General features: G+C 62.0%; 178 protein-coding genes and 4 tRNA genes (1 of these 182 running past the window's edge). 63 read left to right on the forward strand and 119 right to left on the reverse strand.

The genetic code is table 11. The annotated features are described in order from the left end of the window. Nucleotides 1–1572 carry the 3' portion of a FadD3 family acyl-CoA ligase gene (locus AC1DLV_RS17080; protein ID WP_476801091.1) on the forward strand. It extends 12 nt beyond the left edge of the window, so only the last 1572 of its 1584 coding nucleotides appear in the window; the start codon falls outside the window, past its left edge; it ends in the stop codon at nucleotides 1570–1572. A 194-nt stretch (nucleotides 1573–1766) separates the two neighbouring features. Here the strand turns inward: AC1DLV_RS17080 and AC1DLV_RS17085 are convergent, their stop codons facing one another. From AC1DLV_RS17085 to AC1DLV_RS17230, 30 genes are all read right to left on the reverse strand, one after another. After that, complete coding sequence (locus tag AC1DLV_RS17085) at nucleotides 1767–2672, reverse strand: SDR family oxidoreductase (RefSeq protein ID WP_476801092.1); 906 nt, start codon at nucleotides 2670–2672, stop codon at nucleotides 1767–1769. A gap of 11 nt (nucleotides 2673–2683) precedes the next feature. Continuing rightward, complete coding sequence (locus tag AC1DLV_RS17090) at nucleotides 2684–3283, reverse strand: gamma carbonic anhydrase family protein (protein ID WP_476801093.1); 600 nt, start codon at nucleotides 3281–3283, stop codon at nucleotides 2684–2686. A 2-nt stretch (nucleotides 3284–3285) separates the two neighbouring features. After that, nucleotides 3286–4437, reverse strand: coding sequence for an acetyl-CoA C-acetyltransferase (locus AC1DLV_RS17095; protein ID WP_476801094.1), 1152 nt, complete (start codon nucleotides 4435–4437; stop codon nucleotides 3286–3288). Next, nucleotides 4430–5494, reverse strand: a complete 1065-nt coding sequence (locus tag AC1DLV_RS17100) for an acyl-CoA dehydrogenase family protein (protein ID WP_476801095.1) — start codon at nucleotides 5492–5494, stop codon at nucleotides 4430–4432. The genes AC1DLV_RS17095 and AC1DLV_RS17100 overlap by 8 nt, the downstream gene beginning before the upstream one ends. A 15-nt stretch (nucleotides 5495–5509) precedes the next feature. Then, complete coding sequence (locus AC1DLV_RS17105) at nucleotides 5510–6673, reverse strand: acyl-CoA dehydrogenase family protein (RefSeq protein WP_476801096.1); 1164 nt, start codon at nucleotides 6671–6673, stop codon at nucleotides 5510–5512. Nucleotides 6674–6713: 40 nt separating this feature from the next. After that, nucleotides 6714–7610 carry an enoyl-CoA hydratase gene (locus AC1DLV_RS17110; RefSeq protein WP_476801097.1) on the reverse strand — a complete coding sequence of 299 codons (897 nt, stop codon included), beginning with the start codon at nucleotides 7608–7610 and terminating at the stop codon, nucleotides 6714–6716. A 113-nt stretch (nucleotides 7611–7723) separates the two neighbouring features. Next, a complete protein-coding gene (locus tag AC1DLV_RS17115; RefSeq protein ID WP_476801098.1) occupies nucleotides 7724–8668 on the reverse strand; it encodes an aldo/keto reductase in 945 nt (314 codons plus the stop codon). A gap of 39 nt (nucleotides 8669–8707) precedes the next feature. After that, complete coding sequence (locus AC1DLV_RS17120; protein WP_476801099.1) at nucleotides 8708–10327, reverse strand: GMC family oxidoreductase; 1620 nt, start codon at nucleotides 10325–10327, stop codon at nucleotides 8708–8710. Continuing rightward, nucleotides 10324–10827: a thioesterase family protein gene (locus AC1DLV_RS17125; protein WP_476836197.1), complete on the reverse strand. Its 504-nt coding sequence runs from the start codon at nucleotides 10825–10827 to the stop codon at nucleotides 10324–10326. Before AC1DLV_RS17125 ends, AC1DLV_RS17120 begins: the two co-directional genes overlap by 4 nt. A 6-nt stretch (nucleotides 10828–10833) precedes the next feature. Beyond that, nucleotides 10834–11541, reverse strand: a complete 708-nt coding sequence (locus AC1DLV_RS17130) for an ABC transporter ATP-binding protein (protein ID WP_476801101.1) — start codon at nucleotides 11539–11541, stop codon at nucleotides 10834–10836. Next, nucleotides 11534–13306, reverse strand: coding sequence for a branched-chain amino acid ABC transporter ATP-binding protein/permease (locus AC1DLV_RS17135; RefSeq protein WP_476801102.1), 1773 nt, complete (start codon nucleotides 13304–13306; stop codon nucleotides 11534–11536). Before AC1DLV_RS17135 ends, AC1DLV_RS17130 begins: the two co-directional genes overlap by 8 nt. A 35-nt stretch (nucleotides 13307–13341) precedes the next feature. Then, nucleotides 13342–14220, reverse strand: coding sequence for a branched-chain amino acid ABC transporter permease (locus AC1DLV_RS17140; RefSeq protein ID WP_476801103.1), 879 nt, complete (start codon nucleotides 14218–14220; stop codon nucleotides 13342–13344). Nucleotides 14221–14405: 185 nt separating this feature from the next. After that, nucleotides 14406–15251, reverse strand: a complete 846-nt coding sequence (locus AC1DLV_RS17145; protein ID WP_476801104.1) for a sugar phosphate isomerase/epimerase family protein — start codon at nucleotides 15249–15251, stop codon at nucleotides 14406–14408. A gap of 147 nt (nucleotides 15252–15398) precedes the next feature. Further along, nucleotides 15399–16169 carry an ABC transporter ATP-binding protein gene (locus tag AC1DLV_RS17150; protein WP_476801105.1) on the reverse strand — a complete coding sequence of 257 codons (771 nt, stop codon included), beginning with the start codon at nucleotides 16167–16169 and terminating at the stop codon, nucleotides 15399–15401. Nucleotides 16170–16177: 8 nt separating this feature from the next. Then, nucleotides 16178–17182 (reverse strand): ABC transporter substrate-binding protein, encoded by a 1005-nt coding sequence (locus tag AC1DLV_RS17155; RefSeq protein ID WP_476801106.1) that lies wholly within the window; start codon nucleotides 17180–17182, stop codon nucleotides 16178–16180. Nucleotides 17183–17235: 53 nt separating this feature from the next. Next, complete coding sequence (locus tag AC1DLV_RS17160) at nucleotides 17236–18084, reverse strand: ABC transporter permease (protein WP_476801107.1); 849 nt, start codon at nucleotides 18082–18084, stop codon at nucleotides 17236–17238. Nucleotides 18085–18101: 17 nt separating this feature from the next. Then, the gene (locus AC1DLV_RS17165) at nucleotides 18102–19451 is read right to left on the reverse strand and encodes an LLM class flavin-dependent oxidoreductase (protein WP_476801108.1); all 1350 of its coding nucleotides are present in this window, start codon (nucleotides 19449–19451) and stop codon (nucleotides 18102–18104) included. 95 nt (nucleotides 19452–19546) lie between these two features. Further along, nucleotides 19547–20104, reverse strand: coding sequence for an FMN reductase (gene msuE / locus AC1DLV_RS17170; RefSeq protein ID WP_476801109.1), 558 nt, complete (start codon nucleotides 20102–20104; stop codon nucleotides 19547–19549). Between the two features lie 326 nt (nucleotides 20105–20430). After that, nucleotides 20431–20928 carry an ester cyclase gene (locus tag AC1DLV_RS17175; RefSeq protein ID WP_476801110.1) on the reverse strand — a complete coding sequence of 166 codons (498 nt, stop codon included), beginning with the start codon at nucleotides 20926–20928 and terminating at the stop codon, nucleotides 20431–20433. Nucleotides 20929–21075: 147 nt separating this feature from the next. Next, nucleotides 21076–22503: a gamma-aminobutyraldehyde dehydrogenase gene (locus tag AC1DLV_RS17180; RefSeq protein ID WP_476801111.1), complete on the reverse strand. Its 1428-nt coding sequence runs from the start codon at nucleotides 22501–22503 to the stop codon at nucleotides 21076–21078. An 18-nt stretch (nucleotides 22504–22521) separates the two neighbouring features. Beyond that, nucleotides 22522–23337: an ABC transporter permease gene (locus tag AC1DLV_RS17185; protein WP_476801112.1), complete on the reverse strand. Its 816-nt coding sequence runs from the start codon at nucleotides 23335–23337 to the stop codon at nucleotides 22522–22524. Next, nucleotides 23327–24295: an ABC transporter permease gene (locus tag AC1DLV_RS17190; protein WP_476801113.1), complete on the reverse strand. Its 969-nt coding sequence runs from the start codon at nucleotides 24293–24295 to the stop codon at nucleotides 23327–23329. Before AC1DLV_RS17190 ends, AC1DLV_RS17185 begins: the two co-directional genes overlap by 11 nt. After that, complete coding sequence (locus AC1DLV_RS17195) at nucleotides 24292–25290, reverse strand: ABC transporter ATP-binding protein (protein WP_476801114.1); 999 nt, start codon at nucleotides 25288–25290, stop codon at nucleotides 24292–24294. Before AC1DLV_RS17195 ends, AC1DLV_RS17190 begins: the two co-directional genes overlap by 4 nt. A gap of 183 nt (nucleotides 25291–25473) precedes the next feature. Next, nucleotides 25474–26628 carry an ABC transporter substrate-binding protein gene (locus AC1DLV_RS17200; RefSeq protein ID WP_476801115.1) on the reverse strand — a complete coding sequence of 385 codons (1155 nt, stop codon included), beginning with the start codon at nucleotides 26626–26628 and terminating at the stop codon, nucleotides 25474–25476. Nucleotides 26629–26763: 135 nt separating this feature from the next. After that, nucleotides 26764–27675 carry a LysR family transcriptional regulator gene (locus tag AC1DLV_RS17205; RefSeq protein ID WP_476801253.1) on the reverse strand — a complete coding sequence of 304 codons (912 nt, stop codon included), beginning with the start codon at nucleotides 27673–27675 and terminating at the stop codon, nucleotides 26764–26766. Between the two features lie 228 nt (nucleotides 27676–27903). After that, nucleotides 27904–29046, reverse strand: a complete 1143-nt coding sequence (locus AC1DLV_RS17210; RefSeq protein WP_476801116.1) for an alpha-hydroxy acid oxidase — start codon at nucleotides 29044–29046, stop codon at nucleotides 27904–27906. A 120-nt stretch (nucleotides 29047–29166) separates the two neighbouring features. Further along, entirely contained in the window at nucleotides 29167–29520 is a 354-nt protein-coding gene (locus AC1DLV_RS17215; protein ID WP_476801117.1) for a VOC family protein, read from the reverse strand. A gap of 67 nt (nucleotides 29521–29587) precedes the next feature. Continuing rightward, nucleotides 29588–30385, reverse strand: coding sequence for an FAD binding domain-containing protein (locus AC1DLV_RS17220; RefSeq protein ID WP_476801118.1), 798 nt, complete (start codon nucleotides 30383–30385; stop codon nucleotides 29588–29590). Between the two features lie 12 nt (nucleotides 30386–30397). Further along, nucleotides 30398–32749 (reverse strand): xanthine dehydrogenase family protein molybdopterin-binding subunit, encoded by a 2352-nt coding sequence (locus AC1DLV_RS17225; RefSeq protein WP_476801119.1) that lies wholly within the window; start codon nucleotides 32747–32749, stop codon nucleotides 30398–30400. 122 nt (nucleotides 32750–32871) lie between these two features. Beyond that, a complete protein-coding gene (locus tag AC1DLV_RS17230; protein WP_476801120.1) occupies nucleotides 32872–33372 on the reverse strand; it encodes a (2Fe-2S)-binding protein in 501 nt (166 codons plus the stop codon). Between the two features lie 216 nt (nucleotides 33373–33588). On the opposite strand from AC1DLV_RS17230, the gene AC1DLV_RS17235 reads away from it, so the two are divergent. Next, nucleotides 33589–34338: a fumarylacetoacetate hydrolase family protein gene (locus AC1DLV_RS17235; RefSeq protein WP_476801121.1), complete on the forward strand. Its 750-nt coding sequence runs from the start codon at nucleotides 33589–33591 to the stop codon at nucleotides 34336–34338. 21 nt (nucleotides 34339–34359) lie between these two features. On the opposite strand, the gene AC1DLV_RS17240 is transcribed toward AC1DLV_RS17235, so the two are convergent. From AC1DLV_RS17240 to AC1DLV_RS17260, 5 genes are all read right to left on the reverse strand, one after another. Continuing rightward, complete coding sequence (locus AC1DLV_RS17240; RefSeq protein WP_476801122.1) at nucleotides 34360–34845, reverse strand: MaoC family dehydratase; 486 nt, start codon at nucleotides 34843–34845, stop codon at nucleotides 34360–34362. An 86-nt stretch (nucleotides 34846–34931) separates the two neighbouring features. Beyond that, nucleotides 34932–36440, reverse strand: a complete 1509-nt coding sequence (locus AC1DLV_RS17245; RefSeq protein ID WP_476801123.1) for a helicase HerA domain-containing protein — start codon at nucleotides 36438–36440, stop codon at nucleotides 34932–34934. A gap of 234 nt (nucleotides 36441–36674) precedes the next feature. After that, complete coding sequence (locus AC1DLV_RS17250) at nucleotides 36675–37106, reverse strand: phasin family protein (RefSeq protein WP_476801124.1); 432 nt, start codon at nucleotides 37104–37106, stop codon at nucleotides 36675–36677. A gap of 70 nt (nucleotides 37107–37176) precedes the next feature. After that, nucleotides 37177–38442: a DUF445 domain-containing protein gene (locus tag AC1DLV_RS17255; RefSeq protein WP_476801254.1), complete on the reverse strand. Its 1266-nt coding sequence runs from the start codon at nucleotides 38440–38442 to the stop codon at nucleotides 37177–37179. 114 nt (nucleotides 38443–38556) lie between these two features. Continuing rightward, the gene (locus AC1DLV_RS17260; RefSeq protein WP_476801125.1) at nucleotides 38557–39108 is read right to left on the reverse strand and encodes an N-acetyltransferase family protein; all 552 of its coding nucleotides are present in this window, start codon (nucleotides 39106–39108) and stop codon (nucleotides 38557–38559) included. A gap of 231 nt (nucleotides 39109–39339) precedes the next feature. On the opposite strand from AC1DLV_RS17260, the gene rirA reads away from it, so the two are divergent. Further along, complete coding sequence (rirA, locus tag AC1DLV_RS17265) at nucleotides 39340–39801, forward strand: iron-responsive transcriptional regulator RirA (RefSeq protein ID WP_476801126.1); 462 nt, start codon at nucleotides 39340–39342, stop codon at nucleotides 39799–39801. 7 nt (nucleotides 39802–39808) lie between these two features. On the opposite strand, the gene AC1DLV_RS17270 is transcribed toward rirA, so the two are convergent. Genes AC1DLV_RS17270 through hemP form a run of 5 tightly spaced genes read right to left on the reverse strand, consistent with a single transcriptional unit; the run spans nucleotide 39809 to nucleotide 43945 of the window. Then, nucleotides 39809–40600 (reverse strand): heme ABC transporter ATP-binding protein, encoded by a 792-nt coding sequence (locus AC1DLV_RS17270; protein WP_476801127.1) that lies wholly within the window; start codon nucleotides 40598–40600, stop codon nucleotides 39809–39811. 23 nt (nucleotides 40601–40623) lie between these two features. Beyond that, entirely contained in the window at nucleotides 40624–41733 is a 1110-nt protein-coding gene (locus tag AC1DLV_RS17275) for a FecCD family ABC transporter permease (protein WP_476801128.1), read from the reverse strand. 10 nt (nucleotides 41734–41743) lie between these two features. Further along, nucleotides 41744–42643 (reverse strand): heme/hemin ABC transporter substrate-binding protein, encoded by a 900-nt coding sequence (locus AC1DLV_RS17280; protein ID WP_476801129.1) that lies wholly within the window; start codon nucleotides 42641–42643, stop codon nucleotides 41744–41746. An 11-nt stretch (nucleotides 42644–42654) separates the two neighbouring features. After that, nucleotides 42655–43710: a hemin-degrading factor gene (locus AC1DLV_RS17285; RefSeq protein ID WP_476801130.1), complete on the reverse strand. Its 1056-nt coding sequence runs from the start codon at nucleotides 43708–43710 to the stop codon at nucleotides 42655–42657. Nucleotides 43711–43720: 10 nt separating this feature from the next. Then, complete coding sequence (hemP, locus tag AC1DLV_RS17290) at nucleotides 43721–43945, reverse strand: hemin uptake protein HemP (protein ID WP_476801131.1); 225 nt, start codon at nucleotides 43943–43945, stop codon at nucleotides 43721–43723. A 204-nt stretch (nucleotides 43946–44149) separates the two neighbouring features. Between hemP and AC1DLV_RS17295 the strand changes: the two genes are divergently transcribed. From AC1DLV_RS17295 to AC1DLV_RS17310, 4 genes are read left to right on the forward strand one after another with little or no spacing between them, the layout of a single operon-like run. Beyond that, nucleotides 44150–46297 carry a TonB-dependent hemoglobin/transferrin/lactoferrin family receptor gene (locus AC1DLV_RS17295; RefSeq protein ID WP_476801132.1) on the forward strand — a complete coding sequence of 716 codons (2148 nt, stop codon included), beginning with the start codon at nucleotides 44150–44152 and terminating at the stop codon, nucleotides 46295–46297. 29 nt (nucleotides 46298–46326) lie between these two features. Continuing rightward, entirely contained in the window at nucleotides 46327–46740 is a 414-nt protein-coding gene (locus tag AC1DLV_RS17300) for a hypothetical protein (protein WP_476801255.1), read from the forward strand. A gap of 10 nt (nucleotides 46741–46750) precedes the next feature. Further along, on the forward strand, nucleotides 46751–48022 hold the full coding sequence (locus tag AC1DLV_RS17305) for a TonB family protein (RefSeq protein WP_476801133.1): 1272 nt from the start codon (nucleotides 46751–46753) through the stop codon (nucleotides 48020–48022). Nucleotides 48023–48055: 33 nt separating this feature from the next. Next, complete coding sequence (locus AC1DLV_RS17310; RefSeq protein WP_476801134.1) at nucleotides 48056–48274, forward strand: hypothetical protein; 219 nt, start codon at nucleotides 48056–48058, stop codon at nucleotides 48272–48274. Between the two features lie 55 nt (nucleotides 48275–48329). Here the strand turns inward: AC1DLV_RS17310 and AC1DLV_RS17315 are convergent, their stop codons facing one another. From AC1DLV_RS17315 to AC1DLV_RS17350, 8 genes are all read right to left on the reverse strand, one after another. Beyond that, complete coding sequence (locus AC1DLV_RS17315) at nucleotides 48330–49145, reverse strand: tetratricopeptide repeat protein (RefSeq protein WP_476801256.1); 816 nt, start codon at nucleotides 49143–49145, stop codon at nucleotides 48330–48332. Nucleotides 49146–49879: 734 nt separating this feature from the next. Continuing rightward, on the reverse strand, nucleotides 49880–51100 hold the full coding sequence (locus AC1DLV_RS17320; RefSeq protein WP_476801135.1) for an outer membrane protein transport protein: 1221 nt from the start codon (nucleotides 51098–51100) through the stop codon (nucleotides 49880–49882). A 364-nt stretch (nucleotides 51101–51464) separates the two neighbouring features. Further along, on the reverse strand, nucleotides 51465–54248 hold the full coding sequence (locus AC1DLV_RS17325; RefSeq protein ID WP_476801136.1) for a valine--tRNA ligase: 2784 nt from the start codon (nucleotides 54246–54248) through the stop codon (nucleotides 51465–51467). Nucleotides 54249–54553: 305 nt separating this feature from the next. Continuing rightward, nucleotides 54554–55288, reverse strand: a complete 735-nt coding sequence (locus AC1DLV_RS17330; protein ID WP_476801137.1) for a PopZ family protein — start codon at nucleotides 55286–55288, stop codon at nucleotides 54554–54556. Between the two features lie 234 nt (nucleotides 55289–55522). Further along, nucleotides 55523–56899 carry a TolC family outer membrane protein gene (locus tag AC1DLV_RS17335; RefSeq protein WP_476801257.1) on the reverse strand — a complete coding sequence of 459 codons (1377 nt, stop codon included), beginning with the start codon at nucleotides 56897–56899 and terminating at the stop codon, nucleotides 55523–55525. 168 nt (nucleotides 56900–57067) lie between these two features. Further along, entirely contained in the window at nucleotides 57068–57742 is a 675-nt protein-coding gene (locus AC1DLV_RS17340; protein WP_476801258.1) for a protein-L-isoaspartate O-methyltransferase family protein, read from the reverse strand. An 84-nt stretch (nucleotides 57743–57826) separates the two neighbouring features. Then, nucleotides 57827–57900: transfer RNA gene (locus AC1DLV_RS17345), tRNA-Cys, on the reverse strand. 259 nt (nucleotides 57901–58159) lie between these two features. Then, nucleotides 58160–58423 (reverse strand): hypothetical protein, encoded by a 264-nt coding sequence (locus tag AC1DLV_RS17350; protein WP_476801138.1) that lies wholly within the window; start codon nucleotides 58421–58423, stop codon nucleotides 58160–58162. Between the two features lie 198 nt (nucleotides 58424–58621). Between AC1DLV_RS17350 and AC1DLV_RS17355 the strand changes: the two genes are divergently transcribed. Next, a tRNA-Asn gene (locus AC1DLV_RS17355) sits at nucleotides 58622–58696 on the forward strand. A gap of 357 nt (nucleotides 58697–59053) precedes the next feature. Here the strand turns inward: AC1DLV_RS17355 and AC1DLV_RS17360 are convergent. The 5 genes from AC1DLV_RS17360 to AC1DLV_RS17380 all read right to left on the reverse strand — a co-directional run bounded on the left by AC1DLV_RS17360 (nucleotide 59054) and on the right by AC1DLV_RS17380 (nucleotide 64418). Next, nucleotides 59054–60361 (reverse strand): NRAMP family divalent metal transporter, encoded by a 1308-nt coding sequence (locus AC1DLV_RS17360; RefSeq protein ID WP_476801139.1) that lies wholly within the window; start codon nucleotides 60359–60361, stop codon nucleotides 59054–59056. Between the two features lie 183 nt (nucleotides 60362–60544). Next, nucleotides 60545–61681: an NnrS family protein gene (locus tag AC1DLV_RS17365; protein WP_476801140.1), complete on the reverse strand. Its 1137-nt coding sequence runs from the start codon at nucleotides 61679–61681 to the stop codon at nucleotides 60545–60547. A 274-nt stretch (nucleotides 61682–61955) separates the two neighbouring features. Further along, the gene (locus tag AC1DLV_RS17370) at nucleotides 61956–62291 is read right to left on the reverse strand and encodes a hypothetical protein (RefSeq protein ID WP_476801141.1); all 336 of its coding nucleotides are present in this window, start codon (nucleotides 62289–62291) and stop codon (nucleotides 61956–61958) included. Between the two features lie 28 nt (nucleotides 62292–62319). Continuing rightward, complete coding sequence (locus tag AC1DLV_RS17375) at nucleotides 62320–62913, reverse strand: UbiX family flavin prenyltransferase (RefSeq protein ID WP_476801142.1); 594 nt, start codon at nucleotides 62911–62913, stop codon at nucleotides 62320–62322. 17 nt (nucleotides 62914–62930) lie between these two features. Further along, nucleotides 62931–64418, reverse strand: a complete 1488-nt coding sequence (locus AC1DLV_RS17380) for a UbiD family decarboxylase (protein ID WP_476801143.1) — start codon at nucleotides 64416–64418, stop codon at nucleotides 62931–62933. Nucleotides 64419–64585: 167 nt separating this feature from the next. Here AC1DLV_RS17380 and AC1DLV_RS17385 point away from each other — a divergent pair, with 167 nt between their 5' ends. The 4 genes from AC1DLV_RS17385 (at nucleotide 64586) to ubiV (ending at nucleotide 67598) form a co-directional block, all read left to right on the forward strand. After that, nucleotides 64586–65014 carry a DUF6455 family protein gene (locus AC1DLV_RS17385; RefSeq protein WP_476801144.1) on the forward strand — a complete coding sequence of 143 codons (429 nt, stop codon included), beginning with the start codon at nucleotides 64586–64588 and terminating at the stop codon, nucleotides 65012–65014. 136 nt (nucleotides 65015–65150) lie between these two features. Beyond that, on the forward strand, nucleotides 65151–65696 hold the full coding sequence (gene ubiT / locus AC1DLV_RS17390; RefSeq protein ID WP_476801145.1) for a ubiquinone anaerobic biosynthesis accessory factor UbiT: 546 nt from the start codon (nucleotides 65151–65153) through the stop codon (nucleotides 65694–65696). A gap of 14 nt (nucleotides 65697–65710) precedes the next feature. Further along, nucleotides 65711–66694, forward strand: coding sequence for a ubiquinone anaerobic biosynthesis protein UbiU (gene ubiU, locus AC1DLV_RS17395; RefSeq protein WP_476801259.1), 984 nt, complete (start codon nucleotides 65711–65713; stop codon nucleotides 66692–66694). Nucleotides 66695–66698: 4 nt separating this feature from the next. Beyond that, on the forward strand, nucleotides 66699–67598 hold the full coding sequence (gene ubiV / locus AC1DLV_RS17400) for a ubiquinone anaerobic biosynthesis protein UbiV (protein ID WP_476801146.1): 900 nt from the start codon (nucleotides 66699–66701) through the stop codon (nucleotides 67596–67598). Nucleotides 67599–67620: 22 nt separating this feature from the next. On the opposite strand, the gene AC1DLV_RS17405 is transcribed toward ubiV, so the two are convergent. Continuing rightward, the gene (locus AC1DLV_RS17405) at nucleotides 67621–67902 is read right to left on the reverse strand and encodes a DUF2249 domain-containing protein (protein ID WP_476801147.1); all 282 of its coding nucleotides are present in this window, start codon (nucleotides 67900–67902) and stop codon (nucleotides 67621–67623) included. 211 nt (nucleotides 67903–68113) lie between these two features. Between AC1DLV_RS17405 and hemN the strand changes: the two genes are divergently transcribed. Continuing rightward, nucleotides 68114–69466: an oxygen-independent coproporphyrinogen III oxidase gene (gene hemN, locus AC1DLV_RS17410; RefSeq protein ID WP_476801148.1), complete on the forward strand. Its 1353-nt coding sequence runs from the start codon at nucleotides 68114–68116 to the stop codon at nucleotides 69464–69466. 73 nt (nucleotides 69467–69539) lie between these two features. Here hemN and AC1DLV_RS17415 read toward each other — a convergent pair whose 3' ends face one another. The 6 genes from AC1DLV_RS17415 to AC1DLV_RS17440 form a co-directional block, all read right to left on the reverse strand. Next, on the reverse strand, nucleotides 69540–71438 hold the full coding sequence (locus AC1DLV_RS17415; RefSeq protein ID WP_476801149.1) for a nitric oxide reductase activation protein NorD: 1899 nt from the start codon (nucleotides 71436–71438) through the stop codon (nucleotides 69540–69542). Nucleotides 71439–71448: 10 nt separating this feature from the next. Next, the gene (locus AC1DLV_RS17420) at nucleotides 71449–72261 is read right to left on the reverse strand and encodes an AAA family ATPase (RefSeq protein ID WP_476801150.1); all 813 of its coding nucleotides are present in this window, start codon (nucleotides 72259–72261) and stop codon (nucleotides 71449–71451) included. Between the two features lie 73 nt (nucleotides 72262–72334). After that, nucleotides 72335–73681 carry a cbb3-type cytochrome c oxidase subunit I gene (locus AC1DLV_RS17425; RefSeq protein ID WP_476801151.1) on the reverse strand — a complete coding sequence of 449 codons (1347 nt, stop codon included), beginning with the start codon at nucleotides 73679–73681 and terminating at the stop codon, nucleotides 72335–72337. A gap of 18 nt (nucleotides 73682–73699) precedes the next feature. Next, entirely contained in the window at nucleotides 73700–74152 is a 453-nt protein-coding gene (locus AC1DLV_RS17430) for a c-type cytochrome (protein ID WP_476801152.1), read from the reverse strand. A 160-nt stretch (nucleotides 74153–74312) separates the two neighbouring features. After that, entirely contained in the window at nucleotides 74313–74591 is a 279-nt protein-coding gene (locus tag AC1DLV_RS17435) for a cytochrome C oxidase subunit IV family protein (RefSeq protein ID WP_476801153.1), read from the reverse strand. Nucleotides 74592–74596: 5 nt separating this feature from the next. Next, complete coding sequence (locus AC1DLV_RS17440) at nucleotides 74597–75151, reverse strand: cytochrome c oxidase subunit 3 (protein WP_476801154.1); 555 nt, start codon at nucleotides 75149–75151, stop codon at nucleotides 74597–74599. Nucleotides 75152–75263: 112 nt separating this feature from the next. Between AC1DLV_RS17440 and AC1DLV_RS17445 the strand changes: the two genes are divergently transcribed. The 4 genes from AC1DLV_RS17445 to AC1DLV_RS17460 all read left to right on the forward strand — a co-directional run bounded on the left by AC1DLV_RS17445 (nucleotide 75264) and on the right by AC1DLV_RS17460 (nucleotide 78170). Continuing rightward, a complete protein-coding gene (locus tag AC1DLV_RS17445) occupies nucleotides 75264–75419 on the forward strand; it encodes a hypothetical protein (RefSeq protein WP_476801155.1) in 156 nt (51 codons plus the stop codon). Nucleotides 75420–75439: 20 nt separating this feature from the next. Further along, the gene (locus AC1DLV_RS17450) at nucleotides 75440–75889 is read left to right on the forward strand and encodes a hemerythrin domain-containing protein (protein ID WP_476801156.1); all 450 of its coding nucleotides are present in this window, start codon (nucleotides 75440–75442) and stop codon (nucleotides 75887–75889) included. A gap of 207 nt (nucleotides 75890–76096) precedes the next feature. Further along, nucleotides 76097–77215, forward strand: a complete 1119-nt coding sequence (gene nirK, locus AC1DLV_RS17455) for a copper-containing nitrite reductase (RefSeq protein ID WP_476801157.1) — start codon at nucleotides 76097–76099, stop codon at nucleotides 77213–77215. Nucleotides 77216–77291: 76 nt separating this feature from the next. Further along, the gene (locus AC1DLV_RS17460; RefSeq protein ID WP_476836198.1) at nucleotides 77292–78170 is read left to right on the forward strand and encodes an SUMF1/EgtB/PvdO family nonheme iron enzyme; all 879 of its coding nucleotides are present in this window, start codon (nucleotides 77292–77294) and stop codon (nucleotides 78168–78170) included. Between the two features lie 106 nt (nucleotides 78171–78276). Here AC1DLV_RS17460 and AC1DLV_RS17465 read toward each other — a convergent pair whose 3' ends face one another. Both AC1DLV_RS17465 and AC1DLV_RS17470 read right to left on the reverse strand, forming a co-directional pair. Further along, a complete protein-coding gene (locus AC1DLV_RS17465) occupies nucleotides 78277–79482 on the reverse strand; it encodes an NnrS family protein (RefSeq protein WP_476801159.1) in 1206 nt (401 codons plus the stop codon). Between the two features lie 88 nt (nucleotides 79483–79570). Continuing rightward, a complete protein-coding gene (locus tag AC1DLV_RS17470) occupies nucleotides 79571–80014 on the reverse strand; it encodes a pseudoazurin (RefSeq protein WP_476801160.1) in 444 nt (147 codons plus the stop codon). Nucleotides 80015–80161: 147 nt separating this feature from the next. Between AC1DLV_RS17470 and AC1DLV_RS17475 the strand changes: the two genes are divergently transcribed. Next, nucleotides 80162–80866 (forward strand): Crp/Fnr family transcriptional regulator, encoded by a 705-nt coding sequence (locus AC1DLV_RS17475; RefSeq protein ID WP_476801161.1) that lies wholly within the window; start codon nucleotides 80162–80164, stop codon nucleotides 80864–80866. Between the two features lie 11 nt (nucleotides 80867–80877). Here the strand turns inward: AC1DLV_RS17475 and AC1DLV_RS17480 are convergent, their stop codons facing one another. The 7 genes from AC1DLV_RS17480 to napE form a co-directional block, all read right to left on the reverse strand. Next, nucleotides 80878–81078 carry a DUF1858 domain-containing protein gene (locus tag AC1DLV_RS17480; protein ID WP_476836199.1) on the reverse strand — a complete coding sequence of 67 codons (201 nt, stop codon included), beginning with the start codon at nucleotides 81076–81078 and terminating at the stop codon, nucleotides 80878–80880. Between the two features lie 84 nt (nucleotides 81079–81162). Then, nucleotides 81163–81879 (reverse strand): NapC/NirT family cytochrome c, encoded by a 717-nt coding sequence (locus tag AC1DLV_RS17485; RefSeq protein WP_476801163.1) that lies wholly within the window; start codon nucleotides 81877–81879, stop codon nucleotides 81163–81165. Continuing rightward, nucleotides 81879–82376 (reverse strand): nitrate reductase cytochrome c-type subunit, encoded by a 498-nt coding sequence (locus tag AC1DLV_RS17490; protein WP_476801164.1) that lies wholly within the window; start codon nucleotides 82374–82376, stop codon nucleotides 81879–81881. Before AC1DLV_RS17490 ends, AC1DLV_RS17485 begins: the two co-directional genes overlap by 1 nt. After that, a complete protein-coding gene (gene napA, locus AC1DLV_RS17495) occupies nucleotides 82346–84850 on the reverse strand; it encodes a periplasmic nitrate reductase subunit alpha (RefSeq protein WP_476801165.1) in 2505 nt (834 codons plus the stop codon). Before napA ends, AC1DLV_RS17490 begins: the two co-directional genes overlap by 31 nt. Further along, nucleotides 84847–85113, reverse strand: a complete 267-nt coding sequence (locus AC1DLV_RS17500; protein WP_476801166.1) for a chaperone NapD — start codon at nucleotides 85111–85113, stop codon at nucleotides 84847–84849. Before AC1DLV_RS17500 ends, napA begins: the two co-directional genes overlap by 4 nt. Continuing rightward, nucleotides 85106–85609, reverse strand: a complete 504-nt coding sequence (gene napF / locus AC1DLV_RS17505; RefSeq protein ID WP_476801167.1) for a ferredoxin-type protein NapF — start codon at nucleotides 85607–85609, stop codon at nucleotides 85106–85108. Before napF ends, AC1DLV_RS17500 begins: the two co-directional genes overlap by 8 nt. Nucleotides 85610–85613: 4 nt before the next feature. Continuing rightward, the gene (gene napE / locus AC1DLV_RS17510; RefSeq protein ID WP_476801168.1) at nucleotides 85614–85805 is read right to left on the reverse strand and encodes a periplasmic nitrate reductase, NapE protein; all 192 of its coding nucleotides are present in this window, start codon (nucleotides 85803–85805) and stop codon (nucleotides 85614–85616) included. Between the two features lie 606 nt (nucleotides 85806–86411). Here napE and AC1DLV_RS17515 point away from each other — a divergent pair. The 3 genes from AC1DLV_RS17515 to AC1DLV_RS17525 all read left to right on the forward strand — a co-directional run bounded on the left by AC1DLV_RS17515 (nucleotide 86412) and on the right by AC1DLV_RS17525 (nucleotide 93090). After that, a complete protein-coding gene (locus AC1DLV_RS17515) occupies nucleotides 86412–88016 on the forward strand; it encodes an amidohydrolase (RefSeq protein WP_476801169.1) in 1605 nt (534 codons plus the stop codon). A gap of 225 nt (nucleotides 88017–88241) precedes the next feature. Further along, the gene (locus AC1DLV_RS17520; RefSeq protein WP_476801170.1) at nucleotides 88242–89018 is read left to right on the forward strand and encodes a GntR family transcriptional regulator; all 777 of its coding nucleotides are present in this window, start codon (nucleotides 88242–88244) and stop codon (nucleotides 89016–89018) included. An 874-nt stretch (nucleotides 89019–89892) separates the two neighbouring features. Beyond that, nucleotides 89893–93090, forward strand: coding sequence for an autotransporter family protein (locus AC1DLV_RS17525; protein WP_476836200.1), 3198 nt, complete (start codon nucleotides 89893–89895; stop codon nucleotides 93088–93090). 142 nt (nucleotides 93091–93232) lie between these two features. Here AC1DLV_RS17525 and AC1DLV_RS17530 read toward each other — a convergent pair whose 3' ends face one another. Beyond that, nucleotides 93233–94126: a DMT family transporter gene (locus tag AC1DLV_RS17530; RefSeq protein ID WP_476801172.1), complete on the reverse strand. Its 894-nt coding sequence runs from the start codon at nucleotides 94124–94126 to the stop codon at nucleotides 93233–93235. 208 nt (nucleotides 94127–94334) lie between these two features. Between AC1DLV_RS17530 and AC1DLV_RS17535 the strand changes: the two genes are divergently transcribed. Continuing rightward, entirely contained in the window at nucleotides 94335–95399 is a 1065-nt protein-coding gene (locus AC1DLV_RS17535; RefSeq protein WP_476801173.1) for a YeiH family protein, read from the forward strand. Between the two features lie 17 nt (nucleotides 95400–95416). Next, nucleotides 95417–96298 carry a LysR substrate-binding domain-containing protein gene (locus AC1DLV_RS17540; RefSeq protein WP_476801174.1) on the forward strand — a complete coding sequence of 294 codons (882 nt, stop codon included), beginning with the start codon at nucleotides 95417–95419 and terminating at the stop codon, nucleotides 96296–96298. A gap of 63 nt (nucleotides 96299–96361) precedes the next feature. On the opposite strand, the gene AC1DLV_RS17545 is transcribed toward AC1DLV_RS17540, so the two are convergent. The 3 genes from AC1DLV_RS17545 to AC1DLV_RS17555 all read right to left on the reverse strand — a co-directional run bounded on the left by AC1DLV_RS17545 (nucleotide 96362) and on the right by AC1DLV_RS17555 (nucleotide 99053). Beyond that, nucleotides 96362–97126: a slipin family protein gene (locus tag AC1DLV_RS17545; RefSeq protein WP_476801175.1), complete on the reverse strand. Its 765-nt coding sequence runs from the start codon at nucleotides 97124–97126 to the stop codon at nucleotides 96362–96364. Continuing rightward, nucleotides 97123–98502, reverse strand: a complete 1380-nt coding sequence (locus tag AC1DLV_RS17550; protein WP_476801176.1) for an NfeD family protein — start codon at nucleotides 98500–98502, stop codon at nucleotides 97123–97125. Before AC1DLV_RS17550 ends, AC1DLV_RS17545 begins: the two co-directional genes overlap by 4 nt. A 68-nt stretch (nucleotides 98503–98570) precedes the next feature. Further along, nucleotides 98571–99053: a GNAT family N-acetyltransferase gene (locus AC1DLV_RS17555; RefSeq protein ID WP_476801177.1), complete on the reverse strand. Its 483-nt coding sequence runs from the start codon at nucleotides 99051–99053 to the stop codon at nucleotides 98571–98573. Nucleotides 99054–99391: 338 nt separating this feature from the next. Between AC1DLV_RS17555 and AC1DLV_RS17560 the strand changes: the two genes are divergently transcribed. Beyond that, entirely contained in the window at nucleotides 99392–99832 is a 441-nt protein-coding gene (locus AC1DLV_RS17560; protein ID WP_476801178.1) for an NlpC/P60 family protein, read from the forward strand. A 188-nt stretch (nucleotides 99833–100020) separates the two neighbouring features. Here the strand turns inward: AC1DLV_RS17560 and AC1DLV_RS17565 are convergent, their stop codons facing one another. After that, entirely contained in the window at nucleotides 100021–103317 is a 3297-nt protein-coding gene (locus tag AC1DLV_RS17565) for an autotransporter domain-containing protein (RefSeq protein WP_476801179.1), read from the reverse strand. Between the two features lie 240 nt (nucleotides 103318–103557). Between AC1DLV_RS17565 and AC1DLV_RS17570 the strand changes: the two genes are divergently transcribed. Further along, the gene (locus tag AC1DLV_RS17570; RefSeq protein ID WP_476801180.1) at nucleotides 103558–104349 is read left to right on the forward strand and encodes a DeoR/GlpR family DNA-binding transcription regulator; all 792 of its coding nucleotides are present in this window, start codon (nucleotides 103558–103560) and stop codon (nucleotides 104347–104349) included. On the opposite strand, the gene AC1DLV_RS17575 is transcribed toward AC1DLV_RS17570, so the two are convergent. The 7 genes from AC1DLV_RS17575 to AC1DLV_RS17605 all read right to left on the reverse strand — a co-directional run bounded on the left by AC1DLV_RS17575 (nucleotide 104346) and on the right by AC1DLV_RS17605 (nucleotide 109649). Beyond that, entirely contained in the window at nucleotides 104346–104744 is a 399-nt protein-coding gene (locus tag AC1DLV_RS17575; protein ID WP_476801181.1) for a GFA family protein, read from the reverse strand. The two genes, AC1DLV_RS17570 and AC1DLV_RS17575, sit on opposite strands and share 4 nt — an antisense overlap. A 118-nt stretch (nucleotides 104745–104862) precedes the next feature. Next, a complete protein-coding gene (locus AC1DLV_RS17580; protein WP_476801182.1) occupies nucleotides 104863–105090 on the reverse strand; it encodes a hypothetical protein in 228 nt (75 codons plus the stop codon). A 270-nt stretch (nucleotides 105091–105360) separates the two neighbouring features. Further along, nucleotides 105361–105825, reverse strand: a complete 465-nt coding sequence (locus AC1DLV_RS17585; RefSeq protein WP_476801183.1) for an aminoacyl-tRNA deacylase — start codon at nucleotides 105823–105825, stop codon at nucleotides 105361–105363. Nucleotides 105826–106067: 242 nt separating this feature from the next. Further along, on the reverse strand, nucleotides 106068–107000 hold the full coding sequence (locus AC1DLV_RS17590; RefSeq protein ID WP_476801184.1) for an alpha/beta fold hydrolase: 933 nt from the start codon (nucleotides 106998–107000) through the stop codon (nucleotides 106068–106070). Between the two features lie 1275 nt (nucleotides 107001–108275). Continuing rightward, nucleotides 108276–108761 (reverse strand): SRPBCC family protein, encoded by a 486-nt coding sequence (locus AC1DLV_RS17595; protein WP_476801185.1) that lies wholly within the window; start codon nucleotides 108759–108761, stop codon nucleotides 108276–108278. Between the two features lie 72 nt (nucleotides 108762–108833). After that, nucleotides 108834–109082 carry a ParB N-terminal domain-containing protein gene (locus AC1DLV_RS17600; protein ID WP_476801186.1) on the reverse strand — a complete coding sequence of 83 codons (249 nt, stop codon included), beginning with the start codon at nucleotides 109080–109082 and terminating at the stop codon, nucleotides 108834–108836. 93 nt (nucleotides 109083–109175) lie between these two features. After that, a complete protein-coding gene (locus AC1DLV_RS17605) occupies nucleotides 109176–109649 on the reverse strand; it encodes a hypothetical protein (protein ID WP_476801187.1) in 474 nt (157 codons plus the stop codon). A 225-nt stretch (nucleotides 109650–109874) separates the two neighbouring features. On the opposite strand from AC1DLV_RS17605, the gene AC1DLV_RS17610 reads away from it, so the two are divergent. Both AC1DLV_RS17610 and AC1DLV_RS17615 read left to right on the forward strand, forming a co-directional pair. After that, nucleotides 109875–110045 carry a hypothetical protein gene (locus tag AC1DLV_RS17610; protein WP_476785164.1) on the forward strand — a complete coding sequence of 57 codons (171 nt, stop codon included), beginning with the start codon at nucleotides 109875–109877 and terminating at the stop codon, nucleotides 110043–110045. Nucleotides 110046–110110: 65 nt separating this feature from the next. After that, entirely contained in the window at nucleotides 110111–111151 is a 1041-nt protein-coding gene (locus AC1DLV_RS17615) for a DUF1176 domain-containing protein (protein WP_476836201.1), read from the forward strand. Nucleotides 111152–111170: 19 nt separating this feature from the next. Here the strand turns inward: AC1DLV_RS17615 and AC1DLV_RS17620 are convergent, their stop codons facing one another. From AC1DLV_RS17620 to AC1DLV_RS17650, 7 genes are all read right to left on the reverse strand, one after another. Then, a complete protein-coding gene (locus AC1DLV_RS17620; RefSeq protein ID WP_476801260.1) occupies nucleotides 111171–112040 on the reverse strand; it encodes an alpha/beta hydrolase family protein in 870 nt (289 codons plus the stop codon). 99 nt (nucleotides 112041–112139) lie between these two features. Next, the gene (locus AC1DLV_RS17625; protein WP_476801189.1) at nucleotides 112140–113750 is read right to left on the reverse strand and encodes an NTP transferase domain-containing protein; all 1611 of its coding nucleotides are present in this window, start codon (nucleotides 113748–113750) and stop codon (nucleotides 112140–112142) included. Beyond that, nucleotides 113747–114457 (reverse strand): XdhC family protein, encoded by a 711-nt coding sequence (locus AC1DLV_RS17630; RefSeq protein WP_476801190.1) that lies wholly within the window; start codon nucleotides 114455–114457, stop codon nucleotides 113747–113749. Before AC1DLV_RS17630 ends, AC1DLV_RS17625 begins: the two co-directional genes overlap by 4 nt. Nucleotides 114458–114461: 4 nt before the next feature. Next, on the reverse strand, nucleotides 114462–114797 hold the full coding sequence (locus AC1DLV_RS17635; protein ID WP_476801191.1) for an XdhC family protein: 336 nt from the start codon (nucleotides 114795–114797) through the stop codon (nucleotides 114462–114464). An 18-nt stretch (nucleotides 114798–114815) separates the two neighbouring features. Beyond that, nucleotides 114816–116051: a vWA domain-containing protein gene (locus tag AC1DLV_RS17640; RefSeq protein ID WP_476801192.1), complete on the reverse strand. Its 1236-nt coding sequence runs from the start codon at nucleotides 116049–116051 to the stop codon at nucleotides 114816–114818. A gap of 400 nt (nucleotides 116052–116451) precedes the next feature. After that, nucleotides 116452–117384 carry an AAA family ATPase gene (locus tag AC1DLV_RS17645; RefSeq protein ID WP_476801193.1) on the reverse strand — a complete coding sequence of 311 codons (933 nt, stop codon included), beginning with the start codon at nucleotides 117382–117384 and terminating at the stop codon, nucleotides 116452–116454. Nucleotides 117385–117406: 22 nt separating this feature from the next. Further along, nucleotides 117407–117901, reverse strand: a complete 495-nt coding sequence (locus tag AC1DLV_RS17650; RefSeq protein WP_476801194.1) for a flavin reductase family protein — start codon at nucleotides 117899–117901, stop codon at nucleotides 117407–117409. 169 nt (nucleotides 117902–118070) lie between these two features. Between AC1DLV_RS17650 and AC1DLV_RS17655 the strand changes: the two genes are divergently transcribed. From AC1DLV_RS17655 to AC1DLV_RS17680, 6 genes are all read left to right on the forward strand, one after another. Further along, complete coding sequence (locus tag AC1DLV_RS17655; protein WP_476801195.1) at nucleotides 118071–119144, forward strand: branched-chain amino acid ABC transporter substrate-binding protein; 1074 nt, start codon at nucleotides 118071–118073, stop codon at nucleotides 119142–119144. A 2-nt stretch (nucleotides 119145–119146) separates the two neighbouring features. Beyond that, nucleotides 119147–120157 (forward strand): P1 family peptidase, encoded by a 1011-nt coding sequence (locus tag AC1DLV_RS17660; protein WP_476801261.1) that lies wholly within the window; start codon nucleotides 119147–119149, stop codon nucleotides 120155–120157. A gap of 76 nt (nucleotides 120158–120233) precedes the next feature. After that, a complete protein-coding gene (locus tag AC1DLV_RS17665) occupies nucleotides 120234–120956 on the forward strand; it encodes a DUF2259 domain-containing protein (protein WP_476801196.1) in 723 nt (240 codons plus the stop codon). A gap of 53 nt (nucleotides 120957–121009) precedes the next feature. Beyond that, the gene (locus tag AC1DLV_RS17670; protein WP_476801262.1) at nucleotides 121010–121504 is read left to right on the forward strand and encodes a hypothetical protein; all 495 of its coding nucleotides are present in this window, start codon (nucleotides 121010–121012) and stop codon (nucleotides 121502–121504) included. A 58-nt stretch (nucleotides 121505–121562) separates the two neighbouring features. Next, on the forward strand, nucleotides 121563–122864 hold the full coding sequence (gene purB / locus AC1DLV_RS17675; protein ID WP_476801197.1) for an adenylosuccinate lyase: 1302 nt from the start codon (nucleotides 121563–121565) through the stop codon (nucleotides 122862–122864). 68 nt (nucleotides 122865–122932) lie between these two features. Continuing rightward, entirely contained in the window at nucleotides 122933–123109 is a 177-nt protein-coding gene (locus AC1DLV_RS17680) for a hypothetical protein (RefSeq protein ID WP_476786279.1), read from the forward strand. A gap of 125 nt (nucleotides 123110–123234) precedes the next feature. Here AC1DLV_RS17680 and AC1DLV_RS17685 read toward each other — a convergent pair whose 3' ends face one another. Both AC1DLV_RS17685 and AC1DLV_RS17690 read right to left on the reverse strand, forming a co-directional pair. After that, nucleotides 123235–123525, reverse strand: coding sequence for a putative quinol monooxygenase (locus AC1DLV_RS17685; protein ID WP_476801198.1), 291 nt, complete (start codon nucleotides 123523–123525; stop codon nucleotides 123235–123237). A 104-nt stretch (nucleotides 123526–123629) separates the two neighbouring features. Continuing rightward, a complete protein-coding gene (locus AC1DLV_RS17690) occupies nucleotides 123630–124445 on the reverse strand; it encodes a VOC family protein (RefSeq protein ID WP_476801199.1) in 816 nt (271 codons plus the stop codon). A gap of 321 nt (nucleotides 124446–124766) precedes the next feature. Between AC1DLV_RS17690 and AC1DLV_RS17695 the strand changes: the two genes are divergently transcribed. After that, nucleotides 124767–125234 (forward strand): GNAT family N-acetyltransferase, encoded by a 468-nt coding sequence (locus AC1DLV_RS17695; RefSeq protein ID WP_476801200.1) that lies wholly within the window; start codon nucleotides 124767–124769, stop codon nucleotides 125232–125234. Between the two features lie 37 nt (nucleotides 125235–125271). After that, nucleotides 125272–125835: an RBBP9/YdeN family alpha/beta hydrolase gene (locus AC1DLV_RS17700; RefSeq protein ID WP_476801263.1), complete on the forward strand. Its 564-nt coding sequence runs from the start codon at nucleotides 125272–125274 to the stop codon at nucleotides 125833–125835. Here the strand turns inward: AC1DLV_RS17700 and AC1DLV_RS17705 are convergent. Next, nucleotides 125832–126602: an HpcH/HpaI aldolase family protein gene (locus AC1DLV_RS17705; RefSeq protein WP_476801201.1), complete on the reverse strand. Its 771-nt coding sequence runs from the start codon at nucleotides 126600–126602 to the stop codon at nucleotides 125832–125834. The two genes, AC1DLV_RS17700 and AC1DLV_RS17705, sit on opposite strands and share 4 nt — an antisense overlap. Before the next feature lie 105 nt (nucleotides 126603–126707). Beyond that, a complete protein-coding gene (locus AC1DLV_RS17710; RefSeq protein ID WP_476801202.1) occupies nucleotides 126708–127028 on the reverse strand; it encodes a DUF1476 domain-containing protein in 321 nt (106 codons plus the stop codon). Nucleotides 127029–127324: 296 nt separating this feature from the next. On the opposite strand from AC1DLV_RS17710, the gene purC reads away from it, so the two are divergent. The 5 genes from purC to AC1DLV_RS17735 all read left to right on the forward strand — a co-directional run bounded on the left by purC (nucleotide 127325) and on the right by AC1DLV_RS17735 (nucleotide 129785). Beyond that, the gene (gene purC, locus AC1DLV_RS17715) at nucleotides 127325–128092 is read left to right on the forward strand and encodes a phosphoribosylaminoimidazolesuccinocarboxamide synthase (RefSeq protein WP_476788096.1); all 768 of its coding nucleotides are present in this window, start codon (nucleotides 127325–127327) and stop codon (nucleotides 128090–128092) included. A gap of 69 nt (nucleotides 128093–128161) precedes the next feature. Then, entirely contained in the window at nucleotides 128162–128404 is a 243-nt protein-coding gene (gene purS / locus AC1DLV_RS17720; RefSeq protein WP_476801203.1) for a phosphoribosylformylglycinamidine synthase subunit PurS, read from the forward strand. A 19-nt stretch (nucleotides 128405–128423) separates the two neighbouring features. Beyond that, nucleotides 128424–128657, forward strand: a complete 234-nt coding sequence (locus AC1DLV_RS17725; protein ID WP_476801204.1) for a hypothetical protein — start codon at nucleotides 128424–128426, stop codon at nucleotides 128655–128657. Further along, nucleotides 128654–129325: a phosphoribosylformylglycinamidine synthase subunit PurQ gene (gene purQ / locus AC1DLV_RS17730; protein ID WP_476801205.1), complete on the forward strand. Its 672-nt coding sequence runs from the start codon at nucleotides 128654–128656 to the stop codon at nucleotides 129323–129325. The genes AC1DLV_RS17725 and purQ overlap by 4 nt, the downstream gene beginning before the upstream one ends. Before the next feature lie 52 nt (nucleotides 129326–129377). Then, nucleotides 129378–129785 (forward strand): hypothetical protein, encoded by a 408-nt coding sequence (locus AC1DLV_RS17735; RefSeq protein ID WP_476801206.1) that lies wholly within the window; start codon nucleotides 129378–129380, stop codon nucleotides 129783–129785. Nucleotides 129786–129895: 110 nt separating this feature from the next. Here the strand turns inward: AC1DLV_RS17735 and AC1DLV_RS17740 are convergent, their stop codons facing one another. Beyond that, entirely contained in the window at nucleotides 129896–130132 is a 237-nt protein-coding gene (locus tag AC1DLV_RS17740) for a DUF1127 domain-containing protein (RefSeq protein WP_476836202.1), read from the reverse strand. Nucleotides 130133–130215: 83 nt separating this feature from the next. On the opposite strand from AC1DLV_RS17740, the gene AC1DLV_RS17745 reads away from it, so the two are divergent. From AC1DLV_RS17745 to AC1DLV_RS17765, 5 genes are all read left to right on the forward strand, one after another. Further along, on the forward strand, nucleotides 130216–131631 hold the full coding sequence (locus tag AC1DLV_RS17745; RefSeq protein ID WP_476801208.1) for an aminotransferase-like domain-containing protein: 1416 nt from the start codon (nucleotides 130216–130218) through the stop codon (nucleotides 131629–131631). Between the two features lie 136 nt (nucleotides 131632–131767). Further along, complete coding sequence (purL, locus tag AC1DLV_RS17750) at nucleotides 131768–133993, forward strand: phosphoribosylformylglycinamidine synthase subunit PurL (protein ID WP_476801209.1); 2226 nt, start codon at nucleotides 131768–131770, stop codon at nucleotides 133991–133993. A gap of 14 nt (nucleotides 133994–134007) precedes the next feature. Then, nucleotides 134008–134241: a BolA family protein gene (locus AC1DLV_RS17755; RefSeq protein WP_067962623.1), complete on the forward strand. Its 234-nt coding sequence runs from the start codon at nucleotides 134008–134010 to the stop codon at nucleotides 134239–134241. Between the two features lie 337 nt (nucleotides 134242–134578). Next, nucleotides 134579–134914 (forward strand): Grx4 family monothiol glutaredoxin, encoded by a 336-nt coding sequence (gene grxD, locus AC1DLV_RS17760; protein WP_184768959.1) that lies wholly within the window; start codon nucleotides 134579–134581, stop codon nucleotides 134912–134914. Nucleotides 134915–135004: 90 nt separating this feature from the next. Continuing rightward, complete coding sequence (locus AC1DLV_RS17765) at nucleotides 135005–136270, forward strand: multidrug effflux MFS transporter (RefSeq protein ID WP_476801210.1); 1266 nt, start codon at nucleotides 135005–135007, stop codon at nucleotides 136268–136270. A 52-nt stretch (nucleotides 136271–136322) separates the two neighbouring features. On the opposite strand, the gene ttcA is transcribed toward AC1DLV_RS17765, so the two are convergent. From ttcA to AC1DLV_RS17785, 4 genes are all read right to left on the reverse strand, one after another. Then, nucleotides 136323–137162, reverse strand: coding sequence for a tRNA 2-thiocytidine(32) synthetase TtcA (gene ttcA / locus AC1DLV_RS17770; protein ID WP_476801211.1), 840 nt, complete (start codon nucleotides 137160–137162; stop codon nucleotides 136323–136325). A 176-nt stretch (nucleotides 137163–137338) separates the two neighbouring features. Further along, complete coding sequence (gene rpsD / locus AC1DLV_RS17775) at nucleotides 137339–137956, reverse strand: 30S ribosomal protein S4 (protein ID WP_476788099.1); 618 nt, start codon at nucleotides 137954–137956, stop codon at nucleotides 137339–137341. Nucleotides 137957–138178: 222 nt separating this feature from the next. Next, nucleotides 138179–138886 carry a 2OG-Fe(II) oxygenase gene (locus tag AC1DLV_RS17780; protein ID WP_476801212.1) on the reverse strand — a complete coding sequence of 236 codons (708 nt, stop codon included), beginning with the start codon at nucleotides 138884–138886 and terminating at the stop codon, nucleotides 138179–138181. A gap of 75 nt (nucleotides 138887–138961) precedes the next feature. Continuing rightward, entirely contained in the window at nucleotides 138962–139372 is a 411-nt protein-coding gene (locus tag AC1DLV_RS17785) for a winged helix-turn-helix transcriptional regulator (RefSeq protein WP_476801213.1), read from the reverse strand. A 148-nt stretch (nucleotides 139373–139520) separates the two neighbouring features. Here AC1DLV_RS17785 and AC1DLV_RS17790 point away from each other — a divergent pair, with 148 nt between their 5' ends. Continuing rightward, nucleotides 139521–140156 (forward strand): NAD(P)-dependent oxidoreductase, encoded by a 636-nt coding sequence (locus AC1DLV_RS17790; RefSeq protein WP_476801214.1) that lies wholly within the window; start codon nucleotides 139521–139523, stop codon nucleotides 140154–140156. 15 nt (nucleotides 140157–140171) lie between these two features. Here the strand turns inward: AC1DLV_RS17790 and AC1DLV_RS17795 are convergent, their stop codons facing one another. Then, nucleotides 140172–140360 (reverse strand): DUF3008 family protein, encoded by a 189-nt coding sequence (locus AC1DLV_RS17795; RefSeq protein ID WP_476801215.1) that lies wholly within the window; start codon nucleotides 140358–140360, stop codon nucleotides 140172–140174. 221 nt (nucleotides 140361–140581) lie between these two features. Here AC1DLV_RS17795 and AC1DLV_RS17800 point away from each other — a divergent pair, with 221 nt between their 5' ends. Together AC1DLV_RS17800 and AC1DLV_RS17805 are read left to right on the forward strand one after the other, a co-directional pair. Beyond that, the gene (locus tag AC1DLV_RS17800) at nucleotides 140582–140923 is read left to right on the forward strand and encodes a cupredoxin domain-containing protein (protein ID WP_476801216.1); all 342 of its coding nucleotides are present in this window, start codon (nucleotides 140582–140584) and stop codon (nucleotides 140921–140923) included. A 4-nt stretch (nucleotides 140924–140927) separates the two neighbouring features. Beyond that, the gene (locus tag AC1DLV_RS17805; protein WP_476801217.1) at nucleotides 140928–141758 is read left to right on the forward strand and encodes an FTR1 family iron permease; all 831 of its coding nucleotides are present in this window, start codon (nucleotides 140928–140930) and stop codon (nucleotides 141756–141758) included. Here AC1DLV_RS17805 and murI read toward each other — a convergent pair. Next, entirely contained in the window at nucleotides 141745–142545 is an 801-nt protein-coding gene (gene murI, locus AC1DLV_RS17810) for a glutamate racemase (RefSeq protein WP_476801218.1), read from the reverse strand. The two genes, AC1DLV_RS17805 and murI, sit on opposite strands and share 14 nt — an antisense overlap. Then, complete coding sequence (locus tag AC1DLV_RS17815) at nucleotides 142538–143419, reverse strand: RNA methyltransferase (protein ID WP_476801219.1); 882 nt, start codon at nucleotides 143417–143419, stop codon at nucleotides 142538–142540. The genes murI and AC1DLV_RS17815 overlap by 8 nt, the downstream gene beginning before the upstream one ends. 288 nt (nucleotides 143420–143707) lie before the next feature. Between AC1DLV_RS17815 and AC1DLV_RS17820 the strand changes: the two genes are divergently transcribed. Beyond that, entirely contained in the window at nucleotides 143708–144919 is a 1212-nt protein-coding gene (locus tag AC1DLV_RS17820; protein WP_476801220.1) for an NADP-dependent isocitrate dehydrogenase, read from the forward strand. 57 nt (nucleotides 144920–144976) lie between these two features. On the opposite strand, the gene AC1DLV_RS17825 is transcribed toward AC1DLV_RS17820, so the two are convergent. From AC1DLV_RS17825 to recA, 3 genes are all read right to left on the reverse strand, one after another. After that, a complete protein-coding gene (locus AC1DLV_RS17825; RefSeq protein WP_476801221.1) occupies nucleotides 144977–145207 on the reverse strand; it encodes a DUF2798 domain-containing protein in 231 nt (76 codons plus the stop codon). Between the two features lie 333 nt (nucleotides 145208–145540). Further along, nucleotides 145541–148207 (reverse strand): alanine--tRNA ligase, encoded by a 2667-nt coding sequence (gene alaS, locus AC1DLV_RS17830; protein WP_476801222.1) that lies wholly within the window; start codon nucleotides 148205–148207, stop codon nucleotides 145541–145543. Nucleotides 148208–148454: 247 nt separating this feature from the next. Beyond that, complete coding sequence (gene recA / locus AC1DLV_RS17835; RefSeq protein WP_476801223.1) at nucleotides 148455–149543, reverse strand: recombinase RecA; 1089 nt, start codon at nucleotides 149541–149543, stop codon at nucleotides 148455–148457. A 281-nt stretch (nucleotides 149544–149824) separates the two neighbouring features. Between recA and AC1DLV_RS17840 the strand changes: the two genes are divergently transcribed. The 3 genes from AC1DLV_RS17840 (at nucleotide 149825) to AC1DLV_RS17850 (ending at nucleotide 152230) form a co-directional block, all read left to right on the forward strand. Continuing rightward, on the forward strand, nucleotides 149825–150766 hold the full coding sequence (locus tag AC1DLV_RS17840; protein ID WP_476801224.1) for a carbohydrate kinase family protein: 942 nt from the start codon (nucleotides 149825–149827) through the stop codon (nucleotides 150764–150766). Between the two features lie 20 nt (nucleotides 150767–150786). Then, entirely contained in the window at nucleotides 150787–151713 is a 927-nt protein-coding gene (locus tag AC1DLV_RS17845) for a pseudouridine-5'-phosphate glycosidase (protein ID WP_476801264.1), read from the forward strand. 193 nt (nucleotides 151714–151906) lie between these two features. Then, entirely contained in the window at nucleotides 151907–152230 is a 324-nt protein-coding gene (locus AC1DLV_RS17850; protein WP_476801225.1) for a hypothetical protein, read from the forward strand. Between the two features lie 3 nt (nucleotides 152231–152233). Here the strand turns inward: AC1DLV_RS17850 and AC1DLV_RS17855 are convergent, their stop codons facing one another. Continuing rightward, the gene (locus tag AC1DLV_RS17855) at nucleotides 152234–152551 is read right to left on the reverse strand and encodes a TfoX/Sxy family protein (protein WP_476801226.1); all 318 of its coding nucleotides are present in this window, start codon (nucleotides 152549–152551) and stop codon (nucleotides 152234–152236) included. A gap of 112 nt (nucleotides 152552–152663) precedes the next feature. Between AC1DLV_RS17855 and AC1DLV_RS17860 the strand changes: the two genes are divergently transcribed. After that, nucleotides 152664–153161 (forward strand): GFA family protein, encoded by a 498-nt coding sequence (locus tag AC1DLV_RS17860; protein WP_476801227.1) that lies wholly within the window; start codon nucleotides 152664–152666, stop codon nucleotides 153159–153161. Nucleotides 153162–153164: 3 nt separating this feature from the next. Here the strand turns inward: AC1DLV_RS17860 and sufA are convergent, their stop codons facing one another. From sufA to AC1DLV_RS17895, 7 genes are all read right to left on the reverse strand, one after another. Next, complete coding sequence (sufA, locus tag AC1DLV_RS17865) at nucleotides 153165–153551, reverse strand: Fe-S cluster assembly scaffold SufA (protein ID WP_476801228.1); 387 nt, start codon at nucleotides 153549–153551, stop codon at nucleotides 153165–153167. A gap of 103 nt (nucleotides 153552–153654) precedes the next feature. After that, complete coding sequence (locus tag AC1DLV_RS17870) at nucleotides 153655–154053, reverse strand: SUF system Fe-S cluster assembly protein (protein ID WP_476801229.1); 399 nt, start codon at nucleotides 154051–154053, stop codon at nucleotides 153655–153657. Nucleotides 154054–154058: 5 nt separating this feature from the next. Further along, nucleotides 154059–155300, reverse strand: coding sequence for a cysteine desulfurase (locus AC1DLV_RS17875; protein WP_476801230.1), 1242 nt, complete (start codon nucleotides 155298–155300; stop codon nucleotides 154059–154061). Nucleotides 155301–155364: 64 nt separating this feature from the next. Continuing rightward, a complete protein-coding gene (gene sufD, locus AC1DLV_RS17880; protein WP_476801231.1) occupies nucleotides 155365–156630 on the reverse strand; it encodes a Fe-S cluster assembly protein SufD in 1266 nt (421 codons plus the stop codon). Nucleotides 156631–156640: 10 nt separating this feature from the next. Continuing rightward, nucleotides 156641–157396 (reverse strand): Fe-S cluster assembly ATPase SufC, encoded by a 756-nt coding sequence (gene sufC / locus AC1DLV_RS17885; RefSeq protein WP_055971255.1) that lies wholly within the window; start codon nucleotides 157394–157396, stop codon nucleotides 156641–156643. Nucleotides 157397–157425: 29 nt separating this feature from the next. Further along, complete coding sequence (gene sufB / locus AC1DLV_RS17890; protein WP_476801232.1) at nucleotides 157426–158943, reverse strand: Fe-S cluster assembly protein SufB; 1518 nt, start codon at nucleotides 158941–158943, stop codon at nucleotides 157426–157428. Between the two features lie 171 nt (nucleotides 158944–159114). Next, entirely contained in the window at nucleotides 159115–160278 is a 1164-nt protein-coding gene (locus AC1DLV_RS17895) for a cysteine desulfurase family protein (protein ID WP_476801233.1), read from the reverse strand. A 218-nt stretch (nucleotides 160279–160496) separates the two neighbouring features. Here AC1DLV_RS17895 and AC1DLV_RS17900 point away from each other — a divergent pair, with 218 nt between their 5' ends. Genes AC1DLV_RS17900 through AC1DLV_RS17910 form a run of 3 tightly spaced genes read left to right on the forward strand, consistent with a single transcriptional unit; the run spans nucleotide 160497 to nucleotide 162341 of the window. Further along, the gene (locus tag AC1DLV_RS17900) at nucleotides 160497–161171 is read left to right on the forward strand and encodes an alpha/beta hydrolase (protein WP_184768933.1); all 675 of its coding nucleotides are present in this window, start codon (nucleotides 160497–160499) and stop codon (nucleotides 161169–161171) included. Nucleotides 161172–161185: 14 nt separating this feature from the next. Then, nucleotides 161186–161836 (forward strand): FMN-binding negative transcriptional regulator, encoded by a 651-nt coding sequence (locus AC1DLV_RS17905; protein WP_476801234.1) that lies wholly within the window; start codon nucleotides 161186–161188, stop codon nucleotides 161834–161836. A gap of 37 nt (nucleotides 161837–161873) precedes the next feature. Next, nucleotides 161874–162341: a GNAT family N-acetyltransferase gene (locus AC1DLV_RS17910; RefSeq protein WP_476801235.1), complete on the forward strand. Its 468-nt coding sequence runs from the start codon at nucleotides 161874–161876 to the stop codon at nucleotides 162339–162341. A 51-nt stretch (nucleotides 162342–162392) separates the two neighbouring features. Here the strand turns inward: AC1DLV_RS17910 and AC1DLV_RS17915 are convergent, their stop codons facing one another. The 4 genes from AC1DLV_RS17915 to AC1DLV_RS17930 all read right to left on the reverse strand — a co-directional run bounded on the left by AC1DLV_RS17915 (nucleotide 162393) and on the right by AC1DLV_RS17930 (nucleotide 166686). Next, nucleotides 162393–163319, reverse strand: coding sequence for a hypothetical protein (locus AC1DLV_RS17915; RefSeq protein WP_476801236.1), 927 nt, complete (start codon nucleotides 163317–163319; stop codon nucleotides 162393–162395). A gap of 216 nt (nucleotides 163320–163535) precedes the next feature. Then, nucleotides 163536–164894 carry an esterase-like activity of phytase family protein gene (locus tag AC1DLV_RS17920; RefSeq protein WP_476801237.1) on the reverse strand — a complete coding sequence of 453 codons (1359 nt, stop codon included), beginning with the start codon at nucleotides 164892–164894 and terminating at the stop codon, nucleotides 163536–163538. Between the two features lie 96 nt (nucleotides 164895–164990). Beyond that, nucleotides 164991–165539 (reverse strand): GNAT family N-acetyltransferase, encoded by a 549-nt coding sequence (locus AC1DLV_RS17925; RefSeq protein ID WP_476801238.1) that lies wholly within the window; start codon nucleotides 165537–165539, stop codon nucleotides 164991–164993. 19 nt (nucleotides 165540–165558) lie between these two features. Then, on the reverse strand, nucleotides 165559–166686 hold the full coding sequence (locus tag AC1DLV_RS17930) for an anhydro-N-acetylmuramic acid kinase (RefSeq protein WP_476801239.1): 1128 nt from the start codon (nucleotides 166684–166686) through the stop codon (nucleotides 165559–165561). A 105-nt stretch (nucleotides 166687–166791) separates the two neighbouring features. Between AC1DLV_RS17930 and tyrS the strand changes: the two genes are divergently transcribed. Both tyrS and hisC read left to right on the forward strand, forming a co-directional pair. After that, the gene (tyrS, locus tag AC1DLV_RS17935) at nucleotides 166792–168045 is read left to right on the forward strand and encodes a tyrosine--tRNA ligase (protein ID WP_476801240.1); all 1254 of its coding nucleotides are present in this window, start codon (nucleotides 166792–166794) and stop codon (nucleotides 168043–168045) included. A gap of 112 nt (nucleotides 168046–168157) precedes the next feature. Next, nucleotides 168158–169234 carry a histidinol-phosphate transaminase gene (gene hisC / locus AC1DLV_RS17940; RefSeq protein ID WP_476801241.1) on the forward strand — a complete coding sequence of 359 codons (1077 nt, stop codon included), beginning with the start codon at nucleotides 168158–168160 and terminating at the stop codon, nucleotides 169232–169234. A 43-nt stretch (nucleotides 169235–169277) separates the two neighbouring features. On the opposite strand, the gene AC1DLV_RS17945 is transcribed toward hisC, so the two are convergent. Beyond that, nucleotides 169278–172682, reverse strand: coding sequence for a hypothetical protein (locus AC1DLV_RS17945; RefSeq protein ID WP_476801242.1), 3405 nt, complete (start codon nucleotides 172680–172682; stop codon nucleotides 169278–169280). Nucleotides 172683–172785: 103 nt separating this feature from the next. Here AC1DLV_RS17945 and bcp point away from each other — a divergent pair, with 103 nt between their 5' ends. Further along, a complete protein-coding gene (bcp, locus tag AC1DLV_RS17950) occupies nucleotides 172786–173253 on the forward strand; it encodes a thioredoxin-dependent thiol peroxidase (RefSeq protein ID WP_476801243.1) in 468 nt (155 codons plus the stop codon). A 400-nt stretch (nucleotides 173254–173653) separates the two neighbouring features. Continuing rightward, nucleotides 173654–174928 (forward strand): M23 family metallopeptidase, encoded by a 1275-nt coding sequence (locus tag AC1DLV_RS17955; protein ID WP_476801244.1) that lies wholly within the window; start codon nucleotides 173654–173656, stop codon nucleotides 174926–174928. Between the two features lie 355 nt (nucleotides 174929–175283). Here the strand turns inward: AC1DLV_RS17955 and AC1DLV_RS17960 are convergent. Beyond that, nucleotides 175284–175360 (reverse strand) — tRNA-Asp (locus AC1DLV_RS17960). 213 nt (nucleotides 175361–175573) lie between these two features. On the opposite strand from AC1DLV_RS17960, the gene AC1DLV_RS17965 reads away from it, so the two are divergent. Continuing rightward, nucleotides 175574–175649 (forward strand) — tRNA-Val (locus tag AC1DLV_RS17965). A gap of 113 nt (nucleotides 175650–175762) precedes the next feature. Here the strand turns inward: AC1DLV_RS17965 and AC1DLV_RS17970 are convergent. Continuing rightward, on the reverse strand, nucleotides 175763–176029 hold the full coding sequence (locus AC1DLV_RS17970; protein ID WP_476801245.1) for a hypothetical protein: 267 nt from the start codon (nucleotides 176027–176029) through the stop codon (nucleotides 175763–175765). Nucleotides 176030–176131: 102 nt separating this feature from the next. On the opposite strand from AC1DLV_RS17970, the gene AC1DLV_RS17975 reads away from it, so the two are divergent. Further along, the gene (locus tag AC1DLV_RS17975; protein ID WP_476801246.1) at nucleotides 176132–176314 is read left to right on the forward strand and encodes a DUF3606 domain-containing protein; all 183 of its coding nucleotides are present in this window, start codon (nucleotides 176132–176134) and stop codon (nucleotides 176312–176314) included. After that, nucleotides 176314–177192 (forward strand): ATP-dependent DNA ligase, encoded by an 879-nt coding sequence (locus AC1DLV_RS17980; RefSeq protein WP_476836203.1) that lies wholly within the window; start codon nucleotides 176314–176316, stop codon nucleotides 177190–177192. Before AC1DLV_RS17975 ends, AC1DLV_RS17980 begins: the two co-directional genes overlap by 1 nt. Nucleotides 177193–177516: 324 nt before the next feature. Here AC1DLV_RS17980 and AC1DLV_RS17985 read toward each other — a convergent pair. Then, a partial coding sequence (locus AC1DLV_RS17985; protein ID WP_476801248.1) for a DUF1515 family protein occupies nucleotides 177517–177871 on the reverse strand: 355 nt, incomplete at its 5' end.

Below are 177871 nucleotides of genomic sequence, written 5' to 3' on the forward strand. Positions count from 1 at the left end.
GACGCCGACTGGAAATTCACCACCATTCCAAATCTTTGCGCGCGCGCGGCCGAAGTCTACGGCACGCGTACCGCCATCGAGGACGGCATCACCTTAAGTTTCGTCGAGCTGGACGCAATCCGGCGCCGCGTCGCCAAGGCGATGATCGCAGCCGGCGTCAAAAAGGGCGACCGGATCATGATCTGGGCGCCCAACACCTGGAAATGGTTCGCCACGGCCCTTGGCCTGGTTAGCGCCGGTGCCGTGCTCATCCCCGCCAGCACCCGTTTCAAGGGCACCGAGATCGCCGAACTGGTCAAGCGCAGCGGCACCTCGATGCTGTTTTCCGTCGGCGAATTCCTGGGCACCTATTATCCCGACCAACTCAAAGCCGAAACGCGCGAAATCCTGCGCCAGGTGGTGGTCATCGGCGAGACGCGCGGCAGCGACAGCGACTGGGAGACCTTCGTTGCCGGTGGCGAGCACGTCGGCGATGCCGAGCTTGCCGAACGCGAAGCAACTGTCGGCCCCGACGACCTCTGCGATATGCTCTTCACCTCTGGCACCACGGGCTATCCCAAGGGTGTCATGTACGGCCACCAGCAGTGCCTCAAGGCGATCGACGCATGGGCGACACGCGTCGGCATCCGCGAACACGACCGCATCCTCGTGATCCCACCCTTCTTCCACGCCTTCGGCTACCGCTCCGGCGCCATCGTCTCGATGATGCGCGGCGCTGTGCTGATGCCGCACCTCACTTACGATGCCGGAGAAATCCTCAGCCGCGTCTCGGAAGAAAAGATCAGCGTCATCCCTGGCCCGCCCGCCATCTTCCACGGCATGCTCCAGCATCCGGAACTGGCTAAATTCAACACAAGCAGCCTGCGCCTCGGCGTCACTGGCGGCGCGGTCGTGCCCTCGATCCTGATCCGGCGCATGCGCGAGGAACTTGGATTTGCTGGGGTCGTCAACGGCTACGGCCTGACCGAATGTGGCGGCTACGGCACCATGTGCCTGGCAACCGATCCCGACGAGGTCATTGCCAACACCGCCGGCAAGGCGGCTCCCGGCGTTGAGGTCCGCATCATGGGCGATGACAGCAATTTCCTGCCTGACGGCCAGCCCGGCGAGGTCGTCATCCGCGGCTACATCGTCATGAAGGGCTATTTCAACGACCCCGAAGCGACCGCCAAGACTATCGACGCCGAAGGCTGGCTGCACACAGGCGACGTCGGCTACTTCGATGCGGACGGTAATCTGCGCATCGAGGACCGTCTCAAGGACATGTACATCACCGGCGGCTTCAACTGCTATCCAGCCGAGATCGAGCGCATGCTCAGCACCCATCCGGCGATCGGCATCGTCGCCGTCATCGGCGTGCCTGACGAGCGGCTCGGCGAAGTCGGCAAGGCTTTCGTCGTGCTGCGTCCAGGAACCATCGCCAGCGAAAAGGAAATCATCGACTGGTCGCGTGCCAACATGGCCAACTACAAATGTCCGCGCAGCGTCGAGATCCGTCCGTCGCTGCCCACCAGCCCCCAGGGCAAGGTGCTGAAAAACCTGCTGCGCAAAGAAGCACCCCAAGACGCTTGAACGCAGCCGCCGGCCCCCCACAGATTCGAGATCACCCGCCGAAGCGTCAGGCTTTAGATCAAAAAGACCACGGGACGGTGCATCGCCGTCCCGTTTTGTTTTGCAGCCAAAGCCCGGGCATTCGAGCTTGGCCGGACAGCAAAAAGGGCGCCGGTTTGCCGACGCCCCTTTGCTGAATGTTTGGCCCATATGGCCTACGCGCCGTAAACCGGCTTCGGCGCCGGTCGCTCCGCCACCAGCTGCTTGATCTTGTCGCCGAGTTCAGTGGCATCCCAGCGGCTGCCATTGTCAAATTCGGGACCATCGTTCCAGCCGAGCGTGACGCGGATCTTGCCGCCAATCAGCTCGAATATCTGCCCGGTCACATCGGCAGAGGCCGAGCTGCACAGCCAAGCGACCAGCGGCGCGGTGTTTTCCGGCGCGAAGATGTCGAATTCGCCGTCCTTTGCCTGCATTGCCTCGGCGAATGCCGTTTCGGTCATGCGCGTGCGGGCATTGGGCGCAAGGCCATTAGCGGTGATGCCGTAGCGGCGCAGTTCGGCTGCCTGTACCAACGTCAGCGAGGCGATGCCGCCTTTAGCTGCAGAATAAGCACTCTGGCCGACGCTGCCCTGAAGGCCTGCGCCAGACGACGTGTTGACGATGCGCGCGTCGATGGTCTTGCCGGTCTTCTGCTGGGCGCGCCAATAGTCGACGGCATGGCGGCTGACGCAGAAATGGCCGCGCAGATGCACACGCAGGACGGCGTCCCACTCCTCCGGCGTGCAGGACACGAACATGCGGTCACGCACGAAGCCGGCATTGTTGACCACCGCATGCAGGTCGCCGAACGCGTCGAGTGCAGCCTTGACGATGCGCCCGCCAGCCTCGAAATCGGCGACATCGTCATAGTTTGCAACCGCCTGCCCCCCCATCGCCTTGATGTCGTCGACCACCTGCTGGGCCGGGGTTTCGGCCGTGCTGTCGCCATGGGTGCCGACACCGAGATCGTTGACCACGATTTTTGCGCCTTCGGCCGCCAGACCAAGCGCGTAGGCACGCCCAAGACCGCGGCCCGCGCCGGTAACGATCACAACCCTGTTTTCGCAGATACCCGACATGTCAGTCCTTCTCACTTGGTCTTCGACAGCCGCACGGCGCGAGCCTCGCCGGCATTGCGCTTGCGATTTGGCTCGGCGGTGCGGAGCGGCTCGCATTCCACGAGATCGGCAATCGACCGGTCGGCCAGCCGCTGGTATTCGCCGTCGCCATTATTGCGCCAACGGATTGCCTCTTCAGGCATTTCCTTGATGATCTTGGCCGGATTGCCGGCGATCAGACTGCGCGGCGGTGTCACCATGTCGTTCTTGACGAGGCTGAGGGCTGCCACCAGGCTGTCGTCGCCGATCACCGCCCCGTCGAGAATGACCGCGTTCATGCCGATCAGCGCGTTCTCGCCCACCGTGCAGCCATGGAGGATCGCGCCATGGCCAACGGTCGCTCCCCGACCGACGATGCAGTCCGAACCGGCACCAGTATGCAACGTGCAATTGTCCTGCACGCTGGCATCGCCGACGACCGTGATCCGCCCGAAATCACCGCGAAGCGACGCGTTCGGGCCGATAAAGCAGCGCGGACCGATGGCCACGTCGCCGATCAACACCGCCGTCGGGTGCAGGTAGGTGGTCGGGTCGACCACCGGCACGATGCCCTCGAATGCATAGACAGGCATGGTCAGAGTCTTTCGATGATGGTCACATTGGCTTGGCCGCCGCCTTCGCACATTGTCTGCAGCGCATAGCGGCCGTTGCGGCGCTCGAGTTCGTTCAGCATCGTCGTCATGATGCGCGCGCCTGTGGCACCAAGGGGGTGGCCCAGCGCGATCGCGCCGCCATTGACGTTGACCTTGCCGCGCGGAATACCAAGCTCCTTGATCCAGGCAAGCGGGATCGAGGCGAAGGCTTCGTTGCATTCGAACAGGTCGATGTCGTCGATCTTGAGGCCAGTCTTTTCCAGAGCATGTCGCGTTGCCGGAATGGGCGCTGTCAGCATCCACACCGGATCGGCACCACGCACCGTCATGTGGTGGATGCGAGCGCGAGGCTTGAGATTGTGATCCTTCACGGCGCGCTCGGACGCGATAAGCAGCGCCGCCGAGGCGTCGGCGTTTTGGCTGGCGACGCCGGCATGCACACGACCGCCCTCGATCAGCGTCTTCAGCGTCGCCATCTTTTCCAGCGTCGTGTCACGGCGCGGCGTCTCGTCGACGGCGAACTCGCCGATTGGGGCAATCTCGTTGACGAAGCGGCCTTCATCGATCGCGGCAATCGCGCGCTGGTGGCTTTCGAGCGCGAACTGCTCCATCTCCTCGCGCGAGCATTGCCATTTCTCCGCGATCATCTCAGCCGAGCGAAACTGGCTGACCTCCTGGTCGCCATAGCGGGCCAGCCAGCCCGGCGAGGTGCTGAACGGATCGGGAAAGCCGAACTGCTGGCCGACGATCATGGCGGAAGCCATCGGCACCATGTTCATGTTCTGCACGCCGCCGGCAACGACAAGGTCCTGTGTACCGCTCAACACCGCCTGGGCGGCAAAGTGCACCGCCTGCTGGGCCGAACCGCACTGACGGTCAACGGTCACACCCGGCACATGGTCGGGCAACCCAGCCACCAGCCAGCAGGTACGGGCGATGTCGCCGGCCTGCGAACCAATCGTGTCGGTGCAGCCGTAGATCACATCGTCGACCGCGTTCGGATCGACGCCGGTACGCGCCATGAGTGCCTTGATTGGATGAGCGCCGAGATCGGCCGAATGCAGGCCCGCAAGCGAGCCCTTCTTGCGGCCGACAGGCGTGCGGATGGCGTCGACGATATAGGCTTCAGGCATTTTCGGCCTCTTTGGCAAAGGTATGTGCGGGTCCGAGCGGGCGACCGAAGACGCGTGCGGCGACGCGCTCACGGTGGAAGGCGGTACCGCCCCACCAATTGGTGAGCGCAATGCCGCGCTTGAGGAAGAAGTGAACATCCACCTCCCACGAATAGCCCATGGCGCCATGCACTTGGATCGAGGTCCGGGCAGCGACGTCGCAAGCGTCAGTACAGGCGAGCTTGGCTTGCGAGATGCGGGCGCGGCTGTAGAGGTCGGCGCTCTCGAGTTGAGCAGCTGCCGCATGCAGCACCGGCCGGGCGAACTCGATTTTCACCTGCGCAGTCGCAAGATGATGCTTCACCGCCTGATAGGAGCCGATCGGCTTGCCGAACTGCTGGCGTTCCTTCGCATAGGCAACGCCGAGGTCGACGCAGCGCTGGGCCATGCCTTGCATCTGCGCGGCTGCAAACAGCGCGCCACGGTCGAGCGCAGCCGCAAGCGGTGCTGCCGCCTGCTCCGCATCTGCCACCAACGTCTCAGAGCTTGGCGTGAATTCGACTGTGAAAAGGCGGCGAAACGGGTCGACGCTCGGCTGCGCCGTGAGCTTCAGTGAAGCCGTGTCCACCAGATGCACAGCCCCGTCGCGGACCACCAGCACCGCCACCGCGCTGTCGGCATCGGCAACGAATGGATTGGCCGGATGAGCCACCGCCACGGTCACCTCGCCCGCCAGCGCTCTTTCGAGCACTGATGCAGCACGTGGATTGTCAGCAAATTCCGCGAGCAACGGAAGTGCCACACCCGCATTCTCGACCAGCGGTTCCGGCAAGCCGGCATAACCGCAGGCTTCGGCGATCTGCACAAAATCGATGGCCTTGAGGCCTAGCCCGCCCCTGTCTTCGTCGACCAGCGCGCCCGCAAGGCCCATCTCCACGATCTTGGCCCAGCGGTTTTCGTCTCGCGCACCGCCCTCGCCCATCAGCCGGCGCAGGTCGGCCGGCTGGCAGACATCGGCAAGCAGTTCGCGAACCACGTCAGCGGTCATCGTCTGTTCTTCGGAGAAACGGAAATCCATCTTTTCGCCTCCCCTTCAAGCACGCGGCAGGCCGAGCATGCGCTCGGCAATGATGTTGCGCTGGATCTCGTTCGAACCGGCATAGATCGGACCGGCCAGCGAGAAGAAATAGCCGTCGAGCCAGCGCCCAATGTCGCCCGCCTCAGGCGCGCTACGCAGGAGCTCCGCACGCGCGCCGAGGATCGACAATGCCGTCTTGTGCAACGCGATATCCATTTCCGACCAGAATATCTTATTGGTACTGGCCTCGGCACCTATATGGCCGCCGGCGGCAAGGCGCGATGCTGTGGCATAGATCGACAGCGCATAGGCCTCGGCGTCCATCCAGGCCTGCAGCACAGCCGCACGGACGATGGGTTCCACCTCGGCCTCATGCGCCTTGTAGAGCTCGACCAGCTTGCGCGCCGCCACCTGGAAGCGTGCCGGGCTGCGCAGCATCAGCCCGCGCTCGAAGCCGGCGGTCGCCATGCAGATGTTCCAGCCTTCACCCTCGCCGCCCAGGCGGTTGAATGCCGGCACACGAACATCGTCGAGGAAGATTTCGGCAAAGCCGGTCTCGCCATCGATCTGCGGTATCGCCTGCACGCGCACGCCTGGCGCATTGAGCGGGAAAAAGATCAGCGACAGGCCTTTGTGACGCTGCGAGGCCGGATCGGTGCGGAACAGTCCGAAAGCCCAATCGGCGAAGACGGCGCGCGACGACCAGATCTTGTGGCCCTTGAGCACATATTCGTCGCCTTCGAGCATAGCCGTGGCGCGCACCGCCGCCAGGTCGGAACCCGCCTGCGGCTCGGACCAGGCCTGTGCCCAGATCTCATCGCCGGAGGCCATGGCCGTCAGGAAGCGCGCCTTTTGCTCCGGCGTGCCATATTCCATCAGCGTGGGGCCAAGCAGGAAGATGCCGTTCTGGTTGACGCGCAACGGCGCGCCAGCGCGATAGTACTCTTCCTCGAAGATCAGCCACTGGATAAGGTCGAGACCGCGTCCGCCATAGCTTTCGGGCCAGGTGACCATGCCCCAGCGGCCTTCGTTCAGCACGCGCTCCCAGGCGCGATGCGCTTCAAAACCTTCGCGGCTGGCGTCGAAGGACGGAAGCGGCTTTTGCGGCACATGGGTTTCGAGCCAGGAGCGCACTTCCTGCCGGAAGGCCTTCTGCTCATCGGTGTAGTTCAAATCCACGCTTGGGAAATCCTGTTGGGTCGATCTGGCGGCGAATGGCTTAGCCTTCGCCAGCCTGCTTCTTGTTGGCTGCTGCCATGCTCTTGGCGTCCTGCCCGCCCAGTGTGTTGCCGGTGGTCAGGTCGTTCTGGGCATGGGCGAAATGGTGCATGTGGTAGTGCGCATCCATGGCCGTGCGCTTGCCGCGCAGGTCCTCGACATGGTTGATCGCCTGCTTGGACAGCCACAGCCCAAGGCGCGGATACTCGGCGAGTTTGCTCGCCATGCTGCGACCGGCGCCTTCGAGCTCTTCGCGCGAGACAATCTTGTTGACCATGCCGTACTTTTCGGCCCGTGCCGCAGGCATGCGTTCGCCCATCATCAGGAACTCCTTGGCAATGCGCGGCGGCAGCTCGAAGGCATGCGCGAAATACTCGACGCCGGGAATGCCCATGCGTACCACCGGATCCTGGAAAAACGCATCGTCAGTTGCGACGATGAAGTCGCAGACCCAGGCCAGCATCAGCCCGCCGGCAACACAAGCACCCTGCACTAGGGCGATGGTCGGCTTGGGGAGGTCGCGCCAGCGTCGGCACATGCCGAGATAGACCTCGTGCTCGCGGGTATAGAGCATTTCGGCCGCCGGCTTGTTGGTGTGGTCGGCCCACATCAGGCGGCGGTCGAAGGTCTTGTTGACGTCGCGGCCAGGCGTGCCGATGTCGTGGCCGGCGGAAAAGTGCTTGCCCGCGCCGCGCAGGATGATGACCTTGACCGCATCGTCGTCGACGGCGCGCTTGAAGGCGTCGTCGAGGGCATAGGTCATCTGCGAGTTCTGGGCATTGTTGAACTGTGGGCGGTTCATCGTCACCCAGGCGATCGGCCCTTCGGTCTCGTAGAGAACCGGCTGGTCGGTCTCATAGGCGATATCGGCCGTGCGCGGCTCTACCAGATCACTCATTTCAGATTTTCCGCTGCCAATTCAAATTCGTAGCTGACGGAAACTACGTCCGTCAGCTAGCGGCGCAATCGTCCAAAGGGACTAACGCATTGGCGGCGCAGTGCGCCGTCCAGTCACTTGCAGATCGTGTCGATCTCGGCCAGGTCTTCCGCCGAAAGCTTCCACGAAGCAGCGGCAGCATTGGCGACAACCTGTTCGGGACGCGTTGCGCCAGCGATGACGCTCGACACGATCGGCTGCGACGCGAGCCAGGAGAAGGCCAGCTCAAGGATGGTCTTGCCGCGCGCCTCGCTGAAAGCGATCAGTTTCTCCACCTTGTCGAGATTGGGGTCGGTCAGGCCGGCCTTGAAGTAGGCCATGTTCATGCGGGTATCGGCGGGCATCTCCTGGCCCTTGCGGTATTTGCCGGTCAAAAGGCCGCTCGCCAGCGGGAAATAGGGCAGCAGCGTCATGCCCGTACGGCGCATCGCTGGAAACAGCTCGGTTTCGGCAGCACGCGAAATCAGATTGTACTCGGCCTGGGTTGATTGCAGGCCGTGCAGATTGTGGTGGCGCGACGTCCAGCTGGCGTCGACCAGCTGCCATGCCGGCAGATTGGAGCAGCCGAGGTAGCGCACCTTGCCTTGCTTCACGAGATCGTCGAGCGCGCGCAGCGTCTCTTCGATCGGCGTCAGCTGATCGGGGAAATGATACTGGTAGAGATCGATGTAGTCAGTCTTGAGCCGGCGCAGGCTGTTTTCCACCGCACCCATGATGTAGCCGCGCGAGCCGTTGTAGCGCGTGCTCTTTTCGCGATTGAGCGGCGAAGCGAACTTCGTCGCCAGCACCACGTCTTTGCGCCGGTCCCCAAGGATTTCGCCCAGCGCGGTCTCCGAGCCGCTATTGACGCCATAGGAGTCGGAGGTGTCGAGAAGCGTAATGCCGGCGTCGAGCGCGGCATGCACCACCTTGCGCGCACCTTCAGTGTCGAGGCTTTTGATCATGCCGCCGAAGTTGTTGCAGCCGAGGCCGACCACCGAAACCTCGAGGCCCGAACGGCCCAGAACGCGCTTTTCCATCTCGCCTACTCCATCATCGCTAGTCGCTAAGCATTTGTATTAATTTACAGTTGCCTTGATCATGTCAGACGCCTTTTCGGCAATCATGATGGTCGCGGCATAGGTGTTGCCGTTGACCAGCACAGGCATCACCGAAGCGTCCGCCACCCTGAGCCGCTCGACGCCGCGCACGCGCAGCTGCGGATCGACCACCGAGTCTTCATCTGCGCCCATCCGGCAGGTGCCGGCGGCATGGTAGTGTGTCACCGTTGTCGCCAATATGTCGGCACACAAATCGTCCAGCGAGCGTATCGGCCGGGCCGGCAGCAATTCCTTGCCAAGCGAGCTTGCAAGAGCCGGCTGATGCACGATGGCGCGCGCCCGGTCGGCACCCTCTGCCAGGATGCGGATGTCACGCGGGTCGGAGAAATAATTCGGCGAAATCGCTGCGTGAACAAGCGGATCGGCTGATTTCAGCGTCACCCGGCCGCGGCTGTAGGGCGATCCGTGGTTGAGCAGCAGCGTGAACCCATGCTCCTTGGGTAACATGCCGAGCACGCCCGGCCCGCGCCGGATGACCAGTGCTGGCGCCATGCACACCTGGATTTCGCTGCCCGGATCGCCTTCGGTGGCATGGAAATACCCACTCGTCGGAAACAGCCCACGGCTCAACACGCCGCTTCGCCCGAACATGTATTTCGCCCCAGCCTTGAGCGCCCCCCATGGACGGACGTGGCTGTAGGCACTCACCGGCTTGGTTGTCGTGTACATCAGCCGATACATAGGGTGGTTCTGGAGGTTCTTTCCAACCTCTGGCCTGTCAGCCACCAGCTTGATGCCGAGTTTCTGCAGTCGTGCTGCTTCCCCAACGCCCGACAGCATCAACAATTGCGGCGAATTGACCGCACCGCCGGAAAGGACCACCTCCTTGCGCGCGCACGCCAGTTTCACTCGTCCCGCCCGGGCGAACTCCACGCCAGTGGCGATGCCGCGCTCGATGACGACACGAAGCACTGGCGCATCGACGAACAGCGTCAGATTGGGCCGCTTCAGCGCCGGATGCAGGAACGCCGCAGACGCGCTCGACCGCTTGCCCTTGCCGATGGTCATGTCGACATGACCGAAAGCCTCGGGCGTATCCTTGTTGAGGTCGTCGGTGAGCGGCAGCCCTTCCTGCCTGGCAGCGTCGAGGAACATGTCGCAGACCGGAGCTGTGCCCTGCCCCTTGGAAACCTGCAACGGCCCATTGTCGCCATGGATGGCGCTCGCGCCACGCTCGTTGGTCTCCGACTTCTTGAAATAGGGCAAGACGTCGTCATAACCCCAACCGTCGCAGCCGAGCGCCTTCCAGTTGTCATAGTCGCTGCGATGGCCGCGCATGTACATCATGCCGTTGATCGAACTCGACCCGCCGACGATGCGCCCCTGCGCCCAATAAAGCCGCCGCCCGCCCAATGCCTTTACCGGTTCGGTCTCGTAGCCCCAGTTGTAGGCCGGGTTGGTGCCGGTCACGATGTTGGCGCCGGGTATCTTCAGCAACGGCGCCTTGTCCAGCCCGCCAGCCTCGATGACGGCCACACGCATTGCGGGGTTTTCCGAAAGCCTAGCGGCAAGCACACAGCCGGCAGCACCTGCGCCAACGATGACGTAGTCGAATTCGAGGTCGTCGCTGCCTGTCATTTCCTGAAATCTCGCCGCACCGCGCCCTTGGGCCAAGGCAGATGCGCGTGTTCAGCAGCCAACGCCGACAGTCGGTCGGCCACATCAGGCACGACGATCTTCGCTGCCTTGCGCACGCGCAGATCGACATGAATCGACAGGCCCTCGACGGTCGCGGCCCGATAACCCTGATCGACGTTCCATAATTCGTGGAAATGGTGAACGCGCTTGAGGTCGGTCCACAGCACAGTACTGCGCACTTCGAGCTTGGCGTCCGGCATCAGCTCGCGCTCGTAGCGCACACTCTTTTCCAACCGAAAGAAACTGTAGCTGGTGCTGCGGATGTAGTCGTCGTGGATGCCGAAGACCTCGAAGAGTTCGGTCTCGGCGATGTCGAACACCCGGTCGTACCACGAGACGTTCATATGCCGATTGACGTCGAGCCAATGCGGCTCAACGCTGCCCCGAAAGCTGATATGTGGGCGCGGCGTCATGCTCGCAGCCGCATCCTCCCCAGCCATTTGTCCCTACTCCGCCGCCGCTGGCGCCGGAGCGTTCAACTTCTCGTCGAGTTCGGAAGCCAAGCAGGAGAATTTCACCTTGCCGCGCTCGATGATCATCGCGCGATCAGCGTAGGGTGCTGTCACTGCAAGATGCTGCTCGACGATGACCACCGCCGTTCCGGTCTGCGCCCATCGGCGCAGGAAGGCGAGGATCGGCGGCAGCAGCGCCTGGGCGAGCCCCATAGATGGCTCGTCGCAGAGCAGAACCTTCGGCTGAGCGATGAAGGCCTGGCCCAGCGCCAGCATCTGCTGCTGTCCGCCTGACAGGTCGCGGGCGTAGAGCTTGTGCTTTTCCTTGAGGATCGGAAAAACCGCGTAGATTTCCTCGACAGCATTGTTGAAGCCGGCCCGGTCGCCGCGCCGTGCCGCAGCTCCCATGCGCAAATTGTCGAACACGCTGAGCTCGGGAAACACCCGGTGCCCGTCGAGCACCAGCCGCAGTCCCGACTGCGCCACCTTTTCCGGCGCCAACCCGCCGATAGACCTGCCCTCCAGCAGAACCTGACCACTATCGGGCTTGTTGAAGCCGGCGATCGCCCGCATCAATGTCGACTTTCCAGCACCGTTCTCGCCGCCGACAAGCAGGATCTCACCTGCCTTGGCCGTCAGCGAAACATCCCGCAGCACCGGTATCGTGCCGTAGCCCGCCACCAGATTCTTGACCTCAAGCATGGCGCGACCCCACGAACATATGCTGCACCGCCGGGTCTTTAGCGACCACATCCGGCTTACCCGAGGAAACCACCCGGCCCTGTTCCAGAACCGTGATCGTGTCGGCGATACCCCAAACAAGGTCGAGATCGTGTTCGACAAGGATCACAGTCTTGCCCATCTGGCGGCTCAGGAATCTGACCAGATTGGCGAAGTTGGTGCGCTCGCCCTGCGACAGGCCGGCCGCCGGCTCGTCAAACAATACGATGGTCGCCTCCTTGAGCACCGTGCGCATCACCTCCACCAGCCGGCGCTGGCCGTGCGACAGAAGATTGGCGCTGTCCTGGCAGAACTCGCTCTCCATCGCCTTGGCAAGTGCCGTGATGTCGGGGCTCGCAGCCCCCACGCGGGCGTCCATGCCGATCTTCAGATTGTCCCATAGCGACAGCTGGCTGAAGATGCGCGGCGCCTGAAACGTGCGGCCAAGGCTCATATTGGCGATGCGGTCGGCGGCCATATTGGTCGCATCGACACCGTTGATCATGAACGAACCTGTGTTCAGGCGGCTGAGGCCGGTCAGAACATTGAGCAGGCTCGTCTTGCCCGAACCATTGGCTCCGATCAGGCCGTGAACCTCACCCTTGCGCACCTTGAGGTTGACGCTGTCGACAGCCACCACCTGGCCGAACTTCTTGGTGCCGTTGCGCACCTCGACGGCCAGTTGATCGGTTGGTTCGCGCGCGACCTTGCCCGACTGGAGGTTGGCGAGGAAGCCGTCGATGCGGAAAGCCTGTTCGCCGCCACCGGTCTGCTTGCGCTTGGCGCGCAGGCGCTCGATCGAGCCGACGATGCCGTCAGGGAAAATCAACACCGCCGCCAGCGTCAGGCAGCCATACATCAGCAGGCGGTATTCGACGAACTGCGCCAGCAAGATGTTGGGCAGGATGAAGACGATCCAGATGCCGATGATGGGGCCGAGCATTTGCCCGCGCCCGCCGACGACGACGGCGAAGAAGAAGACAAACGAAAGCTCGATGTTGAAGCCTTGCGGGCTGACGAAGGCGACCGTCGGCAGATAGAGGATGCCGCAGATGCCGGTGCCGATCGAAGCGACAATAAAGGCTACGAAGCGCATCACGCCCGGCTTGATGCCCAGCGAACGCGCGGCTTCCGGGCTGAGAGCTGCCACGAACATGCTGCGACCGAGCTTTGAACGGCGGATCTGGTAATGCGCGGCAAGCGCAATCATCGGAAACACAGCCACTGCAATCGCCAGCAGCGACATGCCGAAGACGGCGGGATCGGTCAGCTCAGGCACGGAAACGCTGATGCCGTTAATGCCGTTGGTCCACTTGTCGAGCGTGACCAAAAGCTGCGGGAACACGATTGCAGCACTCATGGTGACGAAGCCGAGATGAAAACCCTGCACGCGCAACGCCGGCAAGGCAAACAGCAGGCCGCCGAGCACCGCAGCGACGACGCCGCCAAGCGCTGCCAGGGCGAATGGCCAGTCATGCAGCCCATAGAGGATCGCCGCGCCATAGGCGGCAAGCCCGAGGATCGCGCCCTGGCCAAACGATTTTTGGCCGGCATCGACAAACAGCATGTTCTGGAAGATCGCCGCGGCGATATAGATGTTGACCAGCTGGAAGGTGTGGATCCAGTAGGAATTGCCGAGGATGACCGGACCGAAGCCGGTGATCGCGATCAGCGCCACGCCGATCCACACCTGCGTCAGGTCGGAGTTGAAGCGACCTTTCGGCCTGGTTTCTGCGGTCACGGACATGGGCCGCGTCTGCACGTTTGCACTCGCCTGCATGGTCACACCCGCCTTGCGCCGACGCGGCCGAACAGGCCCTGCGGTCGGAACATCAGGATGATCACCAGAACCAGCAGCGAAGCCAGGTCCTGGTAGGCTCCGCCGACCTTGTAGGCGGTCAGCATGGCGACCACGCCGACGAGCGGGCCGCCGATCAGCGTTCCGGCATTGGAGCCGATGCCGCCAACGACCGCCGCGACAAAGCCGTTAAGCACGTATTTCAGACCGGCGTCGGGACTCACCGAAATCACCGGTGCAACCAGGAAGCCGACGGTGCCGACCATCAGGCCGCTGATGGCGAACGAGATCAGCTGCAGGCGGCGCACGGGAAGGCCAGCGGCACGAGCGGCATCGAAATCCTGCGACAACGCGCTGATGGCGAGACCGATGAAGGTCTTGCGCAAGAAAAAGCGCAGCGCGAAGAACCAGAAGATCATCGCAACAATCGCCAACGCATAGGCACCCGGCGTTCGCGTGCCCAGGATACGGAAGCTCGGCACGACGCTGGAGACGGAGTAAGCGAACGGCCCCTGTGTGATCATCAAGAGTGCAGCGACGATCACGGAGACCGAAACGGTCGAGATCAGCCAGCTATCCTGCTCGACCGAAGAGCGCAGCGGCAAAAGCGTGATGTAGCCCTGGAAGGTGACCACGGCGGCAATGAGCAGGCCGGTGAGGACCAGCATCAGCGTCCACTGCCCAAGCCCTACCTGATTGGCCAGGAAGTAGGCGGCGAAACCGCCCAGGATGAACATGTTGCCCTGGGCAAAATTGAAGATATTCGTCGCGCCATGGACGATGTTGAAGCTCATCGCGATGGTGGCGAAGATCGAGCCTATGGCGATCCCGCGTATCACGATGATCAGTATTTCACTGAGCATAAGCTCGCCTCCCTGACCGCACTTATGACCCTGCCCTTGCTGGCGCCGGGCTAGCCCGAACGCATGATGAGGGTAGGTATTTTGCAAGGAGCTTATGCGGAGCCACCGCCGCCGCAACATCGTTCGAACGGACTAACGTCGCGCTGCAAATTTCAGACAGGAAAACACGCGCAACGTCAGCGCGTTCAAATCCTGTCGAAGCAGCGCCTTGCGCTCAGAAGGGATACCGCCGCGGCGTCTTGCAGCTCGCGCTCCGACTGCTGTGGAGAAATGATCTCGACACTCAACGGCACTTGAATGCCCATGCCGTCGAGAGTCCCGATAAATGCGTTGAGGTTAAAGGCGCCTAGCCCGCACAATTTCCGGTTCATCGTGTCGGCGGCAAGCGCACCACTTGGCTCTGCCCCCGCATCGTTGACCTGGACGCAGAGCACACGATCGGCAGGAATCCGCTTCAAATCGCCCAGCGGCACGCCGGCGCGGAAGATGTGCCAGGCATCGATCACCAAGCCGGCGTTGGGAATGCCTTCGATGAGGCGCAATGCGATATCGACGTCGCGCACGTTTCCCCAGGCGACCAGTTCGAGCGCGATTTCGATGTCGTGTTGCGCGGCACGCGCGCAAAGTGCTGCAAACCGCTCCCGCATGACCTCCATGGCTATGCCGCGTCCACCGAGATCGGGACCGACATTGAGCACCTTGGCACCAAAGGCATTCGCCGCCTCAAACGCACATATCTCGTTGCGGCGCGCCACCTCGCCGACCTCGCCGTCCATGAACCAGTCGCTCAGGAACTCGACCGACACATGTTTCATGCCGTTCCGCTTGAGGATCTGGCGCATCTCGGCATCGCCAAATCCCGCCTGGCGCTGTTCGGAGTAATCGCGGAAATGCAGGCACATGCCGGTGTAGCCGGCGGCGGCACACGCTTCCACCCTTGCTGCGAAGGCGTGACGCGTAGCCTTCGGTCCTCCCGGCACAACACCGCTGATCGTGTGGGAACTACAGACATATTCGCGCGGCTTGGTCATGGCGTCCTGCGGCTGATCTTTGCTTAAGATGCCGGCTTCGACGCCTGCTTACAGGTCCGTTCGGACTATCCATTGCCGCATTCGGGTTGTCGCCAAATCCGACAAGGCGAAAACCGGGGGCTCGACATCGTCGAGCGCGCCTATGCTTCAGTGCAGCCCGAATTCGCGCAGCAGTTCCTCGCGGTAGCGGACGAAACGGGCTTCGCTGCGGTCGCGGGGCCTGGGAAGATCGACCTCGATCAGCCGCGCCGCAGCACCTTTTTCTTTGGGCAGGACCAAAACCCTGTCGGCGAGATAGACCGCCTCTTCAAGGTCATGGGTGACCATGATCATGGTGACGTTCTCCTCGCTCCAGATGCGGGCGAGCTCTTCTTGCATGGTGATCTTGGTCATCGCGTCAAGCGCGCCGAGGGGCTCGTCGAGAAGCAGTATCTCGGGTTGGACGGTCAGCGCACGGGCGATGCCGACACGCTGGGCCATGCCGCCCGAGAGCTGCTTAGGGTAGGCATCGGCGAAGTCGCCGAGACCAACGAGCGCGATGTAGTCGCGAGCCCGCTCCTCGGCCCGGCTGCGCGCCTCGCCGCGCACCTCCAGGCCAAAGGCGACATTGTCGAGCACGGTGAGCCAAGGCAGCAAACGCGGTTCCTGGAAGATCACCGCGCGATCGGTGCCGACGCCGGCAACCTCCGCGCCGTCGATCAGAACCCGTCCGCCGTCCGCCGCCTCCAGGCCGGCAAGCACCCGCAAGAGCGTGGTCTTGCCCGAGCCGCTGGCCCCGACAATGACGAGGCATTCGCCTGCGCGGATGTCGAGATTGAGGCCCTTGAGCACGGCCAGCGGACGGCCGTTGATGGCGAAGGATTTGGAGAGGTCGCGGATCGAAACCTCGCCGCGGCGGGTGCTGTCGGAGATGCTCATCTTCGCTCTCAGTTCGATTTCGCTTCGGCGTTCGGCTGGAACAAAAGATCCGTGGCCGTGAACTTGCCCTTGGGCACCGAGCCGTCGCGTTCAAGCACATTGATCCAGAAATCGAGGTCGCGCGGGGTCGCCTGTGCGCCTTCGCGAAGTCCGAAGCCGGTCCAGTGCTTGGCAAGCTCACCATTTTCGCCGCGGTCATTCAGGATCTTGGCAAGGACTTTGCGCGCCTCGTCCGGGTTCTGGCGCGACCAGTCGGCGGCGCGGGTCGCTTGTTCGACGAAGTGGCGCGCGGCCTCGGGATGCGCCTTGATGAAGTCGCGGCGCAGCACGATGAAGCCGCCGGCGATCTCGCCCAGAACATCGGTGTCGTCAAAGACAGCACGGACGCCGCCATGTTCCTTCAGCACACCTTCGAAAGTCGACTGCCAATAGCCGAGGGCGGCAATGTCGACCTGGCGCGAGCGCAAGATCTGTTCGAGCTGCGGCCCAGGCACCACAACGAGGTTGGCGGCGGTCTGCGGCAGGCCCGCCTGGTGAAGTGCTTCGCGGACGGTGTAGTCGAGATGGGCGCCCAGCGTGTTGACCGCGATCGACTTGCCGGCAATGTCGGCGATGGATTTGATCGGGCTGTCGTCGAGCACGTAGAAAACGCTCTGGACCTGGTCGTTGATGCCGTTGCTGGGATAGGCGGCGACAAAGTCGTTGCCCCCAGCGATCGAGTTGATCACCGCCGAAGTCGCGGCGGAACCGAGGTCGACGCTACCGGCAGCCAGAGCGAAGAGCGAGGCCGGCCCGCCTTGGGCGTAGCCGACGTTCTCCAGTTCGACGCCGAGATCCTTGTAGTAACCCAGCTCGTAAGCAAGTTCATGCGGGGAGACGCCGCCCTGACTGGCAAGGTAGCGGAATTTCACGATTTCAGGTGATTGCGCAAGCGCGAAGCTGGGCAGGCCCGCGGCGGAAAGCCCAAGGGCGAGAACGGCACCGAGGCCGAGGGAACGGCGGGAAAGTGTCATGGTCGGATCTCTTTCATGGTTGATAGGACCGGTTGGACATTGCGGTCGTGCGGTCAGCTGGCAGCGCTGCTCCAGCGGCAGAGGCGGCGTTGCAGCAAGACGAGCGCATAGTTGGAAAGCAGGCCGAGGCCGGCCAGCAGGACGATCGCCGCAAACATCAGCGGGATCTGGAAGTTGTACTGGGCGTTCATGACCTGGAAGCCGACGCCCTTGTTGGCGCCGATCATCTCGGAGGCGATCAAAAGCAAAAGCGCAGTCGTCGCCGACAGCCTGAGGCCGACAAAGATCGAAGGCACCGCACCCGGCAAGACGACGCGGCGGAATACGGTCAGCCTGGACGCGCCATAGACCCGCGCCATCTCGATCAGCTTGGGATCGACCTCCTTGACGCCGCCGATGGTGTTCAAGAGCAGCGGAAACAGCGTCGCCCAGAAGATGACGAAGACCTTGGAAGCCTCGCCGAGGCCCAAAAGCAGGATGAAGATCGGGTAGAGCGCGAGCGCCGATGTCTGCCGGAAGACCTGCAGGATCGGATCAAGCGCACGTTCGACTGATCGAACCTGGCCCATGAACAGGCCAAGGGGGATCGCCACGACGACCGCAGCGGCAAAGGCGGTGCCCGAGCGCTGCAGGGAGATGGCGATGTCGTCGAGCAAGGCACCTCCGACGACGCCCTTCCACAGGGCTGCGACGATGGCGTCGAGCGGTGGGATGACCGCAGGGTTGATCCAGCCCCTGGTGCTCGAAATCTGCCAGAGCGCGAGGAAGCCCAGCAAAACGCCGTAGCGTGACAGGAAACGAGCCGCTACCTGGCCGCTGCGCTGTACGAATTCGATGCCGGCCGTGCCGTCGCTGATGCCCGCGCCGATGACTGTCGGCTGCTCTATGTGCTGCAAACTCATCGTCTTCTCCTTCGCGATTATTCGGCGGCCTGCAGCGAGCTGCGGCTCAAGGTCCAGGGGTTCACCGGGCGTGGCAGGCCGAGATTTTCGCGCAGCGTGCGCCCCTCATAGGCGGTGCGGAACAGGCCGCGGCGCTGAAGCTCGGGCACCACGAGATCGACGAAGTCGTCGAGCGCGCCCGGCAGCCATGGCGGCAGGATGTTGAAGCCGTCGGCGGCTTCGTTGTGGAACCATTCCTCGAGCTGGTCGGAGACCTGGGTGGCGCTGCCGACGATCGTGTAGTGGCCGCGCGCGGTCGCCACCCAGTGGTAGAGTTCGCGGATGGTGAAGTTATGCTCGTCGGCGATCTGGCGGAGCAGCGCCTGGCGGCTCTTCATGCCCTCGGTTTCGACACTCTTGGGCAATGGCCCGTCGAGCGGATAGCCCCTGATGTCGAGCGTACCGCCGGTTAATCCGTTGAGCAGGGCAACGCCGTCCTCGGGCAGGATCAGCTCATTGAGCTTGTCGTACTTGGCGCGGGCTTCGGCTTCGGTGCGGCCGACGAAGGGAGCGACACCGGGCATGATCAGGACATGTTCAGGGACGCGGCCCTCGGCGATCACGCGCGCCTTGATGTCTCGGTAGAACTCCTGCGCCGAAGCGAGGTTCTGGTGCGCGGTGAAGATAACCTCGGCCGAAAGCGCTGCCAGCCTGCGCCCGTCCTCGGACTGGCCGGCTTGGACGACGACAGGATGCCCTTGCACCGGGCGGGGCACGTTGAGCGGTCCCTTGACGGCGAAATGCGCGCCCTTGTGGTCGATGTCGTGGACCTTGGCGGGGTCGTAGAAGCGCCCCGACTGCTTGTCGCGGATGAAGGCGTCGTCTTCCCAGCTGTCCCACAATGCCTTGACGGTGTCGACGTGCTCCCTGGCACGGGCATAGCGGTCGGCATGGTCGGGCTGCTTGTCGCGATTGAAATTGCGCGCCGTTTCGTCGCCGGCGGATGTAACGACATTCCAGCCGGCGCGGCCATTCGACAAAAGGTCGAGCGAGGCGAATTTGCGGGCGAGCGTATAAGGCTCTTCGTAGGTGGTGGAGGCGGTGGCGATGAAGCCCAAATGATTGGTCAGCGGTGCCAGCGCCGCAAACAGCGTGACCGGCTCGAAGCCGGCGATCTTGGCGTTGCCGCCTTCACGTCCGCCGAGGCCAACTGACAGATTGTCGGCAAGGAAATAGGCGTCGAACAGGCCGCGTTCTGCTGTGAGGGCAAGCTCGGTGTGGAAGGCGAAACTGGTCGCGCCGTCGGCGGGCGAGCCGGGGTGGCGCCAGGCGGCGATATGCTGTCCGCCACCGGGCAGGAAGGCGCCAAGTTTGATCTGTCTGGTCATAACGATCTCCTTGTGAAGACGACAAAGGTCGATCCGGCGGCAAGGGCCGCAGGTTGGTCAGGTCTGATGGGTTTTTTGCTGGTTTGCGGCCTGGCTCAAGCGGCCAAGGAAACGCTTGCGCGTGCCTGCACGACCCGACAGGCCTCGTCGACCGCCTGCTGGGCACGGGTGCGGATGGCTTCGGACACGATCACGCCGTCAGCGAAATCCCTGTCGGAAGCGTAGATGGCGGTCGGGATTGTCAGCGCCTCGAAGAAGCCGAAGAGCGGGCGAAGCTGGTGCTCGACGATCAGCGAATGGCGCTCGCCGCCACCGGTCGCCGCCAGAATGACCGGTTTGCCTTTGAGCGAGGTTGGGTCGAGAAGGTCGAAGAAATGTTTGAACAGGCCGGTGTAGCTGCCTTTGAAAGTGGGCGAGCCGACGACCAGTATCGCCGCGCTCGACAGCTGCTCAACGATGGTCCGTGCGGACAGGTCGAGATCGCTGACATGCCTTGCCTGGGCGAAGGACGGGCCAAGGTCTTCGATGTCGTAGGTAGCCGAGGCTGCCCCGGTGCTTTTGGCGACTTGCCCAACGATGTGATCGATGAACAGTCTGGTCTTCGACGGACGGGTCAGGTTACCCGAAATTCCCACCACGAGCTGCTTTAACATTTCCGGCTCCTCACAATCGCCCAACTTCCATTAACTCTACGGAATTTGTAGAGTATGGAGAGCGAGAGGATTTCAAATCCGGGCCGCCAAGCGGATGGAGTTTGCGAAACATCGGCTTTGGTTAGTTCATCTGGCACTGCCATCGCCGCGTCACCGCGTGGCCGCGCCAAAGCAATCATGGCGGCTACGGCCTCGGCCGTCATGCGGAAATGGCAGTGCGTAGCCAAGACAAGTCGGTGCGGCAGCGCTGCATGCTGCACGAGCTATTCAAGAACCCTGGGCGTCAAGATTGACGCTGATGAAACAATATGGCGCCGCTTGACCCGCTACATCAGCCCAAGCTGCTTATAGAAGCCGAGCGCGTCGTAGTAGTCGCTCTGGGTGGCGATCTTTCCGTCCTTGACCGAGAACATCGATGCGCCGGTGAAAGAGAACTTTTTGCCGGTAGCCTTGGTGCCATCGGCCCAGTCGCCTGTATTGGTCCCTGAAAACTCCCATTCAAACGACACGCGATCATCCTGAACCACCGGTGTACCCTTCATCTTCCAGACGGCATCTGGAACGGCGTTCAAGAAATTGTCGATGACGCCGGTCTTGGCTGCGTCCTTGCCTTCGACCGGCTTGCCGACTGAGGCGTCGTAGTAAACGACATTGTCGGCGAAGTGCCCGGCCGCCTTGGCCGAGTCATGGGCGTTCCAGGCGGCGAGATAGGCCTCTACAGTTGCTTGCGGCTTGTCTTGTGCCCAAGCCGGCGTGATTGCCGGCACGGCAGCGATAAACGCAGCGGCAATGGCTGCGGATGCGAGAAACTGGCGGCGATGCATGTTTCTTCCTCCCTTGTTTCCTTCTCCCCGTTTACGGGGAGAAGGTGGCCCGAAGGGCCGGTTGAGGGGCGGCTCCAACGTACAAGAAGGCAGCGCTGCCCCTCATCTGCCTGCCGGCATCTTCTCCCGTAAATGGGGAGAAGAGAGCTACCCATGCGCGATCATCACGTGGCGCACGGCGGTGTAGTCCTCCAGCGCGTAGACCGACATGTCCTTGCCGTAGCCGGACTGCTTGAGCCCACCGTGTGGCATCTCGTTGGTTAGCATGAAGTGCGTGTTGATCCAGGTGCAGCCGTATTGCAGCCGAGCAGCCGTCGACATGCCGCGCGAGATGTCCTTGGTCCACACCGATGACGCCAGTCCGTAATCGCTGTCATTGGCCCAGTTGACCGCCTCGTCGACATCCGAAAACCGCGTCACCGAAACAACCGGCCCGAACACCTCTCGGCGCACGATCTCGTCTTCCTGCAGCGCGCCGGCAACGACCGTCGGCTGGTAATAGAAGCCACCGCCCTCGCCCGGTTTGCCGCCGGTGGTGATTTCGATGTGCTTGAGTTCTGAGGCACGCTCGACGAAGGAGGCGACGCGGTCGCGCTGGCGCCTGGAGATCAACGGCCCGATCTCGTTTTCGGTGTCGTCGGCATGGCCGAAACGAATTGTCGAGACAGCCGACGACAGGTCGGCCACAAGCTTGTCGTAGACGCGTTTGCCGGCATAGATGCGGCAGGCGGCAGTGCAGTCCTGGCCGGCATTGTAATAGCCAAAGGCGCGCAAGCCACTGACCACCGCGTCGATATCGGCGTCGTCGAAGACGATGACCGGCGCCTTGCCACCGAGTTCGAGATGGGTGCGCTTGACCGACTTGGCCGCCGCCTGCAGCACCTTCTTGCCGGTGGCGACGTCGCCAGTGATCGAGATCATGTTGACCTTGGCATGGTTGATCAGCGTGTTGCCGACGCTTTCGCCACGCCCGAGCACGACATTGACCACGCCTTCCGGCAAGACCTCTGCAAGGATCCTCGCCAGCTTGAGTGCCGTAAGCGGCGTCTGCTCCGACGGCTTGAAGACCACGGTGTTGCCGCCGGCAATGGCTGGCGCCAGTTTCCACGCCATCATCATCAGCGGGTAATTCCACGGCGCGATGGAAGCGACAATGCCGATCGGGTCGCGGCGGATCATCGAGGTGTGTCCGGGCAGATATTCGCCCGCCACAAGCCCCGGCATAGAGCGTACAGCACCGGCAAAGAAGCGGTAGCAGTCGACGATGGCAGGTATCTCGTCATTGAGCACGGCATTGATCGGCTTGCCGCAATTGAGCGCTTCGAGCCTGGCGAAACCTTCCGCCTCGGCCTCGATCCGGTCGGCAATCTTGAGCAGATAGCCGGAACGCTGCGCCGGCGTGGTCTTCGACCAGCCTGCAAAGGCTTTTTCGGCAGCGGCGACCGCCGCTTCGATCTGTGCTTGTGAGGCCTCGGGCAGGCTGAGGATCGTCTCGCCGGTGCGCGGGTTGAGGATCGCTTCTTCCGTCTCGGTCCCTTTTTCGAACTTCGAGCCGATCAGCATCTGGGTGTCCATGACTTCTCCCTTTCGATCTTATTTGCCGGCGCCGGCGATCTGGTCGCCTTCGCGGGTCAGGTAATAGGCAATGAGGATGGGCAGCAGCGTCGCGAGCACCACGACCATGGCAACGACGTTGGTGACCGGGCGCTGGCGCGGCCGCACCAGTTCCTCGAGCATCCAGATCGGCAGCGTCTGCTGCTGGCCGGCGGTGAAGGTGGTGACGATGACTTCGTCGAACGACAACGCGAAGGCGAGCATGCCGCCGGCGAGCAGCGCTGTACCGATGTTGGGAAGGATCACATGCCTGAACGTCTGGAAGCCATCGGCGCCGAGGTCCATCGACGCCTCGATCAGCGAGCCTGAGGTGCGGCGGAACCGCGCGACCGCGTTGTTGTAGACGACGACGACACAGAAAGTGGCGTGGCCGAGCACGATCGTCCAGAACGAGAACGGGATCTCGGCCAGGCTGAAGGCCGAGCGCAGCGCGATACCGGTGATGATGCCGGGCAGTGCGATCGGCAGGATGACCAGCAGCGAAATCGCCTCGCGGCCGAAGAAACGCGTCTGGCTGACGGCAGCAGCACAGAGTGTCCCGAGCACCAGCGCAATACCAGTCGAAATCGCTGCGACCTGCACCGAAAGTCCCAAAGCCTGCCAGACGTCAGGACGTCCCCAGGTGACCGCGAACCACTGCGTTGTCAGTCCCGGTGGCGGCCATTGGTAACTCTTCTCCTCGGTGGTGAAGGCGTAGACGAAGATCAGCAGGATCGGCAGGTGCAGGAAGGCGAGCCCCGCTGCGGCGGCGATCTTGATGCCGAGTGGTGCCGATTGCGAACGGTCAGAGCGCATCGAAGGCCCCCATGCGTTTGGCGCCCCAGAGATAGAAGCCCATGATGACGATCGGCACGACGGTGAAGGCGGCGGCGAGCGGGATGTTGCCCGCGGTACCCTGCTGGGCATAGACGGCCTGGCCGATGAACAGCCGAGAGGTGCCTATGATCTGCGGGATGATGTAGTCGCCCAACGTCAGCGAGAATGTGAAGATCGAACCGGCGACGATGCCCGGCAGCGCCAGCGGAAACAGCACGTTGCGGAACGTCTGGCCGGGCGACGCGCCGAGATCGGACGAGGCTTCGACGAGGTTGGCCGGCACGCGTTCGAGCGCTGCCTGGATCGGCAGGATCATGAACGGCAGCCAGACATAGACGAAGACGATGAAGGTGCCGGTAAACGACACCGATAGCGAATTGCCACCGACGATCGGCAGCGACAGCCAACTGTCGAGCAGCCACGACAGATGCAGCTTGCCAAAAAGCCAGGTGAGGATGCCTTCCTTGGCAAGGATCAGTTTCCAGGCGTAGATCTTGACCAGATAGCTCGACCAAAGCGGCAGCATGACACCGAGATAAAACAGCGCCTTCCATTTGCCGCGAGCATACCGCGCCGCGTAATAGGCGATCGGGAACGCAACGACTGCCGAAGCGAGCGTCACCATTGCAGCCATCGTCACCGTGCGGACGATGATGTCGACATTCGCCGCCTGGAACAGGTCGCCATAGGTCTTGAGCGTGAAGTGGCGATCGATGAGGCCCGAATACTCGTCGATCGAAAAGAAGCTTTGTGCCAGCAGCGCGAGCAGCGAGCCGATATAGATGACGCCAAGCCAGAGCAGCGGCGGCGCGAGCATCAAAAACAACAGCAGTCCCGGCCTGCGCCACAGCAAGTCTGACAGCGAGCCGGCGATGCCGCCGCGCTTCGGCAAGATCGCTGCGGCTGCGCTTGCGCTGGTGATGGCGTCGACACTCACGCCTGGTCCTCCATCAGATGGAGCTGGTCGCGATTGAAGGTGAGCACGACATGCTCGCCATCGCCGGGCAGCGACGTGCCTGCGGGCACTGTGGCATGCAGTCTCAGACCGTCGGCATCGAGCGCCAGCTTGGTGGCGGCTCCGAGATAATGCCGCGACACGACACGCGCTGCGACGCCGTCTCCGGTCGCGCCACGCCCGACGCGGATCGATTCCGGACGCAGGCTGCCCCAGCGGCGCTGGCCGACATAACGCTGGACGAAGTCTGGCGGCAGCACGTTGGACGAACCGACGAAATCGGCAACGAAACGCGACGCCGGCCGCTGGTAGATGTCTTCCGGTGCGCCTACCTGCATGATGCGGCCGTCGTTGAACACGGCGACCCGGTCGGCCATCGACAGCGCCTCGCCCTGGTCGTGGGTGACGAAGACGAAGGTGATGCCGAGCGCCTTTTGCAGCGCCTTGAGTTCTTCCTGCATGCTCTCGCGCAGCTTGAGATCGAGCGCGCCGAGCGGTTCGTCGAGCAAAAGCACTTTTGGCTTGTTGACCAGCGCGCGGGCGAGCGCCACGCGCTGGCGCTGGCCACCCGAGAGCTGCCCCGGCCGACGCGAGCCGTAGCCTGGCAACTGCACCAGCCTGAGCGTATCTTCGGCGGCGCGGTGGCGTTCGTCCTTGCTCACGCCCTTGACCATCAGCCCATAGGCAACGTTGTCGAGCACGTTGAGATGCGGAAACAGCGCGTAATCCTGGAACACCGTGTTGACGTTGCGGCGATAGGGCGGCACGCCCTCGGCGCGTTCGCCGAAGATCGAGATGCTGCCCGAGGTCGGCTGTTCGAAGCCGGCGATGAGGCGCAGGCAAGTTGTCTTGCCCGAACCCGATGGCCCCAGCATGGCGAAGAACTCACCCGGCTGTATCTCGAGGTCGACCGCATCGACGGCGCGCACCGCGCCGAAATGGCGGGAGGTCTTTTGAAAGGCGACTGCTGGGGTCATTGGAGGCTGTCCTGATGGTTGGCTCGCCATCTGCGAACCTTGGCGCCGCCCCTCATCCGCCTGCCGGCACCTTCTCCCCGTGAATGACGGGGAGAAGGACGAAGCGGTGACGTGGACGCCCCCTCTCCCCGTTTTACGGGGAGAGGGTAAGGCTGAGGGGCATCGCAACGCTTAACGGTAGGCTTACCGTCCGCCAATCACGCCGATATAGTCCGACACCCAGCGGTAATAGGGCACGCACTGGTCGTTTTGGGTGGTGCATTTCGACACCGGCGTCTTCCAGAACTTGATCTTGGCGAAGTCCTCGAAGCCGTTGCCCTTGCAGCCTTCGTCAGTGAGAAGCGCATTGCCTTTGCAGGCGGCCGGTACCGCCGGGTTGGAGCCGAACCATGAGGCAAGATCGCCCTGCAGCTTGGGATTCAGCGAATGCTCCATCCACATATAGGCGCAGTTCGGATTGGCGGCGTCGACATGCATCATCGTCGTGTCGGCCCAGCCGGTTGCGCCTTCTTCCGGAATTGTCGAGGCGATTGGCTGCTTTTCCGACTTGAGCAGATTGACCTGGAACGGCCACGATCCCGAGGCGACAACACCTTCGTTCTTGAAGTCGTCGACCTGGATCATCGCGTCGTGCCAATAGCGGCCGACGAGCGTGCGCTGGGCGCGCAGCAGGTCGAGTGCCGCCTTGTACTGGTCCTCGTTGAGCTCGTAGGGGTCCTTGATGCCGAGATCAGGCTTGTGCGCCATCAGGTAGTTGGCGGCGTCAGCGATGTGGATGGCGCCGTCATAGGCCTGGACGCGGCCCTTGTTGGGCTTTCCATCGGGCAGTTCCATCGGCTCGAAGACGATGTTCCAGCTCTTGGGCGCTTCCTTGAACACGTTGGTGTTGTACATCAGCACATTCGGGCCCCACTGATAGGGCACGCCGTAATGCTTGCCATCGACAGTAAACCAGGGCGCATCCTTGAGGCGCTCGTCGACTGCCGACCAGCTCTTGATCAGGTCGGTATTGATCGGCTGGACGCGCTTGCCTGCAACCAGGCGAAGCGAGGCGTCGCCCGATGCGGTGACGAGATCGAAGCCGCCCTCGTTCATCAGCGCCACCATTTCGTCCGAGGTGGCCGCTGTCTTGACGTTGACCTTGCAGCCCGACGCCTTTTCGAAATCCGTCACCCAGTCGTAATTCTTGTCGGTCTCGCCGCGCTCGATATAGCCCGGCCAGGCGATGATATTGACTTGGCCCTCGCCCTTGCCGATCTCCTTGACCTGCGCAAAAGCCTGACCGGAAAAGCTGCACGCCAAGGCGATGGCCGTGCAGGATTTCAAAAATGCCTTCATCTCGATTCTCCCATTTGCAGGGGCCGCTCTCGATCGGCGGTGTTGCCCTGAAACGAAAGGTGCTGCGAAAGCGCAGGTTTCGCAAATTCATTTGGAAGAAGGGTGATATCGGTTTTTCCGATACCTAGAGCGCGGTCAGAGTTTCTGGCGGACTGTGCGCTGCGCCTGGGCGAGGCCGATGAAGTCGCGCGCCGCCGCCGGCAGCGACGAGCCACGTCGCCAGACCATGCCGACCTGCACCACGGGCAGCGAACCCGAGACGTCGCGGGACTCGATGCGGTCGCCTTCCAGCGACCACGGCCGGTAAACAAGATCGGGCAAAAGCGCGACCCCTGCCCCGGTGGCGACAAGCGAACGCACGGCTTCAACCGAGCGTGTACGGAAGGCAACATGCGGTTTGGCGCCGATGGCCGACAGCAGCTTGCCGGTGTTTTCCTCGATCTCGTCGACCGACAGCATGATCAGCGGCTCGGACGCAATGTCGCCGACACTGATGATTTCGGCCGAGGCCAGCGGGTGGCCGAGCGGCAGCCACAGGCGGTAGGCCGAGACCTCGAGGATTTCCGATTGCAGAGCCATGCGGTCGCGCAGATTGGAAGTGACCATCACCGCAAGGTCGAGCTTGCCGCCGACCAGCAGGTGCTCGAGATAATCGCCATTGTCTTCGATGGCCGAGATCTCGACCGCCGGATGGGCGCGGCGGTAGCGCGCCAGAAGATCCGACAGAACGTAGCCGGCGACCAGTGAGGTGACGCCGAGCTTGAGCTGGCCCGTGGCGGTTGCCTGGCCGCCGAAGAAGGTGCGCCGCGCATCCGACACGTCGGCCAGTATCTTGGTGGCGTGGCGCAGGAACTGGTGGCCCTTGTGGGTGATGTTGAGGCCGCGCGGGTGGCGCTCGAACAGCTCAACGCCGAGATCGCCTTCCAACTCCTTGATCGCCTCGGTGACCGAGGATTGCGAGATCGACAGGTTCTGCGCCGCCCGCGAGATGGTGCCCTGCTCGGCAACGGCAACGAAGAACTGAAGCTGACGAAGCGTGAAGGCCATATCAGGACTAAACAGGGTGGTGAGAGGTTTGGGAAGGGGCTGCCGCATCTGCGCGGCCGCTCGAACAAAGCAAACCTGTGTCAATCGATAGCGTGCCGTTCACCGCGCCCAGCCAGCGGTCAAGCAACATCGCTGGCATCGCCCCTGGCTACCGCGTCAACAACTTGGCCACAGGCGCAATTGCCTGCGACAAGCTTGTATTGTCACGATCGATCTACCGACGCGCTCTCAACGCCGCGCAATGATGCGGCTGTCGACGTCCTTGATGTCACGCAGGCCGCAGAACGCCATTGTGATATCGAGCTCCTTGCGGATGATGTCGAGGCAGGCGGTCACGCCCGCTTCCCCGCCGGCGCCAAGGCCATAGAGGAACGAGCGGCCGATGAAAACGCCCTTGGCGCCAAGGGCCACGGCCTTCAGCACGTCCTGGCCTGAGCGAATCCCGCCGTCCATCAAAACCTCGATGCGATCGCCGACGGCATCGACAATGTCCGGCAGCGCCGAGATCGAGGAGACGGCACCGTCGAGCTGGCGGCCGCCATGGTTGGAAACGATGAGTGCGTCGGCACCACTCGCCGCGGCCTTTTCGGCGTCCTCTGGATCGAGGATACCCTTGAGGATAAGCTTGCCGCCCCACTGCTCCTTGATCCATTTGACATCATCCCAGCTCAACGCCGGATCGAACTGCTCGGCAGTCCACGACGACAGCGACCGCAAATCGGTGACGCCCTTGGCGTGACCGGCGATGTTGCGGAATGTTCGCCGGTTGGTGCGCAGCATGTTGAGGCACCAGCGCGGCTTGGTCGCCAGGTTGATGATGTTGGGGATCGTCATGCGCGGCGGCGTCGACAGGCCGTTGATGATGTCCTTGTGGCGTTGACCGAGGATCTGCAGGTCGAGCGTCAACACCAGTGCCGAACATTTCGCCGCCTTGGCACGCTGGATCAGCCGCGAGACAAAGTCGCGGTCCTTCATCACATAGAGCTGGAACCAGAACGGCTTGGAGGTGTTTTCGGCGACGTCCTCGATCGAACAGATGCTCATGGTCGACAGCGTGAACGGAATGCCTGCCTTTTCGGCGGCGCGCGCGCCATGGATCTCACCATCTGCATGCTGCATGCCGGTAAGGCCCGTCGGCGCGATTGCCACCGGCATCGATACCTTCTCGCCGATCATCGTTGTTTCAAGCGTGCGGTTACGCAGATCGACAGCGACGCGCTGGCGAAACTTGATCGGCACGAAATCGCTTTCGTTCTCGCGGTAGGTGCTCTCGGTCCAGGCACCTGAATCGCAATAGTCGTAGAACATGCGGGGCACACGCCGCTTGGCGATTGCACGAAGGTCGGCGATCGAGGTTATCGGACGCGCCATTCCACTATGCTCCAGAATGCTGATGTTGTTGCGACATGCCGGCGGCATGTAAGCCGCCTTGGGCGAGGATGCCAAGAGGCTGTCAGCCATAAGCTGGCGACTTGCCGCCAGACTTTGGTCCTACCCTCTATGCGACAGGATGTTGACGACGTTTCCGAATGGGTCGCGAAGGTAAAACCGCCGCACGCCCCATGGCTCGTCCGCGAGGTCGTAGACGATTTCGCAGGCGGCAGCTTTTGCCCGCTGATGAACATTGTCCACGTCGTCAACCTCGATCGATAGCGTCGGCACCGGCGTTCCCGATCCGCCCTGGCTGGCGACGCTGAGTTGCGGCGCCATCGCGGCATCTGTCGCAAAGGTCAATATCCAGCCGAAATCCATGACGACATCCAGGCCAAGCAATTCGCCATAGAATGCGCGGGCTTGTGCGGGATTGTCGGCATGCAGGTTGGCGACGATGCGTCGAACGGCCATCTGTATTCCTTGCTGTTCAGATGAAAAGGGGCCCGGAGGCCCCTCTCCCTATCCATGATGCCGAGGTTCAGGCGTTGGCGGCAGCAACTGCGCGCTTGGCCATCACGACCACGAGATTGGCGCGGTATTCCGGCGAGGCATGGATGTCGCCCATCAGGTTCTTCGACGGCACCGTGACACCTTCGAGAGCTGATGCCTCGAACTTCTTGGTCAGCGCTGCCTCGACCTCCTTCGAGCGGAACACGCCGTCGTCGCCAGCCCCGGTTACCGCCGCGCGCACGCCGTCCTTGCCCTTGGCCACGAACACGCCAGTCATGGCGTAGCGTGATGCAGGGTTGGGGAACTTGGCGTAACCCGCCTTGGCAGGTGCTGTGAAGGTCACTGCCGTTACGATCTCGTCGTCCTTGAGCGACGTTTCAAACAGCCCCTTGAAGAACTTGTCGGCCGCAAGCTCACGCTTGTTGGTGACGATGGTCGCCCCAAGCGCCAGCAATGCCGAGGGATAATCGGCAGCCGGGTCGTTGTTGACGATCGAGCCCCCGATTGTGCCGCGATGGCGCACGGCCGGATCGCCGATGAGGCTGGCGAGATAGGCCAGCGCCGGACAGACCTTCTTCAGCTTCTCGTCATTGGCCACGTCGAAATGCGTCGTCGTTGAGCCAATGGTGACGGTCTTGCCCGACACCTTGATGCCCTTCAACTCAGCGATGTGGCTCAGGTCGACCAGATCCGACGGTGCGGCGAGCCGGGTCTTCATCGCCGGAATCAGCGTCATGCCGCCGGCAAGGAACTTGGCATCGCCAGTCTTGATCTTCTTGATGGCGTCCGCGACCGAGGTGGCACGATGATAATTGACGGAATACATTTTGCGTCCTCCTCAGTGCTTCGAGCCGCTGCCCAACGCCGCCCAGACTTTCTGGGGCGTCGCAGGCATGGTCAGGTTTTCGTGGCCGAGCGCATCAGTGATGGCGTTGATGACCGCCGGCGGCGAACCGATGGCACCGGCCTCGCCGCAGCCCTTGATGCCGAGCGGGTTGCCCGGGCATGGCGTGTTCGAGGTCGACACCTGGAACGACGGCAGATCGTCGGCGCGCGGCATGGTGTAGTCCATGTAGCTCGCCGTCAGAAGCTGACCGTTGGTGTCATAGACAGCCCCCTCGAGCAGCGCCTGGCCGACGCCTTGCGCGATGCCGCCATGCACCTGACCCTCGACGATCATCGGGTTGATGATGTTGCCGAAGTCGTCGGCGGCGACGAACTGAACGATGTCGGTCTTGCCGGTTTCCGGATCGATCTCGACTTCGCAGATGTAGCAGCCGGCCGGGAAGGTGAAGTTCGACGGATCGTAAAACGCCGTCTCCTTCAGCCCAGGCTCCATGCCTTGCGGCAGGTTGTGAGCGGTGTAGGCCGCAAGCGCCATCTGAAACCACGGCACGTTCTTGTCGGTTCCGGCAACCTTGAGCTGACCGTTTTCGATGACGATGTCGCCCTCGTCGGCTTCAAGCAGGTGGGCGGCGATCTTCTTGGCCTTGGCCTCGACCTTGTCGAGCGCCTTGACGATGGCCGACATGCCGACCGCACCCGAGCGCGAGCCATAGGTGCCCATGCCCATCTGCACCTTGTCGGTATCGCCATGCACGATCGACACGCTGTCGAGCGGCACGCCGAAACGCGAGTTGACCAGCTGGGCAAAGGTCGTCTCGTGGCCCTGGCCATGGCTATGCGATCCGGTCAGCACCTCGATGGTGCCGACGGCGTTGACACGGACTTCGGCCGATTCCCACAGGCCGACGCCGGCACCGAGTGAGCCTACCGCCGCCGACGGCGCGATGCCGCATGCCTCGATGTAGCAGCTCATGCCGATACCGCGCAGCTTGCCTTTCTTGGCTGCGGCTGCCTTGCGCTTGGCAAAGCCGGCATAGTCGGCCTGCTTCATCGCAGCGTCGAGCGAGGCACCATAGTCGCCCGCGTCGTAGCACATGATGACGGGCGTCTGGTGCGGGAAGGAGGTGACGAAGTTCGTGCGCCTGAGTTCAGCCGGCGACACGCCCAATTCCCTCGCGGCGATCTCCATCGTGCGCTCCACGACATAGGTTGCCTCGGGACGTCCCGCCCCGCGATAGGCGTCGACCGGCGCGGTGTTGGTGTAGACCGTGCGCACATTGCCGTAGATTGTCGGGATGTCATACTGGCCCGACAAAAGCGTTGCGTAGAGATAGGTCGGTGTCGCCGAGGAAAACAGCGACATGTAGGCGCCGAGGTTGGCGATGGTGTCGACCTTCAGCCCGACGATCTTGTTGTTCTTGTCGAAGCCCATCTCGACTGTGGTGTGATGGTCGCGGCCATGGGCGTCGGTGAGGAAGCTTTCGGTGCGGTCGGCGACCCACTTGACCGGCACGCCGGTCCTCTTGGACGCCCACAGGCAGACGATTTCCTCAGGATAGATGTAGATCTTTGAACCGAAGCCGCCGCCGACATCCGGAGCAATGACGCGCAGCTTGTTTTCCGGCGCGACATTGTAGAAAGCGCTCATCACCAGCCGCGCCACATGCGGGTTCTGCGAGGTGGTCCAGCAGGTGTAGTGGTCCTCGGCCTTGTCGTAGTGGCCAAGAGCGGCTCGAGGCTCCATCGCATTCGGAACCAGTCGGTTGTTGACGATTTTGACGCGGGTGATGTGGACCGCCGTCTTGAGCGCGGCGTCGGTTTTCGCTTCGTCGCCGATGCCCCAGTCAAAGATCAGATTGCCGTCGGCCTCGGGGTGCAGTTGCGGGGCGCCCTTGGCGAGCGCGTCGACCGCATCCGCCACCGACTTGCGTTCCTTGTAGGTGATCTCTACGGCCTCGGCCGCATCGCGCGCCTGGCCCTTGGTGTCGGCCACAACGATGACGACGGCGTCGCCGACATAACGCACACGGTCGACCGCCAAGGGCGACCAAGCACCCATCTTCATCGGCGAGCCGTCCTTGGAGTGGATCATCCAGCCGCAGATCAGATTGCCGATACCGTCGGCCTTGAGCTGCTTGCCGGTGAGCACACCGATGACGCCCGGCATGGCTTCCGCCTTCTTGACGTCGATCTTCTTGATGTCGGCATGCGCGTGCGGACTACGCACGAACGCCGCGTGCTTCATGCCGGGCACGACCATGTCGTCGACATAGCGCCCCGCGCCGGTGATGAATCTCTTGTCTTCCTTGCGCGCAACCCGCGCGCCAATGCCTTCAATTCCCATGTAAGCTCTCCTCCAGAACCAAGGGCAGTACGGGAGTAAGGCAATGAGGCAGTAGGTAAGATGTCGCGTCAGCGGCAGTCGTTGCCTACTGCCTTACTGCCCTACTACCCTACTCCCAATTCTTATGCCGCCTTCTTCGCTTTGCTCTTGGACGCTTTCGACATTGTCTTTGAAGCGGCGAGGATCGCCTTGACGATGTTGTGGTAGCCGGTGCAGCGGCAGATGTTGCCTTCGAGTTCCGCGCGCACGGTGGCTTCGTCGAGTCCGTCGGGATGCCTGCGGATCATGTCGGTTGCGGTCATGATCATGCCCGGCGTGCAAAAGCCGCACTGCAGGCCATGATGTTCCTTGAAGGCGGCCTGCACCGGATGCAGGTCGGCGCCATTGGCGAGGCCTTCAATGGTGACAATGGTCGATCCAGAGGCCTGGGCCGCCAGCATCGTGCAAGACTTCATGGCCTTGCCGTCGACATGGACGACGCAGGCGCCGCATTGCGACGTGTCACAACCGACATGCGTGCCGGTCAGGTTCAAATTCTCGCGCAGGAAATGAACTAGAAGCGTGCGGTCCTCCACCGCGCCGCTAACCTTTCGGCCATTCACGACCAAAGTAACCTCTGACATGAAACCTCCCACTGTTGCCGCGACCGGCCAGGCATGCCCCGCCCCGTCAGGTGAGCAAATCCTATCCTTGCGAATGCAGGCTGCAAGCGCCTTTTTGGATCCAGACACGCAATGCGTGCAGGCCAGCGCAAAAATGATGCATGTGAGGACCGTTTTGCTCGCAACATCTTGGCGAGACCAGCATCAGCCATCTTCCGCATCGTGATTGGAAGTGGAATGCTCCAACGGATCATGTCAAAAGCGCGCATCACTTCATGGGAGGCTGCCCTGGCCACTTTCGTCATCACCCCACCCGAGCCAGCTTCGGTTGCTGTTTCAGGCTCCAGCGACCGCTTCGCCGTTCGCCGCATCTTCTGCGTCGGACGCAATTACGCGGCCCATGCGCGCGAGATGGGCAATGACCCGGACCGCGAACCGCCCTTCTTCTTCGGCAAGCCTGCCGACGCCGTCGTCGACAGTGGTACGACCATCCCCTACCCGCCGCTGACCAAGGACCTGCACCATGAGATCGAGCTGGTCGTTGCCATCGGCCGCGGCGGATCGGACATCGACGTCAAGGACGCGCTCGATCACGTCTGGGGCTACGGTGTCGGTATCGACTTTACCCGCCGCGACTTGCAGGACGTGGCCAAGAAAATGGGCCGGCCATGGGACTGGGCCAAGGGCTTCGACCTGTCGGCGCCATGCGGACCGCTGGTTCGTGCCGCAGAAATCGGTCACCCAGCCAAAGGCCGCGTCTGGCTTGCCGTCAACGGCGAAACCAGGCAGCAGGGCGACCTGGCCGACCTGATCTGGTCGATCCCTGAAGTGATTGCAATCTGCAGCCAGTCGATGGAACTGAAGGCCGGAGACCTGATCTACACCGGGACGCCGGCCGGGGTCGGCGCGGTGATATCAGGCGACCGTATCACCGGCGGCGTAAACGGTGTGGGTGAGATCGACATCACCATAGGCACGGCACGGTAACGGGAGCCAATCAGCGACGGCTCAGCCCGTCGCTTTGGCGCGCTGCTCGTAGAGCATGATCAGCGTCTCGGCGACGAGCGCGGGCTTGGCTTCGCCCTCGATCTCGATGGTGTTTTCGCCCTTGAGCAGATATTGCCTCGGCCCCTTTTCCTCCATCGAGAGGAGCACCGAACGCATGCGCACACGCGAGCCGACCTTGACCGGCGTCACGAAACGCACCTTGTCCAGCCCGTAGTTGAAGGCAGCCTGGGTATTGGTGGGGATGACACCCATGTCCTGGATGAACGCGCCGATCAACGACAGCGTCAGGAAGCCATGGGCGATCGTCGTGCGAAACGGGCTGTGGCGCCGGGCCCGCTCCGGATCGACGTGAATCCACTGGCGGTCGCCCGTGGATTCAGCAAAGCCGTCGATACGGCTCTGATCGACAACCACCCAGTCGGAAACGCCGAGTTCCTGCCCGACTTTCGCGCGCAACTCCTCATAGGTCTCGATCGGTTTCGCCACGCTTGTCTCCCTGCGTCTGATGGCGCTTTGCGAAGTTGGGGACCATAAATCGCGCCTGCTTGTCAACCTTCTCGGGTTGATCGAGTCTATTCCGCAGCCTCGCGCTCGGCGAGATCGTCGGTCCTCTCGGGATCGCCGGGGGCGGTTTCGCAACCAAGCTCGGGGAAGGCTACCGAGCGCTTGCCATGGAAATCGGTGCGTACCACCACCAACCCCTGCTCCTCGAAATAGGTGAGCAGCCGGCGCGCCCGGCGTGCAGAATGACTGCCATAGGCATGCGCGATCGCTGCGTCCGAAGGGCAAGGCGCGCCCTTGACCGCCGCCTGCGCGACGATCAGGAACACGGCCTGCAAGTCTTCTGGGAGTGCGGCGGACATGCCAAGCGCCTGCTGCCAGGTGTCGCTCGACGCCGTTTCATCATCGATGCCCGAGCGCGCCACGGCATAGCGGCGACGGAAGGTGGACAGCGGCGGCGGTTCGCCCTGCATGCGCTTGATGCGGCAGCGTACGAGAAAATCCTGGTAGAGCACTGCATCGGTGCGGAACGCCGCGTCCGGATCCTCGACCATCTCGCGAACGATCGTGTCCATCAACGCCTCGCGTTCGGCCTCGTCGAACAGCGGGAAAATCGGTTCGGCGACGGGGGCCGATGCCTCGGCGCGCACCTGGGAAAGCTGGGCGATAATGTCGGCAGTCGGCGTCGGTGTTGGTGGCACGTGCCGCCGCACCGTCTGGCGCGTCTCCAGCGGTGCCGGTGCGAAGATCAGCTCGCGTGTATCGTCAGTGGCATCAGGCAGCGGCATCAGCTTGGGGCTGACCGAGCGCGCTGACGTCTCGACCGGGCCGATGGCAACCGGCAGCGGCCGGCGCGACATGGCGGGTCCGAGCGCTATGAAATTGCCGCGCGCCAGGTCGCGGAACATCTCGGCCTGACGCCGTTCCATGCCGAGCAGGTCAGCGGCGCGCGCCATGTCGATGTCGAGGAAGGTGCGCCCCATCAGGAAGTTGGACGCCTCGGCGGCGACGTTCTTGGCGAGCTTGGCCAGGCGCTGGGTGGCGATGACACCGGCCAGTCCGCGCTTGCGGCCACGGCACATCAGATTGGTCATGGCACTCAGCGAGATCTTGCGCGCTTCGTCGGAGACTTCACCGGCCACCGCCGGCGCAAAGAGCTGCGCTTCGTCGACGACCACAAGCACGGGGTACCAGAAATCACGCTCGGCATCGAACATGCCGTTCAGGAAGGCTGCGGCACCGCGCATCTGCTGCTCGACGTCGAGGCCTTCGAGATTGAGCACGACGGAAACGCGATGCTGGCGAATGCGGCCGGCGATGCGGGTCAGTTCGGCTTCGGTCCGCTGGGCATCAACCACGACATGGCCGAAACGGTCGGCCAGCGTGACAAAGTCGCCCTCCGGGTCGATGACGCATTGCTGCACCCAAGGCGCGCTCTGTTCGAGCAGGCGACGCAGCAGGTGCGACTTTCCCGAGCCCGAATTGCCTTGAACCAGCAAACGGGTCGCCAAAAGTTCTTCGAGATCAAGCTGAGCCTTCGTCCCGCCGGACGCTGCTCCCATCTCGATGCCTACCTTCATCCTCTTCCCCAGTTGAATCCTGCCGCACTACTTCGCGAATCGGTATCGATTCCCGGAAGGCACAATACCCAGATTCAAAGTGTTTAAGCGTCTTTGTGCGCCCGAATGGACGCGCAGCGCTCCAGTGGTGATCGGCCTTACTTAGCACCCGAAGGCCGGCAATGCGCGGCCCGTCTGGCAAAACCCACAGGAGAGGTGCATCTGCCGCTACGTCAGAGTTTGACGGGGGAGAAATCAGTTCTTCTTGTCGTAGCTGTCGCGAATTTCCTGCATCGAATCACGAATTCGCTGGCGCAGGATCTCAACCGATTCCGTGCCCGAGTTGCGCACGATTTGAGCAACCTCACCGGCATTCTTGAGCGCCGCCTCGAATGATCGCCTGGCGAAATCAGTTTGCTTGGCAAGCAATTCCTGCGGATTGCCCGGCACCCGCATGCCTTGCGCAGCTTCCGTGATTTCGTGCAATGCGCCCTGGATCATCTCGCGCTGCTTGGCGACCAGCGACGAAGCGCCCGATGCACTTGCCTTGATCGACTTTTCCAGTGCCTCGAGGTTCTTGCGGTGATGGCTGACGATGGCGTCGACATCGACCGCAGGCATCTTCAGATCGCGGCCGAACTTGGAAAACATGTCGGTGAAGGTTTCAGGCTCGGGTTTCTTGGCCATGGCTTGCTCCCGTTTGGCTCCGGGCTCACCCGGAGGTCGCAAGGCCAGAATAGAGCAGCAGCCGGCACCGTCAATTCGCCAGCAACAGCAACTCGGCAGAATAAAGCGCAAGGCCCGCAAGGCCGCCGATCAACATGCCGTTGAAGCGGATATATTGCAGGTCTCGGCCGATATTGATCTCCATCAGCCGGGTCAGCTGACCAAGGTCCCAGCGCTTGACCTGTTCGGCGATGAAACCGGACACGCCGCTTTTCTGGCTCTCGACGAAAGACGCAAGTGCCACCACGAAACCGGCATTCATGTCGGCGCGGATGCTGGGATCGCGCGCCAGATTCTGGCCGACCTCCAGGAAAAGATTGGTCAGGTGCTTTCGCGTCATCGAGTCGGCCGATGCGACGTCCTGCTCGATGAAGCCGCGCATGCTTTTCCAGACATCTTGCGCCAGTCCGCGCAGTTCGGGGCGGGCGAGGAAATTGCGCTTCAGCTGCTCGGCACGCTGGGCATAGTCGGGCGAATGGCGCAACTGGTCGATGAAACCGTGGACGAAGCGGTCGAACTCACCACGCAGCGGATGGTCCGGGTCGGCCCTGACTTCTTCCAGCAACGTCGCCGCCGACGAGACGATGCGCTTGAGCAGATAGGCGTCGGCGCGGAACAGGTTGAACACCGAGGGCAGTTCCTCCCTGATCTTTTCGCGCAGCACGGCAAGCGCCTGCTCGTCGCTCAGAAAATTGCCGATGATCTTGGTGAACTCGTCCAGCAGACGCTGGTGCCGGCGATCGTCAGTGAAGGCTGACAGCAGTTCGGCCGCCAGCGGCGCGACCTCGACCTTGCCGATGCGATCGAGCATGCGGCGGGTGGCGAACTCGCGCAGGCCCGAGCCTTCGATCGCCTGCAGCATCTGCGGCACCAGCCGGCCGACAAAACGCGAAAGCCCCTCCGCCCTGCTTTTATCCGACAGCCAGTCGGCAACGAGTGCAGCAAAATCCACTTCATTGAGCTTCTGGCGCACAGGCTCGGGCGCCAGAAAATTGGTTTCGATGAAGCGCCCGAGATTTTCAGCGATGCGCGTCTGATTGGCCGGGATGATCGCCGTGTGCGGGATCGGCAGGCCAAGCGGCCGCTTGAACAGGGCGACCACCGCATACCAGTCGGCAAGCCCGCCAATCGTAGCCGCCTCTGCGAAAGCAGCAACGAAGCCGAGCCAGGGCCAGCGGCCCTGCAGCGATTTCGCGGTCAAAAAGATCGCAACGCAAACAACGAGTGCGGCTGTGGCAATGAATTTGGTCCGCCGCAGGGCTGCGAGCTTTTCGGCGTCGCCGCTGCCAAAGGCCATGTTTACGCCTGCCGGCAAGGCTTGGCTTTGCGGTGAGGACATTGGTCGCCTTCCCTGTTCGTCACAGGGACTATATCGGCAATGCCGTCCGCTGCTTCAATTCGAAATGCGGTTTCAGGCGGCAATCGCCGGGGCAGCACGGTGGCGAGCGAGCCAATCGGGATCGACCGCGCCGTCGGCCTCAAGCTCGATGACTCCATTGGCCTCGCCAAACTCAAAGCTGAGCTTGGCGTCGAAGCGACGGGCAAGAGCTTTCATCGCAGCATTGTTCGAATGGGTGGTCACCTGAAGCCTGAGATAGCCGAGCCCCCTTGCCTGCGCGACCAGACGCCGGAAGAGCCGGCCGCCAATGCCTCTATGCTGGATTTGGCGTTCGACACTGAAGGCGATTTCGGCTGTGGGTTCGCTCTCTTCGGCTTGCTCGTGCAGTTCAGCTGCGGCCAGAACCTTGTCGCCCTCGACATAGCCGATCACGGTCACACCTTCGCGGAAGCTGCGTTCGGCATATGATTTAAGGAAATCGTCGTCGGTCAGGCCGTTGAAGCGGTCACGCCGGCTTTGGTCGTCCAGTCGTAGGAGATGTTCGGCAAAGCGGGGCAGATCGGACGGCCTGAGCTGGCGGATTACACCCGTCAGTGGCCGTTGAGCATATTTGATCTGTTCCATGTCGCAGTCCTCTTGGGTTCCTCCCCAGAGTCTTCGACTCCCGACATCCGCAATATTGTGCAACGCAGCATGAAATTCAACCCGTTGACCTGCCCACATATGCAAGGCTGGCCTGCGTCATAAACATGACCACATTTATCACATATATTGACGAACGCTGTCTGGAATTGTTCTAAGGTATGGGCCATATTAGGACCACTCGCGGACTCAACGCAGAGCAAGGAAATCGCAATGCGCCTCACACGCCAGACCAATTACGCCATGCGCATCTTGATGTATTGCGCGGCAAACGATGGACGGCTGAGCCGAGTCCCTGAAATTGCCGCCGCCTACACGGTGTCGGAGCTGTTCCTGTTCAAGATTCTGCAGCCGCTTGTCGAAGCCAAGCTGGTCGAGACCGTGCGTGGCCGCAATGGCGGCGTTCGCCTCGCCAAGCCCGCCGACCAGATTTCGCTGTTCGATGTGGTGCGCGTCACCGAAGAGAGCTTCGCCATGGCCGAGTGCTTCGAGACCGACGCCGCCGAATGCCCGTTGGTCGACAGCTGCGGCCTGAATTCGGCCCTGCGCGAAGCGCTGAACGCGTTTTTTGCGGTGCTGGCCCGTTATACGATCGCCGACTTGGTGGCGGCACGACCGAATATGCGCGACCTGCTCGGCATCCATTTCCCGGAGCCGCAGGCACTGGCAGGCTGACCGCCTGCTAAGCCACGGCGGATTGCGGCAGAACGAACGGTATGTTGGCGGCCGGCAGGGCGCCGACGCGCAGACGGCAACCAAACACCTTCTCGATAAGACCGTCAGTGAGCACCATTTGAGGTGAACCCGAAGCGACGAGCTTGCCGCGGTGCATGACGCAGATCTGGTCGGCAAACATGGCCGTCAGGTTGAGATCGTGCAGGATCGCCACCACCCCACCGCCACGCCGCGCAAAGTCGCGGGCGATGTTCATGATGATCAGCTGGTGCTTGATGTCGAGGCTGGACACCGGCTCGTCGAGGAACAGATAGCGCGGCTGACCTTCAAGCACCGGCGCCCAGACCTGGCACAACACACGGGCAAGCTGGACGCGCTGCTGCTCGCCGCCCGACAGTTCCTGATAAAAGCGCCCGGCAAAACCTTCAAGATCCACACGCGCCAGCGCCCGCTCCGGCAACCTGTCAGCCTCGCCGGCCAGCACGCCCGACCTGCCGCCGGTCACGCCAAGCTTGACGATCTCGCGAACCGTGAACGGAAATGACAGCGCTGTCTGCTGTGGCAGCACCGCACGAATGCTTGCAGCCTCCCACGGCTTCAGCGCAGTGGCGTTGCGGCCATTGAGCGAGACGTTGCCGGAATAAGGCCGTTCCCCCGTCAGCGCCTTGAGGAAGGTAGTCTTGCCGGAGCCGTTGGGCCCGACAATTGCCGCAAGCTCACCGGGGCGAACGGTGAAATCGACATCGCTGACGATGCGTGTGGCACCAATCGACACCGAGACTTGGCGTGCTTCGATCATGTTCTCAATCTCACCAGACGCCGTCAAAGATCGACGATGCCGCGCTTGCGCAGCAGAATCCACAGGAAGAACGGCCCGCCAACGGCGGCCGTGACGATGCCGATCGGCAATTCGGCGGGCGCTACGATGGTGCGGCTCACCGCATCGGCGAGCAGCAGCAGGCAGGCGCCCAGAAGTGCCGAGGCCGGCAGCAAGTAGCGGTTGTCAGGCCCGATCGCCAGGCGCAGCAAGTGCGGCACGACAATGCCGATGAAACCGATGCCGCCGCTGACGGCCACCGACGCCCCAATTGCGGCCGATACAGCAACGATCGCCACATATTTCAGGCGTTGCACTGGAACCCCGAGGTGGCTTGCCGTCGCCTCGCCCAGCGCAAGAGCGTTGAGCCCCTTGGCCAGGAACGGCGTGGTCGCCAGCGCAAGCACGATGATCGGTCCGGCGGCGGCGATCTTCATCCAAGTCGCTCCGGCGAGCGAGCCGAGCTGCCAGAAGGTCAGGTCGCGCAACTGCCGGTCGTCGGCCATGTAGACCAGGATGCCGGTCAGCGCGATGGCCATGGCACCAAGCGCGATACCGGCCAGCAGCATGGTGGCAATCGAGGTGCGGCCCTGCCGTGTCGCGACATTGTAGAGGATGATCGTCGTGACCAGCCCGCCGCCAAAGGCAGCTAGTGGCAGCGCGTAGCTCCCCAGCAGAGCCGTGAAAGGCGCGAGAAAAGTCCCGCCCAGCACGATCACCGAAACCGCGCCAAGCCCGGCACCCGCCGACACGCCGACCAGGCCGGGGTCGGCGAGCGGATTGCGGAAGAGGCCCTGCATGACAGCGCCTGACACGGCGAGTGCCGCGCCCACAAGCACACCCAGGATGATGCGCGGCAAGCGGATGTCATAGACGATGATGCTGTCACGCACCGACAGCGCTTCGTTGGCAGGCGTTGCGCCCAACAGCCAGTTGCTGATGAGCCCGAGTGCCGAGGCGTCAGAAGCGCCCCAGGTCAGGCTGAACAGCGCAGTGACGGCCAGAGCCACGGCAAGCATGCCAATGGCGAGCAATGCTCGCGCGGAGCGGTCGCCATTGACATGGCGGCCAGCCTTGTCTTCGCCGGTCAGGCCGGCGATCGTTTCATCCACCACGTTCCCGACCTTATTTCTTGACCGCGTCGCCATAGAGCGCAACTGCCAGATCCCTGATCGCACCGGCAGTGCGCGGGCCGAAGCCGAGCAGATAGGCGCCGTCCATGCGGATTACCTTCTTGGCCTGTCCGGCTGGCGTCGATGCTATGGCCGGGTGGGCGTAAAGATCGGCGTCGCCGATGGCGAGTTGCCCCTCACGATCCATCATCAGGATGATGTCGGGTTTAGCGGTGATCGCCGCCTCGTCGGTGAGTTGCTTGTAGCCGGAGAAACCTTCGACCGCATTGACCCCGCCAGCGAGTGCTATGATGCCGTCGGCAGCCGTGCTGCTGCCCGACGCAAGGATCTTGCCACCCTGCAAGCTCAGGATGAACAGCACGCGCTTGCGCTCCGCCTGCGGAACATCCTTGGTCAGAGCTTCGGCGTCGCTGAGTTGCTTGTCGATCTCAGCGGCAAGCGTTTCGGCCTTTGCGTCAGCGCCGAGTGCCTTGCCGACAACAAGGACCTTTTCGACGATACCCTTGTGGGTGAAACCTTCGGGCACCGAGATGAAGGGAATGCTCGCTTTCTTGAGCACGTCGAGCGCTTCTTTCGGACCACTGCCCTCAAGAGCCAGGATGCCGGACGGGTTGACCGACAAAACGCCCTCTGGCGACAGTGCCCGCATGTAACCGACATCCGGAAGCTTGAACGCCGCTTCCGGATAGACGCTGGTCGAGTCGCGGGCAACGAGCGTGCCCTGCTCACCCAGCGCATAGACGATCTCGGTGATCGAGCCCCCGACCGAGGCCACGCGCGAGCGGTCGGGCAGAACCGAAACGCCTTCAATGGCGAGGCTTGCGATGGTTGTCGAAAGCAACAGCGACAGGCCTAGTGCGCCCGCACGTGCGAGCCTTTGGGGTGCCGGCATCATCGTTCTCCTCACGCCGCCTGCTGCTGGGATGCGCGCTGCAGGTTTTCGGCGAGGTTGCGCCAGCTCTCGCGCTCGCCTTCGCCTTCTTTCCGCTTGCCGAAGAACTGGATGATCATCTCGCCATTGGCGTCATAGGCCTCTACCGAAGTGACATGGCCATCCGTGTTCGGCTTGCGCACGGCCCACAGTTCGTGGACGTGATCGAGACGCAGGTGCAGATGGAAAGTCTCGTCCAGCACATTGATCCATGGCCCCATCGGCTTGATGTTCTTCACCGGACCGGAATGGATCTGGATGCAGCCGTGATTGCCAACGAAGCACATGATCGGCTGTTCGCTCTCGGCCGCCTGGTTGAACATGGCGGGCAGCGCGTCCTTGCCGAGTGTCCAGGCATAGTCGCCTCCGACCATGCGCATGGCCTGCTGGCGGCCGAGCTTGAGCGAGCGCAGGATACCGAAGAACTGGTGCACGTCGGTCATCGTGCTCCAGCGCTGGCGCAGTTCATCGACGCTGGCCGAGCCGTCGCTGACCGGCTTTTCGGCGACCGCGGCAACAGTTGCGATCAACGGGTCTTGGTTGTCGGTGCCGAGAGCCTCGACCAGCTTCTGATAGGCGTAGAGATTGGACGAAGGGCGAAGGTGCACCTTGTGTACGGCGACGCCTGCGGCGTCGAAGAACTGCAAGCTGCGGCGAATATCGTCGCCGTCACGCTTTTCGACGGCAAAACCATGCGCCCAGGCACTTGGGAAGACGCGCAGGTCGATGTTTTCGCCCAGCACCATGGCGGCATGCTTGCCCGGCACCACCTTGTCGTAGACGCCGATCTTTTCGTGCACGGCACTTTCATTGCGGGTCAGTGCCATGACCTCGCCGACCGCCTCGAGCCCAGCCAGCAGGTCGTTGGCGCGCGGCTCGATGCGAACGACGCCCTCGCCGCAATGCGCTGCCACTAGCTCCGCTTCTGAAATGCCAAGCTGGCTGGCGAGATCGCGCTCGCGCATTTTCGGGTTGTCGGTCCGCGCCCGCCGGATGTCATGCGGGGCGGGCTTTACGCGCTGGTCCATTGGAAAACACCTACTTGTTGAGAATGAGCTTGCCCTGACGGGTAATCTTCAGGCGGTAGAGAGCGCCGCCATGATCGATGCCGATCTCGAAATCGCCGAGAAACAGCGACTCGCTGGTCAGTGTCCTGACCGCGAGCGATCCGGCGATCGGACGCGCCGCGACCTGACCTTCCGGCCTGCGGAATCCGTGCCGGAATTGGCCAGAACGGAAATGGTTCGGATTGTGTGAATTCATCTCATTCCACTCCTTCATCCGTCCGCCGCGCCGGCTCAGTCCGGTCGTGGCCATGAGGTCAAATCAAATTGTTGACTCGATCAATCATGTTTACTAGTCAGTGCAATACCGGACTGATCGAGTCAAGATTTAAGACGTGTCGGGCGGACGAAAAAATGCAAGCAAGCGCCAAGCAAGCCAGCAGGGACATTTTGGAGTTGGGATATGGGGCTGGTTGCTCGGAACAAGGCTGCTCTGCTGGGCGGAGCGGCGATAGCGTTGCTGGTGGGACTGCAGAACGCCAAAGCGCAAGAACCGCAAACGAATGAACAGGATAAGAAGGGGCGCGTTACCGTATTGCAGCGCCTGATCGTCGGTGCCGGCCAGGAAAAAGTCGCTATCGACACACCGCAGGCCGTCTCCGTGCTCGAGCAAGCGGACATCGACCAATTGCAGCCCGAGACGATCGGCGAGATCATTCGCGCGATACCGGGCGTCAACGTCACCGGCTCAGACAGGCTGCTCGGCCAGAGCTTCAATATCCGCGGCATCGGCGCCCCTGAAAACACCGGCGACGGCGGCCGCATCATCGTCAATGTCGACGGTGCACAGAAGTTTTATGAGCAGTACCGGCTCGGCTCCTTCTTTTCCGATCCGGAGCTCTACAAGCGCGTCGAGGTGTTGCGCGGCCCCGCCTCGTCCACGCTCTATGGATCGGGCGCACTCGGCGGCGTGATCAACTTCGAAACCAAGGACGCGTCTGATTTCATCGCGGATGGTCAGACCGGCGCGCTGCGCCAGAAAGTTTCCTGGAACAGCAACGGCAACGGCTACCTGACATCGACGGTTTTGGCCCAGCGCATGGGCGAAAATGCCGAGTTCCTGCTCACCGGCAATTATCGCGCCTCCGGTGTCTACAGCTCAGGCGACGGCACCGACGTTCTCGGCACCAACTTCAAGGCCTGGTCGGGTCTCGCCAAAGGAACCTTCAAGGTCGGCGACGAGGGCACCTTGCGGGCCTCCTACCAGCGGTGGGATTCCGACCTTGACGACCAGCAGCTGTCGCAGACCAGCACGGCCTCCTTCTTTGGCCTTGTCGATCGCCATGTCGTCGACCAGACGGCCATCCTTTCCTACGAAAACCCGTTCGCCGACAACGACATGCTCGACGTGAAGGTGTCGGCATCTTATTCCAACACCCACAATGAGCAGCGCAATGCCGATCTGCGGAATTCCTGCAGCCCAGGTTCCTTCGCGGTGGTCTGCGATTCGAACTACGGCTACGAAACTTGGCAGTTCAACGCCCAGAACACGATGGAGTGGACTGGCGACAACTGGACGAACCACTTCACATTCGGCTCGCAGACGACCTACCAGACACGCGTCGCCGAAGCCTTCTTCAACAATGGCCGGCAGTTCCCCGTCACGTTCCATCCCGAAGGCACCGATCTCAAGACCGGCGTTTTCGCGCAAAACGAATTCGTCTTCGACGACCGCCTGACGATTATACCCGGCGTGCGCCTCGACTGGCACAGGTTGACGCCGGACACGGCACTCAACGCACCGTCGACCGATGACACCGCCTTCTCGCCCAAGGTGGCCGCGCTCTACAAGTTCAACGACACGTTTTCGGTGTTTGGCTCCATCGCTCATACCGAGCGGTTCCCGACTATCGACGAAGTGTTCTCGACAGCGAGTTCGTCTTCAACCTTCCGGCCGAGCCTTGGCCTGAAGAAAGAGCAGTCGAACAATTTCGAGGCAGGTTTCGCACTGTCGGGGTCCGACATGCTGCAGGCGCGCGACGCGGGCCAGCTCAAGGTCACGAGCTTCTACAATGACGTGAAGGACCTGATCGCGCTCAACCGGCCATTTGCTTCGGGCTTCAACAACAAGCCGGGTTTCATCAACATCGAAGAGGCTGAACTCTACGGCTTCGAGGTCGAGACCGCTTACGATACCGACTACGTTTTTGCCAACGCGTCCTATTCCTACGTGGTCGGCAAGAACAAGATGACCGACGCCTACCTGACAACAGTCGCTCCGCACGAACTGGCTCTGACGCTTGGCGGAAAGGTACCTGATTACGACGTAACCTTCGGCTGGACGGCACGTATCGTGGCCGGCCCGCAGGATGCTTCGCGCGACCGCGACACTCCCCCCGTCGCCGATCCAAACTCGACGCGTTTCTCCACAGCGTTCAACGTCCACGACATCTTCATGACCTGGAAGCCACAGGACGGCCAGCTTGCCGGTTGGGAAGCCAATCTCGGCGTCGATAACTTGTTCAACCGCCAGTACAAGGAGTTCCTGATGAACGACGACGCCAAGGGCAGGACGTTCAAGATCTCCCTTTCCAAACAGCTCGGGTGGTGACCATGCGGCTTGGCGCGAAGACCAAGCGCATGCTGATCGCTGTGGCGCTGTTGGCCTCGGCGGGCGCGGCGGGGGCACAAAGTGCCCCGCCATCCCCTGCCCTGCTGCTCGAACTCAATGCGGCGCAGCCCTCCGACAAGGGCTGTCGCTTCACCTTCGTGGTGACCAACAACCTCGGCGCCGAGCTTTCAAAGGCGGCGTTCGAGATTGCACTGTTCAACGAGGCAGGCGTCGTCGACCGGTTGACCGTGCTCGACTTCAAGGAACTTCCCGCTGGCAAGACCAAGGTTACCCGTTTCGATCTGCCGGGCACCGAATGCGCAAAGGTCAGCCGCGTGCTGATCAACCACGCGACCGATTGCACCGGTCAGGGTGTCGAGCCGTCGGCTTGCCTGAAGTCGCTGCGCACCGTATCCAAATCCGGCATCGCATTCGGCGTCTGAGGAGCAGTTCGTGGGGATCGAACCAGCCTTCGCCAAAAACACCCTAGTCTGGCCGTTGGCCGGCTTTGGTGCTTGGCCGGTCGAGCCCGACGATCCCAAATTCGCGACCCCGCGCGAAGCGCTGATGATAGTCGGCGCTCGCGATACCGCTGACAGAGCCTATATCGCCGATGTCAGCCCGCTCTTGTCGGTTCGCGCAAGCGAGCCGCTGGCGCCCAAAGCGATGGCAAAGGCACGCAAGCGCAAATGGCTGGCTGCCGTCATGGCCTCGTGCGCCCTGCATGCGGCAGTCGCCATGTTCTTCGTCACACGCGCAAACGACGAACAAGTTCTGATCGAAGGAAGTGCCGACGCTGGCATCACGCTGCTTGGCAACGCGCCGGAGGACCAGTCGGCGGCAGGCGAGATATCCGAGCTCGCCCCGGTCAACGTGACGATGATCACCATGCTTGACGCAAAGCCGGTGGAGACGATCGAAGCACGGACCGTCACGGAGCCGGAAACGATCCAAGCTGTCGATACCGCCCCCGTCGAAACGCCGGCAGCGGAGACCATCCAGCCTGTTGCGGAACAGCCGGTCCAGCCGGCCGTAACCGACCCGCTTCCCGAAATCCTTGCCGTCGATAGGCTGGAGCCGGTTGAAGACGACAACATCGTCCAGAAGCCGGCCGAGCTGGCCCCCGCCGAACCCGTGGAAATCGAAAAGCCTGCGCCTTCGGCTGAACCTGAGAAGATCGTCGCGGAACTCGAACCAACGCCCGAGCCGGTGAAAAAGCCGGTCAAGAAGCCCGACGCAAAACCACTGAAGAAGCCGGAGCAAAAGGTCGAACAGCCGAAGAAGGCAGACAAAGCCTCGGCGAAAAAAGAAAAGACAGCCAAGGCAGGCTCCGCCGGCAACGGTCAGACGGACGCCAGGAAGGGTGAGGCTGATGGCGCTGCCAACGGAACCACCACAGCCTCCGGCAAGAATGGTAGCAGCGCCACCGCAGGCAATGCTTCAGCATCCAATTATCCGGGCAAGGTTGTTTCCAAGTTGCGCCGCGCGCTGCGTTCGATCTCGCGTTCGGCCCGGGCCAAGGCACAAAACGACGTTCACGTGAGCTTTGTCGTCAACGCGTCGGGCGGCGTCGGTAGCGTGCGGATCGTCCAGAGTTCGGGCTCCGCCGATCTCGACAGCGCAGCGCTCGAAACCGTGCGCCGCGCCGCCCCGTTCCCACCCATTCCGCCTGAATCTGGCCGCTCAAGCTGGCAGTTCACACTGCCGCTCGGCGTTGCCCGCTGACTGGCCCGAATACCAAATGAGAGGCGCTCTCGAATGCTGGGACTGAATGCGCTTGACCAACTGGCCAACCGGCATGGCGACGGCTTGAGGCCGGAACTGCGAGAATTGCTTGGTCGGACAGCCGTTATGGCATCGGGCGACAAAATTATCGAATTCGCGCGTTTTCGCGGCGACGGAATTGTCCAGGCTGGGCCGAACCCGCCAGAATCGTTTCATTTTTTGTCGGAAACATACCCGGCAGTTGCGAAGTAGCTTGCGCGCTGGCCTCGCTTGCAGGCCTCGGCGGCCTGAAGACAGTGGGGGCCTGCTAGTTGCCCTTGGTCAGGATGTCTTCGGCGAGCGAAATCGCCGTGCGCCGGTCGGATTCGTCGGCAAGCGCAAAGGCCTCTTCCTGCATGCCCCTGATCCAGGGCTGGTCGGAAGGTGTCGCGCGTTCAAGCGCTGCGGTCATCATGGCGAGACCGCGCACCACCTTGCCGCTCTCAAACAACAGATTGCCGAGCGTGGCCTGAGCGCCGGCATGGCCTTTTTCCGCGGCAAGCTGCAGCCAGCGGCCGGCCTGCTTGACGGAAGCCTTCACGCCGCCATCGCCCTTGAGGAACATCTTGCCCATCTCGTACTGGGCGTTGGGATTGCGGTAGTTGGCAGCGGCGCGCATGTAATATTCCTGCGCGGCGACCGGATTGGCCGACACCGGGCTGCCGGGAATGCCTTCCTTCATGTAACCGCCCAGCGCCACAAGCGCATCCGAGACGTAGCTCTCTTCGGGCGAGCCGGGCTCGACATCCTGTTCGGCAATCTCGGTGAAGAACTTGAAGGCTTCGTAATCGTTCTGGGCCACGCCGTCGCCTTCGGCATACATGCGTGCGAGCTTCCAGGTGGCGCCGATCTGGCCGTTTTCAGCGGCATAACGATAAGCTTCGACAGCCTGGTCCTTGTGGCCGCTCTTGTAGGCGGAGAAACCGAACTGGAACACCGCCCAAGGGCTCGACTGCGGCTTCACCCCCGTCTTGTCGTCGAAGACCTTGTCGTCGAACGCCAGCGCTTCGCCGGCACCACCCAGAAGACTGGCCGCGACAAGCGCCGAAAAGGCTGATGCTCTTACCAACTCAGATATGCGCATAGCAGTGTGTTTCTTTCGCCCACCAAGGTGGGTGACCGCGCCGTCACGGCTTGACCGCGCGGTTCGGACATAATTCCAAGTCGCGCCCAACCGACCGCCGGTTGAACACGGTTTCAACTCTTTCACCCTCTCCGCCAACTCAAGCTCGGGCTGCGCCATGCCGATTCCTTTGGCCGGGCGCTTCATGTCCTGAGCATCGATATGGTCACGATGCTCGCTGTTTTCGACCAAAGTACGGCCAATTTCGCGCAAGCAAATGTGATCGAGTGAAGTCCTCGTCGGTCGAGCCAACCAGCTGGCGATGTCAGGATTGTTTCCGTACCCAGACCGAAAGCTCATCGGCACATAAGAACAGGCAGGCGCATGCGCCAGCGCCGCCGTCTTGCGGTGGCTGGGCAGCTTGGCCTTGAGGATTGCCTTGGCGTTCATTCCTGTTCCTGCCGCACCATCGCGGGCCTACTTCATGTTCCACCCGACATCCGGGTACTGGTCAAAAGACCTATCCGGGGTGCGCCGGGTTTATGGCGGGAAATGGGCAATTGTCCCGCTTCGTTCCATAGCTGAAAGCTTGCTGGAAAAGTGTTGCGGAATCGTCACAACTGTTGCGGACTTGCCGCGTCATGGTTTCCGAAATGGAAATGGGCTCCGGGCAACAAAAAGCCGGGCACGAGGCCCGGCTAAATTGTCCTGCTCCCCATAGTTTCTACGGGGAGCGAGGGATCATGGCGTTTTGGTCAGAACTTGATCTTCACGGACGCCGCGCCCGCATAGACCGGATCGCTGTCAAATTCATAAACAACGGCATTTGCAACGTCGCCGACGTTGTTAAAGGCCGACGTTCCGCTGGTCATGATGCCGATCGAACCACCCAGCCGGAACTCGATGTTTTGTGTCGCGGCCACAGATACGCCGGCACCAAAGTTCCAGGTGTCCGACTGATAGCCCGAGATGGTGGACGTGCCGCGATCCCACGTGATCTGGACAGCACCGCTGATCATGTCATTGAACTTGTGGCCGACACCGCCGGCAATGGTCCAGCCGTCGCGATAGAGTGGATCAAAAGACACATTCGATGGCGTGCCGATGGCAGGGTTCCGGACGCCCTTGATGGGAATGACGCCAAGCTTGCTCCATTCCTGCCAGCGGACAGAACCGAATGCCAGCCAGTCCGGCGCGATACCAGTCTGGAACTTGAACTCCACTGCCTGCGGAATCTCGGCGGACGCTGACACAGGGAAGACGCCGGTCGAACCTGGACGTACATCGGCCATCGGGCCGCCTCTGAAGCCAGTCGTGTCGACAGTGCCCGAGAGCCCGTCGTACTGGTAGCTCGAATAATACATCAAGCTCGCCCGAAGAGCTATCTCAGGCATTTCGTAGGCGGTGCCGATGCGCCAGCCCCAGGACGAGTCCGAAAGCTTGAAAACGCCGAGACCCTTGTTTCCGAAAGCAAGAAGTGTCTGGCGCGACAGGAACGCGTCGACATCCTGATAAGACACGCCACCGATGAAGCGGACCGATCCTTTTCCTACGTCCATCTTGTACGAACAAGTCAGGCCGAAATCATTGGTATCGATCGAGTACTTAACCGCCGTCGGAGAATAGGCGTTGTTCATCCCATAATTGGCGTCGGCGCCATATGGCTTCGAATAGGATGCGAGGCAGTCAACAGGCTCAACGACGTTGAACTTGAGGCCCACCCTCGGCACGGCATAATCACCATCGACCTTGACTTCGGAAGACGACAGTCGCGAGCCGTCAATGCGGCGAACGTTCTTCAACGTGCGCTGAGGCGACACATAGGTCACGCCGGCTTCAAACGAATAAGGTGCTGCATCAAACAACTGGTCAATATTGACACCGCCGCGGTCAAAACCACCGGCATGTGCAGCACTCGCCGCAACGATTGTCAGCGCCGTTGCCCCCAGCAGCGCCTTGAAATGCGAAATTTTCATTAAGTCCTCTCCCGAATGCTCGTGAGCCGAATTGAACGATTTCATTGTCTTCACGCAACATTGATTTTTCACAAACGCACGCGCCGAATTCGCCTCTCGACGTGATCGCCGTAGACCTTCCGCTTACGCAAACGTCAATTTTGGTGATTTCGCTGTTTTCGCGAACAGAGTTTCCAGGAAAACCCATGGATCAATGCCCGGAAACAGGCATTTTCCCGCCATTTCGACCCCTTGTTACATTATGGCAACAATCAGGCGAAAACTGGATACATCAGCCGCAGCTTACGCTGCGGCATGTATACACCGCGAGAAAAGAAGTTCCTGTCGCAGCATCAAGCCACGGCAGGGGTTTAACTTCGAATCGTCAGCCGGCGTCCCTGACGCGGGAAAGCGCGGTATCGAGCTTTCCCTGCAGCTGGCGATAGTCCTCGAGTTTTTCACGCTCGGCTGCAACAATCTCTTCGGGAGCAGAGGCAACGAACTTTTCGTTTGACAGCTTCTTGTGCAGTCGCGCGATCTCTTCGGTCGTCTTGGCAAGCTCCTTTTGCAGGCGCGCGGCTTCCGCACTGAGATCAATCAGGCTGCCGAGCGGCAGGCATGCGGTTGCCTCGCCGGCAACGATCTGAGCCGCACCCTTGGGTGCTGCCGCCTCATGCGTGATCTCGCCGACACGCGCCAGACGGGCGATTGCCGACTGATGACGATTGAGGCGCCCAAGCGTCTCTTCATTGGCGCCGACAAAGACCAGCGGCGCAATAGCCGCCGGAGGTACGTTCATCTCCGAGCGCACCGAGCGAATGCCGCTGACCAGATCGACCAGCCAATTGATCTCGGCGGCGGCCGCAGCGTCCTCGAAATCAGGCGCTGGCCAAGCAGCGTGGCAGAGCAGCGACGCCCGCTCCTTGCCTTCACCCGCCGTATGCGCCCACAACTCCTCGGTCATGAACGGCATCATCGGGTGCAGCAGCTTGTAGACCTCGTCGAGCACGAAGGCCGCAACCGCCTGGCTTTCGGCCTTGGCGGCTTCGTCTTCGCCCATGAAGATCGGCTTCAGCAGTTCGAGATACCAATCGCAGAACGTGTTCCAGACAAAGCGATAGGCTGCACCCGCCGCTTCGTTGAAGCGGTAGGAGGTGATCGCCGCCGTCACTTCGCGCGTCGCGCGGGTGAGTTCGGTCAGGATCCAGCGGTTGACCGTCAGCTTGGCGTCGTTGAGCCAGAACTCGTCATTACGCGCAACGCCGTTCATCTCGGCAAAGCGCGTGGCGTTCCACAGCTTGGTGCCGAAGTTGCGGTAGCCTGCGATACGGGCCGGATCGAGTTTTACGTCGCGACCTTGCGCTGCCATGATGGCCAGCGTGAAGCGCAAGGCATCGGCGCCGTACTCGTCGACCAGCTCGAGCGGATCGATGACGTTGCCCTTCGACTTCGACATCTTCTGGCCGCTCTTGTCGCGAACCAGCGCATGGACATAGACCGTGTGGAACGGCTCTTCTTCCATGAAGTGGAGGCCCATCATCATCATCCGGGCGACCCAGAAGAAGATGATGTCGAAGCCGGTCACCAAAACATCGGTCTGGTAGTAGGTGTCGAGTTCCGGCGTCTTGTCGGGCCAGCCGAGCGTCGAGAACGGCCAAAGCGCTGACGAAAACCAGGTGTCGAGCACGTCTTCGTCGCGCGTCAGGATCTTGCCGGGCTCGAAATTCTCAAGCTGCTCCTCGACCCACGCCTTCCACGGTCCGGCAAGGGCGAGATAGTGCTGGATCGCCGCGTCGAGCGCTTCTTCTTCGGTGCGCTCGACAAAGACGTGGCCGTCCGGTCCATACCATGCCGGGATCTGATGCCCCCACCACAGCTGGCGCGACACGCACCAGGGCTGGATGTTCTCCATCCAGTCGAAATAGGTCTTTTCCCAGTTCTTGGGCACGAAATTGGTGCGGCCCTCGCGCACGCTGCGGATCGCCGGCTTGGCCATCTCGGCGGCGTTGACATACCACTGGTCGGTCAGGAACGGCTCGATCGGCACGCCGCCACGGTCGCCATGCGGCACCATGTGCTTGTGTGGCTCGATCTTGTCGAGGAAACCGCCCTCCTCCATCATCTGGACGACCAGCTTGCGCGCCGCGAAGCGGTCGAGCCCGTGCAGCTGCGCCCACACGCCATCGCGCATTTCGCTGCGCTCGACACCTTCGAGGAACTCCTCGTTGTCGACGATGTTGATGTTGGCTTCGACGGTCAGGATGTTGATCGCCGCGAGATTGTGTCGCTTGCCGACCTCGAAATCGTTGAAATCGTGCGCCGGCGTGATCTTGACCGCCCCCGAACCCTTTTCCGGATCGGAATACTCGTCAGCAACGATCGGAATCTTGCGGCCAACGATCGGCAGGACCACATTCTTGCCGACCAGCGACGCATAGCGCTCGTCATCGGGATGGACCGCGACAGCCGTATCGCCGAGCATCGTCTCCGGCCGCGTCGTCGCCACTGTGATGTAGGTAGCAGGTTTTTCCGGATCGTAGACTTCGCCTTCGACCGGATAGCGGAAGTGCCAGAGATTGCCGTTGACCTCGTGCTGCTCGACCTCGAGGTCGGAGATCGCGGTCAAAAGCTTTGGGTCCCAGTTCACAAGGCGCTTGTCCTTGTAGATCAGACCCTGCTTGTGCAGCGTCACGAACACCTCGATGACAGCCTTGGACAGGCCCTCGTCCATGGTGAAGCGTTCGCGCGACCAGTCGCAGGAAGCACCCAGCCGCTTGAGCTGGTTGAAGATCATGCCGCCCGATTCGTCCTTCCATTCCCAGACGCGCTCGACGAATTGCTCGCGCGTCAGGTCACGGCGATGGATCTGCTTTTCCATCAGCTTGCGCTCGACCACCATCTGGGTGGCGATGCCTGCGTGATCCATGCCCGGCTGCCACAACACGTTCTTGCCGCGCATGCGCTCGAAGCGGACAAGAATGTCCTGCAGCGTGTTGTTGAGCGCGTGGCCCATATGCAGCGAGCCGGTGACGTTGGGTGGCGGGATCACGATCGTGAACGGTTCCGCGCCTTCGGCAGCACCCGCGCCGGCCTTGAAGGCGTCGGCGTCTTCCCAGGTCTTGGCAATCTTGGGTTCGACGGTCTTTGCGTCGTAGGTCTTCTCAAGCATCGGAATTGGTTCCGTTTGGTCCGGACTTTACTGGTCCGGTGTAAATCGGATGGGTGGGATCGAGTCAACCGTCGGGGCTGCAAGGTGTCGCAAACAGCGCGTGCAGCTTCATTGTTGCCGAACCCGATGGCAACCTCATGGCGGGCACCGACAGAACGAATTATTGCGGCTCATGGGTCGCCAAAGCGCATGACGGCGGCAAAGGCACTTCACCTTCGACATGCACCGTTCAGCGCAAGCCATTGACGAGGAATCGCAATTTCTGCGTAATGAAAGCCTATGGCTGTCTGAGGCGCCTTAGCCTGTCAGGCGCCGCGTGCCACGCGCTCGATCTCTTCACGTACCAGCCGCTCGACCAGCGTCGGCAGGTTGTTGTCGAGCCAATCCTGCAGCATAGGCCGCATCATCTCGGCAGCAATGTCGTCGAACGACTTTCGGCTGCGCGCCGCATACGCATCGTTGAGCTCGCCAAAGGCTGCCGACACCTGACGGCCTGCCTGCTCGGAGATGATCACCGGCTTGGCCGAAAGCGGCTCGTCGGCGGTTGCCGGCTCTGCGGGTACCGCAACGACCGGTGCCTCGACCTTTTCCAGTTCGCGTGGCGGCCCGGCCAGGCGTTCCATCTGCTCGACGGCCAAGGTGGATTTGGGCGTCCAGCTTGCTGCGGACGCGCGCACGGCTGCTTGTGCATCGAGCGCCGGCGCGGGTGTCTTTGCGACCAAAGGCGTCTTCGCTTCCATCGACGGCCAAAGTGCGGAGCTCGCTTCGTCGCCACGCACCGTATCGAGCTTGGCAGGAGTTGGGGCGATTTCGACGGGCTTCACATCGGCCGGCACGGTCTTGGTTGCCTGTAGTTCAGCTCTGAATGCCTCGACTTCGATGACATTGCGGTCGCCACGGTCGTCTTCCGGCTCCGGGCGCATCTGCTCGAAGTCAACTGCCGGACGGCGCCCGGTATCGTTGTCTTCGATGATCCTGCGGATGGAAGCGAGAATCTCTTCCATCGAGGGTTCGCGCTGAGCGCTGCTAGCCTGGGCCATCGTCACATCCGCCGCCTTCGTGACAGGTTACAAAACCCGCCCGTCGAAACGGGCTTCGAATCAGAGCCCAAGCGTAGCCTACTGATTCCTCTTCGAGAATCCCCAATCGGGCATGCCCGGCGATTTCAACAGATTACCAACCAGCGCTGCGACCTAGTCTTGGCCGGCAAATGAAAACGGGCGCCGCTCCATCGGAGCAGGCGCCCGCCTGAAATTCTGCAGTCGCTATGACGGTCAGCGGCCGTCCGGCGTGCGCAGGCCGTACCACTTGTCCTTGACAGCGTTGTAATGCTCTTTCGGCTCGTATTTTGTGACCTGGAGCCCGAGCCGCTCGGTCGACAGGTGGCCCGTAGCCGAAAGAATGGCGTAGCTTGCCACCACCGTGTCGCGCTCGGATGTCGCGAGGTTGATCTGGGCCGTAATGACGTCGGCTTGCGCGTTGAGCACGTCGAGCGTCGTGCGCTGACCCACATTGCGCTCCTCAATGACACCATTGAGTGCAAGCTGCTGCGCCGAAACAAGCGCGCGATTGGCCGTGACGCTCTCAAGAGCCGCGATGTACTGCGTCCAGGCAGCCGTCACTGCCGCCCGAACCTGGTCACGACTGACATCAACCTCGATCCGGGCCTGGCCCAGCGTTTCCTTTTGCTGACGCACGGTCGCGGCAACACGACCACCCTGATAGATCGGCACGGTCAAAGTGGCACCGATCGTTGCCGAGGCGGCATTGCCATCAGCCAGGGAGCCCGGCGAGGTATTGCGATAGGCCTGCGAAACGCCTGCGGAAGCAGACACCTGCGGCAACAATTGGCCTTCCGCCGATTTCACGGAGAACCCCGCCGCGTCGACAAGGTATTCCGTCGCAAGGATCGCCGGATGCTGTTCCGCTGCGATAGCGATCGCGCCATTGAGGCTTTTAGGCAAAAGCTTCGCGACGGGCGATGCCGCTTTCAAATTCTTCGGATCGTCTCCGACGATCTGGCGGTAGACAGCCGCGCTGGACTCGGCCTGGGCGCGCGCTGCAGCCAGCGACGCGACCGCAGCGGAGCGCGACGCATCGGCCTGGGCCACGTCGGTACGCGTACCCTCACCCACGTCGAAACGCGAGCGCGCTGCACGCACCTGCTCAGTCAGGAATTGCAGGTTGCGCTCCGTCAGCGCCGCAACCTGGCGATCGCGAATGACGTCCATATAGGCTGTTGCGGCATTGAACAGCGTTGTCTGCTCGGTGTTGCGAAGAGATTCGAACGAGGCTCGCACACGCGACTCTGCGGCGGCGACATTGTTCTTGGTCTGGAAGCCGTCGAACAGCGTCTGATTGATCTGAACGCCGAAAGACCCGACGGAAAGATTGGTGGTCAAACCCGACAGACGCGTTGTCGTATAGTCGATGCCTGCCGTAGCAGCGACCGTCGGACGCCAGCCTGACTTGGCGATGGCCACGTTTTCATCGGTGACGCGCACACCGGCGCGGGCCGAATTGAGCGATGAATTGTTCTGATACGCCTTTGACAGCGCGCCGAGGATCGTTTCCGCGGAGGCCGACAAGGGCGACAACGCCGTGGCGGAGACCAAGGCTACGGCAAACAAGCTTTTACGGAAAAACGGCAACACGCGTCCCTCATTCATTCTGCGGCGGACTACCTGAAGGCAGCCTAGAATGCCCCTCGCCGGATCCGACCTAAAGCGCCAATTCCAGACCAAATCAGTCCAGAATCAGACGCACTCGTGCGGCCCTTAGATCATCACGACACTCGATGCGCCGCAAGAAAAAGGAGATCAGAACTCAAATTCGCGTGTTCGATTGAAGCCCGGTAGTGGCTTAACTGCCGCATTAAAGGCTTTGCGGGCCGTTACTGTCGCTGCGTTCTTGAGATAAACTGCGGCAACACCGGCATTACCCCGCCCCTCGACAGCGACCAGCCGGCCGCCCTCCTTGAGTTGGGCAAGCAGCGCCTCGGGCACCTGCTCGACGCTGCCACCGACGAAAATGACATCGTATGGCGCCTGAGACGGATATCCGGCAGGCAGCGCCCCGGAGACGACGACAACATTGTCATAACCGAGCGAAGACAAAGTTTCGGTGGCACGCGCGGCAAGCGTCGCGTCGCTTTCGAGAGCGATCACCGAGCTTGCGAGGCGCGACAACACCGCGGAGGAATAGCCTGTGCCGCAACCGACATCGAGCACGAAGTCGCTGGACTTGATCTCGGCCAGCTGTGCCAGCTTGGCGAAAGGCGACGGCTCCATCAGATAGCGCGGCTGATCGGCATCGGCCGTCACGCCATAGCGCAGATCCTCGTCGATATAGGCAAGCTCGCGCTGGCCGTTGTCGACGAATGCCTCGCGCGGCACCGAGAGCATGGCGGAAAGAATGGCGGCGTCGGTCACGTCGGTGGTGCGGACCTGGCCGTCCACCATCTTCACACGACGTTCGGAAAAATCAGCGTTCATGTTCAACTGGGCCCGCCTTCAGCGCGTGACGCGCAAAATATGACTGCACCCGAATGGGTCCTCGGCGGCGGTTGCCGAGGAAGCTGGAGGCCTCGCCCGGAATCGAACCGGGGTGCAAGGATTTGCAGTCCTCTGCGTAACCACTCCGCCACGAGGCCTCGCCGCTTCGGGCGTCTACACGGCTCCAATAGGTTGCCAGGATTCCGACGTCAAGCGGGGAAGAATCTTTCCCGCTGCTTTTGAATGAGGGAACCTTGCAGGAATCGGTGGCGCAGACGCTCTCGCGAATCCCTGGGCTCAACCTGCAGGCCTTGCCCCAAAGCAAAACAAAGCGGCTGCGGCGCTCTCTATGCCGGCCATTGATGAGTCCTTCGAGAATCCCAGGTGGTCCCTGCGATTCCTGCCTGCACAGAGCGCTTAGTTCGCCGGGCGCTTGCGCCTTTCCCACCAGACGATCAGCTTGCGGCGCACGCGACGCACGACATGGAACTCGTGCGAAAGCATCAGCAGGCCCAGCGGAATCATCCAGAAGCCGAGCACCGGCAGGAAGCCGAGCAGGCCAAAGAAGCAAAGCGCAATCCCCAGCCCGATCCGCACGCCGCGCGAGCGCGGCATGGCGAATTCGCGGCCGAAGACCGAAATCTTCCGCCTTGGGGGCTGCTGAGGTCTTTGCCTGATCATTATCCCTGCATATCCGCTGATCCGTCTGCGCCCGAATGCCGCGCCAATCCGGCGAAAGCCCTTGCGAAGCTGTCATATGAGCGCGCTTGGTGGCGATTACCAGAAAGGTCGTGGGGAAAAACTTCGAAAAAGAACGATTACCTCTTTGCAAATCACAAATGCCTTTGCTATAGCCCGCCTCGTTCACATGAGCCCTGTTCCCCGGTAGCTCAGTGGTAGAGCAACCGGCTGTTAACCGGTTGGTCGCTGGTTCGAATCCGGCCCGGGGAGCCACCTTTTCCAAAGCGTTGCGAATTTGAGAATTGAGCCCTCCGGGGCAATCTACAGCAGATCTGCATAACGACAATTCGCTACGCCTCGACCTGCATGGCCAGAGCGTCAAGCGGCAGGCGGATCATCGACGCCGATTGGGGTTACCTCAACGGCGCGCGGCTTGAACGAATCGCACCTAGACCGACGGGAACCGGGAATCACCAGCCTGAGAGCTTGCGGCGTGCTATTTGAAGGCCAGCTGGCGCTTCTCGACCCGCCTGCTCCGGCGGTGTCCACTGCCCGACCACTTACGTTCCTGTCACACCGCTTGGCTGAGCGAGCTTTCAGAGAGCGTTCTCGGCTCCACAGGTGATGCTGCTACAAAAGGCTCGTCACGATCATCGCGACCGCCGTGACCAGCATCACCGCCGTCGAAAGCCAGCCGAATACCAAAAGCGTGCCACCGATGGTTTGCTTGCCCATCATACGAGGCTGCACTGACATCAGCATCATCATGACCATGATCGGAACCGCGACAACGCCGTTGATGACAGCACTCCAATACAAAGCCCTGATCGGATTGATCGGGGTGAAATTCAGCCCCACGCCGATCAGTGTCGCAACAGCAATCGTCGCATAAAAGGCCTTGGCGTCCTTTGGCTTCCGATCGAGCCCCGTCGGCCACCGCAGGGTCTCCCCAACGGCATATGCCGCCGAGCCGGCGAGGACCGGCACCGCCAGAAGCCCGGTACCAACGATGCCAAGCGCAAAGATGGTCTCGGCCATCATACCGGCTACAGGCTTGAGAGCTTGGGCTGCTTGGGCCGAGCTTTCGATATCGGTGATGCCGTTGGCATGAAGGGTGGCAGCAGCCGTCACCATGATCGCCAAGGCAACGATGTTGGAAAAGCCCATGCCCACAAAGGTGTCCAGACGGATCCTGGCTTCGGCATCCGCCGCCTGCTTCGGCGCGGTTTTCAACGCCTTCCGTTCAGGAATAGCCTTGATATCCTCCACCTCTTGCGAAGATTGCCAGAAAAAGAGGTACGGACTGATCGTGGTGCCCAATATGGCGACGATGGCCGTCAAATAATCCTTGTCGAGCGAAAGATGCGGAACAAGGAAGCTCCGCGCCAATACGGACCAGTCGATTTTGACGAAGAACAGCGTGGCGATATAGGCGAACAGTGCAAGCGTCAGCCATTTCAGGACACCAACGTAGCTTTGGTAAGAGAGGTAGACCTGCATCAAGACGCAGATAGCGCCAAACACCAGGACATAGGCGATCTGGGGTCCGCCGATCAGCACGCGCACGGCATCGGCCATCGCGCCGATGTCGGCCCCCAAATTGATGATGTTTGCGGCGAGCAGCAGCGACACGCAGACATAGACAATGGCATTCGGGTAGAATTTTCTCAGATTTCCAGCGATGCCCCGACCTGTAGTGCGTCCGAGACGCGCACTGACAATTTGAACTGACACCATCAGCGGATATGAAAAGAGGAGTGTCCAGGTCGGGACATATCCGAACTGTGCGCCCGTCTGGGAATAGGTGGCAATGCCGCTGGGGTCGTCATCGGAGGCGCCGGTGATCAGACCCGGGCCCAAGGCCTTGAACCATCGCGTTCGCTGGACGTCCGAGCGGGACTTATCCGCACTTTTGCCAGCGCCTACCTTTTTGGACATGGATCCAATTCACGATTGGCGGAGACAATGGAATCCGCGCCATGCTTCGGCAGCGATTGCCGCCAACTCGCAAAGGCCCGCCGGCGGCGGGCCTTTGGCTGTCAGCAAACGAACTCGCGCGAAGATCGTTCCTGAAACGCAGGAAACCACCTCACGTCGGAATCTGCGCGCCGCTTGCGAGAGTTACAAATCGCGAAACAAGAGCATCCGGCGGAAGGCGGCAAGAAACAGAGCAAAGGCCGCGATCCATGAAATGGCTGCAAGCGTTGTAAAAAGCGCAGCTGCGCTCGGAAGCAGCTCGACCAACAGGCGCGACAGAGCTGAGAAGAAGATCAAGGCAAACGCTGACGTTGCCGGCCTTGAAGGCGCAAAGGCGCGGCCGGCATGCTTGCGGATCATGCTCGCCATGATCGCGAGCCCCATGGTGGCGACCGCACCGATCATCCAGGCATGGATGGCAGCCGCCCGCCCGATGTTCTGCGGGGCCAGAATATGGGCGGCCAGAAGGGCAAAGCCGACAATGATCCAGGCATATCCGACGTGAAGTGTCAGAATTGCTGGTGATGCGACGGTTCGCCAAGCACGCCATTGTGCCAGGCGCACTGTATGTGCGCAGGCCGCTACTGCGCAGGCGACGCCGGTTAGCAGCGCATGCGGCATGGCGATCCATCCGACCAGAACGCAGGCCGTGGCAGCAGCGGCCAGCCGCTCGACGGCGGCCGGCGAAGCGATGACGACCCCGCCACCACCTCTTTCGATATAGGCTTCGGTCAAGGCCGGAACCACCCTGCCCCCGATGATCGCGACAAGGCTCACGACCGAAGCCAGGGCCATCCGCAGCGCGATTTCCAGTTCACAAGACATGGCCGTGAGCGCGATGCTGGCGCAGTAGATGAACAGCAAAAGCACGATCTTGAGGTTGCGCCTGTCACGAGCGGCAATCACCGGCCTCGCCACCAAAACCGCGAGCCAAAGAACAAACAGGGCAAACAGAACCAACCCGCCGTCAGGTCGGACGAACAGGAACGTCGCGCGACCTGCCAGCCACAGCGCTGCCAATGACTGGACAACACACCTCGATACGGGTGGCCGCCGCGTCCAGCGCGGGAGTGCGGTAAGCAGGAAACCGGCCAGGATGGTCGGAACCGTACCGAACAGCAGCACATTCCGATGCCATTCATTGGCGGGCATCCCAAGCGGAGCAAGGAGCTGCACTCCAGACATCGGCAGCGCCCAGATCGCCGCCCCAAGGATTGCGTCCAAGGCAGCGAGCAGGAAAAACGGTCGGAAGGGTGCGCGCATCCTGACCGCCGCTTTCATGACCAGATCCACGACCTGATGTTTTCATCGGCCCGGTTTCGGCGGCCGCACGACGTCGAATCTTGCTCCAGCACAAACAAGCGTCTGATGAAGCCGCTATGATGGCCACTGGCTTTCCCACGCGGCAGCCCGGCATTCGAGGCTGCGGCGGTCGCTGTCGGCATAGCCGGTCGGCGCTCCGACAGGATGGTGGTACGGGGGCGTTTGGGTTGCCACCGCCGCAAATATGAACTGCTGAAAAGGGAAAAATCCGGCCATGAAAAGCACCTCTCAGTCAGGTGGCGGCAAACACGTCGAACAGCGCCAGGGGACCACAGTTGCCCGGCGCCTGGCGAACGTGTTGAAGGGTGTCGAACTGGATTGCGACTGCCACGGCCGCCTCGACCAGGCGCTGGCTCGCTTTGAAACATTGGAAATTCGACGGGCCGCGCGCGAGCAGCTTGCCAATGCGCGTCTGCAGCGTGAGCGGATCGAAGCTGTTCTCTATTTTCTGCGGGAACTCGACGAACTGGTTGCGACTGAGCAGGACCACAGCGCCTACACCGAAATCGCGTTGCTCTTTGACGACATCGCTGCCGCCGCAAACAACGGCGCTCTTTCGATGCGGCATCTGTCGTCGTGTCCACCCTCGACCCCGGCTAAGCCCTAGGGCGCAGCGATGAACCCTCCTCGCCCCATCGCGTGAGTTCACTGCCGGGGTCGATGCCGGCCCAATTGACGAGGCGCGCGGCGATCTCGCGCACCATCTGCTCGATGGACGATGGCCTGGTGTAGAAAGGCGGCACCGGCGGCGCGATGATGGCGCCCATGCGTGCAAGCCTGAGCATCGCCTCGATATGGCCTTCATGCAGCGGCGCTTCGCGCGGCGCGACAACCAGGCGGCGCTTTTCCTTAAGGGTCACGTCAGCGGCACGGGTCAGGAGATTGTCGCCAAGGCCGTGCGCCATCGCGGCCAGCGTGCGCATCGAGCACGGAACGACGATCATGCCGTCCGCCCTGAACGATCCGCTGGCAATAGGTGCTGCAAGATCGCAGGCAGAGTGGACGTGGCTTGCGGAGGCGGCAAGACGGTCAAGCCCATCTTCGCCCAGCTCGTGCGCAATGCTGGCCCGCGCGCCTTGAGAAACCACAAGATGGGTTTCAACGTCTGCTCCGGCGAGTTGGCGCAAGGTTTCCAGCGCGAGAATGGAGCCCGACGCTCCCGTGACGCCGACGATCAGTCGCTTGCTCATTTTTGGTCCAATTCCGCTCATTGTGGAAACAAGTCTCGCCATCGCGCAGACACCTGCCGTTCGACCTCTGCCGACATGCTAAGTTGCTTTCCCCACGCGCGACGGGTTTCCGCACCGATCTTGCGCGTGGCGTCCAGACCCAGCTTGCCGCCAAGCCCCTCCAAAGGAGAGGCAAAGTCGAGCTGGTCGATGGGTGTCCGGTCGACCAGCATCAGGTCGCGCGACGGATCCATCCGGGTGGCGATCGCCCACATCACATCCGGCCACGATCGAATGTCGATATCGTCGTCGACCACCACGACTAGCTTGGTCATGGAAAACTGCGGCAGCAGCGACCAGAACCCCATCATTACGCGCCGCGCCTGGCCGGGATATTTCTTGGCGATGGAAACCACGGCGATACGATACGAGCAGGCCTCGGGCGGCAGCCAGACATCTGCAATCTCGGGGATCTGCTGGCGCAGCAAGGGCTTGAAGACCTCCAGCAAAGCTTCGCCAAGAACGGAAGGTTCATCAGGCGCGCGTCCGGTGAAGGTTGTCAGGTAGTTGGCGTTGGCGCGGACGCGGATGCGCTTGAGACGAAAGACCGGGTAATGCTCCGGCGCGTTGTAGTAGCCGGTGTGGTCGCCGAACGGTCCTTCCAGCGCGGTCTCTGTCGGCGAAACCGTGCCTTCGAGCACGATTTCAGCATTTGATGGCACATGAAGAGCAAAGCTTTTGCACGGCACCAGCCCCACCCGGCGGTTGTTGATCAGCCCTGACAGCGCCAGTTCCGAAACGCCCTCGGGTGCCGGCATCACTGCTGCCAGCATCGTGGCGGGGTCAGCGCCGATCACCACCGCCACCGGCATGTCCATGCCCCTTGCCGCCCACTGCCGGTGATGCGCCGCCCCGCCCCGCATCGGTAGCCAGCGCAGGATGGCGCGATCGCGGTCGAGCACCTGCATGCGGTAGATGCCGAGATTATAGGCGGCCGGATCGTCATCTCCCGGTGGGCGGGTAACAACCACCGGCCAGGTGATGAGCGGCCCCGCATCCTCGGGCCAGCAGGTCTGGACTGGAAGCTGCGAAAAATCCGGTTCCATGTCGTGCCATGGCATTGGCCCCCTCAAGATCTTGGGCCGCGCCGTCAGTGCACCGCGGGCGGCTGGCAGGAGCGAGCGCGCCTCGCCAAGGGTTCGCGGTGCCTGCGGCGCCCTCATCCACGCCAATAGCGCGCCGAGCGTGGAAAGGCCTTCGCGCGTGGTGCCGAGGCCTGCCGCGACACGTTCACAAGTGCCGAACAAGTTTGTCACCACCGGCATGGTCGAGACGCTACCGTTTACAGCGGTTGGCGCTGCGAAGCGCAGCACCGGCCCGCCTGCCGCGATGACACGACGATGTATCTCGGTCATTTCGAGATGCGTGGAGACGGGGCTGCTGACCTGCTGAACGTCACCTTGGCCCTGGAGATGGTCGAGAAAGGAAGCGAGGTTGGAAAACGGCTGAAGACTGCGCTGGTGCATGGTTGAAGGCGATCCGGTCCGTCCGGGACAGCGGACGCGGCTCCTATCCCATGCCGATCCATGGCCAACTTTGATCCAGGACAAAGAACCGGCAAGGCGATTCCAGTACGAAACGGTCAAGTGGCGGTTTTGGTGTCCGCCGCATTCTAGGACGAGGAGGAAGCGTCATGAGCATTCCGGCACCCGAAAGTTGGGAAGTGTGGCATTCTGCGGTTCTGGCCTACAAGGACTGGAAACAGCGACGCGCGGCCATGCGAGAGATCAATGCTCTCGAGCGCCAGGAAGGGGAGCGTGTTCTCGGCGAATGCGGCCTGACGCGCGCCGAGCTCGCCATCGCCATGCGACACACCTTCGCGTCCACTATCCTGCTCCCCGAGGCCATGCAGTCGGTAGGCGTCGATCCGGACGCTTTCGCGACCCGGCATGCAGAATGGAACCGCGACATGCGACGCACCTGCATGATGTGCAGCCAGCGCAGTCACTGTTCCGACCAGCTCGCTGCCGCCAGTTTCGCCAAGCGCTATCGCGAGTTCTGCCCCAACCGCGACAGCTTCGACGAAATGGCAAAGCTCCATGGCAATGAGGCGCATAGCTAGCGTTCTGGGCTAGCGCTCTGGCGCAGGCGCGCGAACCGGAAAGATTCGCGCTCCTCTTTGCTCCCCGACAAACAAGCACTCCGCTCGGGCGCCTATGACACTCCGGTCAATGTGCGACAAAAGCATGGAGTGTCGGGTGGCAACTAAAGCCGTTGAAGGAGAATTGCCTGGGTTCGCCCGGCACCTGTTCCCAAGTATCGTGGGGTTGCCGCTCGGGCCGCTGCTGACATTTTCACTGCGCGGGCTCGCTCGGCGCAGGCCGCAATTGTTCGATCGGCTTGGCGAACACCGAACCGCAAGCTTTCTGATCGATCCGAGCGACCTCGCATTTTCCTTCGTCATCGTCCCCGATGGAGAAACGTCCAGCGTCCGTGTCGTAGGCAAGCGCGACGACACGACGTCCAGCGTGGCGATCAAGGGCCCCATCCTGATGCTGCTCGGACTGCTCGACGGCACGCTGGATGGCGACGCACTGTTTTTTCACCGCATCATCTCCGTCAGCGGCCGAACCGAAGCGGTGGTCGCTCTTCGCAACGCGATCGAGGATGCGGAGCTTCGCCCTTCGGATCTGCTTGGACTGCGCGGGACGCTCGCTCGCCTTGCCGACAGGGGCATTCTGGGCGGGCTAAACGCTGCCCGGCAATGGGTCGGCGGCCAGAAGTCCATGGAGGAGGCGCTATGACTGAGCCAGGACGCATGGAACTCGTCTGTCCGGCCGGCACTCCTGCGACGCTGCGGGCCGCGGTGCTTGCCGGTGCCGATTCAATCTATTGCGGATTCCGCAACGAAACCAACGCGCGTAATTTTCCGGGGCTGAATTTCTCGACGGAGGAGTTGGCCGAAGGCGTGCGCTTTGCCCATGCCCATGGCAAGAAAGTTCTCGTTGCCATCAACACATTCGCACATGTCGGCCGTATCGAGCTTTGGCAGAAGGCTGCCGACGAAGCCATCGCATGCGGTGCCGATGCCATCATCGCCGCCGACATAGCCGTCCTCGACCACATCGCGAAGAACCACCGGGATGTCCGCCTTCATCTGTCGGTCCAGGCTGCTGCAGCGACACCGGAAGCCATCGATTTTTATACGCGCGAATTCGGTGTCCGGCGCGTCGTGCTGCCACGTGTCCTGTCGATCCAGGAGATCACGGCACTCAACCGGAAGATCGACGTCGAGACGGAAGCCTTTGTCTTCGGTGGCCTGTGCGTGATGGTCGAGGGGCGCTGCTACCTCTCCTCCTACGCTACCGGGAAATCGCCGAACCTCAACGGCGTCTGCTCGCCACCCGAAATGGTGAGCTACGATGAGGATGCGCGGGGCACGACTGCCAGGCTCGCTGGCTTCACCATCGACCGCTATGCGCCCGGTGCGCCGGCCGGGTACCCAACCTTGTGCAAGGGCCGGTTCAAGGCTGGCGACAAGACCTCCTACCTGTTCGAAGATCCGGTCAGCCTGAATGCCGGAAGCATGCTTTCGGGATTGAAGGCGGCCGGCGTCACCGCGCTCAAGATCGAGGGGCGCCAGCGTGGCAAGGGTTATGTCACCGAGGTCGTCGGCGCCTTCCGCAGGGCGGTCGATGCAATCGATGCCGGCGGAGATGCAATCGAGATCGACCGCATCCTCGCGGGCATGTCGGAAGGCGGCAAGCAGACAGCCGGCGCCTACAGGAAAACGTGGAGATAGACCAATGTGGCCGACAAAGCTGACCCTGGGTCCCGTATTCTTCCATTGGCCGGCCGAACGGCTCGTCGATTTCTACAGGCGCATCGCCGACGAGGCGCCGATAGATCGCGTCCATGTCGGCGAGGTCGTGTGCGGCAAGCGCCTGCCGTTCTCCGATCCGGTCTGGCCCGATGTCATCGAGCGCCTCGAGCGAGGCGGCAAGGAGGTGGTGCTGTCGACGCTTGCCGCACCTGCCAATGTACGTGAATGCAAGGTGGTCCGCGAACTCTGCCATGACACGCGCATGGTCGAGATCAACGACATAACCGCCATACCGAGCAGGCGGGGTCAGCCCTTCGTGGCCGGCCCGTTCATCAACGTCTACAATGAAGGCACGGCACGCTTCCTCATCGCGCAAGGCGCGCAAACGATTTGTCCGCCGGTTGAGCTATCGCTGGCGAATGTGGGGGCCATCGCGCGCGCTTGCCCCGAGGCAGAATTCGAGATGTTTGCGTTTGGTCGCCTGCCGCTCGCCCTGTCAGGGCGCTGCTACCATGCGCGGCTTCATGGCCTGCACAAGGATTCATGTCAGTTCACCTGCGAGAAGGACCTGGACGGGCTTGCGGTGGATACCACCGACGATCAGGCATTCCTGGCGATCAATGGCGTGCAGACCCTGTCCAATCAGGTGCAGGCGGCCTGCCCCAGCCCCGCCGAACTCGCCGCCCAGCAGATACGACGCTTGAGGCTATCCCCCCAGAGCTGCGACATGGTGATGGTGGCGAAGATGTATCGCGATTTGCTCGATGGCAAGGAGGATGCCGAATGCACCCGCTTCCTGCTTTCCTGCCTCGAGCTGCCGGGCAGAATGGTCGACGGATATTTCCGCGGCAATGCCGGGTGCCAGCCGGCCGCCTTGCGTTGAAGGCGACCGGCCGACGAGGCGGTTAATGCTCGCCGCCGCAGGAGCCGCAGCAGGTGACGTCCTTGCGGCCGACCTGGACGCGCCAGACTTCAGGGCCCTGCTCCAGATAGTCCCATGAAAGCTGGCCGGGGAACGACATCTCCAGCTGGTAGTGCAGCGGACGCGGATCGTGGTCGCTGACGACGACGAAGGCGTCGCCGGGAGCAAGGGCCTCGGCGGTTGCGAATATTCGGGGATGACGCTCCATTGGCGCGATCGTCCGCACGTCGATGAGGGGTATCGTAGCCGTTTCCGCTATTGCCATGTCTTCGTGGTCCTTCGGCCGTGAAAAGAGAATGCCGGGAGAAACGGCCGCTATCCTCCCGCGCGGCGGACCCTAAGGCCCCAGCCGTCCGGCGAGGTTGTCGAAACGCAAACAAATCGGGGAATCGAACGCAGCTTGGCATTTCGCAAAGAGCATGGCCGGGCATGGCACTAGAACCGCCGCAAACCATTGCGACAGAATTGGAAGAGCCATGCCCGAATCAATCTTGCAGAAATACGGTGAAGCCCGGCTGCCTCGTTATACGAGCTATCCCACCGCGCCGAGTTTCTCGAAGTCGATCGGTGCTGGAGCCTATGGCGACTGGTTGGAGCAGCTACCCACGAGCGATGCCATCTCGCTCTACCTTCACATCCCGTTTTGCCGGTCGATGTGCTGGTACTGCGGTTGCCACACGACGATCACAAGGCAGGACCGGCCGATCCTCGACTATCTCAGTGTCCTGCGCGACGAAATCCGCATGGTCGCCGAGCGCATTCCGCACAGGCTGACGGCCGGCGAAGTGCATTTCGGCGGCGGCACCCCGACCATCATCTCGCCGGCCGAATTCCTGGCGCTGACAGCACTGCTGCGCGAACACTACGATTTCTCCGACACGACCGGCATCGCCGTCGAGATCGACCCGCGTGGGCTGACAGCGGAGATGGCCCAGACCTTGGGTGCCGCCGGAGTCAGCCGGGCCAGCCTCGGCGTCCAGAGCTTCGATCCGGTGGTGCAGAAGGCGATCAACCGCATCCAGAGCGAGAAGCAGACGGCGCAGGCGACCGATAGCCTGCGCCGCGCCGGCGTTGCCGGCATCAATTTCGACCTGATCTACGGCCTGCCGCACCAGACGGTGCAGTCCTGCATCGACACGGCAAATGCCGCAATCGCCATGCTGCCCGACCGCTTTGCCGTGTTCGGATATGCCCATATCCCCTCGTTCAAGAAGCACCAGAGGATGATTGACGAGAACGCCTTGCCCGATGGTCAGGCGCGCAACGAGCAGGCCGAGGCGATCAGTGAAACGCTGGTAGCAGCCGGCTACAGGCAGATCGGCCTCGATCATTTCGCGCTTCCCGGCGACGATCTCGTGCAGGTACAGGACGCAGGCAAGCTGAGGCGGAATTTCCAGGGCTACACCACCGACAATTGCGAAACGCTGATCGGTTTCGGGGCATCGGCAATAGGCCGGATGAACGATGGTTATGTTCAAAACGAAGTCGCGCCTGGGCTTTATGCCCAGCACGTCGCATCAGGGCAGCTGGCAACCGCCAAGGGCTATCGCCTGACAGCGGAGGATCGCCTGCGTGCCGAGATCATCGAACGCCTGATGTGCGATTTCGCTGTCGATCTTCCGACGATCTGCAGCGCCCATGGCTTTGACCCGGCACAGCTGCTCGCTGGCAACAACAGACTGGCGGCACTGGAGGAGGACGGTGTGCTCGATGTGAAGGACGGTGTGATCCGCGTCGGCCAGGAACATCGCTTCGTCATCAGGGCGGTCGCGGCTGCGTTCGACGCCTATCTCGACCAGTCGAACCGCACGCACAGCAAGGCGGCGTGAGCCGCGCAAACACCGAAAGCAAAAAGGCCCGGCTCTGGCGCGCCGGGCCTTTCGCTATCGCGACCTTGTCCCCCTATCCTGCAAGGCTGCGATAAATGGCGGGAAGTGCTGCAGGCAGCCGGTTGATGTTGCCGACCAGCGCATAGCCGTTCTGGCCGAACAGCGCCGGAACGTAGGATTTTGCCTCGCGGTCCACCGTCACGCCGAAGACGCCGAGTCCCATTCGGTGCGCCTCGATCACGGCACGGCGGCTGTCTTCGAGCGCGAACCGTCCCTCATAGTGATCGATGTCATTGGGCTTGCCGTCGGTCAGGACCAGAAGCAGCTTCTTTCGGTTGGGCTGCTTGCCGAGTTCGGCGGCCGCATGCCTGATGGCCGCGCCGATCCGCGTGTAATAGCCCGGCTTCAACGCAGCGATGCGAGACTCCACCACCGAACTCATCGGCTCGTCGAAAGCCTTGACCTCCTCGATGCGCACCCAGTCGCGCCGCCTCGACGTGAAGGTCAGGATCGAGTGATTGTCGCCGCAGGCGGAAAGCCCGTTGGCCAGGACCAGCAGAGCCTCCTTCTCGACATCGAGCACCCGGCGATTGTCGAACCAGGCGTCCGTCGACAACGACACGTCGACAAGGATGGTGACGGCGAGATCGTGCACCTGCGGCCGGCTCATGAGGTGGATACGGTCGCTGCCCTGCCCTCCCGCGGCGAGGTCGGTGCGGGCGCGCACGACAGCATCGAGGTCGAGATCGGCGCCGTCGAGCTGTGCCCGCAGGATCTCGTTGCGCGGTCGCAGCACCTCGAACTGACGGCGTACCCGGCGAATGAGGCGTCTGGTCTCGATATCCGGCTCGCCCGCGTCCCCAAGCGCCGAGGCCGGCGCGGCAAGAACCCGGCAGTGGTCCAGAAGATAGGTGCCCGAACGGAAATCCCATTCCGGATAGGTTCGCTCCGCCGTCAGCGGCGTCCGGTCCAGTGCTTCGGGCGGCAGGTCGAGGTCGAAGCGAAAGCGCGTGGCCGGCCGGCCCTTGCGCTCGCCCAGCGTCATGTCGTCGAGGTCCTCGGCAGCCTTGGCATCGTCGTCGGTGTCGTCCGAGGGACGGTCGACATTGACCATCTCGGCCATGGCGAGAATTTTCTCGAAGCGATTGAGGATGAAGGGGCTGCGCTCGTCTTTGCGCGGATCCGCATTTTCGCGAACGGCAACCTGACGCTCGGTTTCGACGCCCTCGGCCTCGCGGCCGCCGGCAATCGGCTCGTCTTCGCCACGGCGCGGTGCTGTCTCCACGCGCAGCAAGGCATCGGGCCAGAGCGGGACGGGCAGCATGGGCAAATATCCCGCCGGCGCGCGATGAGGGAAGATGACCGGCAGCGCATCGTCGGGCTGTTCCGCGCCCTTCCGCAAAAGGCTCGATATCCGGCCCTCGACCTGAAGTTCGACCGATGGCAGAGGGCCGCGCTGGCGCGCTTCCAGCGTCGCCGCCGCGAGGCGTCGGTAGCGCCGTTCGAACCCAGGGAAACTTTTGAGCACGCGGGCTATCGTCTCTTCGGCACGCGCCAGCATGGCCAGATCACGTTGAAGCGGATCCGCGTCCGTCACAGGCTCAAGTGACATAGTCGCCATGTAGGCGACCAGCCAGACATAGAGATCACGGTTGAGATCCTTGTCGGGGAAAAGATCGATCACGCCGGGCAGTATCAACGACGACATATCGCGCCCGGGCTGGGCCAGCTTTTCTTCGCCGAGCCCCATGCGCTGGCGCCATCCAAGCCGGTGGCCGGAGGCTTTCCCACGTGCGGTGGCGATTTGCACCGCGCCTTCACCGCCAAATCCGCGAAAACAAACCGCCAGCACTGGCTGCACATCGGCGAGCCGCACCGCCTTTTCGGGATAGCGGGGCCAGGTTTGTACATTGCCGATGAGACGGTGCCAGGCGCGCCCGACCGTCTCCTCCAGTTCAAGGAAGTCCAGCATCACAGGCGCCTCAGCGAATCAGGGAATCGGCCAGTTCTAGCAATGCCGTCTTGACGTCAGGCTCGTCGGTCAGCGGTTCGATCATCGCGGCAAGCACCGCTTCGCGCACCGGCACGCCGGCGTCGATGAGGCTGGCGCAATAGACGAGCAGCCGGGTCGACGCGCCCTCCTCGAGATCGTGGCCCTTGAGCGCGCGAATGCGTCGGGCGAGTTCGACAAGCGGCGCCACTTGCCCTTCGGCCAGGCCGCTTTCGGCCGAGACCACGGCGATTTCCTCGGCCTTGGGCAGGAAGTCGAATTCAATGGCGATGAAACGCTGGCGCGTGCTCGGCTTCAGGCTCTTCAGCAGGTTCTGATAGCCGGGATTGTAGGACACGACGAGCATGAAGGCGGACGGGGCCAGCAATTGCTCGCCGGTGCGTTCCAGCGGCAGGATGCGACGGTCGTCGGTCAGCGGGTGCAGCACGACGGCAACGTCCTTGCGAGCCTCGACGATCTCGTCGAGATAGCAGATGCCGCCCTCGCGCACGGCGCGGGTGAGCGGTCCGTCGACCCAGACCGTATCGCCGCCCATCAAGAGGTAACGCCCGGTGAGATCGGCCGCCGCCAGGTCGTCATGGCAGGACACGGTCGAAAGCGGCAGGCCGAGCTTGGCTGCCATGTGGCTGACGAACCGGGTCTTGCCGCATCCGGTCGGCCCCTTGAGAAGCAGCGGCAGCCGGCGCGCCCAGGCGCGTTCGAACAGGCTGCATTCATTGCCCGAGGGGCTGTAATAGGCGGGGCTGTCGGCGACAGGGCGGACGTTCGGCAGGGCGATGGTCATAGGGATCTCCACGGGAGGCAAGCTTAGATGCGGACACATGGCCCCGGACTGATCCGGGGCCATGTAATTGGCGTTACTCGGCAGGTTGGACGACGCGGGCCAGCTTTTCGCTGCGTTCGCGGCCTGGAACGAGCACGGCCCACATGAACATCAGCGCTGAGATGACCACGACGACGCCGGAACCGAGACGGATCCAGTAAAACAGCGCCAGCTGGTCCTGCACGTCCATGAAGCTTTCGCCCAGAACGCGCTGGAGATGCACCTGAACAACACCCGCGAAGGTGAGCGCGAAGGTCATCACCGACATGGCCGTGACCATCATCCAGAAGCTGACCATGTTCAGCCACTGCTTATAGGGCGCGCGACCGAGCATCTCGGGGATGGCATAGGCCATCATGGCGAGGTTGAGCATCACATAGGCACCGAAGAAGGCGAGATGCCCGTGGGCTGCGGTCAACTGCGTGCCGTGGGTGTAGTAGTTCACCGAAGACAGCGTGTGCAGGAACCCCCAGACGCCACCGCCGAAGAATGCCATCACCGAGCAGCCGATGGACCACAGAAGCGCGGCCTTGTTGGGATGGTTGCGGCCGGCCTTCCAGGTCATGTGGAAGGTGAACAGCACCATCGCAAAGAAGGGGGCGACTTCGAGCGTGGAAAACAGCGAACCGATCCACTGCCAATAGCCGGGCGCGCCGATCCAGTAGTAGTGGTGACCAGTGCCGAGAATGCCGGAAAACAGCGCCAGGCCGACGATGATGTAGAGCCATTTTTCCACGACCTCGCGGTCGACGCCATTGAGCTTGATCATCAGGAACGCCAGCACCGACGCCATGATCAGCTCCCACACGCCCTCGACCCAGAGATGAATGACGTACCACCAGTACAGCTTGTCGAGTGCGAGGTTGGAGGGGTTGTAGAAGGAGAACAGGAAGAAGATCGCCAACATCCACAGTCCGAAAAGCAGGATGTTCGTGATGGTTGTCTTGCGGCCCTTGAGCGACGTCATAGTGATGTTGAACAGAAACATCAGCACCACGACGACGATGCCGACCTTGATGATGAAGGGCTGCTCGAGAAACTCGCGGCCCTCATGGATGCGGAACAGGTAGCCGACCACGGCGATACCGGCAGCGACGAAGAACATCCAGAACTGGATGATCGCCAGTTTCGGGCTGTACAGCTCGGTCTCCGCCTCCTCGGGCAGCAGGTAATAGGTCGCTCCCATGAAGCCCATGAGCAGCCAGACGATCAGCGCATTGGTGTGGATCATCCGGACGATGTTGAACGGCAGCAGTTCGGAAAGCGTGTTGGGAAGCACGTAGATCATGCCGGCGACCACGCCGAAGGCGACCTGCGCCAGAAATAGGACGAGCGCGCCGTAGAAATAGGTCATTGCGACCTTTTGGGATTGGTATTTCATGTCTGTCTCCTTGGCGCCTCAGCCTGCCTCGTTCGGCGGCCACTTCTGGGTGTCGATGCGGCTCGTCCATTCGAGAAAGTCTGCGAGATCGTTCAACTCCCCTTCGGTGAGATGGAACTGCGGCATCTGGCGGCGGCCCTCGATTCCCGAGGGCTGTGCTGCCATCCACGCCTTGAGCGTTTCGCGTGCCCCTTCTGGGTCGCTTTCGCCGCCATAGCGCTTCCACACATTGCCGACTTCAGGCGCGAAATAGGCACCCTCGCCCAGGATCGTGTGGCAGTTGACGCAGGAATTCTTCTCCCAGACATGCTTGCCGCGCGCGACTGAGTCCGTCAGCGTCTTCTCGTCCGTGGAGGTGGTGCGAATATAATAATGGCTGTGGGCCGTCAGCCCGACGAAGATTGCAAAGAAGAAGATCGAACCGCCGTAAAAGACGTTTCGAGCCCCCGTTTTTGTGAGGCGTTCTGCCATCACGTGATCCTTTCCAGACTGTGACCGCATAAGCGGATCGGCCCAATCGTTTCCCTCCCGACGGGCAATTCCCGGCGGTCTCCGGCTGACCCGGATCGGAACCTTCTATGAGATTGGAAAAGGCGTTCTTTGCGTTTTGGCAAACAAACGCGCCTGGGACTCAGCCGGCAGTCAATGCGACGGCGATGGCCTTTGCCGCGGCTCCAGACATAAGGACCAGGCACCAGGCAAGCAGCGCGCGCCGCATCACCGTTTGGCTGCGTCCGCGCAAACCCAAGAAATCCATCACGACAAAGCGGGCCTTGAGCATGGCAAGGCCGAGAACAAACGTGATTGCCGTCGTCGCGCCTGCGAATCGCACGATCAGAACGCTCATGCCGGTGAGAGCGAGAAGGATAAGCCAGGATCTGGAAAGCCGATGTTCGGGGCTGTCTGTCATGCGACTCACAGGAGGTAGACCAGTGGGAACATGACGATCCAGATCAGATCGAAGACATGCCACAGCGTGGTGATGAGCACGACGTTGGAGCGCTCCATCCTCCAGCTGACGAGCAGCAGCACCAATGCACCAAAGACAACGTGCATCAGGTGGAAGCCGGTGAGGATGAAGTAGAGCTCGAAGAACACGCCATAGGCTTGATCTCCGGCATGGCCGATCTCGGCGCTGTATTCGAACAGCTTGATGGCAACGAACAGCAAGCCGAAAACCGCCGCCCCAATGAGTGCGGCCCTCGCCTGTCGACGCGTCGCGTCAGGCCGAGCCGCCCGCGCGGCCAGCCAGCCGCTGGTGAGAAGAACAGCCGTATTCAACGCCGCGAGCGGCGCGTTCAGATGCAGGCGCGCCGAGGCGAACTGATCCGCCTGCACCACACCGGCCACCATGAATGCGACGAGCAGAATGCCGAACGCGGCAAGCTCGCTCCACACCAATATCCAGAGCAAAAAATCGCCGGCATCCGGATCGTCTCCGGCCCGCGTTGTCGATACGGCCACATCCATGCGGCTTCATATTCATGCGCCCGACCTGCTTCTTTGCGATTGCGCAAGGTGGCGTGCACGAAAATCTGCAGGATCGCGCCGTCAACAGCACCAGCGTTCGGGAACCCGCGCCATGACCAATGCCCAGTTCGGACTTTCCGTAGCCACGCCGATCATCGTCGGCTTCGCGCTGCTGCTCTACAGGATGGGTGTTCTCCAGCGCGGCGGGGCGGCATCAGCCGTCCTGGCGTCAGTCGCCATCGCTGTTGTTCTCTTCTTCAACCAGTAGAAGTGCCAGAGCCAGCGGCGATGATCGAACCTACCCCCACGGCTGGTTTTGTCGAGCTGACCAGACTCTATCGCGCAACGCTGGAGATCTGCGACAGTCTCGAAGACGTCGCGGATTCTCTTCCTCGTCCTGATCGCAAACGCTGCAGGCAGATTGCGGCCACGCTCAAGCCGGCCATCAAAGCTGCGAACATGCTGGAAGAGAAAGTCCTCTTCCCCGCTGCCCTCGATCGCCTGCCGGCCGAGGATATAGAGGCGACAATCAACCGGCTCCGCGAAGAACATGTACAGGATGGCGCAGCGGCCGACGAAATCGTCCGTATCCTCGTAACCCTATCGCGCGGCGGCGGACGACGTTCCTGGGATGCCATAGGCTACATGTTGCGAGCCTATTTTGTGGCTGTTCGCCGCCATGTGGCATGCGAGCAGAGTTTGCTCGCTTCGCTGCGCGCCACCACCAATCCCCACTGAAACGGCAATCAAGCGAGACGATGCTTCGTCCGACTTGGCGAAGCATCCGAGCATCCCGTTGCGCCAACATAAAAACGTCTCGCGATAATATTCAAAAAAATATCGCACCGCAGCATTTGTTTGCGCTGGATCAAAGACTGGTTTTCATGAGGCCCCTATTCTCCTGATCGTAGTAACAGGCAACGTCACGCACTAAGGAGATTTGAAATGTTGACGCGACGCGAAGCACTCTTGGGTACAGCCACTGGTGCGGCTGCCGCAGCGATCTTGGGCTCTATGGCCGCAGCTCCAGCTTTAGCTGAGGTAAGCGCAGCCGATATCGCCACGCTGCCCCGGGTCAAGGTTGACCTTGTCGCGCCCCCCTTCGCACACGCCCATGACCAGATCGCCAAGGGCGGCCCGAAGGTGGTTGAATTCAAGATGACCATCAAGGAGCAGCCGATGGTGATCGACGGCGAAGGTACGACGCTCAGGGCCATGACCTATGAAGGCTCGATGCCCGGCCCATTGATGATCGTGCACGAAGGCGACTATGTCGAACTGACGCTGGTCAATCCCGAAACCAACGAGATGCCGCACAATATCGACTTCCACGCGTCAACGGGCGCGCTCGGTGGTGGTGCACTGACCAACGTCAATCCCGGCGAGCAGGTTGTGCTGCGCTGGAAGGCGACCCGCACCGGCACTTTCGTCTATCACTGCGCACCCAGCGGGATGATCCCCTGGCACGTGGTATCGGGCATGAACGGTGCGGTCATGGTGCTGCCGCGCGACGGGCTGAAGGACGAGGTTGGCAAGCCGCTGAAGTACGACCGGATCTTCTACATCGGCGAACATGACCTCTACATACCGCGCGATGAGAATGGAAAGTACAAGAAGTATGATTCACTTGGCGACAGCTATGATGAAACGCTCAAGGTCATGCGTGGCCTGATCCCGACACATGTCGTGTTCAACGGCAAGGTCGGTGCGCTGACCGGTGACAATGCGCTGAAGGCCAAGGTTGGTGAGACGGTTCTGTTCATCCACGCTCAGGCGAACCGGGACACCCGGCCCCACCTGATCGGCGGCCATGGCGACCATGTCTGGGAGCTGGGCAAGTTCGTCAACCCACCGGCCAAGGACCTCGAAACCTGGTTCATCCGCGGCGGATCGGCGGGAGCGGCGCTCTACACCTTCCTCCAGCCGGGCGTCTACGCCTACGTCAACCATAACCTCATCGAGGCTGCCGAGCTTGGCGCAACCGCGCATGTGGTGGTCGAAGGTGAGTGGAACGACGACCTGATGAAGCAGGTTCAGGCCCCCGGCCCGATCCCGACCAACTGACGGCGGACCTCAACGCTGCTTCTTACGGCCCGCCGGTACCTCCTGCGGGCCGTTTTCTTTGCAAAGGACCAAACCCATGAAGTTCGGCGGCATTCTCGTGACCACTGCCATCGCTGTCCCAGCCATCGCGCTGGCGGTCTTTTACCAGACAAGCGGGCCCGGCACGCCCACTGCTCTATCGGGATTGGCATCGCCGGCGACCGTCACCATAAACGCGGGCACCTTGGCCTATCGGCTTCCAGGCGAATTTCTCAAGGCCGAACGCCCGGTCGATGCTCCAGCGGAGGACGTACGCTTCCGCCGCCCGTTCGAGATCATGGCCTACCAGGTCAGCACCAGCGACTATGCGCTGTGTGTTGCTGACGGCGCCTGCGAGGCAGCCGAAGGCGCAAGTGGCAAAAATGGCAAGCTTCCTGCAACGGGCGTGAGTTTCCGTGACGCGATGGCCTATGCGAAATGGCTGTCGGATCGCACCGGCGAAACATGGCGGCTGCCCACCGACGAAGAATGGGCGTTCGCAGCCGCCGAACGGTTTGCCGACGACACGCTGGGGGTCGAAGACGGCAACAACCCCGCCGCACGCTGGCTCGCGCGCTATCGCAGCGAGGCCGAGTCCGCCAAGGGACGCGATCCCGAGCCCAAGCCCCATGGCCATTTCGGGGCGAATTCGAAGGGCGTCTATGATCTGGCCGGCAACGTCTGGGAATGGACCTCGACCTGCTACCGTCGAGCTTCCGTGAACAAGCAAGGCAACGTCGACAACAGCACCGACAATTGTGGCGTCAGGGTCACCGGCGGCCAGCACCGCGGCTACATGTCATTCTTCATTCGTGACGGCAAAAGCGGCGGTTGTGCTGCAGGCATGGCGCCCGACAATCTCGGCATCCGGCTGGTGAAGGAGCGCCCGTCGCTGTTTGCGGCACTCAAGGCCTTCTGGCGCAACGCTGTCGGTTAAGGCCGCCGTCGCACATCAACGAACCAATCAAGCAAGAGGCCCAGATCTCCTTCGGGAAATCTGGGCCTTTTTCATCTCGCGGTGGCTTACGCGGGCAGTCGCGAGATCAGCTGGGTGCGGGGTTGGGCTGGCGTGCACGCAGTTTCGGACGCACCAGCATACCGCCATAGAGCAATGCGTAGCCGAGAAACGCTACGGTCCATGCCGCCGCCGATCCATGCAGGAGTGCTGGCGCGCCTGGAAGGAAGGCCGCGACTATGCGCAACAGACCCGAAACGACGATTGCTGCGAAGACCAGGCAAGAGCCGGCACCAGCATGCAAGTCGCGTCCGGTGTGCCCAAGCGTTGCCCGCGCCATCACGGCAAGCGTCATTACCCCGATCGCGCCCACGCCGAATGCGTGAAGAGCAGCTGCCGGCGGAACGGCCTCCGGCAACAGGGCAGCCAGACCGGCCAAGGCAAGACCAAGCGGCACGAAGGCGTAGGCGATGTGCAGGATCAGGACCAGCGGGTCGCGCAGCGTCCGGTCGCCCGCCCAGCGCGCGAGCCGAACGGTGTTGAGAAGGGCAGCCACCAGCAGCATCGCACCTGTAACGGATAGCTCCGGGAAGCAGGCCCAGGCGACAAGCGACAAGCTGGAGAGACCGATCGTCACCCCATCGAAACGGTTGAACGGAACGGGCAACCGGCCCGGATTCGCGCGTGCAAGCCAGTTGCGGGTGAAGCTCGGGATGATGCGCCCGCCGATGATCATGATGAGCACGATGCCCGCCCCGATACCGAGCCTGCGGCTGACATCGGATGCGCCCTGATAGTGCGCTTCGACATGGAACGCGACATTGGCGGCGAAGAGCACGACCAGCGGCGCAAGCACCTTGAGGTTGCGCCAGTTGCGCCCGGCGATGATTTCGATGGCCGCGGCAACGGCAACCGCGAGCAGGAACGCACTGTCGATCATGGCTGCCGCAAGCCAGCCGATGTCAGCCGAAAAGAACACGGCGAGGCGTCCAGCTAACCACAGAAGGACCAGTGCGAGCAGCGGCAGCCCCTGGACGGGCAGCCTGCCTGTCCAGTTGGGGATCGCGGTCAGCAGAAATCCGGTGACGATCGCGGCGAGATAACCAAAGAGCATCTCGTGGATATGCCAATCAACTGGCGCCAGCGCGCTCGCGGTTTCGAGCCGGCCGTAAAGCATGGGTAGCCAAAACAGGATGGTAATGCCGGCATAAATCGAGCCGAGCAGGAAAAATGGACGGAAACCATAGGAGAGCACAGCGGGATAGTTGCCCGGCCGAACGCGTGGAATAGCCATGACATCGCTTTCAACGGGAAAAGGCCGGGTAGAGCTGGCGCCCCACCCGGCTGATTTAGAGATGAATTGAGCAGCCTCGCGCCGGCACTCAGTTGCCCGCGGGAACCTGAGCCAGAAGTGCCTCGAACGTCTTCTTGGCCTTGCCGAGTTGCTTGACGGCCTTGGCCTGCTCGAGATTGGTCGGCTTGCCGACCACGATCAGCGCGACCATGCCCATGCCGTAGTGCGGCGTGCACTTGATGCCATAGACGCCTTCCTTGTCGAGGGTGACGGAAATCTTCTCATTCATCTTGCCCTTGAAGGGCGTCGCCCCCTCCGGGATCATGTCCTTGATGCTTTCGGCGTCGTGGGACTTGTCGGTCGGCACGAAGGTGATGGTATCGCCGGGTGCTGCGACGACGTAATCGGGCTGGAACACCATGGAGCCCTTCTCGCCCTTGTTGAGCATCTGGATTTCGATCTCGGCGGCCTGAACGGTGCCGGCCAGCAACACGGCTGCGAATGCGGCTGCAGTAGCAATGGCGTATTTCATGATCTTTTCTTTCCTTTCACGACGGCTCCAGCCGTTGGGCCCTTGCCTAAGGCGCATTTGCCAAGGACACTTTGATCCAGCGCAAACCCAAGCGAGATGATCTGTGGTTTCGGAGATCATGATTGGGCATTCGCAGGAGCAACTGAAATGAGCCGTCTTGACCGCTCGCTAATCGCCGGCTTGCCCGCCTTCCAGGGCATGGCCCCGGAGGACCTCGACCGTCTCCTCCAGCAGGCGCGATCGCTGCGCATCGCAAAGGATCAAACCGTATTCGAGCAGGAAGGCGAGGCGCACTCTTTCTTCTTGCTGCTCGACGGCCATGCCCGCGTCGTCAAGACCACTCCGGACGGCCAACAGGTTATCGTGCGCTACATCAGCCCCGGTGAACTGATGGGCATCGCCCATGCACTGGGGCGCACCACCTATCCCGCCAGTGCCGTCGCTGCCGTGGACTGCGTCGTGCTCGCCTGGCCCGGGCATCTGTGGCCGGAGCTGGCGGAGTCTTTTCCAAGCTTCGGCACCAGCACCTACAAGACCGTTGGCGCCCGGCTCCAGGAGACCCAGGCCCGCGTCGTCGAAATGGCGACCGAACAGGTCGAGCAGCGTGTCGCTCACGCATTGCTGCGGCTGGTCAAGCAGACAGGAAGGAAGACCGACGAAGGCATCCTGATCGACTTCCCGATTTCACGTCAGGACATCGCGGAGATGACGGGGACGACCCTCCACACGGTCAGTCGACTGCTCACGGCATGGGAAGAAAAGGGCCTGGTCAAGAGCGGACGCCAGAAGGTAACGGTGGTCGAGCCGCACCGCCTGTTCGTTCTGGCCGAGGGACGTGCCGAAAAGAGCTGACGCTCTGAGCCCTATTTCATCGCCATCATCAGGTCGCGAAGCAACACGTCCTCGTCCAGGCGGTGCTCCCTCGCCGCATCTGAAACGGTATGGAACGACGCGATCGGGCAACCGATGCAAATAAGACCGTGCCCGAGCATCACCCTTATGGTTCCCGGCCATTGGCGCATGATGGCGTCCATTGTCATGTCGTCATTGAAACGTGGCTTCATCGTCGCTGTCCGCTTCTGAAGCCGCCATGATGGGCGCATCTGGCGGCGCGGTCATTGCGCACCGACAAACAAAACAGCGATGGCTCAGTCCAGTGCCATGACGTCAAGCGGAATACCTGCATGCTGCGACCTGACATAACGATCGAGCTGATCGACGGCCGAGGATTGCGGCAGCTGGTTGCCCTGCAGTTCCGGCGGAACCTGCCAGCCAGGAGCTATGCCCTTCATGTTGGGCAGCTCGTGGGCGATGCCCTTGTGGCAGTCGATGCAGGTCGCCTTTCCAGAAAGCAGATAGCGCGTGTGGATATCGGCGGCGCGTTGGGTCTGGCGCGTCAGATCCATGGCGACTGACGAGTGACAGTTGCGGCATTCGAGGCTGTCATTGGCTTTCAGCCGTGCCCATTCGTGCTGGGCGAGCTCCAGACGCTTGTCCAGGAATTTGCGCCTTGTGTCGATGGTCCCGAAAATCTTGCCCCACACTTCCTTGGACGCCTGCATCTTGCGGGCGATCTTGCGCGTCCATTGGTGCGGCACGTGGCAATCCGGGCAGGACGCACGCACGCCCGAGCGATTGGTAAAATGGATCGTGCGGGTCAATTCTTCGTAGACGTTGTCCTTCATCTCGTGACAAGAGGTGCAAAACGCCTCGGTGTTGGTCACTTCAAGGGCGGTATTGAACGCGCCCCAGAAAATGACGCCGCCGACAAACCCGCCGAGCGTGAGAAAGCCCAGGCCGAGCGTTACAGCCGGCTTGGTCAGGATGCCCCAGCCCCACGCGAACATCCTTTTGACCCAGCCCATCATTGGTCACCAACATGATTGACGCCCATCTCGCTCATGTCGATGAAGCGATTTTCAACAAGCGGGCGAATGTCAGCCTGGGGCACATGGCATGCGGTGCAGAAGTAGCGTCTCGGAGACACGTCGGCCAGCATCTGGCCGTCACGCGTCATATAGTGGGTGACGCTGATCATCGGTGCTCCCGAGCCCAGGGTGAATTCGCGCTTGTGGCAGGTCAGGCAGCGATTTGCATTGACCGACAACTGATAGCCCTCGATCGAATGTGGGATCAGCGGTGGCTGGTCGGGAAAAGCCCGCATCTGGCGCACGTCGTCGACCACCCATTTGGGCAACGGTGCGGCAGGGATCGCCTGCATCGGTGGCTGTGGTCCGATGAGCTGCGGCGGCTGCGAGGCAATCTGCGCCAGTGCTGCCGTTCCCACCAGAAACGCTGCAATGGCAGCGGCTGTGAGCGTCTTGTGCCGCGTCAGGCGGCTGAAATAACCTTGACCGCGCATTTCTTGAAATCCGTCTGCTTGGAGATGGGATCGGTGGCGTCGAGCGTGACCATGTTGATCAACTGGCTGGCGTCGAACCACGGGACGAAGATCACGCCATGCGGCATGCGATTTCGGCCGCGCGTGTCGATGCGCGTGCGGATCTCGCCGCGCCGCGACACGATGCGCACCTCCGCCCCCTGGTTGATGCCGCGCTTGCGGGCGTCGTCTGCGTTCATGAAACAGCGCGCACCCGGGAATGCCCGGAAAAGCTCGGGCACGCGCATCGTCATCGACCCGGAATGCCAGTGCTCCAGCACGCGCCCCGTCACCAGCCAAAGGTCAAACTCCTCGTCGGGAGATTCGGCCGGAGGCTCGTAGGGCACACCGAGGATCACCGCCCGGCCGTCGGGCCGCCCATAGAATTTCACGCCCTCGCCCGGCTTCACATAGGGGTCGAACCCCTCGCGGTAGCGCCACAACGTCTCCTTGCCGTCGACCACCGGCCAACGCAGACCGCGAACCTTATGGTATTCGTCGAACGGCGCGAGGTCGTGGCCATGGCCGCGACCGAATGTTGCGTACTCTTCGAACAGGCCCTTCTGCAAATAGAAGCCGAAATGCTTCGCTTCCTGGTTGTCGTACTCAGGGTCGAGATCTGAAAGTGGGAAGCGGTCGACATTGCCGTTCTTGTAGAGAACCTCGAACAGCGTCTTGCCCCGATAGTCGGGATTGGCGTCGAGCAATTCCTTGGGCCAGACTTCGTCGGTGGTGAAGCGCTTCGAGAATTCCACCAACTGCCAAACGTCGGAACGGCCCTCTCCCGGCGCGTTGACCAGTTGGCGCCAGACATGGGTACGCCTCTCGGCATTGCCGTAAGCGCCTTCCTTTTCCACCCACATGGCCGCCGGCAGGATGACGTCAGCGGCGAGCGCGGTCACCGTCGGATAGGCGTCCGAGACGACGATGAAATTGTCCGGGTTCCGGTAACCGGGATGTGTTTCCTGGCTGGAATTGGGCGCTGCCTGGAGGTTGTTGTTGACCTGGATCCAGTACCAGTTGAGCTTGCCGTCCCGGAGCATGCGATCTTGCTCGACGGCATGGAACCCGGGCTTTTCGGGTATCAACCCGGCCGGCACCTTCCATACCTCCTCGACATGCTTGCGGTGCTCGGGATTGGTCACCACCATGTCTGCAGGCAGGCGGTGGGCGAAAGTGCCCACTTCGCGCGCCGTACCGCAGGCCGAAGGCTGACCTGTCAGCGAGAAGGGACTATTGCCGGGTTCGGAGATTTTCCCCGTCAGCAAATGGATGTTGTAGACCATCTGGTTGGCCCAGACGCCACGGACATGTTGGTTGAAGCCCATGGTCCACAGCGAGGTCACCTTGACCGATGGATCGGCGTAGAGCTCGGCGAGTTCCTCGAGGAAGCCCGCCTCGACGCCAGTCAGCTTGGATACCTTGTCCAGCGTGTATTCGGACACGAGCGCCCGGAAGTCCTCGAAATTGCTCGGGGTCATCTTTGCAGCGTCGGCCGCCCCGCTCGCCGCCACCTCAAGCGGATGCTCCGGCCGCAAGCCATAACCAATGTCAGTCTGCCCCATCATGAAGGTCGTATGGTCGCGCACGAAGGCTTCATTGACGCGGCCGGACTGAATGATGTGGTTGGCGATGTAGTTGAGGATCGCGAGATCAGTCCCCGGCTTGAAGACGATGGGGATATCGGCGAGGTCCATTGAGCGGTGCGTGAAGGTCGACAACACGGCGCAGCGCACATGCTGGTAACCGAGGCGACGGTCGGCGATTCGACTCCACAAGATCGGGTGCATCTCGGCCATGTTCGAGCCCCACAGCACAAAGGCGTCTGCGTGCTCGAAGTCGTCATACACGCCCATCGGCTCGTCCATGCCGAATGTTCGCATGAAGGCGTAGGCGGCCGACGCCATGCAGTGGCGGGCGTTGGGATCGAGATTGTTCGAACGGAAGCCGGCCCGCATCAGCTTTGTCGCGGCGTAGCCCTCGAAGATCGTCCATTGACCGGACCCGAACATGCCGAGCGCGGTTGGGCCCTTGTCTCGCAGTACTTGCTTGGCCTTCTCTGCCATGAGATCGAAGGCCTCGTCCCATGACACCGGCTCGAACTCACCCTCCTTGTCGAAGACGCCATTCTTCTTGCGCACCAAAGGGGTGTTCAAGCGGTCGGCGCCATACATGATCTTGGAAAGGAAGTAGCCCTTGACGCAGTTGAGGCCGCGATTGACTTCGGCTTGCGTGTCGCCATGGGTGGCGACCACCTGCCCGTCCTTGACGCCGACCATCACGCCGCAGCCCGTACCGCAAAAACGGCACGGCGCCTTCGACCACTTGATCTCGAGTGCGCTCACGCCACCGGTGATCGGCTGAGCGGAGGCAGGCAGGGCGATGCCAGCGGTCGCTGCTGCGATCGCCGTCGCCTGCGCCTTGAGCAGCTCGCGTCGGTTCAGTTCAGCTGTCATGGCTCAGTGCCCTCCAGTTCCTCGATATGCTCGAAAACCATGTTTGCAGCGATCACGCCCGCAAGGCCGCCGATTGTCGTCAGCAGCCCGCCGAGCTCGCCGGCGCTCGCTCCTTCGATGACGACGACGATGCGATTGCCGTCATGCGCTCGGATCTCCGGGCCACCCAAACGCGCGATCTTTTCCAGCACCTCCTCCATGCGCCCAGGCATGACGGTGACGACAGCGCTTGAAATGTGGTGATATCGACGTGGGTCAGGCATGGGCTGGCTCCGCGGTCTGCCGCGCGATCGTGATCGCCTGTGCTGGACATGGCGCAATACACGCGCCGCAACCTGTGCAGGCACTTTCCCTCAGTTCTGGAAAAAACGGCCCGCCAATGCGCGGCCGGAACATGATCGCCGCTTGCGGACAGGCGTCGCGACAGGTCATGCAGGAGACCCCGTTGAGTGCCAGGCAGTCGTCGGAAATGGCCACGACATGTGAAAATGTCGGCGGCACGGCACGGTCGAAAACTGGTTCGGGGCAGACCGTCGCGCAGTCTCCGCAAAGCAGGCATTCGCCGGCCATGAAGTCCAGCGACGGCTTGGCCGCGACCATGACGATGATGGCAGTGGGGCAGGCTTGAACACAGGCACCGCAGCCGGTGCATGAGGCCAGTCCGCCATCCATCATCCCCGGCGGCACAATTCTTGGCACCGGCTGTTCGTTGCCGCCTGTCAAAAATGTCCTGCGGCTGATGGAGGCCGGCTTTGCCACTGGCTCAACCTCCGGGAGGTCCGGGCGGCCCGAATATGATCTGCCACATCCAGACGAGGAAGCCATAGCCGCCGACCACGCCTACCGCGACGATAGGCCAGATCCCGAAGGCCAGAACAAGGAATGTGAGGAGTTCTTTACGGCGCGCGGAAGCCGGCGGCTTTGCCGCAACGGGTCCTGCGTGGTCCTGGGTCATGATCACCTCATGTGCCTTGGACGTGAATGGAACGAACAATCTCGTTCATTCTGTCAACAGGTTACCGAAATAGGCTGTCTTTGCAAATCTTCTTTGACAGCCGGGAAGAATTTCACATCTCACATGCTTTCGAGCGAAATGACCTTTGCATTCCCAAGGAACGTGCACCGGTTATCGCCAAACAGCTTGTGGATCGTTATATTTAGCTAGATATAGCGCCATGCCACCGCATTCGCTGCAAGCGCTCGATGGCCATGACCGAGTTCACGTCGACCTTCGGCCGCTTTGGCAGTCTGTTGGCTTCCGCGGACATTTTCCACCTGTTGTGGCGGTAGTCCAGCGAGCACCCCGAGTTGGGCCAATCGCAGACCTTGAGTTGAATTGATTTCGCACGCCCGTCAGTTCTCGACACATACATTAGCGATTCATAAAACAACTTGCACCAGCACAAACGAATCTAGGCATATATTTTCCTAATTTCCCTACATGAGAAAAATATTCTTGCTCATGCAGGCACCTTTGCCCATCATCCAGGTTGCCGCTGCGTCAAGTGGTAGAAATTACTGCCCATGGTCAGCGGCGAATGTCGATCAATGGGAGATTTTCATGAAGCGCAAATTGATTTCGCGAATAGCCCTGGCCACTTTGTTGACAGCGTCAGCCTCGACGTTCGCATTGGCCAACGAACAAAAGGCAGTCAGCGCCGAGCAGGTCACCGAGCTCAAGAAACGCGCGGTCGAAGGCATCGAAGCCCGCGCAAAGCTCGCCCAGGAGATGACGGATTCGATTTTCAGCTTCGGTGAACTGGCCTTCCAGGAAATCGAAACGTCGAAATACATCACCGCCATCCTCGAGAAGAACGGCTTCACCGTCGAACGCGGCGTCGCTGGCCTGCCGACAGGCTGGGTTGCCAAATGGGGTTCTGGCGAGCCGGTCATTGCGCTCGGCAGCGACATCGACGGCCTGCCGAAGACCTCGCAGAAGCCTGGCGTCGCCTATCACGACCCGATGATCGAAGGCGCGCCTGGGCATGGCGAGGGCCACAATTCCGGGCAGGCGGTGAACGTGGTCGCAGCACTGGCGCTCAAGGACATCATGGAGAAGGACAAGTTGCCCGGCACCATCATGCTGTGGCCGGGCGTCGCCGAAGAACTGCTCGCCGGCAAGGCCTACATGGTGCGCGACGGCGTTTTCAAGGATGTCGACGCAGTGCTGTTCACGCATGTCGGCAACAATCTCCAGACCACCTGGGGCCAGCCCAATGGCACCGGCATGGTTTCGGTCGAATACACGTTCAAGGGTGAATCGGCACATTCGGCCGGGGCACCTTGGCGCGGTCGCAGCGCGCTCGACGGCGTCGAACTGATGAATATCGGCTGGAACATGAAGCGAGAGCACCTGCGCCCCGAGCAGCGTTCGCACTATGTCATTCTCGATGGCGGCGACCAGCCCAACGTCGTGCCGTCAGCCGCAACGGTCTGGTACTTCATCCGCGAGCAGGATTTCGACAACATTTCCAAAAACTTCGAGACCGCCAACACCATCGCGGACGCGGCGGCGAAAATGTCGAACACCACCGTCTCGCGACAGATCGTGGGCACCGCTGCACCTCGCCACTTCAACAAGCCTATCGCCGAAGCGGCCTACGCCAATATCCAGCAGGTCGGCCTGCCGACGTGGAGCGACGACGAGCAAGCCTTCGCCAAGGCCGTGCAAAAGACGGTAACCGCCAAGGAGGAAGGGCTCGCGGTCAAGCTCAAGGAGCTTGTGCCGCCGCTGGAAAAACCTGAGAGCGGCGGATCCGACGACATCGGCGACATCTCCTGGGTGGTGCCGACGATCACGCTCAACTATCCCTCGAACATTCCCGGCCTGCCCGGCCACCATTGGTCGAATGCCATGGCCATGGCGACGCCGATTGCCCACAAGGGCGTCGTCGCCGGTTCGAAAGTGGTGGCCATGACGTCGATCGATCTTTTGACCAACCCCGAATTGTTGGCCAAGGCGACGGACTACTTCAACAACGAGCAACAGAAGGGCCAGAAATACGTCCCGATGCTGACTGCCGATGACAAGCCGCAGATCCAGAAGAACGTCGAGATCATGGCAACCTTCCGGCCTGAAATGCAGAAGCTCTACTACGACCCGTCGAAATATCCGACCTATCTCGAACAGTTGGGCATCAAGTTCCCGGTTCTCGAAAAGAAGTAAGGCCGTAGCCTTTTGTGCATCAATCTCGATAGCTTGATGCGCCCCATACGGCAGGCAACAGGGCCTGCTGTATGGGAGGCGTGGAGAATGGAAACAATGCAGCTGTTCGACTGTTGCGCCCGATGCGCCAGGCTACCGGGCAGCGCCTGAGCGATCATTTTTGCGCTGGACGATGCGTGGCAAAAGATGACATTTGCATTGATCGCTGCCGCAACACGAGTTGACATGCACACACGCTATCTGTCCCCCGCCCTGCAGGGCTTTGGTGCCATATCCTTGACTGCCCCGCTGGTCGGTGTCGAAGCCCAGATCTACGATCGCCTGTGGAATGCGATCCTCGATCGCAAGATCCGCCCCGGCACCAAATTGGCCGAAGACGAGATCGGCGAAGCCTTCGACATTAGCCGCACGGTCATCCGCAAGGTCCTGTTCATCATGGAGGAGCAGGGGATTGTTCATTTGCCGCCCAACCGCGGTGCCTATGTCGCCACACCGACGCCGGAAGAGGCGCTGGAAGTATTCGAAGCCAGCCGCATCATCGCCCGCCATGTCGTGGCCGAGCTTGCGGCAGACCCCGATCGCCTCGGTACGGACGAACATGCGCGCCTCGACGCGCATTACGAAATGCAAAAGCAAGCCGCCGCTGCAAACGACTACCACGCCATGCGGCGCCTCGTGGTCGAGTTCCAAGTGCTTTTGGCACTGCTTCACGGCAACAAGACGCTGGCCTCGGCGCAAGAGCGGTTGATGATGCGCGGCGCCATGGCGATCACGCTTTACCAGGAACATCTGGTGCTGTGGCCGCCACATGAGTTTCATCGTCCGCTGGTCGAGCTGATCTATGCCGGCGAAGTCGAACGCGCCGTCGCAGCCGTCGACGAGCTATACCGGATCACCGAAGGCAGCCTGCGGCTGGCTCCGCATGACCAGGAAATCGACCTGCGCACCATCCTCACCGCCGAGGAAGGCCCGACCCTGCGCGCACCTTCGCCAAAGGGCTGACCAGGGTCGTACCAAAGCGTAGCGCGCGACCATCAGCGGTTCTGAAACCGCTCTGATGCAGTCGACAATGCGGCTGTGCCTCAATGCCCGGCGCGCAATTCGTGCACGCACATAAAGTTATGCCTGCTCCCACACCTCGCGCGACAACCAGGTTCGGCTGCGGCTAGTGCCGCGCGAACTCATGAACGCCCCTTTTGACATAGGCAGAGCCGATCTCGCCATATCATGTCCTTGGTGATCTGACCGGCTTCGGATCACTCGCCTGCCGCCCACACCAAGCGGACGCGGCCCAAGGGCGCGCAAATAGCGAAATCGCCCCAGCATGGCAGGCCATTCGCCCACGCAATCGACGGTCAATTTACTTTCGATTGGAAAAGATCAGATTATCAATCGAATCACTATGCAGCACGTCAGTCATACTCTATTAGGTCGCCTGCATATGCTTTCGCACGTGTAGAAACGCAGTATCGGAAGGCATCGGCAATTGACTGGGTGTAATACGGCAGCAAAAGGCCAGCGAACTGGTGTTTCGCGATCCGGCGCATCGGCCGATCGAACGGTCGGCCCGATCCAATGGGTAAAGCACTCCGGCTCGACTAGAGCCGGACTGGCCATTCGAGGCGAAGGATTCGTCTAGCAGTTGTTAGTCAATGCCTAAAAGCAACATCCATCCATAAAACGAATCCCTGACGCCGATTTACTTGCGCGAATTCAGATATACGCGCACCCTAATGTGGGCTGTTGGGCGGCGGAGACGTGACTCGTGAGCCTCAGACTGTTGCAGTTGGACGTTTCTGCATCGCAAATGGGACCGGGTAAGCCGCTTCGAACGAAATCGGCGCTTACGGTGCTCCATTCGTCGGTTTGTCTGCCGATGCGTCCGCTTTCTCTAGGAAGCCTTGGCCTGCTGTTTGCCTTTGCTGCATCCCCGGCGGCGGCCCAGCAGGTCGTCGCCAACGGTACGACGCAGACGGCATCGGGCACGATCGACACCGGCGCAGCACCGCCTACCGCCGGCTATACGTTGTGGGCGCTCAACGGCGGCGTGATCAACGGCACAACAGGGCTGACTTTGCTCAATAACACAGCCGGGGTGCCCATAGTCGTCCGGGCAGAAAGCGGCGGGCAGATTACCCTTGCCAGCGGAACGACCGCGACCGCCGGACCGGCGTCATCAAATTCTTCGCCCGGAACGGTTCTGTCGGCCGATGGCGCCGGCTCGCTGATCACCGCGACGAACACTCATCTCATCGCTCAGGGAAATTCCACCTACGGCGCAACCGCCGGCAACGGCGGCTCGGTCGTCCTCAATGGCGGCGTGATCGACACGTTCGGCACCTTCGCGGTCGGCCACGGCCTGAACGCGCTTGTGGGCGGCACCATCACGTCGACGGGACAGACCATCAACGCCACCGGGTTCGGCGCCTATGCGGCCGGCGGCGTAATCACGATCCGGGACGCCACCATCACCGAACGGCTTGCGACCGGAAACGTCGCTGGCCTCCGCTCAGACCTGCCAAGCGGCCTGATCACGGCGACCAACGTCAACATCACGACCTCGGGCGCAAATTCCTTCGGCGTGGTGACGACCGACGGCGGCACGCTACGCATCAACGATAGCACCATTCATACCTCGGGCGACGGCGCGTATGGTCTGAATTCCTCGCAGTCGAATCTGGCGACCGGGACCCGTTCGCTGGTTGAGGCAACCAACGTCAACGTGACGACGACGGGCGTGGCCGGCTACGGGGCCCTCGTCTACAACGGCGGCTTGATGAACCTCAACACCGTCGACATCCGCACAAGCGGCGACTTCGGCTACGGCATCGACGTGTTGGGATTTAACACAGCTCCCCCTTCGGGGCCGCCGATCTCGACCGTGCTCAATGGCACGAATGTCACGATCCATGCCACCGGCGACTCAGCCTACGGCGCGATCACTGAAGCCGCGGGAACGCTGAATCTCACCGACAGCTTGGTGTCGGCAACGGGGCCGACCGCTGGCGGCGTCTTTGTCGGCGATTCCGGATCCACGGGAACATTGCTGCGCACCCCAGTCACCAGCGCCCAGTATGACGGCGGACGCGCGGCAGACTCAGGGCATTTGTTCATTACCGACAGCAATGTGACCGCAGGGCGTCACGGCATCAGGGCCAATGGCGGCGTTGCCGGCGATCCCAGCATCGTTGTATTCTCTGGCGGCACGCTAACCGCGGCGGCCGACGCCTTCAACGCACATGACACGTTTGCCGAACTCACGCTGAAAAACGGAACCGCTGTCAGCACGGGCAGCGGCAACTTGCTCAACGTGATCAGCAACGACCCTGCCACCTTGATCAGCCACGTGGACTTCACCACGGCAAACATCGTGGCCACAGGCAACATCATCGCCGATGCCACGAGCATCGCCAACGTCAACATCACCTCCAGCTCCAAGATCACCGGCATCGAGCTGAACACCTTCACCACGCTTGATGCCTCCAGCACCTGGATCATGAACGGCAACTCCGACATCTACTTCTTATCGAATGCTGGCCTCGTCGATGTCACCCCGCCAACAGCCGATCCGAACCTGCTTGCAAGCTACAAGACGCTGACGACCAATGACTATGTCGGGGTGAACGGCAGGCTGGCGCTGAACACCTACCTTGGCACTGATGGCGCGCCGTCGGATATCCTGGTCATCGATGGCGGCACGACGACCGGCAGCACCACGCTGATCGTCAGGAACACCATTGGTCCGGGTGCGCTCACGCTCGCCGACGGCATCCTGGTGGTCGACACCATCAATGGCGCGACATCCACGCCAACGGCCTTCACGCTGGCCGGACAATTTGTCACCGCCGACGGCCAGCAGGCGGTGGTCGGCGGGGCCTTTGCCTACACGCTGCACTTCAACGGTGTCGGTGCCGATTCCGGCGACGAGAACTGGTACCTGCGCTCGACAATTATCCCTACCCCCGGCCCGACACCCACTCCGCCGCCGCCACGCTTCCAGCCCGGTGTTCCACTCTACGAGGTCTATCCGCAGCACCTCCTTGCGCTCAACACCGTGCCGACGCTGCAGCAGCGGGTCGGCAACCGCTACTGGAGCGAACCAGCACCGGCACCCGAGACGGTGTTCTGCAAGGACGCGTCGAAGAATTTCCAATGCCCTGTGACCAACGAGCAGTCGCAATATTATGCCGGCTCCGATGGCCACCAGGCGCTGATCGAGGACCAGCGAGCGATCTGGGGCCGCATCGAAGGCAGCCACGCCAGCATCGAACCGGCGGTCAGCACGTCTGGCACCGACTACGACACCAATGTGTGGAAGCTGCAGGCCGGCCTCGACGGGCTGCTGCACGAGGCCGAGGACGGCTCGAAGCTGATCGGCGGCATCACGGTGCATCTCGGCCATGCCTCGAGCGACGTCACCTCGTTTTTCGGCGATGGCGACATCGACACAACAGGTTATGGCTTCGGCGGCACGCTGACCTGGTATGACCAGAACGGCTTTTATGTCGACGGCCAGGCTCAGCTGACCTGGTTCAACAGCGACCTGACCTCAAAGGCGCTTGGCCTTGATACCCCGACCCTTGTCGACGGCAATGGCGGCTTTGGTTATGCGCTGTCGGTCGAAACTGGCAAGAAGATCGACCTCAACGAAGCCTGGACGCTGACCCCGCAAGCCCAGCTCGTCTATGCCAATGTCGATTTCTCCAGCTTCAGGGATGTCTTCGGCGCCAACATCTCGCTCGACAGCGGCGACTCCCTGCTTGGCCGGCTCGGCATTTCCGCCGACCACGACCAGAGCTGGAAGGACGATGAAGGCAAGACCCGGCGCCGCCATCTCTACGGCATCGCCAATCTTTATTATCAGTTCCTCGACGCCACCCGGGTCGAAGTTTCAGGCGTAAGCTTCGAGAGCCGGCCCGACAAGCTGTGGGGCGGGCTTGGCTTCGGCGGTTCCTACAATTGGAACGACGACAAATATTCGGTCTATGGCGAGGTCTCGGTCAACAGCTCACTCGAAAACTTCGGCGACAGCTACGCCCTTGCCGGTACCGCCGGCTTCAGGGTCAAGTGGTAGGGGGCAGATAAAAGGCCTGCCGGGAGGGGATCGCGGCAGGCCCTTTCGGGAGCGCCGTTGTGTGTGTACATCAACGAAGCGCTCTAGGACATTAACGCATAGCTTCGCCTGAAGTTCCCCGCCCGCACCCCTCCAGGCTCCCTTAGCGCATAAAGATCAGCGCCATCCCGGCGACCACCAGTGCCGCACCCGCCCAGGCGCCGCCGGCGGGCCTTTCGCCGGTTCGCGCCCAGAGCATTGGCAGGATGATCACCGGCGAAGTTGCCGAAAGCGTCGACACAATGCCAACCTTGCCGCCTGAAAGCGCAAACAAAAGCAGCGTCATGCCGATGGCGAGCGCGATGAAGCCGGTCAACGACGTCAGCGCTGCGACCTTCCATGTCAGCGGCCCCTTGGGTTTTACCGCCGGTATCGGCAGCTGGATCAGCACGCTGAGGCAAACCGCTGCGATGCCGACACGCAGCATCGAGGCCACGAACGGATCGATGCCTGTCGCCATCACCGGCCTTGCGATAATGGAGCCGATCGCTTGGCCGGTCGCCGCCCCCAGTCCCAGCGCGACACCGATCCACAATGGCCCCTTCACCGTCTCCCAGGCGTGGAGCTGCGCGCGGCGCTTGCCAAACAGGATCGCAAGCAACACGCCGGCGACCGTCAACCCGATGCCCATGGAAGCCTTTGGCGCAAGGTCCTCGCCGAGCATCAGCCAGCCCAGCACGGCGGCGATCGGTGCGTTCAACGCAAACAGGATGCCAGAACGGCGGGGCCCCAGCCGGTTCAGCGTCGCAAACAGCAGCGTATCGCCAACAAAGATACCAACGAGGCCGGACAAGAGGAGAGGCCCGACGCTGCCGGCATCGAGTTCGCGCCATGTGCCGGTGGCCAGGACATAGATCGCCAGCAGCACGGTGACGAAGACCTGTCGCAAGCGGTTGAATGCCGGCGCGCCGAGATAGCCGGCCGGTCCGGCCGAGATCAATCCCGTGACGGCCCAGCATGTCGCTGCCCCCAGTGCTGCAATCTCGTGAACAGGCATTGGCGTACCGACTGGCAAGAGGAGTGAAGAGACGTGGACCGAAGCACCGCTATAAATGCGCTGCGCGTCACGTCCAGTGGCACGGCGGTGCCTGGACAGGGCCACCGCCAAACCATTCTCCCAGACCGAACGATTCAAGCGATATTACGCGTTGGATTGATCAAAAGCCGGCGAATAGCTTGCGCCTGAAATTTGCAGGAACAAAGCCATGAATGCCCTCGTCCGAGCCGAAACCCAAAGTGCTGCGGCCATCAGGTCACAGCAGACGGTGCGCCACCCAGCAAGCGGAAATCATCTGGCGCCCGGCCTGCTGCTTGTCGCGACCATCGCAGGCTTCGCCTTCGCGCTCAGGCTGCTTCCCGGCCTTTTCGCCTTCAGCCCGATGATCATCGCCATTGTCATCGGCATGGCCTTCCACAATCTCGTGGGCACCCCTGCCCGTGCCAAGTCGGGCGTTGCGTTTTCGATGCGCAAGGTGCTGCGTTTCGCCATCATCCTGCTTGGCCTGCAGCTGACCGCCAGCCAGGTCGCCGAGGTAGGCGCCATGGGCATCGCCATCATCGCGACAACACTTGTCGCCACCTTCGCATTCACCTTGTGGCTTGCGAAACTCATCGGCGTCGATCAAAAACTCGCCGAACTGATCGCTGCCGGCACCTCGATTTGCGGTGCGTCCGCTGTCATCGCCACCAACACGGTGACCAATGCGCCCGATGAAGATGTCGCTTATGCGGTTGCGTGTGTGACCGTCTTCGGCTCGGTGGCGATGTTCGCCTATCCGCTATTGCCCGGCCTGCTTCACCTTGATCCCCATGCCTACGGGTTGTGGGCAGGCGCGTCGATCCATGAGATCGCCCAGGTCGTGGCAGCCGCCTTCCAGGGTGGCCAGCAGTCGGGTGAGTTCGGCACAGTGGCAAAACTCACCCGCGTCATGATGCTGGCGCCGGTGGTCATCGCGCTTGGCGTGGCCGCCCGCCAGCGCGCCAAGTCCGCCGGCAAGACGCACAATGGCGCATCGGCCCCCATGCCGTGGTTCGTGCTCGGCTTCGTCGCCATGGTCGGCCTCAACAGCCTCGTCGACATCTCGGCCGAGGCAAAGGCGTGGATCGTCACGCTCACCACCTTCCTGCTCACCATGGCGCTCGCGGCCATGGGGCTTGAAACCGATATCCGCAAACTTCGGGCACGCGGCGCCCGTCCACTTTTTCTTGGGCTAGGCGCGTTCCTTTTCATCGCGACTTTCTCTCTAATGCTGGTCAAACTTCTGGGCTGACGACCGAAAGGAAAGCCGTGACCCTCGAACAGCTCAGGATCTTCGTCGCGGTGGCCGAACGCGAGCACGTCACGCGAGGCGCCCAGGCGCTGAACCTGACGCAATCGGCGACAAGTGCAGCCGTGTCGGCGCTGGAGGCGCGCTACCAGACAAAACTCTTCGACCGCGTCGGCCGCCGCATCGTGCTCACCGACGCCGGGCGCATCTTCCTGTCAGAGGCGCGCGCGGTCCTTGCCCGCGCCAGCTCCGCCGAGATCGTGCTTGCCGACCTCGCCGGCTTGAAGCGCGGCGCGCTCAAGCTCGCCGGCAGCCAGACCGTTGCCAATTATTGGCTGCCCAAGATCGCCCATCGTTTCCAGACGAGCTATCCCGGCATTGCGCTTGGCATCACCATCGGCAACACCGAGACGGTGGCAGCACAGGTCCATGACGGCGCGGCCGATCTCGGCTTTGTCGAAGGCGAAATCGACGATCCCGCCCTCGCCATCGAACCGGTGGCCGAGGACGAACTGGTGCTGGTTGCGGTATCAGGCCATCCCTGGACCATCACGCCGCCGACCTCGCCGCGCGACCTCAAGACCGGGCGCTGGATCCTGCGCGAGCAAGGTTCGGGCACGCGCTCGAACCTGGAGGCGGTGCTGGCGACCGTTGGCGTGGAAGCGGGCAGCCTTGATGTCGCGCTCGAAATGCCCTCCAACGAATCAATCCGCACGGCTGCCGAGGCCGGTGCCGGCGTTGCCGTCATGTCGCGATTGGTTGCCGAAGGCGCGCTTAAGGCCGGCACTCTGGTCGCCATCGACTTCGCGCTGCCCAAGCGCAGCTTCTTCGTTTTGCGCCACAAGGAGCGTTATGCCACGCGCGCGGCACGCGAGTTCCTCGCCCTTGTCAGCGGCAATTGAACTCCGCTTCAGGCAATTCCGCCTGATGAGAATAATATCCGCCGAGCTGCCGCATTCGCGTCGTCACTTGCTGTCGCCAGCCTGCTTGGTGAAAAGCGCAAGCAGGTCGATCGGCAGCGGAAACACCACGGTCGACGAGCGCTCGCCCGATATGTCGTGCAGCGCCTCGAAATAGCGCAGCTGCATCGCCTGCGGCTCCTTGGCCAGCATCCTGCCTGCCTCGACAAGCTTTTGCGCCGCCTGTTGTTCGCCCTCGGCATTGATCACCTTGGCGCGGCGCAGGCGTTCGGCCTCGGCCTGCTTGGCAATCGCCCGCACCATGCTCTCGTTGAGGTCGACATGCTTGATCTCGACATTGGTCACCTTGATGCCCCAGGCGTCGGTCTGCTGGTCGAGGATCTCCTGGATGGCGGCGTTCAGCTTGTCGCGTTCCGCCAGCATCTCGTCGAGCTCGTGCTTGCCGAGCACCGAGCGCACGGTGGTCTGCGCCAACTGGCTGGTCGCGGCCATGTAGTCCTCGACCTTGATGATCGCGCGCTCGGGATCGACGATGCGGAAATACAGCACCGCATTGACCTTCACCGAAACGTTGTCGCGCGAGATCACGTCCTGCGGCGGCACGTCCTGCACCACCACACGCAAGTCGACCCGTACCATCTGCTGGACGAAGGGGATGAGGATGATCAGCCCCGGCCCCTTGATGCCGGTGAAGCGTCCCAGCGTGAAAACGACGCCGCGCTCATATTCCCTCAGGATACGGATCGCCGCCGACAGGAACATCACCACGACAAGCGCGAGTATCAGATAGACGACATAGCCGACGATCATTGCGGTTCTCCTGGCTTTGAAACGTTCCGACGCCGGACCGTCAGCACGAGGTCCGTGATCCCGGTCACCTCGGCGGCGTCGCCGACAGCGAGCGGCTCGTCCGCCCTCGCCCGCCAGCGTTCGCCTTGGGCGAAGACATGGCCCTCGCCCGCCGACCAGTCGATGATCTCGACCGGCAGACCGTTCATCGCCTTTGCGCCGACACGCGAAGGCCTGTGGCGCGCCGCCCAGACATAACTGCCGGTCAAAAGCGCGAGGCCAAGCGTCAATGCGGCGGCGGTGCCGATCAGCATCCACGATATCTCAAAGCCGGGACCCTGCACCTTGAGCAGCATCGCCGCCCCCAGGAGGAAAGCAGCAACACCGCCAAGTCCCAGCACCACCGTCGGGTTGAATGCCTCCATTCCCAGGAATGCGAGGCCGAGCAGCATCAGCGCCAGGCCGGCATAGTTGATCGGCAGAAGATCGAGCGCGTAGAGCCCAAGCAGCAGCGCCATGGTGCCGATGACGCCCGGCGCCACCATGCCGGGGCTCGAAAACTCGAAGATCAGGCCGTAGATGCCGACCAGCATCAGGATGACAGCGACATTCGGGTCGGTGATGATCGACAAAAGCCTGATCAGCCAGCCGGGCTCCACGACCTCGACCGGCAGGTCCTTGGTTGCCAGAACCTCCTTCTTGCCGGCAATGTCGACAGTGCGCCCATCAACCTGCTGCAGCAGGTCGGCGAGGTCGCGGGCAATGAGGTCGATGACATGCTCTTGCAGCGCCGCGTTCGCCGACAGGCTTGCGGCATCGCGCACCGCCTTTTCGCCCCAGTCGGCATTGCGCCCGCGCAGTTCGGCAAGCGAGCGGATCAGGGCGACCGCGTCATTGGTGACCTTCGCCATCATCGGGTCGCCCTCGGGCTGGGCTGACTTCTGGTCCTTGTTGTCGCCCCCGGGCGACGGCAGGGACGGCATGCCGCCGAGTTCGACAGGTGTTGCAGCACCCAGATTGGTACCCGGCGCCATCGCCGCCACATGAGTGGCATAAAGAATGTAGGTGCCGGCACTCGCCGCATGCCCGCCTGCGGGCGCGACGTAACCGGTGACGGGAATGGGCGACGAAAGGATGTCGGCGATCATCTCGCGCATCGAGGTGACCAGCCCGCCGGGCGTGTTCATCTCGAGGATGACGACTTCGGCGTTGCGCTTGACCGCCGTCTCAAGGCCTTCCTTGAGCTGCCTTGCGCTCGCCGGACCGATGGCGCCATCGATAACGATGGTCAACGCCACCTTCGCCCGGCCGCTGTCTTCTCCGATCGAGGAAGAGGCAGTAAAGGCCGCAGCGGCGACAAGCGCCACGAAGAAAAGGGCCAAACGCGCGAGTTTCACGCTCAAAGCTCCACATCCTAAGATATGGGCACGCTTTGCGCGAAGTCCAATGCGCGTCTGGCCTGCCGTCAGCTGAACTTCAGCACGGCTTCCACTTCGTCGTCATAGGTTTCGCCGGTCGTCACGAAGCCGAGACGCTTGTAGAAACCTTCCGGGCTCGCCTCGCCCAACCCATAGCTGGTGAAGAGTTCGGCAAATCCGCGTGCCTTCATCTCGCGAACGACAATCGCGATCGCCTTCTGGCCGAAGCCCTTGCCCTGGTAAGGCCCTGCGATCATGAAGCGCCACAGGAAAGCCCCCGGGCAGTCGATGACGTCGTAGTCGGAGCCGATATGGAGCATGACGAAGCCAATCGGTGTGTCGTCGGCATAGACGGCACGAAACCAGGCGTTTTCTGAAAAATGCGCTTCGGCGATCGAGGTGCCGTTGTCGGCCACCTTGTTGCGCTGGGCTTCGCTCAGCGTCTCGCTGAGTTCGCAAACATCGCTCACGGTCTGTGCGGAGATGCGGCGCAGCGAGACCTCGGAGGCCGACGAAATCTGTTCGGTCATAAGTGTTTCCACGAGTTTTCAAATTTGTCCCGGCAGTGCCGGCGCGGTTCGTGTCGTCCGCCAACGCGTCGAGCTATCGCTCGCGCCCCGCACATAATTTCGGATTTTTCGCACGTCAAGCAACCGACAGTGCAAATTACGTATTGCATCAGATACGCAAACAACAGTATGAGCCGCGCCCGCGCCAACAAATCTTTATTTGGCTGCGCAGAACAACTTCCGTGACTATATCCACGATGTACTAATTTATTTTCCTGGAATGGAGGGTCGAATGGCGCGTATCGCAAAGCTCATGGTCGAGATCGACACACTACCCATTTCAACAGGATATTTTCTCCGTGAAAACACGCACAGAAAACTACATCGATAACGCCGTCGCCTGGGCGCTCGCCCAGCTCGGCAACGAAGACTATTGCTTCCGCTGCCTCGCCTTTGTCGAGGACGCCTATGAAGAGAGCAACGTCATCGAAATCTTCGGCGGCGACTGCGCCAAGGAATCGGCCGACGAATATGGAGTGGCCGGCACCCCGTCCGGCGAGCCGCCGCGCGGCGCTTTCGTCTTCTTCGACATGACGGGCGAGCTGTCCGAGACCAGGACCAATTACGGCCATGTCGGGCTGTGTCTCGGCGATGGCCGCATCGTCCATGCCTGGGACGAGGTGCGGATCGACGACATCCGCGCCGTCGAGGCTCTGGAAGCCGCCGAAGGCTGGACCCAGCCGCGCTATATCGGCTGGGCACCGGTCGAACGCATCCTGCAAGGTCACCGCGTAGCGTAATCTCGGTATCCGCGGCCATGGCCCCATGGCCGCGGATACTCTGCCCAGACGCTGATTGATAACTCGCCCTGCCGAGACATATGGCGTGGTTTTCGAGAACCGGAGCGCAGCGGACATTTTAGTCCGTGAGCACCGGAAGCGGAGAAAACTGCGTCAGATGGCCGGCAGGGTAGAGTTAGCAACAGCGTCTAGAAGCTGACGGCCAGCTTGGCGTCTACCCCATGGTCGGACGCGCCGTTGCTCACCTGTCCGGTGTAGCTGATGGCAAGCTTCGCCTTCGGCGCGATGTCGAAGTCGATGCCGGCACCCAACACTGCCGCGTCCCTGGCGATCGGCGTGCCCGCCACCTCGAAGCCGCCCGAACCGGCGAAGGCAACCGACGACAGCGGCGTCACATCGCCAAAGGCATGGCGCCAGCCGACGGTGCCGCGCACAGTCGCGTTGACAGCACCCAGCGCTACATCGGTCGAGCCGCGAACGCCAAGCGTCGTGAAGGTGACATCATTGCTCGTCGCTGCGCTGGACAAGGCTGCCGCCCCGCCCGTCTCGGTGAAGGCGTCGGTGCGCAGGTTCACGTAAGACAGGTTGGAAAAGCCCTCGACGGCGAAGCGCCCTGCATCGACCTTGTAGCTCGCCTCACCAAACACCTGCGCCGTGCCGCCGTCATACTTGGCCGACAGCGCGTCGGCGAAGCCCGCGAAAGCGACCGAGCGTGCGGTGTCGAAGCGGTGCCAGCTATAGGTCGCGCCGGCGGTCAGGCCGAACGCACCCACCCGCGTGCCGGCATTGACGCCGAGGTGATAGTTGTCGCTGCTGCCGTTGGAAGCGCCGTCTGCCGCATCGAATGTCGAGCGGCTGTAGCCGGCGAGCACGCCTAAGCGCCAGGTGTCGCCGACCAGCGCATCGGCACCGCCGATCAGGCCGCCGGTGCTGCGATCGAAGCCCATGGCGTTGCTGTCGCCGTCGCTATTGCCCCATGAACCGAAGGCCCGGGTCCACAGCGCGAAACGGTCGGTGTCGGCAGCCGCCAGTTCGAGGCCATCATCGCCATAGGCCATGACAGGCATGCGGGCTGCGGTCGCATCGCCAAACGCCTGGTCGATACGGCTGGTGGCGGCATCGACCAGGACATTGCCGTCCTGGATCATCATGCCTTTGGCCGAGGCATGCACCTCGCCCGACAGCTGGGCAAACGCCTGCTGCGCGCCTGCCTCGTCGAGATTGACGACAGCCGCATAGGCCGCGTTGCCAAAGCCCGTGCTTTCGAGCGCGGCAGCGGTCGCCTTCTGGTTCCGCGTCACCCCAACTTCGGCAAAAGTGACGTCGTTGCGGTTCAGCGTCAGCGTCACGTCCTTGGCGCCGTACGCGAGCGACGGATCGAGGAAGGCAAGGTTCGAGCTGACATCAGCAAACGAACCGGCCACGCCGCCATCGGCGGTGATGATCTTGTAGCTGGTCTGCGGCGCATAATTGTTGCCGCTCGCCAGCGTCAGCACCGAGCCGCCCTTCAAGATCGCCTTGCCTGACGCCGCGACCTTGTCGCTTTCGCCCTTGGCATTGGCTTCGACCTCAAAGGCCGAACCAGCCTCGAAGGTGATGTCACCAGCAACCTTGATGGTGCCGATCGAATTGCCAGGCGCCAGTACACCACTCGAAGCGATCACCGTGTTGCCGAGCGTGCCGATGCCGCCCAGCATGCCGCCGGCACCGACAGTGGTCAGCTTCGACGCAGCGATCGAGCCCTGCACCGAAAGCGCACCAGCCTTGACGATGGTCTCTCCGGTGTAGCTGTGGACACCGTCGAGAACCAGCGCCCCCAGGCCGAGCTTGGTCAGGCTGCCCGTGCCCGAAATCTCCTTGTTGATGCCAACGACATTGCTGGCGTCAGCGATGTCGAGCGATCCGCCGCCGGCCTCCAGAACGACGTTGCGGCCGAGCGCATGCATGTCGGTGCCGGCGATCCTGAGGCTGCCGCCGTCGAGCCTGAGTTTGGCCTGTTCACCGCCTAGTGCTGCATCCTCATCAACGATGACCGTGCCGCCATCAGCGATCTTCAGCTCGCCGATGAAGCTGTGATCGTCGACGCAGTAGTCGCGGATCGCCTGCTGGAAGCGCGCATCGGTGCTCTTGCAGTCGAGCAGCGTCTTTTTCTCGGCATCGGTCAGGCCGATCAGGATCGGCATGCCGTTGTCGTCGGAGATCTGGCCAAGATAGATGTCGTTGCGCATGTTGTTGCGGCTGAGCACGAATTCCGTGCCGCGCTCGGTGAAGGTCGAGGCATCCTTGCCCCAGACCACGCGCGTCTTGGCCGCGCCGTTGTCGTCATAGTTCTCAAGCTGCGGCCCGACCCAGCGCAGCGTGTGCGCCACCGGCTCGTGGTCGGAGAGCGGGGTCTTCGAGCCATCCGGATTGGTGACGTAGGACGTGTCGCGAATGACGCCGAGATACGGATCTTTCGGATCGTCGTTGATCACCCACCATTTGCCGAACGGCCGCGATGCCAGGAAATGGTCGATCTTGACGCGGTGCCAGCTGCCCCAGGTGTTGGTCGCGTCCTCGCCATGCGACGGCCAGGTAACAGAGCCGTCGTTGAGCGCATGCGGCGAAAACTGCTCGCGCTCATTGGGCAGCTGCAGCAACTGGTACTGCTTCTTCAGGATGTTCATGGTCTGCGGCAGGTTGCCGGCCACCGGGTACATCTCGTCGGCAAACAGACCGGCAGGTACCGTTGCCGCGTCAATCTGCGCTGGAGGCTTGCCCTTCCACTGGGCAATGAAGGCATCGAGCTGCGCCTGGTCCTTGGCATATTGCTTCAGCAGCTCGAGATAGAACGGCGTCGTCGGGCTCTTGGTGTAGATCTTGAGCAGCCGTTCCTGCTGGCTGATCGAATGCAGCCCGCGCTCGGACACGTCGCCGGCATTGAAGTCGCCGGTCAGGATCACCGGTCCCTGTCCCTTCGCCCACTGGTTCAGCGCCTTGGCCTGGCCGATGCGGTTGGTCGAGGGATCGTAGTAGTTGAGATGGGTGGTCGCGACGATGGTCTGCGGCTTGCTCACCGTCGCATCGAGCTTGGTGTAGGTGGCGATGACGCCTTGGGTGACGGCACCGAAGGTGCCCGGCAGGCGTGAAAACACGCCGACGTCATTGTCCTGGCGCGTGCCATAGGTGCCGAGGCCGGCAGCCTGCATCAGGCCGGGCAGGTCGCGCGCATAGGTGGAGTTGGCGCGGAATTCCTGGAAGGTCAGGACGTCGTAATTGCCCTTGATGAAGAAGTCGGCCGCGACGCTTGGGTTGGGCTTGAAGCGGTCGAGCCAGGTGTTCAGCGTCAGGATCCTGATCGAATCCTCGGCCGCCTGCGCGGTCATCGCCGACACGGCCAGTGTCGTGCCGCACAACAGTGCCGCGGCGAGCGCGCGCAAGCGTCGTTGATGTTGGCCAGACCTATTGGCAGGCGCTTCGGCCATACCGTTGTGGAACGTCTTCATCGCGTAACTCCGTTTCGTTGCGCGACCGCGCATTGTCGCAAAACCGCCAGGGCCGGCGTGCGAATGACATGTTGCGGTCACTGAAAAGTACGGATTCGGACATTAATGATGGTAGATGTCACTTTTACAACATTTTCGGGGACAGATACGATTTCCCCCGTCGGGCCGACCTGCGGTCCAGATGCCGGGTGAATCCGGCGCTTGGATTTGCTAGCAAGGATCGTGGAGACCAGATCGCAGATGCCCGAAACGAACGGACCTGGCATGGACAAGGACAACAAGAAGTCGGCCCGCCAGGCTGAACTCCTGAGCTATCTCCAGAAGAACCACTACGTCTCGATCGAGGAGATCACCACGCTTTATGGGGTGACGACGCAGACCGCGCGTCGCGACATCATGGCGCTCGAACAGGGCGGCAAGGTGCGCCGCCTGCATGGCGGGGCAACGATTTCAGAGCCCGTTGATCCAGCTGTCTTGCGCCAGCGCCGCGTCGAAAACGCCGCCGCCAAGGAAAGGATCGGCGGCCTCACCGCCGAACTGGTACCCGATGGTGCTGCCGTCTTCATCGACACCGGCACCACTTGCGAGGCCGTGGCGCGCGCTCTGGTCAAGCGCCGCGACCTGCGTGTCGTCACTTATTCGCTGCGGGTCGCAACCACCTTGAGTGAAAGCACCAATTTCGCCATTGCCGTGCCCGGCGGTTTCGTACGCCAGGTCGACGGCGGCGTGTTTCGCGAGGAAACGTCTGAATATATCAGGCGCTTCAAATTCGACATCGCCATCATCTCAGTCAGCGGCGTCGACCATGATGGCGACATCGGCGACGACGACCATGCCGAGGTCGCAGCCGTCTCCGCCGCCATGCGCCAGGCCGAACGCACGATCATGGCCGTCGACAGCTCGAAATTCGGCCGCCGCGCCCTGGTGCGCCTCGGCTCGCTTTGCGACATCCACACGCTCGTTACCGATACGCTGCCGGAAGAGCGCCTGCTCGCCAAGCTGCGCGACAGCGGCGTCGATATCCGCGTCTAGCCAGGTGCTGCCTCGTCAAACTGAGGCAGGCCATCGGCAAGCTTGAGCCAGGGCTGCTTCGACGACATCCAGATGTGCATGGCCGGGCGAAACAGGCTCGGGTCGTCGAGCGAGCCCGACGTCACGGCCAGCACACCGGCGGCCTCGCGGCCGGAAAGCACCGTCGTGCCGCATTCGGCACAGAAACCGCGCTTCACCGCCGGTGACGAATAGGCAATCTTCACCGGCCCAATCAGCCTGACCTCGTCGGCACGAAACATCAGCCGCGCGTTGAACGCCGCCCCCACCGCCTTCTGGCAGCTTCGGCAGTGGCAGATGCGCTCGTTCAGCGGTGCTGCCTCCACGACATAGCGCACGGCCCCGCACATGCAGCCGCCTTCATACAATTGTGCCATGGCTCAAGCCCCTCGCCCGAAGATTTCGGCCTCAGGCATAAGGTGGGCAATGATATGTTGTCGATGGGAAAGTTGCGTGACTGCCTCATCCGGCAGTCACTTCAAAGTCGCGGAAAATTCAGGAGCAAAGCGGAATGCATGCCGACGGGGTCGTCGTGCGGAACATCCGGCTTTGCCGCCGTGCGCTGGCGCGTGACGAAACGCTTTCCCAGACCTGGGTTCCGGCAACGGCATGCCGCGCCAAAAGCCTGATATCGTCGGGGCAATAACCGTCGCGCTCCATGACCTTCAGAATGATCGGGTCTTGCAGCAAGTCCTCAAGTGTCAATTCGTGCTGGTCATCCATAGTCGCCTCCGTTCGTGACCACTTCGACATTACGCACCATAGCCCCGAACCATGACTGCCAAATGGCGGTTCCGTGACAGGAGCTGGGTATTTTCCGAAACAGCGAAAAAGCGTTGCCACCTCGCATGCGGTATTAACCGCACACGTCACCCGCCGCCTCAAATCACATTCCCGCGACGGTAAGCTTCCATCTTGCAATCAATGCGTTGCGCCAACCGCATCAACATTCCAGCTACGCTTGGCGCGCGCCACGACGAGCTGAGCTCGCCATTACCAGCTGATGCGGGCCTGCGGCATGCCATACATCAGGCGGGAGAACTCATCGCCGGAGACATGAACCAGCGTGCGGTGATCGCCGCCTTCGAAATAGATGTCGTTGCCGCGGCGCAACTGCTCGTCGATCACGCAAGCCACCCGATAAGGCACGCCAAGGATCGGCACCGCGCCCTCGTCGCAATCGGGAAACAGCGAGCTTGCCTCGTCTTCGGTCGCCAGCCGCACCTTGTCGCCGATGATCTCGCGCATCCGGGCCAGGTCGACATGGCGCGAAGCCGGCAGCACGACCAGCACATAGCCGTCCTCCCACTTCAACACCACGCCCTTGGCGATCGCATTGCCGGGCACGTGGGTCGCTTGCGCCGTCATCATCGAGCAGCCGGTGCGCGCGTGTTTGGCGGCATCGTAGCGGATGTGATTGTCTTCGAGATATTCCTGCATCGTCAATGAGATAGCCATGACCACTTCCTTTCGCGGTAACATCGCGTCACTGCGGCCGCTATGGTGAAGGCGGGCACTGTCTGCCGCGCGGCGAAGCCTGGCCGCATCATCGCCAGCTCATTTTCGATCAGTCTGCTGGCCGCATCTTCCAACCCCTTGGAGGGGCATTCTCAGCGTGCCAGAACGATACATCCGAAGCCCTTGTCCAGCAAGGATTTTGGCCGCGCGCTGGCCGTTTCCTGCTGCGCGCGGCCGATGCTTCACTGCGCCTCTTTGACCTGCTCGTCCCAGCTCTTCACCTTGGTCTCGCCACTGAGGAAAGGCAGTACGGCGGTCGCCAGTTCGGGAGCGAAGAAGACGTCGTAGTGGGTGCGATTGGGGATGATCGCCAGCCGGTTCTGCGACATAGATTCGCGCATCCAGCCTGCGTCCTTCAGCCCGCCGCCAAGCAGCTGGTAAAACTTCACGATATGCTCGGGGCGATACATGTCGCTGTCACCATAAACGAGCATGACGGGCATCTTCAGCGTCTTGACGTCGTCCGCCCAGTCATAGGGCGTGCGCATCAGCTCGCCCATGCGATCGAGCAGTTTCGGGAAATCCTCGACCTTTGGCGCCACCGCCGCATAGGCCTGGTACATCGGCGTTTGCTTCATCATGTCGGCCATGCCGGCACCGACCTGCGCCTGCATCGGCAGCATTTCGGGATAGAAGCCGTCCTGGGCATAGGCGGCGGACACCAGCGCCAGGCGCCGCACCACATCGGGATGCTGCACGGCAAGGCGGAAAGCCACGCCCGCTCCCATCGAATAGCCCATCACATCGACCTTGTCGTAGCCAAGCTGTTTCACCAGCCCGGCCATATCGTCGCCCATGTCGATCAGGCTCATCTTGCGGTCGGTGAGTGCCGTGCGGCCATGACCATAGAGGTCGACCGCGATCACCTGGCGGTTCTTCGACAGTGCGGGGAGCACCGGCCCGAACATGTCGATCGAGCCCAGCCCGCCATGCAGCAGAAGCAATGGCTCGCCCTTGCCGCTGATCTCGTAATAATAATTCACGCCATTGACCTCGGCATGGCCGGCCTTGACGCCGGTTTGGCTGGTTTTCGTCGTGTCGGCCATTGCCGCTCCTCCTGTGATGACTGTGAATGCGGCTGCCGCCAGCATGGTGATGAAACTGCGCTTGTTCATGTCCTCGTCCCTTCTCTCCAGAACCTTCCGGTTCCTTGCCTCTAGGACGAACGGAAACTTGCCATGCCGACAGTGTGGGAGAACTTTTCTACGGGTTGGGAGAAAATGTCGTCAACTTTCCCCCTCACTTCATCCTGGTGCCAAGGCGATGCCGGCCATGCCGCGATCCTTCGCCCCCCCCTCTGGCCTGCCGGCCTTTCCCCCCACAAGGAGGGAGATTAGTCGCGTCGCCGGCGGCGCCCATCCTGCAACGTCGTAAGGACAAGCCTTACGACGTTAGTGATTGGCCGGGGCGTCGATGACGGCGTGATCTCCCTCCTTGCGGGGGAGATGGCCGGCAGGCCAGAGGGGGGTGCGAAGGATCGCGGTAGATGCGATTTTTCTTAGCCGTCAGCTAGGCTGGACGGTCACGGCATGGATCCCCGGGTCTCCGCGTCGCTGCGCTCCTGCTCCGCCCGAGGATGACGAAGGCGCATAGGCTTTCGGCTAATCTCCAAGGTTGGCTGCTGCAGGCTTATAGGTTGGCACTGGCAGGAAATTCTGGGCAACTTCAAATACGGGAACAACAGCCGGTACTGGAACAAGAGCCGGAAGCTTTCTGCCAATCGCTGACGTCGACGATGAGCTGCGAGCCCCCATGCCTTCGTCATCCTCGGGCGGAGCAGGAGCGAAGCGACGTGCGGAGACCCGGGGATCCATGCCGTGACGTGGCAACTGCCGCAGCGGTCCAGAACCGGCTTGCGGTGCGCTCACTTGTCAGGAACTCTGTCACCAAACACCGTGGATAGCCGCGCCTGTTTCTCCACGCCCTCCCAACCCGCCGTATCATCATCCTCGCGATCTTCCACGGGACCCCGGTGCGCACCGGGCTCGGGGGGAAGCGCCGGTGCCGGGCTGGCAGGAGGTCGGTTCTCCTGCTGGGTGATGAGCCCCCAAGCCCGGGCCTTGCGGCGGCTGGCGGTGAAAGCCGAGGCGACTGAGCGGGGCAAGAACACCGAGCGGGGCGCGAATGTCGCGCCACATAAATACTATCGGAAGGCACGGCCTCGCGCCCCGCTTCCCGAACCACCTCCTGCAAGGGAGTGTTCTTTGACAATGGCCAGACCGGAAACGGGGCGTGGCGGTGAATAAGTGTGCTCCCTTCTCCCCGTCACTATACGGGGAGAAGGTGCCGGCAGGCGGATGAGGGGCGGCGCGAACTTGCAAAGGTTGGCTCTGCCCCTCACCCGGCCCTCCGCGCCACCCTCTCCCCGTAAACGGGGCGAGGGAAAAGCCTCAGATCGTCTTCGCCAGCGCTTCGAGCTGGTCGGCGCATTGGCCCCAGCCCTCCTGAAAACCCATCTTCTCATGGGCATCGCGGTCTTCGATCGACCAGTGCCGGGCAATGGCGGTGTATTTGGTCTTGCCACCCCCCACATCCTCGAAGGTCAGTACCACCGTCATGAACGGCTTTTCGGACGGCGCCCACGCCTCGGTATAGGCGTCGGTGAAGACCAGCTTCTCGTTCGGCACGACTTCGAGATAGATGCCGGAATTGGGATATTCCACGCCCTCGGGGCTGCGCATGGTGATCGAGTTGGTGCCGCCGGCGCGCACGTCGAGCTTGGCGCTTGCCGTCGTCCAGGGCAGCGGCGCGAACCATTTCGGCAAAAGCGTAGCGTCGGTCCAGCAGCGATAGACCTTCTCGCGCGGCGCATCGATGATGCGGCTGAGAACCAGCTCACGGTCCTTGACTGGGATGGCGGTGGCAGTTGCGGTCATTCGTCTTCTCCTTTCGGACCAAGGACGAGCAAGGTGAGGCCGTCCCGACATGCCGAAGCGAAAAAAAGCGGGCTAGTGTTTGCGCGCCTGCACGAGATAGGAATCGATCGACGTCTCGCCCAGCCATCTCACGGCTTCCAGCCGGTGCAGGCCCTCGACCAGCACGTAGCGCTTGCCGTCATGGCGTACCTGGATCGGTGTCTTCATGCCGTTTTCGACGATGTCTTCGGCCAGATGCCGCACGGTTTCGGGATGCAACGTCTTCTTGCGCGCGGCAGGCACATAAATGTCGTCGAGCGGTATCTTCTGAATTCTGAGCATGATGGCTTCCGGCTGTGGAAGTACAGCTTCACCTAGATAGGGTGTTTCCATGAGCCGGCCAAGGCAGCCAGACTTGAACAGAGCTGCGCTGGATCAGATCTTTTTCTTGGCGGCACGCCGCTTGGCGTCGTCGATCATCATGTTGGCGAGCTGCATGCGCACCATGGCGCGCTGGCGCAGATGTGGCGCCACCCGGTCGGGGTGGTTGGCGAGCGCAAAGATGCGGCGCAGTTTGGCCAGATCGGCGGGCTTGACCTCGGCAAGGCCGAGTTCGGCGGCAATCGCGTCCGGATCGATCGACGGTGCTTCAAGTTCTTCGATGGCAGCGGCCTTGGCCTTGACCATGTCGAGCAGCGAAACGAACTCGTCTTCGAGGGCAGCACCAGCCTCGCGATATTCCGCGGCAACGGTCTCGCCGGCAACGCGGATGCGGCCCGAATGCAGCTCATCGGCCACCGCCAGATAGTCGAAAGGGATGGTCGGCGCGGGCGCAATCTCGCCTGGCTCCGAAGCGACGAACAGATCGTCCAGCAACGAAGCGAAGTCGCGATTGGTCTCGGTGCCCATGCAAGCCCCTCCGCACGAAAACGCATGATACGTAAAAACTGCCCGGACCATAATGGGTCCAGGTTAAAAATCGCTTCGAAGCTTCGGCAGTATCTTACAAATTTCCGCTGCCGGAACAAGCCGGGCGACGGACCGACAGCATGGCAGCCATGCTTATGTTGCACTGCACAATAGCGATGGAATCGCCTATATCTGTTGTCGGGAGGAACAACCGGAGCCTGAGTCATGGGTTTCTACACTGAATTGTTCGCCCGCCCCCGCCCCAAGGAGCAAGCCCGCTATCGGGCCGCGCTCGCTTTGCTGAATGCGATGGACAGCGCCGACCGCGCCGATATCGGCATCAAGCCGGCCGATTTCCCCCGCATCGCCCGCGAGATGTCGACGCGCCAGGCCTAAATGTTTGCGCGTCACCGCGCTGCCGCAATCGCTGATGCATGATTGCGGCAGGCAGGAGATTCGCAATGAGGACGTTTTTTACCCCCGCAGCTTCAGTGCTCGTGTTTTCGGGCCTGTCTTGCCTTCAGGCGGTGGCGGCCGAAACGCCCTATCTCGACGACCGGTCTGACGCGGCAGCCGTGGTGCGCTCGCTCTACAATGCGGTGAGCCGGCAGGAATATGCCCGCGCCTGGGATTATTTCGGCGAGACCAAGCCCGCCAAGGATTTTGAGGCCTTCGCCAAGGGCTACGAGGCAACCGAGCGCGTCGAGGTCGAAACCGGCGCTGTCAGCTCCGAAGGTGCCGCAGGCAGCATCTTCTACAACATCCCCGTTGCCATTCGCGCCGTCGACAAGGACGGCACCGAAAAAGTCTTTGCCGGCTGCTACACTGCGCGACAGGTCAACGGCTCGATCCAAGAGCCGCCGTTCAAACCGATCCAGCTCGACAAGGGTACGCTCAATCCGGCCGAAGGCACGCTCACCGACGCATTGCCCAAGCAATGCGGCGACGCTGCGCCAGTCGAAACCGACGCGGTGTTCGATCTCGCCAGGAAGACATTCGCGGCCAGCCACCAGGCCCAATGCGATGTTGCCAAAGAAGGCGATGACGTCGCGCTAAGCTACAAGATTTCCTATCATAACAAGACCGACGCCGCCGACGCAGCGCCCAGCGAAGCCCGGCTGTTTCGTTTCTTCTGCCAGATGGGCGCCTACAACGAGACCCATGTCTACTATCTCTGGAACGAAGCCGACGGCCTCAACGAGCAGCATTTCGCTACGCCCGAGCTCGACATCCGCTACGAGAACGACAATTCCGAAGGCAAGCTCGAAAGCCTCGACGTCATTGGCTACCGCTCCGAAAACGCGCTGGTCAACTCGTCCTTCGACGAAAAGACCCTGACGATCCTGTCGCACAACAAATGGCGCGGCGTCGGCGACGCCTCATCGGACGGCACCTGGATTTTCCGCGACGGGGCGTTTGCGCTGGTCCAATACGACGTCGATGCGACCTATGACGGCGAGATCAATCCCCAGAGCGTGCTCGACTTCAACACTGGGCCGTAAAAACACCGGGCCGTAAATCTCACTTTGCGGCGAGCATCCAGTTGAGCGTGTCGCGCCAGTCGGTCATGCGGATCGGCGTACCGTGCGTACCAGTCTCGAAACGCACGAAGCGCGCGGGATAGCTGGGTTTCTTGGAGAGGATCGAGCGGAAGAACGCCTCCTGCTTGTCGATCGGGAAAACCGGGTCCTTGCTGCCCTGGCCGAAGAACACCGGCACTTTGGCAGCGAAGGCCGGCGAGGTCAGGAACCCCTCGTCCCACAACGAGCCGAGCAGCATCAGCCCGCCCAGTTGTTTGGCCGCCTTGGCATCGTGGGCAAGCCCCCAGCACAGCGCCCCGCCCATCGAACCGCAAGCAACCACCACCTTGGCGCCGGGCGATTGGGCGGCGTAATGATTGATAAGAGCAGCTATCTCGGCAACGCCCTTGTCGCCGAAGTCGGAAAAGTCGGGCGATAGATAGAGCCCGCCATTGGCCACCATCAGATTCTTGATGCGGTTGAAATTGCCACCGAAAGTGAAGTCGTCGACGCCCTGCTTGCGGCTGCCGCCCTGGCCATGAAGGTAAAGGACAATGACCGACGCGCCCTCGGTCTTGCCGACCGCAACATGCTTGATGTTGCCGGCATCGGTCTTCAGCACCAGATCCTGCTGCACCTTGCGCACGCCGGTGTCGACATAATTGGCCTTTGCCCGTCGCTCGGGAATTTGGTCGCGCCCGTTGATGTCGCGCATCTCGCGATAGTCGACGACGCGATAGGTCTCGCCCTCGGACGACAGGATGGCCGGGTAGGCGAAGAGTTCGTCCTTGTAGGGAGCCAGGCTTTGGGCGTGCGCCGGCGAAGCAATGAGCGGGGCAAGGGCGAGCGTCAGAACCAAGCGCCGTAGCATCCGAGTAGGCGTCACGTGTCATCCCCTGTTGTGCGAACCGGTCATGACTGCGTGCTGACACGGCGGTCTGTCAACGCGCGCAATGACAATTCGCGGGCGTCAATCCTGCAACACGCCGCCAGCCGTCTCAAGCGCGTCGGGCGTGTCGACATCGACGCCGGCACCGACGCCGATCTCGACGTCGATGACATCCACGCCTTCGGATTCAACTAGGTGCCGGGCGCCGGTGTCACCTTCCAGATGGGCGACGGCTGGGAACAGCGATCGCGGCAAGATCACCGGGTTGCCGCGCTTGCCGTCATGGGTGGCGCGGACGACGGCGCGGCCATCGGCGCGCTCGAATGCCTCGATCAGGCGATCGAGGTCGGCGGCCAACACCTCGGGCATGTCGCCGAGCACGATCAGCGCGCCGGCCGCATCTTCAGGAAGTGCCGCAACGCCTGCCTTGAGCGAACTGGCAAGGCCAGAGGCGAAGTCGGCATTGTGGGCGACAGGGATGTCGAGACCGGCAAGTGCCTCACGAATGCGGGGAGCCTGATGGCCCGTGACAACGACTGTGCTTTCAGCCTTGGAGGCGAGCACGCGTTCGGCCGTGCGGCGCACCAGCTGCTTGCCCTGGAACAGCGCCATCAGTTTGTTGGGACCACCCATGCGGCTGGAGCGGCCGGCGGCGAGCAGCACGGCATGGACCTTTGGCAGAGGCGGAATGGCGGACAGGTCGCGCGGTTGCGGCCGCGTCGGGATTTCCATCAACAGACCGCCGACGCCCATGCCGCCAATGTCGGCCGCCGTCACCTCGAGCCCAGCGATAAGCCGATCGAGGACCCAGTCAAAACCGTTTTCCTTGGGGCTGCGGGCGCAACCGGGCGCGCCGATCACCGCGGTAGCTCCGATATGGCCGAGCACCAGCAGATTGCCGGGATCGACCGGCATGCCGGAACGGACAACTGTGCCGCCGGCGGCGCGGATCGCTGCGGGGATGACGTCGTCGAAATCGCTCAGCGCCGAGGCGCCGAAAATCACCACCATGTCGTGGTCGCGGGCGAGCGCCTTGGCGGCTTCGGCCACTTCGCCCGTTTCATGCGCCGTGCGCCGCTCGGCGGTCAGCCGGCTACCCGAGCGCGCCAGGCGCTGCTCGGTCAGGCGGGCCGTCTTGTCGAGCACGCTTGGCTTGACGCTGGGCAGCACGGTCTGGATGACACCGACGCGTTTGGGCACGAACGGATTGACGGCGAAGATCTCGCGGGCCGCGCAAAGCTCGGTTGCCTGCCGCACAAGATGGCCGGCGACGGCGAAAGGGATGATCTTCACCGTCGCGACCATCTGGCCTTTTTCGACGGTGGCATGCTGGGCAAGCGTGGCTACGGTGATCGACGGGTCGATGGCGTTGATGGCATCGATGAGGGCCGCGTTGACGGTGAAGACGCCGGCTTTCAGCGCATGCAGATTGACGCGGCCCGTTGCCGCCGGCTTCACCTCGACATGATGGTGGCACATGCTTTGGGCGATTACTTCGGCGGCCTGGTCCTCGCCGAGGTCGCCCGGCTCCAGCACCGCAACGACGATTTCGCTCAGGCCAGCAGCTTCGAGGATCGCGATGTCTTCGGCAGCGAGCAGATGGGCCTTGCGGTAACGATGGTCGCCGGCACTCGTGGCATGTGCGAGGACCGCGCCTTCAGCCTGTCCGACAGGTATCGCGCCGAATTTCACGCCGCCTCGCTTTTCGACTTGCCGACAAGGCCACGCGAACGGAACGCGGCAATGACCTGCGCCAGCACTGCAACCGCAATCTCGGCCGGGTTCGCGGCACCGATGTTAAGACCGATCGGCGCATTGATGCGTTCGATCTGATCAGGCGTGGCACCCATCCCTAAAAGCCGTTCGACACGCTTGGCATGGGTCTTTCGGCTGCCCAAAGCGCCGACATAAAAGCACTCGGCGTCGAGCGCTGCCTTGAGCGCGAAATCGTCGATCTTGGGATCATGGGTCACCGCCGCCAGCGCCGCATAGCGGTCGAGCGGGCTATGTTTCAACACATCCTCGGGCCATTCGGCATGGAGAGTAACTTCAGGAAAACGATCGTCGCTGGCAAAGGCCGTGCGCGGATCGATGATCTCGAGCGGGAAACCTGCAATCTTAGCCATCGGCGCCAATGCCTGGCTGATATGGACGGCACCTATCACCACAAGCCGTGGCTGCGGCAGGTGGACATTGAGGAAGAACTGGCGGCCTTCGGCCTCGGCCGTGCCGGAAAGGCCGGTTCGAAAGGCCTTGGCGAGTGCTTCACCAAGATCGCCTGCGACGACGTCGCCTTCCTTGACCACACGGTCGCGGCCGTCACCCATGTCGGTGACGAGGATTGCGGCCCGGCGCGCACGGCGCTCGGCATTCAGGGTCTTCAGTGCAAAAGGATCCATCGCCTCAACCCAATCGCTCGACATAAACCCGGATGCGGCCGCCGCAGGACAGGCCGACCTGCCAAGCCGTTTCGTCGGCGACGCCGAACTCAAGCATCTTCGGCTTGCCGCTCCCGATCACGTCGAGCGCTTCGGAAATGACCGCGCCCTCGACGCAACCGCCCGAGACAGAGCCATGGAACGTGCCTTCGGCGTCGATTACCAGATGACTGCCGACGGGACGCGGTGCTGAGCCCCAGGTCTCGACCACGGTCGCGATGGCGACATCCTTGCCGTCTTTCATCCAGCCTTCGGCGATGATCAGCGGATCGCGGGCTTCATCGAGAAATTTGCTTGGCATGGAACCTCCTTCACGACCTTACGCCGCGCGGCGCTGTCCGTCGATCATCCACAATCTGGGGTCGCTGCTGCGCGAAGCGGGAGCACCGAGCGAAGCGCAGAGATCGCCGAGCGCGTTGAGATTATGCACCGGGCGGAACTCGTCGACATGCGGCAGCATGGCGCGAACGCCCCGGGCCCGGGCCTCGAAACCGTCGAAACGCAAAAGCGGGTTGAGCCAGATCAGCCGGCGAGAGGACTTCTTGAGCCGCTCCATCTCTTCGGAGAGACCAGCGACATCGTCGCGCTCGAGTCCGTCGGTGATGAGCAGCACCACAGCACCCTGCCCCAAAACCCGGCGCGACCACAGCCGGTTGAACTCACCCAGCGTGTCGCCGATGCGCGTGCCGCCGGACCAATCTTTGACCACCGCAGAACAGTCGGCCAGTGCGGCGTCGGGATCGCGATGGCGCATATGGCGGGTCAGGTTGGTCAGCCGTGTGCCGAAGACGAAGGTATGCACGCGGCGCCGTTTTTCGGTCAGCGCGTGCAGGAAATGCAGGAAAATGCGGGTGTACTGGCTCATCGAGCCGGAAATGTCGGCGAGCACCACCAGAGGCGGATGAACCTCTCGGGTCGAGCGGAATTTTGGCAAGATCAGCTGGCCGCCGGTGCGGGCTGCGGCGCGCATCATGGCACGCGGATCGATCCTGCCGCCATGCGGGTCGGGCTTGAAGCGGCGCGTGCGTACGGTGTCGAACGGCAGCCGCAACGCCGCAATCTCGCGCCGCGCCTCCGAAATTTCGTGCGCCGTCATCTGGGCGAAGTCCTTGCCCCGCAACATCTCGTTGCCCGACACTGTGAAGCGGGCATCGACCTCGATCTCGGGGATCTCGCGCGGCGGCTGGTTCTTCTGATGGCCCTCGAACAACGCCTGGCTGACGCGGTTTTCAGCGGCGCGCGGCTTCTGCTTTTCGCGGTGGTCGGGCGCGACGGGGGAAAACATCGCCAGCAGCTTTTCGATCAGCTCGCGCGATTTCCAAAACAGCCGGAACGCCTCGTCGAAAGTGGCGTGGTCCTCGTGGCGGCTGACCAGCACGGCATGCAGCGTCCAGTAGAAATCGTCGCGCGAGCCGATGCCTGCAGCAAGAACCGCCTCGATGGCATCCTTGACCGAGGCCGGGCCGACGCGCATGCCCGCCTTGCGCAAAGCGCGGGCGAAATAGACGATGTTGTCGCTCATGCGGCCGTCGGGTGCTGCGTTGTTCGGGGTCATGTCGTCGTGCCCCCTGCACCGGTCCCCGTTTCATTGAGGTTACGGCATGGATTCCCGACACTCTCCGCTCGTTTCACTCGCTCACGAGGTCGGGAATGACGAGCGCGAGAAGGCGTCTCCGCAAATCCCAGACCTTTGCGCATAGCTGCGAGGGGCATGCTTTTGCGATTAGCTGCGACGGTCATGAAGGTCGTCATTCCCGACCTCGCGAGCGCGTGAAACGAGCGGAGAGTGTCGGGAACCCATGCCGTGATGTCGAAGCAATCGAAGACGGTCCAGGACGAGCAGATGGCCAGGTTGTGCCAAACCGGCATGCGGACTGAAGCGGTCGTTGAGCCCACGCCTGCAGGTTCAGCCAAATGGCAACCGAATGATGCAGGCGACAGGAACGCCATATCACCTACTCCGCCGCTGCCGAAAGCTCCGCCTTCACCTCGTTGAGGATGCGGCGGCCTTCGCCTTGTTCGATGCGCGCGATGTCGTCCTGGTACTTGAGCAGCACGCCAATAGTATCCGAAATGGTCTCGGGATCGAGTGCGACCTTGTCCAGCTCGGTCAGCGCCGAGGCCCAGTCGATGGTTTCGGCGACGCCGGGAACCTTGAACAGCTCGATCTCGCGCAGCCTCTGGATGAAACTTACGACCTCCTGGGAAAGCCGCTGGTTGGCTTGCGGCACCTTTCGGCGGACGATCTCCAGCTCGCGCTCGGCATTGGGATAATCGACCCAGTGATAGAGGCAGCGGCGCTTGAGGGCGTCGTGGATCTCGCGGGTGCGGTTGGTGGTGATGATGACGATCGGCGGCTCCTCCGCCTTGATCGTGCCAAGCTCGGGCACCGTCACCTGATAGTCGGAGAGGATTTCGAGCAGAAAGGCCTCGAACGCCTCGTCGGTGCGGTCGAGCTCGTCGATCAGGAATACAGGTGCCGCACCGGCCTTGCCGGTCAGCGCGTCGAGCACGGGACGGCGGATCAGGTATTTTTCGGAAAAGACGTTCTTTTCCATGTCGGAGCGGTCAACCTTGCCGACAGCCTCCTCCATGCGGATTTCGATCATCTGCGCCGCATAGTTCCACTCGTAGACCGCAGAGGAGACGTCGAGGCCTTCGTAGCATTGCAGGCGGATCAGCCGGCGTCCGAGCGCGCTTGCCAGCACCTTGGCGATTTCGGTCTTGCCGACACCAGCCTCGCCTTCAAGGAAGAGCGGCCGGTTCATCCGCAAGGACAGAAACAGCACCGTCGCCAGCGCCCGGTCGGCGACATAGTCGGCACCGGTCAACAGATCGAGCGTCTCATCGATCGTTTGTGGGATTGGACGAGGCGTGCGGTCGGTCATGGCGTTTCCGAAAAAAGGCGGCCTACAGCACGTGGTAGCTGCGTCCGTGATAGATCAGCGGGCGAAGGTTATCGCCGATGCGCAGGCCTGTCACCTTGCCAAACATGACGCGATGGGTGGCCAGTTCCTTGCTATCGACCAGTTCGCAGTCGAACACCGCGACCGCGCCGATGAGGGCTGGGGCGCCTGACGCAAGCACCTCCCATTCGCCAAGCGCGAATCGCTGTTCGGGCGCAAGACCGGTGACACCGGAAAAGGCGACGGCGAGCGGCTCATGGCGGGCGGCAAGCGTGTTGAGGGCGAAGTTGCCATTCTCGATGAAGGCGTCGTTCTTGGGGTTCTCGCGGTTGACGCAGACAAGCACCATTGGCGGACTGTCCGAAACCGAGCAGGCGGCGATCACGGTGGCACCACGCTTGCCGGCAACGCCGTCGGTGGTGACCAGATGAACGGCGCCGGCAAAATGGCTCATCGCATCGCGATAGGCCTGGGGCCCGACTTCAAACTTCTTCAGCACCGGATTTTCCTGCAATGAACCATCTGCGCTATATATGGCCGTATAGATCAGGTCACAAGCAAGCGTGAGCCTGGGCAAGTGAGCCACAAGCACATTGCGCTTGTACTGGCCAGGCAGTAGGGCAGTGACATCGCGTTTAATTCCGGCGCGTGGAGGTTTTTCGGACCGAATGCGATCCGCAACTGCAATCACCACCGTACTGGCCGCATCGCTTCTGGCGCTGGCCGCCCATGCCGAGCCGTTGCGGATCGGCGTGGCCGCGCCTTTGTCGGGCCCCTCGGCGATGCTCGGCGAACAGGTCAAGGCAGGCGCGGCGCTGGCGGCTCAACGCATTGGGGTGTCCCTCGAGATCGCCGATGACCGTTGTACCGCCGAAGGCGGAGCAAAAGCAGCGCAAAGCTTCGTCGCCGCCAAGGTGGCGGTTGCCACGGGCTTTCTCTGCACCGATGCGATCGAAGCTGCCCTGCCGGTGCTCAAGGACGCCAATATCCCGGTCATTTCGGTCGGCGTGCGCACCGACAGCCTGACGGACCAGCGTGACAAGTCTGGCTGGCAGATGTTCCGACTCGGGCCGCGTGGCGACAATGAGCGCGAAGCGGCAGCCACGCTGCTGACGCGGCTGTGGAACGACGAGCTCTTCGCCATCGTCGACGACGGCACCATTTATGGCCGCGAGCTGGCCGAAAGCTTCCGGGCTAGCGTCGAACAGGCCGGATTGAAACCAGTGTTCGTCGACACCTACAGGCCGCAACTCGACAACCAGGTGGCGCTTATTGCCCGCCTGCGCAAGGCGGGTGCCACGCATGTATTTGTCGGCGGCGACGGCGAGGACATCGCCGTGATGGCCCGCGACGCCGCCACGCTCAGTGACAGCATGGTGTTTGCCGGGGGCGAAACGCTTCGCGTGGCCGACCGAACCGTGCCACCAGCCACGGGCACGCTGATGGTCGCGCCGCCGGAATGGTCTGATCTCACCAAGGCGGACGTGCTGTCGGCATTCGAAGCACAAAAGCTGATACCCGATGGCTACGCCCTGCCCGCCTATGCGGCGGTGGAGATCGCCCGCGCGGCGGCAGAGCTTGCGGCATCGAGCAAAAAGCCTGTCGCTGACATACTCGCCAGCCAGGACTTCGACACCGCGATCGGCAAGATCCGCTTCGACGCCAAGGGCGACCTTTCCGAAAACCCCTATCGCCTATTCCGTTTCGACGGAGCCAACTACGTGCCTTTAGAGACGCAGTGATGATGCTCAAAGCCGGACCGCTGAACCTGATCACCGACGTTGCCGGCTTGCGGGTCGGGAATGCCGCCGACGACAAGGTGAAGTCGGGCGTGACGGTGGTGGTTTGCGACACGCCTGCGACTGCTGCCGTGCAGGTGCTGGGCGGCGCGCCGGGAACGCGCGAGACCGACCTGCTTGAAGCGCACAACACGGTTGAAACCGTCAATGCAGTGGTACTTTCCGGCGGCTCAGCCTTCGGCCTCGATGCGGCCTCGGGCGTGCAGGCAGCGTTGCGCGAAAAGGGTATCGGCTTTGCCGTGCGCGACCAGATCATCCCGATCGTGCCGGCGGCGATCTTGTTCGACATGCTGAATGGCGGCGACAAGGACTGGGGACGCTATCCGCCCTATCGCGAGCTCGGCTATGACGCCGTGCAGGTTGCCAGCAGCGAATTCGCGCTCGGCACGGCAGGTGCCGGCAGTGGCGCGCTGACAGCGGGGCTCAAGGGCGGTCTCGGCTCGGCCTCGACGGTGCTTTCCAATGGCGTGACGGTCGGCGCGCTTGTCGCCGTCAACGCCATGGGAGCTGTGACGGTCGGGCGTTCCAGGCATTTCTGGGCGGCACCATTCGAGCTCGACAGTGAGTTCGGCGGCCTGGGCTACCCCTCGCCTCTGCCTGACGATGCGAGCCACGTGTTCAAGAAATACGAAGAGGAACACAGCTCCGTCGCCAACACCACCATCGCCGTGATCGCCACCGACGCAGTGCTGACCAAGGCTGCCGCCAAGCGGCTGGCGATTTCGGCCCATGACGGATTCACCCGCGCCATCTGGCCGGTGCACACGCCCTTCGATGGCGACCTGGTTTTTGCGTTGGCGACGGGAGCAAGCGGCATCACGGTGGACCAGGGGGACGTCGTCGACTTCTTCGCCGCTGCCGCCTCGACCATGGCGCGGGCGATTGCGCGTGGCGTTCACGCGGCGACCGCTGTACCCGGCGACACGATGCAAGTGTGGTCGGCGCGCAAGGGTTGAGCCAAAATCCTTTATTGACGGTATCTTAGCGCTTTCGCCTGAAAAACTGATTCAACCAGGAACAAGAGGGATTGCCGTGAATTCGATCAAGCTTCTTTGCCTCGCGGGCCTGTCGTTTCTTGCCGCACCGCAGCTCGCACGTGCGGGCGACGCCGCCGAACTCAACGTGCTCGGCTTCAGCGCCGACGGCAAGGTTTTCGCCTTCGAGGAGTACGGCATCCAGGACGGCTCAGGCTTTGCCTATGCGAACCGCTTCTACATCGACACCACAACCGACACGTTCCTGCCCAACACGCCGGTACGCGTGCAGATGGAAGATGAGAATGTCGGCCTGCAGGTGGCGCGCGACGAGGCGCGGGCGCGCGGCGAAAAGGCCATCAAGAATGAGGTGCTGGCCGCCAATCGCGGCCGTCTCGTCGGCTTCAACGCGGTGACCGAGATCAGCGCCGATCCGCACAAGATCGTGGTCAATCCGCGCCCGGTGTTTCCACCGATCGACCCGCAGCTCGAATTCCGGCTCGAAGAGATTTCGCTCGGCGAGATCGAGCGTTGCCCCGGTATCGGCCCGGTCAAGGGATTCAAGCTGGTCCATGTCGGCGACGGCGGCAAAACCGATGTGCTGCAGGAAGACAAGGACGTGCCGCTGAGCCGCGGCTGCCCGACCGGATACCGCATCGGCGGCGTGCAGACCTTCTTCGGTGAAGGCGGCTCCATGGCCTATGCCGTGCTGGTCACCGTCATCCGCCACGGTTTCGAAGGGCCCGACCACCGCTGGCTGGCGGTGACGGGCCGGATGTGAACGACGACGCGTCGATGACCGCCGGCGCAAGCCTGCCCAAGAGTTCGAACACGATGCGTGCAACCGTAAGGCTGCGCCAGTCGTTGCCTTCGCTGCGTCTGGCAATCGCCGGTTCGGCAATCTGGGGCCTTGCGATGGGAGCGAGCGCGCTCGTGACGCTGCTGCTCGGCCGCTGGGAAACACCTGATCTGGTCCGCATAGTTGTGCTGATGTTCGCGCTCGGCGGAGCTTTTGCCTTTCCGTTCGGCTGGACGCTGGCAAGGCTGCTTTCACAAGGGCGCCGACCCGAGACGGCTTTCGCCGCCGCTTTCGTTTCGCTCGCAGTGGCGACTATCAGCCTCACCGCCCTGCTCTACGCGCTACAATATCGCAGCTATTATGCCGAGTGGCACGCAGCGCCCTTCACCATCACCTGGGCGTTCCAGTTCGTCTTCACCGGGCTGGTCGCGCTTTATCAATTTGCCGTTTTGGGCGTCCGGCTCTATTTTCCCGTCGGATTTGTCGTCCTTTTCGCTGCAGCTTTGTGGTTTGCCGCCCGTTCGCGTTGAGCATTGGGCCCACCTCTGTTAGGGGAGCCGCAACGAAACCGAAGCTGGACACCCCGCCATGATCCCTCGCTATTCCCGGCCCGAGATGGTCGACATCTGGTCTCCCGAAACACGGTTCCGCATCTGGTTCGAGATCGAGGCCCATGCCTGCGACGCGCTGGCCGAGATCGGCGTCATCCCCAAGGAAGCGGCAAAGACGATCTGGGAAAAGGGTGGCGCCGCCAAGTTCGACGTCGAGCGCATCGACGAGATCGAGCGCGTCACCAAGCATGACGTCATCGCTTTCCTGACGCATCTGGCTGAATTCGTCGGCCCGGATTCGCGCTTCATCCACCAGGGTATGACCTCGTCCGACGTGCTCGACACCTGCCTTTCCGTGCAGCTGGTACGTGCCAGCGATATCCTGCTTGCCGATATCGACGCGCTTTTGGCCGCGCTCAAGCGCCGCGCCTTCGAGCACAAGGACACCGTCACCATCGGCCGCAGCCATGGCATCCACGCCGAGCCGACGACCTTCGGCGTCAAGCTGGCGCTGGCCTTCGCCGAATTCACCCGCTGCCGCGAGCGTCTTGTGCATGCGCGTGAAGACATCGCTACCTGTGCGATTTCTGGCGCAGTCGGCACCTTCGCCAATATCGACCCGCGCGTCGAAGAGCATGTCGCCGCCAAGCTCGGCCTCAAGCCGGAGCCGGTGTCGACGCAGGTCATCCCGCGCGATCGCCACGCCATGTTCTTCGCCACGCTCGGCGTGATCGCGTCGTCGATCGAGCGCGTCGCCACCGAAATCCGCCATCTGCAGCGCACCGAGGTGCTTGAGGCAGAAGAGTATTTCTCGCCGGGCCAGAAGGGCTCGTCGGCAATGCCGCACAAGCGTAACCCGGTGCTGACCGAAAACCTGACCGGCCTCGCCCGCATGGTCCGCTCCTATACGGCGCCGGCGATGGAGAACGTGGCGTTGTGGCATGAGCGCGACATCTCGCACTCGTCGGTCGAGCGCATGATTGGCCCGGATGCGACCGTCACGCTCGACTTCGCGCTGGCGCGTCTGACCAACGTCATCGACAAGCTCGTCGTCTATCCCGACAACATGCTCAAGAACATGAACAAGTTCCGCGGGCTGGTGCATTCGCAGCGCGTGCTGCTGGCGCTGACGCAGGCTGGCGTTTCGCGTGAGGACGCCTACCGGCTGGTCCAGCGCAACGCCATGAAGGTATGGGAAGAAGGCAAGGATTTCCTTGAGGAACTTCTGGCTGACAAGGAAGTGACCGCTGCCTTGCCGGAAGCCGAAATCCGCGAAAAGTTCGACCTCGGATATCACACCAAGCATGTCGACACGATCTTCAAGCGGGTATTTGGATAAGGTTTGATCCGGGAACCATCGAGGCGAGCCGGCGTTACTGTTCCGATTTGAACAAATTGGAGCGGAAAATGGCAAACCCTGATGTCGTGGTCGTGAATGGCGGAAAAGCCGGCTGGTTCGTTGCTGGCGCCGTGATGATCGCCGCCGTGATAGGCGGCTATCTCTATTACGATGGCTATTTTGACCAGCAGAAGAGCATCGAACTGAAGATCGACGTTCCGAATCTTGAGATCGAAGGCAGGTAGCCGAACGAAGCTTCAATGCAAAAAGGCCCGCGCAGCGCTGCGCGGGCCTTTTTGCATTCACCACAGGCTGAGGCGAACCGTCTTGGGATTGCATCACCCCGGATCCGCCAGCAAGGGTTCCGATCTCAGCCCGCGAATGCATCCATCAGGATGAAGGTTGGGTCTTGCCGCTGATGTTTGTTGATCAACGGGACCAGCCGCGTGAAATGCTCGCTCTCGCAATGGATATCCAGCGCCGCGCGGTCGGGCCATTCCTCGATGAAAATGAAGTGGCCGGGATCCTTTTGATCGACGAACAGGTCATAAGAGATGCAAAGCGGTTCAAGCTTGGTCTGCTCGACGAGCTCGGCATAGAGCGGCAGCACGATTTCGATGAACTCAGGCTTGATGAAATCCTGAGCGATTACTTTCAGCATCTTTTGTCCCGGTCCTGCATTTCCAATAGCCGAACCCGCCAGCACGGCAGGTTCAGGCTTTGGCTTAGCACAGGCCTTGGGCCAGTTGGTGTCAGGATGGTCGTTCAGCCCGGCTGGCCCGGCAGCGCACGAATGACTGTGCCCCAGGGGTCTTCGTAAGTCGAAGCCGCCTTGGTTTCAGCCGAGCGCATTTCGACCCACGCAAGGCCGGTGCGCGAGGCGTCGCGTTTTCCCGCACCCAGGCTCTGCCAGGAATTGGCCCCGATATGGTGGTGGTAGCCGCCAGAAGACAGGAATACGGCGCTGTTGCCGTATTTGGCCACCGTGTCGAAGCCGAACTGCTTGTTCCACCACTCCGCTGCCAAGGCCGGATCGCCGACGCGCAGATGGACGTGGCCGACGATGCTGTTGTCCGGCATGCCCTGCCAGCCGGCATCGCCAGCAGGCACCTCGGCGACGATGGACGGGATGTCGAGCTGTTCGGTCGCCATGTCGACCTGCGAGCCGGTCCATTTCCAGCTGTCATGCGGCCTGTCGCGGTAAATCTCGATGCCGTTGCCTTCGGGGTCGGTCAGATACAGCGCCTCGCTGACCAGATGGTCGGACGCGCCGTCGACCTGAATACGCTTGTCGATGGCATGCTTGATCCAGCGCCCGAGATCTGCACGGGTGGGTAACAAGAAGGCGGTATGGAACAGGCCGGCACTGCGCGGATCGTCCGGCTGGGCTGCCTTGTCGGCCTCGATGTCCAGCAGCGCGCGGCTGCCAGCACCCAGCGTGATGGTCTCGCCGTCGCGGGCGAGCTCCTGCAAACCGACGACGTCGCGATAGAACTTGGCCATCGCTTCAGCGTCACGTGCCTTGAGGCCAACGCGGGACACGCTGATCGGCGTCGTGGCGGCAAAGGGAATCTTGCTCATCTTGGGCTCCGTATGGCCAACGCCTGCTGTTGCTCCCACGGCAAGGAGGGCTGCGCTGCCAATCAGTTTGCGTCGTGTCAGTTCCAAAATCCACTCTCCGGCCAACACGGCTGTTTCTATTCCCGTGTTAGATCGGCCGGCGCAGTCGTTCACACAAGCCAGCAAAGACCGAACACCGCGTTCAACGATTCGATATCAATCGACGAACTGCCGGCTCTGATCGCCTTGGAGCATTCATTGTGCCAGCGGCCATTCGGCAGAGACTTTGCGAATGCCGAACGCTAGCTGTTTGGTTTTCCGAAACTGATCCGAGTGCAATTCATGAACGAACATACATCGCTGAGGCCGGCACGCGCTGGTGACGGGCAAGCGGTATTCGACGTTACGCGCAATTCGGTGCGCGAGCTTGCCAAGGACCACTATTCCGCCGAACAGATCGCGGGATGGATGGGAGAACGGACGGCGGAAACTTACGAAGCCCTGATCGCCAAAGGGCTGATGATCGTCGCCGAGCAGGACGGCAAGATCGTCGCCTTTGTCGATTCGGAGCCCGGCGAGGTAACGCGGCTGTTTCTTCTGGCCGACGCCGCAGGCTCAGGCCTCGGCAAGAGGCTGCTTGAAATCGGCATCCAGAATGCGCAGCGGGACCATGAAGGGCCGATCAGGGTCGAATCGACAGTCAATGCCGAGGGCTTTTATCGCCGCCACGGCTTTCGCACGGTTGAGCGGGGCTTTTTCTCGCATGGCGTCGGCGGCGACCCGATCGAGATCGTGCATATGGAACTGTGAACCGCACCGGCTTGCACCGGCGAGATCGGATCGCTACATCCCCGACATGAAGGTAAAAGACGCCGATATCATCATCGTGCCCGGATACACCAATTCGGGGCCATCCCACTGGCAGAGCCGCTGGGAGGAAAAACTGTCGACCGCGCGCCGCGTCGAGCAGGACGAATGGTCAAAGCCTGTGCGCGAAGACTGGACAGCCAAGGTCATCGACGCGGTCAACGCGGCCGAACGGCCGGTCGTTCTGGTTGCGCACTCGCTTGGCATCCCGACGGCCATCCACGCCATTCCCGGCTTCAAGAAATATGTGGCGGGCGGCTTCTTCGTGGCCCCGCCAGATGTCTCCAATCCGACGATCCGGCCGAAGCACCTGATGACCTTCGGCCCCTACCCGCGCGATCCGCTGCCGTTTCCCTCGGTGGTGGTCGCCAGCAGCAACGACCCCTATTGCAAACTCGACGTCGCCGAAGACATCGCCGCCGCATGGGGTTCGCTGTTCATCGATGCAGGTGAAGCCGGCCACATCAATGCCGATTCGGGCTTCGGGCCGTGGCCCGAAGGATCGATGGTGTTCGCGCAGTTCCTGTCGCGGCTCGAAGGTTAAGCCAGCGATTTCTTGAGCTCGGAGAGCAGGCTCGCGGCACCGCTTGATATCAGCTGGTGTTCCGAGCCTGTGGCGAGCAGCTGGAAGCCCATCTCGACAAAGCGCCCAGCGATCTTGGGATCAGTGACATAGATGCCGGCATGCTTTCCGGCGGCGCGCGTGCGCCTGGCGACATCGGCGACCGTTTCCATCATGCCTTCGAGCGTTCCGTTGACCGCATCCCCCTTGGTCCAGGCGATCGAAAAGTCGCCAGGCCCGAGAAAAATGCCGTCGATGCCGGGTGTCGCCAGAATGCCATCGAGGGCGGCGACCGCAGCGTGCGTCTCGACCATGGCAAAGGAGACGGTGCGGACATTGCTCTCCTTCAGCCACTTGACCGGGTCCTTGCTGCCGTGGCGGGGGGCAGCGTAGGTCGGCCCCCAGGAACGCTCGCCCAGCGGCGGGTATTTCATCGCAGCGGCAAAGCGTTGCGCATCCTCGACCGAATTGACCATAGGGGCGATGACAGCCTCGGCACCGAAGTCGAGCGCGCGGCTCGCCATGTCGAAGCGCCCGACAGGAACGCGCACGAGCGCATGTTTGCCCGCCCGGAGCACGGGCGCAAGCGATCGCAGCACGGAGTCTTCATTGTGGCCGCCATGCTGCATGTCGAGAGTGACGGCATCGAAGCCCTGCCCGGCAAGAATTTCGACGGTCAGTGCATCCGGCACGCCGGACCAGGCGGTGATGATGGTCTCGTTGGCGTGCAGTCTCTCGGCAAGCGACATCTTGGTTCTCCTTGTGGCGGCGCCATTTCATCCGGAAGCGAGCTGAGGCGCAAACAAAAACCGCCCGGAATCCGGGCGGTTCGTTAGTCCAGCAGTGTGGCCTGGTCAGGTGTTTTTGATCTGCTCGACCGCCTGCGCCATCAGTTCGTCCATGGTACGGCGAATCTGATGATCGGACTGGTCGACGCCGGCGGCGTCGAAATCGGCGCGAATCTTGCGGAACACGTCATGATCGCCGGCTTCTTCGATGTCTGAAACAACGACTTCCTTGGCGTAGGCATCGGCGTCAGCGCCTGACTTGCCGAGCTTTTCGGCAGCCCAGAGGCCGAGCGCCCTGTTGCGCCGCGCATTCGCCTTGAAACGCAGCTCTTCGTCGAAGACGAACTTGCGCTCAAAACCTTCTTCGCGGTCCTTCATGTTGCTCATGGCAATCCTCCAGGGAGTGGGAAATCGATTCGACTTCCGGTGTATATGTTATCGGGTTCCTCAAACCAAAAGGCCGACGCCCGGTCAATATCTCACTTTATCTCTCTTTTGCTCTGTTTGTGTGTGCGGTGCGGCAATTCCGTACCAAAAGGCGTTGATTGGAAGGAAATGATGATTGAGCAATGGGCCTGATTAAGATAGAGACCGGCCTTGAAACCCACAGCCGCCGCGGCTTTGCGGCGTGAGAAAGGGACCGGTAACTTGCCGTCCACCCTTCCAACCAGAGAATCAGTCAAATGAAGAATCGCCGCCGCATTTACGAAGGCAAGGCCAAGATCCTTTATGAAGGCCCCGAGCCGGGCACCCTGATCCAGTTTTTCAAGGACGACGCCACCGCCTTCAACAAGAAGAAACATGAAGTCGTCGACGGCAAGGGCGTGCTCAACAACCGTATTTCCGAGCACATCTTCAACCACCTGAACCGCATGGGCATTCCGACCCACTTCATCCGCCGGCTCAACATGCGCGAGCAGCTGATCAAGGAAGTCGAGATCATCCCGCTCGAGGTTGTGGTGCGCAACGTCGCCGCTGGCTCGCTGGCCAAGCGCCTGGGCATCGAGGAAGGCACCGTGCTGCCGCGCTCGATCATCGAATTCTACTATAAGGCCGATGCGCTCGACGATCCGATGGTCTCGGAAGAGCACATCACGGCATTCGGCTGGGCAAGCCCGCAGGAAATCGACGACATCATGGCGCTTGCCATCCGCGTCAACGACTTCCTCTCCGGCCTGTTCATGGGCGTCGGCATCCAGCTCGTCGATTTCAAGATCGAATGCGGCCGGCTGTATGAGGGCGACATGATGCGCATCGTCGTCGCCGACGAGATTTCGCCCGACAGCTGCCGCCTGTGGGACGTCGCCACCCAGGACAAGCTCGACAAGGACCGCTTCCGCCGCGACATGGGCGGGCTGGTCGAGGCCTACCAGGAAGTGGCACGCCGCCTCGGCATCATGAATGAAAACGAGACCCCGCGCCCGACCGGCCCGGTTCTCGTCAAGCACTAAGCTAAGCAGCAGGGCGCGGATCGACCGCGCCCTTCCCTTTTATCGCCGAATAGCCGGAGAATTCCGCCCGTGATCAAGGCCCGCGTCACCGTCACCCTCAAGAACGGCGTTCTCGACCCGCAAGGCAAGGCGATCGAGCATGCGCTCGACGGCCTGGGATTCGGCGGCGTCGGTTCCGTGCGCCAGGGCAAGGTGTTCGACGTCGAGCTTTCCCAGACCGACCGGGCCAAGGCCGAGGCCGATCTGACCGCCATGTGCGAGAAGCTTCTGGCGAACACGGTGATTGAGAATTATAGTGTGACGCTTATCTGAGGTTGTACCGGAGGGTGAAGTGGCGGAAGTCACCAACGACCTGATGTACGAACTGCTCAAACGTGTGCACGGCGATCTCTCGGAGATGAAATTCGACCTCCAGGAGATCAAGCGAAGAATGACTGGTGCGGAAGAAGCGCTAGCTGGCGTGAACCGCCGACTTGACCGCCACGACGAACGGCTCGAGCACATCGAGCGTCGTTTGGAACTGCGTGAACTCGCCGAATCTCAGAGGCCTTACGAACCGAAATGAAATCAGCAGTCGTTCTCCTCCCCGGCCTCAACCGCGACCGCGACATGATCGCGGCGCTGACCAAGATTTCGGGCAAGGCCCCGATCACCGTCTGGCAGACCGACACGGAAATCCCCGATGTCGACCTGATCGCCATTCCAGGTGGCTTTTCCTTCGGCGACTATCTGCGCTGCGGCGCGATCGCTGCCCGCATGCCGGTGCTGCGCGCGGTCGCTGAAAAAGCCGCCAAGGGCGTGCAGGTCGTGGGCGTTTGCAACGGCTTCCAGATCCTGGTCGAGGCAGGCCTCCTGCCCGGGGCTTTGATGCGCAACACCTCGCTCAAATTCGTCTGCCGCGAGGTCAAGCTGGAAATTGCCAACGCCAACACCGCATTTACCCGCAACTATTCGGCCGGCCAGATCATCCGCTGCCCTGTGGCGCATCACGACGGCAATTATTTCGCCGATCCCGAGACGCTCAACCAGCTCGAAGGCAACGGCCAGGTGGTGTTCCGCTACGCCGGCACCAATCCGAACGGCTCGATCAACGACATCGCCGGCATCATCAACAAATCGGGCAACGTGCTTGGGCTGATGCCGCACCCGGAAAACCTGATTGAGGCTGCACATGGCGGCAATGATGGCCGCGCCCTGTTTGAAAGCGCGCTCGGCCTGGCCAAGGCAGCGTAAGGCCGGGAATTCTCTTCATTTCATCCAATTGATAAAGGGCGGGCATCGGCGAATGAAGTCACTGCGGATTCTGGCGGCAGCGGCCGCAGTCATTGCCCTTGCCGCCTGCAATTCCGGCCCGAGAACGCCAGCGCCGTCAGCGTCGGGCAAGAGTGCATCGCTTCGTTCGATGGAACAGGTGGCGATCGCCGCGCACAAATGCTGGTTCGCCAGCAAGGACCCGGCCTTCAAGGCCTACCAGATGGCCAACGAACTCAATAATTTCGGCGGCACGCCGCGCTTCCTTTTGGTGCCGGCCAAGCAATATGGCGCAAGGCCGCTGCTGGTGGTGCAAGCGCAAGGCAATTCGAGCCAGGTTCAGGCGTTCGGTCCGCTGATGGACCAGACGCTCGGCGCACGCATCGGCTCCGACATCACCCGCTGGAGCTCCGGCAACCCGTCCTGCACCGGCACCGCTTGAGGCACAGTCGACAGGCTTGTCTAATCAGCTTCGGCTGAAAAAGAGGTGGAGGCACAGGGGCGCCTCCACCAATGTCGAACTGCCCGTGGGTCGGGACAATCCGAAAACCTTCAGTCGTAAAACGAGCGGATTCCTTCGCGATAGGCATCGCAACGCGAGATGCCGATATCGGCCAGTTGTTCGTCCGTGAGGTCCAGCAGGCTCAATCGGGTGCGCCGCCGCTCGATGCAGCGCGACAGCCATCGCATGAGATTGAGTGGAACCTTCGCCAGATTGCGGAATGAGCTGTGCTTGTCCGCTGGAGATGTAGCTGTGACGTCCCCTTCAATTGCACCTATTGTACTCATAGCAATGATCCAGATTGTGTCTATTCTCGACGAACAATGCTATGAATTGACTCAATGATGATCGCAATATAGGAATTGTCACCATGACAATTTGGCTTCCCGATCTCTCATCCGGCTCCGGCCCGCTCTATCTGCGCCTGGCCGAACGCATCGAAAGCGACATCGACAGCGGCGTTCTGGCTTCCGGAACCAAGTTGCCGCCGCAGCGCAACCTCGCTTACGACATCGGCGTGACTATCGGGACTGTCGGGCGCGCCTACTCGCTGTTGCGCGAACGCGGCCTGGTGAGCGGCGAAGTCGGTCGCGGCACTTACATCCTTGCGCGCCATAGCGAGCAGCCTGCGCCCAGCGCGCCGCCTGCCCTGCCCCATGAGGGCTCACGCCCCGTCGAGGCTCCGGCTGGCAAGCTGCGCTTCGACAGCACGGCGGCACCCAATGTCGGCCAGAGCAGCGAAATCGAGACAATCCTGGCCGCGATAAGCCGGGACAATCCCGACGACATGACGAGCTATACAAGGACCTTTCCAGAACATTGGTCCGAGGCAGGCAGCGCATGGCTGTCGCGCAACGGATTTGTGGCCGCACCCGACAGCATCGTTCCGACACTCGGCGCGCATGCCGCTGTTGTCGCCATCATTGCCGCGGCAAGTTCGCCCGGCGATCACATCCTGTTCGAGCATGTGACCTATACCCAGATCGCGCGCAGTGCCGGCCTGATCGGCCGGCGCATGGCATTGGTCAATTCGGACGAACACGGCGTCGACCCCGACGATTTCGAACGCGTCTGCGCCCAAAAGCACCCGAAACTGGCGTTCCTGATGCCCACGGCACAGAACCCGACCGGCGTGATCATGCCACGCGAGCGCCGGCAGGCGATTGCCGAGATCGCGCGCAAGCATAATGTGCTGCTGATCGAGGACGATCTCTACGGCGCGCTCACCGACGACCGCACCCCGCTTCTGGCCGAATTCGCGCCTGAACGCGTGTTCGTGGTCGGCGGCCTGTCCAAGTCGGTGGCGGCTGGCGTGCGCGGCGGCTGGCTGTCATGCCCCGCGCATTTCCGCCACAGCATCCGGGTTGCGCACAAGATGGTCACCGGCGGCATGCCGTTCCTTTTGGCGGAACTGTGCGCCCAGCTGGTGCTTTCGGGCACGGCTGCGGCGATCCGTGCCCGCTCGATCGCCGAGATCAACGCCCGTCTCGACATTGTGCGCAAGGCGCTGGACGGTTGCGACTTCAACACCACGCCCAACATCCCCTTCATCTGGCTGGCCCTGCCGGAACCGTGGAATTCCGGCACCTTCAAGAACGCCGCCTATGAGCAAGGCGTGCTGATCGACGACGAAGACGAGTTCAAGGCCGGGCGTTCGGACCAGGTGTTCCACCGCGTCAGGATCGGCATTTCATCGGCGCGGACCCAGGCCGAGGTGAGCCAGGGGCTGGCAAAGCTGCGTCGCCTGCTCGACGAGGGGCGCGCCGGCTACGACAGTTTCGGCTGAGCCCATCCACATCCCGCTGCCAGCAGTCCCGTTTCCTTGCCATAAGGGCGATTTTCTGGCCTTTGGCGGTATATCCTGACCCAATGATGCGCTATTGAGCCACCAACGGTTCCCCCAACGGATTCTGCGATCTACGATGACTATTCAGAACGACGTGAAGATCACCGGCGAGCTCATTGCCGCGCACGGGCTCAAGCCAGACGAATACCAGCGTATCCTCGACCTTGTCGGACGCGAGCCCACTTTCACCGAACTCGGCATCTTCTCGGCGATGTGGAACGAGCACTGCTCGTACAAATCGTCGAAGAAGTGGCTGCGCACGCTGCCGACCAAGGGCGAGCGGGTCATCCAGGGTCCGGGCGAGAATGCCGGCGTGGTCGACATCGGTGACGGCGATTGCGTCGTCTTCAAGATGGAGAGCCACAACCACCCCTCCTTCATCGAGCCCTATCAGGGTGCGGCAACCGGCGTCGGCGGCATTTTGCGCGACGTCTTCACCATGGGCGCGCGCCCGGTGGCATCGATGAACGCACTGCGCTTCGGTGCGCCCGATCATCCCAAGACGCGCCACCTGGTTTCGGGCGTCGTTGCCGGGGTCGGCGGCTATGGCAATGCTTTCGGCGTGCCGACCGTTGGCGGCGAGGTCAATTTCGACGCCCGCTACAATGGCAACATCCTGGTCAACGCCTTTGCCGCGGGTCTCGCCAAGACGGACGGGATCTTCCTGTCACAGGCCAAGGGCGTCGGCTTGCCGGTCGTCTATCTCGGCGCCAAGACCGGCCGCGACGGTGTCGGCGGCGCGACCATGGCGTCTGCCGAATTCGATGACAAAATCGACGAGAAGCGCCCGACCGTGCAGGTTGGCGATCCCTTCACCGAAAAGTGCCTGCTGGAAGCCTGCCTCGAACTGATGGCTTCGGGCGCGGTCATCGCCATCCAGGATATGGGTGCCGCTGGCCTGACCTGCTCGGCTGTCGAAATGGGCGCCAAGGGCGACCTCGGCATCGAGCTCGACCTGGACAAGGTGCCGGTGCGCGAAGAGCGCATGAGCGCTTATGAGATGATGCTGTCGGAGAGCCAGGAGCGCATGCTCATGGTGCTGCGCCCCGAGAAGGAAGAAGAAGCCGAGGCGATCTTCGTCAAATGGGGTCTCGACTTCGCCATCGTCGGCAAGACCACCGACGATTTGCGCTTCCGCGTCCTGCATCAGGGCAAGGAAGTCGCCAACCTGCCGATCAAGGAACTTGGCGACGAAGCGCCCGAATATGATCGCCCGTGGGTCGAGCCGGCCAAGCACGCGCCGCTGGCGGCCGACGATGCTCCGCAGGCCGATGTCGCCGATGCGCTGCTCAAGATGCTCGACGGGCCGGACCTGTCTTCGCGCCGCTGGGTGTGGGAGCAGTATGACACGATGATCCAGGGCAACTCGCTGCAGCGCCCCGGTGGTGACGCAGGCGTCGTGCGCGTCGAGGGCCATGCCACCAAGGCGCTGGCGTTTTCGTCCGACGTGACCCCACGCTATTGCGAGGCCGATCCCTATGAGGGCGGCAAGCAGGCCGTGGCCGAATGCTGGCGCAACCTGACTGCGACCGGTGCCGAGCCCCTGGCTGCGACCGACAATCTCAACTTCGGCAATCCCGAGCGGCCCGAGATCATGGGGCAGCTGGTCGGGGCGGTGAAAGGCATCGGCGAGGCCTGCCGTGCGCTTGGTTTCCCGATCGTTTCGGGCAACGTGTCGCTGTACAACGAGACCAACGGCCAAGGCATCCTGCCGACGCCGACAATTGGCGGCGTGGGCCTGATCGACGACTGGTCGAAGATGGCCAAGGCCTGTTTTGCCAGCGACGGCGAAGTGATCCTGCTTGTCGGCGGGCCGGCCCAGTGGGGCAGCCACCTTGCCCAGTCGATCTACATGCGCGACGTGCATGGCCGCACCGACGGCCCGCCGCCGGCGGTCAACCTAGAGCACGAAAAGAAAGTCGGCGACTTCGTGCGCAAGCTGATCCGCAACGGCCAGGCTACCGCCGTACACGACCTGTCCGATGGCGGTCTTGCAGTTGCGCTCGCGGAGATGGCGATGGCCTCCGGCATCGGCGCCACTGTTCCCGGCCTCAGCGGCACCAACCCGATCCCGGTGTTCTTCGGCGAAGACCAGGGGCGCTATCTGGTGACCGTCAAGCTTGACCCCAAGTCGGCCGAGATGCAGGAATTGTGGAACGAAGCCAAGGCGCTCGGGATTCATGCTCCGTGGATCGGCACGACCGGCGGCAAGGAATTGAAACTGGGCGAGGCGCGCGCCATATCAATTGACGAGTTGACCACGGCTCACGAATCCTGGTTCCCTCGGTTCATGAACAACTGATCGGGGAATACGGCATGGCAATGGACGCACACGACATCGAGCGGATGATCAAGGACGGCATTCCGGATGCCCGGGTGACTATCCGCGATCTCGCCGGCGACGGCGACCACTACGCCGCCGAGGTCGTGTCGGAAAGCTTCCGTGGCAAGACCCGCGTGCAACAGCACCAGATGGTCTACGACGCACTGAAGGGGAACATGGGCGGCGTGCTGCATGCGCTCGCCCTGCAGACCAGCATTCCGGAATAACGTCGCTCGCCTGCGCGCGATCAAAAGGCCAGCAAAGCACGACCTCGACGAGTCGTCGACGCTGCGCCAGATCGAGAAGCTTTTGAGGCCAGCCGGGAAGAAAACGAGCCGCAATCGCATGGAACGCGCCCGTTGGAGCGCCGGTATCCCTGGCAACCGGAACTGCGGCGGGCGTCAGGTCTGGACCTGAGGTCCGATTGTGTTATTGCGTTTTTCAGTTTTCGGGTCGACGCGTCGCTTGGAAAGCTCGACTGTTGCAACCACATAGTAGCTAGTGCTAGCAGTCTAGTGGATATTGCCGACTACACGAGTTCGGCCAGATTGAGGTTTAGGCGCCATGAGCGGAATCAACGAGTACATCGACAGCGAAGTGAAGAGCCAGGACGTCGTGGTGTTCATGAAGGGCACGCCCGGCTTTCCGCAGTGCGGCTTTTCGGGCCAGGTCGTCCAGATCCTCGATTACCTCGGGGTCGACTACAAGGGCGTCAACGTGCTGACCTCGAACGACCTTCGCCAAGGCATCAAGGACTACTCCAACTGGCCGACGATCCCGCAGCTCTACGTCAAGGGCGAGTTCGTGGGCGGCTGCGACATCATCCGTGAGATGTTCCAGGCCGGCGAGTTGCAGTCGTTCCTTCAAGAGAAGGGCGTGAGCGTCAAGGGCGCCGCCTGATTTAGAAGTACCGGCTCCGGCCTGTTCCGGGGTCCATTTGTGGCAAATGCGCCGGCTTTCCGGCGCATTTCCGTTTGAATTGGATTCCTGATGGAACAGAAAGTCTCTCCGAGCGCCCAACCGGGCGTGTTTCCGATTCCGCGATGGGAATTCATCGCGCTGGCCGCAGCCCTGATGGCAGTCAATGCGCTCGCCGTCGACATCATGTTGCCCGCGCTGCAGCAGATCGGCGCCAGTCTCAACGTTGAGAGCGAAAACCATCGTCAATATGTGATAACCGCCTATTTCGCCGGCCTCGCACTGGCGCTGCTTGCCTATGGCCCAGCCTCCGACCGGTTCGGCCGGCGCAAGCCGCTGCTGTTTGGCCTCGGCATCTATATCATTGCGGCCTTCGCGGCAGCTTTCGCGCCAAGCTTCGAAACCCTTCTATTGCTGCGCTTCGTCCAGGGAATCGGTGCGGCCTCGACGCGCGTGATCGCGGTCTCGGTGGTGCGCGACCGCTTCGGCGGACGGCAGATGGCCGAGATCATGTCGCTGATCTTCATGGTGTTCATGATCGTGCCGGTGCTTGCCCCCGGCATCGGCCAGGTCGTCATGCTGTTTTCGGAATGGCACATGATCTTCATCGTCATGGCCGTGTCGGCGCTTGCCATCACCATGTGGGCGGCGATCCGCCTGCCCGAGACGATGCACCCCGAGGACCGGCGGCCGTTGTCGATCCTGTCCATCGCCAAAGGTTTCCGCACCGTTCTGACCACGCGCATGTCGCTGTGGTACACGCTTGCGTCGATGACCATCTTCGGCGCGCTGTTTGGTTTCATCAACTCGGCGCAGCAGGTCTATGTCGGCCTCTACGGGCTCGGCGTGTGGTTCCCGCTGGTCTTTGCGGCGATCGCCGGCATGATGTCGGTGTCGTCGTTCCTCAACTCGCGCCTCGTCGTCAAGCTCGGCATGCGCAAGCTGTCGCATGGCGCGCTGCTCGGCTTCCTCTTGGTGAGCGCGATCTGGCTCATCTGGTCGCTGACCGGGCCGGTGCCGTTTGGTGCCTTCATCGTACTGTTTGCGCTGGCGATGTTCCAGTTCGGCTGGATCGGCTCGAACTTCAACTCCATCGCCATGGAGCCGCTCGGCCATATCGCAGGTACGGCCTCATCGGTGCAGGGCTTCATGCAGACGCTCGGTGGCGGACTGATCGGGGCGGCGATCGGCCAGTCCTTCGACGGCACGACCGTGCCGTTGGCGATCGGTTTCTGCGGCGTTGCCGCCGTCGGCCTGGTGATGGTGCTGATTGCCGAGAAGGGCAAACTGTTCCACGGCCAGCATGACACGACACCGGTGCTGACAGACGCCCACTGAGCGCAGTCAGGCCCGAAAGCCGATTCTGGTTTTCGGGCCGCTCTGCAGGTGGCTACAGACTCGTAAAATCGAACAGCTTGCGGTCGAGCAAGTGCGAGGGTCGCGTGTTGGCAAGCGCCCGCAGCATCGTGTCCTTGCGGCCCGGCATGCGCTTTTCGATGTCGTCCAGCATCGCCTTCATGGCGTTGCGCTGGAGCCCTTCCTGGCTGCCGCACAGGTCGCACGGGATGATTGGAAACTTCATGCCATCGGCGAATTTCGCGAGGTCGGTCTCGGCGCACAAGGCTAGCGGCCTGAGCACCATGACGTCGCCCTCGTCATTCATCAGCTTGGGCGGCATGGCGGCAAGGCGGCCGCCATGGAACATGTTCATGAAGAAGGTTTCGAGGATGTCCTCGCGGTGGTGGCCGAGCACCAGCGCCGAGCAGCCCTCCTCGCGCGCGATGCGGTAGAGGTGCCCTCGCCTCAGCCGCGAGCACAATGAACAATAGGTATTGCCCTCTGATATCTTGTCGGTGACCACCGAATAGGTGTCGCGATACTCGATGCGGTGGGCGATGCCATTGGCATTGAGGTAGTCGGGCAGCACGTTCTTGGGAAAGTTCGGCTGGCCCTGGTCGAGATTGCAGGCAAGCAGCTCGACCGGCAGCAGGCCGCGCCATTTGAGATCCATAAGCACCGCAAGCAGGCCGTAGGAATCCTTGCCGCCGGACAGTGCCACCAGCCAGCGTTCGCCTGGCTTGGCCATGGCGTAGTCCTCGATCGCCTGGCGGGTGAGCCGCAACAGCCGCTTGCGCAGCTTGTTGAACTCCACCGAGGACGGCGCGTCGCGATAGAGCGGGAACGCGCCCTCGCCAGGCTCGGCCAGCGCATCTGCTTCGTGAATACCCATGGGGCCTTCCTTACACTCGGCATCGGCCGGGCCAGCGCCCGACTTGACCACTTGGAGTGCATATTTCGCATTATGGGCTGCGGTGCAAGGCGCTGAGGAGCGTACAGCACCACGCACAAACGAAAAGAGCGGCCGTTTCCGGCCGCTCTCTGCAATTCGATGCTGATCCGGAGGGATTAGCGCGAATAGAATTCGACGACGAGGTTCGGTTCCATCTGCACTGCGTACGGAACGTCCGACAGGCCGGGAACCCGAGCGAAGGTCGCGACCATCTTGTTGTGATCGACTTCGATGTAGTCAGGAACGTCGCGCTCGGCGAGACCAACGGCCTCAAGCACGATGACCAGCTGCTTCGACTTCTCGCGGACCTCGATCACGTCGCCAGCCTTGCAGCGGTACGACGAGATGTTGGTGCGGACGCCGTTGACGTTGACGTGGCCGTGGTTGACGAACTGACGGGCAGCGAAAATGGTCGGCACGAACTTGGCGCGGTAAACGACCGCATCCAGACGCGACTCGAGCAGGCCGATCAGGTTCTCGGAGGTGTCGCCCTTGCGGCGGTTAGCCTCTTCGTAGGTCTTGCGGAACTGCTTTTCCGAAACGTCGCCGTAGTGACCCTTCAGCTTCTGCTTGGCGCGCAGCTGCAGACCGAAGTCCGAGAGCTTGCCCTTGCGGCGCTGGCCGTGCTGGCCGGGGCCGTATTCACGCTTGTTGACCGGGGACTTTGGGCGACCCCAAATGTTCTCGCCAAGACGGCGGTCAATCTTGTATTTCGCGGATTCGCGCTTGCTCATCGCATTCCCTTTCAAAACAATACACCCGAAACCTCATGTTTCGAGTGAAGGAAACGCGCCCTCCTCTGGCCTCCGTTTTCGAAGCCTGACAGGATCTTCCACGCACGCTTTGCGGAAAAGGTCCACGGGACACGTCAAATAAAACACCGGGCGTTCGGCCCGGCGTTGGCGGCTAACTAGGCGAAACATCCTGGAATGTCAACGCTGCGGCTGGCAGCCGGCTCATTTGGCGTCATGGAAGATGAGCCCAAGCGTGAAGCGCTCGCCTTGACGGATCCGGCTGACGCCGTGGCGCATCTTGACGCGATAGTCACCGCGCGTGCCGGCCTTCGGGCGGTCGTTGACGGCAAACAGTGCGCCCTGCCCGATGCCAAGCGATACCACTTCGGCGCGCGACTGCATACGAGGACGCTGCTCCGTCATCACAAACTCGCCGCCTTCGAACTCGGATTGCGGATCGGAGAGCAGAATCACCAGCTGTACCGGAAACAAGTGCGCGCCATAGACATCCTGATGCAGGCAATTGTAGTCGCCCGCGCCATATTTCAGCAAAAGCGGGGTCGGCTTGGTCTGGCCGTCGGCATGGCATTTGGCAAGGCAGGCGTCGAGTTCATCGGGATAGCGCCGGTCGAGCCCCATACGCTCGTTCCAGCCATTGGCCAGAGGTGCCAGCCGTCCGTAAAAGGCGTGGCGCAGGCCCGATATCGTGTCGGGCAGCGGATTGCCGAAATATTTGTACTCGCCCGATCCAAAGCCGTGGCGCTGCATGACGATCCGGCTGCGAAAGTGTTTGTCCTGTCCGTAGAGCGCCCTCAGGTCGAGGCAGGTTTGCCGGTCGAGCAAAGAACCGGTCGGCGCAACCCCGAATTCGTCGAGGTCGCTGGCGATTCGCCCCCAATCCAGGCTCGAAACAATGTTGTCGGCATTCATAACGGCGCTCCATCTCAAGATGGCGCCGAGGCTAGGCCGTCATGATGGCCGCCGCATTCCGATTCCTGCGCGACTTCACGAATCGAGGTCGAACGCTTGTCTGGCCTGGCGCATGTGGTCACGATTGCTTGCCGCCCAACTGCCTAGCGCTGCGATCGGCACCGCGATCGACTGGCCGAGTTCGGTCAGTCCGTATTCGACCTCCGGCGGCGTCGTCGGCCGCACAGTGCGCGTGACCAGCCCGTCGCGCTCGAGCGAACGCAAGGTGACCGTCAGCATGCGCTGCGAAATGCCTTCGATGGAGCGTTTCAGCGCATTGAAGCGCACCGGCTGCTCCTGAAGGTTGATGATGACCAGGATGCTCCAGGTGTCGCCGACCCGGTCGAGCACCTCGCGGATAGGACAGGCGCCACGGCCGTCGCTCTCGAAGCCGGGCGTGGTGTGCAGCAGCGGTGCCGCGGCGGCTGCCTTCACAGATGCGTTCATGCGGTTCTCCTGAGGTAACCTGGGCACGAAATCATGCGTTCTTTTCGAGCCCGTTCGTTCGCTCTATATGGTTATCGTTGGTAACCTGATTACAAATCATACCTGCTTCTGCACCCAAAGGCAAAGCAGGCCGAACAGGAGAACAGTCATGAAAATCGCTCTCATCGGCGCATCCGGCTTTGTCGGCACCACGGTACTCAAGGAAGCGGCCTCACGCGGCCACAAGGTCACCGCTATTGTCCGCAGCCCGGCGAAGGTCGCCCAGATCGACGGCGTCACTGCCGTACAGGCTGACGCCAACGACGTGGAGGCGCTGAAGGCTGCGATTTCGGGTAGCGATGTCGTCATCTCCGCCTTCAATGGCGGTTGGGGCGATCCCGACATCTATGCCAAGCATCTCGCCGGCTCGAAGGCGATCGTTGCCGCCGCCAAGGCCGCCGGCAAGCGCCTGATCGTGGTCGGCGGTGCGGGCAGTCTCGAAATCGACGGCAAGCAACTTGTCGACGGGCCGAACTTCCCCGATGCCTACAAGGACGGCGCACGCGCGGCACGCGATGCACTCGCGGCACTACGTACGGAGACCGGCCTGGAATGGTCGTTCATCTCGCCCGCCATCATGATGGCGCCCGGCGAACGCACCGCAAAGTTCCGCATCGGCTCCGACCAGCCGGTGTTCGATGCCAAGGGCGAAAGCCACATCTCGGTGCAGGATCTGGCAGTGGCCATTGTCGACGAGGCCGAAACGCCCAAGCACACCGGCAAGCGCTTCACTGTAGGCTACTGATCGGATTGCCGGGGCTCAGTGCTTTGTCTTGTGCTCCGGCAAGCCCTTGCGCTTCGTCTCGGCGAACTCCTCAAGCTGCTTTTCAGTCATCGACTCGTACATTTCCTTCGATGCGCCGAACAGTTTGCTCTTCTTGATCTCGCCGCGCTTGGCGGCAAGGGCCGCTCCGGCGGCCTTTTGCTGGGCCTTTGACATGGCAGGCATGGCTTCGCATCCTGTTGTTGAACATGAGCCAAACGCGCTCCGCACCGCAGGGTTCCACGCCCCCTCCTCAAACCGCATTCAATTCTCTAACATGTTGTAATCATTGTATTTAGAGCAATTCCAAACTACGCAATTAACTTGACAGCGCCCATCACCTTTCTATTCTGACCCGATCCTCGCCCGCCCAGGCGGACGATGGCGAGGACTATGAGGTCATCACCATGTTCGCTCGCTCCACGTCGATCGCATCTCTTGCAGCCGGGCTTTTCCTTGGCTTGAGCCTGGCTTCGCAAGCCGCCGAGAGCCAAGACGCCATCACCATCAAGGATCACCACTTCAAGCCGCAGGCCCTGACAGTGCCGGCTGGCAAGGAATTCGACCTCGTCGTCGTCAACGACGATCCGACTGCCGAGGAATTCGAAAGCAACGACTTCCATGTCGAAAAGGTCGTGGCGGGCGGCAAGCAGATCAAACTGCATGTCGGACCCTTGGCCGCAGGCAGCTATGGTTTCTTCGGCGATCGGCACAAGGAAACGGCGCTGGGCAACCTGTTTGCGGAGTGAGCCGATGCTTTCGACATTCGTCATCGTCTTTCGCGAGACTCTAGAAGCGGCGCTGATCGTTTCCATCGTGCTGGCATCGAGCAAGGGCATAAGCGGCCGCACCGGCTGGGTTGCAGGCGGTGTTTTGGCCGGTCTCGCTGGGGCTGCCATCGTTGCCTTTTTCGCCAGTGGCCTATCGGATCTGTTCGACGGCAACGGCACCGAGCTGTTCAACGCGGTGGTGCTGTTGATCGCCGTGGCGATGCTCGCCTGGCACCAGATCTGGATGAGCGCTCATGCTGCCGAACTGGTCGGCGAAAGCCGCGCCGTCGGCAAGGCGGTGAAGGAAGGGGCAAAGCCACTGTCTGCCTTGGCAATCATCTGCGCGATCGCCGTGCTGCGCGAGGGATCGGAGACGGTGCTGTTTCTCTATGGCATCGCCATCGAAGGCAAACTCGGCGTGGCGACCATGCTGCAAGGCGGCGCGCTCGGCGTGATTGCAGCGGCACTGGTCGGCGGACTGTTTTATGCGGGGCTGTTGAGCGTACCACTCAAGCAGATATTCCGCGTCACCGGCGTCATCATCATCCTGCTCGCTGCCGGCCTTGCCGCGCAAGCTGCCGCATTCCTGGTCCAGGCAGGCTACCTGCCGGCATTGGGCTACGATATCTGGAACACGTCGGAAATCCTGCCCCAAACCAATCCAGTCGGCTTCCTGCTTCATATCCTCGTTGGGTATGTCGCGCGGCCAGAGGGCATCCAGATAGCAGCCTATGTCGCAACCGTCGTGCTCATCGTGACGGCTTCGGCAATGGTACGCCGCTCGCAGGCTTCGGGCGGCATCAAGCCAGGCTAAGACCGAATCCCTGCATCAACCGCGCCGTGGCGAAATGCGGCTTGCCGGACGTGAAGATCGCAAGATCGCGTCCGAATGCCAGCTCGTCTGAACGTTTTGCCGCTGCGTCGCCATTGAGCAGCGATAGAGCACGCCGCGCAATCGCCTCGGCCGGATCGATCCAGTCGACCGGCCATGGAGCCGTCTTGCGCATGCGGTTGACCAGGAACGGATAGTGCGTGCAGGCAAGCACGACGATGTCGGTGCGCCGGCCGTCCTGTTCGATGAAGCAGGGTGCAATCTCGTCCTTGACCGCCTGCTCGTCGACGAAGCCGTCGCGCATATAGATCTCAGCCATCTGCGCCAGCTTGTCGCTGCCGACCAGCCTGACATGGCATTTTGTCGCCCACTGGGTGATCAGGTCGCGCGTGTATTGCCGCTTGACCGTGCCTGGCGTTGCCAGCACCGACACCAGGCCCGACCGGGTGCGCTCGGCTGCCGGCTTGATCGCCGGCACGGTGCCGACAAAGGGATGGCCAGGAAATGCCTGGCGCAGCGCGTCGATGACCAGCGTGGAAGCCGTATTGCAGGGAACGACCGAAATCTCGGGATCGAAACGCTCGAGCAAGCCCCCAAACAGATCGAGGATACGCGCCTTGAGCGCCGGTTCTTCCCACGCACCATAGGGAAATGCCGCATCGTCGGCGACATAGACGAAACGGCGCTCAGGCATCAGCACGCGCGCCTCGCGCAGCACGGTCAGCCCGCCGATACCTGAATCAAACATCAGGATCGGGCGATCAGTCATTGTCGAGCCCCCTGCCGCCGACTGGCGGTGTGTCGTCCTCATCGGCACCGGCGCCGCCGGAATGGGCGGCGTGGTCGACCTTGGCCTTGCGATCAGGGTAGCCCGCGCCGCGTGGCTCCTTGGGCGAGAAATAGTCGAGCGAGGCAACCACGCCGCGCAGAACCTTGAGCTCGGGCGCGAAAAAGCCAGGCCGCGTCAGCACCGAACGCAGATTGTCGACCATCTTGGGTTTCTTGGCCGCCGGGCGGAAATAGCCGCGGGCATCGAGGGCGGCTTCAAGATGATTGAGAAACCCCTGCAATTGATCCTTGGTCGCCGGCACCATTTCAGGACCGGCAAAATTGGTCTGCGTTTCGTCTTCCAGGCCAGACTTCATCCACTCATAGGACATCAACAGCACCGCCTGGGCGATGTTGAGCGAGGCAAAGGCCGGGTCTACCGGGAAGGTGACGATCTCGTCGGCGAGGCTCACTTCCTCATTATAGAGGCCGAAACGCTCGCGGCCGAACAGAATGCCGGTGCGAAGTCCCGACAGGGCGTGGCCGCGCAGCGTCCGCCCCGCTTCAACCGGGCCAGCGACTCGCTTGAAACCGTCGCGCTGGCGCGCCGTGGTGGCAAAGACAAAATTGAGATCGACAATGGCGGAGGCGAGATCGGGGAATACGACAACGCCGTCGATGACATGGTCGGCACTGCTGGCGGCCGCCCTCGCCTTTTCGCTCGGCCAGCCGTCACGCGGATTGACCAGGCGCAATTCGCGGAGACCGAAATTGGCCATGGCGCGCGCCACCATGCCGATATTCTCGCCGAGCTGAGGCTCGACAAGAACGATCACCGGTGCGGTGGGCAGTGCGGAGGATGAAATGTCTGACATTGCTGCGATTGAACCGAGAATTGCGCCTTTTGCGCGTCCCTGCCACATTCGGCGCTGAAAATGAAGTTCTGGTGAGCAAAAGCAGGGCGGCCGCTCAAGAATGGCGACCTGCCGCGAAAGAAGTGTCGAAAACGCCCGACAAGCTTCGATTCATACATTGTCAGCAAAAGGTCTGGGGTGAGCAGTGGCAATCATTTGCGCGGCCCGATGCGCTTTGGTATAGGGGCCGCACTCCCAATCGTGAACCTCCGGGACCGGCTGGTTCCAGGCAAAAAGAGGCATTTTCTTATGGCGAAGATCAAGGTGGCCAACCCCGTCGTCGAGCTCGACGGCGATGAGATGACCCGCATCATCTGGCAGTTCATCAAGGACAAGTTGATCCACCCCTATCTCGACCTCAACATCGAATATTATGACCTCGGCATCGAGCACCGCGACGCCACCAACGACCAGGTGACGATCGACGCGGCCAACGCCATCAACAAGCACGGCGTCGGCGTGAAATGCGCCACCATCACGCCGGACGAGCAGCGCGTCGAAGAGTTCAAGCTCAAGAAGATGTGGAAGTCGCCCAACGGCACGATCCGCAACATCCTGGGCGGCACCATCTTCCGCGAGCCGATCATCATGAAGAACGTGCCGCGCCTGGTTCCGGGCTGGACCAAGCCGATCATCGTTGGCCGTCATGCCTTCGGCGACCAGTACAAGGCGACCGATTTCAAATTCCCCGGCAAGGGCAAGCTGTCGATCAAGTTCGTCGGCGACGACGGTCAGGTGATCGAGCACGAAGTGTTCGACGCGCCGGGCGCAGGTGTCGCCATGGCGATGTACAACCTCGACGAGTCGATCCGCGAATTCGCCCGCGCCTCGCTCAACTATGGCCTGCTGCGCAACTATCCGGTCTATCTGTCGACCAAGAACACCATCCTCAAGGCCTATGACGGCCGCTTCAAGGACATCTTCCAGGACGTCTACGAGAAGGAGTTCGAAGCCGCGTTCAAGGCGCGCAAGCTCTGGTACGAACACCGCCTGATCGATGACATGGTGGCTTCGAGCCTGAAGTGGTCGGGCGGCTATGTCTGGGCCTGCAAGAACTATGACGGCGACGTGCAGTCCGACACGGTTGCCCAGGGTTTTGGTTCGCTCGGCCTGATGACCTCGGTGCTGATGACGCCGGATGGCAAGACGGTGGAAGCGGAAGCCGCACACGGCACCGTGACGCGCCACTATCGTCAGCACCAGAAGGGCGAAGAGACCTCCACCAACTCGATCGCCTCGATCTTTGCCTGGACGCGCGGCCTCGCCCATCGCGCCAAGCTCGACGACAATGCCGAACTGAAGCGCTTTGCGGAGACGCTTGAGCGCGTCTGCATCCAGACGGTCGAGAGCGGCTACATGACCAAGGACCTGTCGCTGCTGATCGGTCCCGACCAGCCCTGGCTGTCGACCACCGGCTTCCTCGACAAGATCGACGAGAACCTGCAGAAGGCCATGGCCTGATCTGTTTGGCCCGAATAAAAAAGCCCCGGAGTGATCCGGGGCTTTTTTTGTGGTCGATCAGGACGGCCTGTCGGCAGTCAGTCCCGCCGCGATCTTGAACGCAACTTTGCCAACGACCAGCGACAGGCAAAACGCCAGTGGCCAGGCGATGATGAAGCTTCGAGTCCAGGCATGGAGCCATTCTACTGTCGCGCCGAGCGCGAGGAAGGCGAAGAAGCCCGTCATCATCAGGGCCATTGCAAAAGAAATCATCGCCTGGGCGAGAATGAGCGTCTTGGGGTTGTGCATTTCGTTCTCCGGTTTCGGGACGGAGAATGACGGAACGCTGGCGAATCCATCACAGCACCACCCCTCATGAGGTTGCTGCCCTGGGTTCGCGCGACGCGACGTCTGCCCGACGTGTCGGGGACCGGAATAACCAACCGGCTCGTTCTTTTTCGGCCCGCGAGCCCTATGGCCGTGGCCCGTTTCTGTCAAGTTCACGCAGCGCCTGGACCAGCTCAACGAGGCTGTCGGGGTCTCGTTGGTTGAAGCGTCACAAGCTCCGCTGGGGTACGGTGCCCGGAAACAAAAAAGCCCGCCGAAGCGAGCCTTTTCATATGTGTTGTCGGGCCGAGGCGGTTAGGCAGCGGCCATCGCCGCCCTGACGGCTGCGACCGCGTCGTCCGCCTTGGTGGCATCGGGGCCGCCGGCCTGGGCCATGTCGGCACGGCCGCCACCGCCCTGCCCGCCGAGGGCAGCGGATGCCACACGTACCAGGTCGACCGCGCTGAAACGCTTGGTCAGGTCTTCAGTGACGGCAACAACAACGCTCGCCTTGCCGTCGTCGCCCGCACCGACGAACACCACGACGCCCGAACCGAGCGACGCCTTGCCGGAATCGGCGAGCGGCTTGAGGTCCTTGGGCGACACGCCTGAAACCACCTTGCCGAGGAAGCTGACGCCAGCAACCGTTTCGCTCTCATCGGTGGCGGCGCCGCCATTGGAGCCGCCAAGCGCCAGCTTCTTGCGCGCTTCGGTGAGCTCGCGCTCGAGCTTCTTGCGTTCCTCGACAAGTGCTTCGACCCGCGCCAGCACGTCAGCAGGTGCGACCTTGAGCGATGCTGCAACAGCCTTCAGGCGACGCTCCTGCTCGTCGAGGTGGCGACGGGCGGCTTCGCCTGTCAGCGCCTCGATGCGGCGCACGCCGGCGGCAACAGCACTGTCGGAGATGATGCGCACCAGGCCGATGTCGCCCGTGGCAGTGACATGCGTGCCGCCGCAGAGCTCGACCGAATAAGGCCGGTTGGCCTTGGCGCCGTGGATACCGGTGCCCATCGAGACGACGCGGACCTCGTCGCCATATTTCTCGCCGAACAGCGCCATCGCACCCTCGGCGATGGCGTCGTCGACGCTCATAAGGCGCGTGGTAACCGGGCTGTTCTGGACCACGATCTCGTTCGACATGCGCTCGACTTGCTCGAGCTCGTCGGCCGAAATCGGCTTGTTGTGCGAAATGTCGAAACGCAGCCGTTCGGGCGCTACCAGCGACCCCTTTTGCGCCACATGGGAGCCGAGCACCTCGCGCAGCGCCTCGTGGATGAGGTGGGTCGCCGAGTGGTTCGAACGCAGGCGCGTCCGCCTGTTATGGTCGACCTTCAGCTCGACGACAGCACCAGTCTTGAGCTTGCCGCTGGTTACCTTGCCATAGTGAACGAACAGGCCGTCCGCCTTCTTTTGCGTGTCGGTCACCTCGATGGTGAAGCCCTCGCCCGACATCGTGCCGGTGTCGCCCATCTGGCCGCCCGATTCACCATAGAAGGGCGTCTGGTTGACGATGATGGCAACGGTCTCCCCTGCCGCAGCGCTTTCAACCTCGGCACCATCCTTGATGAGCGTCAGAACCACGCCTTCGGCCTGCTCAGTCTCGTAGCCGAGGAATTCGGTGGCGCCGTTCCTGTCCTTGACGCCAAACCAGACGGTCTCGGTCGCGGCTTCGCCGGAACCGGCCCAATTGGCGCGGGCTTCGGCCTTCTGGCGCGCCATGGCATCGGTGAAGCCGGCGAGATCGACCGAAATGCTGCGTTGGCGCAGCGCGTCCTGCGTCAGGTCGAGCGGGAAGCCATAGGTGTCGTAGAGCTTGAAGGCGGTCTCGCCGTCGAGCATGTCACCAGCACCGAGCGTCTCGGTGGCATCGGCGAGCAGGCCGAGGCCCCGCACCAGCGTCTTGCGGAAACGGGTCTCCTCCAGCTTCAGCGTCTCGGTGATGAGTGCCTCGCCACGGCCGAGCTCCGGATAGGCCTGGGCCATCTCGCGCACAAGTGCTGGCACCAGCTTCCACATCAACGGTTCGTTGGCGCCGAGCAGCTGCGCGTGGCGCATGGCGCGGCGCATGATGCGACGGAGCACATAGCCGCGTCCTTCGTTCGACGGCAGCACGCCGTCGGCGACGAGGAAGCAGGACGAGCGCAAATGATCCGCAATCACGCGGTACGAACCGACATTGCTTGCGTCCGGCCCACGGCCGATCGCCGAGGATGCAGCGTCGATGAGATGGCGGAACAGATCGGTCTCGAAGACTGTCTCCACGCCCTGCAGGATCGAGGCCATGCGCTCGAGGCCCATGCCGGTGTCGATCGACGGCCGCGGCAGGTCGATGCGCTGCTCCTTCGTCACCTGCTCATATTGCATGAAGACGAGGTTCCAGAATTCAAGGAAGCGGTCGCCATCCTCCTCCGGGCTGCCGGGAGGGCCGCCCCAGATATGATCGCCGCGATCGATGAAGATCTCAGAGCAAGGACCGCAAGGGCCGGTGTCGCCCATTGCCCAGAAATTGTCCGACGTGGCGATGCGGATGATGCGGTCGTCGGAGAAACCGGCGATCTTCTTCCAATAGCCGGCCGCCTCGTCGTCGGTGTGGTAGACGGTGACGAGCAGCTTGTCCTTGTTCAGCCCGTATTCCTTGGTGATCAGATTCCAGGCGAGCTCGATGGCGTGCTCCTTGAAATAGTCGCCAAACGAGAAATTGCCGAGCATCTCGAAGAAGGTGAGATGGCGGGCGGTATAGCCGACATTGTCGAGATCGTTGTGCTTGCCGCCGGCACGCACGCTCTTCTGGGCGGTCGCGGCGCGCGAATAGGAACGTTTTTCAAGACCGGTGAAGACGTTCTTGAACTGCACCATGCCGGCATTGGTGAACATCAAGGTCGGGTCGTTGCGCGGCACGAGCGGACTGGAGGCCACCACCTCGTGCCCGTTCTTCTTGAAGTAGTCGAGAAATGTCGACCGGATCTCGTTCACGCCACTCATATCGCTGCCTTTGATCGCCGCCCTGAACAGATGCACCCCGCCCTTTTCAGACGGAAATTGGAACTGCCTTTTAGCCGTCCACTTTATCCCTGTCCAGAAACACCGGATCGCCAAAAAATCCGCAATTCCGCCGCCCAGATCAGCAAACCACCTTCACAAACGCAAACCGCCGGCACGATGGCCGGCGGTTGCTCAGATCGTCTGTCTTGAAGCAGGTCAGCGCCTGGCCGACCGGCCGCCAGCGCGCTTACATCGCGCCGGCTTCGTCGTCGCTATCGTCCTCACGCGAACCGTTCTCAAGGAACTTTTCGGCGATCAGACCGGCATTCTGCCTGAGCAGTTGTTCGATTTCGCGCGCCGCTTCGGGATTGTTGCGCAAGAACAGCTTGGCGTTCTCGCGGCCTTGGCCGAGACGCTGCGAATTGTAGGAGAACCAGGCACCCGACTTCTCGACCACGCCAGCCTTGACACCGAGATCGACGAGCTCGCCGGTCTTGGAAACGCCTTCGCCATACATGATGTCGAACTCGACCTGCTTGAAGGGCGGAGCCAGCTTGTTCTTGACCACCTTGACGCGGGTCTGGTTGCCGACGACCTCGTCGCGATCCTTGACCGAGCCAATGCGGCGGATGTCGAGACGGACCGAAGCATAGAACTTGAGCGCGTTGCCGCCCGTCGTCGTCTCGGGCGAACCATACATGACGCCGATCTTCATGCGGATCTGGTTGATGAAGATGACCATGGTGTTGGAGCGCGAGATCGATGCGGTCAGCTTGCGCAGCGCCTGGCTCATCAAACGAGCCTGCAGGCCAGGCAGCGACTCGCCCATCTCGCCTTCGATTTCGGCACGCGGCGTCAAAGCCGCCACCGAGTCGACGACCAGAACGTCGATTGCGCCGGAGCGCACCAGAGTGTCGCAGATTTCCAGCGCCTGCTCACCGGTGTCAGGCTGCGAGATCAGCAGATTTTCCAGGTCGACGCCAAGCTTGCGGGCATAGACCGGATCGAGCGCGTGTTCGGCATCAACGAAAGCGCAGATGCCGCCCTTCTTCTGAGCTTCGGCAATCGTGTGAAGAGCAAGCGTCGTCTTGCCCGAGCTTTCCGGCCCATAGATTTCAACGATACGCCCGCGCGGCAGGCCGCCGACGCCGAGCGCGATGTCGAGACCGAGCGAACCGGTGGAGACGGTCGCGATCTCGACAACCTGCTCATTGGCGCCGAGGCGCATGATCGAGCCCTTGCCGAAGGCGCGTTCGATCTGCGACAGCGCCGCGTCCAGAGCCTTAGATTTGTCCACCGAATTTTCCTCTACAAGCCGCAATGAATTTTGAGCCATGATACATCACCCCGTGGTCATCAATGAAGGCCGGTCTATCCGATGCCGATATAAATTTGTACCGGTTTTGTTCACATTTGGCAAGAGCATTCAAACTATTGATATTGAACAGTATTTCATGTGATGTTCTTTTTTTGTTTCAACGCCGCACGTGATCCGATGTCGCATGGAGGTCGCGACTTCCCTTGCGGTGCCTTGCCAAATGGCGATTCGGCAGCGGTTGCCGCCTTTCGCCCGGAACACTAAGTTTGCCGCCTCAAACGCCAACGGACAGCCTCAGCATGAAGTCACCCAGAATCCTCGCCGTCGGCGGCGCCCATGTCGACCGGCGCGGGCGCATGACCGCTCCGTTCGTTCCGGGCGCCTCGATCCCAGGCGCCATGAGCGAGGAGGTCGGCGGCGGGGCGTTCAATGCGCTGCGCGGCGCTGTTCGGCGAGGTGCCGTGGGTTCGCTGATGTCGGTGCGTGGCGGCGATGCGGCCGGTGAAGCGGTTGCCGCTGAAATCCTGGCCAACGGCATCGCCGACCTGTCGGCGGTGTTCCTCGACCGCGCGACCCCAAGCTATACCGCATTGCTCGACCGCGACGGCGACGTGGTGGCCGCCCTTGCCGACATGGGGCTCTACGAACTCGCCTTCCCCAAGCAGATGCGCCGCGCCAAGCTGCGCGAGGCGATCAGCGCGGTCGATGCGGTGCTTTGCGATGCCAACCTGCCCGAGGCAGCCCTTTGGCGCCTGGCGGAGGTTGTGGGTACGACCCCGCTGTTTGCCATCGCCATTTCGCCGGCAAAGGCTGTGCGGCTGAGGCCGATCCTCGACGGGCTGTCGTGCCTGTTCATGAACCGTCGCGAGGCGGCCGTTCTCGCCGGCACCGATACGGATGCCGATCCGGCCGAGATCGCACGCGGGCTCATGGCAGCGGGGTTGCGGCGTGGCGTCGTGACCGCAGGCGGCAGCTCGGTCTTTGCCTATGACACGCAAGGGCTTTTGGTCGTTTCGCCCCCCGCACCTCGGCGGGTGGTCGACGTCACCGGCGCGGGCGATGCACTGGCGGGTGCGACAACAGTGGCGCTGCTGCGTGGCCTGCCACTTGATGATGCACTCAGGCATGGCATTGCCGCAGCTGTATTGGCCATAGAGAGCGCTTCGGCTGTGCCCGAACTCGACCAAACAGCCTTCGACGCGGTGCTGGCCCTTGTGCCGCAAGCCTCGGAAATGGCATGACGCGGCCCAAGGAGATCAACATGACGCCAGAGACCGCCCGCCCCTTCATCGACATCCACGCCCCTGTTGCCGCAGCACTCGCGGCAGGCAAGCCGGTCGTCGCGCTCGAAAGCACCATCATCACGCATGGCATGCCTTATCCCGACAACAGCGCGATGGCGGCCAATGTCGAAAAGATCATCGCCGACGGCGGTGCGGTGCCGGCGACCATTGCCGTCATCAACGGCCGCATCAAGATCGGCCTGTCCGACGGCGAGCGCGAGTCGCTGGCCATGACCGGCGGGGCCATGAAGCTGTCGCGCGCCGACATGGCCTTTGCCGTTGCCGAAGGCCGCACCGGCGGCACAACTGTCGCCGCAACGATGATTGCGGCTCATCTCGTCGGCATCAAGGTTTTTGCAACTGGCGGCATCGGCGGCGTGCACAAGGGAGCTGAAAAGAGCTTCGACATCTCGGCCGACCTGGATGAGCTGGCGCGCACGCCCGTCATCGTGGTTTCGGCCGGCGCCAAGGCTATTCTCGACATCGAAAAGACGCTGGAGGTGCTGGAAACGCGCGGCGTTCCGGTTGTGGCCTACGGCTCCGACATCGTGCCGGCCTTCTGGTCGCGCAAGTCGCCCTACGCGGCACCGCTCAGGCTAGATGCGGCGGAAAAGATCGCCCGTCTCTATGAGACGCGCGCGGCTCTGGGGCTCGATGGCGGCATGCTGGTTGCGAACCCGGTGCCTGAAAGCGACGAGATCCCGACCGAAAAGATGGCCGGCTATATCGAGGCAGCACAGAAGGCAGCCGAAGCCCAGAACATCTCAGGCAAGGCGGTGACGCCGTTCCTGCTGGCCAAGATCCTGGAACTGACCAACGGCGCGAGCCTCAAGACCAATATCGCTCTGGTCGAAAACAATGCGCGGTTGGCGGCAAAGGTCGCAATTTCGCTGGCCAAGGCGTGAACTACCTTCGCTGGAAGCACTCATATTAGCATTGTATAATATACATTTCGGACGGATAGGCTTAAGCTCTAGCGCGGCAAGCCTGCCGTCCGGGGTTGCTCGGCGGCATCACCGGAGTTGAATGATGTCCGGCGTTGGCAGACGTTGCCGATACGCGAGGGTTCAGCCATTCATACGCTGTTGCGCGACTGCCGTGCTCGCACTGTCGGCATTTTTCGTCACTCCTCCGGCCTGGGCGCATGAGACAGCGTCAGGCTGGACATATCCGCCCGCCTGCTGCCATGGCGACCTCGAACGTGGCGAGTGCCAGGCGATTCCTGAAAGCGCGGTGAATGAGCATGGCGGCGGCTGGTCGATCGTTCTGGAGCCTGGCGATCACCGCAAGGTAACGCATCGCAACCGCTACTTCGTACCTTACGGTTCGGAAATCCCCTCGGGCGACAGCGACTATCATATCTGCCTGCATCCGACCGAAGAGCATGAGAACTGCTTCTTCGTGCCGCCCGGCGCGATGTAAGGGCTACTTCTTGCTGCGCAGTGCCGCCTCGAAGGCCTTGCGCGTCCAGATCGCCAGTTCATCAGGATCGTCTATGGCGCTGTCAGGGATCGACCAATAGGGCATGTGGACCGGACGGCCCTTGCCATCATAGGCCCAACGCTTTGCGCCCGCCGCCTCGAATTCCGGCGCGCTGACGTCATCGGCCTTCAGCAAAACCTCGTCGCGGACTTCAACGCCGACGATCAGGCCGTCGTGATGGATACCCTTTCCGCCGAACATTTTTCGGATCGTGACTTCGCCAAGAGCGGCAAAAAGATCGGCAATATCGGCTTCGGTCATCGCGCGGGGTCCATGGAGTTGTTGCAGCTGGAGGATGACCTTTCCCGAACATTTCTAGATGATGCTCCAATTCCAGGTGTCATCGCAAGCCGCGACAGGGAGGAAAGCACCTATGCCGATGCTGCTCAAGGGATCATGCCGCTGCCGGACGATCCGCTTCGAGGTGCAGAGCCACACGCCAGTGCCCTATCAACTCTGCTATTGCTCAATTTGCCGCAAGCAGCAGGGCGGATGCGGTTATGCCATCAATCTGGGCGCCGACTCCGCCACTCTGAAAGTGGAGGGCACGAGCCACCTCGGGCTGTACCGGGCGACGGTCCACGATGACGAGCGGCCGCAGCCCGAAGTCTCTACCGCCGAACGACGCTTTTGCCTGAAATGCGGCGCGGCGATGTGGCTCTACGACCCGACATGGCCGGAACTGGTGCATCCCTTCGCCTCGGCCGTTGACACCGACCTCCCCGAGGCGCCGCAACGCGTGCACCTGATGCTGAAATACAAGGCGTCTTGGGTGGAACCGGCCATAAGACCCGGCGACACGGCTTTCGAGCTTTACCCGCCGGATTCTATCGCCGACTGGCACAAGCGCCATGGATTGTGGGTGGACTGAGTGTCAGGCAGCGCCTTGGGCGCGGGCTTCGGCCAAGGCCTTGAGGTCGGCTGGCTTCAGCTCGACCGATTCGCCGCAGCCGCAGGCCGAGCTCTGGTTCGGGTTGGTGAAGGTGAAGCCGGTGCGCAGCGTGGTGGTCTCGAAATCCATCTGGGTGCCGAACAGGAACAATGCCGCCTCGGGCGCGACATAGACATGGGCGCCGTCGCGCTCGATGTGGTCGTCCTTGGGGTTCGGCTCGGTCACCAGATCGACCGTGTATTCCATGCCGGCACAGCCGCCCTTCTTGATGCCGAGACGGATGCCCTGCGCGTTCTCACGCGTGGCCATGATCTCGCGCACGCGCTCGGCGGCCTTTTCGGTCATGCTGATGACGGCGAAGCGTCCCATTCCAGTCTCCATTCGTCGCCGGGTTCAAGGCCCGCGGAATGTTTCATCTCAAACCAAGATGGTGAAGATCGCATCCGCATGCAAGCCTCACCGCAGCAATGGCTCAGTACCAGCCGACCGCAACCTGGGCTTCTTCCGACATGCGGTCGGGCGTCCAGGGCGGATCGAAGGTCATGGTGACCTCGACGCCCGACACACCTTCGACGGCACCGACGGCGTTCTGCACCCAACCAGGCATCTCGCCGGCAACAGGGCAGCCAGGCGCTGTCAGCGTCATGTCGATCTTGACGGTGCGATCGTTTTCGATGTCGATCTTGTAGATCAGGCCGAGCTCGTAGATGTCGGCGGGGATTTCTGGGTCATAGACCGTCTTCAGCGCCGAGACGATGTCGTCGGTCAGCCGCGCCAGTTCGTCGGCGGGAAGGGCAGAAGCCGACATGACGCCGTTGCCGGCGGCATCGGGCAATGTCTCTTCAGTGGTCGTGGCGGTCGCGTTTTCCATGGTGCTCACCCGAAGAATTTCCGCGCTTTTTCAAGCGCTTCGGCCAGAACGTCAATCTCGGCCTTGGTATTGTACATGCCGAACGAGGCCCTGCATGTGGAGGTTACGCCGAAGCGTTTCAACAGCGGCTGGGCGCAATGGGTGCCGGCGCGCACCGCAACGCCCTGGCGGTCGATGACCATCGACACGTCATGGGCGTGAATGCCCTGCAGCTCGAAGGAAACGATGGCACCCTTGCCAGGCGCATCGCCGAAGATGCGCAGCGAATTGATCGCGCGCAGGCGCTCGTGGGCATAGTCACGCAGCGTGGCTTCATGCGCCGCAATGCGCTCGCGGCCGATGCTGTCCATATAGTCGAGTGCCGCACCCAGGCCGATAGCCTGGACAATCGGCGGCGTGCCGGCCTCGAAGCGGTGCGGCGGCTCGTTGTAGGTGACGTTGTCTTCGGTCACCTCGACGATCATCTCGCCGCCGCCCTGGAACGGACGCATGCGCTCCAGCATCTCGCGCTTGCCATAGAGCACGCCGATGCCGCTCGGACCGTAGACCTTGTGACCAGTGAAAACGTAGAAATCAGCGTCGAGGTCGCGGACGTCGACCGGCATGTGCACGGCAGCCTGGCTGCCGTCGACCAGCACCGGAATGCCGCGCGCATGCGCGATCCGGCAGATCTCCTTGATCGGCGTCACAGTGCCGAGCGCATTCGACATATGCGTGATGGCGACCAGCTTGGTGCGGTCGGTCAGGCGCTTTTCGAATTCCTCGATGTGGAAGGCGCCAAGGTCATCGACCGGCACCCAGACCAGCTTGGCGCCCTGGCGCTCGCGGATGAAGTGCCACGGCACGATGTTGGAGTGATGCTCCATGATCGACAGCACGATCTCGTCGCCTTCACCGATATTCGGCATGCCGAAACCGTAGGCGACCGTGTTCATCGCCTCGGTGGCCGATTTGGTGAAGACGATTTCCTCTGCGCTACCGGCATTGAGGAAGCGGCGAACGCTTTCGCGTGCCTTTTCATAGGCTTCGGTGGCGGCATTCGACAGGAAATGCAGGCCGCGATGCACATTCGCATATTCGTTGGAATAGGCGTGGCTGACCGTGTCGACGACGATCTGCGGCTTCTGTGCCGAAGCGCCATTGTCGAGATAGACGAGCGGCTTGCCGTAGACCTCGCGCGACAGAATGGGGAAGTCGCGACGGATTGCCTCGACATCGTAGGTGCTGTCTTCGACCTTCTGATCCATCAATCAATTCCCATGCCTTCATACGCGCCGTAGCTTCTCCCCGCGCGCGGGGAGAAGGATCTGGTCAGGCGTGCGTCGCAAACCAGTTGGTCAGCATCTCTTCCAATGGCTCGACGACGCTTTCGTCTTCGAGTTCCTCGATGACCTCGGCCAGGAACGCCCGCACCAGGAGTCCGCGAGCGGTCTTTTCGTCGACACCGCGCGCCATCAGATAGAACAGATGGTTGCGGTCGATCTCGGTGACGGTCGCGCCGTGGCCGCAAGCCACGTCGTCGGCGAAGATCTCAAGCTCGGGCTTGGTCGAGAACTCGCCATCATCGGACAGCAACAGCGTGTTGCAGGCCATGCGGGCGTCGGTTTTCTGCGCCACCTGGTGAACGTTGATGCGGCCCTGGAACACGCCCTTGGCGCGGCCGGTAACAACGTTGCGCACCACTTCCGTCGAGGACGTATGCGGCACCGCGTGGTCGAGCACCATGGTGACGTCGACATGAGTGTCGCCGGCAAGCAGGTTGACGCCGCGCAGCTTGAAATCAGCGCCTTCGCCTGAAGCCTTGACGATGACTTCCTGGCGCACAAGCTTGCCGCCGGCATTCATCACAAACAGCGTGAGCTTGGAATTCTTGCCGAGCTCGGCCTTGAACTGGGCGAGATGGGTCGCGGTTTCAGGCTGGTCCTGAACGATCAGCCACAACACCTCTGAGTCGTCGCCAAGCAGAAGCTGGCTGACCGAGCTTACGAGCCCAGCACCCTCGCCCGTCTGGCGCTCGACGATGGTAGCCTTGACGCCCGCGCCGACACGTACCGGCAGGCGGACATGGACCTGGCCACCGGCCTGGATGTTCTGCAATTCGATCGGCTTTTCGACCTGAGCACCGTCTTCGATGTCGATGAAATAGCCGTCGGCGACAAAGGCGGTGTTGAGAGCGCCCACCGCATCGTCACTGCCATAGGTGACAAGGGCGGGTGCGTAGCTGCCGTCGACGAGCTTGTCGCCGAGACGCTGGAACGAAACGCCATCAACATCAGGCGTGGCGGACGAAACGCCGTTGACGATCGAAAGCACGGTCGAGCCTTCGAGCAGTGGTGCGATTGCCTTGGCCGCGGCACTGGCGTCGAAGGCCGGTACGGTGGTCAGAAGGCGACGCAGGTCGGTGTAGTGCCAGGATTCGACACGACGGGTCGGCAGGCCGGCCTTGATCTGCTCGATCGCATTGTCGCGCTTGACCATGACCGCGCCGTCGCCGGGCAGAAGCGAAAGCCGCTCGCCGAAGGCATCGATGATCGCCGCCTCCGCCGGGGTTCGCTGGATTGTTGCAAGCATGTTCATGACTGACACCTCACGCCGCCTCTTCGATGATCCCGGCGTAGCCGTTTTCCTCGAGTTCGAGTGCCAGCGACTTGTCGCCCGACTTGATGACCTGGCCCTTGTAGAGCACGTGGACCGTATCCGGCACGATGTGGTCGAGCAGGCGCTGGTAGTGGGTGATGACGATGATGGCGCGGTCGGGCGAACGCAGGGCGTTGACGCCGTCCGAAACGATCTTGAGCGCATCGATGTCGAGGCCGGAATCGGTCTCGTCGAGCACGCACAGCTTCGGCTCGAGAAGCTTCATCTGCAGGATCTCGGCGCGCTTCTTTTCGCCGCCGGAGAATCCGACATTGACCGGACGCTTGAGCATGTTGAAGTCCATCTCCAGCGTGCCAGCGGCGTCCTTCACGCGCTTGATGAACTCAGGCACCTTGAGCGGCTCTTCGCCACGCGCCTTGCGCTGCGAATTCATCGCGACTTTGAGGAACTCCATGGTGGCGACACCAGGTATCTCCATCGGATACTGGAACGCCAGGAACAGGCCCTTGGCGGCGCGCTCGGCCGGATCCATCTCCAGGATCGACTCGCCGTTGTAGAGAATGTCGCCCTCGGTCACCTCGTAGTCGTCGCGACCGGCGAGGATGTAAGACAGCGTCGATTTTCCCGAGCCGTTGGGACCCATGATGGCGGCGACTTCGCCAGCCTTCACCGTCAGGTTCAGGCCGCGGATGATCTCGGTGCCGCTCTCGGCGATACGGGCATGCAGGTTCTTGATCTCAAGCATCTTTTTTCTTTCTAAATCTCTATCGCCGGTCAGCCGACCGAGCCCTCAAGGCTGATGCCGATCAGCTTCTGCGCCTCGACGGCGAACTCCATCGGCAGTTCCTGGATCACTTCCTTGACGAAGCCGTTGACGATCAGCGCGATGGCTTCCTCCTCGGGAATACCGCGCTGCATGACGTAGAACTTCTGGTCGTCGGAGATCTTGGAGGTGGTCGCCTCGTGCTCGAACTGGGCCGTTGCGTTCTTGGCTTCGATGTAGGGCACCGTATGGGCGCCGCACTGGTTGCCGATCAGCAAGCTGTCGCACTGGGTGAAGTTGCGGGCATTGGTCGCCTTGCGGTGCGCCGAGACCTGGCCACGATAGGTGTTCTGCGAGAAGCCGGCAGCAATACCCTTGGAGATGATGCGGCTCGACGTGTTCTTGCCGAGATGGATCATCTTGGTGCCGGAGTCGACCTGCTGGTAGCCGTTCGAAACCGCGATCGAATAGAACTCGCCACGAGAATCGTCGCCGCGCAGGATGCAGCTCGGATACTTCCAGGTGATCGCCGAGCCGGTTTCGACCTGGGTCCACGAGATCTTCGACCGGTCGCCACGGCAGTCGCCGCGCTTGGTGACGAAGTTGTAGATGCCGCCCTTGCCCTGGGCATCGCCCGGGTACCAGTTCTGGACGGTCGAATACTTGATTTCGGCGTCATCAAGCGCGACCAGCTCGACCACGGCGGCATGAAGCTGGTTCTCGTCGCGCTGGGGTGCCGTGCAGCCTTCGAGATAAGAGACATAAGCCCCCTCCTCGGCGATGATCAGCGTGCGTTCGAACTGGCCGGTGTTCTTTTCGTTGATGCGGAAATAGGTCGACAGCTCCATCGGGCAGCGAACGCCCTTGGGCACAAACACGAACGACCCGTCGGTGAAGACAGCCGAGTTCAGCGTCGCATAATAATTGTCCGTCGTCGGCACCACGGAGCCGAGGTACTTCTTCACCAGCTCGGGGTGCTCGCGGATGGCTTCCGAGATCGAGCAGAAGATGACGCCGGCCTTGGCCAGCTCATCCTTGAAGGTGGTGACGACCGAAACCGAATCGAACACGGCGTCGACAGCGACGCGGCCCGACTTGTAGACATTGTCGCCAAGCTCTTCGAGGTCGGGATCAACCGCCTTTTCCACGCCGGCAAGGATTTCCTGCTCGCGCAGCGGGATGCCGAGCTTTTCGTAGACCTTCAGGATCTCGGGATCGACTTCGTCGAGCGAGGTCGGTCCGGGCGTGCTCTTGGGAGCGGCGTAAAAGTAGATGTCCTGGAAGTCGATCTTGGGATAGTCGACGCGCGCCCAGTTCGGCTCGTCAAGCGTGAGCCAGCGGCGATAGGCCCCGAGACGCCATTCGAGCATCCATTCCGGTTCGCCCTTCTTGGCCGAGATGAAGCGGACAATGTCTTCGCTCAGGCCCTTGGGGGCTTTGTCCATCTCGATGAACGATTCGAAACCGTATTTGTATTGATCGACGTCGATCTTGCGGACCTGCTCGATCGTTTCCTGCACAGCAGGCATAGGCGTTCTCCATCCACGCCGGGGTCAAGGCCCGGCAGTTTTCAAACTATGGCACCGCTGGCGCGGCGTAAGTTTCATATAGTGCATTCTTTCCGGGAATTCACCCGGAAGGCCGCCTTGCAGCGCCCTGACACACCCGTTCACTGGCCCTTGGGCCAAATTTCCCGCCTATCAGGCGGCTTTCGTACGGTCCGTGCGCCGCGCCAGAAGCGCTGCGAGAGCCGTTTCGAATTTTTCCACGTCCGCTTCGGTCGTGCTCCGGCCAATCGACACGCGTAGCGCGCCAAGATTGTCGGCAAAGCCCATCGCCTTCAGCACATGGCTGGGACCGACCTTGCCCGACGAACACGCGGAACCGGCAGAGAGCGCTACGCCCGCCAGATCGAAGGCGATCTGCGCCGTCTCGGCCTTGATGCCCGGAATAGCGAAGAATGTCGTATTGGCAAGCCGCTCGGTGCCCTTTCCGAAGATTTCCGCATCGGGAACAAGCCTCACAACCGCATCTTCGATGCGATCGCGCATGGCGCGCACCTTGTCCATCTCGGCAAGCCCAGCCAGGGCGTCTCGTGCCGCCGCGCCAAATCCAGCGATAGCTGGCAGGTTTTCGGTGCCGCCGCGGTGGCCTTTCTCCTGCCCGCCGCCTGATACCAGAGGTGCCGGCATCATCAGATCGGCTTGGGCGACGATAGCGCCAGCGCCCTTGGGCCCACCGATCTTGTGCGAGGATAGAATCAGGTAATCTGCATAAGCCTCTGACATATCGAGAGGAACGCGCCCTGCCGCCTGGACGGCGTCGGCGACCAGAACCCCACCCGCAGCCTTCACCAGCCTGGCGATATCGCCGAAGGGCTGAATGACACCGGTCTCGTTGTTGGCGGAATGGATCGCCACAAGCGGCAAGCCTTCCGACTTGTCGTGTGCAGCGAGTGCTGCCTCCAAAGCAGGGAGGTCGACGACACCGTTGCTGTCGACGCCAAGACGCGTGACGCGATCACTAGGGAAACGCCCGCCGTTCAGCACGCAAGGATGATCCGCTTCGGTGACGTAGAGGCGCGACATGCGCACAGCGCCCCGGCCCATGCGCCAATCCGGCGAAAGCAGCGTGGCCGCAGCCTCGGTCGCGCCTGAGGTGAACACCACATGCTCTGCCTTGGCGCCGACGAGGGCGGCGACATGGCGCCTGGCGTCCTCGATGATCTTGCGGGCGGCCCTGCCTTCATTGTGCACTGACGACGGATTGGCCACGACATCGAGCGCGCCGACCACGGCCGCACGCGCTGCGGGCAGCAGCGGCGCACTGGCATTGTGGTCAAGATAGGCGCGAGGTCCGGCCATTTCGCTTCAATCTGCCCTGTCAAATCACGTTTGGGTGTAGGGACGCGCAATTTCCTTGAAATTCCAAGGCGAGCCGTCCTATCTACCCGCTTTGCCAAACGAGCGGTTTCGCCGCCCAGTTTTGAACAGTTCTAAACTAGCTTCTATGAAGACGCGTCGCTCGCGTCAAGGCTGGCCACAGGATTGTTTGATCGGCTTTGCGTCAAGTGGAGTATTCTATGCCAGAGGTCATTTTCACCGGTCCGGCGGGTCGCCTGGAAGGTCGTTATCAGCCGTCCAAGGAAAAGAACGCGCCGATCGCCATCATACTGCACCCTCACCCGCAGTTTGGCGGCACGATGAACAACAAGATCGTGTACGACCTCTTTTACATGTTCCAGAAGCGCGACTTCACCACGCTGCGCTTCAATTTCCGCGGCATCGGCCGCAGCCAGGGCGAGTTCGACCACGGCACCGGCGAGTTGTCGGACGCGGCAGCGGCACTCGACTGGGTGCAGTCGCTGCATCCCGATTCCAAGAGCTGCTGGGTTGCGGGTTATTCCTTCGGGTCATGGATCGGCATGCAGCTTTTGATGCGCCGTCCCGAAATCGAAGGCTTCATTTCGGTGGCGCCGCAGCCCAACACCTATGACTTCTCGTTCCTGGCGCCCTGCCCGTCGTCGGGCCTGATCATCCATGGCGATGCCGACAAGGTGGCGCCGCCCAAGGACGTGCAGGGCCTGGTCGACAAGCTGCACACGCAAAAGGGCATCACCATCACCCAGAAGACGCTGGCCGGTGCCAACCACTTCTTCGGCAACGATCCGGAGCTGGTGATCGAAGAATGCGCCGACTATCTCGACCGTCGTCTGGCCGGCGAGCTTTCGGACCCGCGTCCAAAGCGCCTGCGCTAAGAGGAGTTCCGCGCATGTACCAGCCTCCGCTGTTTCGCGAGACGCGGCCGGAGGTTTTGCATGCGCTGATCCGCAACCATCCGCTCGGCCTTCTGATCTGCAATGGATCGGAAGGCCCGGTTGCCAACCTGCTGCCTTTCCTGCTGGACGCCGAAATCGGGCAAAACGGCAGGCTGCGCGCCCATCTCGCGCGGGCCAATCCGCAATGGCGGCTGTTGGCCGATAGGCCCGATATGCCGGTGCTGGTGGTTTTCCAGGGCGCCGACCACTACATCACCCCATCCTGGTATGAGACCAAGCGCGAGACCGGCAAGGTCGTTCCAACCTGGAACTATGCGACCGTGCAGGTGCGTGGCACGGCACGGGTGATCGACGACAAGGACTGGCTCACCGGGCAGATCGCCGAGCTCACCGACAGCCAGGAAGCCCGGCGGACGGAGCCATGGCAGGTGACCGACGCGCCGGACGCCTACGTCCAGGCTCAGATCAAGGGCATTATCGGCCTTGAGATCGACATCGCCAGCATCGACGGCAAGTGGAAGGTCAGCCAGAACCGGCCGGCTGGCGACCGCATCGGCGTTGCCGAAGGCCTTGAGGCGGAAGATAACGCCGCCGACGGCATGGCGCAGCTTGTCCGGCAATATGGCGGGCTGACGGGCGAATAGCTCTCGCCGTTTCTGCATTTCGCGTGGATGCCTGACTGTGACGACACCATCTGCTGCCAACTCGGTTGCCTTCCGTCCGTTCCACCACAACGACCTAACCGCCTATGCGCGGTGGTTCGACGATGAGGACGTGGCGCGGCGCGTCAGTTTCCCCGACCAAGATTGGCTCGACTATGTCACGATGCCCAACGGCATCGCGCACGCGGTCGTGGCTTTGCACGACAGGGCACCAATCGCGGTGCTGCAATGTGACGAAGAGCCTGACCGGGGCATCAATCTTCTGATCGCCCTCGATCCGGCACGGCGCGGCCAGGGTTTCGGCAAGCTGGTGCTGGCGGCCTTCGTCGATCATGTCGGGCGCCGCTACACGCATATAGACGGCCATATCGAGGACGACAATTTCGCCTCGATCGCCTGTGTCGAGCGCTGCGGTTTCGTCCGCCACACCGAGGATGCGGACGAAGGATTCTTGTTTTATCGCAAACTACTTAGCTCCGAGACTTGAGCAAAGGAGCCGCGGCGCCCTAGCCGCAGGCTGTCGTCATTGCCACGCTCGTCAAGCCATTGCCGGCACCTTTGCCATGCGGCTCTTTTCATAGGTCTTGTACGCCAAAACCAATGAGAAGAAGAACACGGATACGACAGCGGCGGCGACAGGCAATTGCGGCACGAACTCAGCCGGAAAGACAAAGGGCAAGAACGGAAACGCGTAGGCCGCCGGGATGCGCGCCTTGAAAAGATGCAGCAAGCCATAGATCAGCGCCAGATCGAGCGCAGCGATGAGAAGCCAGTTTTCAAGGGCGAGAAACAGCACCGTGCCGATCAGCGCCGACAAGGTAAGCACTGCTCCCTGCTTGAGCGCCATCTTGCGCATGTACATCGGCATCTGCAGGGATTCGTAGACGACAACCGTGATCGGCGGAATGATCGCCATGTGCGGGTAGCCGGCCAGAACGGTGATGGCGATCCATGCGAGATGCATCACCAGATAGACCAGCATGTATTTGTATTTCACCGGCGCTTCGCGCGGGACACCGCGATTGAGCTTGAACAGCATGACGCCCAGCATCAATGCAAAGGTGGTGACGAAGATGGCGATCAGGAAGGAATAATGCGTGGCATTGGTCACGACTGGCAGGAAGCCGGTCGCAAGGGCCGGCGCCAGATTGGTGCGGATAGCACGCATGGCAACCAGCATCAGGCACAACACCAGCAGGATTTTCACGACAAAGGACTGGTCGAGAAGGTTGACCGCGAAGCCGATGATGGCCGTGATGGACGGTACGATGAAGATCTTTTCGGGCTGCCTGAGCCAACCCTTCTCCCGCCAGGCCCAGAGCGCCACCGCCATTGCGGCGATTTCGGGCAATACGATCTCTGAATCCGCGAAGAACACAGCCGCGAACACCATCAGCAGGATGAACCCGAACGCGGCGGCGTAGGCGGCAAGCGGTCTTGTATGGTCGGTCTTGGTATTGAGCATGCTTCAGTCACTTCCAGCGCGTTGGTGATCTGCTCGCCTTCGCAAGCCAGACTGGCGTGCTACGGGTTCCACTTACTGGAAGGTCAAAGGCGCGTTTTGTCGCTACCCGGACGAAACGACTACATCCTCATGGAAAAAAGGCTCCAGCCAAGCCGGAGCCTTTCTTCTTGCTTCGATTGCGGACGGCTAGCAGCGGCCCGCTGCGTTGAGAGTGGTTTACTTCGCCTTCAGGAGATCGCCGACTTCGAGCAGCACGAACTCGTTGTCATCGGCCTTGTCGATGGCGCGGCCAGCCGAGAACGGCAGGTTGTTGTCGTTGCCGACGATGATGTGGCTTTCGTCGACGAGATCGACATTCTCGATGGTGACGAAGGGCATGTCGTAAAAGCCCTCGCCGCCACCCTGGCGCTTCTTGTTGTCGGGATCGGCGATCTTCATCAGATCGACATAGCCAACCTTGCGCACGGCCTTGCCGGCGTTGTCGTCTGATATCTCGATCTTGTAGATGCGCTTGAGCTTGGCGGGCTTGGCGAAGCAATCGGGCTTGGGATCGTTGGCATCGGCGCAGGCCTTGTCAGCCGTTCCAGCACCATTGTCGCGCTCGATGACCAGCGCTTCGGTTTCGCTGATCATGTTGAAATCGCCAATGGCCTCGCCGCCATCGGCCAGCGGATAGAGCCAGCTGCGGCCGGTCCACTCCTTCTTGGCCGCGTCGAATTCGATGACGCGGAGCGCGGTCTTGCCATCGATCTTCTCGACCGAACCGTCGGCCATGTAGCGCGGGCCTTCGAGCAGGCCGTAGAGCTTGGTGCCGTCCTTCGACATCGCCAGACCTTCATAGCCGCCTGAGCGCTTGAGGTTGAAGGCCGGGTTCTTGGCGGTTGGGTTGCCCGGAAGCGTCAGCGTCGGATGATCGGGCGAAAGTACCGGTTCGCCTTCGACAGTGGTCGCAAAGACGTCGGTCAGTTTGCCGTCGAGGTCGAACTTGAGCAGATAGGGCCCGAACTCCTCGCCAACCCAGAAGCCGTCTGCCACCGGCTGGATCGATTCGACGTCGAAATCGGCGCCGGTGAGAAGGCGCGTGTCGGAACCTTCGAGCACGATGGGGAACGGCGCCTTGCGCTCAGGATCGCTGAGGAAAACCGTCTTCTTGCGGTCGACGGTGCCCTTGTCCCAGTCGAACGACAGGTGGTGCAGCATCAGGGCGGCGTCGGAGGAGTTCAGCTTCGCACCGAAACCGTTGTCGGAGAGCGACCAGAAGGTGCCGTCGCCCATCGACTTGATGCCGGAGAAGCCCTGTACGGGCTGGCCGTCGAAAGGCAGCGAAAGGCCGGAGGGACGAACGCCATCCTTGCCCGGAACGGTGCCGAGACCTTCGGCGCGCTTGCGGTCGGGGGTCGTGAACTTGCCCGACGTACGCAGGTGCTCGGGCGCATTTTCGGGTGCTGCGATGATGGTGTTGGCCGGCAGGATCGCATGGCCGGTGAGCGTTGCCTTGAATTCCGTCTCATCCGCAAGAGCGGAAGCGGTGGAAAGCGCGAGGATGGCCGCAGCCAGGTGGAGAGAGCGTCGCATGGTGGACCCCGAATGATTTGACTTACGGGGCCTCTGCTAGGTCCACGCCATGTCGGGCGGGTGACGCCTCGATGAAACTTTGATGAAGTCCCCGGATCAGGGTTCGGCGCGCAGGCCAGCCATTGGCACATCCGCACTGCTCATCGTGTAGATTCGGGCCAGGAGCCCATTCATCGGGCCGGTATGCTGATAGCTCATCCCGATCTTTTCCAGCACCTTCAGCGAAGCGGCATTGTCGACATGGGCAAAGGCGATGAAGTGGTCGCGGACCTTACGGTCGAGGAAGTAGTCTGCCAGGGCTTGGGCGACCTCGGTGGCGTAGCCCTGCCCCCAGAACTCCGGTGCGATGGCATAGCCAAGTTCGAACTGGCCGGTGGCGGCAAACAGCGAAAAACCGGCACGGCCGATGAAGCGCCCATCATCGCGGCGCAGCAGCCTGAACTTGGTCAGGCCGTGCTGGCTGTACTCCTCGGTCCAACCGGCCATGCGGCTGGCTGCTTGTTCGCGCGTCCAGGGCTTGCCATCGCGTGACAGATAACGCGAGGCGTCCACTTGCGAATGCAGCCAAACGAGATCGTCCAGATCCTCGTCGCGCCAGGTACGAAGCTGCAAACGCTGCGTTTCCAGTACGGTTTCTTCGACCATCTTGTTTTCCGTTTCGAACTCAGCCGGGTTCGGCGCGCAGGCCGCCGGTGACAGGCTCGCGACAACCAGTGGTGGTTGGGAAGGTCAGCGGCAGGCCGAGCGCCGACCTGACCGCGAGATAAGCCCAGGCCTCGGCCTCGGTGGCGTCACCATTGAGGCCGGCATCTTCGGCAACGATCACTTGGGCTCCCGCCTTTTTTGCCCCTGTCCTTAGGTCGCCGACGATATGCGGGTTCTTGCGCCCACCGCCACAGACGATCCAGAGTTTTGGCGGCTCAGGCAAGTGCTCGACCGATTTCAGGATCGCCTCGGCCGAGACGCCGGCCAGCGTGCGGGCGCCGTCGGAAAGCTCCAGCCCTTCGGCCAAAGCGAGGGTGAAGTCGTTGCGGTCGAGCGATTTCGGACCGGGTTTTTCAAAGAACGGATTGTCGAGGAAGCGTTCGACCACCTCGGTCACCACGCCGCCCTCGCTGGCAATGGCACCGCCGGCATCGTAGGGCACGCCGCCCTCGCGGCTGACCCACTGGTCGATCAGCGTGTTGCCGGGGCCGGTGTCGAAGGCGATGGGATCGCCCCTTTCAGGCACGTAGGTGATGTTGGAGATGCCGCCGACATTGACGAAGACCGCAGGCTTCATTGCGGCGTATGGCTCAGGCAGCGAGCGAGCGAGTGCCGCGTGATAGGCCGGCACCAGCGGTGCGCCCTGCCCGCTATGAGCCATGTCGTTGGCGCGCATGTCGTAGATCACTGGGATGCCGGTCTGGCGGGCAAGCAAGGCGCCATCGCCAAGCTGCACCGTCACGCCAAGCTGCGGGCGATGCAGCACTGTCTGGCCATGGAAGCCTATCAAATCGGGCCTTTGCCATTCGGTGGGCAAGCTGCGCAGGAAGTCGCTGACGGCGGCGGCATGGCGCAAGGTGATGTCGCGCTCCAGATCGGCGAGATCGCCTGGCCTGTCTTCGCGTCGGACAATCGACTTGGCCGTCTCAAGCGAAGCCTCGATGCGGCGGCGAAAAGCTGCGTCGTAGGCAACCGCCATGGACGGACCCAACGTGATCTCGTTGACCCCGTCGGTGCGCAGGATGGCGAGGTCGATGCCATCCATCGAGGTTCCGCTCATCAGTCCGATCGCAGTCAAAACCGCCATGAAGTCCGCCGTCCTTGTGATTCCGGGCCTGCAGATGCTAAAGCCCCAGCATCGCCGATCCAATGCCGGATCGACCGAACCACACGTCCGCCAAGAGAAAGAACCATGTCCGGCTTCAAATCCGATTTCCTGCGCACCCTTTCCGAGCGTGGCTTCATCCACCAGACCTCCGATGACGCCGGCCTCGACGACCTCTTTTGCAAGGAAACCGTGTCGGCCTATATCGGCTTCGATCCGACGGCATCGAGCCTGCATGCCGGCGGCCTGATCCAGATCATGATGCTGTACTGGATGCAGAAGACCGGCCATCGCCCCGTCCCGCTGATGGGCGGCGGCACCGGCATGGTCGGCGACCCGTCCTTCAAGGACGAGGCGCGCAAGCTGATGACACCGGAAATCATCCAGTCCAACATCGACGGCATCAAGCAGGTGTTTTCCAACTACCTGACCTTCGGCGACGGCCCTCAAGATGCGATGATGGTCAACAACGCCGAGTGGCTCTTGCCGCTCAACTATCTCGAATTCCTGCGCGACGTCGGCCAGCATTTTTCGGTCAACCGCATGCTGAGCTTTGATTCCGTCAAGCAGCGTCTCGACCGCGAGCAATCGCTGTCGTTCCTCGAATTCAACTACATGATCCTGCAGGCCTATGACTTCGTCGAACTCAACAAGCGCTACGGCCTGCGCCTGCAGATGGGCGGCTCGGACCAGTGGGGCAACATCATCAACGGCATCGACCTTGGCCATCGCCTTGGCACGCCGCAGCTTTACGCGCTGACTTCGCCGCTGCTGACCACCTCGTCGGGTGCCAAGATGGGCAAGTCGATGAATGGCGCTGTCTGGCTCAATGCCGACATGCTGTCGCCCTATGACTTCTGGCAGTACTGGCGCAACACCGAGGATGCCGACGTCGAGCGCTTCCTCAAGCTCTACACCGCGATGCCGCTCGACGAGATCGCGCGCCTGGCCGCCCTTGGCGGGTCGGAAATCAATGACGCCAAGAAGGTGTTGGCGACCGAAGTGACGGCCATGCTGCACGGCCGCGCTGCCGCAGAGCAATCGGCGGAAACTGCACGCAAGACGTTCGAAGAAGGTGCTTTGGCCGAGTCGCTGCCGACGGTCGAGATTGCCGGAGACGAGCTGAAAGCCGGCATCGGTCTTTTGTCGCTGGTGGTGCGCGCCGGGCTTGCGGCCTCGAACGGCGAAGCCCGCCGGCACGTCCAGGGCGGTGCCGTGCGCATCAACGACCAGTCGGTCAATGACGAACGCCGTGCAGTCACCACGGCTGATCTCACGCCGGAGGGCGTGATCAAGCTGTCGCTTGGCAAGAAGAAGCACATTCTGGTGCGCCCGGCCTGACCAGGGCCATCGCGCGAAGCTGGAAAGGCTGAACTGCGGCAGAGGATGTGCGTCGGGTACTGCGCGTCTGTGCAGCCCCCGCCGCGCCGTCCCAAGAATTTTGGACAGAGCAATGAGTCGTTTCTGGAGCCGCTTGACGCATGATTTGAAACCCTATGTGCCGGGCGAACAGCCCCGCATGGCGGGACTGGTCAAGCTCAACACCAACGAAAGTCCCTTTGGCCCCTCCCCTCGCGCGCTGGAAGCGGTTCGTGGCGAGGCGGCGGACACGCTGCGTCTTTATCCAGACCCGCAAGCCACCGAGCTGCGGGCTGCGTTGGCCACCTATCACCAGGTGCGCCCCGAACAGGTGTTTGTCGGTAACGGATCCGACGAGGTGCTGGCGCATGTCTTCGCCGCTCTGTTGAAGCATGATGCCCCGTTGCTGTTCCCTGACATCACCTACAGCTTCTACACGGTCTATTGCCGCCTTTTTGGCATCGACTACGAGGCCGTGCCGCTTGATCAGGCCATGCAAATCCGTGTTGCCGATTACCGGCGCCCGGCCGGCGCGATCATCCTACCCAATCCAAATGCGCCGACAGGGAGTGCGCTGTCACTGGCCGATATCGCCACTTTGCTTGAGGAACATCCTGACGCCTCGGTGGTGATCGACGAGGCCTATGTTGATTTCGGCGCCGAAACTGCGATTCCACTGGTCGCCTCCCACCCGAACCTTCTAGTCGTTCAAACAATGTCCAAGTCCAGGGCCCTGGCCGGCTTGCGGGTTGGCTATGCGATCGGCGACGCCGAGTTGATCGAGGCGCTCAGCCGAGTGAAGGACAGCTTCAACTCCTATCCTCTTGGCCGGCCCGCCATGGCCGGCGCCATCGCCTCGCTTGAGGACGAAGACTATTTCCAGCAGAGCCGAGCGCGCGTGATCGAGGGCCGAGAGCGGCTGAACCTTGGACTGGCTCGGCTCGGCTTTGAGGTGCTGCCGTCCTGCGCCAACTTCGTTTTCGCGCGTCATCCAGCCCATGAGGGCGCGGCACTGGCCGCCGCGCTGCGTCAACGAGCCGTCATCGTGCGCCATTTTCCAGCTCCCCGCATCTCTGACTATCTCAGGATAACCGTGGGCACTGATGGGCAAATCGACCGGCTCTTGTCGGCCCTCTCGGACATCTTGGGCAGCGAGGCAGCGCCTGCCTGATCGCGCCTTCGGGGGCCATCTGGTTAGGCCCCATTGGGTAGACTCAATATTCGAAGATCGTCCGGAAAATGCCGGGCGCGATCACCGACAGCGGATTGACGTGCAGCTTGGGCGCATTGGCGTCGCCCGAGAGCTTGTAGGTGACGCCGATCAGGCCTCGGTCGCGGCCATTGCCCAAGATGACGCCGACCAGCGGCAGTTCGCCGAAGATGCGGTTGAGGCCATAGGCCGGCATGAAGGTGCCGGTCATGTTCATCTGGCCTTGCTGGTCATAAAGCACGCCCTGGAAAGTGGTGCCGATCAACGGCCCGCGCAAAACGCCATTTTCCAAAGCCAGGTATTTTTCGCGCTTGTCGATCTGGGCGAAGCCGCGTTCGAACTTGACCCTGGACACGTCGATGTCCTTGCGCACCGCCTGGTTGAGGCTGCGGTCGTCGCCAGCGGGCTTGCTGGAGACGATCGAGGCGAGCCGTGGCTCGTCGACCACAACGAAGTCGCGCACGTCGACCTGGCCCTTGAGCGGCCCGTCGCCTGTCGATTCCAGCGCAAGCGCCAGGCTGCCGCCCTGCATGCGGGCATAGACATCGAGGAAACGCAGGATGGCACCGGCGTCGGCGGAACGGACATCGAGACGCCGCCCCCCGCCTTGCAGCGCGTTGCTAACGGTGATCAGTCCGCCGGAACTCGCCGTCGCGTTGACTTTCAGGCTGCCGACCTTCGATCCGGCGCCTGAATATTCAAGCGTGACGTTGGACAGTTGTTCGCCGCTGAAGCCGATCAGCGTTGCGACATTGGCGCTGACGGAGACCGAAGATCCACCCGTCGATTTGCCTGCCTTGTCAGTATCCGACATGAATTGCTTGATCAGTGCCCGGGCATCGAGCGAATTGCCATTTACCTGAACCGCATAACCTTTGCCCGACCGCTTGATCTTGACCGAGACGTCGTCGTCGCGATTCAACTTCACGTCGGTGAAATTGGCTGACGCTAGGTTCGTATCGGCGAGCGAAATGTCGCCCTTGATGCTGAAAGTCTTTCCGCTCAGGTTGAAATCGGACAAGGTCGAGCGCGAACCGTCGCGGTTCATCACGAACGAGACCGTGGCCGGAATGCCGGGGCCCTTGCTCCAGCCTACCCACGGAAGATCGAGCCGGGCCGCGGTCAGGTCGGCAACGATGTTGCGCTTGCCTTCGTCCAGTTGTTCGACGTCGACCTTGATGGTGCCCGACAACAAGTCGGACAGGCCGGGAAGCATTGCATTGCGCGTCTTGTCGTCGAGCACGAGTTGGACATTGCGCTGCTTGTCGATGCCTTCGTCGTGCAACGGCTCGACGATATCGAGCTCGGCGGGGACGCCATTGAGCTTGCCGTTGGCCACGATGACAGCTTTTTCAGGGGTAACGGTGATCGTGCCTTTGGCCTCCGACAGTTGCTGTCCATCAAAAGGCTTGGCGACCGCCAGGCCGTCATAGTCGAGCGCTACGGTCCAATCGAGCTTGTCGGTGTCGATGCCCTTGGTCAGGGGAATGTCCGCCTTGACGTTGCCGGTGACATCGCCCGTCAACTCCTCGGGCAGGATGCCGACATGGCGCATGGCGTTGATCGGCTCGTAGGAGGCGAGTTCGGCAACCGCGTCGGCGCTACCGGCGACGTCGATGTCGAGCGCGCCGACAACCGGCATGATGTTGGCCTTGACGACTTTGAGCGTGCCGTTGCTCGCCGCAACCGTTCGCCCGCTGGGCATGAAAACGGTGCCTTGCGACAGCGAGACATCGACATCGTTGCCGTGGAACTCGACGATACCCTTGGCGTCGCGGATGGGCGGGATGCGGCCCGCCGTGTCAAAACGTGAACCATCAATCTCGAACTTGCCGAAGACCTCTTGCGAGGTGAGCGGCACGCCGTTGCCGAGCCGGTCCGGCTTGACGTCGAACGTCACATTGCCATCGACGACGCGCCCGCCAAAAAGGTTTTGCAGCACCCACAGCCGGGCGTTGCGGGCCGAAAACCACGGCCATAGCTGCTTCACATGCGCAACCGACATGTCGTGAACGTTGAAGGTCACTGATATGCCCGGGGCCTTGCCGTCGACGAACTGCACCGACGCCTTGCCAAGCGCCTCTCCGCCCGGTCCGGACTTCACGCCGATCTGTTCGGCGGACAGCGTCTTGGTGACCACGTCATAGGTTCCAGCGACGCGCGCGAGGAAGCTGAGCGCCGGCTCTGGCGACTCGCTGGGTGCCAGGCGCGACTCGCGGCTCATCAACTCGAAACGGTAGGCTGGATTGTCGCTAGCCACGCCGGTCGCCGGGCGCGGGCCGACAGCACCGCTGAAATCGAAGGTCGAGCGATCGGTGGTGACCAGGAGTTGGCGGACGTCGAGCTTGTTTTCCCCATCCGCAAGCCTGAGGTCGAGCATCACGTCGCCGACAAGCTGACCGCGCTCCTTGAGATCGAGCGTCGACTTGCCGATCGATCCCTTGGCAATCAGCTCCGAACCACCGGCTCCGGTGCCCTCGCTGCCAGTGATGACAAGGGCGGCCGAACCGATGCGACTGGCCTTGGCCGCCGGGATGTCGGTCATGCCGGCGAACGGATCGGTCATCGACACGGTTGCGTCGAGCGATGCGATACGATCGGCACCGGCTTCACGTTCGGCCGAGGCCGCAAGCTTGACATCGCGGCCATCGACGTCGAAGTTGGCCCCTATCCGCAGCTTGCCCGATCGCGTCTTGGACAAAGACGACTGGACGACGCGAACGACCTTGACCTCGCCGCCGGAGGGCAGGACGAAATCGACATTGGACAGCGCGATCTCGCGCATGGCGTCGTACTGGACCGCATCGAAGCCGCGACGAATACCGTGGAACGTCTCGCTCAGGAGCTTCTGCGGATCGATCAGGCCATCTGGGCTGCGCAGCACCGCACTCCAGTCCGAACCGCCACTTTCGGGCATGGCATCGACGACGATGCGGGCGTCGGAAATCTTGGCGTCGCCGAGGCGCACGTCACCTCTCAGCAATGGCAGCAGCCGAATGCCGAATCGCATCATTCCGGCTTCAGCCATGGCGGTGCCGTCGGCGCGCTTGAGCTTGACGTCGGGAACCTCGACAGCAATCAGCCGGAGGCCATCGAGCGTCAGCCGAGCCTGTCCCATGGAAACATCGACATCGACTCCGGCAAGGCCTTCGATGGCGTGCTCGGCCTCGGTGCGCAACCTGTCCTGGCCGATACCGGTATAGCTCAGGGCCTCGATGGCGATGATGACCAGCAAGATCAGCGAGCCCATCACGGCCACAGCCGCAAGGACGCAATGGCCTGCGCGCCGACGCACCGACGTGCGTGGACGTGGCACTTCCTGGCCCGCAGCCGACGGCATGGCGCCGAGATCGGTGATCTCGTTGCGCCTGAACCGGATTTTCTCGTGCCGGGGCACTTCCTGATCCACGCGATGTCCCGTAGTCGTTTCGGCCGTGGACGAATCCAAGTCCGACATTATCTAACCTGATATCCTTGCAAGCTCACCTGTAACTTCCAACAAGGGCATCGATGTGTCTGAACTCGAGACTGGCCAACCCGCCCCGCAATTCGAACTACCGCGCGACGGCGGGGGCATTCTGACGCTTTCCGACTTTGCCGGCAAACCGGTAGTCCTCTATTTCTATCCCAAGGACGATACGACCGGCTGTACTGCCCAGGCGATCGACTTTACCCAGCTCAAGCCTCAATTCGAAAAGGCTGGGGCAGTGGTTATCGGCGTTTCGCCCGACAGCGCCAAGAAACACGACAAATTCAAGGCCAAGCATCAAATTGGCATCGATCTTGTAGCCGACGAAGAGCGAAAAGCGCTCGAGGCCTATGGCGTGTGGACCGAAAAATCGATGTATGGCCGCAAATATATGGGGGTCGAACGTTCGACCTTCCTGATCGGCGCCGACGGCAGAATTGCGCGGATCTGGCGCAAGGTGAAGGTCCCAGGCCATGCCGCAGAGGTGCTGGAAGCGGTAAAGGCCCTCTAGCAAAATCGCACATTGCGGAACCTATCCCCCTCTCCCGACGTTTCTAATGCGACGATCTCAACGGGAGAATGAAGATGTTCCGCAGCCTCATCCTTTGGATGATTGGTATTCCAATCCCCATCATCATCCTGCTTTGGTTTTTTCTGCACTGACGTAAGCGATTCGCCAGCGCCATGATGTGATACTTTCGGGCTAATTCGTCCGCCAATCTGGCAACAGGTCCAAACGTACTTCATCAACATTTCGACAGACGAGAAAATCCCGCTGCGTTCTTGCGTGGCGGGATTTCTTTTTTCAGCCCTGGGAGGAAGGCCTAACGTCCGGGCTGGGGCGCAAAGCTTTGTTAACCCTAATAATGTGTAATCGGATCGTCGCTGTCTCGTCATGAGAGTTCGGTCCGGTGAAAGCTGCAAATCAGGCTCCTGTTTTCGGCAGGCGCAAAGAACCCCATACCGTCATCATCGCGCGCGGCAACGAGATCCGGCATTTCACCGTGCGCCCCTGGGTCGCGGCCGCCGCAGGCTCCGCCCTTGCCGCTGTCGCTGTCGGCTATCTCCTGGCGACATCTTATCTAGTGCTGCGCGACGACCTGATCGGCGCCTCAACGGCGCGCCAGGCACGCATGCAACACGCATATGAAGACCGCATTTCCGCCCTTCGCGCGCAGGTCGATCGCATCACAAGCCGGCAGTTGCTCGACCAGCAATTGATGGAAACCAAGGTCACGGAACTTTTGGCGCGACAATCACAGCTTAGCCAGCGCCACGGCAGGCTCGGGCCGATTCTCGACCGGGCTGCTTCGAATGCGGCCACCCCCTCCGCCCCTGCCAAGGCAACCGACGAGCGTGCGGAACTTTTGGACAAGCCGATCAAACAGACCGGCGCCCTGGCCTACGCCTCGGCGGATTCGGCGGCGGCGCGCCCGTTTTCGTTCTGGTCGACAAGATCAGCCGCGGCCGACAGCGAAAGCAGCGCTGACCGCGCAGACAAGCTGTTTGTGACCATCAACAAATCGCTGCGCAGCATCGAGGACGACCAGGTCCAGCGCATCGGCACGCTCGCCGACAACGCCTACCAGACAGCGGGTGCCATCACCGACGCGCTCGAAGATGCAGGACTGCCTGTTGCCGCCGATTTCGGCAAATCGGGCGTAGGCGGCCCGCTGGTGCCACTCGACAATCCAATGGCGTTCGAAAGCAAGGTCAAGGAACTCGACGAAGCGCTCGACACGCTCGACCGCCTCAAGAAGGAAGCGCGCCGGCTGCCGCTCGCCAATCCAGCGGCCGGGCGCTCGATCTCGAGCACGTTCGGGGTTCGCACCGATCCGCTGATTGGCTCGCCCGCACTGCATTCAGGCATGGATTTCCGCGCGCCTTACGGCTCGCCGGCGCGCGCCACCGCCGCTGGCATCGTCACCAAGGCCGGCTGGAACGGTGGTTATGGCCGCATGGTCGAGATCGACCATGGCGGCGGCTTCACCACACGCTATGCGCATCTGAGCAAGGTTCTGGTAGCACCCGACCAAAAGGTAATGGTCGGCGACGAGGTCGGCGAAGTCGGCACTAGCGGCCGTTCGACCGGCCCGCATCTGCACTATGAAGTGCGCCGCGACGGTGATGCCGTCGACCCGTTGCGCTTCATCAAGGCCGGCAAGAAGCTCGGGCAGTACCTTTAGGCCACCCTTCCAAAGCATGGATTTGGGAAACGTCATCCACAGACTCAAAGAGCTGTGATGCGCATTCTGTGCCCAAGGCGCACAGCGCTGGCGCGAATCTACCTGTAAGCCAGAATCACCAGACACGAGCGGTGCGCAAATTAGAAACTGGCGCACCAAACCGTGCGTCATTCACCGACTCGATTCGCCACCGGCAGGCTTTTTCCGCGCGCGCGATTCGCGTTCGCGCGCTGCACGAAAAAGCAGCACCAACATGTTCGCATAATGAAGGGTAAGGCACCGTCCGGCGCCATGGGCGCTTCTGGACAACTTAATCTAGAGGTTCAGTCGGCAAGGGCTAAGCCCTTGGAAAGACTGGCGCGAGTGACGGGGCTCGAACCCGCGACCTCCGGCGTGACAGGCCGGCACTCTAACCGACTGAGCTACACCCGCGCTCTGGACGTTGGCGCTGGGCGCCGCGTCGTTGGCGGTGAATTACGGCGTTCGAGGGTAGGTGTCAAGCGACATCGAAAAGATAATCGACAATCTTCGTCGTCTATTTTTCGAAGCGCCCAGAACCCGGCTTTTGCACGCACTTACCTGCCCTTGCGGCATGCATTTGAACTTGCAGATCGAAGACGAACCGCTTATTGCTCCGCGCGGTTGGGGCGATTAGCTCAGTTGGTAGAGCGCTTCGTTTACACCGAAGATGTCGGCGGTTCGAGCCCGTCATCGCCCACCATCCATATTCTTGATTTTATTGCAAATTCCGCTCTGCTTACGAAGCGCCCGACGGGTTCGATGAACCTAGGGCGGGGATTTCTGCCTTGTTTTGCAGGTCCGCGACTCGCGAATCTATCGACCATTCGAGTTCTTCGCCAACGGATTGACGTCCTTCTTCCCATCGTGCGCAAGGATGAGGCCGATGTTCTTCCCGCCGCATTTCTCACACCGCAGCTTTGGCGTCAGATCGTCGTGTAGGGTGGAATGATCGAAGCCCAGCCGCTCGCCCAATTTCTGGAGGTCGAGCACCTTGTGATGCCGGCAGCGATTGCACCACGCTGTCAGCTTGTAGGGATGATTAATCAGGGCTTGGATATGGTCGATGACGATTTCGGACATGAGAACGGAATAGGAACGCCGCTCTCCCCTGTCAATTGCTGAAAGGATGGATCGATTTTGGCCGGTCGTGCGTTTTAGTCGCCTCTAAATTGGGAGGCCCAAATGCCAGACGATCCGATGAAAACCAAGGAAGACAGAAAGCTCGTATCCCAACAGGATTATGAGATCGAAGAGCTCGCGTATAAATATGACCTCTCGCGAGGTGAAGCCGCAGCTTTGATACGGCGCTACGGACCGTCTCGAAGCAAGCTTGACGCCATTGTTGCTCAGCGCCTCTATGGGTGATGACGCCGTTCGTGCCGCCTTGCATCCCCACTTTGGTCGACAAGCCGCCTGAAGGGGACGCATGGGCGCATGAAATCAAATACGACGGCTACCGGACGCAAATCCACCTCACCGGCGGCCAGGCGGTCGCCTACACGCGCAATGGCCATGACTGGTCGAAGAAGTACGCGCCTGTCCTTGCCGCCGCGCGTGACCTCATCAAGCGCGATGCGATCCTCGACGGCGAGATGGTGGTGCAGGACGAGACGGGCCGCTCCGACTTCAAGAAGCTTGCAACGGCAATCCGATGGGAAAGCGCTAGCCTGGTGTTCTATGCCTTCGACCTGCTGGGTTTAAATGGGAACGATTTACGTCGCGAGCGCTGCGAGGATCGACGGGCCCGGCTAGAAGACTTGGTCGGGGTCCATCGCCCGGATAGACCGATCCAGTTCAGCGAGGCAATCAACGGCCCAGGCGCCGAACTATTCGACGTAGCCGAACGGATGGGCCTTGAGGGGATAGTCTCGAAGCGCAAGGCGAGCATCTACCGCGGCGGCCCGTCCAAGGATTGGCTGAAGACAAAGGCTTACATCACGCGCGAATACGTCGTCATCGGCTACGAACACAAGCGCGGCGGCGCGCCCTCCCTATTGCTTGCAGACACGGCCGACGGTGAACTTCGCTATGTGGGCCGAGCCATTCCAGCAATCGGCGGCAAGCAACGAAGCGAGCTTTGGGAGGCGTTGGACTATCTGGGCGATGCCAAATTCGCGGTACCAATCGGCGCCGGAAACAAGGGAGCACTGCCGGTGCAGCCGGTCTTACGCGTCATGGCCAAGCACCTACGAGGCGAGGACAAGCTTCGTCATGCGACCGTGACGGAAATTCTGGTGCCTTGAAAAATGGAAGGCCTGCCGAACGGGGAGTCACGGCAGGCCCCCTATCAGAAGCGCGGTCAGTGTGCATCAAACACCGGCGCTTCGAAAAGAGAACGCTGGAAATCCGCTTAACGTTCCAATGATCCATAAACGCAAAAAAAGACCCGCCGGCCGGAGCCAGCGGGTCGATTGTTGTCTGAGGATATGGGGAGCGGTCAGCCGGGCCACGGCCTGACATAGGTTCGAGCAGTGATGACCGTATCAGGCGGGATGTGTCGCAGATGGATCATGGTTGCTCCTTCTATACCGGGGGCCGCCGGCTCGGATCGGGGAAGCTACGAATGGTCAGGGCGGCGGTCGGCCTGTCAGCCAAGTGTAGAGCCCAAGCAGCCATCCCGCCGCGCTAATGATGGCAACCCCTGCCCTGAGCAGCACCCGCCCCGCAGTGCCCGCGCCTTGGGCTTGGGTGCGAAGGTTGACCACATCGTCTGTCACCGCCTGCATGCTTGTCTGGCTATGCTTTACCGCGATCACATCAGACTCGACGCGGATCAGGCGATGTGTGAACTCGTCGAGCCGACGGTGAACGCCTGCCCTGCTTTCGTCGGCGCGGTCCATACGATCAAGGATCGCTTCAAGCTGACCCTCCATGCGCCCCAACATCATGTCCATGCTGCGTTCGCTCAATTCCCCAGCCCTT

The organism is Aminobacter sp. 01T433 (assembly GCF_056398585.1).

What these genes read in the sequence shown, in the direction of transcription:
- AC1DLV_RS17085 (WP_476801092.1), bottom strand. Translation starts at nt 2,672, where the DNA reads ATGTCGGGTATCTGCGAAAACAGGGTTGTGATCGTTACCGGCGCGGGC.
- AC1DLV_RS17090 (WP_476801093.1), bottom strand. Translation starts at nt 3,283, where the DNA reads ATGCCTGTCTATGCATTCGAGGGCATCGTGCCGGTGGTCGACCCGACC.
- AC1DLV_RS17095 (WP_476801094.1), bottom strand. Translation starts at nt 4,437, where the DNA reads ATGCCTGAAGCCTATATCGTCGACGCCATCCGCACGCCTGTCGGCCGC.
- AC1DLV_RS17100 (WP_476801095.1), bottom strand. Translation starts at nt 5,494, where the DNA reads ATGGATTTCCGTTTCTCCGAAGAACAGACGATGACCGCTGACGTGGTT.
- AC1DLV_RS17110 (WP_476801097.1), bottom strand. Translation starts at nt 7,610, where the DNA reads ATGAGTGATCTGGTAGAGCCGCGCACGGCCGATATCGCCTATGAGACC.
- AC1DLV_RS17115 (WP_476801098.1), bottom strand. Translation starts at nt 8,668, where the DNA reads ATGGAAAAGCGCGTTCTGGGCCGTTCGGGCCTCGAGGTTTCGGTGGTC.
- AC1DLV_RS17120 (WP_476801099.1), bottom strand. Translation starts at nt 10,327, where the DNA reads ATGACAGGCAGCGACGACCTCGAATTCGACTACGTCATCGTTGGCGCA.
- AC1DLV_RS17125 (WP_476836197.1), bottom strand. Translation starts at nt 10,827, where the DNA reads ATGGCTGGGGAGGATGCGGCTGCGAGCATGACGCCGCGCCCACATATC.
- AC1DLV_RS17130 (WP_476801101.1), bottom strand. Translation starts at nt 11,541, where the DNA reads ATGCTTGAGGTCAAGAATCTGGTGGCGGGCTACGGCACGATACCGGTG.
- AC1DLV_RS17135 (WP_476801102.1), bottom strand. Translation starts at nt 13,306, where the DNA reads ATGTCCGTGACCGCAGAAACCAGGCCGAAAGGTCGCTTCAACTCCGAC.
- AC1DLV_RS17140 (WP_476801103.1), bottom strand. Translation starts at nt 14,220, where the DNA reads ATGCTCAGTGAAATACTGATCATCGTGATACGCGGGATCGCCATAGGC.
- AC1DLV_RS17145 (WP_476801104.1), bottom strand. Translation starts at nt 15,251, where the DNA reads ATGACCAAGCCGCGCGAATATGTCTGTAGTTCCCACACGATCAGCGGT.
- AC1DLV_RS17150 (WP_476801105.1), bottom strand. Translation starts at nt 16,169, where the DNA reads ATGAGCATCTCCGACAGCACCCGCCGCGGCGAGGTTTCGATCCGCGAC.
- AC1DLV_RS17155 (WP_476801106.1), bottom strand. Translation starts at nt 17,182, where the DNA reads ATGACACTTTCCCGCCGTTCCCTCGGCCTCGGTGCCGTTCTCGCCCTT.
- AC1DLV_RS17160 (WP_476801107.1), bottom strand. Translation starts at nt 18,084, where the DNA reads ATGAGTTTGCAGCACATAGAGCAGCCGACAGTCATCGGCGCGGGCATC.
- AC1DLV_RS17165 (WP_476801108.1), bottom strand. Translation starts at nt 19,451, where the DNA reads ATGACCAGACAGATCAAACTTGGCGCCTTCCTGCCCGGTGGCGGACAG.
- msuE (WP_476801109.1), bottom strand. Translation starts at nt 20,104, where the DNA reads ATGTTAAAGCAGCTCGTGGTGGGAATTTCGGGTAACCTGACCCGTCCG.
- AC1DLV_RS17175 (WP_476801110.1), bottom strand. Translation starts at nt 20,928, where the DNA reads ATGCATCGCCGCCAGTTTCTCGCATCCGCAGCCATTGCCGCTGCGTTT.
- AC1DLV_RS17180 (WP_476801111.1), bottom strand. Translation starts at nt 22,503, where the DNA reads ATGGACACCCAGATGCTGATCGGCTCGAAGTTCGAAAAAGGGACCGAG.
- AC1DLV_RS17185 (WP_476801112.1), bottom strand. Translation starts at nt 23,337, where the DNA reads ATGCGCTCTGACCGTTCGCAATCGGCACCACTCGGCATCAAGATCGCC.
- AC1DLV_RS17195 (WP_476801114.1), bottom strand. Translation starts at nt 25,290, where the DNA reads ATGACCCCAGCAGTCGCCTTTCAAAAGACCTCCCGCCATTTCGGCGCG.
- AC1DLV_RS17200 (WP_476801115.1), bottom strand. Translation starts at nt 26,628, where the DNA reads ATGAAGGCATTTTTGAAATCCTGCACGGCCATCGCCTTGGCGTGCAGC.
- AC1DLV_RS17205 (WP_476801253.1), bottom strand. Translation starts at nt 27,675, where the DNA reads ATGGCCTTCACGCTTCGTCAGCTTCAGTTCTTCGTTGCCGTTGCCGAG.
- AC1DLV_RS17210 (WP_476801116.1), bottom strand. Translation starts at nt 29,046, where the DNA reads ATGGCGCGTCCGATAACCTCGATCGCCGACCTTCGTGCAATCGCCAAG.
- AC1DLV_RS17215 (WP_476801117.1), bottom strand. Translation starts at nt 29,520, where the DNA reads ATGGCCGTTCGACGCATCGTCGCCAACCTGCATGCCGACAATCCCGCA.
- AC1DLV_RS17220 (WP_476801118.1), bottom strand. Translation starts at nt 30,385, where the DNA reads ATGTATTCCGTCAATTATCATCGTGCCACCTCGGTCGCGGACGCCATC.
- AC1DLV_RS17225 (WP_476801119.1), bottom strand. Translation starts at nt 32,749, where the DNA reads ATGGGAATTGAAGGCATTGGCGCGCGGGTTGCGCGCAAGGAAGACAAG.
- AC1DLV_RS17230 (WP_476801120.1), bottom strand. Translation starts at nt 33,372, where the DNA reads ATGTCAGAGGTTACTTTGGTCGTGAATGGCCGAAAGGTTAGCGGCGCG.
- AC1DLV_RS17235 (WP_476801121.1), top strand. Translation starts at nt 33,589, where the DNA reads ATGCTCCAACGGATCATGTCAAAAGCGCGCATCACTTCATGGGAGGCT.
- AC1DLV_RS17245 (WP_476801123.1), bottom strand. Translation starts at nt 36,440, where the DNA reads ATGAAGGTAGGCATCGAGATGGGAGCAGCGTCCGGCGGGACGAAGGCT.
- AC1DLV_RS17250 (WP_476801124.1), bottom strand. Translation starts at nt 37,106, where the DNA reads ATGGCCAAGAAACCCGAGCCTGAAACCTTCACCGACATGTTTTCCAAG.
- AC1DLV_RS17255 (WP_476801254.1), bottom strand. Translation starts at nt 38,442, where the DNA reads ATGGCCTTTGGCAGCGGCGACGCCGAAAAGCTCGCAGCCCTGCGGCGG.
- AC1DLV_RS17260 (WP_476801125.1), bottom strand. Translation starts at nt 39,108, where the DNA reads ATGGAACAGATCAAATATGCTCAACGGCCACTGACGGGTGTAATCCGC.
- rirA (WP_476801126.1), top strand. Translation starts at nt 39,340, where the DNA reads ATGCGCCTCACACGCCAGACCAATTACGCCATGCGCATCTTGATGTAT.
- AC1DLV_RS17270 (WP_476801127.1), bottom strand. Translation starts at nt 40,600, where the DNA reads ATGATCGAAGCACGCCAAGTCTCGGTGTCGATTGGTGCCACACGCATC.
- AC1DLV_RS17280 (WP_476801129.1), bottom strand. Translation starts at nt 42,643, where the DNA reads ATGCCGGCACCCCAAAGGCTCGCACGTGCGGGCGCACTAGGCCTGTCG.
- AC1DLV_RS17285 (WP_476801130.1), bottom strand. Translation starts at nt 43,710, where the DNA reads ATGGACCAGCGCGTAAAGCCCGCCCCGCATGACATCCGGCGGGCGCGG.
- hemP (WP_476801131.1), bottom strand. Translation starts at nt 43,945, where the DNA reads ATGAATTCACACAATCCGAACCATTTCCGTTCTGGCCAATTCCGGCAC.
- AC1DLV_RS17295 (WP_476801132.1), top strand. Translation starts at nt 44,150, where the DNA reads ATGGGGCTGGTTGCTCGGAACAAGGCTGCTCTGCTGGGCGGAGCGGCG.
- AC1DLV_RS17300 (WP_476801255.1), top strand. Translation starts at nt 46,327, where the DNA reads ATGCTGATCGCTGTGGCGCTGTTGGCCTCGGCGGGCGCGGCGGGGGCA.
- AC1DLV_RS17310 (WP_476801134.1), top strand. Translation starts at nt 48,056, where the DNA reads ATGCTGGGACTGAATGCGCTTGACCAACTGGCCAACCGGCATGGCGAC.
- AC1DLV_RS17315 (WP_476801256.1), bottom strand. Translation starts at nt 49,145, where the DNA reads ATGCGCATATCTGAGTTGGTAAGAGCATCAGCCTTTTCGGCGCTTGTC.
- AC1DLV_RS17320 (WP_476801135.1), bottom strand. Translation starts at nt 51,100, where the DNA reads ATGAAAATTTCGCATTTCAAGGCGCTGCTGGGGGCAACGGCGCTGACA.
- AC1DLV_RS17325 (WP_476801136.1), bottom strand. Translation starts at nt 54,248, where the DNA reads ATGCTTGAGAAGACCTACGACGCAAAGACCGTCGAACCCAAGATTGCC.
- AC1DLV_RS17330 (WP_476801137.1), bottom strand. Translation starts at nt 55,288, where the DNA reads ATGGCCCAGGCTAGCAGCGCTCAGCGCGAACCCTCGATGGAAGAGATT.
- AC1DLV_RS17340 (WP_476801258.1), bottom strand. Translation starts at nt 57,742, where the DNA reads ATGAACGCTGATTTTTCCGAACGTCGTGTGAAGATGGTGGACGGCCAG.
- AC1DLV_RS17350 (WP_476801138.1), bottom strand. Translation starts at nt 58,423, where the DNA reads ATGATCAGGCAAAGACCTCAGCAGCCCCCAAGGCGGAAGATTTCGGTC.
- AC1DLV_RS17360 (WP_476801139.1), bottom strand. Translation starts at nt 60,361, where the DNA reads ATGTCCAAAAAGGTAGGCGCTGGCAAAAGTGCGGATAAGTCCCGCTCG.
- AC1DLV_RS17365 (WP_476801140.1), bottom strand. Translation starts at nt 61,681, where the DNA reads ATGAAAGCGGCGGTCAGGATGCGCGCACCCTTCCGACCGTTTTTCCTG.
- AC1DLV_RS17370 (WP_476801141.1), bottom strand. Translation starts at nt 62,291, where the DNA reads ATGCCGCATCGAAAGAGCGCCGTTGTTTGCGGCGGCAGCGATGTCGTC.
- AC1DLV_RS17375 (WP_476801142.1), bottom strand. Translation starts at nt 62,913, where the DNA reads ATGAGCAAGCGACTGATCGTCGGCGTCACGGGAGCGTCGGGCTCCATT.
- AC1DLV_RS17380 (WP_476801143.1), bottom strand. Translation starts at nt 64,418, where the DNA reads ATGCACCAGCGCAGTCTTCAGCCGTTTTCCAACCTCGCTTCCTTTCTC.
- AC1DLV_RS17385 (WP_476801144.1), top strand. Translation starts at nt 64,586, where the DNA reads ATGAGCATTCCGGCACCCGAAAGTTGGGAAGTGTGGCATTCTGCGGTT.
- ubiU (WP_476801259.1), top strand. Translation starts at nt 65,711, where the DNA reads ATGGAACTCGTCTGTCCGGCCGGCACTCCTGCGACGCTGCGGGCCGCG.
- ubiV (WP_476801146.1), top strand. Translation starts at nt 66,699, where the DNA reads ATGTGGCCGACAAAGCTGACCCTGGGTCCCGTATTCTTCCATTGGCCG.
- AC1DLV_RS17405 (WP_476801147.1), bottom strand. Translation starts at nt 67,902, where the DNA reads ATGGCAATAGCGGAAACGGCTACGATACCCCTCATCGACGTGCGGACG.
- hemN (WP_476801148.1), top strand. Translation starts at nt 68,114, where the DNA reads ATGCCCGAATCAATCTTGCAGAAATACGGTGAAGCCCGGCTGCCTCGT.
- AC1DLV_RS17415 (WP_476801149.1), bottom strand. Translation starts at nt 71,438, where the DNA reads ATGCTGGACTTCCTTGAACTGGAGGAGACGGTCGGGCGCGCCTGGCAC.
- AC1DLV_RS17420 (WP_476801150.1), bottom strand. Translation starts at nt 72,261, where the DNA reads ATGACCATCGCCCTGCCGAACGTCCGCCCTGTCGCCGACAGCCCCGCC.
- AC1DLV_RS17425 (WP_476801151.1), bottom strand. Translation starts at nt 73,681, where the DNA reads ATGAAATACCAATCCCAAAAGGTCGCAATGACCTATTTCTACGGCGCG.
- AC1DLV_RS17430 (WP_476801152.1), bottom strand. Translation starts at nt 74,152, where the DNA reads ATGGCAGAACGCCTCACAAAAACGGGGGCTCGAAACGTCTTTTACGGC.
- AC1DLV_RS17435 (WP_476801153.1), bottom strand. Translation starts at nt 74,591, where the DNA reads ATGACAGACAGCCCCGAACATCGGCTTTCCAGATCCTGGCTTATCCTT.
- AC1DLV_RS17440 (WP_476801154.1), bottom strand. Translation starts at nt 75,151, where the DNA reads ATGGATGTGGCCGTATCGACAACGCGGGCCGGAGACGATCCGGATGCC.
- AC1DLV_RS17445 (WP_476801155.1), top strand. Translation starts at nt 75,264, where the DNA reads ATGACCAATGCCCAGTTCGGACTTTCCGTAGCCACGCCGATCATCGTC.
- AC1DLV_RS17450 (WP_476801156.1), top strand. Translation starts at nt 75,440, where the DNA reads ATGATCGAACCTACCCCCACGGCTGGTTTTGTCGAGCTGACCAGACTC.
- nirK (WP_476801157.1), top strand. Translation starts at nt 76,097, where the DNA reads ATGTTGACGCGACGCGAAGCACTCTTGGGTACAGCCACTGGTGCGGCT.
- AC1DLV_RS17460 (WP_476836198.1), top strand. Translation starts at nt 77,292, where the DNA reads ATGAAGTTCGGCGGCATTCTCGTGACCACTGCCATCGCTGTCCCAGCC.
- AC1DLV_RS17465 (WP_476801159.1), bottom strand. Translation starts at nt 79,482, where the DNA reads ATGGCTATTCCACGCGTTCGGCCGGGCAACTATCCCGCTGTGCTCTCC.
- AC1DLV_RS17470 (WP_476801160.1), bottom strand. Translation starts at nt 80,014, where the DNA reads ATGAAATACGCCATTGCTACTGCAGCCGCATTCGCAGCCGTGTTGCTG.
- AC1DLV_RS17475 (WP_476801161.1), top strand. Translation starts at nt 80,162, where the DNA reads ATGAGCCGTCTTGACCGCTCGCTAATCGCCGGCTTGCCCGCCTTCCAG.
- AC1DLV_RS17480 (WP_476836199.1), bottom strand. Translation starts at nt 81,078, where the DNA reads ATGAAGCCACGTTTCAATGACGACATGACAATGGACGCCATCATGCGC.
- AC1DLV_RS17485 (WP_476801163.1), bottom strand. Translation starts at nt 81,879, where the DNA reads ATGGGCTGGGTCAAAAGGATGTTCGCGTGGGGCTGGGGCATCCTGACC.
- AC1DLV_RS17490 (WP_476801164.1), bottom strand. Translation starts at nt 82,376, where the DNA reads ATGCGCGGTCAAGGTTATTTCAGCCGCCTGACGCGGCACAAGACGCTC.
- napA (WP_476801165.1), bottom strand. Translation starts at nt 84,850, where the DNA reads ATGACAGCTGAACTGAACCGACGCGAGCTGCTCAAGGCGCAGGCGACG.
- AC1DLV_RS17500 (WP_476801166.1), bottom strand. Translation starts at nt 85,113, where the DNA reads ATGCCTGACCCACGTCGATATCACCACATTTCAAGCGCTGTCGTCACC.
- napE (WP_476801168.1), bottom strand. Translation starts at nt 85,805, where the DNA reads ATGACCCAGGACCACGCAGGACCCGTTGCGGCAAAGCCGCCGGCTTCC.
- AC1DLV_RS17515 (WP_476801169.1), top strand. Translation starts at nt 86,412, where the DNA reads ATGAAGCGCAAATTGATTTCGCGAATAGCCCTGGCCACTTTGTTGACA.
- AC1DLV_RS17520 (WP_476801170.1), top strand. Translation starts at nt 88,242, where the DNA reads ATGCACACACGCTATCTGTCCCCCGCCCTGCAGGGCTTTGGTGCCATA.
- AC1DLV_RS17525 (WP_476836200.1), top strand. Translation starts at nt 89,893, where the DNA reads ATGCGTCCGCTTTCTCTAGGAAGCCTTGGCCTGCTGTTTGCCTTTGCT.
- AC1DLV_RS17530 (WP_476801172.1), bottom strand. Translation starts at nt 94,126, where the DNA reads ATGCCTGTTCACGAGATTGCAGCACTGGGGGCAGCGACATGCTGGGCC.
- AC1DLV_RS17535 (WP_476801173.1), top strand. Translation starts at nt 94,335, where the DNA reads ATGAATGCCCTCGTCCGAGCCGAAACCCAAAGTGCTGCGGCCATCAGG.
- AC1DLV_RS17545 (WP_476801175.1), bottom strand. Translation starts at nt 97,126, where the DNA reads ATGATCGTCGGCTATGTCGTCTATCTGATACTCGCGCTTGTCGTGGTG.
- AC1DLV_RS17555 (WP_476801177.1), bottom strand. Translation starts at nt 99,053, where the DNA reads ATGACCGAACAGATTTCGTCGGCCTCCGAGGTCTCGCTGCGCCGCATC.
- AC1DLV_RS17565 (WP_476801179.1), bottom strand. Translation starts at nt 103,317, where the DNA reads ATGAAGACGTTCCACAACGGTATGGCCGAAGCGCCTGCCAATAGGTCT.
- AC1DLV_RS17570 (WP_476801180.1), top strand. Translation starts at nt 103,558, where the DNA reads ATGCCCGAAACGAACGGACCTGGCATGGACAAGGACAACAAGAAGTCG.
- AC1DLV_RS17575 (WP_476801181.1), bottom strand. Translation starts at nt 104,744, where the DNA reads ATGGCACAATTGTATGAAGGCGGCTGCATGTGCGGGGCCGTGCGCTAT.
- AC1DLV_RS17580 (WP_476801182.1), bottom strand. Translation starts at nt 105,090, where the DNA reads ATGGATGACCAGCACGAATTGACACTTGAGGACTTGCTGCAAGACCCG.
- AC1DLV_RS17585 (WP_476801183.1), bottom strand. Translation starts at nt 105,825, where the DNA reads ATGGCTATCTCATTGACGATGCAGGAATATCTCGAAGACAATCACATC.
- AC1DLV_RS17590 (WP_476801184.1), bottom strand. Translation starts at nt 107,000, where the DNA reads ATGAACAAGCGCAGTTTCATCACCATGCTGGCGGCAGCCGCATTCACA.
- AC1DLV_RS17595 (WP_476801185.1), bottom strand. Translation starts at nt 108,761, where the DNA reads ATGACCGCAACTGCCACCGCCATCCCAGTCAAGGACCGTGAGCTGGTT.
- AC1DLV_RS17600 (WP_476801186.1), bottom strand. Translation starts at nt 109,082, where the DNA reads ATGCTCAGAATTCAGAAGATACCGCTCGACGACATTTATGTGCCTGCC.
- AC1DLV_RS17605 (WP_476801187.1), bottom strand. Translation starts at nt 109,649, where the DNA reads ATGGGCACCGAGACCAATCGCGACTTCGCTTCGTTGCTGGACGATCTG.
- AC1DLV_RS17610 (WP_476785164.1), top strand. Translation starts at nt 109,875, where the DNA reads ATGGGTTTCTACACTGAATTGTTCGCCCGCCCCCGCCCCAAGGAGCAA.
- AC1DLV_RS17615 (WP_476836201.1), top strand. Translation starts at nt 110,111, where the DNA reads ATGAGGACGTTTTTTACCCCCGCAGCTTCAGTGCTCGTGTTTTCGGGC.
- AC1DLV_RS17620 (WP_476801260.1), bottom strand. Translation starts at nt 112,040, where the DNA reads ATGCTACGGCGCTTGGTTCTGACGCTCGCCCTTGCCCCGCTCATTGCT.
- AC1DLV_RS17630 (WP_476801190.1), bottom strand. Translation starts at nt 114,457, where the DNA reads ATGGATCCTTTTGCACTGAAGACCCTGAATGCCGAGCGCCGTGCGCGC.
- AC1DLV_RS17635 (WP_476801191.1), bottom strand. Translation starts at nt 114,797, where the DNA reads ATGCCAAGCAAATTTCTCGATGAAGCCCGCGATCCGCTGATCATCGCC.
- AC1DLV_RS17640 (WP_476801192.1), bottom strand. Translation starts at nt 116,051, where the DNA reads ATGACCCCGAACAACGCAGCACCCGACGGCCGCATGAGCGACAACATC.
- AC1DLV_RS17645 (WP_476801193.1), bottom strand. Translation starts at nt 117,384, where the DNA reads ATGACCGACCGCACGCCTCGTCCAATCCCACAAACGATCGATGAGACG.
- AC1DLV_RS17655 (WP_476801195.1), top strand. Translation starts at nt 118,071, where the DNA reads ATGCGATCCGCAACTGCAATCACCACCGTACTGGCCGCATCGCTTCTG.
- AC1DLV_RS17660 (WP_476801261.1), top strand. Translation starts at nt 119,147, where the DNA reads ATGCTCAAAGCCGGACCGCTGAACCTGATCACCGACGTTGCCGGCTTG.
- AC1DLV_RS17670 (WP_476801262.1), top strand. Translation starts at nt 121,010, where the DNA reads ATGCGTGCAACCGTAAGGCTGCGCCAGTCGTTGCCTTCGCTGCGTCTG.
- purB (WP_476801197.1), top strand. Translation starts at nt 121,563, where the DNA reads ATGATCCCTCGCTATTCCCGGCCCGAGATGGTCGACATCTGGTCTCCC.
- AC1DLV_RS17680 (WP_476786279.1), top strand. Translation starts at nt 122,933, where the DNA reads ATGGCAAACCCTGATGTCGTGGTCGTGAATGGCGGAAAAGCCGGCTGG.
- AC1DLV_RS17685 (WP_476801198.1), bottom strand. Translation starts at nt 123,525, where the DNA reads ATGCTGAAAGTAATCGCTCAGGATTTCATCAAGCCTGAGTTCATCGAA.
- AC1DLV_RS17690 (WP_476801199.1), bottom strand. Translation starts at nt 124,445, where the DNA reads ATGAGCAAGATTCCCTTTGCCGCCACGACGCCGATCAGCGTGTCCCGC.
- AC1DLV_RS17695 (WP_476801200.1), top strand. Translation starts at nt 124,767, where the DNA reads ATGAACGAACATACATCGCTGAGGCCGGCACGCGCTGGTGACGGGCAA.
- AC1DLV_RS17705 (WP_476801201.1), bottom strand. Translation starts at nt 126,602, where the DNA reads ATGTCGCTTGCCGAGAGACTGCACGCCAACGAGACCATCATCACCGCC.
- AC1DLV_RS17710 (WP_476801202.1), bottom strand. Translation starts at nt 127,028, where the DNA reads ATGAGCAACATGAAGGACCGCGAAGAAGGTTTTGAGCGCAAGTTCGTC.
- purC (WP_476788096.1), top strand. Translation starts at nt 127,325, where the DNA reads ATGAAGAATCGCCGCCGCATTTACGAAGGCAAGGCCAAGATCCTTTAT.
- purQ (WP_476801205.1), top strand. Translation starts at nt 128,654, where the DNA reads ATGAAATCAGCAGTCGTTCTCCTCCCCGGCCTCAACCGCGACCGCGAC.
- AC1DLV_RS17735 (WP_476801206.1), top strand. Translation starts at nt 129,378, where the DNA reads ATGAAGTCACTGCGGATTCTGGCGGCAGCGGCCGCAGTCATTGCCCTT.
- AC1DLV_RS17740 (WP_476836202.1), bottom strand. Translation starts at nt 130,132, where the DNA reads ATGAGTACAATAGGTGCAATTGAAGGGGACGTCACAGCTACATCTCCA.
- AC1DLV_RS17745 (WP_476801208.1), top strand. Translation starts at nt 130,216, where the DNA reads ATGACAATTTGGCTTCCCGATCTCTCATCCGGCTCCGGCCCGCTCTAT.
- purL (WP_476801209.1), top strand. Translation starts at nt 131,768, where the DNA reads ATGACTATTCAGAACGACGTGAAGATCACCGGCGAGCTCATTGCCGCG.
- AC1DLV_RS17755 (WP_067962623.1), top strand. Translation starts at nt 134,008, where the DNA reads ATGGCAATGGACGCACACGACATCGAGCGGATGATCAAGGACGGCATT.
- grxD (WP_184768959.1), top strand. Translation starts at nt 134,579, where the DNA reads ATGAGCGGAATCAACGAGTACATCGACAGCGAAGTGAAGAGCCAGGAC.
- AC1DLV_RS17765 (WP_476801210.1), top strand. Translation starts at nt 135,005, where the DNA reads ATGGAACAGAAAGTCTCTCCGAGCGCCCAACCGGGCGTGTTTCCGATT.
- ttcA (WP_476801211.1), bottom strand. Translation starts at nt 137,162, where the DNA reads ATGGGTATTCACGAAGCAGATGCGCTGGCCGAGCCTGGCGAGGGCGCG.
- rpsD (WP_476788099.1), bottom strand. Translation starts at nt 137,956, where the DNA reads ATGAGCAAGCGCGAATCCGCGAAATACAAGATTGACCGCCGTCTTGGC.
- AC1DLV_RS17780 (WP_476801212.1), bottom strand. Translation starts at nt 138,886, where the DNA reads ATGAATGCCGACAACATTGTTTCGAGCCTGGATTGGGGGCGAATCGCC.
- AC1DLV_RS17785 (WP_476801213.1), bottom strand. Translation starts at nt 139,372, where the DNA reads ATGAACGCATCTGTGAAGGCAGCCGCCGCGGCACCGCTGCTGCACACC.
- AC1DLV_RS17790 (WP_476801214.1), top strand. Translation starts at nt 139,521, where the DNA reads ATGAAAATCGCTCTCATCGGCGCATCCGGCTTTGTCGGCACCACGGTA.
- AC1DLV_RS17795 (WP_476801215.1), bottom strand. Translation starts at nt 140,360, where the DNA reads ATGCCTGCCATGTCAAAGGCCCAGCAAAAGGCCGCCGGAGCGGCCCTT.
- AC1DLV_RS17800 (WP_476801216.1), top strand. Translation starts at nt 140,582, where the DNA reads ATGTTCGCTCGCTCCACGTCGATCGCATCTCTTGCAGCCGGGCTTTTC.
- AC1DLV_RS17805 (WP_476801217.1), top strand. Translation starts at nt 140,928, where the DNA reads ATGCTTTCGACATTCGTCATCGTCTTTCGCGAGACTCTAGAAGCGGCG.
- murI (WP_476801218.1), bottom strand. Translation starts at nt 142,545, where the DNA reads ATGACTGATCGCCCGATCCTGATGTTTGATTCAGGTATCGGCGGGCTG.
- AC1DLV_RS17815 (WP_476801219.1), bottom strand. Translation starts at nt 143,419, where the DNA reads ATGTCAGACATTTCATCCTCCGCACTGCCCACCGCACCGGTGATCGTT.
- AC1DLV_RS17820 (WP_476801220.1), top strand. Translation starts at nt 143,708, where the DNA reads ATGGCGAAGATCAAGGTGGCCAACCCCGTCGTCGAGCTCGACGGCGAT.
- AC1DLV_RS17825 (WP_476801221.1), bottom strand. Translation starts at nt 145,207, where the DNA reads ATGCACAACCCCAAGACGCTCATTCTCGCCCAGGCGATGATTTCTTTT.
- alaS (WP_476801222.1), bottom strand. Translation starts at nt 148,207, where the DNA reads ATGAGTGGCGTGAACGAGATCCGGTCGACATTTCTCGACTACTTCAAG.
- recA (WP_476801223.1), bottom strand. Translation starts at nt 149,543, where the DNA reads ATGGCTCAAAATTCATTGCGGCTTGTAGAGGAAAATTCGGTGGACAAA.
- AC1DLV_RS17840 (WP_476801224.1), top strand. Translation starts at nt 149,825, where the DNA reads ATGAAGTCACCCAGAATCCTCGCCGTCGGCGGCGCCCATGTCGACCGG.
- AC1DLV_RS17845 (WP_476801264.1), top strand. Translation starts at nt 150,787, where the DNA reads ATGACGCCAGAGACCGCCCGCCCCTTCATCGACATCCACGCCCCTGTT.
- AC1DLV_RS17855 (WP_476801226.1), bottom strand. Translation starts at nt 152,551, where the DNA reads ATGACCGAAGCCGATATTGCCGATCTTTTTGCCGCTCTTGGCGAAGTC.
- AC1DLV_RS17860 (WP_476801227.1), top strand. Translation starts at nt 152,664, where the DNA reads ATGCCGATGCTGCTCAAGGGATCATGCCGCTGCCGGACGATCCGCTTC.
- sufA (WP_476801228.1), bottom strand. Translation starts at nt 153,551, where the DNA reads ATGGGACGCTTCGCCGTCATCAGCATGACCGAAAAGGCCGCCGAGCGC.
- AC1DLV_RS17870 (WP_476801229.1), bottom strand. Translation starts at nt 154,053, where the DNA reads ATGGAAAACGCGACCGCCACGACCACTGAAGAGACATTGCCCGATGCC.
- AC1DLV_RS17875 (WP_476801230.1), bottom strand. Translation starts at nt 155,300, where the DNA reads ATGGATCAGAAGGTCGAAGACAGCACCTACGATGTCGAGGCAATCCGT.
- sufD (WP_476801231.1), bottom strand. Translation starts at nt 156,630, where the DNA reads ATGAACATGCTTGCAACAATCCAGCGAACCCCGGCGGAGGCGGCGATC.
- sufC (WP_055971255.1), bottom strand. Translation starts at nt 157,396, where the DNA reads ATGCTTGAGATCAAGAACCTGCATGCCCGTATCGCCGAGAGCGGCACC.
- sufB (WP_476801232.1), bottom strand. Translation starts at nt 158,943, where the DNA reads ATGCCTGCTGTGCAGGAAACGATCGAGCAGGTCCGCAAGATCGACGTC.
- AC1DLV_RS17895 (WP_476801233.1), bottom strand. Translation starts at nt 160,278, where the DNA reads ATGGCCGGACCTCGCGCCTATCTTGACCACAATGCCAGTGCGCCGCTG.
- AC1DLV_RS17900 (WP_184768933.1), top strand. Translation starts at nt 160,497, where the DNA reads ATGCCAGAGGTCATTTTCACCGGTCCGGCGGGTCGCCTGGAAGGTCGT.
- AC1DLV_RS17905 (WP_476801234.1), top strand. Translation starts at nt 161,186, where the DNA reads ATGTACCAGCCTCCGCTGTTTCGCGAGACGCGGCCGGAGGTTTTGCAT.
- AC1DLV_RS17915 (WP_476801236.1), bottom strand. Translation starts at nt 163,319, where the DNA reads ATGCTCAATACCAAGACCGACCATACAAGACCGCTTGCCGCCTACGCC.
- AC1DLV_RS17920 (WP_476801237.1), bottom strand. Translation starts at nt 164,894, where the DNA reads ATGCGACGCTCTCTCCACCTGGCTGCGGCCATCCTCGCGCTTTCCACC.
- AC1DLV_RS17925 (WP_476801238.1), bottom strand. Translation starts at nt 165,539, where the DNA reads ATGGTCGAAGAAACCGTACTGGAAACGCAGCGTTTGCAGCTTCGTACC.
- AC1DLV_RS17930 (WP_476801239.1), bottom strand. Translation starts at nt 166,686, where the DNA reads ATGGCGGTTTTGACTGCGATCGGACTGATGAGCGGAACCTCGATGGAT.
- tyrS (WP_476801240.1), top strand. Translation starts at nt 166,792, where the DNA reads ATGTCCGGCTTCAAATCCGATTTCCTGCGCACCCTTTCCGAGCGTGGC.
- hisC (WP_476801241.1), top strand. Translation starts at nt 168,158, where the DNA reads ATGAGTCGTTTCTGGAGCCGCTTGACGCATGATTTGAAACCCTATGTG.
- AC1DLV_RS17970 (WP_476801245.1), bottom strand. Translation starts at nt 176,029, where the DNA reads ATGTCCGAAATCGTCATCGACCATATCCAAGCCCTGATTAATCATCCC.
- AC1DLV_RS17975 (WP_476801246.1), top strand. Translation starts at nt 176,132, where the DNA reads ATGCCAGACGATCCGATGAAAACCAAGGAAGACAGAAAGCTCGTATCC.
- AC1DLV_RS17980 (WP_476836203.1), top strand. Translation starts at nt 176,314, where the DNA reads ATGACGCCGTTCGTGCCGCCTTGCATCCCCACTTTGGTCGACAAGCCG.